At 68.9% G+C, this 230686-nt stretch carries 177 protein-coding genes, 1 tRNA gene, 3 pseudogenes and 2 riboswitches (2 of these 183 cut by a window edge); of the genes and pseudogenes, 81 read left to right on the top strand and 100 right to left on the bottom strand.

Going from position 1 to position 230686, the window contains the following annotated elements; all coding sequences use genetic code 11:
* On the bottom strand, positions 1-873 hold the 5' portion of the coding sequence (locus tag JGU66_03555; protein MBJ6759823.1) for a glycoside hydrolase family 1 protein. 441 nt of this gene lie to the left of the window's left edge; 873 of the gene's 1314 nt are visible here — the first part of the coding sequence; the start codon lies at positions 871-873; its stop codon lies beyond the left edge, outside the window.
* Positions 874-1213: 340 nt separating this feature from the next.
* Here JGU66_03555 and JGU66_03550 point away from each other — a divergent pair, with 340 nt between their 5' ends.
* The 4 genes from JGU66_03550 to pyk all read left to right on the top strand — a co-directional run bounded on the left by JGU66_03550 (position 1214) and on the right by pyk (position 5439).
* Positions 1214-1411 (top strand): hypothetical protein, encoded by a 198-nt coding sequence (locus tag JGU66_03550; GenBank protein MBJ6759822.1) that lies wholly within the window; start codon positions 1214-1216, stop codon positions 1409-1411.
* 88 nt (positions 1412-1499) lie between these two features.
* Positions 1500-2957 (top strand): DUF814 domain-containing protein, encoded by a 1458-nt coding sequence (locus tag JGU66_03545; GenBank protein ID MBJ6759821.1) that lies wholly within the window; start codon positions 1500-1502, stop codon positions 2955-2957.
* Between the two features lie 132 nt (positions 2958-3089).
* Complete coding sequence (locus JGU66_03540) at positions 3090-3911, top strand: hypothetical protein (GenBank protein MBJ6759820.1); 822 nt, start codon at positions 3090-3092, stop codon at positions 3909-3911.
* 100 nt (positions 3912-4011) lie between these two features.
* Positions 4012-5439 carry a pyruvate kinase gene (pyk, locus tag JGU66_03535; GenBank protein MBJ6759819.1) on the top strand — a complete coding sequence of 476 codons (1428 nt, stop codon included), beginning with the start codon at positions 4012-4014 and terminating at the stop codon, positions 5437-5439.
* A gap of 48 nt (positions 5440-5487) precedes the next feature.
* On the opposite strand, the gene JGU66_03530 is transcribed toward pyk, so the two are convergent.
* On the bottom strand, positions 5488-6909 hold the full coding sequence (locus JGU66_03530) for a GAF domain-containing protein (protein ID MBJ6759818.1): 1422 nt from the start codon (positions 6907-6909) through the stop codon (positions 5488-5490).
* A gap of 260 nt (positions 6910-7169) precedes the next feature.
* On the opposite strand from JGU66_03530, the gene JGU66_03525 reads away from it, so the two are divergent.
* Entirely contained in the window at positions 7170-7823 is a 654-nt protein-coding gene (locus tag JGU66_03525) for a ribulose-phosphate 3-epimerase (GenBank protein MBJ6759817.1), read from the top strand.
* 7 nt (positions 7824-7830) lie between these two features.
* Here the strand turns inward: JGU66_03525 and JGU66_03520 are convergent, their stop codons facing one another.
* On the bottom strand, positions 7831-8214 hold the full coding sequence (locus JGU66_03520; protein ID MBJ6759816.1) for a response regulator: 384 nt from the start codon (positions 8212-8214) through the stop codon (positions 7831-7833).
* 269 nt (positions 8215-8483) lie between these two features.
* Here JGU66_03520 and JGU66_03515 point away from each other — a divergent pair.
* Positions 8484-8560, top strand: a tRNA-Pro gene (locus JGU66_03515).
* A 137-nt stretch (positions 8561-8697) separates the two neighbouring features.
* Here JGU66_03515 and JGU66_03510 read toward each other — a convergent pair.
* From JGU66_03510 to JGU66_03495, 4 genes are read right to left on the bottom strand one after another with little or no spacing between them, the layout of a single operon-like run.
* A complete protein-coding gene (locus tag JGU66_03510; protein MBJ6759815.1) occupies positions 8698-9495 on the bottom strand; it encodes an immunity 49 family protein in 798 nt (265 codons plus the stop codon).
* Positions 9496-9506: 11 nt separating this feature from the next.
* The gene (locus JGU66_03505) at positions 9507-10082 is read right to left on the bottom strand and encodes a hypothetical protein (protein MBJ6759814.1); all 576 of its coding nucleotides are present in this window, start codon (positions 10080-10082) and stop codon (positions 9507-9509) included.
* An 18-nt stretch (positions 10083-10100) separates the two neighbouring features.
* Positions 10101-10850, bottom strand: coding sequence for an AHH domain-containing protein (locus JGU66_03500; GenBank protein ID MBJ6759813.1), 750 nt, complete (start codon positions 10848-10850; stop codon positions 10101-10103).
* A gap of 15 nt (positions 10851-10865) precedes the next feature.
* Complete coding sequence (locus JGU66_03495; protein ID MBJ6759812.1) at positions 10866-13379, bottom strand: TIGR02270 family protein; 2514 nt, start codon at positions 13377-13379, stop codon at positions 10866-10868.
* A gap of 189 nt (positions 13380-13568) precedes the next feature.
* Between JGU66_03495 and JGU66_03490 the strand changes: the two genes are divergently transcribed.
* From JGU66_03490 to JGU66_03470, 5 genes are all read left to right on the top strand, one after another.
* Positions 13569-14033: a DUF4150 domain-containing protein gene (locus JGU66_03490; GenBank protein MBJ6759811.1), complete on the top strand. Its 465-nt coding sequence runs from the start codon at positions 13569-13571 to the stop codon at positions 14031-14033.
* 303 nt (positions 14034-14336) lie between these two features.
* Positions 14337-15524 carry an FAD-dependent monooxygenase gene (locus JGU66_03485; protein ID MBJ6759810.1) on the top strand — a complete coding sequence of 396 codons (1188 nt, stop codon included), beginning with the start codon at positions 14337-14339 and terminating at the stop codon, positions 15522-15524.
* On the top strand, positions 15521-16183 hold the full coding sequence (locus tag JGU66_03480; GenBank protein ID MBJ6759809.1) for a TetR family transcriptional regulator: 663 nt from the start codon (positions 15521-15523) through the stop codon (positions 16181-16183). Before JGU66_03485 ends, JGU66_03480 begins: the two co-directional genes overlap by 4 nt.
* A gap of 162 nt (positions 16184-16345) precedes the next feature.
* Complete coding sequence (locus JGU66_03475) at positions 16346-16783, top strand: hypothetical protein (protein MBJ6759808.1); 438 nt, start codon at positions 16346-16348, stop codon at positions 16781-16783.
* A 461-nt stretch (positions 16784-17244) separates the two neighbouring features.
* Complete coding sequence (locus tag JGU66_03470) at positions 17245-18888, top strand: O-antigen ligase family protein (protein ID MBJ6759807.1); 1644 nt, start codon at positions 17245-17247, stop codon at positions 18886-18888.
* Here the strand turns inward: JGU66_03470 and JGU66_03465 are convergent.
* Entirely contained in the window at positions 18842-19732 is an 891-nt protein-coding gene (locus JGU66_03465) for a transglycosylase domain-containing protein (GenBank protein ID MBJ6759806.1), read from the bottom strand. The two genes, JGU66_03470 and JGU66_03465, sit on opposite strands and share 47 nt — an antisense overlap.
* A gap of 609 nt (positions 19733-20341) precedes the next feature.
* On the opposite strand from JGU66_03465, the gene JGU66_03460 reads away from it, so the two are divergent.
* Both JGU66_03460 and JGU66_03455 read left to right on the top strand, forming a co-directional pair.
* Complete coding sequence (locus tag JGU66_03460; protein MBJ6759805.1) at positions 20342-22435, top strand: c-type cytochrome; 2094 nt, start codon at positions 20342-20344, stop codon at positions 22433-22435.
* Between the two features lie 161 nt (positions 22436-22596).
* Positions 22597-24213, top strand: coding sequence for an alkaline phosphatase family protein (locus JGU66_03455; protein ID MBJ6759804.1), 1617 nt, complete (start codon positions 22597-22599; stop codon positions 24211-24213).
* 21 nt (positions 24214-24234) lie between these two features.
* On the opposite strand, the gene JGU66_03450 is transcribed toward JGU66_03455, so the two are convergent.
* Entirely contained in the window at positions 24235-24819 is a 585-nt protein-coding gene (locus JGU66_03450; protein MBJ6759803.1) for a YdeI/OmpD-associated family protein, read from the bottom strand.
* A 240-nt stretch (positions 24820-25059) separates the two neighbouring features.
* Between JGU66_03450 and JGU66_03445 the strand changes: the two genes are divergently transcribed.
* The 6 genes from JGU66_03445 (at position 25060) to JGU66_03420 (ending at position 32450) form a co-directional block, all read left to right on the top strand.
* Positions 25060-26289, top strand: coding sequence for a hypothetical protein (locus JGU66_03445; GenBank protein ID MBJ6759802.1), 1230 nt, complete (start codon positions 25060-25062; stop codon positions 26287-26289).
* A 101-nt stretch (positions 26290-26390) separates the two neighbouring features.
* Positions 26391-27317 carry a hypothetical protein gene (locus JGU66_03440; GenBank protein ID MBJ6759801.1) on the top strand — a complete coding sequence of 309 codons (927 nt, stop codon included), beginning with the start codon at positions 26391-26393 and terminating at the stop codon, positions 27315-27317.
* Positions 27318-27454: 137 nt separating this feature from the next.
* Positions 27455-29425: a patatin-like phospholipase family protein gene (locus JGU66_03435; GenBank protein MBJ6759800.1), complete on the top strand. Its 1971-nt coding sequence runs from the start codon at positions 27455-27457 to the stop codon at positions 29423-29425.
* Between the two features lie 27 nt (positions 29426-29452).
* Complete coding sequence (locus JGU66_03430) at positions 29453-30562, top strand: hypothetical protein (protein ID MBJ6759799.1); 1110 nt, start codon at positions 29453-29455, stop codon at positions 30560-30562.
* Positions 30563-30774: 212 nt separating this feature from the next.
* Positions 30775-31875, top strand: a complete 1101-nt coding sequence (locus JGU66_03425; protein ID MBJ6759798.1) for a hypothetical protein — start codon at positions 30775-30777, stop codon at positions 31873-31875.
* Positions 31876-31931: 56 nt separating this feature from the next.
* Positions 31932-32450 (top strand): SHOCT domain-containing protein, encoded by a 519-nt coding sequence (locus JGU66_03420; GenBank protein ID MBJ6759797.1) that lies wholly within the window; start codon positions 31932-31934, stop codon positions 32448-32450.
* Between the two features lie 45 nt (positions 32451-32495).
* Here JGU66_03420 and JGU66_03415 read toward each other — a convergent pair whose 3' ends face one another.
* Positions 32496-34025: a hypothetical protein gene (locus JGU66_03415; GenBank protein ID MBJ6759796.1), complete on the bottom strand. Its 1530-nt coding sequence runs from the start codon at positions 34023-34025 to the stop codon at positions 32496-32498.
* A gap of 50 nt (positions 34026-34075) precedes the next feature.
* Complete coding sequence (locus tag JGU66_03410; GenBank protein ID MBJ6759795.1) at positions 34076-34756, bottom strand: hypothetical protein; 681 nt, start codon at positions 34754-34756, stop codon at positions 34076-34078.
* Between the two features lie 235 nt (positions 34757-34991).
* Here JGU66_03410 and JGU66_03405 point away from each other — a divergent pair, with 235 nt between their 5' ends.
* Positions 34992-36467 carry a M28 family peptidase gene (locus JGU66_03405; protein MBJ6759794.1) on the top strand — a complete coding sequence of 492 codons (1476 nt, stop codon included), beginning with the start codon at positions 34992-34994 and terminating at the stop codon, positions 36465-36467.
* A 56-nt stretch (positions 36468-36523) separates the two neighbouring features.
* Here JGU66_03405 and JGU66_03400 read toward each other — a convergent pair whose 3' ends face one another.
* The gene (locus JGU66_03400; protein MBJ6759793.1) at positions 36524-36961 is read right to left on the bottom strand and encodes a hypothetical protein; all 438 of its coding nucleotides are present in this window, start codon (positions 36959-36961) and stop codon (positions 36524-36526) included.
* Positions 36962-37184: 223 nt separating this feature from the next.
* Positions 37185-37256, top strand: a riboswitch (S-adenosyl-L-homocysteine riboswitch).
* An 86-nt stretch (positions 37257-37342) separates the two neighbouring features.
* Between JGU66_03400 and JGU66_03395 the strand changes: the two genes are divergently transcribed.
* Positions 37343-38773, top strand: a complete 1431-nt coding sequence (locus JGU66_03395; protein MBJ6759792.1) for an adenosylhomocysteinase — start codon at positions 37343-37345, stop codon at positions 38771-38773.
* Positions 38774-39079: 306 nt separating this feature from the next.
* A complete protein-coding gene (locus tag JGU66_03390) occupies positions 39080-39724 on the top strand; it encodes a hypothetical protein (GenBank protein MBJ6759791.1) in 645 nt (214 codons plus the stop codon).
* Between the two features lie 845 nt (positions 39725-40569).
* Here the strand turns inward: JGU66_03390 and JGU66_03385 are convergent.
* The 4 genes from JGU66_03385 to JGU66_03370 all read right to left on the bottom strand — a co-directional run bounded on the left by JGU66_03385 (position 40570) and on the right by JGU66_03370 (position 50544).
* Positions 40570-44577, bottom strand: a complete 4008-nt coding sequence (locus tag JGU66_03385; GenBank protein MBJ6759790.1) for a PPC domain-containing protein — start codon at positions 44575-44577, stop codon at positions 40570-40572.
* Between the two features lie 85 nt (positions 44578-44662).
* Positions 44663-47653, bottom strand: coding sequence for a PPC domain-containing protein (locus tag JGU66_03380; protein ID MBJ6759789.1), 2991 nt, complete (start codon positions 47651-47653; stop codon positions 44663-44665).
* A gap of 141 nt (positions 47654-47794) precedes the next feature.
* Positions 47795-49864, bottom strand: a complete 2070-nt coding sequence (locus JGU66_03375) for a glycosyltransferase family 39 protein (GenBank protein ID MBJ6759788.1) — start codon at positions 49862-49864, stop codon at positions 47795-47797.
* 56 nt (positions 49865-49920) lie between these two features.
* Positions 49921-50544, bottom strand: a complete 624-nt coding sequence (locus JGU66_03370; GenBank protein ID MBJ6759787.1) for a class I SAM-dependent methyltransferase — start codon at positions 50542-50544, stop codon at positions 49921-49923.
* Between the two features lie 249 nt (positions 50545-50793).
* On the opposite strand from JGU66_03370, the gene JGU66_03365 reads away from it, so the two are divergent.
* Positions 50794-52053 carry an NAD(P)/FAD-dependent oxidoreductase gene (locus tag JGU66_03365; GenBank protein MBJ6759786.1) on the top strand — a complete coding sequence of 420 codons (1260 nt, stop codon included), beginning with the start codon at positions 50794-50796 and terminating at the stop codon, positions 52051-52053.
* 1 nt (position 52054) lies between these two features.
* Here the strand turns inward: JGU66_03365 and JGU66_03360 are convergent, their stop codons facing one another.
* On the bottom strand, positions 52055-52840 hold the full coding sequence (locus JGU66_03360) for a hypothetical protein (protein ID MBJ6759785.1): 786 nt from the start codon (positions 52838-52840) through the stop codon (positions 52055-52057).
* Between the two features lie 289 nt (positions 52841-53129).
* Between JGU66_03360 and JGU66_03355 the strand changes: the two genes are divergently transcribed.
* Together JGU66_03355 and JGU66_03350 are read left to right on the top strand one after the other, a co-directional pair.
* The gene (locus tag JGU66_03355; GenBank protein ID MBJ6759784.1) at positions 53130-54284 is read left to right on the top strand and encodes a hypothetical protein; all 1155 of its coding nucleotides are present in this window, start codon (positions 53130-53132) and stop codon (positions 54282-54284) included.
* Between the two features lie 36 nt (positions 54285-54320).
* A complete protein-coding gene (locus tag JGU66_03350) occupies positions 54321-55349 on the top strand; it encodes a serine/threonine protein kinase (GenBank protein ID MBJ6759783.1) in 1029 nt (342 codons plus the stop codon).
* A gap of 14 nt (positions 55350-55363) precedes the next feature.
* Here the strand turns inward: JGU66_03350 and JGU66_03345 are convergent, their stop codons facing one another.
* Positions 55364-58282: a hypothetical protein gene (locus JGU66_03345; GenBank protein ID MBJ6759782.1), complete on the bottom strand. Its 2919-nt coding sequence runs from the start codon at positions 58280-58282 to the stop codon at positions 55364-55366.
* A gap of 121 nt (positions 58283-58403) precedes the next feature.
* Between JGU66_03345 and JGU66_03340 the strand changes: the two genes are divergently transcribed.
* Positions 58404-60434: a membrane dipeptidase gene (locus JGU66_03340; GenBank protein ID MBJ6759781.1), complete on the top strand. Its 2031-nt coding sequence runs from the start codon at positions 58404-58406 to the stop codon at positions 60432-60434.
* Positions 60435-60485: 51 nt separating this feature from the next.
* On the opposite strand, the gene JGU66_03335 is transcribed toward JGU66_03340, so the two are convergent.
* On the bottom strand, positions 60486-61421 hold the full coding sequence (locus tag JGU66_03335; GenBank protein MBJ6759780.1) for an AraC family transcriptional regulator: 936 nt from the start codon (positions 61419-61421) through the stop codon (positions 60486-60488).
* A 249-nt stretch (positions 61422-61670) separates the two neighbouring features.
* Between JGU66_03335 and JGU66_03330 the strand changes: the two genes are divergently transcribed.
* The gene (locus JGU66_03330) at positions 61671-61976 is read left to right on the top strand and encodes an antibiotic biosynthesis monooxygenase (protein MBJ6759779.1); all 306 of its coding nucleotides are present in this window, start codon (positions 61671-61673) and stop codon (positions 61974-61976) included.
* A complete protein-coding gene (locus JGU66_03325; GenBank protein ID MBJ6759778.1) occupies positions 61973-62449 on the top strand; it encodes a group II truncated hemoglobin in 477 nt (158 codons plus the stop codon). The genes JGU66_03330 and JGU66_03325 overlap by 4 nt, the downstream gene beginning before the upstream one ends.
* A 60-nt stretch (positions 62450-62509) precedes the next feature.
* On the opposite strand, the gene JGU66_03320 is transcribed toward JGU66_03325, so the two are convergent.
* Together JGU66_03320 and JGU66_03315 are read right to left on the bottom strand one after the other, a co-directional pair.
* Entirely contained in the window at positions 62510-63913 is a 1404-nt protein-coding gene (locus JGU66_03320; protein MBJ6759777.1) for a hypothetical protein, read from the bottom strand.
* A gap of 46 nt (positions 63914-63959) precedes the next feature.
* A complete protein-coding gene (locus tag JGU66_03315; protein MBJ6759776.1) occupies positions 63960-69995 on the bottom strand; it encodes a hypothetical protein in 6036 nt (2011 codons plus the stop codon).
* Between the two features lie 497 nt (positions 69996-70492).
* Between JGU66_03315 and JGU66_03310 the strand changes: the two genes are divergently transcribed.
* Complete coding sequence (locus JGU66_03310; GenBank protein ID MBJ6759775.1) at positions 70493-71824, top strand: AHH domain-containing protein; 1332 nt, start codon at positions 70493-70495, stop codon at positions 71822-71824.
* Positions 71825-71827: 3 nt separating this feature from the next.
* On the top strand, positions 71828-72406 hold the full coding sequence (locus JGU66_03305; GenBank protein ID MBJ6759774.1) for a hypothetical protein: 579 nt from the start codon (positions 71828-71830) through the stop codon (positions 72404-72406).
* Between the two features lie 158 nt (positions 72407-72564).
* Here JGU66_03305 and JGU66_03300 read toward each other — a convergent pair whose 3' ends face one another.
* Positions 72565-73752: an alpha/beta fold hydrolase gene (locus JGU66_03300; GenBank protein ID MBJ6759773.1), complete on the bottom strand. Its 1188-nt coding sequence runs from the start codon at positions 73750-73752 to the stop codon at positions 72565-72567.
* Between the two features lie 631 nt (positions 73753-74383).
* Here JGU66_03300 and JGU66_03295 point away from each other — a divergent pair.
* The gene (locus tag JGU66_03295; protein MBJ6759772.1) at positions 74384-75010 is read left to right on the top strand and encodes a DUF2306 domain-containing protein; all 627 of its coding nucleotides are present in this window, start codon (positions 74384-74386) and stop codon (positions 75008-75010) included.
* A gap of 38 nt (positions 75011-75048) precedes the next feature.
* Here JGU66_03295 and JGU66_03290 read toward each other — a convergent pair whose 3' ends face one another.
* Positions 75049-77331: an ABC transporter permease gene (locus JGU66_03290; GenBank protein MBJ6759771.1), complete on the bottom strand. Its 2283-nt coding sequence runs from the start codon at positions 77329-77331 to the stop codon at positions 75049-75051.
* A 111-nt stretch (positions 77332-77442) separates the two neighbouring features.
* Positions 77443-77967 carry an ureidoglycolate lyase gene (locus tag JGU66_03285; GenBank protein ID MBJ6759770.1) on the bottom strand — a complete coding sequence of 175 codons (525 nt, stop codon included), beginning with the start codon at positions 77965-77967 and terminating at the stop codon, positions 77443-77445.
* A 262-nt stretch (positions 77968-78229) separates the two neighbouring features.
* On the opposite strand from JGU66_03285, the gene JGU66_03280 reads away from it, so the two are divergent.
* On the top strand, positions 78230-78694 hold the full coding sequence (locus JGU66_03280; protein ID MBJ6759769.1) for a DUF2569 family protein: 465 nt from the start codon (positions 78230-78232) through the stop codon (positions 78692-78694).
* A gap of 26 nt (positions 78695-78720) precedes the next feature.
* Here JGU66_03280 and JGU66_03275 read toward each other — a convergent pair whose 3' ends face one another.
* Positions 78721-82803: a hypothetical protein gene (locus tag JGU66_03275; protein MBJ6759768.1), complete on the bottom strand. Its 4083-nt coding sequence runs from the start codon at positions 82801-82803 to the stop codon at positions 78721-78723.
* A gap of 184 nt (positions 82804-82987) precedes the next feature.
* Between JGU66_03275 and JGU66_03270 the strand changes: the two genes are divergently transcribed.
* On the top strand, positions 82988-83920 hold the full coding sequence (locus tag JGU66_03270; protein ID MBJ6759767.1) for a LysR family transcriptional regulator: 933 nt from the start codon (positions 82988-82990) through the stop codon (positions 83918-83920).
* Here JGU66_03270 and JGU66_03265 read toward each other — a convergent pair.
* The 6 genes from JGU66_03265 to JGU66_03240 all read right to left on the bottom strand — a co-directional run bounded on the left by JGU66_03265 (position 83886) and on the right by JGU66_03240 (position 91231).
* Complete coding sequence (locus tag JGU66_03265) at positions 83886-84368, bottom strand: flagellar hook-length control protein (GenBank protein MBJ6759766.1); 483 nt, start codon at positions 84366-84368, stop codon at positions 83886-83888. The two genes, JGU66_03270 and JGU66_03265, sit on opposite strands and share 35 nt — an antisense overlap.
* Before the next feature lie 85 nt (positions 84369-84453).
* Positions 84454-86496 carry a hypothetical protein gene (locus tag JGU66_03260; GenBank protein ID MBJ6759765.1) on the bottom strand — a complete coding sequence of 681 codons (2043 nt, stop codon included), beginning with the start codon at positions 86494-86496 and terminating at the stop codon, positions 84454-84456.
* The gene (locus tag JGU66_03255; protein ID MBJ6759764.1) at positions 86483-87607 is read right to left on the bottom strand and encodes a DUF3142 domain-containing protein; all 1125 of its coding nucleotides are present in this window, start codon (positions 87605-87607) and stop codon (positions 86483-86485) included. The genes JGU66_03260 and JGU66_03255 overlap by 14 nt, the downstream gene beginning before the upstream one ends.
* A gap of 307 nt (positions 87608-87914) precedes the next feature.
* Positions 87915-88565, bottom strand: coding sequence for a carbonic anhydrase (locus JGU66_03250; GenBank protein MBJ6759763.1), 651 nt, complete (start codon positions 88563-88565; stop codon positions 87915-87917).
* A gap of 98 nt (positions 88566-88663) precedes the next feature.
* Complete coding sequence (locus tag JGU66_03245) at positions 88664-90712, bottom strand: radical SAM protein (GenBank protein ID MBJ6759762.1); 2049 nt, start codon at positions 90710-90712, stop codon at positions 88664-88666.
* Positions 90713-90808: 96 nt separating this feature from the next.
* Complete coding sequence (locus JGU66_03240) at positions 90809-91231, bottom strand: hypothetical protein (GenBank protein ID MBJ6759761.1); 423 nt, start codon at positions 91229-91231, stop codon at positions 90809-90811.
* Positions 91232-91342: 111 nt separating this feature from the next.
* Here JGU66_03240 and JGU66_03235 point away from each other — a divergent pair, with 111 nt between their 5' ends.
* The 7 genes from JGU66_03235 to JGU66_03205 all read left to right on the top strand — a co-directional run bounded on the left by JGU66_03235 (position 91343) and on the right by JGU66_03205 (position 98936).
* The gene (locus tag JGU66_03235) at positions 91343-92194 is read left to right on the top strand and encodes an alpha/beta hydrolase (GenBank protein MBJ6759760.1); all 852 of its coding nucleotides are present in this window, start codon (positions 91343-91345) and stop codon (positions 92192-92194) included.
* Positions 92195-92435: 241 nt separating this feature from the next.
* Positions 92436-94148 (top strand): hypothetical protein, encoded by a 1713-nt coding sequence (locus JGU66_03230; protein MBJ6759759.1) that lies wholly within the window; start codon positions 92436-92438, stop codon positions 94146-94148.
* A gap of 34 nt (positions 94149-94182) precedes the next feature.
* Positions 94183-94500 carry a hypothetical protein gene (locus JGU66_03225; GenBank protein ID MBJ6759758.1) on the top strand — a complete coding sequence of 106 codons (318 nt, stop codon included), beginning with the start codon at positions 94183-94185 and terminating at the stop codon, positions 94498-94500.
* Positions 94501-94555: 55 nt separating this feature from the next.
* A complete protein-coding gene (locus tag JGU66_03220; protein ID MBJ6759757.1) occupies positions 94556-95926 on the top strand; it encodes a hypothetical protein in 1371 nt (456 codons plus the stop codon).
* Between the two features lie 194 nt (positions 95927-96120).
* Complete coding sequence (gene hppD, locus JGU66_03215; GenBank protein MBJ6759756.1) at positions 96121-97194, top strand: 4-hydroxyphenylpyruvate dioxygenase; 1074 nt, start codon at positions 96121-96123, stop codon at positions 97192-97194.
* Positions 97195-97224: 30 nt separating this feature from the next.
* Positions 97225-98562 (top strand): homogentisate 1,2-dioxygenase, encoded by a 1338-nt coding sequence (locus tag JGU66_03210; GenBank protein MBJ6759755.1) that lies wholly within the window; start codon positions 97225-97227, stop codon positions 98560-98562.
* The gene (locus tag JGU66_03205) at positions 98559-98936 is read left to right on the top strand and encodes a Rieske (2Fe-2S) protein (protein ID MBJ6759754.1); all 378 of its coding nucleotides are present in this window, start codon (positions 98559-98561) and stop codon (positions 98934-98936) included. The genes JGU66_03210 and JGU66_03205 overlap by 4 nt, the downstream gene beginning before the upstream one ends.
* Positions 98937-98945: 9 nt before the next feature.
* On the opposite strand, the gene JGU66_03200 is transcribed toward JGU66_03205, so the two are convergent.
* Positions 98946-100154 (bottom strand): beta-lactamase family protein, encoded by a 1209-nt coding sequence (locus JGU66_03200; protein MBJ6759753.1) that lies wholly within the window; start codon positions 100152-100154, stop codon positions 98946-98948.
* A 151-nt stretch (positions 100155-100305) separates the two neighbouring features.
* Here JGU66_03200 and JGU66_03195 point away from each other — a divergent pair, with 151 nt between their 5' ends.
* Positions 100306-101196 carry a LysR family transcriptional regulator gene (locus JGU66_03195; GenBank protein MBJ6759752.1) on the top strand — a complete coding sequence of 297 codons (891 nt, stop codon included), beginning with the start codon at positions 100306-100308 and terminating at the stop codon, positions 101194-101196.
* Between the two features lie 3 nt (positions 101197-101199).
* Here the strand turns inward: JGU66_03195 and JGU66_03190 are convergent, their stop codons facing one another.
* Complete coding sequence (locus JGU66_03190; protein ID MBJ6759751.1) at positions 101200-101958, bottom strand: dienelactone hydrolase family protein; 759 nt, start codon at positions 101956-101958, stop codon at positions 101200-101202.
* A gap of 142 nt (positions 101959-102100) precedes the next feature.
* Here JGU66_03190 and JGU66_03185 point away from each other — a divergent pair, with 142 nt between their 5' ends.
* The 6 genes from JGU66_03185 to JGU66_03160 all read left to right on the top strand — a co-directional run bounded on the left by JGU66_03185 (position 102101) and on the right by JGU66_03160 (position 112871).
* On the top strand, positions 102101-103996 hold the full coding sequence (locus JGU66_03185) for a methylmalonyl-CoA mutase small subunit (protein MBJ6759750.1): 1896 nt from the start codon (positions 102101-102103) through the stop codon (positions 103994-103996).
* Positions 103996-106182, top strand: coding sequence for a methylmalonyl-CoA mutase (scpA, locus tag JGU66_03180; protein ID MBJ6759749.1), 2187 nt, complete (start codon positions 103996-103998; stop codon positions 106180-106182). Before JGU66_03185 ends, scpA begins: the two co-directional genes overlap by 1 nt.
* Positions 106179-107165, top strand: coding sequence for a methylmalonyl Co-A mutase-associated GTPase MeaB (gene meaB, locus JGU66_03175; GenBank protein MBJ6759748.1), 987 nt, complete (start codon positions 106179-106181; stop codon positions 107163-107165). The genes scpA and meaB overlap by 4 nt, the downstream gene beginning before the upstream one ends.
* Positions 107166-107241: 76 nt before the next feature.
* Positions 107242-110709: a methylmalonyl-CoA mutase family protein gene (locus JGU66_03170; GenBank protein ID MBJ6759747.1), complete on the top strand. Its 3468-nt coding sequence runs from the start codon at positions 107242-107244 to the stop codon at positions 110707-110709.
* 181 nt (positions 110710-110890) lie between these two features.
* On the top strand, positions 110891-111196 hold the full coding sequence (locus JGU66_03165) for a hypothetical protein (protein ID MBJ6759746.1): 306 nt from the start codon (positions 110891-110893) through the stop codon (positions 111194-111196).
* A 208-nt stretch (positions 111197-111404) separates the two neighbouring features.
* Positions 111405-112871 (top strand): glycoside hydrolase family 6 protein, encoded by a 1467-nt coding sequence (locus tag JGU66_03160; protein ID MBJ6759745.1) that lies wholly within the window; start codon positions 111405-111407, stop codon positions 112869-112871.
* A 55-nt stretch (positions 112872-112926) separates the two neighbouring features.
* On the opposite strand, the gene JGU66_03155 is transcribed toward JGU66_03160, so the two are convergent.
* The 4 genes from JGU66_03155 to JGU66_03140 form a co-directional block, all read right to left on the bottom strand.
* Positions 112927-113814 (bottom strand): hypothetical protein, encoded by an 888-nt coding sequence (locus JGU66_03155; GenBank protein ID MBJ6759744.1) that lies wholly within the window; start codon positions 113812-113814, stop codon positions 112927-112929.
* 36 nt (positions 113815-113850) lie between these two features.
* A complete protein-coding gene (locus JGU66_03150) occupies positions 113851-114735 on the bottom strand; it encodes a hypothetical protein (GenBank protein ID MBJ6759743.1) in 885 nt (294 codons plus the stop codon).
* 123 nt (positions 114736-114858) lie between these two features.
* Positions 114859-116646, bottom strand: a complete 1788-nt coding sequence (locus JGU66_03145) for a hypothetical protein (protein ID MBJ6759742.1) — start codon at positions 116644-116646, stop codon at positions 114859-114861.
* A gap of 50 nt (positions 116647-116696) precedes the next feature.
* Positions 116697-117683, bottom strand: a complete 987-nt coding sequence (locus tag JGU66_03140; protein MBJ6759741.1) for an AraC family transcriptional regulator — start codon at positions 117681-117683, stop codon at positions 116697-116699.
* Between the two features lie 147 nt (positions 117684-117830).
* Here JGU66_03140 and JGU66_03135 point away from each other — a divergent pair, with 147 nt between their 5' ends.
* The 5 genes and pseudogenes from JGU66_03135 to JGU66_03115 all read left to right on the top strand — a co-directional run bounded on the left by JGU66_03135 (position 117831) and on the right by JGU66_03115 (position 122307).
* Positions 117831-118250 (top strand): DUF4267 domain-containing protein, encoded by a 420-nt coding sequence (locus tag JGU66_03135; GenBank protein MBJ6759740.1) that lies wholly within the window; start codon positions 117831-117833, stop codon positions 118248-118250.
* 48 nt (positions 118251-118298) lie between these two features.
* A complete protein-coding gene (locus JGU66_03130; protein MBJ6759739.1) occupies positions 118299-118823 on the top strand; it encodes a GNAT family N-acetyltransferase in 525 nt (174 codons plus the stop codon).
* Positions 118824-119683: 860 nt separating this feature from the next.
* Entirely contained in the window at positions 119684-120103 is a 420-nt protein-coding gene (locus JGU66_03125) for a hypothetical protein (GenBank protein MBJ6759738.1), read from the top strand.
* Positions 120104-120386: 283 nt separating this feature from the next.
* Positions 120387-120647: pseudogene (locus JGU66_03120) on the top strand (transposase).
* A 93-nt stretch (positions 120648-120740) separates the two neighbouring features.
* Positions 120741-122307, top strand: a pseudogene (locus tag JGU66_03115) (ISNCY family transposase).
* A gap of 2 nt (positions 122308-122309) precedes the next feature.
* On the opposite strand, the pseudogene JGU66_03110 reads toward JGU66_03115, so the two are convergent.
* Positions 122310-122540: pseudogene (locus tag JGU66_03110) on the bottom strand (transposase).
* A gap of 310 nt (positions 122541-122850) precedes the next feature.
* Here JGU66_03110 and JGU66_03105 point away from each other — a divergent pair.
* Positions 122851-123525 (top strand): hypothetical protein, encoded by a 675-nt coding sequence (locus JGU66_03105; GenBank protein ID MBJ6759737.1) that lies wholly within the window; start codon positions 122851-122853, stop codon positions 123523-123525.
* A gap of 9 nt (positions 123526-123534) precedes the next feature.
* Here JGU66_03105 and JGU66_03100 read toward each other — a convergent pair whose 3' ends face one another.
* A complete protein-coding gene (locus JGU66_03100) occupies positions 123535-124041 on the bottom strand; it encodes a hypothetical protein (protein ID MBJ6759736.1) in 507 nt (168 codons plus the stop codon).
* A gap of 25 nt (positions 124042-124066) precedes the next feature.
* Positions 124067-124795, bottom strand: a complete 729-nt coding sequence (locus JGU66_03095) for an NIPSNAP family protein (protein ID MBJ6759735.1) — start codon at positions 124793-124795, stop codon at positions 124067-124069.
* A gap of 92 nt (positions 124796-124887) precedes the next feature.
* Between JGU66_03095 and JGU66_03090 the strand changes: the two genes are divergently transcribed.
* On the top strand, positions 124888-126462 hold the full coding sequence (locus tag JGU66_03090; protein ID MBJ6759734.1) for a PLP-dependent aminotransferase family protein: 1575 nt from the start codon (positions 124888-124890) through the stop codon (positions 126460-126462).
* A gap of 56 nt (positions 126463-126518) precedes the next feature.
* Here JGU66_03090 and JGU66_03085 read toward each other — a convergent pair whose 3' ends face one another.
* The 9 genes from JGU66_03085 to JGU66_03045 form a co-directional block, all read right to left on the bottom strand.
* The gene (locus tag JGU66_03085; protein MBJ6759733.1) at positions 126519-126941 is read right to left on the bottom strand and encodes an acyl-CoA thioesterase; all 423 of its coding nucleotides are present in this window, start codon (positions 126939-126941) and stop codon (positions 126519-126521) included.
* A complete protein-coding gene (locus JGU66_03080; protein ID MBJ6759732.1) occupies positions 126931-127287 on the bottom strand; it encodes a hypothetical protein in 357 nt (118 codons plus the stop codon). The genes JGU66_03085 and JGU66_03080 overlap by 11 nt, the downstream gene beginning before the upstream one ends.
* Complete coding sequence (locus JGU66_03075) at positions 127284-128486, bottom strand: thiolase family protein (GenBank protein ID MBJ6759731.1); 1203 nt, start codon at positions 128484-128486, stop codon at positions 127284-127286. Before JGU66_03075 ends, JGU66_03080 begins: the two co-directional genes overlap by 4 nt.
* Before the next feature lie 21 nt (positions 128487-128507).
* The gene (locus tag JGU66_03070; protein MBJ6759730.1) at positions 128508-129239 is read right to left on the bottom strand and encodes a CoA-transferase subunit beta; all 732 of its coding nucleotides are present in this window, start codon (positions 129237-129239) and stop codon (positions 128508-128510) included.
* Positions 129240-129270: 31 nt separating this feature from the next.
* A complete protein-coding gene (locus tag JGU66_03065; GenBank protein ID MBJ6759729.1) occupies positions 129271-130179 on the bottom strand; it encodes a CoA transferase subunit A in 909 nt (302 codons plus the stop codon).
* Between the two features lie 18 nt (positions 130180-130197).
* Entirely contained in the window at positions 130198-131571 is a 1374-nt protein-coding gene (locus JGU66_03060; protein MBJ6759728.1) for an acetyl ornithine aminotransferase family protein, read from the bottom strand.
* Positions 131572-131591: 20 nt separating this feature from the next.
* Positions 131592-133151, bottom strand: a complete 1560-nt coding sequence (locus JGU66_03055; GenBank protein ID MBJ6759727.1) for an aldehyde dehydrogenase family protein — start codon at positions 133149-133151, stop codon at positions 131592-131594.
* The gene (locus JGU66_03050; protein MBJ6759726.1) at positions 133148-134512 is read right to left on the bottom strand and encodes an aspartate aminotransferase family protein; all 1365 of its coding nucleotides are present in this window, start codon (positions 134510-134512) and stop codon (positions 133148-133150) included. Before JGU66_03050 ends, JGU66_03055 begins: the two co-directional genes overlap by 4 nt.
* Before the next feature lie 262 nt (positions 134513-134774).
* Positions 134775-134989: riboswitch (cobalamin riboswitch) on the bottom strand.
* Positions 134990-135174: 185 nt separating this feature from the next.
* Positions 135175-135741, bottom strand: a complete 567-nt coding sequence (locus JGU66_03045) for a Crp/Fnr family transcriptional regulator (GenBank protein MBJ6759725.1) — start codon at positions 135739-135741, stop codon at positions 135175-135177.
* Between the two features lie 92 nt (positions 135742-135833).
* Here JGU66_03045 and JGU66_03040 point away from each other — a divergent pair, with 92 nt between their 5' ends.
* The 4 genes from JGU66_03040 to JGU66_03025 all read left to right on the top strand — a co-directional run bounded on the left by JGU66_03040 (position 135834) and on the right by JGU66_03025 (position 139534).
* A complete protein-coding gene (locus JGU66_03040) occupies positions 135834-136628 on the top strand; it encodes a hypothetical protein (protein MBJ6759724.1) in 795 nt (264 codons plus the stop codon).
* 243 nt (positions 136629-136871) lie between these two features.
* A complete protein-coding gene (locus JGU66_03035; protein MBJ6759723.1) occupies positions 136872-137996 on the top strand; it encodes a suppressor of fused domain protein in 1125 nt (374 codons plus the stop codon).
* 365 nt (positions 137997-138361) lie between these two features.
* Entirely contained in the window at positions 138362-138832 is a 471-nt protein-coding gene (locus JGU66_03030; GenBank protein ID MBJ6759722.1) for a MarR family transcriptional regulator, read from the top strand.
* Between the two features lie 24 nt (positions 138833-138856).
* Positions 138857-139534, top strand: coding sequence for a VOC family protein (locus tag JGU66_03025; protein ID MBJ6759721.1), 678 nt, complete (start codon positions 138857-138859; stop codon positions 139532-139534).
* 11 nt (positions 139535-139545) lie between these two features.
* Here the strand turns inward: JGU66_03025 and JGU66_03020 are convergent, their stop codons facing one another.
* Positions 139546-140550: a zinc-binding dehydrogenase gene (locus JGU66_03020; protein ID MBJ6759720.1), complete on the bottom strand. Its 1005-nt coding sequence runs from the start codon at positions 140548-140550 to the stop codon at positions 139546-139548.
* Positions 140551-140739: 189 nt separating this feature from the next.
* On the opposite strand from JGU66_03020, the gene JGU66_03015 reads away from it, so the two are divergent.
* Positions 140740-141612, top strand: coding sequence for a helix-turn-helix transcriptional regulator (locus JGU66_03015; protein ID MBJ6759719.1), 873 nt, complete (start codon positions 140740-140742; stop codon positions 141610-141612).
* Positions 141613-141719: 107 nt separating this feature from the next.
* Here JGU66_03015 and JGU66_03010 read toward each other — a convergent pair whose 3' ends face one another.
* Entirely contained in the window at positions 141720-143273 is a 1554-nt protein-coding gene (locus JGU66_03010) for a hypothetical protein (protein MBJ6759718.1), read from the bottom strand.
* A gap of 280 nt (positions 143274-143553) precedes the next feature.
* A complete protein-coding gene (locus JGU66_03005; GenBank protein ID MBJ6759717.1) occupies positions 143554-145422 on the bottom strand; it encodes a sulfatase-like hydrolase/transferase in 1869 nt (622 codons plus the stop codon).
* Positions 145423-145699: 277 nt separating this feature from the next.
* On the opposite strand from JGU66_03005, the gene JGU66_03000 reads away from it, so the two are divergent.
* The 3 genes from JGU66_03000 (at position 145700) to JGU66_02990 (ending at position 155114) form a co-directional block, all read left to right on the top strand.
* Positions 145700-147514 carry an OmpA family protein gene (locus JGU66_03000; protein ID MBJ6759716.1) on the top strand — a complete coding sequence of 605 codons (1815 nt, stop codon included), beginning with the start codon at positions 145700-145702 and terminating at the stop codon, positions 147512-147514.
* Between the two features lie 12 nt (positions 147515-147526).
* Positions 147527-151330: a DUF4215 domain-containing protein gene (locus tag JGU66_02995; GenBank protein ID MBJ6759715.1), complete on the top strand. Its 3804-nt coding sequence runs from the start codon at positions 147527-147529 to the stop codon at positions 151328-151330.
* Between the two features lie 124 nt (positions 151331-151454).
* Complete coding sequence (locus JGU66_02990) at positions 151455-155114, top strand: protein kinase (protein ID MBJ6759714.1); 3660 nt, start codon at positions 151455-151457, stop codon at positions 155112-155114.
* 7 nt (positions 155115-155121) lie between these two features.
* On the opposite strand, the gene JGU66_02985 is transcribed toward JGU66_02990, so the two are convergent.
* Together JGU66_02985 and JGU66_02980 are read right to left on the bottom strand one after the other, a co-directional pair.
* Positions 155122-155460 (bottom strand): hypothetical protein, encoded by a 339-nt coding sequence (locus tag JGU66_02985; protein ID MBJ6759713.1) that lies wholly within the window; start codon positions 155458-155460, stop codon positions 155122-155124.
* A gap of 181 nt (positions 155461-155641) precedes the next feature.
* The gene (locus JGU66_02980) at positions 155642-157258 is read right to left on the bottom strand and encodes a sigma-54-dependent Fis family transcriptional regulator (protein ID MBJ6759712.1); all 1617 of its coding nucleotides are present in this window, start codon (positions 157256-157258) and stop codon (positions 155642-155644) included.
* A gap of 163 nt (positions 157259-157421) precedes the next feature.
* Here JGU66_02980 and JGU66_02975 point away from each other — a divergent pair, with 163 nt between their 5' ends.
* From JGU66_02975 to JGU66_02965, 3 genes are read left to right on the top strand one after another with little or no spacing between them, the layout of a single operon-like run.
* Positions 157422-157745, top strand: a complete 324-nt coding sequence (locus JGU66_02975) for a hypothetical protein (protein ID MBJ6759711.1) — start codon at positions 157422-157424, stop codon at positions 157743-157745.
* Positions 157742-158734 carry a metallophosphoesterase gene (locus JGU66_02970; GenBank protein ID MBJ6759710.1) on the top strand — a complete coding sequence of 331 codons (993 nt, stop codon included), beginning with the start codon at positions 157742-157744 and terminating at the stop codon, positions 158732-158734. Before JGU66_02975 ends, JGU66_02970 begins: the two co-directional genes overlap by 4 nt.
* A 2-nt stretch (positions 158735-158736) precedes the next feature.
* Entirely contained in the window at positions 158737-160101 is a 1365-nt protein-coding gene (locus JGU66_02965; GenBank protein MBJ6759709.1) for a sodium:alanine symporter family protein, read from the top strand.
* A 60-nt stretch (positions 160102-160161) separates the two neighbouring features.
* On the opposite strand, the gene JGU66_02960 is transcribed toward JGU66_02965, so the two are convergent.
* The 8 genes from JGU66_02960 to JGU66_02925 all read right to left on the bottom strand — a co-directional run bounded on the left by JGU66_02960 (position 160162) and on the right by JGU66_02925 (position 171946).
* Positions 160162-161709 carry a hypothetical protein gene (locus JGU66_02960; GenBank protein ID MBJ6759708.1) on the bottom strand — a complete coding sequence of 516 codons (1548 nt, stop codon included), beginning with the start codon at positions 161707-161709 and terminating at the stop codon, positions 160162-160164.
* A 202-nt stretch (positions 161710-161911) separates the two neighbouring features.
* Positions 161912-163453 carry a hypothetical protein gene (locus JGU66_02955; protein MBJ6759707.1) on the bottom strand — a complete coding sequence of 514 codons (1542 nt, stop codon included), beginning with the start codon at positions 163451-163453 and terminating at the stop codon, positions 161912-161914.
* 213 nt (positions 163454-163666) lie between these two features.
* A complete protein-coding gene (locus JGU66_02950; GenBank protein MBJ6759706.1) occupies positions 163667-165079 on the bottom strand; it encodes an L-serine ammonia-lyase in 1413 nt (470 codons plus the stop codon).
* 191 nt (positions 165080-165270) lie between these two features.
* Positions 165271-167979 carry a heavy metal translocating P-type ATPase gene (locus tag JGU66_02945; GenBank protein MBJ6759705.1) on the bottom strand — a complete coding sequence of 903 codons (2709 nt, stop codon included), beginning with the start codon at positions 167977-167979 and terminating at the stop codon, positions 165271-165273.
* Positions 167980-167994: 15 nt separating this feature from the next.
* Positions 167995-168963, bottom strand: coding sequence for a VWA domain-containing protein (locus JGU66_02940; protein MBJ6759704.1), 969 nt, complete (start codon positions 168961-168963; stop codon positions 167995-167997).
* Positions 168963-169892 carry a VWA domain-containing protein gene (locus JGU66_02935; protein MBJ6759703.1) on the bottom strand — a complete coding sequence of 310 codons (930 nt, stop codon included), beginning with the start codon at positions 169890-169892 and terminating at the stop codon, positions 168963-168965. Before JGU66_02935 ends, JGU66_02940 begins: the two co-directional genes overlap by 1 nt.
* 15 nt (positions 169893-169907) lie before the next feature.
* Entirely contained in the window at positions 169908-171233 is a 1326-nt protein-coding gene (locus tag JGU66_02930; GenBank protein MBJ6759702.1) for a hypothetical protein, read from the bottom strand.
* 338 nt (positions 171234-171571) lie between these two features.
* Complete coding sequence (locus JGU66_02925; GenBank protein ID MBJ6759701.1) at positions 171572-171946, bottom strand: VOC family protein; 375 nt, start codon at positions 171944-171946, stop codon at positions 171572-171574.
* 135 nt (positions 171947-172081) lie between these two features.
* Here JGU66_02925 and JGU66_02920 point away from each other — a divergent pair, with 135 nt between their 5' ends.
* Entirely contained in the window at positions 172082-173281 is a 1200-nt protein-coding gene (locus JGU66_02920) for an AI-2E family transporter (protein MBJ6759700.1), read from the top strand.
* On the opposite strand, the gene JGU66_02915 is transcribed toward JGU66_02920, so the two are convergent.
* Complete coding sequence (locus JGU66_02915; GenBank protein MBJ6759699.1) at positions 173275-174669, bottom strand: hypothetical protein; 1395 nt, start codon at positions 174667-174669, stop codon at positions 173275-173277. The genes JGU66_02920 and JGU66_02915 overlap by 7 nt on opposite strands.
* Before the next feature lie 177 nt (positions 174670-174846).
* The gene (locus JGU66_02910) at positions 174847-175488 is read right to left on the bottom strand and encodes an SRPBCC family protein (protein MBJ6759698.1); all 642 of its coding nucleotides are present in this window, start codon (positions 175486-175488) and stop codon (positions 174847-174849) included.
* 222 nt (positions 175489-175710) lie between these two features.
* Between JGU66_02910 and tal the strand changes: the two genes are divergently transcribed.
* The 5 genes from tal to JGU66_02885 all read left to right on the top strand — a co-directional run bounded on the left by tal (position 175711) and on the right by JGU66_02885 (position 181419).
* On the top strand, positions 175711-176814 hold the full coding sequence (gene tal / locus JGU66_02905; protein MBJ6759697.1) for a transaldolase: 1104 nt from the start codon (positions 175711-175713) through the stop codon (positions 176812-176814).
* Entirely contained in the window at positions 176811-177512 is a 702-nt protein-coding gene (gene rpiA / locus JGU66_02900) for a ribose-5-phosphate isomerase RpiA (GenBank protein ID MBJ6759696.1), read from the top strand. The genes tal and rpiA overlap by 4 nt, the downstream gene beginning before the upstream one ends.
* A gap of 212 nt (positions 177513-177724) precedes the next feature.
* Positions 177725-178969 carry an endonuclease/exonuclease/phosphatase family protein gene (locus JGU66_02895; GenBank protein MBJ6759695.1) on the top strand — a complete coding sequence of 415 codons (1245 nt, stop codon included), beginning with the start codon at positions 177725-177727 and terminating at the stop codon, positions 178967-178969.
* Positions 178970-179177: 208 nt separating this feature from the next.
* Positions 179178-180221 (top strand): hypothetical protein, encoded by a 1044-nt coding sequence (locus JGU66_02890; GenBank protein ID MBJ6759694.1) that lies wholly within the window; start codon positions 179178-179180, stop codon positions 180219-180221.
* A gap of 169 nt (positions 180222-180390) precedes the next feature.
* Positions 180391-181419, top strand: a complete 1029-nt coding sequence (locus JGU66_02885) for a peptidylprolyl isomerase (protein ID MBJ6759693.1) — start codon at positions 180391-180393, stop codon at positions 181417-181419.
* A 57-nt stretch (positions 181420-181476) separates the two neighbouring features.
* Here JGU66_02885 and JGU66_02880 read toward each other — a convergent pair whose 3' ends face one another.
* The 4 genes from JGU66_02880 to JGU66_02865 form a co-directional block, all read right to left on the bottom strand.
* Positions 181477-181776 carry a hypothetical protein gene (locus JGU66_02880; protein ID MBJ6759692.1) on the bottom strand — a complete coding sequence of 100 codons (300 nt, stop codon included), beginning with the start codon at positions 181774-181776 and terminating at the stop codon, positions 181477-181479.
* Between the two features lie 102 nt (positions 181777-181878).
* Positions 181879-184878, bottom strand: a complete 3000-nt coding sequence (locus JGU66_02875) for an amino acid adenylation domain-containing protein (protein MBJ6759691.1) — start codon at positions 184876-184878, stop codon at positions 181879-181881.
* Positions 184879-185319: 441 nt separating this feature from the next.
* Entirely contained in the window at positions 185320-186516 is a 1197-nt protein-coding gene (locus JGU66_02870) for an AlkZ family DNA glycosylase (protein ID MBJ6759690.1), read from the bottom strand.
* Positions 186517-186538: 22 nt separating this feature from the next.
* Positions 186539-187510 (bottom strand): NADPH:quinone oxidoreductase family protein, encoded by a 972-nt coding sequence (locus JGU66_02865; protein MBJ6759689.1) that lies wholly within the window; start codon positions 187508-187510, stop codon positions 186539-186541.
* Positions 187511-187803: 293 nt separating this feature from the next.
* Between JGU66_02865 and JGU66_02860 the strand changes: the two genes are divergently transcribed.
* Positions 187804-190041 (top strand): M4 family metallopeptidase, encoded by a 2238-nt coding sequence (locus JGU66_02860; GenBank protein ID MBJ6759688.1) that lies wholly within the window; start codon positions 187804-187806, stop codon positions 190039-190041.
* Positions 190042-190128: 87 nt separating this feature from the next.
* Here the strand turns inward: JGU66_02860 and JGU66_02855 are convergent, their stop codons facing one another.
* From JGU66_02855 to JGU66_02845, 3 genes are all read right to left on the bottom strand, one after another.
* Positions 190129-191451, bottom strand: a complete 1323-nt coding sequence (locus tag JGU66_02855) for a DUF418 domain-containing protein (protein MBJ6759687.1) — start codon at positions 191449-191451, stop codon at positions 190129-190131.
* A gap of 48 nt (positions 191452-191499) precedes the next feature.
* The gene (locus JGU66_02850) at positions 191500-192333 is read right to left on the bottom strand and encodes a metallophosphoesterase (protein ID MBJ6759686.1); all 834 of its coding nucleotides are present in this window, start codon (positions 192331-192333) and stop codon (positions 191500-191502) included.
* An 87-nt stretch (positions 192334-192420) separates the two neighbouring features.
* Positions 192421-192885 carry a response regulator gene (locus JGU66_02845; GenBank protein ID MBJ6759685.1) on the bottom strand — a complete coding sequence of 155 codons (465 nt, stop codon included), beginning with the start codon at positions 192883-192885 and terminating at the stop codon, positions 192421-192423.
* Between the two features lie 46 nt (positions 192886-192931).
* Here JGU66_02845 and JGU66_02840 point away from each other — a divergent pair, with 46 nt between their 5' ends.
* Positions 192932-193297, top strand: a complete 366-nt coding sequence (locus JGU66_02840; protein ID MBJ6759684.1) for a helix-turn-helix domain-containing protein — start codon at positions 192932-192934, stop codon at positions 193295-193297.
* 9 nt (positions 193298-193306) lie between these two features.
* Here JGU66_02840 and JGU66_02835 read toward each other — a convergent pair whose 3' ends face one another.
* Together JGU66_02835 and JGU66_02830 are read right to left on the bottom strand one after the other, a co-directional pair.
* On the bottom strand, positions 193307-194518 hold the full coding sequence (locus tag JGU66_02835) for a DUF790 family protein (GenBank protein MBJ6759683.1): 1212 nt from the start codon (positions 194516-194518) through the stop codon (positions 193307-193309).
* The gene (locus JGU66_02830) at positions 194512-195915 is read right to left on the bottom strand and encodes a DEAD/DEAH box helicase family protein (protein ID MBJ6759682.1); all 1404 of its coding nucleotides are present in this window, start codon (positions 195913-195915) and stop codon (positions 194512-194514) included. Before JGU66_02830 ends, JGU66_02835 begins: the two co-directional genes overlap by 7 nt.
* Positions 195916-196016: 101 nt before the next feature.
* Between JGU66_02830 and JGU66_02825 the strand changes: the two genes are divergently transcribed.
* Together JGU66_02825 and JGU66_02820 are read left to right on the top strand one after the other, a co-directional pair.
* Positions 196017-196466 (top strand): DMT family transporter, encoded by a 450-nt coding sequence (locus tag JGU66_02825; GenBank protein ID MBJ6759681.1) that lies wholly within the window; start codon positions 196017-196019, stop codon positions 196464-196466.
* Position 196467: 1 nt separating this feature from the next.
* A complete protein-coding gene (locus JGU66_02820; GenBank protein MBJ6759680.1) occupies positions 196468-196872 on the top strand; it encodes a response regulator in 405 nt (134 codons plus the stop codon).
* A 6-nt stretch (positions 196873-196878) separates the two neighbouring features.
* On the opposite strand, the gene JGU66_02815 is transcribed toward JGU66_02820, so the two are convergent.
* Both JGU66_02815 and JGU66_02810 read right to left on the bottom strand, forming a co-directional pair.
* Positions 196879-197493 carry an outer membrane beta-barrel protein gene (locus JGU66_02815; GenBank protein ID MBJ6759679.1) on the bottom strand — a complete coding sequence of 205 codons (615 nt, stop codon included), beginning with the start codon at positions 197491-197493 and terminating at the stop codon, positions 196879-196881.
* The gene (locus JGU66_02810) at positions 197490-198278 is read right to left on the bottom strand and encodes a hypothetical protein (GenBank protein ID MBJ6759678.1); all 789 of its coding nucleotides are present in this window, start codon (positions 198276-198278) and stop codon (positions 197490-197492) included. Before JGU66_02810 ends, JGU66_02815 begins: the two co-directional genes overlap by 4 nt.
* 511 nt (positions 198279-198789) lie before the next feature.
* Between JGU66_02810 and JGU66_02805 the strand changes: the two genes are divergently transcribed.
* Positions 198790-199398 carry a hypothetical protein gene (locus JGU66_02805; protein MBJ6759677.1) on the top strand — a complete coding sequence of 203 codons (609 nt, stop codon included), beginning with the start codon at positions 198790-198792 and terminating at the stop codon, positions 199396-199398.
* Between the two features lie 6 nt (positions 199399-199404).
* On the opposite strand, the gene JGU66_02800 is transcribed toward JGU66_02805, so the two are convergent.
* Genes JGU66_02800 through JGU66_02785 form a run of 4 tightly spaced genes read right to left on the bottom strand, consistent with a single transcriptional unit; the run spans position 199405 to position 202882 of the window.
* A complete protein-coding gene (locus JGU66_02800; GenBank protein ID MBJ6759676.1) occupies positions 199405-200391 on the bottom strand; it encodes a hydrolase in 987 nt (328 codons plus the stop codon).
* A 59-nt stretch (positions 200392-200450) separates the two neighbouring features.
* A complete protein-coding gene (locus JGU66_02795) occupies positions 200451-200756 on the bottom strand; it encodes a YkgJ family cysteine cluster protein (GenBank protein MBJ6759675.1) in 306 nt (101 codons plus the stop codon).
* 7 nt (positions 200757-200763) lie between these two features.
* Positions 200764-201903: a hypothetical protein gene (locus JGU66_02790; protein MBJ6759674.1), complete on the bottom strand. Its 1140-nt coding sequence runs from the start codon at positions 201901-201903 to the stop codon at positions 200764-200766.
* Positions 201904-201922: 19 nt separating this feature from the next.
* Positions 201923-202882 carry an N-acetyltransferase gene (locus JGU66_02785; protein MBJ6759673.1) on the bottom strand — a complete coding sequence of 320 codons (960 nt, stop codon included), beginning with the start codon at positions 202880-202882 and terminating at the stop codon, positions 201923-201925.
* 170 nt (positions 202883-203052) lie between these two features.
* Between JGU66_02785 and JGU66_02780 the strand changes: the two genes are divergently transcribed.
* On the top strand, positions 203053-204108 hold the full coding sequence (locus JGU66_02780; protein ID MBJ6759672.1) for a DUF481 domain-containing protein: 1056 nt from the start codon (positions 203053-203055) through the stop codon (positions 204106-204108).
* A gap of 82 nt (positions 204109-204190) precedes the next feature.
* Here the strand turns inward: JGU66_02780 and JGU66_02775 are convergent, their stop codons facing one another.
* The 13 genes from JGU66_02775 to JGU66_02715 form a co-directional block, all read right to left on the bottom strand.
* A complete protein-coding gene (locus JGU66_02775; GenBank protein ID MBJ6759671.1) occupies positions 204191-204631 on the bottom strand; it encodes a cytochrome C oxidase subunit IV family protein in 441 nt (146 codons plus the stop codon).
* A 9-nt stretch (positions 204632-204640) separates the two neighbouring features.
* Positions 204641-205300, bottom strand: a complete 660-nt coding sequence (locus tag JGU66_02770) for a cytochrome c oxidase subunit 3 family protein (GenBank protein ID MBJ6759670.1) — start codon at positions 205298-205300, stop codon at positions 204641-204643.
* Entirely contained in the window at positions 205290-206963 is a 1674-nt protein-coding gene (locus JGU66_02765) for a cytochrome c oxidase subunit I (protein MBJ6759669.1), read from the bottom strand. Before JGU66_02765 ends, JGU66_02770 begins: the two co-directional genes overlap by 11 nt.
* Entirely contained in the window at positions 206947-207993 is a 1047-nt protein-coding gene (gene coxB / locus JGU66_02760) for a cytochrome c oxidase subunit II (protein MBJ6759668.1), read from the bottom strand. Before coxB ends, JGU66_02765 begins: the two co-directional genes overlap by 17 nt.
* A complete protein-coding gene (locus JGU66_02755; protein ID MBJ6759667.1) occupies positions 207990-208874 on the bottom strand; it encodes an SCO family protein in 885 nt (294 codons plus the stop codon). Before JGU66_02755 ends, coxB begins: the two co-directional genes overlap by 4 nt.
* 33 nt (positions 208875-208907) lie before the next feature.
* Positions 208908-209378 carry a hypothetical protein gene (locus JGU66_02750; protein MBJ6759666.1) on the bottom strand — a complete coding sequence of 157 codons (471 nt, stop codon included), beginning with the start codon at positions 209376-209378 and terminating at the stop codon, positions 208908-208910.
* Positions 209375-210598 carry a hypothetical protein gene (locus JGU66_02745; protein MBJ6759665.1) on the bottom strand — a complete coding sequence of 408 codons (1224 nt, stop codon included), beginning with the start codon at positions 210596-210598 and terminating at the stop codon, positions 209375-209377. The genes JGU66_02750 and JGU66_02745 overlap by 4 nt, the downstream gene beginning before the upstream one ends.
* Positions 210595-211155: a cytochrome c gene (locus JGU66_02740; GenBank protein ID MBJ6759664.1), complete on the bottom strand. Its 561-nt coding sequence runs from the start codon at positions 211153-211155 to the stop codon at positions 210595-210597. The genes JGU66_02745 and JGU66_02740 overlap by 4 nt, the downstream gene beginning before the upstream one ends.
* Positions 211152-211697 (bottom strand): DUF3341 domain-containing protein, encoded by a 546-nt coding sequence (locus tag JGU66_02735; protein MBJ6759663.1) that lies wholly within the window; start codon positions 211695-211697, stop codon positions 211152-211154. Before JGU66_02735 ends, JGU66_02740 begins: the two co-directional genes overlap by 4 nt.
* Positions 211698-211701: 4 nt before the next feature.
* Positions 211702-213108, bottom strand: a complete 1407-nt coding sequence (gene nrfD / locus JGU66_02730; GenBank protein ID MBJ6759662.1) for a polysulfide reductase NrfD — start codon at positions 213106-213108, stop codon at positions 211702-211704.
* 5 nt (positions 213109-213113) lie between these two features.
* Positions 213114-216347, bottom strand: coding sequence for a TAT-variant-translocated molybdopterin oxidoreductase (locus JGU66_02725; GenBank protein ID MBJ6759661.1), 3234 nt, complete (start codon positions 216345-216347; stop codon positions 213114-213116).
* A complete protein-coding gene (locus JGU66_02720) occupies positions 216344-217006 on the bottom strand; it encodes a cytochrome c3 family protein (protein ID MBJ6759660.1) in 663 nt (220 codons plus the stop codon). The genes JGU66_02725 and JGU66_02720 overlap by 4 nt, the downstream gene beginning before the upstream one ends.
* A 471-nt stretch (positions 217007-217477) precedes the next feature.
* Positions 217478-217870 carry an HNH endonuclease gene (locus JGU66_02715; GenBank protein MBJ6759659.1) on the bottom strand — a complete coding sequence of 131 codons (393 nt, stop codon included), beginning with the start codon at positions 217868-217870 and terminating at the stop codon, positions 217478-217480.
* 150 nt (positions 217871-218020) lie between these two features.
* On the opposite strand from JGU66_02715, the gene JGU66_02710 reads away from it, so the two are divergent.
* The 3 genes from JGU66_02710 to JGU66_02700 all read left to right on the top strand — a co-directional run bounded on the left by JGU66_02710 (position 218021) and on the right by JGU66_02700 (position 221059).
* Entirely contained in the window at positions 218021-218944 is a 924-nt protein-coding gene (locus JGU66_02710; GenBank protein ID MBJ6759658.1) for an SH3 domain-containing protein, read from the top strand.
* 61 nt (positions 218945-219005) lie between these two features.
* The gene (locus JGU66_02705) at positions 219006-220499 is read left to right on the top strand and encodes an anthranilate synthase component I family protein (protein MBJ6759657.1); all 1494 of its coding nucleotides are present in this window, start codon (positions 219006-219008) and stop codon (positions 220497-220499) included.
* Positions 220496-221059 (top strand): aminodeoxychorismate/anthranilate synthase component II, encoded by a 564-nt coding sequence (locus JGU66_02700; protein MBJ6759656.1) that lies wholly within the window; start codon positions 220496-220498, stop codon positions 221057-221059. Before JGU66_02705 ends, JGU66_02700 begins: the two co-directional genes overlap by 4 nt.
* 106 nt (positions 221060-221165) lie before the next feature.
* On the opposite strand, the gene JGU66_02695 is transcribed toward JGU66_02700, so the two are convergent.
* The 7 genes from JGU66_02695 to aroF all read right to left on the bottom strand — a co-directional run bounded on the left by JGU66_02695 (position 221166) and on the right by aroF (position 227336).
* Positions 221166-221765 carry a histidine phosphatase family protein gene (locus tag JGU66_02695; GenBank protein ID MBJ6759655.1) on the bottom strand — a complete coding sequence of 200 codons (600 nt, stop codon included), beginning with the start codon at positions 221763-221765 and terminating at the stop codon, positions 221166-221168.
* 82 nt (positions 221766-221847) lie between these two features.
* Positions 221848-222639 (bottom strand): tryptophan synthase subunit alpha, encoded by a 792-nt coding sequence (locus JGU66_02690; GenBank protein MBJ6759654.1) that lies wholly within the window; start codon positions 222637-222639, stop codon positions 221848-221850.
* Complete coding sequence (trpB, locus tag JGU66_02685; protein ID MBJ6759653.1) at positions 222636-223841, bottom strand: tryptophan synthase subunit beta; 1206 nt, start codon at positions 223839-223841, stop codon at positions 222636-222638. The genes JGU66_02690 and trpB overlap by 4 nt, the downstream gene beginning before the upstream one ends.
* Positions 223838-224485 carry a phosphoribosylanthranilate isomerase gene (locus tag JGU66_02680; GenBank protein MBJ6759652.1) on the bottom strand — a complete coding sequence of 216 codons (648 nt, stop codon included), beginning with the start codon at positions 224483-224485 and terminating at the stop codon, positions 223838-223840. The genes trpB and JGU66_02680 overlap by 4 nt, the downstream gene beginning before the upstream one ends.
* A complete protein-coding gene (locus tag JGU66_02675; GenBank protein ID MBJ6759651.1) occupies positions 224482-225243 on the bottom strand; it encodes an indole-3-glycerol-phosphate synthase in 762 nt (253 codons plus the stop codon). The genes JGU66_02680 and JGU66_02675 overlap by 4 nt, the downstream gene beginning before the upstream one ends.
* Before the next feature lie 47 nt (positions 225244-225290).
* Positions 225291-226307 (bottom strand): anthranilate phosphoribosyltransferase, encoded by a 1017-nt coding sequence (trpD, locus tag JGU66_02670; protein ID MBJ6759650.1) that lies wholly within the window; start codon positions 226305-226307, stop codon positions 225291-225293.
* A gap of 3 nt (positions 226308-226310) precedes the next feature.
* A complete protein-coding gene (gene aroF, locus JGU66_02665) occupies positions 226311-227336 on the bottom strand; it encodes a 3-deoxy-7-phosphoheptulonate synthase (protein MBJ6759649.1) in 1026 nt (341 codons plus the stop codon).
* A gap of 178 nt (positions 227337-227514) precedes the next feature.
* On the opposite strand from aroF, the gene JGU66_02660 reads away from it, so the two are divergent.
* Positions 227515-228780 (top strand): FAD-dependent oxidoreductase, encoded by a 1266-nt coding sequence (locus JGU66_02660; protein ID MBJ6759648.1) that lies wholly within the window; start codon positions 227515-227517, stop codon positions 228778-228780.
* 66 nt (positions 228781-228846) lie between these two features.
* Here the strand turns inward: JGU66_02660 and htpG are convergent, their stop codons facing one another.
* Positions 228847-230686, bottom strand: the 3' portion of a protein-coding gene (gene htpG / locus JGU66_02655) for a molecular chaperone HtpG (protein ID MBJ6759647.1). Its footprint extends 95 nt past the window's final position; 1840 of the gene's 1935 nt are visible here — the last part of the coding sequence; the start codon falls outside the window, past its right edge; its stop codon occupies positions 228847-228849.

Genomic DNA, 230686 nt, shown 5'->3' with positions numbered 1-230686 from the left:
GAAGCGCAGGTGCGCGCGCGTGTAGTAGTTGACGCCCACGAACTCCACCGAGTCGCGCGCGCCGGGGATGTCCACCCGCGTGGAGGCCACGCCCGGCATGCTGACGCGCAGCTTCCCGGAGGACAGCGCCTCGTGGAACGCGTGGTTGTAGGCCTGGGCGCTCAGCTGCACCAGGGCGCGGTCCATGGGGTGCCACCAGCGGTCCGGCGCGAAGGCCAGCATGTTCTGCGAGATGCCCAGCTCCACCCGGCCCAGGCGCTCGAGCAGCTCCTCGCGCGCGGCGACGTGTGCGCGCACCAGGTTCTCCATCGCCGCCATGGTGCGCGGGCCGTCCGCGATGCCCGGCGGAATGGCGCCCTGGAGGTAGCCGCCCAAGAGCAGCACCATCGGCTCGTTGAAGGAGATGACGAGCGCGTCGAGTCCCTCCAGGAGCGGCGCCACCCGGCGGACGTAGCGCCGGAAGGCCTCCACGCTCGCGGGCAGGTGCCACGGCGTCAGGCGGGCGAACCAGGTGGGGTGCGTGAAGTGGTGCAGCGTCACGACGGGCCGCAGGCCGTGGGCGCGCATCCGCGAGAGCCGCTCGCGGTAGGCCTCCAGCGCCGCCTCGTCGAAGCGGCCCGGCTCGGGCTCCACGCGCGCCCACTCGAGCGAGATGCGGAACGCCGTGGCGCCCACCGCGCGCGCCAGGGCGTAGTCCTCCTCGAAGCGGTTCCAGTGGTCCACCGCGGGGCCGCATCGCGCGTGCGGCTCCTTCAACTTTCCGGCCCGCTCCCACTCGGCCCAGTCGTTCTCGATGCCGCCCTCCACCTGGTACGCCGACGTGGCGACGCCGAAGGTGAAGTGCTCGGGGAAGGTCTGCGCGTGGACGCTCATGCTGGGCGCGGACCCTACGGCCTCGCCCAACGCGGGGGAAAGCGCGGCGTCATGCAGCGCAGATGCGCGACAGCGGACAGTGCGCCGCGCGCGCGGTGCCCAACGCGTCCGGGGCCGGAAAATCGGCCTCGCGCGCGTTTGGCGCGGGCCTCGCGAGTGCCCACTCCGCGCGTTGGACGCGCCCGAAGCCGAGAAATCGGCCTCGCCCCGCGATGCGATACATCACCATGCGTTGACACACTGGCATGTCGCCCGTACCATTCACTTCAAGCACTCACTTCCATTAATGCGAGTGCAGGGCTCGCCATGCGCGGGCCAATCACCTGAACGGAGGGTTCCGATGGCCGCGAAGAAGTCCGCGAAGAAGAAGACCGCGTCGAAGAAGACCGCGACGAAGAAGACCGCCCGCAAGACCACCGCCGCGAAGACGGCGAAGAAGGGCGCGGCGAAGAAGACGGCGAAGAAGACGGCCCGCAAGGCGCCGGCTCGCAAGCGCGCCTCGTCGGCTTCGTCGGCTCCGGCCCCCACCGAGGGCTGAAGCACGGCGTCATCTTCGGACGCGATTGACGTCCGGTGAACGGCTCGGCGGAATCCGCCGGGCCGTTTTTCTTTTTCCGGAGGGCCCCATGTCGCTGCGTCCCGTCGAGTTCGAGCAGGTTCTGACGGAGGTAGCGGAGCGGCTCGTCGGGTCGGTGGCGCAGAAGGCGTGGTGCCCGCTGCCCCGCCTGCTGTACGTGGAGCTGAGGGTCCCCGGTCGCTCCCACCTCCTGTGTCTGTGCGCGGAAGGGGACCTGGCGCGCGTCTCCGTGGCGGCTGATCGCTTCCCCACCCCGGGAGAGCCCGCTCCCTTCCAGCGCTGGCTGCGCCAGGAGCTGACGGGCTTCAAGCTCGAGGGCGCCCGCTGGATGGAGGCTGAGCGGGTGGCCGTGTTCGACTTCGCTCGCGAGGACGCGCGCCGTCGCCTGGTGCTGGAGGTAGGCGCGCCTGGTGGCATCGTCCTGCTGAGCGAGAGTGGCCGCGTGCTGATGCTCTCCGGCGAGGGCTTCGCGCAGCGCCGCTCGCTCCACCCGGGCGCGACGTGGACTCCGCCCGAGCCCGTCTCCGCTGAGTCGCTCGCGAAGGGACGCGCGCAACCCTCCCGGCTCACGCCGGACCCAGAGGCGGCCCTGCCGCTGCTGGAGTCCTCCGAGCGACTGCTGGGACAGAAGGACAAGGCGAGTCGCGCCGAGACCATTCGCCGCCGACTGGCGCAGCCGTACCGCGCGCGCCTCAAGCGCTCCGGTCGCACGCTGGAGAAGGTCCGCGCGGAGGCGGCGCGTGGCCCCGAGTCCGAAGAGCATCGGAAAGTGGGCGAGCTGCTCGCGCAGAACCTCCACCGCCTCAAGCGCGGCGTCACCGAGGTGACGCTCACGGCCTACACCGAGTCCGGCGTGGAGGAGGTGCGGGTGAAGCTGGACCCGAAGCGCGGCCCCAAGGAGGAGGCGGACTGGCGCTTCCATCAGTACCGGCGCCTGCAGCGCGGCGTGGAGCAGGCGCGACACCGCGAGGCGGAGCTGTCGCGCGAGGTGGCGCACGCGCAGGAGGCGCTCTCTCAGATTGAACAGATGGACGAGGCGGCCCTCCTGGCCCAGGCCGAGGTGCTCCACGTGGCGTCCGGCGAGGACGGCACGGCGGTGGGCCGGCCCTTCAAGGAGTACGTGGGCCACGGCGGCGCGCGCATCTGGGTGGGGCGCGGCTCCGAGGACAATGACGCCCTCACCTTCAAGGTGGCGCGGCCCTGGCACCTGTGGCTGCACGCGCGGGGCGTGCCGGGCAGCCACGTGGTGATTCCGCTGGAGCGCAGCGGCGAGCCCACACAAGAGGTGTTGTTGGATGCCGCGCATCTGGCGCTCCACCACTCCGGCGCGAAGGGCGAGCCGCGCGGCGAGGTGAGCTATGTGCCGGTGAAGTTCGTTCGCAAGACGAAGGGCGGGGCGCCAGGCTCGGTGACGTACTCGCGCGAGAAGACCTTCGTGGTGCGCATGGAGCCGGAGCGACTGGAGCGCTTGTTGAAGTCCCGTCACGGCGAGCCTTCCGCTTCCTGACGTCTGCGGGCCGGTGTTGGCGGGCGCGGTTGACGGGCTGACGGAGGGCAGGCGGGCGAGAGTCGTCGGCCTTGAGTCCCGAGGGGTGGCGGGTACGATGCCCTTCGCGTGACGCCCGAGCACACCCGTCAGATGTCCCTCTTCCCGCGTGGCCTCTCCGCGGCGGCCCGCAGCGCCGCGGCCCCTGCCACGCCCGAGCCTCGGACACCGGCGCCGCTGCCGCCGCGTCACCGCGTGCCCGAGGAAGCGCCCCGCATGCTCACCTCCACACGCGACGAGCTGTGGACGCGCGCCGAGACCCTCGCCTATCGCTTGAGCGCCGACCTGGGCATGCCCGTGCGGCTGGCGGTGACGGACAACCGCTCCACCATGGTGTCCTTCCGCCGCGGCTCGAGCGCGCTCCAGCTCCGGCTCCACCACATGTTCCTGGACGCGCCCGAGCCCGTGGTGCGCGCGGTGGCGGACTACGCGGGCCGCGGCCACCGCAGCGCGGGCGGCGTGCTGGACGACTACATCCGCGGGCAGCAGCCGCGCATCCGCCAGATGCGCCGCGAGTCAGACGCCGAACTCAATCCGCTCGGGCGCTGCTTCGACCTCCAGGCGATGTTCCACTCCGTCAACGCGACCTTCTTCGGCAGCAACATCCAGGCGCGCATCGGCTGGGGCCGCATGCCGCCGCGCCGTCGCCGCAAGTCCATCCGCCTGGGCGTCTACGACCACCAGACGCGCGAGATTCGCATCCACCCCGCGCTGGACCGGCCCGAGGTGCCCGCCTTCTTCGTGGAGTTCATCGTCTTCCACGAGATGCTCCACCAGCTCTTCCCCAGCACGGGACGAGGCGGGCGCCGCGTGCATCACCCGAGAGCCTTCCGGGAGCGCGAGCGGACGTATCCGCACTACACCGCTGCGCTGCGTTGGGAGCGCGAGAACCTGGGTGTGCTGTTGCGCGGTTGAAGGCTCTGCTGCCCGCAGGCTCATTTACCGTTTTACCGAGCGGAGGCCGCTCGTTGCGTGCTTGACCCCGTCGGTGGCTGCACCCATCCTCGCGGGCTCTATGCGACGAGCGAAGATTGTCTGCACCCTCGGTCCCGCCAGCCAGAGCCAAGAGATGTTGGAGGCGCTGCTGGAAAACGGAATGGACGTGGCCCGCCTCAACTTCTCCCACGGCAGCCACGAGCAGCATCAGGAGAACATCGACAAGTTGCGCGCGGCCTCGCTGAAGGTTCGCAAGGCCGTGGGCATCCTGGGCGACCTCCAGGGGCCGAAGATTCGCACGGGCCGCTTCATCACCGGCAGCACCGAGCTGAAGAACGGCGGCGTCTTCCACATCACCACGGATGAGAGCGTGAAGGGCACGGATGAAATCGTGTCCACCACGTACCCGTTCCTCGCCGCGGACGTGAACCCCGGCGACCGCATCCTCCTGGATGACGGTCTGCTCGAGCTGCGCGTGCTGGAGACGGACAAGCAGCAGCTCATCAAGACCGAGGTCATCCACGGCGGCACGCTGAAGAACAACAAGGGCATCAACCTGCCCGGCGTGGCGGTGCGCGCGGCGGCGCTGACCCCGAAGGACCGCGAGGACCTGGTGTTCGGCCTGAAGGCCGGCGTGGACTACATCGCGCTGTCGTTCGTGCGCCAGCCGTCGGACCTGGACACGGCCCGGCAGGCGATGGCGGAGGTGGGCCGCTCGGTGCCCATCATCTCCAAGCTGGAGAAGCCCGAGGCGATTGCCCGCCTCGACGCCATCCTCGACAAGACAGACGGCGTGATGGTCGCGCGTGGCGACCTGGGCGTGGAGATTCCTCCCGAGGAAGTGCCGGCCGTCCAGAAGGACATCATCCGGCGCTCCAACCTGCGCGGCCTGCCCGTCATCGTGGCCACGCAGATGCTCAACTCGATGATCGAGAACCCCCGGCCCACCCGCGCCGAGGCGAGCGACGTGGCCAACGCCGTGTACGACGGCGCGGACGCGGTGATGCTCTCCGGCGAGACGGCCAGCGGGAAGTTCCCCATCGAGTCCGTGCAGATGATGGAGCGCATCATCCTGGCGGCCGAGTCGTCCTCGCGCTCGCAGCACCTGATGCGCGGCCTGGAGATGCCGTTCGGGCAGCAGGTGAACTTCCCGGACGTCATCGCGCGCGTGGCGTGCGAGGCGGCCAAGGCGAGCAACGCGTCGCTCATCGCGGCGTTCACGCTGTCGGGTGTGACGGCGCGCCTGTTGGCGCACTACCGGCCGTCGGTGCCCATCATCGCGTTCAGCCCGAACCAGGAGGTGCGCCGCCGCCTCTCGCTGGTGTGGGGCGTGGTGCCGCGCGTGCTGGAGCCCATCCAGGAGTCGGAGGCCATGGTGCGCCGCGTGGAGGAGGAGCTGCTCGCGCGGGGGCTCGCTCGCCAGGGTGACCGCATCGTCATCGTCTTCGGCGCGCCCGTGGGTCAGCCCGGGAAGATCAACAGCCTGCGCCTGCACACCATCCGCTGAGATGAAGCCCCAGGTCCTCTCCTCATCCTGGAGGAGGGGACCGGGCCATCAGCGCTTGAGCGCCTTGCGCGGAATCTCCGCCTCGACGAAGACGGTGAACAGCTCCGGGTCGAGCTGCCCGGAGCGGGCCTCCTTCTGGAGGATGTCGAGCGCGAGCGTGTGCGGCACGGCCTTCTTGTAGGGCCGGTCGCTGGCGGTGAGCGCGTCGTAGATGTCCGCGATGGACATCATCCGGGACTGAACGGGGATGGTCGTCTCGGGGATGGCGCGCGGGTAGCCGCTGCCGTCGAGCTTCTCGTGGTGCGCGTAGGCGATTTCCGGCACGCGGCGCAGGGCGCGCGTCCAGGGAATCTGCGAGAGGAACCGGTAGGTGTGCTCCACGTGGCTCTCGATTTCGCGGCGCTCCTCGGAGGAGAGGGTACCGCGGGGGATGGAGAGCGACTGGATTTCCTGCGGGCGCAAGAGCGGCTGGGGCTGCTCGTTCGCGTCGGCGTACGTCAGGCGGCCCAGCTCGGCGAGCCGCTCGAAGCCGCCCTGGGCCAGGACGGTGGGGCGGTTGCAGGTGAGGATGAACTCCATCACCTCATCGAGCTGCTTCATCTCGGTGGTGAGCCGCGCATCCTCCTCGGCGTCGATGTCGGGCAGGGCGCGATCTCCGCGCACGCGCACGGCCGCGAGGCGGCGGCGACAGCTCTGCAGCTGCAAGTCCTTGCGCGCGAGCTGGAAGCGCGAGCGGAGCCCCTCCATCTCGTGCGGGTAGAGCTTCTCGGCCTTGACGAGCACGGGCTCGCGCACGCCCACCTTGCCGAAGTCGTGGAGCAGCGACGCGTATCTCAGCTCCTGCAGCTCCACGGCGGAGAAGCGCAGGTGGGCGTAGGCACCGGAAGGATGGTGCTCGAGCGCCTGGGCGAGCGTGACGGTGAGGTCGGCGACGCGGCCCGAGTGGCCGGCGGTGGTGGGGTCGCGCGCTTCGATGGCGACGACGGAGGCGGAGACGAAGCCCTCGAAGAGGCGGTTGATTTCCTCGTGGAGGAGCGCGTTCTCGATGGCGCCGGCGGCCTGGGCGCCCAGGGCGAGCAGCAGCTCTTCGTCCTCGGCGTCGAAGACGCGCCCGCCCAGCTTGTTGAGGGCCTGGATGACGCCCGTCACGTCGCCGTTGGCGTCGCGCATGGGGACGCAGAGGATGGTCTGCGTGCGGTAGCCGCTGGAGACGTCGAACGAGCGGTTGAAGCGCGCGTCCGCGTAGGCATCCGGGATGTTGATGATGGCGCCCGTGTGCGCCACCTGTCCGGCGATGCCGCTGCCCACCGGGAGGCGAATCTCGCTCTTGGAGCCCTGGGCCACCTTGCTCCACAGCTCGTTGCGCTCGCGGTCGAGCACGAAGAGCGAGCAGCGGTCCGCCTCCACCACCTTGGTGGCCTCGTAGAGGATGAGGGGCAGCAGCAGGTCCAGGTCCCGCTCGGCGCTCATCGCCTTGGCGACATCCAGGATGGACGTCAGTTTGGCCAGGCGACGCGAGAGGTTGGGGACGGGGGACTCGGAGGGGGCATGCACCGGGGCTGGCTCCGGGGAGGCGGGTCGGGACCGCAGGGCTTCAAGGTTGTAGCACGGCGGCACGAGCCCTTGCCCACGGTGGCCCACCTGGACGGTGGGGAGGGGATGTCCGCCAGTGTCCTGGTCGGGCGAGCGGACGTACCCGGACGGGGTCGAAGCGGCTATGAAGCGCCGCCATGAAACGCCCTGTTCGCATCGCCCCCTCGCTCCTGTCGTCTGACTTTGGCCGCCTCGCCGAGGAGGTCCGCGCCGTGGAAGCGGCGGGCGCGGACCTGATTCATGTGGACGTCATGGATGGTCGCTTCGTCCCCAACATCACGCTGGGGCCGGTCATCGTCGAGGCCATCAAGCGGGTGGCGACGAAGCCGCTGGACGTGCACCTGATGATTGTGGAGCCGGAGAAGTACGTGGACGCGTTCGTGAAGGCGGGCGCGGACATCCTGACGGTGCACGTGGAGGCGAGCCCGCACCTGCACCGGACGCTGCAGCACATCCGTCACGCGGGAGCGAAGGCGTCGGTGGTGCTCAACCCGGCCACGCCGCTGGTGGCGATTGAAGAGGTGCTGGGCGAGCTGGACATGGTGCTGCTGATGAGCGTGAACCCCGGCTTCGGGGGACAGAGCTTCATCGAGGCCACGGTCGACAAGGTCCGCCGGCTGCGCGCGATGCTGGACGCGCGAGGGTTGGACGTGGACATCGAGGTGGACGGCGGCATCAACGCGCAGACGGCGAAGCGCGTGGTGGACGCGGGCGCGACGGTGTTGGTGGCGGGCAGCTACGTGTTCGGCGCGAAGGACTACGCCGCGGCCATCCGCTCGCTGCGACCGTGAGCGGCGCTCACGAGCGCGCGTGCGCCACGGAGATGGCCAGGCGCGCGATGCGGGTGATGAAGGTGGGGTCGAAGGGCTTCACCTCGTAGTCGTCGGCGCCCAGTTCGAAGCACACGTGACGGGTGAACTGGTCCTCGACGCCGCTGAGGATGATGACCTTGCAGTCGCGGGTGAGCGGATCCTGCTTGAGCTGCGCGAGCAGGTCCCTCCCGTCCTGGTGCTGATTGATGTCCAGGATGATGACGGCGGGCTGGTGCTGCCGGGCCAGCTCGAGCACGCGCTCGGAGGTGGTGTCGGAGACGCAGGTGAGGCCGGACCGCCGGGCCTCTCGTGCAAGCGCGGAGACGATGAGTGGCTCATCGTCCGAGATGAGGATGACCGGGGGCGTCATGGTCCTCTTCGGTTGCAACGATTCCGGGATAGGGGAGGCTCCGGAGTCGGTGTCATGCCTATCCTGGAGTACAGGAATGTCAGGGTGTTTGGAAGAGGGATGAAGGATGCCCTGGGGGGCACCTGAGTCTGCTGGGACCCTGGACGGGGGGACGAGGGGTGGGAAAGAAAAGGTGATCCGAAGGGCGTTGACTCAGCGAGGCGGCTCGGATATTTCCGCGTCGCCTCGTCGGTCCCGAAGCAGCATGCCGACGCGGTGCATCACATTTTCGGGGAGTGGCTCAGCCTGGTAGAGCACTTGGTTCGGGACCAAGGGGTCGCAGGTTCAAATCCTGTCTCCCCGACCATTCAAAGGGCGCGGAATCCGAGGAGAAATCCTCGGGTCCGCGCCCTTCGTCTTTCCGGAGTCTGGCCCCGGAGTGGCGGTCACGCATCGGCGTCTGTCGGGCTCGGTGGCCTTCGGGGCTCGAGAGCATCGGGTGGTTCAGGGCTCCAGTGGGAGGTCAGGAAAGCCCAGGGGCTTGAAGGGCGCATAGGCCGTGTGGCGCGCCACGCTGGGACACAGCGGATACTCTGCTTCGGTCTCGAAACCGACTGACTCGGCGAGCTTCAGGAGGGCCAAGCCCTCGACCATGACGTGGCGGTTGGGCTCATACGTGTAGTCATAGTCGCGCGTGGCCTGGAGTTTCTTCATGGTGCGCTCGTACTCGCCGATGAGCGTGGAGAAGGCCTCCAGAAACGAGTCCTGGTCCTTGGAGTACAGCGCCTTGCAGACGTCTAGCCGGGGATCGCTCTGCCCTTCCAGCACCTGCTCATAGCGGGCCAGAGTCCCCTGGAGGGCTGGCGCGTCGGCAGGGTCCTTCCTGATGAAGGTATGGAGGAAGAAGGCATAGGCGAAGTCGTCTTCGTACTCGTGTCCCTTCCACCATGTGGTGGGCGATAGCGCCGCAATGTGTCTCGCCAGCTTCCATTGGCCTGCGGCAATGGCATCAAAGAACGGCCCGGTAACGCTCGCGCGCCGCTGGAAGTCGTCCAGGACGTTCTCGGCTGCGCTCCGGTCCAGGTAGTACTTCCGGGTCAATGCCGATTGGATGAGCCAGTGGAAGAACCCATCCACTTCCATCTCTGTCAGCAGCAGGCAGATGCCCAGGGCGCGGTAATGCGCAGCCATCTCATGGCAAATCTTTCCGAGCGACCTGGCTGACTTCTGACGCGTCGCCACGTCGATGAGCATCCTGACATGAGGGACGATCTGCTGGGGCAGGTCTTCGAGTCTGGGCATGAGGTCGGGGCTCAGCCATTGAACTCAGAAGGTGAGACGAACTTGATTCCCGTCAGGCCTGCAGCCTTGATCTTCTCGATCAGGTCGTCTCGGTAGACTGCGACAAAGGGATAGTGCCTCATCCGGAAGAGTGCCACCTGCGGGGCGATCCGACTCTCGTCGAGCACGATGCTCCTGATGCTCAGGAACACCTCCGGGTTGATGGGGTTCCGTTCGAACGGCGTCTTCTCGAGGTCGATGCACTCCTGCAGCACTGTCTGATGAATGAGCGAGTATGGCTCGGGTTCCTTCCGGCCCTTCAGATTGATGATGCTCACTGGGAGGAATTCGTTGTTCTGGAGCTTCTCGGCTTCGAAGAATGCCTTGGCTCGAGGCGAGACGACGAGCAGGCTTCCCGTGCTGGCAATGAAGTCCTCCAGCTTGATGTCGTTCGGAAACTTCTCGTTCATCTCGTAGTGGGCGTCTGGGGGAAAGCCCGCAGCCAGGGAAACGCCTTGGTGGAATCGGAACTGCTGCTCGACTCCTTGCAACATCTTGAGGCGGCCCGCGCCTCGTCCGATGCGTACCTGGCCAATCATGTATTTCATGGGGATGGGAACTCCAAGCTAGCCGAAGATGGGATTGCGGTCTCCCGCCATGGTGAACGGCACATACCAGTCATCGCCCGGATCATCGACATGGCGCCGATTCCACTTGTCCTCGTTGCCTCCACGGCCTCTGTTGACCAGGTGGTTGCGCCACTTCGTCTGCAATAGCTTGAGGGCGCCGGCGACGTTGACCGCATCCAGCTTGTGCTCTCCGCGGACCGCGTCCACCTGGTTCCAGACATTGTTGAGCAGGTCGTCCTTCAGTAGCTCGTCATACTCCAGATGTCCCCATTGGCTGGGGTTGTGGATAGGCAGGCCTTCAGGATTGGTGGCGCCTGAGTTGAACAGCTTGAGCCAGCGATCTCGGGTCGCTCGTGCGAATGACTTGTCGTTGTTGAACCAGTCCACCCACACCTTGGTGCGCGGGGCGTGCGTGGTCAGCCACTCGAGGTCGATCTTCCTCTGATAATACTGGTCATAGGAGTGGTAGGAGGGTAGGCCAATCATGTTATCGGGGTTGTTGATGTTCCAGTCCGTGATGTGCATCACGTCCTCGAGATACTGGAGCCCGATGTTCTTGCCTGCCTCGGCGACGGATTCGTCAATCATGTCGTCCGGGACGATGTGGTGGGCCTCGTGTCTGGGCCCGCGATAGCCAGACTTACAAGAGCTCTTGTAGTCCTTGTACGCTGGCTTGCCGTCTTTGACCTTGTCGAACCAGCCGAGGCGTTTCTCCTGGTTCCGGTCGAGGTGCTTCGGCTCTGCCATGGCAGTCCTCCCGCGTCATGAAGGGGCTGCGCTGATGTTCAATGCCCCCTTGAAGCCGTCATCAGCCGCCAACCACACCACACACCGAGGCGAGTGAGCATAGCAACGCGCCAGAGCACGCGCCACCATGCAGACGGCGGCGGGGCCGGTGGCTGCGCCGAGCGCTCCAAACGACTCCGCGACGTGCCAATGCGGAAGCTCGCCCAGGTCGTGTGTTCCCTTCATCCGGACCAGAGCAAACCCCCAGTCCTGGGCCCGCCGCTCGTCGCCATTCAGGTCCCCGACCACCCAGCCAGGTGGCTCGTGCGCAAGCGAAGCCTCTCCTATGGACGCTTGAAGGACTTCCGCGAGTGCGCGCCCAACCCATGGGCTGCCCGCGAGACGATTCGTGTCGTCCCTGGCTTCGCGTGCCCCTCCGAGCCACGCATGAATGGTCGCGCCCCGTTTCTCGGCGGTCCGTCGTTTCTCGACCAGCACGAACGCGGCCCCCTCTCCAGGGAGCATCTTGGCGGGTTGAGTAGGGGACCTCAGGAGTTGGAGGTTGTCGAGCGCCTCCAACGTGAGCGGCTCCACCAGGCTGTCAATGCCTCCCACGATGCAGCGGTTGAGTGTCCCTCGTGCGAGGGCGTCCTCCGCCGCGCGCAAGGCGCGGATGAATCCAAGCTGATCTCCAAAGAACAGGCGGCAATGGTCATGAGGAATCGCCAATCGCGATTGGCGGAGGAGCACCGGGACGAGCATCTGCTCGTATTGGAGCCTCCGTATCTCCGCAGCTCCCGAATCCAGGGGGATGGCCTCTTGGGCGGCTCCTGGCTCTCGCGAGGCCTGCTCAGTGACGCGTTGCTCATGTGCGGACAGGTAGAAGCTGCTCGGAAGGGCAATGAAGAGCCCTGTCTGGGCCCACTCTTTCTCACCACTGCTCGTGGTGAGGTCCTCCAGCGCAGCGGCTCCCAGCCGCGCGAGTCGGCCCATGCCCAAGAAGCCTCGAGTGAGCGTGGAAGCCGTATGCCCCTTCGCGGGCTGCATCTGCTCGCTCTCTGCATCCCATTGCTGGAGGGTGTCCAGCTCCGTGATTCTCAGGATGCCAGCGCGGCTGGCGGCGCAGCTCGAGACCACGTCGCCGCCAATCGAGGAGACCATCCCCAAGGCCGTGACTGCGAGCCCCGCGCTCCGGGAGGACGATGAGGCTGTTCTGTCCTCAAGGCTGCGTCTGGGCGGGGCGCGTGGCGCACTGGCTGGTGCACCCGTTGGCCCCGATGTCATGGTGAAAGGACGATTCAGACTCCCCTCGGGGAGGTGCCGGACCAGTTCGAGCTCTTGGCGCTGGTGGTCCGTGAGGGCCCGGACTGACACGCGGTGCTCGCCATGGGTTCGGATCGCGAGTTCCAGCGCGAGGACGGGGCGCCTCCGCATGCCCCCGTGCCGGAGTTGTTCCAGAAGTTGGCCGGGGGTGAATGGCTTGCCCCTGAAGTGTCGAATGTCTGGATCGAGCTGCGCCCGCGCCTTCTGCCACCATCGGTTGATGGCCTCGACATTCGGGTGCGGTAGCCGTTCGTCGGGGGAGGGGACAAGGTCGGCATCAAGGTCCTCCTCCTCGAGAGGGATGAGTTCTTCAGGCGAGGGAGGTTCATCGATCGCGAACTCCCCCTCCAGAGACAGACCTGTGATGGCTGTGAACGCCTCACCGGCAATCCTGCAGAGCGTGTCTTCGCGCATCCATGTCAGACAGGCTTCGGCCGCTGCTCTCCGGCCGCTAAAGCCGAGTGCCCAGAGCGCATCCTTGCGCAGCTCGGGAACTGCGAGGGTGCCCAGCAGCCGCTGGAACTCATCGGATGAGCCGCCGAGGGCAAGCGCCAGCATGGCAAGGGTGGAGGCGGAGTCCTGACGAGAGACGAGCTCTACGCAGGCGGTCCAGGCCGCGCGGTGGCCAAGCACAAGGCCCGCCTCCAGGGCCGCGTTTCGGACAGGCGTTTCTCTCGACACCAGGCCTTGGGTCAGGAGTGACGGGGCGAGAGATTGGGGAACGCGGGCGGCGGCATGGAACACGGCCTCCTGCAGCACGGGCTCTCCCTGCTCGAAAAGCTGCTCCAGGCTGCAGTCGGGCCGAACGCGGCGAGCCGTCAGCACATCCAGAACGGAGGCGCTGACCTTCGGGGGGGCCTGCTGAAGCAGGGGCATCAGGTGCAATTCGATTCCTCGCCGCTCACACAGTTCAAGGGCGCGGCAGATTGCCGCACGCTGTGGCTCCGTTCCCTCCTGGATGCTCCGGATGAGCAGCTTGACCGCGCTGTCGCTCGCGCCCGTCAGCAAGGCAAGAGCCGTCACGGAGATCCGTTCCTGCTCATCACACACAAGGGCGGGGTGTAGCAGCCGCTCGCCGACGGGGGCACCCCCCAGGATCAGCAGGTCCAGCCTGGCGCGGAGTCGCTCCTCGATCGCGGCGATGTCTGGCAGGGTGAAATCGGGCGACTGCAGCGAACGCTCCCGCTGCGACCAGAGGAATGCGGCCTCATCAAAGCTCTCCTCCATGATGTCCCACCGGATGAGCCGAGGAGGTATTTGGGCAACCTCGTGGCGGACGCCCGCTTCGCGTTCGGAGCTGGGGTGCATATGTGAGGGTTTAGCTACCGCAGTCTTCCGATGTCCAGTCTGGCGGGGCTGGGCCCGCGATGCTCTCCCTGCTATCCTCCTTGGGCTGGTCAATCCCGGAGGGGCACCTTGGGGAACACTGTGGGCGTGAACAAGATGTCTGTGGTGACCAAGGACAGCAATGGAACCACCGTGGCCGTTCCCGATGTGTGCAAGACACCTAGCCCGGGTGGGCCCATCCCGATTCCCTACCCCAATGTTGCCCGCTCCGCGGACACCGCAAAGGGTAGCAAGTCGGTGGAGGTCGAGGGCAATCCGTTGTGCCTGAAGGACTCTAACTTTAGCACCAGCACTGGCGACGAGGCTGGCACTGCTGGCGGTGGAGTGGCCTCTAGCAAGACGAAGGGTAAGGCCGAATTCGTCAACTATTCCTTCGACGTGAAGGTGGAGGGCAAGAACGTCGCCCGGGCGATGGACCTCATGCTCCACAACGACAAGAACACCCCGCCCGCTCCTCTGATTCAGCCTCCTGTCGTGGGCCTGGGAAAGGACAAGACGGAGCCGAAATGCCTCGTATGTGAGGAGCACTTCTAGCGGGGAGCCTCGACACCGGCTCTGCGAACTCCGTGACAGGCGCAAGGTCGAGGCTGGCGACAGCCTCCTTCGCTCCCGTCACTTCCAGGTAACAGAAGGCTTGGCGCGTGAGCCTTGCGTCCTTCCGCCCCAAGCCGAGGTCAATGTGCCGGAATGACGCGATGAGCCGTGAGGCGCCTCGCGTTCTCGACGGACTGCCTGCCCCCACCGGCGCGCTCAGTAGCAAAGGGGGGCTGCGTTCGTGGAAATATTGCCGACGAGGAAAAAGTGCGCGACGCGCATTAATTCGTTAACTCTTGGGGCATGAACAACCGGCGCATTCTCATTTCAGGCGCGAGCATTGCTGGGCCGACGCTCGCCTATTGGCTGGCAAGAAGAGGCTTTCGCCCCACGGTGGTGGAGCGCGCGCCCGCGTTGCGCATGGGGGGAAACGGCGTGGATATCCGCGGGCAGGCGTTGGCGGTGGCGGAGCAAATGGGCATCCTCGACCGCGTCCGGGAACTGGGCACCGATGTCGTTGGAATGTCCTTCGTGGGGGAGCAGAACCAGGTCCTGGCGCGAGTCGACCTGCGCGCCATGCAGCAGGCGGCCGGCAGTGGAGAGGTGGAGATTGTGCGGGGCGCGTTCGCCACGCTCCTCCACGACGTCACGCGGAACGATGTCGAATACATCTGGGATGACTCGATTGAGTCCCTGGTCGAACACACGGGCGGTGTCACCGTTGGCTTCCGGCGCGGCCCCAGTCGTGAGTTCGACCTGGTGATTGGCGCGGATGGCCTGCACTCCAACGTGCGTCGAAAGGCCTTCGGCGACGAAGCACAGTTTGCTCACCACCTGGGCCACTGCTTCGCCACGGCGGCGGCGGATCCGTCGTTGGGTGAGAACCGATGGGTCACCCTGTACAACCTTCCTGGGAAGGTGGCGGGCGTCTATCGCTCTGGGAATCACACCGGGGCGCGCGCGTACTTCATGTGGCGAAGCCCACGCCGCGACTACGACCACCGAGACATGGAGTCCCAGAAACGCTGGCTCCAAGAGGCCTACGCGGGCGTTGGCTGGAGGGTCCCGGAGTTGCTAGCGGGCGCGAGCGCCGACCCGGACTTCTACTTCGATGCGCTCACCCAGACGCGAATGCCTTCCTGGTCACGTGGCCGAGTCGCGCTGGTGGGGGATGCGGCCTATTGCGCCTCACCCGTGACGGGCGCTGGCGCAACCCTCTCCATGGTCGGGGCTTATCGACTCGCGGGGGAGCTGGGCGCGGCGGGAGGCGACCCTGCCCTCGCCTTTCACCGCTACGAGGCCGGCTTTCGGCCCATCATCGAGCGAGCCCAGTCTCAGCTCTTCACAGGGATGCTCGTTCCCAAGAGTCGCTTCAGCCTGTGGTTTCGCAACACGGTAGCGAAGTCGTCGGTCCTCGGTCTGATGGCGGGATGGGAGCGCCGGTTTCAGCCGCGCGTCACACCGTTGCCAGACTACGCTCTGGCTGCATGAGCCCCCGAAGCCCAAGCGATGACTCAACTGGCCACCGAGAGCGCAAGAAGGCCGCGACCCGCGCGGCGCTCTCGCAGGCGGCCCTGGAGTTGGCCTTGGAGCACGGGCTCGACGGCGTCCGGATAGACGACATCGCGAAGCGGGTGGGCGTGTCTCCGCGCACCTTCAACAACTACTTCTCCAGCAAGGAGGCCGCCATCGTCGGAGTGGGCAATGCGCGTGGCGAAACGCTGCTCGCCGCACTCGCTGCCCGGCCGGTGGACGAGGACGTCTGGACAGCCCTCGGGCACGCGGTGCGAACGTTGTTTCCCGAGGACCCGGACCCGGGTTTCACCGCGCGCTCCCACCTGCTCAAGGACGAGCCATCGCTCGCGGCGGAGCAGCTCAAATCGGATGCCGCCCTCGAGCGGGCCCTCGCCGAGGCTATTGCGGAGCGGACGGACACGAACCTCAAGAAGGACCTGTATCCACGTCTGGCGGCAGCCACCTTCTTTGCCGCCGTCCATACCGCCTTGGATGCATGGCTCTCCGCGCCGCGTGGCCCTTCTTTGTCACACCTTCTCTCCAGCGCCCTGGAGCAGATCTCCGAGGGCCTGGCCCCACCGCGAACTGCTCCTCGCTCCACGCGCAAGCGGCCAGTGTTGCTCGACCGGAAATGACACGTCGCAGTGTCTGAGATGTCGGAGTCACCGGTGTCCAGATGGACCGGTAGTTCTGACTTTCTGGTTTGAGCCTATTGAGCGGGCTCCTCGTGACAGGGAGAATCGTGGCTCGGCCTGGACGCAGGTGGCCCACGCCGCTTCCCGAGGAGACGAGACATCATGATGCAGCACGTTCGAGTGTGGGCCGTCTTGGTGTTGGCGGGCATGTCGGTCAGTTGCGGTGTGTCACTTGCCGAAGGTGAGACGTCGTCGAGCCGGCGCCAACGTCTCGTGGGGGCCTACTGTGATGCGCAGACCCTGTGTGACTTGGATGAGGTTTGTGACAGCACCTCCAACACCTGTGTCACCGCGCCGCCTGAGCCCGACCCTTGCGAGACGGTCCAGTGCTGGCCCTGGGAGATGTGCGTCGAGGGGACGTGCGTGGACGACCCGAACAATTGCATGCTCACGGGCTGTGATACGGGCTACACGTGCGAGGGCGGGACGTGCGTGGAGGACTGCCTGGGACAGGGCAACTGCGGCACCTGTGACAACGACTTCAATTGTGAGCCTGGCTACGAGTGCAAGGCTGGCAAGTGTGTGGAAGAAGAGATTTAGAGCCGCTTCATTCAGGAGAATCCAAGACCATGACCAAACATCTGCTGTGCGCTGCCGCTGTGCTGTTTCTCGGAGTGGGGATGGGCTGTGGGTCGCAGTCTCCATCAGCCGCGCGTTTATCCACCACGAAGCAGGCCAATATCTACGCGTACTGTGACGCGAATACCCCGTGTGACGAGGGGGAGTATTGCCGCCGTGGGAATTACTGCTTCCCCGAGCCCAACAATGATGCGTGTGAGGGGGTCACTTGCTCTTGGGGAGAAGTCTGTCTGGACGGGACCTGCGTCGAGAAAGGGCCCGCGAGCTGCGCGGACATGATGGACTGCGGCCCGGGTCAATGGTGCATGGGTGGCATCTGCCAGGGTGGGGAGTAACACCGAGTGACCGTCGCCTCCGCTGACGCGCCGCGAGCAAGTTCAGCCGCGGGGCAAGTTGGCACCGAGTCGGCCGGCGCGAGCTTCGTGCCCGGCCGACTCGAGTTCGTGCTTCTGGGGTTCGCGCTGGTGGGCACCGCGCTGCTGATCGGGGTGGATGGGCTCGAAACCGGGGACCGGTTCTATTTGCCGAAGCGGTTGGTGCTGGGCGCGGTCGCTGCGCTGCTCTCGCTTCGCTGGCTCGTGTCTCCTCAAGAACCTCCTGGAATGGATCGCTCACTGGTGGCTTGGGGTGGCGCGCTGGGCGTGTCGTTCGCCGCCGTTGTGCTGGGGAACTCATCCCTTGTGCCTGGATTCGAGCGGCTTGCATCGGATGCCTCGGCGTGGGTCATTGCGCTGTCGGCTGTGCGCCTCGCGAGGCAGGAGAGAGGGCGCAGTGCACTCGTGTCTTTGCTGACGTGGGCGGCGGTGCTCGTCGCGCTCGTCGCCTTGCTGGAGGCGCTGGGTCTGGCATTGCCTTGGGGAGAGATTCGGCGTCCCGCGTCCACGCTGGGTGGACGCAATCAGGTGGCGGGATTTGTCGCGCTCATCCTCCCGCTGGTGGTTGCTCGTTTCTCGCGTGACGGTGGACGCGTATGGGGCGTCTCGGCGGTCATCCTGGGGACGGTGGTGGTGCTCACGCGGTGCCGGAGCGTGTGGTTGGGGCTCGGCATCGCGGCGCTCATGGTGGGCGTAGGCCTGCTGCGAGCACCAGTGTCCACGGACCTGCGTACGCGTGTTCTGCGCGTGATGCTCGTGTGTGGAGTCTCGGTGGGCCTAGCGGTCTTGATTCCCTGGCCGGGGCTACAGTGGAAGGAGTCTCGTCCGTTCGCGGATTCTGTCTCTCGACTCGTGGAGTATGACCAGGGGTCGGGTCGCTACCGCATCGAGCAGGCCCAGGTGTCCTGGGCCATTGTCGCGTCTTCGCCCTTGCTTGGCGTTGGCCTCACGGGCTGGGGAGATGCCAGTTCGCTGTATGCCCATTCGGCGGGTCTGCATCCGCATCCGTATGGAGATGGCCGGGCGCCTCGGTCGGATCTCCTGCGCGTCTTGGTTGAGACAGGACTGCTGGGATTCGCCGCCCTGATGGGATGGGCGTGGATGCTTGCTCGCAGGGTTCGCGCCGAAGGGGCCGTGGTGCCCGGGCTTGGCGCGGCATTCATTGTTCTCGCCACGCATGCGCTATTTGATCAGCCCCTCCTGCGCGCGGAGCAGCTCGCGGCGATGGGGGTTCTCGTCGGGCTTGTGCTCGCGGGTGCCAGAACGCTCGCGATTCCCATGGCTGGGCGGAGAATTGTTCTCGCGGGCTTGATGCTGTTGGTGATGGGGGGAACGGGCGCGCTGGGCCGCTACTACTGGATTGCGGTCAAGGGGCCGGCGCGCGCACTGGTATCTACGGGGCATGTCGAAGCGCTTGCTCGGGCAGCGCTTCGGATGACGCGGGGACGTGACTGCGAGGCAGCGGCTCCGCTGCTCGACCGAGCCGTCTCAGACGCGCCCCATCTCATCGGTCTCCTGTGCCTGTCAGCGAAGTGTGCAGAGGCGCGCGGCGACCTCGCGTCGGCCCGCGAGTTCGCGCTCCGAGCCGATTCCGTGGAGCCCCATCTCGCATCCAGGCTCCAATCGGCGACGACCCATGACTGCTCTACGGTCCTGCGGTTGTTGGAGTCGGAGAAGGCGCTGAGTCCGTAGTCGACATCATTCCTGGCGCCGAAGACTCGATGTCCAGGCCGCACTCCTGCGCCAGGAACGGCGCGAGGTCATCGCGAGTAACCTGCGCGGGCTCTGGCAGACGCATCGTCGCGAAGCTCACTGGGACGGACGTCTCGGGGCGTGGGGCAAGGAGCGCCCGGCGCGTGAGTTCAGCCTCCTTGAGAGTCTCTCGGGTGATGATGCGCGAGCGATAGAGCTGGCGCAGCACTCTTGCGTGGGAGCGGTTGAAGCGGTCGAGATTGGCTCCCACCAAGGGGGCTCGCGGAGCGGCGATGAGGCTCGCCAGCGTCGCGCTCTCGAATGGAGTCAGTGTCTCGGGGGACTTCCCGAAGTATTCGCGGGCGGCGGCCCTGGCGCCGTAGACACCGTCTCCCCACTCGATGGTGTTCAGATAGAGTTCGAGGATCCGCTTCTTTGAGAGTGTCGCTTCGAGGTCGCGCACGAGAAAGGTCTCGCGCAGCTTCCGCTCCAGGGAACGCTCGGGAGAAAGGAACAGGGTGCGGGCGAGCTGGGCGGTGATGGTGCTGGCGCCGCGCAGTCGACCCGTGAGGACCGCCTGCTGCGCCGCGAGCCGGATTTCTCTCCAGTCAAAGCCCGAGTGTCGGAAGAACTTCATGTCCTCCGCTTTCACGACGGAGCACGCCAGCAAGGGCATGCGTTCGAGCGGCATCCAATCTTCGGGCGCGAGCTGCGCATCCGGCTTGCGATCATGTTCGCGCAGCTGCAGGAGCGCCGTGGTCGTGGGGCGCTCGGTCTGAAGCGAGCTGACATCAGGCGTGCCGTGCCACAGCCAGAGGCCATAGGCGAACGCCCCGAGTCCCATGGCGGCGACAACGAGAAGGGCACGCCGAAACACTCGCTTCACCCTGCTCACTTGCATGTGTACCCGCTCGATGTTCGCTGTCGCGGAGCGTTGGGGCTACCTCTCCGGCGGTTCAGAGCAGCCCTTGTTCGTGTTCAAGCACAGTGGAGATGCGGTCACGAGGAGTTGATCTCGGTCGCGGCGTCTGGAGAGGTGCGCACGGGGTCCCAGCTCTGCTCGGCCTCATGTGGGGCGCCGAGTTCCTGGTGCCGCGCGGCCTGAGGCTCCGTGCCGGTGGCGGCTTCGGTGGCGGTCTCGCTCCCCTGTGCAGGTGGGCCAGTGTGCAGTGTTCGAATGCTGCGGTGGAGCCGGGGGCATGAAGAGCGCGTCACTCTATCTGACAGGTCGTGATTCGCGAACGGTCGATCAGGACGTGTCTCACGACCTCGCGTGTCGATGTGGGCCCGAGGTGCATGGGGCGTCGTCATCACTTGCTTGCGACCATGAGTCCCCGTGCCTGCGTGCCCCCTGGGTTGAAGCGGCCCCTTCGTGAGGAGGATGGGAACTCGTCTACGCTCGGTGGCTCGGGGATGGGGTTCCATCTTCCGTGAGGTGTCGGAGGTGGATTCCATGGGGAGGTCTCTCGCCGTCCTGATCACCGGGGTGTTGTTGCTGGGTGCGGGCGCTTGCCTTCGCTCGTCGAAGCTGGCGGTGACTCCGGATGTCGCTTCCGCGGACGGCTTGGGCCCTTGTTGGAACCCGGATGCGGGCATTTCGCTCACGGGGACGAGCTGCTCCTTGCTCACTCCGCCCCAGCTCTCTTGCTTCCTGCCTGCGGACCTCCAGGGCGGCGTGCAGCAGGCGATTGGCTCCACCGTTCAGCGCTCGGCGGACCTGTTCTCCTGGCAGGAGTTCATTGCGCTCAACTGGCCCGCGAGTCCGGGCGAGCGCGGCGTGCCGGATTGGCGCAAGCCGCTCGGTGCTCCCGGGCCTCGGGTCTGGGAGACCTGGAAGGAGACCGATGAGGTCTATCTCCCCGATGGACGGCGGCCCCCAGGCTGGAATGAGGCGCCTTCGTTCCCCGCGAAGTGCGGCTCGGGCGTGACGAAGCTGCTGGTTCGCGACCAGAAGATTGATGACCTCGTGGACAGCACGCTCCAGGCCGCGGCGTCGAATGGCACGCTGCCCGCGACGCTGACGGACGAGCAGCGACACCTCGTCCGCTACGAGATTCGGATGAACCGCCCCATGTTCGAGCACGTGCTGGCCAATGGCTTGTACGACGGGCGCCAGCAGGCTCGCGCCACCCTGGTCTCCTTCCCGAATGGCGGCATCCTGGTCAAGGCCGCCTGGAAGCCCGTGGGCGACACCGAGGCGCCGTACTTCCACACCGTGATGGCCTGTGTCTGCGACCGCGATGAGAACGCGCTGCCCACGCACTGTGGTCCCAAGCGCATGGGACTCGTAGGGCTCCACATCACGCAGAAGACCCCCAGCGCTCCCGCGTGGATCTGGTCCACCTTCGAGCAGCGCGGCAACGTGCATGCCTACGAAGGACAGCCAGCGTCGTTCTTCGACCCCGCGTGCAAGGACTGTCGCGTGAATGTCCAGACGCAGATGGGTGTGCCCGCCCAGGTCGTCCGCACCGCGCCGATTCCCTCCACGCCACCCGCCTGCGATGCGGGCACCGCGTTCTCCGATGACGTCGTGACGTTGAATGCGGACCTGCGCGCGGCGCTCGTTGCCGCGGGCTCCGTGCTTCAGCACTACGAACTGGTGGGCACCCAGGTCCCCGTGGCTTCCGCCTATGCCGCGCCGCAACCGACGACGGTGTTCGGCGTGTCTCGGCCCGTGCTCGCCAACACCTCGATGGAGACCTTCGTCCAGGAGACATCGACCTGCATCGGCTGTCATGCCTCGGCGCGGACGCTTCGGCAGGACACGTTCGTCTCCTCGGACTTCACCTTCTCGTTGAACAACGCGTGGCCCAAGCCTCGGGACACGCGCGTCCTCCCTGCTCCGACGGAGCCTCGAACTTCATGGGACAAGGCCCACTGGCCCCAGGTCTTGCGCGGTCAGTCCATTGCCTCGCATACCTACGAGCTGCTCCCGGAGTTCACAGGGGGACGACTCCACTGCGGGAGCTGTCACCTCGACGAAGGCCGGAACCCGGATGCGGCGTGGTGGGTGGGGATGCGCCTGGAGTACCCCACGCGCGCTTCGCTCCAGGCGCGCATCAACGCGTGCTTCATGCGCAGCGAGAATGGCAAGGCCCTCTGCGTCCCGGAGCAGGATGGCGGCGTCGGGACGTGCGACACGAACCCGGACATGGAGGCGCTGCTCACGTACATGGCGTGGCTCGATGCGCAGTGGCGCGAGCGACACGGCGCCGCGGTTCCTCCCAATGGCTATCCAGCCATTCCGACCCTCACGGGTGACCCCTCGCGCGGTGCCGGGGTGTTCCAGCAGAAGTGCGCTGTGTGTCATGGGGAGGACGGCCAGGGACGCTACGAGAGCGACACCTACTTCCGTCCCGCCTTGTGGGGCCCGAACTCATTCAACGCGCAGGCCGGCATGGTGCGTCCGGCGAACGCGGCGCCCTTCATCCACGCGAACATGCCGCTGGGCTCGGGCGGAATGCTGACGGTGGAGGAGGCGTGGGATGTCGCGGCCTTCATCGACTCGAAGCCGAGGCCCACCATGGGGGATGGTGGCACGCGCTGACTCAGCGCCTCGTGCTCCCAGGGCGAAGTCCGCGGTGCCCGAGGCGATGTGGGCTGACGGGCGACGCGCGCGGACGGGGAGGCTCGCGTCACGGGATATCCACCGAGCGCCCGTTCATGTCGGTTGCTTCTGCGCACCTGTCCGGAGAGGCTGCCGCCCCCATGTCGCGCCTCCTCGCAGCCCTCCTGCTCCTGTTCGCTCTGCCTGCCGCCGCCAAGGCCCCGAAGCTCACGCTGTTCATCAGCGTGGACTCGATGGGCAGCGACGTCCTCTTGCGCAACCGCCCGCGCCTCACTGGTGGCCTGGGCCGGCTTCTCTCCACGGGCGCGTACTATCCCTATGCCCGGTATGCCTATGCGGAGGCGCGGACCGCCCCGGGGCATGCCACGCTGGCGACCGGCGCGAACCCCTGGCGCCACGGCATCGTGGACAACGAGGTCTACGACCGCGCGACCGGGCAGGTGCTCCAGGCGTACTGGGATCCGAAGCAGTCGCTCCTCAACGCCACGACGGCTCCTGGCTCCGACACCAGCCCCGTCAACTTGATGGCGGAGTCCCTCGCGGACCGCCTGCGCGTCTCCACGCAGGGACGGGGCAAGGTGGTGGCGCTCTCGTTCAAGGCCCGCGCCGCGATTCCCCTGGCCGGGCGGCAGGGACAGGCGTGGTGGTTCGATGAGTCGACCGGGCGGATGGTGACGAGCACCTGGTACGCGAAGGAGGAGCCCGAGTGGATGCGCGCGTTCAATGCTCGCAAGCTGGCAGACGCGGGCTTCACCAAGACGTGGGAGCTGCTGCGTCCGCGCGCCGAGTACGTGGGCGAGGATGCGCGAGAGGTGGAGCCGGAGGCCTACGGGATGGGGCGGTCGTTCCCTCACTCGCTGAAGGGCGGACTCTCGTCGCCGGGGCCCGCGTCGTATCGGGCGTTCTCGGTGTCTCCGCTGTCGCATGAGCTGCTGGTGCAGGCCGCGAAGGCGGCGATGGAGGCCGAGCATCTGGGCCAGGACGAGGTGCCCGACATGCTCGCGGTGAGCTTCAGCGGCACGGATGCCGTGTTCCACGCGTTCGGTCCGTACTCATGGGAGACGCAGGACACGCTGCTGCGCTTGGACCAGGCGATGGGCGAACTCATCGCCGCCGCCGAGCGTGCCGCGGGCGGGCGCGAGAACCTGGTCATCGCGCTGTCGGCGGACCACGGTGGCGCGGAGATTCCCGAGGCCTGGGCTCAGGCGGGTGCGCCCGCGGTGCGCCTCAATCCCAATGATGTGGAGAAGGGGCTCGCGCAGGAGCTGCGCGCGAAGTTCGGCGCCGACGTGACGGTGAAGATGATGGAGCTGGACGCCTACCTGGGCGGCAAGGCGCTGGAGTCGGGACAACTGGACGCGGTGGCGGTGCGGCGCGCGGCGGCGGTCTGGCTCGCGAAGCAGCCCTACGTGGAGCTGGCCGTGGCGAAGGACGACCTGGCCGCCGCGCCCGACATCGAGGGGCTCGTGGCGCCGCTGCGTCGCGGGTTCTCTGCGCAGCGCAGCGGGGACGTGCTCTTCGTGGCGAAGCCCTTCCACGTCGTCAGTGACTACCCGCGCGGGACGAACCACGGGACGCCCTACTCGTATGACACGCAGGTGCCCGTCGTGTTCGTGGGCCGAGGCGTGAAGCCGGGCGTGTACCTGGAGGAGATCAACCCCGTGGATGTCGCGCCCACGCTCTCCGCGCTGCTGGAGATGGGGATGCCGGCGGCGGCGGAAGGCAAGCCGCGCGCGGAGGCGCTGACCGGAGGGTAGGGTGCTTCGAGCGCCCGCTGCTCACTCGCTGGCGAGCGCTTCGAGCGAGTCCATCACCTTGCGGAGCTGGGCCGCGCGGGCCGTGGAGGTTCGCGCGGTCAAGAGCTTCAGGATGAGCGCGTACTGGCGCGTCTTGCCGAGCGCGTCGAAGGCCTTCGTCGCCCGTGGACTCGCGCGCAGGGCCTCGACGAGATCCGATGGGGCGGCGGCGTCACGCTGCGACTCGTATGCGGCGGCCCATCGCCCGTCGGCCTTGGCGGCGTCGACCTCGGCCTGACCCGAGGGGCGCATCCGCCCCGCTCGGGTCAGCTCCGCGACCTTGGCCACGTTGACCTGCGACCAGCGGCTTCGCGGCCGGCGAGGCACGTACTTCTGCAGGTAGTGCGTGGCATCGAGGGACTTGCGCAGGCCGGAGATCCACCCGAAGCACAGGCCGACATCGACCGCCTCGTCGTCGGTCAGGGAGGGGATGCCCGAGCCCTTCTTCGCGAGCTTCAGCCACACCCCGGCTTGTTCGCTGGAATGCCGCTCCAGCCAGACCTCAAACGCCTTGGCGTCACGGAACGCGATGACCGGCGCCTCGGGAGAGGCGGACTTCGTCGGCACGGGGAGCCTCCAACAGGAGGCATCAATGCGCCTCGACCGTCAGGCAGGATGCCGAAGCCCCAGGGCCCCGTCGAGGCCACCGCGGCGATGCGAGGACTCCGGGCCAGAGTGCGGCTTCCAAGAAATTCGATGGTCGCGTGAAACTCTAGATAGAGTCGAGTCACTGGTCGCCGAGTTTGCTCGGTCCCTGTGGGCCGAGTCGAGGCGAATGACTCTCACACTTCGGAGATGGACGACGACATGCGACACCTCGCGCTCTTGCTTGCGGGATTGAGCCTGGCTGGCTGTGCCCACACGGCGGACCCCGTGGCCCCGGCCACCGCTGTTACCGAGGACAGCGAAGCGGTGCGCCAGTCGCTCGTTCAACAGGCGGATGTGTTGTCCCGAGGTCCCCACTCCGCGGAGGCCCTGCCGCTGTATCGACGGGCCTGGGAGCTGGGCGAGCGAGGGACGACGCCGCTGTACGTGGCGGCGTGCGTCGCCGCGACCGCCGGACAGCGGGCCGAGGCGCTGGAGTGGGTCGGCCGTCTCGCGGAGGTGGGTTATGACAACCCCGCGGAGCTGACGCAGGATCCGGACCTGGCGTCGCTGCGCGAGGACCCGGCGTTCCTCCAGAGCACCCAGCGCATGGCGGCCACTCGGGAGCGGAACTCGGAATACATCAAGACCCATGCGCAGGAGTTCAAGGGACTCGACGTCCCGTCAGCGCTCCTGGGCGCCATCGACAATCATCGCCTCGTCCTCATCGGCGAGTCGCATGGCATCGAGGAGTTGCCGGAGTATGTCTTTCAAATCACCCAGGCGGTGGCCGCGAAGCGTGAGGTCGCGCTCGGACTGGAGTTCCCCCGCGACATCCAGGAGTCCGTCCAGGCGTTCCTGAAGACAGGGGACGAGAAGCTCCTGGCCTCCACTGCGTTCTTCCAGGACGCCAACTACCACTCGGGCCGTGGGAGCGCCTCCATGGTGCGGCTGCTCACGAACCTTCGCCGCCTCCCGAACGTGCAAGTGTTTTGCTTCGATGAGCCACGCTCGGGCGAGCGCGTGACCGAGCGCGACACGAAGATGGCGCGGAACATCCTGGACTTCACCACGGCGCACCCGGAGCGGACCGTCCTCGTCTTCACCGGCAACATCCACTCGCGCCTGACGGTGGGCACGCCCTGGGACCCCAAGGCTCGGAACATGGGCGCGGAAATCCTCCGGCTGTCGCAGGGCGCGCTCACGCTCCAGAACACGACCAACCTCCAGTTCATCTACGACGAGGGCACGGCATGGCAGTGCTGGGGCTCCGCTCCCGGCGCGCCGATGGACTGCGGAGGCAAGAAGGTGGGGCCGGTGAACAGCCTGTATCGGACGGCCGTGCCGTTCATGCGCTACTTCCTCGCCGAGCCCAAGATGACCAACGGGCACCTCCACTCCGTCTTCATCCAGCGCGTGTCGGCCTCCATGCCCTGGACACCCGGGCACTGACGCGCGGGCGTGTGTCTCGGTCGGTCCACGGGGCGCGATTTTCTTGAGGGCCCCGTGGTGCATCCGTAGGCTCCCGTGTCTCAGCGCTGGAGCCGTGAAACATGGATGTCCACTACACCTGGATTGGCGAGCCTCCGACGGACAGAACCAAGGACATCGATGCGCCGCGGCGGCTGGCCACGCGGTGCTCGGGCCAGAGCATCAAGATCTACTTCTGGTGTCTCGACGCGCACGTCGCCACGTATCAGCGCGACTTCGCCAGCCACAAGAACGTCACCGTCCGAGGCATCCAGTCCTTCCTGGGGGCCGCGACGGGAACCGCGTACCGCTGGTACTACTGGTACACGGAGTCGGATGACTGGGCTGTCGCGGCAATGACAGACATCCTCACGTGGGGCCTGGCCGCGGCGACGCCTCGGAGCTACCGGGCCTTCGTGAAGGACGCGTGGTCGCTCTTCCTCATGTACACGTGGGGTGGCTACGTGATGGACGCCGGCGTTGGCCCCATCGACGGAGGCACCTTCTCCCTCCCCGAGCCCAAGACGTTCATGGCGCCCTCGCTGAACGCCGTGGACTCGCTGGCCATGTGGCGCATCCAGCTCAGTCAGCTCGCGGGGTGGCAGGGCCAGGGGGACGTCACCCTCAACGTCAGCGCCGCCGGCAGCGTCTGTGAGGCCATGAATTACGCGCTCCCGGACGAGGACTATGCGATGGAGATGTGCTCGCTCATCGAGGTCTGGATGCTGGCGAGCCCGCGCTACTCCAAGGGCGCCTGGGCGGCCCTGAAACAATACTGTGTCTTCTGGAAGGGGATGCAGCAGCACGACTCGCTGGTCGGTGATGGAGCACCCAGCGTCTTCCGCTACCTCATCGCGGGCTCGGTCTACAACGGGCTGTCCCACGGCCACGACAAGAAAGTTCCCAAGAAGTCGCTCTGGTTCTGCGAGTCCGAGGGGCAGGGCAGCTCCTCGGTCGATGTCCCCGTCCTGAAGCTGCGCAAGACGTATCACGGCTCCAGCGCCAAGTAGGCTCACGGCGCGTTGCGCCATGTCTTGCATCTGGGACGCACTGTGTCGTGGACGGTCCGTGTGAAAACGCACGTACACACAACCGACGACATCGTGTGTTCGATAATTCCCCCACGCCCCCTCGTCCGGAGTCGCTCATGAGCGTGAAGCCTCTGTCTTCGTCGTCCTCGTCCCTGCCTCGGACCGCTGCTCCGAAGGCGGCGGAGAAGGCGGAGAAGCCCAACCTGCTCGAGCGCGTCGCGCAGGGCGTGCAGAACGTGGCTCGGGGCGCGAAGCAGCTCGTGGACAGCTTCGAGGCGCACCTGCCCAAGCTGGGCGGCCTCAAGCCCACCAACGGCGCCAAGCCCTGGGATGGCATCACCCTCACCGGCAAGCCCCTCAAGATTCCCACTGACGCGCTGCGTTCGGTGGACCTTGGCGCGCTGCGCAAGGTGCTGGAGAAGCTCATCCCGCAGAAGATTGATGACGTTCAGGGCAAGAAGTTCATCGCCCAGACGCAGGGCTTCCGCGACACGCTGGGCAAGGTCCGGTCGCTGGCGGCCGAGCTGGACATGCTACCCCCGGCGCACCCGCGCCGCGCCGAGGTGAAGGCCGCGCTGGAGAAGGCCGAGGGGGAGCTGACCCGGACCACGGGTTACACGCGCGCCAACGCGCCGAAGCCGGGCTCGCTGTGGGTGGATCCGCAGTTCCTGGCCAAGGAGCTGCCCAACGGGCAGGTCTCCGCGAGCCGCTTCCCCACGGGGACGCCGGTGACGAAGCCGCCCGCGCCCAAGGACCTGCTGTTCGGCGGGGATGTGGCGAAGGCGCAGGCATACAGCGCCTCGGTGGCGAAGAACCGCGCCCAGGCGGGCATGCCGGTGAAGGACGGCGAGCCCATTGGCGTGCACCTCAGCCTGGAGGGCGGTGGCGGCAAAGGCAAACGCTACGCCGCGATGCTCAGCGAGATGCATGACCTGGGCGTCGTCCCCGTGAGTCTTTCGGGCACCTCGGCGGGTTCCATCGCGGCGGCCATGGCCGCGACCGGCGCGGATCCGAAGCAGATCGAGGCGCTGGCGAAGGATCCGCGTCTGTCCAAGCTGTATGACTTGGATTTGGACATGAAGGACGGGGGCCTGCTGAATGGGCAAGCCGCGTATGACCTCTTCGATTCGAAGCTGCGCGAGCTGACGGGCATCAAGGACCGGCCCGTGACGTTCGCGGACCTGAAGGTCCCGCTGCAGTTGGTGGCGGCCAAGGCCTACGACAGCGCGGTGGGCCCCGAGGGTTTCAAGAGCGCGAAGGACCGCATCTTCGTCTTCAGCCAGGAGACGACGCCGGACACGCCCGTGGCGCTCGCCATCCGCGCCTCCATGGCCATCCCCGGCGTCTTCGAGCCGGTGCAGATGGTGGATCCGACCACGGGCCGCAACGTGCACCTCGTGGACGGCGGCACGCTCGACAACCTGCCCATGGGCTACAACAAGAACGACCTGCCGCAGATTGGCGCGTCGCTCTACTCGCGCGGCGGCGCGCATCCCTCGAACGGTCAGGCCACGCCCAAGCCGCTGCCCACGGGCCAGCTCGACACAGATGACGTGCTCTGGAACGGCGTCAACGGCCTGATGCTGTTGAACCAGAACGCCACCGCGGCGCAGGACTGGCGCGACAAGGCGCAGCCCGGGGCGAACCAGTTCATGCTCAGCGTTCCCACCTGGAACCTGGAGAACCCGAAGCAGGGCGACAGCATGCTGAGCTTCGGCTACGACGAGAAGGTCGACCCCATTCTCGACCAGCAGACGCACCAGGTGACGCGCGACTTCCTGCGCAACTTCATGGATGACCTCAAGGTGCCCGGCTCGCGTGGCACCAACCTGGTGACGCAGGTGCCGGCGAACATGAAGTTCGACGTGCCGGTATCCGTGAAGGGCGAGGCGTTCAAGGTCTCCTACTCCGGTGGCGACTTCGTCACGGCGACGGACGCGCGCGGCAAGGCCACGCAGGTCAAGCTGGGGCGCAAGCAGATCGAGTCCATGTACCTGGACAACCAGGCGTTCGGAGACCTCAGCGTCCAGCTCGGCAGCGCGCTCGCGAACCCGCGCAGCGTGCGTCCTTCCTGGCTGCCGTTCTGAGCCATGGGCGGGTAGGCTCGGCCCGCCATGAACATCGAGTCCGCGAATCCCATCCTGCGCGAGCTGCTGGAGTCCCACGGAGTCGCTTGCCAGGAGGAGGGCGAGTGGCTCCGGTTGGGCGCGGGGAGCGTCCGCGCGCAGGCGGCATGGGTTCACGCGGAGGGGACGGATCCGAAGCGCACCGTTCAGTTCGATGTCGCCATCGCGCCGTGGGCGGGCCGGATGTGGGTCGAGTCATTTGGTGGCCTCGGGGGTTCGCCGGAGCTGGCCAGGCGGGATGCCGTGCAGAACTTCGTGCGGGGCTCGCTGCATGTCTTGCTGGGGGCATTCCTGCGCGCGCCGGACTCGCACGTGAGCGTGCGGGAGTGGCGCATTGGGGGAAGCCTTCGCCAGGTCATCCTGGGTGACGTCATGATCCGCTCGGCTCAGCCCCCCGAGCAGGCGGGGCCGCCAGCGTGGTTCAAGGCGCTGTCGGGCGCCCTGGAAACGGTGGCGCTGTCGCCGGGTATCCATGCGCTGCGAGTCTTCTTCGCGCAGATGAACCACGCCCCGATGACCCTGGAGGTCCAGCTCGACAACGCGCCGTGGCCCGAGCTGCGCGCCGCGTTGGAGGCCGCTCCCTGGCCTCGCGCCGAGGCGTTCCTCAGCCACCGCTTGTTCGCCATCATCCAGGGCGGCGTTGACGCGAGCCGGGTCCTGGCCTCGTTCGTCGAGCCGCCCTCGCGGCCGTTGAGTGTCCTGCGGCGAGAGGCATTGGAGCGGGGCGCCAGCCTGCTCGAAGCGGAGAAGCTGGTCGTCTATCTGCCCGAGGCGCTGGCCTGCGTGGCGGTCCGCGACCTCGGGGTGACGTTGCCGTCCTCTTTCATCTTCATGGACGAGGACGCGCCCGAGCAGCGGCACGAGGTCGCGTTGGCGCACGACCCGCTCTGGGCCGAGTCCATGCGCCTCGCGGAGCTGGTGTTCTCCGGGCAATCGCTGACGCAATCGCAGCTCGAAGCTGTCATCGCGCGCAGTGCCATGTTGAACGCACTCAACCGGGCCATGGAGGCAGGCACCGACCCCGCGGGCGCGGTCATCGCGCCCTGGGTCGCGCCCCTCACGCGGGAAGGCATGGCCGCGCTGCGAAGCGAAGGCTGAGCGCGCACGGCGTGTGCTCTGGCTTGGCCCGCCAGCCTGCGCGGCGATTGGTCGTGGGCGGACAGCGGAGCACCCCGGGGGGTCGAGGGGCTCGTCATCGGACGCCGCGCCCCTAGCTTCGTGGCTTCTCGAACGGGGGAGCCGACGAAATGCGTGGTTGGGGGATGCTGGGAGTTGGTGTCGCGATTTGTCTGGGAGGCAACGCGGCGGCGGTGACACGGGAAGGTGCGGAGCGCGCCGCGCCGTCGCTCGGTGCGGAGACCGTGCCGGCCGAGTGCAAGCCGCTCCTGCCTGGGCCGCTGGGTGAACCCACGGGAACGCTCGACGCCACGGACCCGGATGACAGCGTGAATGTCTGGGTCGACGGCGCGGGCAACGTGCTGGCCGAGTACCGCAACGGCTGGGCGAACTCCTACCGGCTCGACCTGCTCCGCCCGAATGGCGTGTTGGTGGCGAGGTTCATGGACCTCCCGCCGCAATCCTTCGTGGTGGAGCAGGCCGAGGGGTTTCATCTGATCGGCGCGCACTCGCCCGCCGACCCTTCTGTGGTGGTCCGCGTGCTGGCCGCCGATGGCACCATGACTGTCCGGCCCGAGACCTTCACGGGCGTCCTGGACGCGGCGCCTTGGCAGGGGCAGGGCACGTTGCTGGCTCGCGGGGTGCGAATCTCCTCGACGCGGTGGCGCGCGGAGGTCTTCACCTTGGATTCGACGGGCGCCGCGGTCTCGGGCCCGCTCTACCTCGCGAGCGGCGCGGGCGCGGGCGCGGCCTCGGTTCACCTTGGCTCCGGCTCCGCCGAAGCGGCGCTCGTCGTCTTCGACCCCTCGGAGATCCAGGACGGCAGACAGTGGTGGGCGCGGTGGTTCAAGCCCGGCGGTGTCGCGGTGGGCGCGGCCTTCCAGGTGGCGGACCACTTGTCCGCTTCCGCGGATCTCCAAGTGGTGCCGCTGCTCCGAGGGGAGCTGGGTCTGCGCGCCGGGAGCGCGTGGCTGGGCCGATTCCGTCCCTTTGACAAGTCATTGCTGCTGGCCGCGCCCTGGCTCGCCTCGCAGCCGCAGTTCGACGTGGGCTGGGTCGGGAGCGGGACCGGCTTCGGGCTCACCTCGCCGGATGGCAACTTCGCGTGCACCCCCTTCATCGAGGTGCGCACGTCCACCGGGGCCACCTGTGGCGAGGTGGTGGTGCCGCCGCCCTCACCCCCGTGTCACGGCGCGCGCTTGCGCCTCACCCGCACGGGGACGCTGGTGGAGTTCGCTCCCCTCGCCACCGAGCCCGGGCTCCAGATTCGTTGGTGGACGGGCCTCTTCCGCTGAGCAAGGACGCGTGGGGCCCGCTACGATGCGCGCTCGGCGTTCCTTCGAGGCCCTCCATGTCCGACATGACCGTGCTCACTCGATGGCTGACCTTCGGCGCGTACCTCGGCTTGGGGCTGGCCGTGTACGGGTTCTTGCGTGCCAAGGGAGGACTGTTGGGCGCGGATGCTCGCCTCCGCGAGGAGGGGACTCCCGCCCAGGCCACCGTCCTGGAGATGAAGGACACCGCCCTGCGCATCAACCGCGCCCATGTCTATTCCATCCTCTTGGAGGTCCGGATGGAGGGGCGAGCGCCCTATCAGGTCAGGACGCGGACGCGCTTGATTGGCATGAGTGGCATGGCGGTCTGGGGCCCGGGCTTGGAGGTCAACGTCAAGGTCGATCCGAAGGACCCGCAGCGCCTCGTCATCCTGGGGCCCACGCAGCCCATCGACCTGGCCCGCGCGCTGGGGGCCGCCGCGCAGCCGCAGGACCCGGTGCGGGCGATGGCGGACCTGCAGCGCCTGTCGGATGCGGGGCTCATCAGCCCCAGCGAGTTCGAGGCGAAGCGGGCGGAGATCCTGGGCCGGCTGTGACCCGGGCGGGAGGCTCGCGCCGCGCCGCCCGGGCTCGCCGACGGGCTACGGGGTGATGGTCAGGGTCAGGTTGTCGAACCACGCATCGCTCTGCCCGTTGGGGCCAAAGCGAATCATCACCTGCTTGCCCACCGCCGCGCCACCCGCGGGCACGGTGTAGCTGACGCCCGCGGTCTGCACCCAGTCCGCGTAGACATACTGCGTGGTGCGCTGGAGCAGGACCCACGTGTTCGAGTCGTTGTCCGTGTTGGCATAGCCAATCTCATACGGGAGCAGGCTGGTGTTGTCGCCGCCGCCCTGCGCGAAGCTGCGGAACTGATACGTCTTGCCGGCCTGGAAGCGGATGTCCAGCCGCTGCGACACGACCTCGGTGGTGCCCGCCGCGTAGAAGCCGAACTTGTCACCCAGCGTCGAGCGGTTGTTCTTCGGGAACTGGGTGTGGCTCGCCCAGCCGCCGTTGGGACCGAAGTACGCGATGGCGCCGTACTGCGCGGTGGCCTGGGTCTCCAGGTCCGGGTTGCGGATGGGGCAGCGGTCCTGCGGCATGATTTCAAAGGGCTGACCGCCGTTCGCCGGGCCAATGTAATACGACGTCTGGGGCGTGGGGTCCGTGTAGCCCACCCAGCCCAGCGTCTTGCTGAAGTAGTAGTGCTCGCCCGCGCCGGGACCCGAGGACACATACACTTCCATGATGTCCGTCAGCGCGCTGTTGAAGGGCGCCGTCGCGTGGTGCGTGGTCACGATGGTGCGGGTGATGTTCGACGCGCCATTGGAGTCCGAGACGCTGTCGCAGACCTGGCAGGTGCCGCCCTCGTAGCGGGCTTTGATTTCGAACGGGCCCGTCGTGTACGTCGAGCCGCTCGACACCGTGCGAGGAATCCAGGCGCCCCGGTTGAGGCCATTGCTCCACAGCTCGAAGCTGGTCTGGTTTCCGGCGGTGCAGAAGTTGGCGGCCTGCCAGCTCGTGTCTCGCACCAGGTAGATGTAGCTGGTGTCGTAGGCGAGTTCCTCGAACTCGTCGGCGCCGGTGCCGTTCCAGTTCTTGGTGATGTAGAAGCGGCCGGGCGCGAAGATGAAGGCCCGGAAGTGCTGGTGTTGGTTGAGATTGGTGACCAGCTCGTTCGTCATGCTCGGGTTGTCATTCATCATGTAGTCGAGCATGTCGTACGTGACGGGCGGGCTCGACGACACGCTGACCGTGGCGACATTGCTGGTCAGCCCCTGGCAGTTGGCGGTGATGGTGTACGTCCCCGTCTGCGTGGCCGTGAGCGTGGTGGGATTGTTCGCCATGTTCGTCACGGCGCCGCTCGGCGTCTGCACGCTCAACGTGGTGGTGCCAGCGTCGGTGAGCTGACCCCAGTCGTTCTTCAGGCTCGCGACGTTGAAGGTCTGCCCTTGCGAGACGGAGAGCGTGCTCACCCAGGAGGTCTGGATGTTTTGTTGCACCCGGGCCTGGATGGAGGTGAACGGGCAGACAGCCTGCGCCTGTCCCGCGAGCACCAGGACAGACAGCGAGGACAAGAGCATCGCGGCCCGGGCGGCTCGCGCCCGGACCCCTTCAAGGAACATCGGCATGTGGGTACCCCCCTCTTCGAGAAACAGCGAGGGAGGTTTAAACACATTGTCTACGGGAGCGTCACGGGGGGCGCGTCCTTCAGCAGCTCCTGTGCGAGCGTGGGGGCCTCATCCCGCAGGGTCTTGAGGTTCTCCTCGAGCCACATGTTGCCATGGCTCAGCGCGCGCCGGGTGTGGACCAACTCGCCCTGCTCGTTGATGTAGTTGACCGAGAACTCCGCGATGCCCGTGGCGCGGAACTGGTCCGTGTCCACGACCGCGAGCGTTGAGCCATCCGCGGCGCGGATCTCCTTCTCCACCTCCGTGCGCAAGACGAGCGCCATGGGGATGATGATGCCCTTGGCGCCGGAGCGCTTCACGTACTCGGCCAGGTCCTTCTGCACGCGCGGCGGAACGATGAAGTTGTCCAGGCCGATGCGCGGCAGCGTCTCGCACCACTCGCTCGAACCGGCCAGGGTCTTGAACTTCGCGGCGGAACCGTCCTGGCCATAGGCGGTCCAGAGCGCGGGCCCGACGTAGTCCTGCACGGTGCGGTTGACCTTGTCATTGCCCTGCGCGGAGTAGGCGCAGATCAACATGGGGGTGAGGGCATAGGGCGAGTCGAGCGCGCTCCAGTGGCCGTCCGTGTAGAACTTGGGATTCGAGTTCGCCGCTCGCGAGCCGAAACATCCAGGGAGGAGCGCGGCGGACGTGAGCAGCGTGACGAGGGGCATCCAGCGAGGAAGGGACATGGGAACTCCCGAATCGAGGTGAGCCATGCAGTGCATGAGCGCGCCCTTGGACCCCCCTGCCCGAACCCGGGTTCCACGAATTATTCGGAGTTCCAGGACACTGGCTGGGTTCACCCGGAGTCCAGGCGTGAAACATGGATGTCGGGGCGGCGCGCGGAAGTGCGGGGTGCACACAACTCGGGGTGGGCTCGCGCGGATAATGTGGGGAGCGCGGTTTCTCCCCCGGACTTCCATCATGGCCACGAAGATTCAAGACAGCTCGCGTCCCCGTCTCAATGTCTCGCGGCCCGCCGCTGAGGAGACGCAGGGCGCGGAGGCGAAGTCCCAGAGCCGCCCCCTGGCGTTCAAGGACGGTTTCGAGTCCGCGGTCCAGCTGCCCCGGCTGCCGGCCCCGCCGCCCCCTCCCACCTCGAAGCCGCCGAAGACGCCGCCCTCGAAGCCGCCGAAGACGCCGCCCTCGAAGCCGCCGAAGACGCCGCCCTCGAAGCCGCCGCAGGTGCCGCCCTCGAAGCCGCCGCAGGTGCCGCCCTCGAAGCCGCCGAACGTGCCGCCCGAGGGAGGCCCCTCGAAGCCGCCCGCCTCGGCGGACTCGGATCCGATGAAGTACATCGAGTACCTGTCCTCGGACGCGCTGAAGGGGCGCGACAGCCCCTCGGCGGGCCTGGACGCGGCCTCCGCGTACGTGCAGGACCACGTGAAGAAGTACGGGCTCGTGGGGCCGAACTCGAACAACCCCGAGAACCCGTTCCAGCAGAAGTTCAACGTCTACTCGTTCCTGGGCACCCCGGCGGCGAAGGGCGAGCTGCACGCGCCGCACAAGGACTTCGGGCACAAGACGTTCGAGGAGGGGTTCTACCTGGACGACCAGATGCCCAAGGACACCCTGGCCACGCTCAACCGCCAGTATGAGAGCGCGATGAAGGCGACCGGGCAGGCCACGGTGGCGCCGCGCTCGGGCAAGCAGCGCAGCGTGGAGGAGCTGCGGCAGGTGGCCACGGCGACGGGGCAGGCGGTGAACACGATGGCCATGCTGCCCGGCACCGGGCCGCACAAGGACGAGGTCATCGTGGTGATGGCCCACCTGGACCACGTGGGCACGGACCGCCGGGGCAACGTCTACAACGGCGCGGATGACAACGCGTCTGGCAGCGCGGTGCTGATGGCCTCGGTGCCGGAGCTGGCCGAGATGCAGAAGAACGGCAAGCTGGACCGCTCGGTGCTGTTCATCTGGACGGGGGCCGAGGAGAAGGGCCTGGTGGGCTCGCAGTACTTCGTGGACCACCCCATCCCGGGGCTGGAGGCGAAGAACATCGCGGGCGTCATCAACACGGACATGGTGGGTCGCTGGGATGATCAGCGCCTGTCCGTGGTGGACACCAACACCAAGGGCCAGCCCAACTACTTCCACGACCTGGTGGACCAGGCGAACCAGAAGCTGGCGGATCCGTTCGACCGCATCAACCGGGACATCAACGTCTACCGGGATCGCCAGGACGGTGCGTCGTTTGGTCGCAAGGGCGAGGACGTCCTCTTCCTCTTCGAGGGCCTGTCCAACCCGAAGGGCGGCGGCGACCTCATCCCCGAGTACCACGAGCCGGAAGACGACATCGGGAAGATCATCGAGGACAACGGCGGACAGAAGCCGCGCCGCATCAAGGACCTGCTGGTCAACGTCATCGGGATGGCGTCGAACCGAGTGGTCGAGCAGTGACCTGGGGGCGCTGCCGCCTCTCTGGGGGAGAGGCGGCACGTGCCCGGTACGGCGGGCTACTCCTTGTTGAGCAGGCCCAGGGACCAGCCCTGGACCTCGGACAGCCGACCGCGCCACCAGATCTGCGGCGGCTGGAGGACCCCGTTGGGGCCCACGATGCGCGCGTCGCGCAGGTGGATGAAGGTGAGGGGCTCATGGGCCGCCTCCGCCTTCTTGGCGTCGTAGACCTGCGTGGCCATCGTCTCGTACTTCGCCTGGAGGGACGCGGCGGCGTCGCCCGCGCCCGCGCGCTTGAGGGCGCTGGAGAAGGTGGACCCGAAGTTCTTGATGAACTCCGCGCCGGACACCAGCTCGCCGGACACCTGCGTGCCGCCGACGGTCAGCGTGATGCCGACGTTGAGCCCGTGGTCGTTGACCATGCTCAACAGCAGCTCCAAGAACCAGTCGTGCGGGGTCGACGTCTTCGAAACCTGGGATGCACCGTGGGTCGTCATGGGTCCTCGTTGGGGACTGGGGGAGACAGCACCGGCTACCGCTCGATGGCACGGCACCATAGCGGTCGACTCGGTCCGTCCACCAGTCAGCCGACGCGTCGCCCTGCTGCCTGGGGCCGCGCGACCCCGGAAGTGGCGGGCGGTTCACAGTCGGACGCTCTCCCTCCCCGGCGGGAGGCATTCTCCCTTTGAAATTCAGGGGGGCTTCCCGTAGTTTCCCCCGGACTTCGAGGAGCGTTGCGAGGCCGGTTGGGCCCCAGGCTCGAAGCGATGGACCCAACGGCGCTCACCTGTACGCGTTGCTCGCGAGGGTGAGTCCGCTGAAGCGGCTCGGCCGGACCTCGTCAGCGCGCGGCGCAACCTGGATCAGGAGCCATTGCCATGACCGCTGTGACCAAGACGCAGAAGCAGGACCACGCCATCGCCGACCTCTCCCTGGCGGCGTGGGGCCGTAAGGAGATTCGCATCGCCGAGAGCGAGATGCCCGCGCTCATGGCCATCCGCGAGGAGTACGCCAAGCAGCAGCCCTTGAAGGGCGCCCGCGTGACCGGCTCGCTGCACATGACCATCCAGACGGCGGTGCTGGTGGAGACGCTCCAGGCGCTGGGCGCCGAGGTGCGCTGGGCCTCGTGCAACATCTTCTCCACGCAGGACCACGCGGCCGCCGCGCTGGTGGAGGCCGGCACGCCGGTGTTCGCTCACAAGGGCGAGACGCTGAAGGAGTACTGGGACTTCACCCACCGCATCTTCGACTTCGGCCCGGCCGGCACCGAGCACGAGGGTCCGAACATGATCCTCGACGACGGCGGTGACGCGACGCTGCTCATGCACCTGGGCAAGCGCGCGGAGAAGGACGCCAGCGTCCTGGCCTCGCCGCAGAGCGAGGAGGAGCGCGAGCTGTACAGCGCCATCAAGGCGAAGCTGGCGCAGGACCCGACGTGGTACTCGCGCAAGAGCGCCAAGATTCTCGGCGTCACCGAGGAGACGACCACGGGCGTGCACCGCCTCCAGGAGATGTCGGCGAAGGGCACGCTGCTGTTCCGCGCCATCAACGTCAACGACAGCGTGACGAAGAGCAAGTTCGACAACCTGTACGGCTGCCGCGAGTCGCTGGTGGACGGCATCAAGCGCGCCACGGACGTGATGATCGCCGGGAAGATCGCCGTGGTGGCGGGCTACGGGGACGTGGGCAAGGGCTCGGCGCAGGCGCTGCGCGCGCTGTCCGCTCAGGTGTGGGTCACGGAGATCGACCCCATCTGCGCGCTCCAGGCGGCCATGGAGGGCTACCGCGTCGTCACCATGGACTACGCGGCGGACAAGGCGGACATCTTCGTCACCGCCACGGGCAACAAGAGCGTCATCACCCACGAGCACATGGCGCGGATGAAGGACCAGGCCATCGTGTGCAACATCGGCCACTTCGACAATGAGATCGAGGTCGCCTCGCTCGAGAAGTACAAGTGGGAGGAGATCAAGCCCCAGGTCGACCACGTCATCTTCCCGGACGGCAAGCGCATCATCCTGCTGGCCAAGGGCCGGTTGGTGAACCTGGGCTGCGGCACCGGTCACCCCAGCTACGTGATGTCCAGCTCGTTCGCCAACCAGACCATCGCGCAGATCGAGCTGTACTCGCACAGCGACAAGTACCAGGTGGGCAAGGTCTACGTGCTGCCCAAGCACCTGGATGAGAAGGTCGCCCGGCTCCAGCTCAAGAAGCTCAACGCGCAGCTCACCGAGCTGACGCCGGAGCAGGCCACGTACATCGGCGTGCAGAAGAGCGGCCCGTACAAGCAGGACACCTACCGCTACTAACCCCAGCGGTGCCCGAGGCCGCTCCCCTCCTGGGGGCTGTCTCTGAAGAATGCAGCCAGGGTGCCCTGGCTGCGACGTACAGGACGGCGAGGGAGCTGCTCGCCGTCTTGTCGTAGCGGGGGGCGCCGGCGCGACAGCGCTCGGTCCAATGACCGTGGGCGCTCCCGGCTGGGTGAAGTCGCGCTCCCCTCGCCTCGAGCGCGGGCCACTCTGAACGTTCGGCCTGTCGCGTTGTTTTCCCGTCCCTCAACCACGGACAGCCCCTGAGCCTGTGGCCAGCTGAAACGAACTGGTACCCTCCGAAAAATGGGCAAACGTGAAAAGCCACTCGGGACGATCGGCTCAATCAACGCCTTGCTCACGCTCGTTCTCCTCGACAGCGAGCAGGTCCCCCACTGGGAACCCCTGGATGAAGAGGCAGAAGGCGACGACATTGGCGGGCACCCGCAGAAGGTCACCGAACTCTATGAGGACGAAGACTTCGTCTCCGCGGAACTCGAGGTCGGCAAAGGCAAGGCCCTCGTCCTCAGCCTCGAGGGCGTGACCGGCGAAGCTGAAATCCGGCGTCTCGAGGATGGAACTCTCGCGTTGCTCGAACCGCCCCGCGACTGGTGGGACGATGAGGACAACTACGGAGGACGGAAGGACGAGGTTGCACAGCTCTTCGCGGACGCTCTCAGCAGCGCCCCGAAAGGCGGAAAAGAGAAGCGTGCAGGAACGATTCTGGTTTCGTCTGGGAAGCTGGTTGTTTTTGATTCGAACGAGAGCCTGGAATCCGCTCCGAAAGCCGCCAAGAAGACCACGAATGAGAAGGTCGTGGGCTTCGGTGAAAACGATGGCGGTGTCGTGCTCGGGCTGGCGCCCGGGCAGTACGTCATCGGGCGGCGCGTGATCGCGCCCAAATGGGCGGACGACCAACGCCTCGTCATCGCGTATCTGCGCCGAGCGTGAGCCAGGGACTGGCCCGGGTCTCCTGTTCGGAACACAAGCCGGTAGGCCGAACGTTCAGTTCGGCCTCCTCCGCATCGAACGAGGTCGCTGGATGGGAGCGGCCTCGGGCGCCGTTGGGCTCAGCGGGCCGCGGCGTGATTCAGCGCGAGGTGCCCTGGCACCACCCGGCGGAGCTGCAGGTGCGCCGGCCATCACACTCGCAATTGCTCGTGCAGCGGTTCGAGCCGCGCGGGTTCCAAGCCTCGTTCCAGTAGTAGTTCGGGCTGGTGCAGCTCACTTGAGGGCGCGCGGTGCCCTGGCACCATCCGCTGGAGCTGCACGTGCGCATGCCGTCGCATTGACAGGAATTTGAGCAGCGATTGGACCCTCCCGGGTTCGTCGCCTCGTCGTGATAGTAATTGTAGAACTTGCAGCCGGCGAGCTCTTGCGCTTGTGCCGAGACATCGGATTCTTCCTGTGCGTAGGACGTTTCCGGCGCGGTGCTCTCCGAGGGGCTTTCGACCCCACAACCGGAAGCGAAGGCCAACGCCCAGGACATGGCGGACAGAACGAGACAGCGCGCCGCGTGACGATGGATATTCAAGCACTCCTCCACAGCGTGAAGACATCTGGCTGAGACGGCCAGCGCTCCCATAACTCGCGGCAAAAGCTGACAGCGCGGTGAAGCTTGGCGTTGCTCGGCCAAGAACGTTCCGTGCGTTGCTCAGTGCGCACCGGGGGAATCGAAGCGCGCGGCAGCGGACGTCCGGGGGACGTGGGTTCGAGGAATGTGTCGGGCGCTCGATGCGGAAACGCAAAAGGGCCCGGCGACGCACAGGCGTCACCGGGCCCGGGTGCTTCAGGGACTACTCGTAGATGCCCACCACGCCCGTCGATGAGGCCACGCCGGAGAGGCGCACGTACCAGGTGCCCGCGGCGGGGTTCTGGAAGGTGCAGGTCTCCGTGCTGGTGCCCGCGTTGTTGGACAGACAGTCGTAGTCCGTCTGCGTGGCGGGGCTTCCCAAGAGGACGCGCAGGTCAATGCCGGTTCCGCCGCAGGACGCCGTGCCCTGGGTGTTGAACGTCAGCTTCGTCGCCCCAGCGGGGACCTCCAGCTTGTACTGGAGCGGCGCGCTCGCGTTGATGCACGACGGGTTGATGACGAGCGCCCGGCTGACCAGAGGCTGGATGCCGTCGGGCGCGCCCACCGCGTCGTAGTCCGCGCTGAGCAGCGCGCCGCTGAAGGTGCCGCTCAGTCGCACGTACCAGAGGCCCGGCGTGGGGTTCTGGAACTCGCAGGCGCGCCGGCTCGTCGTCTTGACGGTGCAGGCCGTGTCGCTCGCGGTCGGCAGGGCTCCGGCGCGCGCGGTCATCACCGCGTTCGCGCTGGCGCCGAACAGGTCCAGGCTGAGGAAGCCCTGACCCGCCGGCACCTCCACCTGGAAGTACTGCGCCTGGTCCGGCGTGCTGGAGAGGTTGGGCACCGGGGCGCCGCGCGCCAGCGGGAAGACATCTCCCTCGTTGGAGTACGTGCCCGTCAGGCTGGCGCCGCTGAAGGCATACGCGCGACCCACCGCGACGAACCAGGTGCCCGCCTCGGGGTTCTGCACCACGCACGTCGCCACGTTGCCCGAGGTGCCCTCCGCGAGGCAGGCCGGATTGGCCACCGTGGGACGCACGCCGCGCTGGATGTAGAGGTCCGCGAAGCCCTCTCCGCCCGACAGGTTGAACTTGAGCAGGGATTGGCCGGCCGGGACCTCCAGCTTGTAGCGCTGCACGGCGTAGCCCTCGCCGTGGAGGCCGTTGACGGCGACTCCTCGGGTCAGCTCCGGGATTCCTTCCCCGGGCGTCTGCGCGGACGTCGCGGTGAGGACCGCGCCCGTGAAGGCCGCGGAGACGGACCGGACCGCCGCGTACCACGTGCCCGCCTGCGGCTGGCTGAAGGCACACGTGTCCTCGGCCTTCCCCACCACTTGCACGGTGCAGTCGGACGTCGTGTTGTCCGGCGGCGTGCCGTAGCGCACGAAGAGGTTGGCCGTGCCCGTCGTGTTGCGCAGGTTGAAGGCGAGGTCGCTCGTGCCTGGGGCCACGTCGAACTGGTAGAGGCGCTGCTCTCCCAGCGCTCCGGAGATGGAGACCTCGGACACGCCCGAGGTGAGCGTGCGCGTGGTGGAGGTGGTGGCCCGCACGCGGCCCTGGAAGCCATCCGCCGCCTTGACCATCACGTACCAGAGGCCCGAGGCCGGAGCCTGCACCGCGCACGAGGCGCCGGGCTGAGCCTGGGTGGAGATGGCCGTGCACTTGTAGCTCGCCGTGGTGGGCGCGCTGCCCTGCTTCACGTACAGCTCCGCGTCCTGCTGCGTGAGCAGGTCCACGGTGAGCAGCGTCTGTCCCGCGGGGACGTTCAGGGTGAGGTAGCGGTAGCGCCCCGCGAAGTCCGTCAGCGCGAGCGGGACGTTGTCCGCCAGCGTCAACGTGGAGCCGGGCAGTCGGTCCGCGCTGGCCCGGAGCGTGACGTCGGTGGTGTTCGCCGTCGAGTTGCTGGCCTGGAGGAACCAGGTGCCTGCCTGGGGATTCGCGATGACACAGCGCCGCTCACCGTCCGGCTGAACCACGTTGCAATCCACGGTCGACGTGGGGGGAGCGCCCCGCAGAATCTGGAGCGTCGCCGCCGAGCCATTGCCGAGGCGGCCCTCCAGGGTCAGCGCGGACAGGCCGCTCGGCACCTCGACGCGGAAGAACTTGCCCCAGCCGTACTGCGAGGAGGGCAGGGGGCCCACCCACTGGTTCATGGGCAGCTCGGGGTACTGCTGGAGGGAGACCCGCAGGCCCGCGCCGGAGTAGTTCTCGCGACCGCGAACGCGCACGTACCAGGTGCCCGCGGCGGGCGCGGTGATTTCACACGCGCTCGTGCAGGTGCTGCCTCCTGTCGCGGGCGGCTTCGCGCCAGCCTGCAGCAGATAGGCGGCGTTGCCATCGCCGGGCAGGGGCTCGAACTTCAGGGTCTGCATGCCCACCGGCACACTGAAGCTGTAGAACCGATCCACCATGTACGTTCCGGACAGGTCCGTCACCCACTGGCCGACGGTGAGCGGCTCCGTGGGCAGCTCCGGCGCGATGGAGGAAGAGGTGGCGCGGACGAAGAAGTCCGCGACCTCCTTGGTGGCTCGCATCCGCACGTACCAGATGCCCGAGACAGGCAGGTCGAACACGCAGCTGGTGCGCCCGTCATACAGCGTGGTCTGGCAGTCATTGTAGTTGGACGTGTCCGCGGGAACGGGGCGCGTGCCCGAGCGGATGGCGATCCACGGCTGGCCCGTGCTGCTCGTCATGTCGAAGCGCAGGCGGCGCTGACCCGAGGGGACGTTGAACGTGTAGTAGCGGTTGTCATCCGGGGACGGGGAGATGCCGCTCAGCGCCTGACCGTTGAGCAGCTCCACCGGCGCGCTCACCTCACCGGAGTACCAGACGCGCACCGTGGCATTCAGCCGGATGCTGGAGGCCGTGGTGGCCAGCACATACCAGGTGCCCGCTTGCGGCTCGTTGACCTCGCAGCTCGAGGTGGACGAGCAGGCATAGGTGCTGCTGTTGGTGGGAACGGGCTGGGCGCCATAGGCAAGGTAGACCGTCGGCGAAACCTGATTGTCGCCGCGGTTCACCGAGACGCGCAGCTTCCCGGCGTTGGGCGGGACGGACATCGTGAAGACGCGCGTGTCGCTGGTGTTCATCAGCGTGAACCCCGAGGACGGCTTGCCGGGTGTCAGCGCTTGCGGCGCGAGCGCGCCATTCGCGTAGTACGCCTGGAGCGCGACGGCGCTGAAGGCGGACTTGGCGTGCAGCTGGATGTACCAGGTCCCCGCCTGCGGGTTGTTGATGACGCACTCGTCGGTGGCGTACGGCTGCTCGGAGAGGCAGTCATACGTCGTCGTGGTGGCGCGCTCGTTGAACCGCACGTAGAGGTTGGAGTTCTCGGTCATGCCGCTCGTCGTGCGGACGCGGAGCACGGTCTGCCCGGGCGGAACCTCGATGGCGTAGTTGAGCAGCTCGTTGACGCTGGCGCTCAGCGGGCTCTCCACCCGGTCATTGCCCAGGAACATCACCGGCGTTCCGTCCGCGCCCTGCATGCTGCTGGTGACGCGCACGTTGGTGTAGTCCGAGGCGCCGCGGAGCATGATGTACCAGGTGCCCTCCTGGGGATTGGTGAAGTTGCAGCTCTCGATGGACGAGTCCCATTGCGCGGAGGTGCACGCGGCCGCGGTGGTCGTCGGAGGCGTGCCGAACGAGACATACAGGTCCGGGTTGCCCGAGCCGCCCATCGTTCGCACATGCAAGGCCGTCTGGCCCGCGGGCACCGACACGGTCCAGTAGCGCTGGCTCCCGGTCGTGCCGCTCACCGTGACGAACTGTCCGCTGCCGAGCACGTTCGCCAGCGGGGCGTACTCGCCGAGCAGCGAGACGGTGGCGAAGGCGGCGTAGCCTCGGACCATCACGTACCACGTGCCCGCCTCGGGGTTGTCGATGGCGCACAGCTCCGTGCTGCCAGCGGCCGTGGACGCGCACCGGTAGGACGTGGTGGTAGGCTCCGCGCCGAACTGCACGAAGATGTCCGCGTCTCCCGTGCCGCCAGACGTCTTGAAGTTGAGGACCTTCTGACCGGGCGGCACCGTGAGCGTGAACAGCTTCTGCTCGTCCTTCGCGCCCGACACGGAGGTGGCCTGCCCCGCCGTCAGCGCGACGGCCGTGAGTGTGGCGCCGCCGATGGCCTTGCCAGGGGTTTCTTGCGCCGGAGCCGGGCGGCTCGCGGCGGGACCGCATGCGCTCAGGCACAGCCCGAGCAGACATCCAAACCAGACGACCCAGGACCGCGAAGACATGACGCCATCCTCGTGCCGGGGCGGAGTCGCGCCGGCGCGTGTGGAGAGGGAAAGAGAACGCAGGGGAGCAGCGGCACGGGCGGGGCTACTCATGGGTCACCCGCAGCTCGACGGGGCTGGAATCCTTGCCGTAGACGTCGAAGTACCAGAGCCCCGCTTGGGGATTGGTGAACGTGCAGGAGTCTTCGGAGCCGGAGATGGTCGAGCTGCAGTCATAGGTGGAGACCGGCGCGTCGCCTCGGCGCACGGAGAGGTTGGTCGCTCCCGTGGTGACCTTCGGGAGGCCCACGGTCGACACTTCGAGGAGCGTGGCCCCGGTGGGCACCGACACGACGTAGTAGTGCGAGCCTGTCCCCGGAGGGACACGATTGCGCGAGTCCATCAGGATGGGCTCGATGCCGGACGCCGCCTGGGTGAGTTGATCCATCCCCGTGAGGGTCGCGCCGCGGTACTTGCCCGTCAGCAGCACGTACCAGGTGCCCGCGGCCGGCGCCGAGACAACGCAGTCCATGGACTGGCTGCTGTAGCCATACGTGCAACGCGTATCCGCCAGCGTGGGAATGGCGGCGCGCTTCACGCGCACCTCCGCGTCCTGCAAGGTGCCGGCGACGTGGACGCGCAGCTGCGTGCGTCCGGCCGGGATGTCCATGGCGAAGAGGCGAGGAATCGTGCCCTCCGCCGTGAGGTTGGGAACGGGGGTGTGCGGCGTGAGCGGCGCGGCGTCCGTGTCCCGGCCATGGCGCCCAGTGAGGTAGACGCCGTTGAAGTCCGAGGCCGCGCGGACGAGCGCGAACCAGGTGCCCGCCTGGGGTTGGTCGATGACACAGCGCTCACCCGTGGTGGCCGGGGCCGCGTGGCACACGGCGTTGGTGGGCGTGGGGCGCGTGCCGGATTGGACATACAGGTCCAGCGAGCCCGTGCCGCCCGAGACATCGAACTCCAGGCGCTGCTGCCCGGCCGGCACCTCCAGCTTGTACAGACGATAGGCGCCCACCTTGCCGGTGAGGTTCACGCGCGCCACGCCATTCTCCAGCGCCTCCACGCCTTCGCCGGGAGTGGCCGAGGTCGTGGCCTGGAGACGCACGTTGGAGAAGTCCGTCTTGCCGCGGGCGAGGATGTACCAGCGGCCGGGTTGAGGATTCGAAATGGCGCAGGACTCCATGGGCGCGTCCGGCACGTCCGACTTGCAGTCGAAGTCCGCCGAGTTGGGGATGCCCTCTCTCTTCACCAGGAGCGCCACGTCGCCCTGGCTCCAGACGTCCCAGCCGTTCATCACCTCGGAGAGCTGCACGAGCAGATCGCTGGTGCCCGCGGGGACATCCACGGTCCACAGGCGCGTCGAGTTCTGGGTCCCTGAATAGGCAGGCTCCACCCAGCCGCTGAACAAGGGATAGGGCTGGGCGGTGGTGGCGCGCACCACGGCCGTCATGGGCACGGGCGCGGTGACCATCGCGTACCACGTCCCCGCGGCGGGGCGCGCGAAGCCACAGCGGCGCGACTCGGTCGGTGACCCGTAGTTGGCGTAGCACGCGGCGTCGAACGTGGTCGGCTCGCGTCCGTATTGGACATACATCGACGCGATGGCGGGCGCGGGGAGGCGGGCATACAGGTCGAAGACAACCTGCTCACTGCCCGGCGGGACCTCGAACCGGAAGTACTGACGCGTGTCGGCGGGCACGGACAGACTCACCGGCGCGGTGTCGACCAGGTCCGTGGTCGCCAGGTCACTGCGCTCCATGGCGGCGAGCAGGGTGGCCTGGGTGTTCGCGGCGACGTTGAGCGTGATGAACCACGCACCGGCCTGGGGCTTCGTGACGGTGCAGCGATTCTGGCTGCACGTGGACAACGGGGAGGCGGACCACGAGCCGTAGCGCAGGGCCATGCTCACCGCCGTGCCGAGGGTGGTGGTGACCGTCAGGCCCTTCGCATCCGCCGGGACGTCGAGCCGGTAGTACAGCGTGCGGGCCTGGGGCACCGCCGTCAGCGTCTGCGTTGCGCCCGATGCCAGGGGCGCGATGGGCGCCAGCGTGGCGCGCACGCGCGTGTCCGCGGCGGTCGCGTTCGCGCGCACGCGCACGTACCAAGGGCCGGGCTCCGGCGTGGAATAGAAACAGCTGCTGGCTGTGCTGCCCGAGCAGTAGCGGGCGTCCGTGGGCGTCGGGCGACCCTTGGTCTTGACATAGACATCCGCCACGTCAGGTGTGCCGGACAGCTCCATCGTCAGCCCCACCTGGTCCGCGGGCACGTCGACGCGGAACATCGCGTCCTGGGTGGGCGTGCTGGCGAAGGGCGTCCACTGCCCATCCGCCAGGACGACCTCCGCCGTCTCCGCGCTGGGCGTGTAGGTGCCCTGGACCTTGTAGTTGGCAAGCGCGCTCTTGGCCTGGACCGCCACGTACCAGGTGCCGGCGCGAGGCTGATTGACGACGCAGCTCGCGGTCCCCGAGCGCAGGTTTCCAGTGCAGTCCGCGGACAGCGGCCAGGGCTTGTTGGCGAAGTTGGCCAGGAGCACCGCGTCGCCCGTGCCGCCCGTGAGTTCGAAGGCGACTCGGCCCTGCCCGGCGGGAACCTCGAGGGTGTAGTAGCGCGTCTCCTCGGCGGGGACCGCGATGCCCGTCACCGGCTGGGCCGAGGTGAGGGCCATCACGCTCGGGTCAGGCGCGGGCGTGGTGACCGCCGTGAGGGTGACGCCAGTGAAGGCGGCGGTGCCTCGCACGGTGATGAACCACATGCCCGCGGCGGGCGCGGTGATGACGCACTGCTCGGTGGCGGTGGTCGTCTTGGAGCGGCACGTGTAGCTGGTCAGCGTGGGCTGGGCCCCGTATTTCACATACAGGTCCACGTTGGTCGCGTTCGCCAGCGTGACGGTCAGCTTGGACTGTCCGGTGGGCACCTCCAGCCCGAAGACGGTCTCTCCGCCCGAAATGCCTGACAACTCCTGGCGAGTCTCTCCCTGCGTGAGCAGGGGCACTTCCGCGCGGGTCGAGGGTTCAGGGACCGGGGCTTCCTCTCCGCGGTCGCACGCGCTCGCGAACATGAGCGCGCCCAGGACTGCGCACATCAGACTTCGACGCATGGTTTCTCCTCGTCGTCGGGACTGGCCGAGATGGCCTGAAAACCCGAATGCGACGCGGAGTGTAGAACGTGGTCTGACATGGCGGGCCAAAGGCAGCCATGGCCAGACTCTCAGCGCATGCGAAAGGGCGGGGCGCGCCGCTCAGGGAGCGGCGGGAGGGACGGCCACGCGCTGGCCAACGCTGCCCAGCTCCAGATAGGTGAGCTGAGAGAGGCGAGGCCCCACCGTGGACAGGATGAACCAGCTCGCGGCAAAGAGGGCGGGCGGCTGGCGCAGCGAGGCGGAGAGGGGCAGCTCGCGCTCCTCAATTCCATCCTCCGAAGAATGGAAAGTGACGCGCAATGTCTGGGCTGGGCCAAGCACGCGGACATAGAAGGCATAGCGGTCCTGGCCGCCGCCCGCGTCGCCCGCCGCATAGCCAAGCACCTCCAGGTTCCCCTCGCGAAGGGACAGCGGGGTCACGCCTTCCGGCAGCGCGGGGGGCGTGGGGCGCGGCTCCTCCAGGTCATAGGCACGCATCGCCGCGTGGGCGGGGACGCCAGGCACGGGCGCGTACGGCTCCGCGAGAGGTGAGACGAGGTAGGGGTGGTAGCCACGCGAGCGCGCGAGCGGGACGTCCGGCGGCACGCGATAGGCCATGCGCCCGCTCCAGAACATGAGGCTCAGCGTCTCGAAGGTGAGCGGTGGATCCATCTCCACCGCCTCGAAGAGGACGCTGCGCGCGGGCGTGGCCTTGGACAGCGCGAGCCCGACCTCGCGCGAGGAACTCACATACAGCTCCTGCGCGTGCGCGTCCTGATAGCGCGCCTTCTCCCTCGGCACGTCGATGAGCAATTGCCACGCGAGGAACGCCGAGGCCGGGATGCCGACGACGGCCGTCAGCCACGGGGACTTGCGCGACAGCAGCCAGATGACCAGGCCGAGCGCCGCCGCGGCGGAGGCCAACATCAGGCCCTCGGCGAGCCCCGGCCACGTGCGGGTCTGTTCCAGCCGAGGTGAGACGGGGATCATCTCTCGGATGCGCGTGAGGACGGGCAGGTGGCGGATGGCCCACGGGGTCGCGAGCCCTCCCGCGAGGAGGGCGGCGACCACCGGCTGACGTCTGGCATCCGAGCCGATGATGACCAGGGCCGCGAGCGCGCCGGGCACCGCGCCCCAGGCGATGGCGGGCACCTTTACCGCGCCCAGGGAGAGCACGAGCCAGGTCGCGCCCACCCACAGCGAGAGTCCCACGACCTCCAGCTCACGCCGCCGGACGGCGCGCACCAGCAGCGCGCAATAGGCCAGCAGGAGCACCACGCCTGGGATGGGCTGGAAGCTCGTGGTGTTGACCTCGTTGATGATGGCGTCGAGAGGACGGCGCCAGGGGCCCACGTCCACCGACGGGTCGTCGAAGAGGTGCGCGCGCGTCACGCGGGATTCGAGCGCGTGAAGCTCGGGCCACTTCCACGCGGAATAGAAGCTCCACGGCGCCGCCACCACCCAGGCCGCGGCGAGCATCGCCACCACTGTGCCGAGCCGAGGTCCCTCGCAGAAGCGGAGCCGGCCGAGCACCCACAGCGAGACCGCCACGCCCAGTGGCGTGAGCGCCAGGCCCGTCTTGCACAGGAAGCCCAGCCCCACCACGACGCCCGCCGCGAGTCCCCAGCGCCAGGACTTCTCCCGCGTGGCGTGGAAGAGGAGCGCCGTCGCCACGGCGTTGCAGCCCGCGAGGGTGCAGTCCGTCACGTCCCCGAAGAAGCGGCCCTGCACGAGCTGCCAGCCGAAGGGGAGCGCGAGGAAGGCCGCCGCGCCCACCAGCGCCCAGGTCCGTCCCGCGGGCCGCCGCGCGATGAGGTACAGCGAGACCGCCGCCGCCAGATGCCCCAGCAGCGACGCGAGCCGCAGCGCCAGCGGCGTCACGCCGATGACCCGCATCATCATCGCCGCGAACCAGAACGGGCCCGTGGGCTTGTGCATCCAGACGTGGGCCGCCCACCAGTGGCGCGGATCGCTCGGGTAGAGCGGGTCCTTGTAGATGTGCGGCGTGAAGAACGTGTCGAGCGTGCCGCGCGCGGCGGCCTGATGCATCGCCTCATCCCAGTTGTAGATGGCGGGATGGGCCAGATGCGGCGCGAGCTGCGCGAGCCCCCAGACGACCAGCGCCGCGAGCAGCACCACGTCGAGCTTCGTTCGAGAAGGGGCGGAGCCGGGGTCGGAGGGAGTGCTCATCGAGAAGGGGCACGGATACCACCATCAATGCCCTCGCTCCGCCAGCCTGGGTGCCCTCAGGCGGGCTTGCGCGCGACGAGCTGGACCACGGCGGCGGTGCCGGTGTGGAGCGTGCCCTCGCGCACCTCGCGCGTCACTTCGCGGAGCACGGGCAGCTCCAGCCCGGCGAAGTCCTCGCGCAGCTCCTCGGCGGTGTACAGCAGCTCCCGCACGGGCGGCCCGCCGGTGCGAAAGGTGAGCTGCTCGGGCGTGTATGCCTCCAGGAGGATGATGCCTCCGGGCTTCAGTCCCCGCGCGAGGGCTTGGTGCGTCGCGCGGCGCAGCGCGGGCGGCAGATGGCAGAAGATGAGGATGCCCGCGTCCCAGGTCATCGGCTCGACGGTGAAGTCCGCCAGGTCGCTCACCACGGTGTGCAGCGTGACGCCGCGCTCGGCGGCCAGCTTCTGGGCCTTGTCGAGCCCCACGCGGGACGCGTCCACCGCGGTGACGTCATGGCCAAGCGAGGCGAGGTGCACCGCGTTGCGGCCCTCGCCCTCGGCCAGGCTCAGCACCCGCGCCCGCGTGGGCAGGCGCGAGGCCATCTGTGCGAGGAAGTCATTGGGCTGCGTGCCATAGACATACGTCTCGCCGCTGAAGCGGGCGTTCCACTGCGTGGCTGCATCCGGGCGTTGCTCGGCCATGGGTCGACCTCGTTCGGTCCGCGCGTGTGTGGACTGGGCGCGGAGGCGCTTGAAGAAGCATGGAGGTTCAAGGGCGCCCGGGGAAGGGTGTCGAGGCCCGCTGGCCTGGAGAGTGACCGGGCGCGCGCGAATGGTGTGAATCCTTTGCCACGCCACCAGGCTCTCACTTCCCACCGAGGTGCATTTCCAGGAACGGCAAGGCGCCGTCATTCCCGAGGTGCGCCCTGTCTCGTCAGGCAAGGAGCCAACGTGTCCACACTCCAGCACTCGCCCGCGAAGTCCTCATCCCTCTCGGTCGCTCCCGGCGCGGAGCATCACCGGGTGCTCATCGTGGGAGGCGGCACCGCGGGCATCACGGTCGCCGCGCGACTGAAGCGCGCCGGAGTGGACGGCGTGGCCATCATCGAGCCTTCGACTCATCACTACTATCAGCCGTTGTGGACGCTCGTGGGTGGAGGGGCCGCGGACATCGCGAGCACCGTTCGGCCTCAGGCGGACTACATCCCCAAGGGGACGCGCTGGATTCAGGACTGGGCCGCCGAGATGGATCCGGCTCGCCATCAGGTGCGCACGCGCGGCGGGCTGTGTCTGTCCTATGACTTCCTCGTGGTGGCGCCGGGCATCCAGCTCGACTGGGACAAGGTCCGCGGCCTGCGCGAGGCGTTGGAGACGCCGTATGTCTCCAGCAACTACGACTTCCGGCTCGCGCCGAAGACCTGGGAGATGGTCCGTGCGTTCAAGGGCGGCACGGCCCTGTTCACCCATCCCGCGGGGCCCGTGAAGTGCGCGGGGGCTCCCCAGAAGATCATGTACCTGGTGGCGGACCACCTGCGGCGCACGGGGCTGGCGGGCCGCTCACGCGTCGTCTTCGGCTCGGCGGGCAAGGCCATCTTCGGCGTGAAGCCCTTCGCGGAGGTGCTGGACGGCGTGGTGAAGCGCTACGGCATCGAGACGCGCTTCTGCCACAACCTCGTGGAGATTCGCCCCGACTCGCGCGAGGCCGTCTTCGCGGCGACCACCGACGCGGGCACCGAGCAGGTGACGATTCCCTACGACATGATGCACGTCACCCCGCCGCAGAGCGCGCCGGACTTCATCAAGCAGAGCCCGCTGTCGCACGCGAGCGGGCCGAACGCGGGCTGGGTGAAGGCGGACAAGCACACGCTCCAGCACCCCGACCACCCGAATGTCTTCGCGCTCGGGGACGCGAGTGATTTGCCCACCTCGCGCACGGGCGCGGCCATTCGCGCCCAGGCTCCGGTGCTGGTGGAGAACCTGTGCGCGGTGATGCGAGGTCAGACGCCCACCGCGCGCTACGACGGCTACGCCTCCTGCCCGCTGGTGACCGCGTATGGAAAGCTGCTGCTCGCCGAGTTCGACTACGACGGCAAGCCCGCGCCCAGCATCCCATTCCTCGACACGCTGAAGGAGCGGCGGGACATGTATTGGCTCAAGAAGTACGGCCTGCCTCGGCTGTACTGGGACGGCATGCTGCGCGGCCGCGCGTGAATCACCCGGCTGGGCGCTCCACGCCGGGCAGGCAGCGCGGCGCGTTCGCGTCGTCGGTCCGAGGGAAGTGGAAGAAGGTGTGGTGCTCGACGCCTTCTTTCTCCCAGGTGAGGTCGAGCCTGAGGGGCTCGCTCCACGTCACCTCGGGGTCGGTGGTTGCCCGGTCCGCGCGCTTGGGGACGAGGAAGGACAGCCGGCGCCCGCGCAGCGTGTCCAGCGGGAGGTAGCAGACGGACAGTCGCCGAGACGTCCCGGGCTCCCAGCTCAATTCGTTCTGCTGGCTCAGGACGAATGCGCTCAGGTCCGGTGCGAAGGAGAGGGACGTGCCCAACTCGTCCAGGAGTCGGGTGCCGGTCCGAGAGAACAGCAGCACGTGGGCGCAGTCGGTTCCGCAGCCCGCGGTGAGCAGGATGTCGCTCCCACTCCAGCGGAAGCCGCCGCCCACGCCGGGGTGGAAGTGCGCGACGCGCTGACGCGAGGTCACGTCGAAGACATCCACCCAGCGTGCGCCCTTCTCCACTTCGCTCGAATACCAGACGAGGAGGCTGTTCCCATCCGTGGAGAGGACGGCATCCCAGACCGCGAGCTGGTAGCGGCAGGAGCGCAGCGTGGGCTGCGCGGACGTGCACAGCTCCACCGTTTCGTCGCGGCAGGTGGTGACCGTCACGGCGCGATGCGTGCGGTGGATCCGCAGCGGACATTCCGCGGCGGCGACGGAGGCGGACAGCACGAGCCAGACACCGAGGCTGCGAGCGAGGACGAGGAGGACGGGCGCGCGGGCCACCATGCGCGCGCGAGCATAGCCCCACCTCTGCTCCCACGCGGGTCGTGCCTACCCGGTGCTTCGCGGCGGGCCTCTCCGTGGGTGCTTTTCCGACCCACGCGGTGGTGTCTGTGAACGCCGGGTCTGGAGGTGCGCTGACTGCGCGTGGTGGCGTGGCGCAAAAAACGGGGCGCAGCGAGAAGCGCACCTCATGCACGCTGCCTCCACCTGTGGGCAAGGAAGCGGGCCGAGAGGCGCGAGGGGCTGATAGACTCGGGGCGCCTCATTCTTCTTCGCGCGCAGGGACCCGTTCATGAGCAGCAGCGACGCCTCCACCCCGAATCCCCAGCCAGACCTCAATCGCGTCGCGGTGGAGATTGCTCCCGAGACTTTCTGGGTGGGTAAGCGAGAGGTGGGGAGCATCTTCTACGCGAACCCGTTCCTGCGCCGCTTCCGGGGCACGGACTCGCGCACGCAGAAGCCCTCGGAGTTCAACCTCCTCATCGACCCGGGCTCGAGCAGCGACTTCTCCACCATCCACACCAAGGTGGTGTCGCTCATTGGCGGGATGGACCGGCTGTCCGCGCTGTTCATCAACCACCAGGATCCAGACGTGGGCTCGTCGGCGGGCATCATCTCCGCGCGCTACTCGCCCCGCGCCAGCATCCTGTGCTCCGAGGACACGTGGCGGCTCATCGTCCACTTCAACCTGCCGCGCAATCGCTTCATCCCCACGGAGAAGTTCTCACAGGGGCTGAGCGTGCCCACGGGCCACAAGCTCATCCCGGTGCCCTCGCCGTTCTGTCACTTCCGTGGCGCGGTGATGCTGTATGACCCGCAGACCCGCGTGCTCTTCACGGGCGACCTCTTCGGCGGCCTGACGGACTCGAAGGCGCAGGGCCTGTGGGCGGATGAGTCGGATTGGACAGGCATCCGCGCCTTCCATCAAATCTACATGCCGGTGAACTCCGCGCTGGTGCGCGCGGTGGCGGCCATCCGCCAGCTGACGCCCGCGGTGGAGATGATCGCCCCGCAGCATGGGCGCGTGATTCGTGGCCGGCTGGTGCAGCAGTTCCTGGAGCGGATGGAGCGGCTCCAGGTGGGCCTGGACATCATCGACGAGGCGCAGGACCGCACGTACCTCCAGGCCTGGAACACCGTGGTGGACCGGGTGCTGGCGCTGGCGCGGGGCTACCTGGGCGACTCGGTGGAGGCCAAGCTCTCCGCGAGCCAGCAGCTCGCGGACACGGCGCAGTTCAAGGGCAAGCGCCTGGAAGTCACGCGCATGGGGAAGTGGACCCTGGAGCACGTGGTGGAGCTGCTCTGCCAGGGCGAGCCCCCGGAGATCGCCGGCCCCATCCTGGTGGAGGCCACGTCCGCGGCGGCGGAGTACAACCTGCCCACGCCGCACCTGGACATCGAGGGTGCGAACGCTGCTCCGGCGCCCATCTCGCTGCTGGAGTCCTGAGCCCACCGCCTCACCCGCGCGAGAGGGGAGCCCCGCGTGTACCCGCCGGATGATGACGATGCCGCGGGCGTGACGTACCTGAGCGTGAAGGCGCTCGGTCCGCGGCGCGCCTCGGGGGCCTCCGACCCCGCCCTGGAAGAGACGCTGCCGCGTGTGACGCCCCCCGTGTCACCGCAGGGCACGCTGCTGCTGGGCGCGGTGACGCCGCCGACGCCCACGCCGAACCGGGGGCTCATCCCCGGGCAGATGGTGGCCAATCGCTACCGCGTGGAGAAGTGGCTGGGCGCGGGCGGCACGTCCACCGTGTACCAGGTGATGGACCTGGCGAAGAACCAGCGCGTGGCGCTCAAGGTGCTGGCGGTGCCTCACGCCGACGAGGACATGGTGCGGCGCTTCCGCCAGGAGGTGCAGCACGCCCAGGCGCTGGAGCACATCAACATCCTCCATGTCTACGACGTGGGCTGGGATGGCGAGCGCCACTACCTCACCGTCGAGCTGCTGGACGGCAAGGACTTGCGTCAGGTGTTGCTGGAGCAGCGGCCCACGCTGGCCAATGCCTTGCGTTGGCTCACCCACGCCACGGTGGCGCTGGAGCACGCGCACGCGCATGGGGTGCTGCATCGGGATGTGAAGCCCGGCAACCTCTTCATCACCCGCACGGGGGTGTTGAAGCTGATGGACTTCGGCCTCGCCAAGAGCGCCCACGTCATGGGCACCACCGCGCAAGGCGCCACGCTGGGGACGCCCGAGTACATGGCGCCCGAGCAGGTGATGGGCTCGCCGCCCGTGTCGCCCGCCACGGACCTGTATGCGCTGGGCGTGGTGGCCTATGAGCTGTTCACCGGGCAGCTCCCTTTCCGCCATTCGCAGCCGGTGCCGTTGATGTTCCTGCACGTGCAGGAGCCGCCCGTTCCGCCTCGGACGCTGCGCCCGGACCTGCCGGAGCCCTTCGAGCGCCTCGTGCTCAAGCTCATGTGCAAGCGCCCCGAGGAGCGCCATCCCAGCGCCACCGCGTTGCGCGCCGCGCTCGCGAAGCTGTGGCCGCTCGTGCTGTCCCGCTCGTGAGCGGGGGGGCCGGCTCAGTGTCGGCGCAGCGCCACGTAGTGATTGCCGCGGAACGCGATGCACAGGACGTTCGAGGGCAGGTTGTCCCATTCCATGTCGATGGACTCACCATTCCGGTACAAGTGCGGCGTCCGCGTGTTCTCGAAGAGGAGGATGGGGCGCAGGTAGGAGGCCACGACAATCTCGGGCAGGCCACCCCAGACGAGCGCACGGGCCATCATCTGGATGTACGCCTCCTGCCCTCGCACGTGCACGCACGAGTAGCCCAGCCCCACTTGCAGATACATCCCATCCGGGACGTGCTGTCGGCGGGCCTTGAGCTGGGCCACGAGCGTGGCGCGGACATCCGCGGCGGAACGAAGGGCTCCCTCGGCGACGGCCAGGGCGGAGAACAGGCAGTCCCCGTCGGGAGGAACGTCGATGACATCGAAGGTCTGGATGGGCCCGTTCCTGGGTTGGTATTGCTGGGTGGGCGCTTGCAGCGACGTCTTTCCCCAGGCGCTGGAGAAGGTCGACCCGGTGGTGGGCGCCAGGAAGTTCTTCGTGGTGGGAACGAAGCCCCGGGCCTTGTACGCGCGCCGGATGGCGTGGCTCTCCTTGGGGTGGCGGTAGTCGCCCTCTTCCTTGACGAGATGGACGTAGAGGTCGTCCCGGAGCTTCTTGTCGCGGCCCATGATGCGGATGGTGCCGTAGGTGTTCAGGTCCGCGCCGGACTGCTCGTTCTTCAGGCCGCTGCCGACCAGGAGGACGAGCTGGACCTTGGGACAGTCAAAGACCTCGCTCAGGTAGCGATGCACGAGCGAGGTGCTCGAACTCGTGTGGTCGAGGATGACGATGTCGTAGCCGCTGAAGTCGATGTCTGGATAGCGCTGCTGGGTGGTGTTGCAGTGGTTGATGTCGAAGAAGAGCATCTCCACATTGCCGCTCGCGCCTGTCTTCGGGAGGACCTTCGTGTTGATGGGCACGGTCCCGAGCGCCGTGGAGGTCTCGTAGTACATCCGGTCCGAGACGACCTTGATGGTGGTGACGTCGAGGCCCCGCTCCGACGCGCACAGCCGCCCGGCGTAGTGCGCCAGATGGATGGCCCGCATGCCCGTCGCCGTGATGAGCTTCTTGGAGAAGACGTGGTTGACGGGCTTCTTCAGGTCGAGCGAGGGCAGGTCTGCTTCATCCTCCGAGTCGCTCCCGTATCCGTCCTGGGCCTTGGCGAGGTGCCGGTGGGCCTCGTGGACGATGAAGTGCTCGTTGAGCGAGTCGAAGACGGCATACAAGCCGCCCACGACGTGCTCCTTGGAGAACGCCTGGAAGCCCTCGCGTGAGCCCCCGAGCGAACCGACGATGAGCTCGGCCATCGTCCAGAAGCCCGCGTCCTCCACGCGGCGTTGGCCGTCGGAGAAGGTCTCTTCGAAAGAGAGGGACTCCTTCATGGGGAGGGGCGTCACGCTGATGCTGTCGCCGTTCAGGGTGAACTGGCCGGGCAGCGGGGCCAGGAAGCCAGAGACGTTGCCCCCGGGCTCCTGGAGCGCCTCGAACACATGGTCCGCGATGACCTCCAGGTGTTGCTGATTGCGATCCGTGAGCTGGGTCAACACCGTCTTGCCGCTCGCGTCGCCCGGACTCCAGAGCCAGTCCCACAGGTTGTCGACCTCGGCATCGAGCTTCTGGGGGAGGCGCTGGTTGGGGCCCAACATCCTCCTGCGCACCGAGTCCTCGCTGCGCTTGTCGAGCGCCTCTTGCACGTCGTCGGTGGTGACGAGCTCCATCGGCTTGACGTCGGAGTCGTCCTTCTCCTTCCCCTTGCCCTGCTTCCCTTTGCCCTGCTTCTTCTTCGCCTGCTGCTGCTTCCTCAGCTCGGCGTTGTGCTTCTTCCGGTGGTCGTTGATTCGCCGGGTGAGGAGCGCCACGAAGTAGTCCGCGGAGAGCTGGCCAAAGCTCTCATCGACGGGCTGCTTTCGGAGGGCGTCCTTGAGCTCGTGCGTGAAGAAGCGATGCACGTACAGGATGCTCTCGACGAGCACATCGAGATAGAGGCGGGGCACGATGCCCACGTTGATGCGATAGGCGCGAGCGCATTCGGCGATGGATGGAGACAGGTGGCCGAAGCTCGAGCGCATCACGATTTCGATGGGCAGCCCGGAGCCGAAGGCGAAGTGGTTGGCGACGCCCACGAAGCAGGCCATGACCAGCCGGGTCCAGTGCTCCTGGTTCGTCCCGAGCTTGCTGCCCTTGGCGGAGATGTCTTCATCCGTGGGCCCTCCCGGTGCCTGGATGAGGAGGCACGGGTACTCGTGGTCCGCGTTGGCGACGATGCCTTCGTCCGACAGCGCGGAGAGTCGCTCCAGGAGGTACTCGCAGGAGGCCACCCGGTGCTGGAGCGCGCGGTCATAGACCTCGCCCACGTGCAGCTTGGGGGGCGGCGGCAGTTTGATGCGCTGGTGCGCGTTCGTCCGGAACGCGCCCTTGTACCGAGGGTCGAAGCCGAAGTTGTTCTTGAACGTGCCCGTCTTCGCGTTGAACCCCCCCGCCTTGGACTTGGGCTTGGTGACGTTCTTGGGAGTATAGGATTGAGAGTTGCGTCCGCTCGCGCTCCGAGGACCGTAGGTGTTGAAGTACTTCGACTCGGTCATCTCGTAGAGCGTGGAGCCCTCCAGCCGCGTGTGGAACTCCGTGCGTGGCAGGAACTCGGTGATGGGCGCTCGCTTCACCAGCGGCGTGTGGACGAACAGCTCGTCTTCGCTGGACTCCCCATCGCTGGACTCGACGTCGCTGTCGCTCGAATCATTGTCGCTGGCAGAGCCGTTGCCGTAGATGTCGTGCCGATGGCTCGGGCCTTCGCACTCGGGGCACCGGACCTTGTGACCTCGGTACTTCGCGACGAAGAGCTGGTCGAACATGGGGCAGCTCATGGTCAGGCAGCGGAACCACCATTTCATGCGGCGCCTCGCGGTGCGTCATCTACAAGTCGAGAGAACGAGAATAGTCCGGGGTGTTTGATTAGCGAGAACAAGTGCTGATACGTGCGGAGGTTCCCCCCAGCTCGGAAAGGTGCCTCGCATGCAGCGTCGTCTCCGAAGTGGTCTGCGTCAGCTGTTCTCCCCGTGGTGGTTGGCTTCCGCGGTCGCGCTGTCCTGTGGTCCCGTCTCGGAGGAGCAGGCCCCGGCGCCCGAGCCCGAGTCGGTCGCGCAGCCGTTGGCCGTGAGTGGCTTCGCGGAGATGCACCACCACATGTTCGCCGAGGAGGCGTTCGGCGGTGGCTGGTTCCACGGCAGCTATACCGGTGCGCTCACGAGCTGTGACGGCGGTGCGCCGGAGAGCGACCACGCGCGGGTACGAATGGACCTGCGCGACCTGCTCAACCTCTGTCCCAACTCCGGCAGCGTGAACCTGAGCGGCGTGCCCATCCTGTCGGACGTGTTTGGAGTGGGCGGCGCGGTGGCCTCGGAGGTCATTGGTCAAATCGAGGGCACCGAGGGCGACACTGGCCTGCACCTGGGCCGCATGAACACGCCCACCGAGTGGCCGCGCTGGGACACCATCGCCCACCAGCAGGCGTGGGAGGGTTGGCTGAAGCAGGCCAAGGCCGGAGGCATGTCCCTGGTGATGGTGTCGCTCGTGAGCAACGAGTTTCTCTGCAAGGCCTTGCCGTACCAGAACCTCAAGCGGCCCTGCGACGAGATGGCGGACGTGGACCTCCAGCTCCAGATGGCCCGCGACTTCGATGCGCGCAATGACTGGGTGGAGATTGCCCTGTCGCCCGCCCACGCGCGGCAGATCATCGCGGCGGGCAAGCTCGCCATGGTGCTGTCCATCGAGTCGAGCAAGCTGTTCGGCACCAAGGACTGGCGCGCGGAGCTCAACCGCGTGTACGGCCTGGGGGTGCGCTCGTTGCAGCCGGTGCACCAGTTGGACAACCGCTTCGGTGGCGCGGCGCCGCACAACGCCATCTTCCAGGTCGCGCAGTTCCTGGAGAACTGCCACATCGACACGGACTGCGGCCTGACGGGCTCGGGCTTCACGCTCGGCTTCGACGTGGATGCGAACTGCCGCAACACCAAGGGCCTGACGACCGACGGCAAGGCGCTGGTCCAGGAGATGATGGCCAAGGGCATGCTCATCGACATGGCCCACATGTCCGAGCGCAGCGTGCAGGATGCCTTCGCGCTGTCCCAGGCGAACACCTACTACCCGCTGTTCGTCTCGCACGGCCACTTCCGCGAGGTGATGAACCCGGACCTGGCCGCCAACGAGAAGACGACGCCCGCGTGGGTGGTGCGCGACATCCGCCAGACGGGCGGCATGTTTGGTCTGCGCACGGCGCATGACGAGACGCGGACCTATACGCGCACGACGGTGGCCAACAACTGCCAGGGTTCCACGCGCTCGCTGGCGCAGGCGTATGAGTTTGGTCGCCAGGGCCTGAAGGTGAACATGGGCTTCGGCGCGGACCTCAACGGCTTCATCCAGCAGACGCGCCCGCGCTTCGGCAACTTCGGCGCGTGCTCGGCGGGCTTCCGCGCGGAGGCGGATGCGCAGATGGATCAGCAGCGCACGTCGGGCCCGGGTCGTCTGGGCACGGACTTCGATGTCAATGGTCTGGCGCACGTGGGCTTCCTGCCGGACGTGGTGCGCGACCTGAAGCAGCTCGGCGTCAACACCACGGGCCTGGAGGGCTCGGCGGAGAACTTCATCCGCATGTGGGAGCGGGCGAACAGCGCGCGCACGGGCATGGCGGACGCGGCGGCGGACATCGACACCAGCGGCGTGGCGGCGTACGTCCCCAAGTCCACTCGCGAGGCGGCGTACCCCACGATGTGTGGCAAGCCCTACGCGCCCGCGTCGAAGGCGGTCGCGGATACCTGCCGCTACGATGCGGAGTGCAAGAGCGGTTCGTGCACGACGTCGGAGGACTGCACGGGTTCGACGGGCTCGTGCATCTGCGTCACTGACGCGCACTGCGGCACCAACCAGTACTGTGGCTGGGGCCTCAACGCGGGCAACTGCGTGAACAAGAAGGCAAAGGGAGCGCTGTGCAGCAGCGCGCGCGAGTGTCTGTCCAACTCGTGCAAGTGGTTGACCTGCGGCTGAGTTGAGTCGGATTCGCCGGGGCGGTGCCGTGTGGCGCCGCCCCGGTGTTCGCTAGCCCGTGGCTCGGGTGTCGCGCGCGGCCCGGCGCACGTCCGAGGGTGTCTGCCCGAAGCGCTTGCGGAACGCGCGGCTGAGGCCGCCCTGGCTCTCGAAGCCCGCTGCGTGCGCCAACTGCGCGATGGACTCCTCGCCATCACGCAGGCGCTGCGCCACCCAGTCGAGCCGCAGGTGGGTGAGGTACGTCATCGGTGGCTGGCCGATGCGCTCCTGGAAGAGCAGGGCGAAGCGCGTGCGGGACATGCCCACGGTGCTGGCGAGTGCTCCCAGTGACCAGGAGCGCGCGGGCTCCGCGTGCAGCAACTGGAGCGCGTGGGCGATGCGAGGCTCACGCAGGCCCGCGAGCCAGCCCGGTGGCGTGTCGTCCTCTGTCCCCTTCAGGAGCGCGCGCAGCACCTGGACGAACAGTGCTTCGGTGATGCGCGCGGCGGCGGTCGCGGCGCCTGGCGCGGTGGACGCGGCCTCGTGTGACAGCGAGGTCAACAGTGCGCGCAGCGCGGGCAGCGTGGCGAGTTGCTCCTGTCGCAGGCATACCCCGGCGGGAAGTCCGCGCAGCATCTGGAGGCCCTGCTCGCCCTCGGCGGCGAACTTCCCGCACACCAGCCGGGTCTGCGCTCCCGTGCTCCCCACCCGGTGGACCCCTGCCTTGGCGGGGTGACGTCGCCGCAGCACGTCCAGGGGCTCCGATGCGGCGGCGCGCGAGGACGTCAGCTGGTGCGCCTGTCCGCCGAACAGGACCACCAGCTCGCCCGCGTCCAGCCGATGGAATTCGTCGCCGGAATGCACCCAGCACTCGCCCTGCTCCACGAAGTGGAACGCGGCGAAGGGCGCTTGAGGGAGCGCCATGCCCCAGGGGGCGTGCAGCTCCCAGGCGGCGTAGATGCTCCCCTTCAGGCGCACCCCGCTCAACACCGCCGAGAGTGGCTCCATCCCATCCGCTCCTTCCGGGACGGCCGGCCCATGAAACGGGACGGACGACCCAGCGCGCAGTCGCCCGGGTTCTTACCTTGGCGCGCGTGGGCCGGCGCTCCATTTCGGAATCGCGCCGTGCCCCGGAGGTGGTCCGTGTCTTGGAAGTCGTGTCGTGCCACGGTGCTCCTCCTCACCCTCTTGGGGGCCGAGGCGCTCGCTGTCCCGCCCGCAACGCCGCGTCCCCTCGCGAGCAAGGAGTCGCATCACATGGTCGTGGAGTACATCCGTTACGACATCCCCGCTGAGCGCGCGGAGGCGTTCCTCGAGGCCTACCGCCTCGCGGGTGAACACCTGCGGGCCTCGCCGCACTGCTTGCGCTACGAGGTCACCCGAGGCACCGAGGAGCCTCGTCACTTCATCGTCCGCATCGAGTGGGATTCGCTGGAGGGGCACCTGCAAGGCTTTCGCACTGGCGCCTCGTTCCCCGCGTTCCTCGCGCTGGTGCGGCCCTTCATCGCCGACATCCAGGAGATGAAGCACTGCCGCGTCGAGGGCGCGTGGAGTCGTCCGTGAGTGAGGCCCCCCCCGCGGTGCCGTCGCTGTATGACTGGGCCGGCGGGGCCGACGCGCTCGCGCGGCTGACCGAGGCCTTCTACACGCGCGTGAGCGCGGATCCGCTGCTCGGGCCCGTCTTCGCGCGGATGTCCGCGGCGCACCCCGCCCACGTCGCCCTCTTCCTGGGCGAGGTGCTCGGTGGCCCGGCGCACTACAGCGCGGCGCATGGCGGACACGCAGCGATGCTGCGGCATCACCTGGAGAAGCACCTGTCGGAAGCGCAGCGGCGCAGATGGGTGGAGCTGCTGCTCGACACCGCCGACGCGGTGGCGCTCCCCGCGGACCCCGAGTTCCGCTCGGCGCTGGTGGCGTACATCGAGTGGGGCTCTCGGCTCGCGGTCATCAACTCACAGCCCGGCGCGAGCGTGACCTTCGACGCGCCCATGCCCGCGTGGGGCTGGGGCGTGCCGGGAGGTCCCTATCGCCCGTGAGGGCGCGGGCGGCTCGGGCTCCGAGTGGCTGTCACGGCTCGGAGCCCGAGGGCCCATGTGTCACTTGCAGGGGCTGGCGATGTCCGTCGCGGAGACCAGGTTGATGGTCAGCGAGTCGGAGCGGGAGATCATCGACGTGTAATAGGAAATCTGGTGGTGGCCGTTGCCTGTGCCCGAGGGGTTCGCGAACGCCGCGTAGTTCATCGCGAGGTTCTCGGTGAACATCACGTTGGGATTGGACGCGATGGTGCTCGCGCTGAAGCGCCACGCGGCGACGGTCTCCACCGTGAACGAGGCGCCCGCGAGCGCGGTGTGGTTCTTCACCCGTCCGCCGTAGCCGCCGTCGAACATGCCGGCCCACCAGCGGCTGAACTGGTTGGGTGGATCATTGATGGGATTCCAGACGTCGCGCTGGTGGTAGTACCAGGTGGCCCGTCCCGCGCTGACCGCGCTCCGGTTGATGAGTCCCCAGCCCTCGATGGAGCGGGGCACGGGGCCATGTGACGCGGACCAGTGGGTGGGGACGCAGCCTCCGTCCTGCACCAGCTTGACGTTGACCGGGAGGGTGATTTGCGCGCCCACGCCGGGGCCGTTCGTCGTGCCTGGGCTGTTGCTGATGAGCGCCACGCTCCGGTTGTTGGTGCACTCCGTCTGCAGCTCGAACTGCCAGAAGCCCTTGGCGTTGTCGGCGCGCACCATGAGCGAGCCGGTGGAGAAGGTGGCTTCCTGGATCCGAATGACGACGTAGTCCGCGCTCGCCTTGCCGTTCTCCCGGTAGACGTAGAACGAGCTGGTGAAACCCGCCTCGGTGGACTGGCTCTTGCCGCTCGTGGCGGACCAGGTGTCGTGCCGGACGGTCATGGGGAAGCTGCGGCTCAGCGTCCGAATGCCATACAAGACGCCGGTGGGCGGGATGAGGCCGGGGCCGCCCACGGAGCGGCGGGCGCGGTGGTGGTGCGCCTCCAGCATGGCGCCCCAGTCGTGCCTCAGCGCGTCCGCGTCATGCACCAGCCGGGGGCCGCGCGCCTCGGGCGTGGGGGGCGTCACGGCCGCCTTGTCCCCGCCGGACTGGTGCTCCACCGAGGGTTCCTCGAGGGAGTGGCTGCCCAGCGCGGTGACCGAGTAGCTGGAGGGCGTGGCGATGTCCGTGTCACGGGTGACCAGCAATGCCGTGGCGCCCTCCTCGAGCCGCAGCGACGCGAGGCCCGTCAACGCTTCGCGCGCCGCCGCATCGGGGCGACCGAGCACCACCGTCTTGCCCGCGTCCAGGGCCGAGCGCAGCAAGGCCGTGTATTGCTCAGGCCGTGTGCTGGCGCAGTCGACCCAGAGCACCTCCGCGTGCTCCAGGCCTTCCTTGCCCTGCTTGACGGTGACGTCACCCACCTCCTTCAGCGCGGAGAAGTCGTGTCCCGCCGGCGCGCCCGTGAACAGGATGCGTGGCCTCGTGTGTGTCGTGGTCTTCATGTGTGACTGCCCTCCACGTCGTTGCATCGCCGCCGGGCGTCGGCGCTCACGTCATCCCGGGAAGCAGGAACTGCTCGGCGTGCAGGGAGCTGAGCGTGTACCCAAGCGAGGTGCCGAAGGTGCCGCCCAGGGTGAGCGCGATGACCTTGCGCATGCCCTCCACGTCGAGCTGGAGCGTGGGGCCCCCCGAGACGTTGTAGGACGCGCGGCGCAGCCCATCCGCCAGTCCGTCCACGTCATCCAATGCGCGGCCCACGCGCGAGAGCCACGCCTTGCCACCTGAGGCCACCACGCTGCCCGCCACGCCCGCGGCGCCGCCGAACACCGCGGCGAACGTGAGGTCCGCGCCCAGTGGCGCGCCCGCGATGGCGTTGCCCATCACCTGACTGGCAATCCCAGACGCCACACCGCCCGCGAGGTCCACGCCGGCGCGCACGCCGATGTTGAGCAGGCTGCGGCTGGCGAGGTTGAGCCCCGTGGCCGCCAGCTCTCCCGCGGCGGAGAAGCCCCCGGCGATGGCGCCCGCCGCCGCGCCGATGCCCACCTGGGTTCCCCAGCCCTTCCAACTGAACTCGTCGCCCGTGGCGTTGGTGCTGATGTTGTAGGCCAGTCCGCCCAGGCCCGCGCCCACCAGTCCGCCCACGGCCATGCCCACCGCGATGGCCGCCACGCCTTGCAGGCCCGGGACGAAGGACAGCGCGATGCCACCCGCGATGAGCGCGATGTCCACCGCGTAGGAGACGACGTGCTCCCAGTTCCGGGAGAACCAGTCGGGCAGCGTGTTGGTGAAGAAGTTCTTGATGCTGCCGAAGAAGCCGAAGCCCGACGGGTCGACGTGTGTGACTGGGTCGTTCAGGACGTAGGCGTAGCGGTTGAACGCCCCGGTCCGGTCCTCCTGCGTGGCGAGCTGGGTGTCCGTGGTGATGAAGCCACCGAGCAAGGGGCTGTAGTAGCGCGAGGCCGCGTAATAGAGGCCGGTGCTGTCCAGCTCCAGCCCGGTGTACTTGCGCCGGAAGTCGTCGCTGCCCGCGCGCAGTCTCGGGGTGCCGAACGGGTCGTAGTCCATGGCGCTGGCGACCTGGCCCCGCTCATCGGTCAGCAGCGTGGTGCTGCGCGTGTTGTTGACGTGGAAGTAGCGCGTGCCCGGAGTGGGGATGCCGGTGCGTCCGCTCGGAGGTGTGCCGCTCTCCACGACGGTGACGGAGGCGATGAGGTGCTCTTCATCCAGGACGTAGCGCGTGTGCTGGCGCGCGCCGGAGGAGAAGACCACCACCTCGTAGCAAGGCGCGAGGTAGTAGGTCGTCTGTCCTGGCTCCACCTTCTTGAGGCGGCGACCGTCATGGTCATAGGTGAAGCTCACCTCGCCGGCCTGGATGAGTCGCCGCTCGCCGTCGTAGCGGAACTGCGTGGTGGTGCCCTGGTGTTGCAGCTCCACCAGACTGCCGTTCGCGTCGTAGCGCGTGGTGACCGCGTCGGTGCTCGACGGGGAGAAGCCGCGGGTGAGCTGATAGCCCGCGCGCTCCAGCGTCAGCCCGTCCTTGCGGATGAGGCTGCAGGCCGCGTCATAGGCATACTCCTTGAGGCCCAGGTCGCCGCCCTGGGCCCGCAGCAGCTGGCCCACGGTGTCATAGGTGAACGCCTCGTCGCGCCGAGACTCCAGGCGGTCTCGGACGGCGCTCACCTGCCAGAAGGGATTCCACTCCAGCGTGCTGGCGGACACGGGCCGCTCGTCATGGCCAAACACGTCCTGGGTGAGCTGATGTCCATCCGCGGTGTAGGTCCACGCGGTGCGCACGCCATTGGCATACCGAGCCACGGACGGGGCGCCGAGCGCGGTGAAGTCCGACTGGAGCAGATGCTCGACGCTGCCCTCGGTGATGCGCTGCAGGCGCTCCATGGAGTCGCGCTGGTAGCGCAGCTCCGTCCTGGCCGCGTCGGGATAGACGAGTCGGGAGAGCCGATGCGCGGGCGTGAACTCCTGGCCCAGCGTGTACTGCGTTCCGTCCAGCGTCAGCCGCGTGGAGAGGGTGTGGCCGTCCGCGTCGTATCCATACGCATACGTGGTGCCGTCCGGGAGCCGCACGCCGGTCCGCTTCCCGAGAGACCAGTCGCTGGTGTGCTCGTCGTAGGTATAGGTCGTCTCCTCGGTGCCCACGCGCTTCGACAGCAAGCGCTGGAGCGGGTCGTACTGGAAGGTCGTCACCTGCCCGGCGCCATCCGTGTGCGTCCACTGGCGTTGGTCGTCTCGGTAGGAATAGGTCTCGCGCGTGAAGGTGGTGCTGCCCGCGCGGGTGGCGATGACGACGTGGCGGTCCAAGCCGTCGTAGGTGAACGTGGTCTCCACCTTGGGGTCCGTCGCGGTGAGCCGGCGCCCCAGGGCGTCATGCGCGTAGCGCGTGGTGTTGCCGTGGCTGTCCTGCAGCTCCACCAGGCACTGCGCGTCGCCGTAGAACCCGTGCGTCAACGTCCGGGTGCGGGTCTCGCTGGAGGTCGCGCCCTCGGTGACGACGACGCGGTAGGCGCGCGGGTACTCGTAGGTCGTCACGTGCGTCGTCGTTCCGACACCCGTGGTCTCGCGGCGCACCACCCGCTCGTACTCGTCATACGTGAGCGCCTGGGCGCGCTGCGGCGAATCGCCCCGGAAGTACGGCAGGGACTGCTCCACCGGTTGGTCGTGCGCGTCCAGGACGGTGTCTTCCTGGATGGCGCGGCCCACCAGGGCCCCGCTCTCCATGCCCTGTCGCGCGATGCGCGTCACGCGACCGAAGCCGTCCACGTAGTCCGTCTGGGCCTTCCAGGTGTCCTTGTTCCACTCCTGTCGGGTCAGCGTGCGGCGGTACCTGCCTTCCGCGTCCTGGCCTCGCTGGTAGCGCAGCGTGGCGACGAGCGCGCCATCGGGGCCCGTGCGCTGGGTCTCGACCGGACGGCCCAATCCGTCGTGCAGGTGCACCTCGCGCGCGCCGGTCGGCAGCGTCTGGGAGGCGAGGACGCCGAGGGCCGCGTCGTACTGGAACTCGAACTCCAGGGCGCGGCCGGAGGGGGGCGCGGGCAGCACGCGCTTGCTGGGGAACGTGCGGTAGGCGCTCTCGTAGTGGTGGGTGACGACCGCCTTCGCGGGGTCCTCCAGGCGCGTGGTGTTGCCCCAGTCGTCATACGCATACGCGTAGACCTGCCACGTGTCCGTGCCGCTCCAGCGGGCATGGGTCCTCACGTCCCAGGTGTCGGACGCGTACGTCGTGCGCTCCCAGTGGAGGGGCTGCGTGCCCTGCGGGTCGGCGCTGAGCTTGCGCTCGGTGAGGAAGCCGAAGCGGTGCAGCTCCACGCTGTTCTGGAAGGACTGCGCTGTGTACAGCGGCGCGGTGGCGGTGCCCGTGGCCGTCTGGGTGATGGCGATGGCGTTGCCGTAGTCGTCATACTGGAACGAGTTCGTGCGCACGCAGTCGGGCGTGTCCGTGGTGGCGAAGGTGTAGAGCTTCTTGCGCGTCTCGGTCGTCTGGAGCTGGTACACGCCCGCGCTCGCGGGGGTGCTGTAGACGTACTCGGAGCGAGCCATCAGCGCCTGGTCCGAGGCGCGCCGCACCGTCTGGGATTCCACGGCGGAGGTGCGAGGGAAGTCCTGGTGGTAGCGCGTCTCGGTGACGACACCCGACGGGCCCGTGTGCGGGTCGGTCTTGGACCACGCCGCGAAGCCCATCCAGCCGCGCCCCTGGAGGCTCAGTCGCGCGCCCGAATACGCGAAGGCATGCGTGGAGCCCTGGGCCGCCGAGTACACCTGCGCATAGGCGGCCACGACGTAGCGCGGGTACTGGACGGTGCGCGAGGCGAAGCTCATGCCCACCGGACTGGCTTGGGCTCCGGGCTGGGCGGCCAGCGCATAGGTGGCCCCGGGGAGCTGGTTGTTGAACAGCGCCTGCATGTCCACCGTGTCCGACGCGGGGGGCTTGCGGCTGTAGATGGATGGGTCGGTGAGCGGCTTGTAGGTCAGCTCGAAGCGTCCCCCCAGACCGTTGGTGATGGAGGCGACCAGGTCGGGATACTCGAGCGTCGCGGCCAGCAGGTGGGTGGCGCCGGAGCCATCGACGTGCAGCACGTCGGCCTTGCCGATGCCCGTGAGTCCGAGCGCGGCGGTGGACTCGCCCGCGGCGACGAAGGCGGGGACCTGGGCCACCTTCGGGTAGGGACGCAGGGCGCCGCCCTCGTTGACGAGCACCGCGAGGCGGCTGGAGGCGGGCGCGCCCGTTGGGCGGTGCTCGCCCACGATGATCAGATCATCCCGCCCGCTGCCCTGGACGTCCGCGGGCATGAGCTGGGGAATGATGGCGCCGAACGCGAGCCCCGTGCTGCCCAGGTCCTGGAGGACGAAGCCCTTGCCGGTGTTGCGCAGCACGCGCAGGTGCAACGTGCTGCCATCCGTGTAGGGATTGAGCAGATCCAGCGCGCCGTTGCCGCTCAGGTGGATGGGCAGGAGGCTGCCTCCCCAGGGGACCCGCGTGCCGGAGGGCAGCAGGGGCTCGGTCTGGACCTGGAACCCCTGGCGCTCGGGCGCGGCCTTGAGCCACGTCAGCTTCAGGAAGCCGCTGTCATTCGTGGCATAGACGAGGTCTGTCTGCCCATTGCCGGCCACGTCGAGCGGCACCAGGTGTCCGCCGAAGGGCAGCGAGGTGGAGACGGGGCCGCTGGAGGACGGCGCGAAGCTGTTCCCTTGCGAGTACAGGACCTCCAGCTTCAGCGTCGCGGCGCTGTTCGTGGCGTAGACGAGGTCCGAGCGGCCATCGCCATCCACATCCAAGGCCAGGAGCCGCCCGCCCCAGATGAGGTCCGCGGGGCCGGCGCCGTTCACCGGTCCCTGGCGCGCGAGCGTCCAGCGGCCGTTGCGCTCGGCGGCCTTGAAGAGGGTCAATCCCAGACGGCCCGCGTTGTTGGCCGCGTAGACGAGGTCCATGTGACCGTCGGCGTCCACGTCCAGCGGGCAGAACGTTCCGCCCCACGGCAGCGTCGCGCCGCCCAGGTCCACGGCGTGCGGGCCCTCCAGTCCCTGGCGCGTGGACAGGTAGAGGTCCAATCGGAGTTGTTGGTCGGAGGCGTAGGCGTGCAGCACGTCCGTGAGGCCGTTGCCGCTTACATCCATGGGGATGCGCAGCCCTCCTTGCATCGTCTTCCCGAGCGAGCGGGGTGCTTGGAACAGCGTGGGCTCCGCGTCTCCTTGCCCTTGCCACGCGAAGGTGGTGCGAGGCAGGGAGGTGTCTCGGGCGTCCGTGGAGACGGCGTGCAGCAGGGGGCGCCGCGTGGCCTTGCTGAGCTGGTAGTCGAATCGGTAGGTGCGCACCAGCGCGCCGTCCACGAACGTCTGCACTTGCGACAGCAGGCGGGTGGTGCGGAAGGGAGAGCCGCCCACGTACTGCGTGGTGGCGTCCTGCCGCTCGGTGTAGCCGAAGCGGACCTGCCGCTTCTTGGTGATGGGGTTGCGGGCGTTGTCCGTGTACTCGATGAGCTTCGGGTAGTGGACGTTGTTCTGCGCGTCCTGCTCATACGTCACCGTCATGAAGTTTCCATGCCGGTCGGTGACGCGATGGAGGGACCACAGGCGGATGGCGGGCTGCGTGCTCGAGGCCGGCACGCGCGAGTCCTCCGACGTGCCGTACTCCCATGTCTGTCCATCCCGAGTATGGACGATGAAGGACTGCGGGCCGCGCTGGACGTCCCAGCCCGACGGATAGTGGGGGACCACCTTGCGCCAGGACTGGATTTCGGTGTGATAGACCGTCTGGGGTTGCCCGTAGGCGCCCGAGACCGCCATCAATCGCTGTCCATCCAGCGAGAAGCGGTCATCCAGGTCATAGGAGACGGCGCCATGCTGGCCGTCCTGTGCGACGGTCCGGCCCACGCGGGTGATGGAGGAGAGCCCGCTCAGGCCAAAGCCCACGCCCATCAATCCATCCGAGCCGCCGCTGTTGTAGGCAATGCCCAGGGCGGGTGCGAGGCCGGCGGTCCCCGGAGGGACCTTCAGTTCGAATGCATAGGAAGCGCCGCCGTCCTTGTCGACCTGGAACTGGTCCGTGAGCCTGCCGGTGCTGTCTGCCATTGCCTGCCCCCGTGCCGGGCGAAGCCCCGCCCGTCGCCGTCGCCCCTGAGAGACGTGGCGTGAGTGGTGGACCCGCCACGCATTCATGCGGGCGAGCGAGTGACGTGGTCTGCAGGAGGCTCGGCGGGACCACCCGGGCAGGTGGACTCACGTGAGGATGTGTGGACCAGGGAAGCCGGTTCTCCCTCCACAGTCAGAATGCGATGAATGCCATTCAATAAGAGCAGCGGGGATTGGAGAAAGTCGAGCAGAGATTGTCAGCTCAGACTCGCGGCCGTGACGAGTGTCGCCTTCCCACCAGCGGGTGCGGACCGTGCGCGGATGCCTGGGATTGTCCGCTAGTGAATGAGGATGGCCGTGGAGACGGTGGCGATCACCACGCACATGATGAGCGGCGTGAAGCGGGGCGATTCTGAAGGGGCAGGGACAATGGGGGTTGTCAGACTCCTTCGCTAAGTCACCCCTCTCCGCGCGTTGGCGGAAGCCCTGGGGGGATAATGAAGGTTTTCGCTCTCGCCGCATTGGTGGCGTTGTCGGCTGGCTGTGCGACTGCACGAGTCGTGCGGTTGGACACCGGGCAGGGTGCGCCGATTGTCTATGCGCCCCCCGAGACGCCGCCTGTCGAGATAGACGAGGCGGCATTCCGCCTCGCGGTGACGCAGTTCGTCCTGGATTTGAGGCTCGACGTTGCGTTCCGGCAGCTTGAGCAAGAGGGAGGGCGCCGCTCGTTGCTGGCGTCGTCGCAAGGGCTGGTGCCCGGGGTGCAGGCCGCCTCGGTGCCCTCGTCCTACGAGCGAATCTGTCGACAACAGGACGACCCGGAGCGCTGCCTGAGCCTGCTGGTGGGTGGGCTCACGATGGGGCCCATGGAGCGCCGCATGCTGGCGCTCTACTTCGCGCTCGACACGGTGTGGGAGGGCGTGGGGGAGGCCGTGAGGGGCATGGCGAACGGCGCGGCGCTGCGGGCCATGATTACGACGATGATTGGCGCGGCCCTGGTGATGCTGGTTGCCCCTGAGCCCGTGACGAAGGTCATGGCGGTGGCGCTGACAGCGTCACTGATTGCCTACCTTGGCACCGGGCCCGTTTGGAGTCTCGTGCAAGGCTTCCTGAGCCTCCTGGACGAGTCCCGTGACGCGGCGAGCTTCGCGGAGCTGGAGCGGGCGGGGCACCGGTTCGGAAAGGTGCTCGGGGACAACGGCGCGCGGGTCCTGGTCATCGTGGCGCTGTCGATGCTCGGAGGGAAGAGCGCGATGGCGGGGCAGGGCGCGAAGATGCCGGGCTTCGCGCTGGCCGCGGCACGGGCTGAAGTCGAAGGCGGATTCGTCCTGTCGGGCGCGCTGTCGGGAGGGGTGCAGGCCATCTCCGTTTCCTCGGCGGGTGCGCTGAATGTGGTGCTCGCCCCGACGGCGGTCGCCGCGGTCGCAATGGGGTCCGGGATTGGCGCAGGCGAGGGTGCCGGAGTTGCTTCGGGTGGAGGGATTCAGGGCGACCCCGACGGGGAGGTGCACCACATCTGCACGGACAAGGACGAGGTTTCAGAGGCAACTGGGGGGCCGTGGACACAGCGATTCGAGGACATCTTCTCGAAAGCAGGCCTGAAGCTCAGTGACCCGGCCAATCAGGTCCGAATCAAGGGACATAAGGGGCCTCATCCTCGCGAGTATCATGAGGAGGTGTTCGCGCGGCTTGTTTCTGTGATGAAGAGTTGTCGAAGCGTCGCCCAGTGCCAGATTGTTCTGCGGAGCGAGCATGCGGACATTGCACGAGACCTCGTAAGAGAGGGGACCTACCTGCGGCGGCTCATCACGAAGGATGCTGGGAACTAGGCCATGGTGCGGCGCTTCTATGACTTGAAACTGGATGTGTATGTGAAAGGCCGATGGCACCTGGGGGAACCCGTTGCGGCCGATGGCACTCCTGTTGATGACCCGTGGAAGTTTGTTGAAGGCCGCCCAGTAACGTTGAACCAGAAGTTGCGTGTTCCGGTAAGTCGGCCAGGAGTTCCAGTCGCCTTCGAGTTTGCGGGTGCGGCGCAGACGCCGATTGTCAATGCGCGAATTGCCTCGGCGCTCACCCAGATGGCGCCTGCGGATATTCAGCTCTTCCCCGTCGACGTTGACGACGTCGCGGGGACCTACCATTTGCTGAATGTCGCTCGGACGATCCGGTGCATCGATGATGAGTTGAGTCGAGAAGTGCGATACTTCGAAGCAAGCGATCCTCTTCACTCGCATAGGGCTGGCGAGTATCGGCATGTGTCTGGATTGCGGATCGACAAATCGAAGGCACCGAGTGATGCACGGGTGTTCCGGCTGTGGGGATACTTCCTTCCGATCATCGTCGATGGTGAGGTCAAGGACGCGCTGGAGGCCGTTGGCGCTTCAGGGGTGCGCTTTGACGAGGTCTGAAAGACTCCTTCCGCCGAGCGTTATTCGATTCGTGCGGGTCCGGCCACTGCTGCGCACCGGCCACTGAGTGGGCTCGGTGCGCAGTTCGACCGTGTTCTTCGTCACCGCGGGCGTCGAAAGTGCTGTGCGTCAGTCTCGCGGGGGTGCGCGGTGGGGTGTCAGCGCGCGGCGGCGGTGCGCTTCACGCTCTGCGCGGCCCTTCGCGGGAAGGTGGACAGCCACCGCTTGAGCATCTGCCGGACCGCGGTCTGGGTGCCTTCGGAGATGAGCGACTCGATGTCGAAGAGGGTCTGGTAGGCCGTCAGGTGCTGGTACGCGACCTCGGCCCAGAATTGGTCCTCGGTCGTGATGGGATTGGAGCCCGAGTAGTCACCCGGCGTCTCGACGTTGGGCAACTGCGTGTAGGGACCCGGGAGGGCGCCGCCGAGTTGGGATGCCTGGACGGCGGCGTTGACGAGGTTCGTGATGTCCGAGGGGACCTGTCCATCCGGCCAGTTCGTCGGATAGAGGGTGGGAATCTCATTGAGCATGTCGACGACCCACGCATGCGGCACGGCGTCGAGGCTGTTCCAGATGTCCTGGTTCCAGGCGTACTGCGGCTGCTTCGGGTCCAGGCTGACGGGCGGGAACACCTGTCCGAAGAACTCGGAGAGGCCCTGGTTGCCAGGCGTGGGGCCCGCCACCGGGAGCACGTAGACGTTCTCCCAGCTTCCGGTGCTGAACACTCCGCCCGAGGGGTTGAACAGCGCGAGCGCGAGCGTGGGCGCCAGCGCGCCACCCAGGCTGTGGCCCCCGAAGATGAGCGTCTTCGAGCCCGTCGCGCTCAGCGACTTGAGGAAGTCCACCAGGGTCTGCTGGGTCGTCACGGTGTCCGTCATGCCCAGGAGGTTGTTGGTCCCCAAGGCGGTGCCCGACGAGAGGACGGGCCACGGATTGATGCCCGAGGGCACGCTGTAGGAGGGCAGCCCCGGGAACGCCGACGTCCAGAGCGTTGTGGTGTTGACGCTGTTGTCCTCGTCATTCTTGTCGTAGTCGGACGACCCGTTGGTCCCCGCGATGGCGACCACGTAGACGGACCGGTCGGGGCTCGCCGCGACGTACATGACGTTGTCGGCGTAGCTCGTGGAGCTCTCCTTGGCCTCGAAGACCACCGGCCCCCATGCGATGGACCAGGTGCCCTCCATGGCCTGCTGGATGTCTGACAGGGCCAGGAACTTCATCAACTTGGCTTTCAGGGTCCGGGCCAGCGTCTGGGTGTCGCCCTGCGTGTCGCCCACGCCATTGGATTCCCAGGTGAGGAGAAAGGCCTTCTGCCAGAGATTGAGGGGAGTGATGGTGGATGCCATAGGAGTCCTCTGTGCCGTGGTAGGACCTACTCCGCGAGGCGGGTAGGTCTGGGCTCCCAGGCGTTCTGCCCGAGTGCCCACGCGTGACAAATGCAGGCACGGTGCCAGCATCGTAAGTGGAGGAAATTCCTCTCAGTCGCCTGTTCGGGACTCGCGCTGCGTCTGGGAATGACATGTCCGGCCTGGATTCTGACGTGTCAGTCTTTTCAGCGAAATCTACCGCGCTCGTGAACGCGAGGGCCTCGGGACGCTGTATGGACAGTGAACTGGGACGGGCTGCCTGGGCGCGTGCTCTCGCGGCGCACATCGGCGGATACGCGTTCCATCCCGGTGCGATTTCGCGCGCCACGGCGCTGGGGGTGTGGAGGTCTCCGCACCACGCCTTCGGGGGGCAGGCTTGTCGCCAGCATCCAGCGGAGGTCCTGCTCGCAATCAAGTGCGCCGCGCATCGTAGGAGTCGGGGCGATGAGCGCGGAGCATCCAAGACCTTCCTTCTTGCCGGGCCGCCATGACCTCCGGCGCCCTCTGACTCGGCCTGGTCGAGGGCTCCTCAACCGGTTCTTGACGGCTGGGGCTCATGGGCCGCACGTGATGGTTGGGACCCTTTCACGCCGAACCACGAGCCGCCGCCATGCTCCGTAAGGTTGGCTGGGTCCTCTTCGCGGTTCTGTGCCTGGCCGTGGGCCTCTATCCCGGCAGCTACTTCCTCGCGGACTCGAACTTCGGACTCCGGGCCTTGAAGGGCAGCGAGCTTCTGGCGAGCCCTGTCTGGAACGCGGCCTTCTACACTCACATCGGCCTGGGCGGACTGGCGCTGGCCATCGGCTGGACGCAGTTCGTCGCGAAGCTGCGACACAGGTTCCCGAGCGCTCACCGGTTCCTCGGAAAGGTCTACGTGGGCGCGGCCCTGTTGAGCGGGCTCGCCGCCGTGTACCTCGGGTTCTTCGCCACGGGGGGAGTCATCGCCGAGGCGGGCTTTGTCAGCTTGGGCGTCGTCTGGCTTTATACCACGCGATCCGCCTACCGACTCATCAAGAGCCGACGCATCGACGAGCATCGGCTCATGATGCGCTACAGCTATGCGGTCTGCTTCGCGGCGGTCACGCTGAGGCTCTGGATGCCCATCTTGAGGCACGCACTGGGCGACTTCGCCTCGGCCTATCGAGTCGTCGCCTGGCTTTGCTGGCTGCCCAATCTTGGCGTGGCATTCGCCATCGCTCGCAGAGAAGCGCGGGCGAACTCGCTCGCGCCTTCGTGACTCGACCGCTCGAGTCCCAGTGGTGCCCCTCCCTTGCGCTACTCCGCCTTGAGGCCCTCCACCGGCTCCACGCTGCTGGCCTTGAGCGCCGGGTAGATGGAGGCGAGATAGGTGACGAGCACGGCGATGACCACGGCCAGCACGGTCTGCACCGGCTCGATGCGCACCGGGAGCGTCGACATGTAATAGACGGCCGCATCCATCTTGATGCCGACCTTCTCGATGAACAGACACCAGGAAAGGCCAGACATCAATCCGAGCAGGCCGCCCGCGACGCCGATCTGCAGGCCCTCCGCGAGGAATATCTTCACGATGCCGCCGTCCGGGACGCCCAGGGCCTTGAGGACGGCGATCTCCTTGCGCTTCTCCAGCACCATCATGATGACGGTGGCGACGATGAGGCCCGCGGCCACGATGATGATGATGGTGAGGATGATGCCCATCACCAGCTTCTGCAGGCGCAGCGCGGAGAAGAAGTTCTTGTTCATCGCGCCCCAATCCCGAGCCCGGTAGGGATAGCCGCCCAGCGTCTTCACCACCTGGTCGGCGGTGCGCCGCGCGTCGTCGATGTCCGCCACCTTCAGCTCGATGCCCGTGGCGCCCTCGACCGCGAAGAAGTCCTGGGCCTCGGTCAGGAGGATGTAGACGAACTTGGAGTCATACTCATACATGCCCGAGTAGAAGATGGCCGCCACGCGGAACGCGCGGCTCTTGGGGCTCGGGCCCGTGGGGCCCATCCCGCTGCCCAGCGGCGAGATGACCGTCACCGAGTCGCCCTCCGCCACACGCAGCGACGCCGCCAGCTCCCGGCCAATGATGATGCCTGGCTGCGCCGGGGTGCTGTTCCCCTCGGCGGGGGCTTCGTCTGCCGGTCCTCGGTGGACAATCTTCTCCGGCGTGTTGAGGAGGTCGACGGAGCCGCGCCCCTGGATGTTGCGCGGCAGGTCCGTCACGTCACCGACCGTCGTCGGGTCGATGCCCTTGATGATGACGCCGTCGACGTTGTGCTCGGAGGCAATCATCACCTGGTTGATGAGGAAGGGCGTCTGTCCCACGACGCCCGGCACCTTGCGGACGGTGTCCATGAGCTGGGGATACTCGGTCAGGCCGCCTGAGTATTTGGACAGCACGGCGTGCGCGTTGGTGCCCAATATCTTCTGTCGCAGCTCCGTCTCGAAGCCGCTCATCACGGACAAGACGATGATGAGCGCCATGACGCCCACGCCCACGCCCCCCACCGACAGGGCGGTCATCATCATGGTGGGAGACTGCGCTTGATTCTTGAGGCGGTTGAGGTCGGAAGCGGCGGCCAGCGGATCCATCAGGCCCAGCTCGCGGATGCGGGTGCGCTCCACCGCGGCTTCGGTCGAACGGAGGATGAAGTAGATGAGCAGCGGCGGAATGATGCCGAGCATCAGCACCGCCAGCGTGCCCAGCAGCAGCGAGGGGCGGAACACCGCCACGTGTCGGCGCGCGACGAACAGCTCGAAGCCCATCCTCAGGTCGATGCGCCCACTGCCGGTGGCGATGAAGCCCGTGCTGATGCCCAGCACCAGCGCCAGGACCAGGAACGTGAAGACCAGTCCGTATCCCAGCTCCGGGCGACTGAGCGCCTCCGCGACCTGCGTCAGCTCGCGCAGGTGACTGCCCAGCGTGAGCTGGAGCTCCGAGCTGTATCCCAGCATCGAGAGGACGATGGGGATGGGCAGGCCCAGATACAGCGCGCCGAGGGTGGCCTCGGGCCATGACAGGCGTTGCGCCCGCGAGGCGCCGAGGAAGCCCGCGAGGAAGGTCACCATCCCGCTGACGAGCAGTGCGATGACGAAGGCTCCGGTGGGCGTCAAAGACAGGACCCCGCCGGACAGCCCCTTCTGCAAGAGAATGAGGACGACCTCCGCCAGCAGGAAGCCGCCGCCGTACGCCGCCAGGGTTCGCCAATAGAAGTCCCGGTAGCGCGCCAGTCGCGGATACAGCGTGGCGCCCGCGGCCGGACTCGGGCCGCCTGGAGACTCCGGCAGACGGCGGATGCCGGCCGCGATGATTCCCCAACCGGCGAGCCAGACCGCAGTCCCCGCCAGCAGCACCCCCGAGGTGGAAGCGGGGGTGACCTCCTGCTGGGACGTCAGCAGGGCCGCGCTCAGGACCTGGACGAGGCTGCCCCAGCCCACGAGGGAGAGCCCCAGCGCGGGACTGGCCTCTCCCCACGACTGGGCAGATGCGAGCGCCACCCCGAGCAGGACGAAGCCCACGAGGGCAACGACGGCCCCCAGCCAGAGATAGGTCCAGCGATAGCCGGTCTGTCGTTCAGTGGAGGCGCGCACGCGGTCTTTCGTCTCCTCCGCTCAGGGGGCGCGGCGGGAGACCCGCAGCATGTCTCTTGGCGTCGGTGGGCTCCAGTCCGCCGTGCATCCCGGTGTATCGGCTCGGCCGTGTCAGTCCAGGTGGACGAGGCGCGGGACCGCGAGTGGATGAACGACGCAGTCCTCGGGGCCGCCGTCCTCCCAGGCGAGCATGGCGAACTCGGCGGGCGTGTCGAGCGCCACGATGGGGTGATGCCAGACGCCGCGGTGGTAGTTCACGCCTTGGCCCGGTCCCGCCACGAAGGCCATGAGTTGCTCCGGGTCGGGCCCACCCGAGGCCATCGTCGGCGAGACGCACACGAGGTATCGCGTGCAGCGCATGGGGAGGAAGGTCTGGCTCGACCGTGGGTGATGCTCCAGCAGTCCGACCGTGAAGGGCAGGGGTTGCGGTAGCGCGCGGAAGACCGCGAGGTTGGGCTTCGCTCCGCCGCGCGTGCTTTCGAGTCTCGCGGTCCAGTCGTAGCGCACCGCGGTTCCTTGGTTCGCCATCGCGCCCTCGGAGAGCCCCGCCGACACGACGTCACCAAACGGCGCGAAGCCCTCGGGCGTGAGGGCACGCGCCAGGAGTCCTCGGTGCGAAGGGACACGGTTCGTCATCCGCGGAGCTTATCGACTTGGACTGGCCGTGAGGCAATGTCAGCGCCGCCGGTGTCGGGCTTGGAGCGTCTGTTTTCCGATAGGAAGCGGCATGCCCGAAACGAGTGAGGCGGTGGCGTCTCCACCCCCCGCGCAGCTTCCCGAATTCTGCCCCCTCCATCCCGAGCGCGCCTGCATCGGGACGTGCGCGCGGTGCGGTGTCTTTCTTTGTGTGGCGTGCCGTCATCCGGTCGAGTCCAGCCTGTGCCACGCGTGTGTCCAGATGACTCGGCCCCAAGTGCGCCCAGGACTCAGCGGCTGGATGTGGCTCGCGCTGCTGCTGTTGACCGGGCAGGTCGTCTACTTCTTCGCCGAAGTCGTGTCGACCTGCCGGGAGGCCCAGGGCGCGGAATGGGCAGACATCTGGGCCAGCAAGGAGTGGCTCTTCATTGCTGGATATAACCTCGCCAGCCGTGGCGCTCTGGCCGTCTATGCCGTCATCTTGACGGTGGCCTTTCTCAGACGTCGTCGTTGGGTGCCTCGGCACATGACGTATTTCTTTGCTTGCGCCTTCATCCTCCGGAACGTCCTCGTGCCGGTCATTGGCGTCATGATGAATTCCAGCGGCTATGCCCAGATGGGAACAGCCCGCCTGATGTTCAGCTCTGTCTTCTCCGTGGCGGTGGTGTCCCTCTGGATTCGCTACTTCTCGAAGAACGACGACGTGAAGAAGACCTTCGTCACGTGACGCGGCCGGGGCTCCGCGAGAGCCCCTCACCACGTGGAGCTGGAGAAGCCGGAGCCACCCCCCGACGACGAGGAACCGTCGTCGCTGCCACCTCCGCTGCTGCCGCCGCTGTCGCTGCTCCACGAGGAGCTGGAGAAGCCCGAGTCGTCGCTGCTGCTCGATGAGGACGACGAGTCGCTGCTGCTACTGCTGCTGCTCCAGGAGAAGTGGGTGGTGTGCGCGGAGGCGTGTTGGCGACGGTGTCGCTCCTCGCGCTGGCGACGGGCTTCCTCCTCGTGTCGATGGCGTCGCTCCTCCGCGCGGCGTGCGGCCTCCGCGCGACGGTGTCGCTCCACCACGCGCTCGGCCTCGGCAAGGGCCTCCAGGGCCCGCGTTTCGGCCTGTCGGGCGTAGGCGGTGGCGACCGCGTAGTCTCCCGCGTTCAGCGCCGTGCGGGCGCTCGTGAGGAGCTGGGTGCCCGCGTCTCCCCTCAGGACGACCCCGTAGTCCCCCGGCCAGCGGCTGGCCTTGCGGACCTCTTGCGTGGCCTGGTTCACGACCTCCATGGCTTGCTTCGCCGCCTGCAGCTCGCGCGTCAGCACGGCCGCCGTTTTCGCGGCCGCGTTCGCGATGCGATCTCCCTCGGTGTCCAGGGCCGCCCAGTCGCCGTGGGCTTCGAGCAAGGTGGCGTCCGCACGTGCGAGCGCGGTCGTCAGGGCTTCCAGGGTGGCTCGGGCACCCGTCGTCTCCGCGCTGTCCGCGATGCCATCCTTGGTGGCCTTGCGCGCGAGCCCCTCGGCGTTCTCGACCGCCTTGCGCGTCAGTTTCAGGCTCACCTCGGCGGTGGCGTGCTCCTCATGATTGGCCTTGGCTCGCTGATGGAGTTGCAGCAGGGCCTGGCCCACGGCGGTGAGCTGCTCGGCGGCGGCGAAGGGCTCGGCGGGCTGCGCGTGGACCGCGTCTCGCGTCCGCGTGAGGTCCTGCTGGGCGCGGGTGATGTTGGCGATCGTGGACGAGGAGGTGCGGCGGTCGGTGGTGAGGGCCAGACACTGCTGGGCCATCTGCTCCGTGACAGCGAGCTGCTCCGTGTTGCGCGCCTCCAGGGCCTCGAGCTGCTGGAGCTTCTCGGCCAGCTCCGTCAGGCGGTGCTGCACGAGCGCGCAGCAGCCCTCGACCTGACCGAGGAGCGCATCGGCTTCGAGCAGGTGTCCCTGCGCGTGGGCCAAGGGCGCCGCTTCGAGCGCCTCTTGCGCTTGCCCCCAGCAGGCCGTGGCCTCCTGGAGGTTGTCGTGCACGGTGCCGTTCGCGTGCGGATGGGTGGGATCGCCCGCGCGCAGTTTCAGGGCGGCGGGCTGATAGCGCGGGAGGGCGCTCCCCAGCCGAACCTCATGCTCGGCGCGCTGGGCCTTCATGTCCCCGAGCAGGGCTTGGGCCGCGCGGAGGCGGGACGGGTAGCGCGCCGCGGCCTCGCGAGCCTTCACGACCATCGCATCCGCGTCGGTCACGCGGGCTTGGGCCGTGGCGAGTTGCTCGCGCACGGGGCCGAGTTCGCCGCTCCCCAATCCCACGAGGGCTTTGGCGAGCGCGGCCACGCCCGCGGAGAGTGGGGCGGAGGGGTTCTCATCTTTCTCGCGCAGCATCGCCGAGGCCGGCAGCCCCAGCGCGTGGCCCAGCTCCGTTCGCGCCGTGTCGGCGTCTTTCGCCGAGCGACTCAACTCCGCCTTCACACGGACGGCCTCGCCCGCGAGCGTCTCGGCCTGGGCGCTCCGGTCGCGCAGCCGCTCCATCGCCACGGTCAGCGCTTGGATGTCCGCGCCTGCTTCGCGCTTCACCAGGGCCGAGGCGATGTCCTCGGCCTGTCGGGCGAGCGCGGCGAGGCCGGTATCGAGCCACGCGCGAGACAAGGCCAGGCCCACGAGCGCGGTGGCCGCCTGTTCGGTGGCGGGGAGCAGCTCGCGCTGTCCTCGTTCGAGCGCGGCGTGGAGGGCCTCCGCGTCGTCGCGCAGTCGGCGAGCCGCGGTGAGCGGTCCTTCCAGCGCGGCGAGCGGATCCTTCGCGAGCAGGGGGCGCGCTTGCGCCAGGAGCGTCTCCAGGGCGGGAGTGACGCGCGATTGAAGCGAGGGCGCGTGGAGCACGGACCCCTTCGCGGCCAGGGCGCTCAGCTCCGCGAGGACGCGCTCCATCGCGGACACGCTCTCCTGGGTGCGCTCGGTCGACTTCTCCAGGGCCTCCAGTGCGGCCGCCGCGCTCCCCGCTCGCCCATTGAATGCCTCGACGAGCGCCGCGAAGGAGAGCGAGAAGGGCTGATAGCTGGAGAGGCTGCCGATGAGCTTCTGCGCCTGCGTGCGCCCCCCGCGCAGCACCAGCTCGACGCCGTCGTCTGGCTCGAAGGCGATGGGTTGATCCCGCAGCAGGCTCACGGCGCGCATGTAGCGCCCGGTCGTGAGGTGGGCCGCGAGGGCGCTCCAGGCTCCTCGCGCCTCCAGCTGTTCTTCCGCGGCCGAGAGCACGCGGGTGGCGGCCACGGACAACAGGAACAGCTCGTCCACGTCGGAGGAGAGCTTCAAGGCGCGTGTCTGCGTGATGCCCTCATAGCGCGCGCGGATGTCCTCCTGACTGGCGCCGGCGACCAGGTGCGTGCGCTCCAGCATGCCGAACAGCGCCTGGGTCTTCTCATCCAGGGCGGTGCGCCACTGGGACAGCAGCGCGAGTGCCTCCTTGGCGTGGCGGTTGCGGCGGCGACGCGCGCGGATGAGCAGCACCATCGCGGTGACCGTGGCGATGAGCATGCCCAGCACCCGCAGCGCTCGCGCGCCCTCCGCGTTCTGGATGGCCACTCGCGCGGACTCCAGCGCCGCGTCGGCCCGAGTGAGCTCCTGGAGGAAGCGGGCCCGGTCCTGCTGCTCGAAGGCCGCGTGGGCCTGTTGCTGCGCCTCGCGCGTGGTGGCGAGCGGTGCCTGGGCCACCGAGGCGAGCGTGTGTCGGGAGAGCGTCTCCACCAGCTCCGGCAGCTCCTGGAGTCGCTGCTGACTCGCGACGAGGGTGTCGAGCCGGGTGCGCGCTTCGCGAATCCGGGCGGCGGCGCTCTCGAGGCGCTTGGCGTAGTCGGGCGCCATCGCCGTCACCGCGACGCGCGCGGCCTCGACCTCCACGCGTGCGGTCTCCAGCTCCGGGAGGAGCATGGGCTTGAGGGGATGGGCCAGCAGCGTGTTCAGCTCCGCCTCGCGTTGGTGCTGCTGGGTGAGGGCCTCCATGCACTCCGCCAGCTCCTGGCTCGACCGGGTGAGGGCCACGCGCAGCTCGGCCTGGAGGGTCTTCGCGACCTCGGGGCGCGCGCGGGCCTCGGGTTCGAGATGGCCGAGGGCCTCGGCGAGCCGGGTTCGCATGCCCTCGAGGTCCGGATTCGCCTGACGAACGCCCTCGGGCGGGTGCCCCTCGAACAAGGTGCGGTGCCGGGCCGTGAGCGTGTCCAGCTCCGAACCCAGCTCCTGGAGCGAGCCGCGCACGGCGTTCAGCTCCGCCTGCCGCGCCTCGCGCTCCTTCTGGAGCTGTTGCGCCAAGCGTCCCTGGATGGTGGTGATGGTGTCTCGCACCGCGTCGAGGACCCGGCCTCCGCTGCGCATGGCGGCGATGGCCGAGGCATCCAGCTCGCCTTGCCAGTGCGACTCGCCGAGCCCGCGCTTGTCCATCGCGTCCGAGCCGAAATACGACAGGTTCCGCTCGCGCAGGGAGAGCAGGAAGATGGCGCCGTCCTGCTCGTCCGTGTCCGGATGTCGCAAGGCGCCGAAGTTCGTGCGATTCGAGAGCCCTTTTCCGAGCGCCTGCTTCGCGGCCTCGACGCCCTCGTAGCGAGTGCCCGCGGCGTCCGTGAAGCGCTCCTGCTCCGCGTCGTTGGCGAGCACCACCGTCCAGTGGGGGGCCTTCTGGGTCAGCCAGACCTCCAGCTCGCGGAGCTGCTCGTCGGAGGCGCCCACGTCGCCCTTCACGTAGAGGTGCTGAGAGTCCTTCCAGGCTTCCATCACCCGTGTGACGCCTCGCACGCGCAGCGGGCGCTGGGCCGCGGTGGCGGAGGTTCCCAGCAGGAGGAGGGCGACGACGACCAGCGTGGCGGCGGAGCGGGGATGGATCATCAGGGGAGGGCGGGAACGGGATGTGCGGGGAGAAGAGGTGCCCCGGCCCGGTGCCGTGGCGCCTCCTTCCCGATGAAACGTGGAGCGGCGTGATTCTTGTCCGCTCTGTTGCGGGATGGGAAGTCGCCGCGCCGCTCCAGGGCCCGCGTGGATGCGATTAGACTCGCGGCCACGAGGAGCGAGCATGGACCTGGAAGAGCTGCGCGCCTTTCTCGATGTGGCGGAGACGGGCTCGTTTCTGGCTGCCGCGGATGCCCTGGGCGTGTCGCGGACGACGTTGCGTCGGCGGGTGGAGGCGCTGGAGGCGCGCGCAGGCGTGCCCCTGCTCAAGAGCACCAGCCAGGGCATCGTCCTGACCGATGCGGGCGGCGTGCTGGCGCGGCGCGGGCGCGTGATGATGCAGGAGACGAGCGCCCTCCTGGCCTCCATCCGCGAGGTGGGGCAGGCCCCGTCAGGCGTGCTGCGAGTGGTGCTGCCCGTGGGGCTCCCGCCGCATCTGCTGAGCCCCTTGCTGGGCCTGCTGCGCGCGGCCTATCCGCTGCTGCGCGTGCATGCCCGCTTCAGCGCGGATCCGCTGAGCGAGCCGCTCGAGGACGTGGACCTCGCGGCGCACTTTGGCGAGGACGTGCCCAAGGGACCGTGGCTGTCCTTCGTGGTGATGCGAGTGCGCGAGGGGCTCGTCGCCAGCCCGGAGTACCTCCAGCGTCGAGGGACCCCGGACTCGGTGGAGGCGCTGCGAGAGCACGAGCTGTTCGCCTGGGAGGCGCCGCACGCGGATGCGCGTCAGTGGCCGCGCGTGGGCGGTGCGCTGTTCACGGTCGAGCCGGCGCTCATCACGCCGGACATCCACTTCATCCGCACCTGCTGCCTGGCGGGGCAGGGCATCGGGCTGGTGCCCAGCGTGGACCTCCCCGACCCCGGCGTTCCGCCAGACTCCCTGGTGGCGGTGTTGCCCGAGGAGGTCGGCCGCGTTCACGCGGTGCGCATCAGCGTGCCCGAGGCCCTGGCCGAGATTCCGAAGATCCGACTGGTGCTCACCCACGTGCGCGACTTCCTCGCCGCCACGGAGGGACTGGGCGCGGCTACGGGTTCCAGCAGTTCGCGTTCTGGCCGTTGATGTACGTCCAGAACCGGAGATCTCCGCGCACGTTGCCGTAGGCGTACCAGTTCCATCCGCCCCCGCCGTCGTGGAACTCGGCCATGCGCCATCCGGTACCAAACGCGCTCGCGCAGAACTGGTTGGCGACGGCGAGGCTCGTCAGCGAGGTGCCCGACACGGGCAGGGTGGTGGCGAGATTCGCGCCGGTCCAGCCGTTGTAGAAGTCCGGCGTGATGCCGGGCGGCACGGGCGCGCCATCCTGCTTGAGACAGAGCACGGGCAGGACGGCGGTGCACGCGGTCTCACCCTGATAGGCATTGCAGTTCGAGCACCCCACGAGATCCACGCCAGCGGTATGGTCGATCTTCGTCCAGGTCATGCCCTTGCCTCCCGTGGCGAGGGCGGTGGGAACCGCCAGCAAGGAGACAACCAACACCACGAGCCGCACATCACATCGTCTGTTCATGGCGCTCGGATAGGGAGATGTGCCGTGGGGCGCAAGGGGGGAGCACCCTGCGCGCCCACTCGGAGGACCGCGAATGTCCTCTAGTTCACGGCGCCTGACGTCGGCGGCGCAGCCACAGCGCGGCGCCCATCGCGAGCGGCAGCATGCCGCCCCCCAGGGCCGCGGCCAGCGTGCGGCGCCGCACGTTCTTCCACGGCAGGGAGAGCTTGGACTGGGTCTCCCGGACCTTGTTGAAGTCCGGCTCCAGGCACGCTTGTCCGAACTGCCAGGTCCCCGGGATGGCCGCGCCCTTCTGGAGATAGGTGCGCCACAGCCGTTGGCCTCGGGCGGAGTCGGTGGAGGCCGTGAAGCGCGCCGCGTGGCACAGCAGCATCGCGTAGGCCTGGCTGCGCGGTGGCATGAGCGCCGCGGCCTCCTCGGCGAGGTCCGCCGCCGTCGAGCGGTAGTGGAAGCGCAGGGGCGAAGGCGGCGCATGGGCCTTGCGCCGAGCGCTCTCCGCGTCCGAGAGCAGCGGCGTTCCTTTCAGCACGGGGGAGAGCACCTCGCGCATGGAGTCATCCGGGGTGCTGAACTCCTCGTTCGTGTCCAGGGAGTAGTCACCCGCGGTCCAGGCCCAGTCGGGAGACGCCTCGGTCCCCAGCAGCTCCATGCCCAGGCGCCGCGCGAGCCGCGATGCCGTGTACAGCGCTTGCGCCTTGTCGACGGCGTTGGACGTGCTCCGCGCCCGCGCGAGGAGGTCCGTGTACTCACGCGCCGGCTGCTCCCATTCGGTGCCTCGGAAGTACTCCATCGCCTCCTGGTCCGCGTGCGTGCGCAGCAGGCGCCGCGCGAGCACGCTCCGCAGCATCTCCGCCGTGCTCTTCTCCTTCGCACCGTAGGGCGCGAAGGGCGCGCAGTTCAGCCCGGCCTGCTCGGCGACCGTGCGGACCTGGGTGGACGCGGCGTGGGTCGCCACCAGCTTCTTCAGCTCCTCCACGGTGAGGACGCGCTCGGCCACCTCCGCCGCGTCCGGCCAGTAGCAGGTCTCCACCAGCGTCTCCGCCGAGCGCGCGAAGTCACCGCGCGCGAGTGCGAGCACCGCGCGCTCTCCCTCCAGCCGCAGGTGCGGGCGGAAGTCGGCGATGGGGCCCTCGCCCGTCCAGTCCTCCGACGCGGGGATGCCCGCCGAGGCCTCCGCGAGCAGTCGCTCCGCCTCCGCCGCGTCGCCTCGCCGCAGCGCGAGCTTGGCGCGCACCCAGGTCGAGAGCGGCGTGTGCTCCAGTCCGGCGAAGCGCTCGGCCTGCTCGAAGCGGCCCGCTCGCCATGCGGCCGCCGCGAGCTGGTCCGCGCCCGCCAGCCCAGGCACCTCCGCCAGCGCGTCGAGGGTCTTCGCCACGCGCTCGATGCGATGGTCGTCCGAGCCGTCCCACTCGCGGGCGCGAGTCCACACATAGGCCGTCATCAGTCGCTGCGCCACCGGGTCCTTCAGCGCCTTCTTCAGCCGGGCCTGATCCCTTGTGAGCGCTCGCGCGACCAGGAGCAGCGACGTCTGCGCGTGTTGACTGCCATGCGCCGCCTGCTCCGCGTAGAGGCGGATCGCGCCCGCGTCATCACCCGCTTCCAGGAGGAAGCGCGCTTCCTCGCCGAAGCTGGCCAGCGCGAGGCCGAGCGGATCCTCGAACCCCTGGCGCGCCAGCTCGCGCACCTCGCGGAAGTTCGGCACGGCCTCCTGTTGGAAGCCCGCGCCGGACGTGCGGCCCAGCATGTAGCGCGCGAAGGTGGAGAAGCGGCGACGCTGCTCGGCCGGCAGTGCGAGGACGGCCTGGAAGGTTTCGCGCGCCTTCAGGATGTATCCCTGCTGATAGGCCTCCGCGCCGGCCTGGTAGAGCTGCGTCTCCTGGGCCCCGCCGCCCACCCGCGCCCCCTTGGGCTCCTCCCAGTCCTCGATGACGGGGAAGGGCTTCTCGGGGCGAGGCACCAGCCGTGACGCTTCGAGGGCGAAGGAGCCCTCGGGAAGCTCGGCCAGCGTCCTCGCGCGGTCGTTGAGCAGGAAGGGCGGGAAGTCGGGCCCGCACGCGCGCGCGGCGCGCCAAGGCGCGAGCAGCGTCACGGCGACGAGAGAGGACAGCCACACACTACGGAGCGACAAGGGACACCTCGGTTCCTCGCACGAAGCCCACGATGCGACGCTCACCGACGCGCAGGCGAGGAGGCGTGCGCGCCACGAGCGAGGTCCCTTGCGAGGCGTATCCCGCCACGCCTTCGAGGACCTCGATGTTTCCAGAAAGAGAGAGCCGGGACGGCGCGTCCGCGTCCACGAGACCGGTGTTCTCCAGGACGATGTCGCGCGTCCCATGGCCCGCGTCCACCAGCTGAGGAGAGAGCCGCGCGTCCAGCGAGCCGCCGGTCAGGACCGCCGCCAGCGTGGCCGGACTCCACGCATCCAGGTCGCCCCGCGAGCCGAGCCGGAACCACACGATGCCTTCCACGCCCTCCACCGGATCCTCGCGCAGCGAGGCCAGGAAGCGGCCGACGTCCCGAGGCTCCACGCCCAGCCGGGTGCCATCGCGCAGCCTCGCGCGGTACGTCGGCAATGCCAGACGGAAGGGATGGTGGGTGGCCTTGGCCCAGGACTCCGCGAAGGCTCGCGCCTGCTCCGGCGTGAAGAGCGTGGGCGCGCGCACGGCGTGCACCTGGAGGACGACCTCATCCGGCAGAGAGACCAGTCGCGCCACGCGCGGCGAGGAGGCCCAGGTGGGCAGCGCGGTGATGGACAGCCGCAGTCCGTCCAGTGAGGCGCGCTCGCGTTCGAGCCAGTCGGCATAGGCCCCGAGCGAGGCCGTGGCGCAGTCGTGGTCCACCTCGACGCCACGCACCCGAACGCCGCGCGCCCGCCATTCCCGAGCCCGCGCCGCGACCTCTTGCAGCGAGAGCCCCTCCAGGGGCGCCGTGCCATCCACGCGCATCACCGCCACCACCTCGCGACCTCCGCGCGCCAGCGCCTCCACGTCCACGGGCACGTCCACGCGCACGCGCTCCGGCCCGGAGAACTCGCGGGCCAGCACCCGCAGCACGCCCACCTGCGCGGGCGCCTCACGCACAGCCTCGCTCAGCTCGGGCGACCACTCGCGCTGCCACACGTAGGCGTCATGCACGAGGGGCCGAGGCCGCTCCCGAGAACACGCCAGCCCGAGCGCGAGGCACACGGCTCCCACGAGCCTTGCGTGGCCTGACTTCCAGAACTGTGGGGTGAAGGGCATGACGGACCGGCGGACGGCGCGCATGGTGCCATGTCTGGCCGACGCGTGCGCTGCTCTCGTCGTGGTGGCTGCTCGCATGCCCAGGGACGGGGCGTGCTCACCGGACTCCGCATTCCCCAGCGGGTCCGGGGCCGCCCGGCGACGTGCGAGGTCCCTCGGAGCAAGGGCCCCAAGGCGTCCCCAGGCATGGGGGGCGGCACAGGCGGATGGCTCGAAGCGCCTGGCCGTACCTCCTGCTTCGCCGCGCCCGCGTCTCGCGACGTCGGGTGGGCGGTGCTCGGCGGCGGCGTGATGCCGCCGAGTGGCGTCAGAAGATGGTGTCCTTGTCGGTGAGGTTGTAGACCTCTTGCACGCCGCGCAGGAGCTGGGGGAAGTCGAGCTGCAGGTCCTTCAGGTGCCCGGTGCGCATGTCGAAGACCCAGCCGTGCACCGTGGGGAACCCGCCGTTCACGTAGGAGCGCTGCACCGCGGCGGTCTTGATGATGCTGATGCACTGCTCGGTGACGTTCAGCTCGACGAGCCGCGCGTAGCGCGCTTCCTGATCCGCCAGCGCGTCCAGCTCCGCCTTGTGCAGACGGTAGACGTCGCGCACGTTGCGGAGCCAGGGGTTGAGGATGCCCAGGTCGCGCGGCTGCATGGCGGCGCGCACTCCCTGGCAGCCGTAGTGGCCGCACACGATGATGTGCTTCACCGACAGGTAGCGGACGGCGTAGTTGATGACCGCCATCACGTTCAGGTCGACGTTGTTGACCAGGTTCGCCACGTTGCGGTGGACGAACACCTCGCCGGGCTCCACGCCCATGATTTCGTTGGCGGGGACACGGCTGTCGGAGCAGCCGATGTAGAGGTAGTCCGGATTGTGCTCCGCGGACAGGCGCTCGAAGTACTGGGGGTCACCCTTCGTCTTCTCGGCGGCCCAGCGGCGGTTGTTCTCGAACAGCTGCTCGTAGGATGGCATGGCGGCCCTGGCATGCCCGCCTTCGCTCCAAGGTGTCAACCCAGAAGATGGGAACGAGAAGGTGGGTGTTCGGGCCGAGGCATCCGACACGCCACCGCTCAGCGGTGCTTCGCCAGCAGCTCCCGCCGGATGCGCCGCAGGCTCTCCGCGAGGGGATTCGCCGCGCCCAGCCGTACCCAGGGCTTCTCACCCAGCAGGGGCCCCAGCTCGATGAGCGCGGGCAGCACGCGCAGGGGCTCCAGGGTGTTGACCGCGAGGGTCACGTGCTTGGCGTGGACCGAGGTGACCGTGAGTTGATCCTCGGGCTTCATGTAGGGCCGCAACCGCGACGTGAACTCAGCGGCTTCGAGCTTCGTGTTCGAGAAGAACGCCGCGATCTCGATGTGAAGGCTCGTGAGGAGTCGCGCGGTGCCGCCGTGTTTCAGGGCGAGCTGTCCCAGCCGCGGTCCGATATGCGGCGCCTCGATGAGGATGTGCTGCCCGGCCACGCGGAAGTCGCCGCCCAGGTTCCGCCCGAAGCGCGTCGCCGAGTCATCGCTGGGGAACTTGAGCCACAGGCGCTCGGGGCCCTCGGGCTGACGCTGGATGGCGAGCCGCAGGGGCAGCAGCGTCTCATCGGGCGCTTCCACCAGCTCCGCCGCCAGGCGCGCGTCATGTCGCTCGGCCAGGGACTTCAACCACTCGACACGTGGGAGCAGGGCCTCGCTGTGGTCCGTGGCGATCGAGAAGGGGACCACGCCGAAGAGGACCGACGCCGACGCATCCGTGGCGAAGCTCCCCACGTCCTCGCTGGCCAGTTCGACCTCCAGCGCCTCGAGCGCGCGCTCGGAGCCGGCGGTGAAGCCGACCGCCAAGGAGGTCTGCGAATGACCGTGGACAGAGGAGTGGACCTCCCGTCCCCCGCGCTTCCAGACGAGCCTCCGCAGCGAGGGGAAGTCATCGCTCAGCGTCATGTCGGTGTAGAACATGACGGTCTTCCCGACGGAGAAGAGGGCCTCGGGGGGCGTCTCGTCTGCGGTGACGTGGATGCCCTCGGCCTCCAGCAATCGCAGCCACGGTTCGGGGTAGCCCCGACGCTTCGGGTCGAAGGGAAGCGCGAGGGCATCGACCAGGTCCGAGGCCTGCTGCGCGGTCTCGAAGCGGCCCACCAGGAGGCAGTCGCCGCTGTTGTTCCCCGAGAAGCCCCGCCACACGCGCACGCCCGGAGTCAGCGATGCCGCGGCCGGGACGCCCGCGCGCGCACAGCCGCGCAACGGGGCCGCCGAGGCGAGTGTGTCCGGGCGCTGGGCCCACGCCGCGAGCACGTCCTCCGCCGAGGCGATGGGGATGCCTCGCGACTGGAAGGAGCAGGCCTTGAGCTCCCGCTGCGAGGTGAGGGTGACGAAGTCGAGGCCCGCGCCACAGTCCCCGTCGAACAGTCGAGGCACCTCGACGAGCGCGTCACCGAAGCAGACAGAGAGCCGGGTCCGGAGCGGACTCTCGGCGACCACTTGCGTGAGTCGCGCCTCGTCGCGCGCGTTCAGGTGGAGCCGCGCCTCGGGGCCCACGTAGCGCAAGAGGGCCACGTCGCGGCACCCCAGGTCGCGCAGCCGGTGCAGCATCGCGGGCAGCGCCTCCAGTCGCTCGGGCGTGGCGAGGACATTCACCCCGAACGTCACCCCCCCGCGCGCGAGGTGCGGGACCGTCTCTTCCCACGCGTTGTCGTCGTAGAGCGACACGCGCACCTCGCCCAGGTGCGGGGCCAGTCGCGCCAGCCGCTCGTCGCTCAGCAGCGTGCCGTTCGTGGTGAGGTGGATGGCCAGCGGCGTCTCGGTGGCGAGGCGCTCCACGAGGGTGTCGAAGCCTCGGAACGCCAGCGGCTCTCCGCCGCCGAACGCGACCTCCAGCGTGCCGGCCCGGGCGAGTCCGGCGAGGACCTCGAAGGCCGAGTCCGGGGTCCAGTCACTTCGCGCCGCGCGGTCCCGGGAGCAGAAGCCGCAGGTCAGGTTGCACGCGTTGGTGATGCCGAAGAGGACCAGCCGTGGGGCCCGGCGCCGCAGGTGCCGAGTGCCCGGGCTGTCGATGCGCACGTGCGTGCCCGTGCTTGGGTGGAACCACAGCAAGGCGCCATCCAGGGCATGGGGACGCCAGTCGGGGAGCGGTGTCACGAAGAGCCTCCAGCGAGTGCAGCGGTCCCCTACAGCCCGAGCCCCACGAACCTGACAGCTCGCGCGTGGGGAAGCGCTCGTTTCAGAGGACTCGGGTCAGGAGGAACGCTTGGCGCGGGCGCCGAGAGGGGCCGTGTCCTCCAGCGACTCCGTCGGCCTGGTGGGGAAGGCTCCGAGCGCGTGACCGCAGAGGAAGGTCGAGACGTAGGAGGCGATCCGCAGCAGCTCGGGCGAGAGCGGAATCGGCAGCTCCGAGGCATGCGCCGCCGCCCAGGCGAGCGTCGTCGCCACGTTCGATTCGTGACTCGCCACCGCGATGCCGAGGTTCACGAGGACGAAGACGATGTTCATCGCCACGTTGAGCGGCGAGTACAGCAGCCAGGCGCGCTCTTGGAGAAACTCGGTCATCTTGGGCAGCGCGAACCTCTTGTGGAGGACGCCCAGGATGACTCCGCACACGAGGGGCCCCATCAACTGGAAGACTTGGGCGACCGCGTGGACCAGCTCGACCTTGTTCATCCCGCGATGATGTCGCTCAGCCGCGGCGCGAAACAAGCACGGAGCGTGTCGAGGTCCATGGGGCTACACTCCGGGTCGTTCTCGCGAACGTCACCCGAGGAGCCTGTTGTGATGCCGTTGTCGCGCTGGTGTTTGTCCTTGTTGCTCATGATGGGAGCGCTGGCCCACGCGGAGCCCGCCGCCGAGCCTCCTGCCGAGCAGGCGCCTCCGCATGTGTCGCTGACGCTTGCTTCCACCGTGCTCAAGGAGCAGCGGCACATCCTCGTCTACCTGCCGCCGGGCTACGACGCGCCGGGCGCCACCACCCGCTATCCCGTGCTGTACATGCCGGACGGTGGAGCGCAGGAGGACTTCCCGCACGTCGCCGCCACCGTGGACGCGGGCATTCGCGCCGGTGAGCTGCGGCCGTTCATCGTGGTGGGCATCGAGAACACCGAGCGTCGCCGTGACATGACGGGCCCGACGCGCGTGGCCGAGGACCGGAAGATCGCGCCGCGCGTGGGTGGCTCGGCCGCGTTCCGCCGCTTCATCCGCGACGAGCTGATGCCCCAGGTGCGCCAGCGCTACCGCGTGTCCGAGGAGCGGGCCATCATCGGTGAGTCGCTCGCCGGCCTGTTCATCGTCGAGACCTTCTTCCTCGAACCCTCGCTGTTCGACAGCTACATCGCCCTGAGTCCGAGCCTGTGGTGGAACCGCGACGAACTGGTCCGCAAGGCGGCGGAGCGCCTCGCGCGCCAGCCGGGGCCGCGCGGCGCGCTCTACCTGTCCTCCGCGGATGAGGACAACATCGCGCCCCAGACCGCGCGGCTGGCGGAGGCGTTGAAGGCCCATCCCTCGAAGGGGCTGCGGTGGCGCTACGAGCCTCGGCCGGACCTCACCCACGGCACCATCTACCGCGCGGTCGCGCCGGGGGCCCTGCGCCAATGGCTCGCCCCGACGCCCCGGGCCGGCGCTCCGGATTAGGCGACGAGCCCACGCTGAACGTCTTCACGAACTCCGGCGTCAAGGCGGAGGGGCACGCCATCGCGTGAGCAACCCCGGGTGAAGTGAAGTGGTGAACGGACGACACCCGCGTCCGCGCGGGGCAACTCGCGGTGTTTCCCCCGCGACAATGCCCCTGCTAGCAGGAATGATGTCGCGGCCTCGGACCGGCGCTCTCCCCGCGCCGGCCCGAGCCGGGTCGCCTCATGAGCAGGAGCGCGTGATGAGAGTCGAGGGCGGTGGCAATTCGAAGCCGGTGAAGAACACCTCGTCGCACCCGACGCTCGCCAAGGGACAGGGCGCCGCCGAGCAGGCGACGAAGTCGGAGGAGGCAGCCCGCGCCGCGCTCGATGCGGTGAAGACGGCCAGCACCCCCGAGGAGGCGAGCACCGCGGCCAAGGCGGCCCAGGACGCCGCGAAGCAGGCCCACGCCGCGCTCGACCAGGCCAAGGCCGCGCTCACCGAGGCGACGAAGTCTCCGACGGAGAGCAAGGACGCCGCGCACCTCGAGGCGCTCCAAACCCACGTCAAGACCGCGCAGCTCGCCGCCACCAAGGCCACGTCCCACGCGGAGGCCGCGGGAAAGGCGGCGCAGGCCAAGACGCAGGGCTCCAGCTTCAGCGACAAGGCGAGTCCCCACCCGCTGGTCGAGCCGGCCAGGCCCGAGCAGCATGTCGCCAAGAGCATGCCGTTGGGCCGGCCCCGCGCGGCCTCGGGGGCGGGCGCGACCTTCGCGACCAAGGGCAACGAAATCACGCTGACCGTCGAGGGCAAGGTCACCACGGAGAAGGTGACGCCCGACAACGCGAAGGAGCTGCTGGGGAAGCTCAAGAAGGCGGACCCCACGGGGACCGCGCCCGGGACCTATGCGGCCCGTCAGGCCATCCTGGAGCACTCAGGGGGCAAGGTGGAGTCCCACGAGGCCTTCACGCTGAAGGAGCTGCCCGCGAAGGACTTGTTCCCCTTCATGATTGACCGCTCGAACTGGGTTCCCGAGCGCCTCAAACTCCAGGACAAGATTGTCGGGGATGCGGTGGGCCACGCCGAGGCGCTGTCCAAGCGCATCGCGGACCACGGCGAGAAGGGCGTCGTCTATGCCTTGCGCGGCAACACCGCCTCCGGCAAGAGCACGACCGTCAAGAAGGACCCCGCGTTGAGCCAGAAGGTGCTCGACACGGATGGGGAGACGCGGGGCGCGATGAACCCGGACCCCCTCAAGGCACAGCTCGTCGCCGCGCACGCAGGGAAGATCAGCACCCAGCAGTCGCACTGGGAAGGCTCGGCGATGTCCCAGCGCGTGGAGCGGGCGATGCTGGACAAGCCGGACAGCTCGCTCGTGATGGACAAGCGCTTCGCGGGCGCCAATGACATCCCGCGGCTGCTCAAGGACATCGGGACCCGGAAGCTCAAGCTCATCGACCTGGAGGTGCCGCTGGAGACCTCGTGCGTCCGCGTGCTCACCCGCAAGCCGGGCACCGCGGATCCGTTGGTCCCCTTCGCGCCCGTCAGCGGCGGCTTCGATGGCGTGCGCCAGAATCGGCGGGACCTGCTCATGGGGCGGGACGAGGGCCCCGAGGAAGGCCGCTTCCAGGGCGTCATCGAGAACAAGCAGATCACCGACTACAAGCTCTACGTGACGGATGAGAAGGGGCAGCAGACCCTGGTCGCGGAGAAGCGTGACGGCAAGTGGATGGGGCCGGATACGGCGGAGAAGCAGGCGCTGTTCGACAAGGCGGTCGGGGCGGATCCGCGCGAGGACATCGCGCAGGTGAAGGCGACGGTCATCGACACCACGTTCATCGAGAAGCAGGTGGATGGAATCAAGGCGCAGGGCTTCCCGGGCGCGGACGCCGTGGCGGAGAAGACGCGGGTGGCGCTCGAGGCCTACCAAGGCAAGACGCTCGAACAGGCCTTGGACGCGCACTCGAAACAATGAGCGACGGTGACGGGCTCAACGACTGGGAACAGCCATGACGACTCAAGGAAAGTTCGTACCGAAGACCGCCGAGGAGACCCTCAAGGAGCTGCGGCAGGCCCGCGACAAGCGCCGTGAGGAGGAGCGCGCCGCGATCCGTCAGGCGCGCGCCACATCGGGGCGCGAGCCGTTCGACATCGAGAAGTTCAAGGGGCTCTATGACGTGAGCCTCGACGTGGGCAGCCGCGCGCTGGGCCCCGGCGACGTCGAGGATTACGAGCGCAAATACTATCTCGCCGCGCCCGCCGAGGTGAAGACGCTCCAGCAGTTCGCGGAGCACCTCATGTGGCTCTTCAAGAATGATGCGGGTTGAAGGGTGTCATTGGGCGGTCTGGCGCGGTTGACTATGCTCGCGCCAGGAGCGTCCCATGACCCCTGTCGTGCCGCAGCCCGTCGGTATCGAGCCCCACGCTGTCCACGCAGGAGGGGAGTCCTCCCCCCTGGAGCCACCGAAGCCCGCGCCTGCGTGGAGCCTCGCGCGCCGCATCGCCTTCCGCTTCGCGTGCGCCTACCTCTGCCTCTATGGCTTCTCCTTCTTGATGGAGTCGCTGCCGAGCGGAGCGCTCGTCTCCGGCTTCCTCAATGAGCAGGTCTGGCATGTGGCCGTGCCCTGGGTGGGAAAGCACGTGCTGCACCTGGGCGCGGACATCACCACCTTCCAGAATGGCAGCGGCGACACCACGTACAACTACGTGCAGCTCCTGCTGTACCTCGCGCTGGCGGGCGTCGTCACCGCGGCGTGGTCCGTCTGGGATTGGCGCCGCCCCCAGTATGTGAAAGCCCATGACGTGCTGCGCACGCTGGTGCGCTACGTGCTCGCCGCCGCGATGCTCAGCTACGGCATGGCGAAGGTCATCAAGCTGCAGTTCCCCGCGCCGAACCCCGGGCGCTTGATGGAGCCGCTGGGGGAGCTCTCGCCCATGGGCCTCTTGTGGACCTTCATGGGGTACTCCACCGGCTACAACCTCTTCACCGGCAGCGCCGAGGTGCTGGGCGGGCTGCTGCTGTTCACGCGTCGCACCACCACGCTGGGGGCGCTGGTCGTCGTGGGCGTGATGTCCAACGTGGTGGCGCTCAACTTCTTCTACGACGTGCCGGTCAAGCTCTACTCCTCGCACCTGCTGCTGCTCGCCGTGTTCCTGCTGCTGCCCGACCTGCGCCGGCTGGCGGACGTGCTGGTGCTGAACCGCGCGACGCATCCCGTGGGCCTGGACCTGCCCTTCACGCTCTCGTGGCGAGAGACGTGGGGCCTTCGGGGACTGAAGCTCCTCGTGGTCGGGTGGATGGTGTGGAACAACGTGGGGGAGTCGCTCGAGTTCCGCACGAAGTTTGGCGAGGCGGCCCCCAAGCCCCCGCTGTACGGCCTCTACGAGGTGGAGTCCGTGCCGCATGAGGGACAGGCCCCCGCCTTGTTGCCGCGAGAGAGTCCGCTGCCCTGGCGCTACGTCGCCGTCATCCTGCGCAATCGCGTGTGGGTCCGGACGGTGGGCGACACGATGAGCCGCTTCACCGCGGAGATCGACCCCCAGGCACAGTCGCTCGTCCTGCGCGAGGGCTCGGGTCCCGCCGCGACCTCACTGAGCTTCCACTACACGGCCCTCGATGCGGAGCACCTCCTGCTGGAGGGCACGCTCCGGGACACCCCCGTCTCCTTCCGGCTGCGCAAGCTGGACGAGACGCGCCTGCCCCTCGTGAGTCGAGGGTTCAACTGGATCCAGGAGACGCCGTTCAATCGCTGACGCTGGCAGGGAGCGCCCCTCGCGTGGGTGCGCGCAGGTGGGCTGAGACCGCCCGTGTGGGCGCCCAGTCAGTGCAATCCCCTGACAATCTCTCGGCCATCTTTGTACTTTCGCTGGAGAGTGCCCGTTCCTACGTTCGAGGCAGACGGAGCCCTGCGTTCGGGCGCTCCCAGGACACAGACGGAGGCGGTGCCATGGCGATTACCCCTGAGAACCCGTTGGGGCTGGACGGTTTCGAGTTCGTGGAGTTCACGGGCCCCGCGCCCGAGGTCATGGTGCAGCTCCTGGAGCGGCTGGGCTTCACGGCCAACGCCAAGCACCCGACCAAGGACCTCATCCGCTACAAGCAGGGCGACATCAACCTGCTGATCAACCGCGAGCCCACCGGGCAGGCCGCCGAGTTCCGCACGGCGCACGGCGCCTCGGCGAGCGGCATGGCGTTCCGGGTGGAGAACGCCCGCGCGGCCTACGAGCTGGCGCTGGAGCGTGGCGCGAAGGCGGCGGACCCCGCGCGCGGCGCGCTGGGGCAGGGCTCCTATGTGCTGGAGGGCATCGGCGGCAGCCTGCTGTATCTCGTGGACCGCTACGGCCCGAAGGGCTCGCTCTATGACGCGTGGCAGCCCATCCCGGGCGCCGTCGAGGCCGAGGCCCGCAACAACGTGGGGCTCGAGACGCTGGACCACCTGACGCACAACGTGCGCCGGGGCCAGATGCGCACCTGGTCGACGTTCTACAACCGCATCTTCGGCTTCACCGAGCAGAAGTACTTCGACATCAAGGGGCAGGCGACGGGGCTGTTCAGCCAGGCGATGATCGCCCCGGACCGCGCCATCCGCATCCCGCTCAACGAGAGCCAGGATGACAAGTCGCAGATCGAGGAGTTCATCCGCCAGTACAACGGCGAGGGCATCCAGCACCTGGCGCTGACGACCCCGGACATCTACGGCACCGTCGAGCGGCTGCGCGCGCGGGGCGTGGCGCTCCAGGACACCCTGGACGCGTACTACGACCTGGTGGACAAGCGCGTCCCCAACCACGGCGAGGACCTGCCCCGGATGCGGAAGAACCGCATCCTCATCGACGGCAGCGAGAAGGAAGGCCTGCTCCTGCAGATCTTCACCGAGAACCTCTTCGGGCCCATCTTCTTCGAGATCATCCAGCGCAAGGGCAACGAGGGCTTCGGCAACGGCAACTTCCAGGCCCTGTTCGAGTCCATCGAGTTGGATCAGATTCGTCGCGGGGTCATCAAGGTCGACCCGGCGCGGTAAATCCCTCGGCGCGCTTCGGAGGAGACTCAGGTGACCACGGACACGGAAACACGGGCGGTAACCGGCTCGGGCCTCAAGCCCGCGTCGGGCGGCTATCTCTCGGGGTTCGGCAACGAGTTCGCGACGGAGGCGGTGGCCGGAGCGCTTCCTCAGGGGCAGAACTCGCCGCAGCGGACGCCCTACGGGCTGTACGCCGAGCAGCTCTCGGGCACGGCCTTCACGGCGCCGCGCCGGGAGAACAAGCGTTCGTGGCTCTACCGCATCCGCCCGAGCGCGAACCATCCGCCGTTCCAGCCGCATCCGCAGGGGCTCCTGCGGGGCGGCCCGTTCGACGAGGTTGCGCCGTCGCCCAACCGGCTGCGCTGGAGTCCGCAGCCGATGCCGGCGGAGCCTCGGGACTTCGTGGAGGGGCTCGTCACCTACGCCGGCAACGGTGACCCGGGCACGGGCGCGGGCATCGCCATCCACCTGTACCTCGCCAACCGGTCGATGACCGACAAGGTCTTCTTCAACGCCGACGGCGAGCTGCTCCTCGTTCCGCAGGCGGGCCGGCTCCGGCTCGTCACGGAGATGGGCGTGTTGGAGCTGGCGCCCGGTGACGTGGGCGTGGTGCCGCGCGGCGTGCGCTTCCGCGCCGAGCTGCCGGACGGTCCGGTGGCGGGCTACATCTGCGAGAACCTGGGCGCGCCCTTCCGCCTGCCGGACCTGGGGCCCATCGGCTCGAACGGACTGGCCAACCCGCGCGACTTCCTCACGCCCGTCGCGGCCTACGAGGACATCGACCGGCCCACGCGCGTGGTGCAGAAGTTCCAGGGCCGCTTGTGGGTCTCCGAGTTCGACCACTCCCCGCTGGACGTGGTGGCGTGGCACGGCAATCTTGCCCCGTACAAGTACGACCTGAGCCGGTTCAACACCATTGGGACGGTGAGCTTCGATCACCCGGATCCGTCCATCTTCACGGTGCTGACCTCGCCCAGCGAGGTGCCGGGCACGGCCAACTGCGACTTCGTCATCTTCCCGCCGCGCTGGATGGTGGCGGAGAAGACCTTCCGGCCCCCGTGGTTCCACCGCAACGTGATGAGCGAGTTCATGGGGCTGGTGCACGGCGCCTATGACGCCAAGGCTGGGGGCTTCTCTCCGGGCGGCGCGTCGCTGCACAACTGCATGAGCGGCCACGGGCCGGACCAGTCGAGCTACGAGCAGGCCGTGCGGGTGGACCTCCAGCCGCACAAGATCAAGGACACGCTCGCCTTCATGTTCGAGTCGCGGTGGGTCATCCGGCCCACGCGCTTCGCCATGGAGACCGCCGCGCTCCAGTCCGACTACGACCACTGCTGGTCGGGCTTCCAGAAGGCCAGGCTGCCCTGAGTTCCGAGTCGACGCAGGGCCGCTCGCGGGTCTTCTCCACGCCGGCCAACGTGGCGCTGTGCACGCTGGACTCGCTGAGAGAGCCCGGCGCGCGCAACCTCGTGCTCCAGATAGGGGAGGCCTTCTTCCACGGCTTCCTCGTGCGCCGCGGGGACTCGGTGTGGGGCTACGTGGACCGCTGCCCTCACGCCGGATTGCCGCTCGCGCAGAAGCTGGATGACTACCTCACGCCGGATGGGCGCCTCATCGCGTGCTCGTGGCACGGCGCCCTGTTCCAACCCGAGGACGGGCTGTGCGTGGGCGGGCCCTGCTCGGGCGCGCGGCTCACGCCGTGGCCCGTCCAGGTGGTGGGCGGGGTGGTGCGCACCGCCTGAGCGGGGACCTCACGGCTTCGCGTCGTAGATGGCGTCGCGGATGTCGTTGGGGAACTGTCCCGCCATGCCCTCGATGGCCGTGTTGGTGAGCGCGACGACGGTCAGGTGGTTCTTCGGATCGATGAACCACGTGTGTCCGTACGCGCCAATCCACTGCACGGTGCCCACGGGCTGCGGGCTGTGCGCCTTGGCTGGATCCACCAGCACACCCACTCCCAGACCGAAGCCCCAGCCGGGCCCCAGGGACTCGGTCTCCGGCGCCGTCTGCGGCACCGTCATGCGTCGCGTGGTGGACTCCGTCAGCACCTTCCCTCCGCCCTGGCGCAGCACCTCCAGGAACTTCAAGAAGTCGGTGGCGGTGCCCACCATGCCGGCGCCGCCCGAGGCGAAGGAGTTCGGGTCGAACACGCGGCCCGGTGCGTAGCGCACGCCGCTGGGACCAAAGGCAATCACGTGCTCCTCGCCCATGCGCACGGGCTCGGGTGTCGCGTTGGCGTAGGCCGCCGCGAGCCGGGCCACGTCGCGCACCTGGAAGCTCGTGTCCTTCAGGCCCAGGGGCCGGATGACGAGGCGCTCCACCACCTGCGGCAGCGGGGCGCCGGCCGCGCGGGCGATGACCTCACCGAGCACGTCCGTGGCGACGGAGTACCCCCAGCGCGTGCCCGGCGTGTACGACAGCGGCACGGAGGCGATGCGCCGCAGGTTCTCCTCCATGGAGAGGCCCGGGGCGTCCAGTCCGTCAGAGACCTGCGCGCGGTGGTACGGGCTGTCCGCGGGCTCCATGAAGCCGTAGGTGAGGCCCGCGGTGTGCGTCACCAGGTGGCGCACCGTGATGGTGGGCGTGGTGCCATCCGCCAGCTTGGGACGGAAGGTGGGGATCCACTTCGTGACGGGGTCATCCAGGTCGAGCTGGTGGCGCTCGACCATGGCCAGCGCGGCGGTGGAGACGAGCGCCTTCGTCAGCGAAGAGAGGCGGAACAGCGAGTCCTCGCGCATGGGGCGGTGGGCCTCGCGGTCCGCGTCTCCCGCGGCGCGGTGGTAGACGAGCTGGCCGTTCTTCGCGACCAGCACCACGGTGCCGACGATGCGGTGCTCGGCGAGCGCGCGATCGATGGCCCGGTCCAGGCGCGACGTGAGCGGCGTGGTCGGAGCGGTGGGAGCGGTGGGGGCGAGTCCGAGGGTGGCGGCGAGGGTGAGGCTGGCGACGGCGGAGGGCATGGCGAGGCTCCTGGCGAGAGGCGCGGGGAGTGCGCTTCCGGAATGCAGGGAGATGTACGGATTCGCGCCGCGCGCTTCCGCCCATGATTCCGTAGGGGCCTCATACGAAACCGTATATGACCGAGCGGACCGCGGACGTGGCTGGGGCGACATGGATTGGGACGACCTGAGAATCGTGCTCGCCGTGGTGCGGCAGGGCTCGCTGAGCGCTGCGGCGCGGACCCTGGGCTCCACGCAGCCCACCGTGGGCCGAAGGCTGGATGCCTTCGAGCAGGCCCTGGGCGTGAAGCTGTTCGAGCGGGGCGCGAGCGGACTCACGCCAACGCCGCTGTGCGCCGCGCTCGTGGAGAGCCTGGAGCGCATGGAGGAGGGCGCGCTGGCCATCGAGCGGCGCGTGGCCGCGCGCGACACGGGCCTGGAGGGCACCATCACGGTGACGAGCATCGACTGGCTCGGGGACTACGTGGTGGCACCGCTCCTGGCTCGGTTCGGTGCGCAGCACCCGCTGGTGAGCCTGGACCTCGTCAATGACAAGCGCCGCTACAACCTCGCGCGCCGCGAGGCGGACATCGCCATTCGCTTCGGCACGTTCGACGAGGAGTCCCTCATCGAGCGGAAGGTCGCCGACGTCTCGTATGGGCTGTACGCCTCGCAGGCGTACCTCAAGGCACATGGCGCGCCGGACTTCGCGGAGGGCGGCGCGGGCCACGCCATCGTCCTGCTGAACGACCTGCCCGGGAAGCTGTCCCTGTCAGGGTGGCTGCGCGCGATCGCCCCCGAGGCCCGGCGCAACGTGCGCACCAACAGCATCCGCTCCCAGCTCGCGGTCGTCGAGGCGGGCGAGGCGCTCGCGGTGCTGCCGCGCATGTTGGCGGACGCACGCCCGATGTTTCGCCGGGTGGCGACCCCGCAGCCCGGCCCGGTGCTGCCAGTGCGGCTGGGCGTCCACGCGGATCTGCGCGAGACGCCACGCATCCGCGCGTTCATCGACTTCGCCGTGCGCGAGCTGGAGCGTCGCGCGGGTGAACTCAATCCCTCCTGAGCATCACGCGCGGGGGCGCAGCGTGCGCTCGAAGAGGTCGAGCAGGGCCTTCCAGTGGCGCTCGCTGGCGGCCTCGTCATACGTGGGGTTTCCCGGCACGGCGAAGCCATGCCGCGCGCCCGCGTAGGTCTCCACGGTGTGCACCACGCCCGCCGCCGTCAGCGCTTCGTCCAGGCGCTGCTTCATGTCGTCCGGACAGGAGCGGTCATTGTCCGCGCAGGCCACATACACCTGGGCCTTCATCCGAGGCGCGAGCAGGTGAGGGCTCGCGGCGGTGTCCGTGGCCAGATATCCACCGTGGAACGAGGCGGCCGCGACGACTCGCTCCGGCGCGAGCCCCGCGGTCCGCAGCGCCAGGTGGCCGCCCATGCAGTAGCCCGTCACGCCCACGCCCGATGCGCGCACGTCCGGCCGGGTCGGCAGGTAGTCGAGCATCGCGCGCAGGTCGGTCTGGAAGTTCTCCTGCGCCATCGCTGGGTCGGCGTACTGGGTGCGCCACTGCTTCTCACCCTCCGGTGTCCGCATGAGTTCGCGGATGGACTGCGGCGTGTAGGGCAGCGTGGCGCGGTGGTACAGGTCCGGCAGCAGGACGAGGTAGCCGTGGCGCGTGAGCCGCTCGGCCATGTCGAACAGCGCGGGGCGCGGGCCCGGGGCGTCCATCAGGAAGAGGACCGCCGGCCAGGGGCCCGAGCCCTCGGGCGTGAAGACCTCGGTCTGACAAGGGCCATCCGAGGTGGAGAGGGCAACGGTCTCGCGTGGCATGGCGTGGCTCCTGGAGGGGCCCCCATCATGCATGTCTCAGACGGCGAGGCCCACCACACCATTGCTCCGCCGCCTCATTGCGCCTATGGGAGGGGGACGGCGCGGTCCCCTGGACGGCGCCTTCTCTTTGCGAGGACGCAGCATGTCGCAAGTGCCTCTCCACATCGCCTCGGTCTTCCTGGCCCCCTCGCTGGAGGACTGGCGCCGGCTGGTGGACAAGGACCTGAAGGGCAAACCCTTCACGTCGCTTCAGTCCACGCTCGAAGGCGGACTGACCCAGCAGCCGCTCTACTCGCGTCAGGACGCGGCCGATGCGCCGCCCCCCGAGCCGCCGGGCGTCGCTCCCTACCTGCGCGGCACCCAGGCGCTCGGCCTCACCGAGGGCGGCTGGAGCGTCTGCCAGGAGTACACGGGCCCCGACGTGACGAGCGCCGCCGAGGCGCTTCGCGTGGACCTGGAGCGCGGCGCCACCGGCGTGTGGCTCTGCCTGGGTGAACCCCACGGCATCGCTGTTCCGGACGCGGAGGCCATGGCGCGGCTGCTCGCTCCGGTGCCTCTGGAGCGCACCCCTGTCTGCCTGGAGTCGGAGGCGGATGGGCTGTCCGCCGCGGGCTTCCTGTTGAGCGTCGCGGAGCGCAAGGGGGTCACGCGCGCGTCGCTGCGTGGCTGTCTGGGCGTGGATCCGCTGGGGGCGCTGGCGCGCACGGGCGCGCTGACCGGTGGCCTGGATGCGGTGCTCGCCCAGGCGGCCCCGCTGGTGACGTCGCTGCGCGAGAGCGCGCCGGGGCTGCGCGTGCTGCTCGTCTCGTCGCGCGCCGTGGCGGATGCGGGCGCGTCGCCGGTGCACGAGCTGGCGTGGGCCCTCGCCACGGGCGTGGAGTACCTGCGGTCGCTGGAGCGCGCGGGCGTGTCGCCGGAGATCGCGGCGCGCTCGGTGCAGTTCGCGCTGTCGGTGGGCGGCCAGTTCTTCCCGGAGATCGCCAAGCTGCGCGCGGCGCGGCTCTTGTGGTCCAAGGTCGTCGCCGCGTCGGGCGGCTCGCAAGAGGCCCAGGCCATGGTGCTGCATGCGCGCACCGCGAGCGGGACGAAGACGCAGCGCGATCCGTGGGTGAACATCCTGCGCGCCACCGCGGAGTCCTTCGCGGCGGTGGTGGCGGGCGCGGACAGCGTGAGCACGTCTCCCTTCGACGAGACGCTCGGCACGCCGGACGAGGGCGCGCGGCGACTGGCGCGCAACACCCAGCTCATCCTGCGCGACGAGTCCAGCCTCAACCGCGTCGCGGATCCGGCGGGCGGCAGCTACTACCTGGAGCAGCTCACCGGCGAGTTCGCCCGCGCGGCCTGGACGGAGCTGCGGCGCATCGAGTCGCTGGGCGGCATGTCCCGCGCGCTCCAGGAGGGCGACATCGCCCGCGTGCTCGCCGAGACGCGCGTCGCGCGCGACAAGGCGCTGCGCACGCGCAAGCTGCCCCTCGTGGGCGTCAGCGAGTTCCCCCACCTGGGCGAGCCCACCGTGCGCCGCGAGCCGCGTCCTGCTTCGGGCGTGAGCGCCGCGAAGGCGGGGAGCGCCCTGCCGCTGCAGCCGGTGCGCATGTCCGAGGCGTTCGAGACGCTGCGCGACGCGAGCGACCGATACCAGACGGCCCACGGGGCCCGGCCGCGCGCGTTCATGGCGAGCCTGGGCACGGTGGCGGAGCACACCACGCGCTCGATGTGGACGGCCAACGCGCTGGCGGTGGGCGGCATCGAGACGCGCGACCAGCACGGCTTCGCGGATGTCGCGGCGGCGGTGGAGCAGTTCGCCGGTTCGGGCGCTGCGCTCGCGGTCATCTCCGGTCCGGACGCGCTCTATCCCGAGTGGGTGCCCGCGCTGAGCGCCGCGCTGAAGGCGAAGGGCGCGCGCGTGGTGGCGGTGGCCGGACGTCCCGGCGAGCACGAGGCCGCGTTCCGCGCGGCGGGTGTGGACCTCTTCATCTTCGCGGGAGCGGACCTGGTCGCGCTCCTGTCCTCGCTGCACCAGCAGCTCGGGGTGTCGTGATGCGCGCTTCCGTTCCTGACTTCTCCCGCGTCGACTTCGACGCCCCCGAGACGCGGGCCACTCCGTCCACGCTCGAGGCGCAGCGCCACCAGGCCGCGGACGCCACGCGCGCCGCCGAGCGCTGGGTGACGCCCGAGGGCATCCCCGTCAAGCCCGCGTACACGCGCGAGGACCTGGAGGGCGTGGAGCACCTGGGCTCGCTGCCCGGCCTGCCGCCCTTCGTGCGCGGCCCCTACGCGACCATGTACGTGCAGCAGCCGTGGACGGTGCGGCAGTACGCCGGCTTCTCCACGGCCGAGGCCTCCAACGCCTTCTACCGTCGCAACCTCGCGGCGGGGCAGAAGGGCCTGTCCATCGCGTTCGACCTGGCCACGCACCGTGGCTACGACAGCGACCACCCGCGCGTGGCGGGCGACGTGGGAATGGCCGGCGTGGCCATCGACTCCATCAAGGACATGCGCATCCTGTTCGATCGCATCCCGCTCGATCAGATGAGCGTGTCGATGACGATGAACGGCGCGGTGCTCCCGGTGCTCGCGCTCTACGTCGTGGCGGCGGAGGAGCAGGGCGTCAAGCCGGAGCAGCTCAGCGGGACCATCCAGAACGACATCCTCAAGGAGTTCATGGTCCGCAACACGTACATCTACCCGCCCGCCCCCTCGATGCGAATCATCGGCGACATCTTCCGCTTCACGGCGGAGAAGATGCCTCGCTTCAACAGCATCAGCATCAGCGGCTACCACATGCAGGAGGCCGGGGCGACGCAGGACCTGGAGCTGGGCTACACGCTCGCGGACGGCGTGGAGTACGTGCGCGCCGGGCTCGCCGCGGGCCTGGGCGTGGACGCGTTCGCGCCGCGCCTGTCTTTCTTCTGGGCCATCGGGATGAACTTCTTCATGGAGGTGGCCAAGATGCGCGCGGCGCGCATGCTCTGGGCCCGGCTCCTGAAGGACTTCTCGCCCAAGAGCGACAAGAGCCTCGCGCTGCGCACGCATTGCCAGACGTCCGGGTGGAGCCTCACCGCGCAGGACGTCTACAACAACGTGGTGCGCACGTGCGTGGAGGCCATGGCCGCGACGCAGGGCCACACGCAGAGCCTGCACACCAACTCGCTGGACGAGGCGATCGCGCTGCCCACGGACTTCAGCGCCCGCATCGCGCGCAACACGCAGCTCTATCTCCAACTGGAGAGCGGCACGACGCGCGTCATCGACCCGTGGGGCGGCAGCTACTACGTGGAGCGGCTCACCCACGAGCTGGCGCACAAGGCGTGGGGACACATCCAGGAGGTCGAGGCGCTGGGTGGCATGACCAAGGCCATCGAGGCGGGGCTGCCCAAGCTGCGCATCGAGGAGGCCGCGGCGCGCACGCAGGCCCGCATCGACTCCGGCCGTCAGGCCATCATCGGCGTGAACAAGTATCCGCCCGAGCGCCCGGACTCGATTGAGATCCTCAAGGTGGACAACTCGGCGGTGCGCGAGGCGCAGATTGCCCGGCTGCGCGAGCTGCGCCACGAGCGCAACGCGGACGAGGTGCGCCGCCGGCTGGATGCGCTCACCGAGGCGGGCCGACGCAACGAGGGCAACCTGCTCGCGCTGGCCATCGACGCGGCGCGCGCGAAGGCCACCGTGGGCGAAATCAGCGACGCGCTCGAGAAGGTCTTCGGGCGCTACGAGGCGACCGTGCGCAGCGTGTCCGGGGTGTACTCCAGCGAGGCGGGTGGGGCGCAGGGCATCGCCGATGCGCGAGCGCGGGCGGACGCGTTCCTCGCGACCTTCGGCCGTCGTCCCCGCATCCTCATCGCGAAGATGGGACAGGACGGACACGACCGCGGGCAGAAGGTCATCGCCACCGCGTTCGCGGACCTGGGCTTCGACGTGGACATCGGGCCGCTGTTCCAGACGCCCGAGGAGTCCGCGCGTCAGGCCGTGGAGAATGACGTGCACGTGGTGGGCGCCAGCTCGCTCGCCGCGGGTCACCTCACGCTGGTGCCGCAGCTCAAGCAGGCGCTGAAGGCGCTGGGCCGCGAGGACATCATGGTCGTGGTGGGCGGCGTCATCCCCGAGCAGGACTATGACGCCCTGCGCGCCGCGGGCGCCGCGGCCATCTTCGGGCCCGGCACCGTCATCGCGAAGGCGGCCATCGAGCTGCTCGACAAGCTGACGGCGGCGCTGGGGGAGGCGTGAAGCCACTGTCGGCGGACGAGTACGTGGCGGGCGTGCGCGCGCAAGATCGCGCGGTGCTCGCGCGCGCCATCACGCTGGTGGAGAGCGAGCACCCTCGCCACGCGGCGCTCGCGCAGGAGGTGCTCACGCGGCTGTTGCCCCACACGGGCGGCAGTCGGCGCGTGGGCATCAGCGGCGTGCCGGGCGTGGGCAAGAGCACCTTCATCGACGCGCTGGGCATGCACCTGGTGGGGGAGGGCAAGCGCGTGGCGGTGCTCGCCATCGACCCGTCCAGCACGGTGTCCGGTGGCAGCATCCTGGGAGACAAGACGCGCATGGCGCGGCTGTCCCGCGAGCTGAGCGCCTTCATCCGTCCCAGCCCCTCCAGCGGCACGCTGGGCGGCGTGGCGCGCAAGACGCGCGAGACGCTGCTGTTGTGCGAGGCCGCCGGCTTCGACGTGGTGCTGGTGGAGACGGTGGGCGTGGGCCAGTCGGAGACGGTGGTCGCCGACATGGTCGACTTCTACCTGGTGCTCATGCTCGCGGGCGCGGGGGACGAGCTCCAGGGCATCAAGCGCGGCATCCTCGAGGTGGCGGACATGCTCGCCATCAACAAGGCGGATGGCGACAACCAGCCTCGCGCCGAGCGCGCTCGCGCCGAGTACCGCGCGGCCCTGCACTTGATGCGTCCCGGCGCCGAGCCCGAGGTCACCACGTGCAGCGCGATGGAGGGCACGGGCATCGCGAAGCTGTGGGCCTCGGTGGAGACGCAGGTGGGGCGCCGCGAGGCCTCGGGCGAGCTGGGCCGCCGCCGCCGCTCCCAGCAGGTGGGCTGGATGTGGGCCATGGTGCAGGACGGCCTGCGGGCGGCCCTGCGCGCCCATCCCCAGGTGTCCTCGCTGGTGCCCGTGCTGGAGGCGGACGTGCGCGAGGGTCGTGCGACGCCCACGTCGGCCGCACTGCGTGTACTGGACGCTTTCTTGCCGAGCACGCGAGCGGGATGACGGCCCGCGTTGCGCATCCCGCACGCGCGTCCCAATCCCTTGCCTCGGCATTCGCGCCACTCCTAGTGTACGCGCCGTGCGAAACGCCCTGCCAACCACTGCTCCCTCGCCCTACAAGCCCCGCTTCCACGTCCGCATCGTGACCGCGGCATCGTTGTTCGATGGACACGACGCCGCCATCAACGTGATGCGCCGCCTCATGCAGGCGTCTGGCGCGGAGATCATCCACCTGGGGCACAACCGCTCGGTGGCGGAGATTGTCGACTGCGCCATCCAGGAGGACGCCCAGGGCATCGCGCTCACGTCCTACCAGGGCGGCCACGTCGAGTTCTTCAAGTACATGATCGACCTGCTGCGCGAGCGCGGGGCGAACATCAAGGTCTTCGGCGGTGGCGGCGGCACCATCCTCCCGACGGAGATTGACGAGCTGCACCGCTACGGCGTCACCCGCATCTACTCGCCGGACGACGGCCGGGCCATGGGCCTCCAGGGGATGATTGACGACCTGGTGTCCCAGTGTGACTTCGAGAAGCGCACGCCCGACTTCGCGCCCGCGCTCGCCGCGCCGAAGAAGCGCGAGCCCGCGCGCCTCGCGTCGCTCATCACCGTGGCGGAGAACTTCGCGTCGGCCGGAGAGTCGCTGCGCACCGCGCTCGCCCAGAGCTTGGCCTCGGCCCCGCGCGTGCCCGTGCTCGGCATCACCGGCACGGGTGGCGCCGGCAAGTCGAGCCTGGTGGACGAGCTGGTCCGCCGGTTCCTCACGGACTTCCCGGACAAGACGCTCGCGGTGCTGTCGGTGGACCCCTCGAAGCGCAAGTCCGGCGGCGCGCTCCTGGGTGACCGCATCCGCATGAACGCCATCGACAACCCGCGCGTGTACATGCGCTCGATGGCCACGCGGCAGAGCAACCTCGCCTTGTCCAAGCACGTGGGCGAGTCCATCGACATCTGCAAGGCCGCCGGCTTCGACCTCATCGTGGTCGAGACCTCCGGCATCGGTCAGTCGGACACGGAAATCACCGAGCACTCGGACGCGTCGCTCTACGTGATGACCGCCGAGTACGGCGCCGCGACGCAGCTCGAGAAGATCGACATGCTCGACTTCGCGGACGTCATCGCCATCAACAAGTTCGACAAGCGCGGCTCGCTGGACGCGCTGCGCGACGTGCGCAAGCAGTGGAAGCGCAACCACAACGCCTTCACGCTCGCGGATGACGCGGTGCCCGTGTACGGCACCATCGCCTCGCAGTTCAACGACCCGGGGATGAACCGGCTCTATCGCGCCGTCATCGACGCGGTGGTGAAGAAGACCGGCGCGCCGCTCCAGTCCCACGCCGAGACCACGCCGGGGATGAGCGAGAAGAAGTGGATCATCCCGCCCGAGCGCACCCGCTATCTGGCGGAGATCGTCGAGAACAGCGAGAAGTACGAGCAGTTCGTCCGCGACCAGGCCGCCATCGCGCGCCGCATGTACCAGCTCCACGGCACCATCGAGGCGCTGCGCACCAACGTGGGCAAGAAGCGCCTGGAGATCGTCGAGCCCCGCGACGCCTCGGGCGTGGTGCACGTCACGGAGCGCGTGGAGGGCGAGCCCGCGTACCTGGGCGAGCTGGTGGCGCTGTACCAGGACCTGGAGTCCCGCCTCGCCGCGGACTGCCGGCGCCTGCTCGTCGAGTGGCCCGCCACCAAGCGGCGCTACGCGGCGTCCAAGTACCAGTTCCAGGTGCGCGACAAGGTCATCGAGCTGGACCTCATCACCGAGTCGCTCTCGCACCTGCGCATCCCGAAGATCGCGCTCCCGCGCTACGAGGACTGGGGTGACATCCTCACGTGGCTGCTGCGGGAGAACGCGCCGGGCGCCTTCCCGTTCACCGCGGGCGTCTTCCCGCTCAAGCGCGAGGGCGAGGATCCGGCCCGCATGTTCGCCGGCGAGGGCGGCCCGGAGCGCACCAACAAGCGCTTCCACTACGTGTCCCGAGGCCTGCCCGCCAAGCGCCTGTCCACGGCCTTCGACTCGGTGACGTTGTACGGCGAGGACCCGGACCACCGCCCGGACATCTACGGCAAGGTGGGCAACTCGGGCGTGTCCATCGCGAACGTGGACGACGCGAAGAAGCTCTACTCGGGCTTCGACCTGGCGGACCCGTCCACCTCGGTGTCCATGACCATCAACGGGCCCGCGCCGATGCTGCTGGGCTTCTTCCTCAACGCCGCGGTGGATCAGCAGTGCGAGAAGTGGATCCGCGCCAACGGGAAGGTGGACGAGGTCGAGAAGACCATCGACGCGCTCTATCAGAAGCGCGGCCTGCCTCGGCCCCGCTACCAGGGCGACCTGCCCGCGGGCAATGACGGGCTCGGGCTGCTCCTGTTGGGCGTGTCCGGTGACGAGGTGCTCCCGCGCGATGTCTACGAGCGCATCCGCGCGTCCACGCTGCAGAACGTGCGTGGCACGGTGCAGGCGGACATCCTCAAGGAGGACCAGGCGCAGAACACCTGCATCTTCTCGACGGAGTTCGCCCTGCGGCTGATGGGCGACATCCAGCAGTACTTCATCGACCAGAAGGTGCGGAACTTCTACTCGGTGTCCATCTCCGGGTACCACATCGCGGAGGCCGGGGCGAACCCCATCTCCCAGCTCGCCTTCACGCTGGCCAACGGCTTCACCTTCGTCGAGTACTACCTGTCGCGCGGGATGGACATCGACGACTTCGCGCCCAACCTGTCGTTCTTCTTCTCCAACGGGATGGACCCTGAGTACGCGGTGCTCGGGCGCGTGGCGCGGCGCATCTGGGCCAAGGCCATCCGGGACAAGTACGGCGGCAACGACCGGTCGCAGAAGCTGAAGTATCACATCCAGACTTCCGGGCGGAGCCTGCACGCGCAGGAGATCGCCTTCAATGACATCCGCACCACGTTGCAGGCCCTGCTGGCCCTCAACGACAACTGCAATTCCTTGCACACCAACGCCTACGACGAGGCCATCACCACGCCCACCGAGGAGAGTGTGCGGCGCGCGTTGGCCATCCAGTTGGTCATCAACAAGGAGTTCGGTTTGTCCAAGAACGAGAACCCCAACCAGGGCTCGTTCATCATCGAGGAGCTGACGGACCTGGTGGAGCAGGCGGTGATGACGGAGTTCCGCGCCATCTCCGAGCGCGGCGGCGTGCTGGGTGCCATGGAGCGCATGTACCAGCGCTCGAAGATCCAGGAGGAGTCGCTCTACTACGAGACGCTCAAGCACGACGGGTCGCTGCCCATCGTCGGCGTGAACACCTTCCTGGACCCCAAGGGCTCGCCCACCGTCACCCCGCCCGAGGTCATCCGCGCCACGAAGGAGGAGAAGGACTACGCGATTACGGCGCGTGACGCCTTCTGGAAGCGCAACGCGGAGGTGGCCCCGGCCGCGCTGGAGGCCGTGCGCCGCGCCGCGCTGGACCACGGCAACGTGTTCGCCGCGCTGATGGATGCCTGCAAGGTGTGCACGCTCGGCCAGCTCTCCCGCGCGCTCTACGACGTGGGCGGGCAGTACCGCCGCAACATGTGAGCCGGCGAGCCACCGGGGCGTTCGCGCGCCCCGGTCCGGCTTGCTCGGAATGAGTTGATACATCTGGAATCAGCGTTCAGCGGACTGGGCCCGTATATTGAGTCCAGTCCGCAATACGCGTAAAGCATGCTTGCTTGGCGGTCGTGGCGTTCCCGTCCCTCACCGTAGGAGCAAGCCGATGATGAAGTGGCCCGTGCTGGCAGTGTCGCTGGTGCTTCCGATGTTCGCGGTCGCCTCCGCGCCGGAGCCCACGCAGGACGACGGTGCGCAGGTCCGCACCGAGTCCCCCGAGTCGGCGGAGGCCCAAGTCTCACGCATTCCGCCGCTGCTCCCCATGTGTTGGGACCTGGACCTCACGGCGTGTTCGAGCGTGGGCGCGACGACGGGCTGCCAGGACGGCATCTACACCGACTACGTCTGCACCTGTCGCCAGTCGACGATTCCCTCGACGCCCTCGCGCTACTGGGATTGTCCCGAGGTTCGCTGAGTCTCGCGTGGAAGCGGGCTCGGCGGCAGTGAGCCGCTGAGCCCGTGGTGTTTCGTCGTGGTCCGCCAGCAGGGGGCCGCGACGTTCGTTTATGCGGGCACGGGCGCAAGAGGTGGCGCCCCCGTGTCTCGCGCGGCGCGGCTTTCCCGCGCCGTGGCCGCTCGTGCGCCGCCGTGTTCCCCCCTGTCTCCCCAGGAGTCCCGCCTCCATGTCGACCCGTCTCTCCCCCTCGTGGTCCTTCCTTCGTCGTGTCTCGCTGACGTTCGCCTCGGCGCTCGTCCTCGGTTGTGGTCCCTCGGTCGAGCCGTCCTCGGACGCGCCCCTGGGCGTCGCGCCCCAGCCCGTCGTCACGGAGCTGGTGGTCAATGGCACCTTCACCAACGGCTCGGTATCTCCGTGGTGGAGCGGCGCCAACACCGCCTCGGCGGTGGAGAACGGGCAGCTGCGCGTCAATGTCACGGGCGGCACCGCGAACGCGTGGGACGCGCCCATCGGGCAGGACAACATCGCGCTGGTGAGTGGCCAGTCGTACACGCTGGCCTTCACCGCGACGGCCACGGCGAGCGTGTCGGTGCGCGCGACGGTGCAGCTCGGCGTGTCGCCGTACACCGCGCCGTTGGATCAACAGGTGGCGGTGGATGGCACCTCGCGGCGCTTCACGTACACGTTCACCTCGTCGCTCACCACGACGGGGGGACAGGTCACCTTCCAACTCGGCGGGCGCGGCGCGTTCACGCTGCGCTTGGATGACATCACCCTCACCACGGGGTCGCCGGGCACGGGCGGAACGGGGCCGCTGGGCATGACGAGCGGCTTCTACACGGACCCCAACTCCAACTCGGCGTCCTGGGTGAGCCAGAACGGCGGGGACTCGCGCGCGGCCAGCATCCAGTCCTCCATCGCGAGCAAGGCGGGCGCGAAGTGGTTCGGCAACTGGAGCGGTGACATCGCGTCGGCGGTGTCGAGCTACGTCGGCGCGGCGGACACGGCGGACAAGCTGCCCATCCTCGTGGCGTACAATGTCCCGGGCCGCGACTGTGGTGGCCAGTCTTCGGGAGGCGCGGGGAGCGCGGCGGCCTATCAGACGTGGATCGCCGCCTTCGCGTCTGCCATCGGCAATCGCCCCGCCGTGGTCATCATCGAGCCGGACGCGGTGGCCCAGCTGGACTGCCTCCCCAGCGACGCGGAGCGGACGGTGCGGCTCAACCTGCTGCGCTACGCCACCGAGCAGTTCCGCGACCACGCGCCCAACACGTGGGCCTACCTGGATGGAGGCAACGCGCAGTGGATCGCCGCGGACACCATGGCGCAGCGGCTGGAGTCGGCGGGCGCGCACAACATCCGAGGCTTCGCGGTGAACGTCTCCAACTTCTACACCACCGCCCAGTCGACGACGTACGGGGCGGCGGTCAACGCGTCGCTCAACACGCGCTACGGCTACACGCTGCCCTTCGTGGTGGACACCAGCCGCAACGGCAATGGCTCGGATGGAAACTGGTGCAATCCGGCGGGGCGCAAGCTGGGCGCGGTGTCCCAGACGCAGGCGAGCGGCGCGGAGATGCTGCTGTGGGTCAAGGTGCCGGGCGACTCGGATGGCCAGTGTGGCATCGCGCCCGGTGTCCCGGCGGGGACGTTCAGTCCGGACCTGGCCGTGCGCCTCATCAACGGCACGTAACTCCCAACGCAACGCGGGGCCTCGATGATGTGAGGCCCCGCGCCGTGACTTCGCGTTACGGCACCGCGCTCACGTCCACGTCGACGACGCGGGGCTCCTCGGTGCTCGTCGCGCTGGTGACGGGGGCCATCGAGGCGGACACCTGGAGCGTCAGCGCCCACTCGCCCGTGCTGAGCTGGGAGGGCACGTACTTCCACGTGAGGCGCACGGGGCCCGTCGTCTCTCCCTCGGCCTGGAGGGCCTCGCGGGCGCGCTGCTCAATCTCCGCCACGGTCAGCCGCGTGTGCAGCAGGTGGCCCTGGCGGGCCAGCGGCGGCCAGCTGATGAGCGCGCGCTGGAAGCTCCCATCCACGCCGTGGGTCACCACCGCGCGATGGCCTTCCACGCGGATGCCGTTGATGGCGCGCAGCACGAAGGTCTTGTGCCGGTGCAGCTCGGACGTGGCCACGTTGGTGTCGTCCTCGCTCTGGACGTAGGACTTCACCTGTCGGATGGGGCCCATCTCCGACGCGGGGATGCCCCAGCGCTGCAAGCGGGCGATCGCGATGCGCTGCAACACCGCGGGGTCCTGCGTCGTCGCGGGCCCGGCGCCGAGCCGGTTCTGCACCAGCACCACGCCCTCGGACGCATCGCTCTCCAGCGTCCACGTGCGGGAGTCCTGGGTGCGGCGCGTCCCGAGCTGCTCGGTGAGCGTGAAGGGCTCGGTCGAGCCCACCAGTCCGCCCTGGAGCGTGGCGTCGTCGAACGCGGTGCGCGGGAGCAGGTCGGTGGGGAGGCTGCCGGAGGGCGGCGTGGCGATGAGCGTGGAGTCGAAGGTGAAGCCGAGGGTGGCGCGAGCGGACTGACTCGCGAGGAGGGCCGGGTCGGTGAGGGTCCCGCTGTCGCAGCCCAGCACGGCGGCGAGCGGAAGGGCGGTCATGAGGCGAAGGATGGAGGTCTTCATGGTCGGTCGTTCCTGAAAGGCGAGGGAAGGGAGGACTCAGTCCTCGGGGAGCTTCTGGCCGCTGGACGGATCGCACGCGCCCACGAAGAAGATGCTGGAGGCGACCTTGGCGCCGGTGTTCTGGCGGTCCTTCCATCCCCCGGACTCGAACATCGACACGCGCTTCGCCTTCGTGTCGCCGAACACGATGGAGACGGGGCAGTCGTCGTTGTTGCGCCCCGCGTCCCAGTCGTACGCCTCGTCGATCCAGTTCTCCCCCACGCCGGACGTCTTCGAGTGGGCCGCATAGCGGCGCACGTAGCGCTTCACGTGGTTGCCGCACGACGAGTCCCCGTGGAACGCGTTCCACATGGTGAAGCCGCTGGTGCTCGTCACGAGCGCCTTGCGATAGCCGCCCTGCTTCCAGACCTGGTAGTCGCCGGACTGGCACGCCTTCACCACGGCGATGTTCAGCTTCCCGTTGCCCAGGCTCATGTGCGTGTCCGTGACGGCCGCGCAGGAGTCCGCGTTGGTGCCCATCACCAGCCAGCTGCGCAGGTACGTCTCGTTGTGGCCGCCGTGCGTGTGGACGAAGAGGACGTCCGCGTCATCCACGCCCGCGTTGAGCTGGGTGTCCTTCGCGTCCGCCGCCGCGCCCTTGGACGGGTCCGTCCACAGGTCCGTGCGCGCGCTCGTGTTGTTGAGCGTGCGAACGTCCGACCACTGACCGGCGTTCTTCAGGGAGTTGAAGTAGTCCGCGAACTCGGCCGCCGTCTTGGTGTGCACGGAGTGGGAGTCCGCGCTGCACAGGCCGTTGCTCGCGCTGCCGAAGTTGGCGATGCCGTAGACGTGCGTCTCGTTCGCCAGCGCCGCGGCGGGCAGGAGCACCGCTCCCGCGAGCGCCGCGCGCGTCCACCGCTTGGAATGCTTACGAAGTGTCATGGTCCGGGTCCCCCGTTTGGGTCAGCGTGGCGGCCGGAGTGGCGCGCGGTGTCTGCCGCGCGCGCTCCGGCCTCGCCCCCATCAACGAAGCCCGGGCCTTTTTCCCCTCACCTCACCCGCGCGTCAGTCCGCCTTCAGCGCGTTGAGCGTCACCGCGGGCCCACCCAGGGTGGGCGGCGTCCAGGTGTGCACCTTGCGGTTCTTCCAGTGGACGAACTTCAGCGACGGGTCCTCCAGCGGCACGTCGAAGGTGAAGGAGATGCGCGTGGGGCCCTCCGCGTCCGCCTCCACGATGCGGGCCTTCATGCCCTTCATGTCGAACTCGTCGCCCTGCGCCACCGGGTAGTTCTTGCCGCGGTAGATGCGCTCCTCGAGCATGTTGAGGTAGTGCTGCCCCTTGGGCAGCGACAGCTCGATGGAGTTGGGGCCGGTGCGCGTCACCTCCTGGTCCTCCGCCTTGTAGGAGAGCACCCACCAGTTCTTCGGCAGCGGCATGCCCGTGGACCACCACTGCACGGAGGCGTAGATGCCAATCGTGCCGCCCGGCGAGTTGAGCACCACCAGGCGCTGGTTCGGCAGCTCCTTGAGGTCGAGCGCCTCCTCGTAGCGCTTGTGCACGCGCACGAACACCTCGCTCATGTTGGTGTAGGCCTTGGCCGTCTGGGTCCAGACGTACGGCGAGGCCAGGACGTCCGCGAGGAACAGGACGCCAGCGCCCACCAGCACCAGCGCCGGACGGAGCTTGCGCGCGCGGCCCCGCCACGCGGCCCGCAGCGCCACCGCGAGGCCCACGGCCATGCCCAGGCTGGGCACGAGCAGCGTGCGCGAGCCCGCCAGCGGCGAGCTGGCCAGCCACGTGGAGAGGAACGAGCCGGTCAGCATCCACTTCACCAGCCGCCGCTCCTCCTGCTCCACCAGGGGCCACACGCCCCACAGCACGAGCGAGAACAGCGTCAGGCCGCCCAGGCCGATGAGCCGGAACATGGGGACGAAGGTCGAGTCGAGGATGTAGTCCACCGGCGCGCTGAGCGTCAGGCCGGCGATGGCGGCGGGCACGCGGTCGAACATCGCGGTGAACCACTGCGCCGGCGCACCGAACGGATCCAGGTGCGTGTCCTGGTGGGCCGCGCCATAGCCCAGCGCGCGGTACATCACGAAGTAGCCGGCAAACAGCACGCCGAACGGGATGAGCGACTTGAGGCGCTGCGCCCGATTGCCCGGCCCGATGAAGGCCTCATAGGTCAGCATGTACGGAATCATGATGAGCGTCGTCTCGGCGCTCGCGAGTCCCAGCGCGAAGGCGATGAGCGAGCCCACCAGCGCGCCCTTGCGCTGACGCTCGCGCCACTCGATGTGGAACCAGATGCCCAGGGTTCCAAACAGCATGGACATCAAGAGGACGCGGTAGGACAGCCACCCCACCACCGCCGCGTGCGAGCCGTTGACCGCGAAGAGGAACAGCGCGAACGCGGCCAGGGACGTGGGCAGCACGCGCTTGAACAGCAGCGCCACCAGCATCACCAGGCCCACGTACCAGAGCAGCGAGTGCACGTGGTACGCGACGACGACGCGGTTGTAGAGCAGGTGGTCCAGGCCGTACATCGCGCTGCCCAGCGGCCGGAAGAAGGCCAGCTTCACATGGGGCTCCACCCACCACGGGAAGATGCCGGCGTGAGACATCGCCGCGGTGTGCTCCGGGATTCCCGTCGCGGTGCGGTACACGTCGAAGTGCGTGTTGGCCAGCGGCGCGGGTTGAACCAGGTTGTCCCAGACGCCCAGCCAGACATAGTCGTCGAACATGAGGCCGCTGTTCAGGGTCAGCAGACTCAGCAGGCCCGCGGCCGCGACTGAAATCCAGAAATAGCGTCGAAACGACCAACCCTTGGAGGTCGGCGAGGAGGTGGTATCCATGTTTCAAGTATCTATCAGCGTGGTGGCCCCACGAGATAGGTCCCGCCAGGTCATCCGCTGGGACGGGAAGTGAAGGGCTTCGGGGATGAGGAAGGAACCCCGTCCCGAGGCTGGCTGCGGCGGTACTCGCCGGGCGGCACGCCGATGATGCGGCGGAAGGCGCGATTGAAGGCGAACTCGGAGGTGTAGCCGACGTGGCCCGCGATGGCGGCGAGGCCATCCTGGGTGTCCCGCAGCCGGCGCGCGGCCTCCTGCATGCGCAGCTGCGTGAGGTACTCGAGCGGCGCCATGCCGACCTCGCTGGCGAAGCGGCGCGCGAGCGTGGCCCGCGAGGTGCCGGAGCGGTGGGCGAGCGTGTCGACAGTCCAGGCCGTCCCGGGCTCCGCGTGCATCCAGCCCAGGGCGCTCGCGAGCGTCCGGTCTCCGAGCGCCCCGAGCCAGCCCGCGCCGCCGGGAGGTTGCGCATCCGCCCAGGCGCGCAGCATCTGAATCAAGAGGACGTCGAGCAGCCGCGAGGCGACGAGGGAGGAGCCTCGCTCCGCGCGCTCGTACTCCCGTTCCAGCAGGGCGATGGTGGGGAGCAGCTCTCGCGCTTCAGGGGAGGCGCCCCGGAGGTGGACCCGCTCCGGGAGCAGCTTCATGACGGGATGCGCGCCGGGGTCTTCGAACGCGAAGAAGCCGCAGATGAGGCGGGACTCCACGCCGGAGCCCCCCAGCAGGTACGACGCGGCGCCCTCCTCGCCACGGGTGGCCAGCCATTCGTCCAGATTGATCTTGGGGCTGCGGAGGGAATCGGCCACGGCGTGGCCCTCGCCTCGGGGGAGCAGCACGAGGTCGCCGGGGCCGAGCGGGACGTGCTCGGTGCCTTGGGTCAAGTGGCAGGTGCCGGCGATGACCAGGTGGAGGGTCGCGGTGGAGGTGGTGGGGAGGCGCAGTCCCCACGGCGCGCGAGCCACGGTGCGGCAGTAAAGCTGCCCGCGCAGGCGGGTGCGCTCCAGGATGTGCCCGAGCAAGTCCGAGGGATGTGAGAGGTCCATGCCCGTGAAGGTAGCAGGCGCATGCGGGGAACGCTCAGGCCATGAGCGTTTCAGGCAAAAGGTTGAGCGGCGGGCGAATGGTGCGTGGGGGCCGGATTCGGCACATTACGCCCATCAACGACGCACTCACTCCCTCGGAGAAACACAATGACTGCAACGGATACGAAGTTGTCCTGGAAGCTCAGCTCCCCCACGGCGGTGTTCACCTTGATTCTGGGAGGCTTCATGCTGTTCCTCAGCATCAACGGGGTGTTGAACCCAGTGGAAGCGGCCAAGGGGTTTGGCCTGTCGCTCACGGGGACCGAGGCCATCCCGTGGATGCATGTGAAGGCGGGGCGTGACCTGGGCATCGCGTTGGGGATCTTCGGGTTGGTGGCGGTCCGGCAGCGGGTGGCGGCGGGCGCCTTCGTCCTGGCCTCGATCGTGATGCCCACGGTGGATGCACTGACGGTGGTGCAGGCGGGGACCTCGGTGCCCTACGCGCTCATGGTTCACGGGAGCGCGGTCGTCTACGGCGTGGTGCTGGCCGCCGCGCTGCTGCGTCCGCGTGCGGTGCGCAGCGCTTGAGTCGAGCGCGCCTTGAAGCGCGATGGGCCCTTGGGGAATGGTGGGGCCATGGCCCCGCCGCTCCGAATCGACTGTGGTCCCTGTGTCCTGCGTCCCTGGAGGCGCGGGGACGAGGCGTCGCTGATTCAGCACGCCAACAATCGCGAGGTGTGGAGCCACCTTCGCGACCGCTTCCCGCATCCCTACACGGAGGCGGATGCCGCCTGGTGGATAGGGCATGCCTCGGGTGAGTCCGAGCCGTTGAATCTCGCCATCGAGGTGGATGGGGCGGCGGTGGGCTCCATCGGGCTGATTCCCGGCACGGACATCGAGCGGTACTCGGCGGAGGTGGGGTATTGGCTGGGGCAGGCGCTGTGGGGGCGGGGAATCGTCACGGCGGCGCTCAACGCGTTCTGCGCCTCGAGCTTCGAGCGCTTCGAGTTCATCCGGCTGTTCGCACTGCCCTTCGCGGACAACACGGCGTCCTGCCGGGTGCTGGAGAACGCAGGCTTCCAGCGTGAAGGACTGTTGCGCCGAAGCGCCGTGAAGGACGGCCGGGTTCGAGATCAGTACCTCTATGCACGCTTGCGTTGAGGTGCTGAGGGGGCCCTGTCTGATGGTGGGAAATGTGTTTGTGATTGGTGCCTGCTCGGGTGTCGTGTTGGTTTTGTGACTGTAGGAGGCCCTGCGAAGTTTCTTCGTGGTGGTGGATCGCAATAGCCTCGTGAGGGCGATTCGTTATCAATTGCCCGCGGGTCTTGTTTCTTTGCCAAGTCGAGATGGGGCGAGAATGATGCGCTACGGGGTGGCGGTGCTCATTCTGATGGCCGGCTGCGCGAGCGAGACCTGGTACATGCGGGAAGGTGCAGGAACTTGGTACGGAAAGACCCAGGATTCGATCGTTTGGGTGCGTGGACCTTGGTCGGCAATTCGCCCCTCCACGGATGTAGATGACGTGATTGACCAACTGTGTCCCGCAATCATGCAGTTGCCCGGTGCGGGCGATGGCGACTATGGGCAGGAGTACTGCGGTGTCATCTACTCGCTAGGCGATGGGGTCTACTATGCGAGCTATGGTTCGCCGCTGGGAAAAATTGGCCTCGTGGGCGCGGCACGCCGAAAGCAATGTATTCCGCCGTCGCGGGTCGTTGATGAGCGAGGGCGAACTGTTGGGTTGGCTGACTACCATGGCCACCCATGGGGTCCATCCCCGATGTCTGTCTTTGATTTCAGAGCGGGACCCAGGTCTGGTTTGTTCGGATCCAGTTCGACAAGAAATGCACGACCATGAAGTATGTCCCCTACCGACACGAACAGCGACCGGGTGAGGTCTACGTGCGGAGGGGCCGGACGTGGCAGTTGATCGGTTTGCTCCAGACTCAGCAGGACAAGGAGCTTGGCATTGTCACTTCGGTGGACGACGATTCCGAGTCCGGCGAGGATAGGGGCCGTCCATGAATCGAGTTCTCCTCTGGGTGGCGTGTTCCTCGCTGATGGGCTGCTCGCTTTTCCGGCAGCCGTTTCGACCGGAGCATGCCCCTGTCGAAGAGGCTTCGAGGTTCGAGTTTCCTTTGGGGTTTCCGCCGGGGGACCACGTCCTCATTCCGGGAACGCTTGCTGCCGCCGTTCAGCTGGCCATGGATGACTTCCTGCCTCGTGGAAGCACGCCGCATCGAGGAGCGACCGCCGATGAGGTTTGTCTCTACCAGCGGGACTCCTACGACACCTTGGCGAAGTTGATGTCGGACGAGGTTGTCCTTGTTTCCTTCACCCCCAAGAAGGGGGCGTGCATCCAGGACGGGATTGCTCTGGACCTGGGCGCGACCTACGCAGTGGACATCCGGAAGTGGCGCATCCTCGCGGTCCAGCGATAGCCCGCGATGACGCGCGGTGCAGTCGCTGTCTTTGAGGAGAGAGCCCTGTCTGGACTGGTTGCTGCCTAGTGCTCGGCCCGGGTGAAGTCCTCCGGACTTGAGTGTTGGCCCAGATAGGAGGCCGATATGAGGGCGCCAGGACTGAAGATGAGGCAAGCGGACAAGGCGGCGCTGGACGTGCTGATGCGCCGAGGCCGCCAGTCCGTGAGGGTGACATGCCCTGGGATTTTCGGACCAGCTGAAGCTTGAGAGGATGCCGCTCCGGGTACGACGGAGGCAGGCGGTGAAGAAGAGTCGGTTCAGCGAGGAGCAGATGGTCGCGATTCTGCGCGAGGCGGAGCGGACGTCAGTCCCGGAGACCGCGAAGAAGCACGGGGTGAGCGAGCCGACGGTGTACGCGTGGCGCAAGCGCTTCGGGGGAATGGACGCCAACGACACGAAGCGGCTGAAGCAACTGGAAGCGGAGAATGCCCGGTTGAAGAAGCTGCTGGCCGAGCGGGACTTGGACATCGAGGTGCTGAAGGAAATCCAAGCAAAAAAACTACGCCGGCAAATATGGCCCGCGTCCTGGATGTTTCCCCTCTGAGAGGGGGACACCATGGCACGGACGACGGCTCGCCCAGTCGCTACCCGCGAAGTGAGGCTCGACAGCGAGCGCAGGCGCTGCGAGGCATGTGGCACGAGGACCCGAGCAGCCTGGCGCTCTCGTCGTTGCGTGACGACGCTCACCGGGTGCGTGGGGCTGTCCGTGCAAGTGCGGGTATGCCACCGGGAGGGCTGCCTGCTGGAGGGCGTGTCGCTGAGAGCCGAAGGCGAGGGCCGTTGGGTACTGCCTGAGCACGAGTTCGGCCTGGACGTGCTGGCCTTCATTGGAGAGCAACGTTACCGGGAGCACCGCAGCGTGCCCGAAATCCACGCCCGGTTGCGCCGAGAGGGCATCGCCATTTCCGAGCGCACCTGCACCAACCTGCTCGACCGGTACGACGAACTCGTCAGCCTCAAGCTGCTCGACGCTGGACGACCGCAACTGGCACTCAAACGTCAGGGGCGAGCAGTGCTTGCCATTGATGGACTCGCTCCGGATGTGGGCCACGAGGTGCTGTGGGTGGTGCGCGAATGCCTATCGGGGCAGGTGCTGCTGGCCCGCCCCCTGCTGTCTGGGAGCGAGCAGGAACTCGTGCCACTCCTCGAAGAAGTGAAGCGCGCGTTGGGGCCACTTCCCATCGCCGGCGTGGTGTCCGATGGGCAGAGGAGCATCCGCAACGCCTTGGCCCATGCGCTGCCTGGGGTGCCGCACCAACTCTGTCATTTCCACTACCTTCGTGAGGCGGCTCGGCCCCTCTACGAGGTCGACCGGCATGCAAAGAAGGAGTTGAAGAAGCGGGTACGCGAGGTGAGGAGAGTCGAGCGTGCAGTGGAAGGCCGCCAGGATGTTGGCGCCCGCGCCACGCGCGCCTACGCAGCGGCCGTCAGGAGCGCGCTCACCGACGACCACCGCCCGCCTCTCAATCCCTCCGGCCTCCTGCTGCGCAGGCGCCTGGGCGCGATTGAGAAGAGCTTGGAGCGGGTGTCCAAAGGGGGCCTGCCCACCGGAGTTGAGCCGCCTGCGAGCGGTGCTACGCAAGGCATTGAGAGCCACGGCCAGCATGTGGCCCCGCCTGGAGCAGGCATACCAATGGGTGGAGCGCACGGCGGCCATTCTCCATAACGAGCCCGGCCTGGACGCAACAGGTGTGCGCCGCAGACTCTCCTCGCTGTTGGCCACTCTGGTGCGCTGGACTCGCCGCCGTCACCGGGGAGTCCTTCGTCACGCCCTCGCTCACTTCCTCCTCGAGACGCGCCGCTATTGGAAGGGCCTCTTCCATTGCTACGACGTGCCCGAGTTGCCTCGCACCGACAATGACTTGGAGCATCTCTTCGGCACCTGTCGTTACCATGAGCGGCGCGCCTCGGGCCGCGTGCGCGGGAGCGCGGGCCTCGTCGTGCGCGGCGCGGTGCGGTTGCCGGCCATCGCCTCGGCCCACCTCCTGCCCGCGCTTGACGGCCCCCACCTGGCATCGGGAGACATCAATGACTGGCGCCAACTGCGCGCCCAGCTTGAGCAGTGACGCGTCCCTCGCATCATGGGCCGTCGTTTCCGCGCCAACCCGGAGGCCTACCTCCGAGGCATCGAAGTGGAGCTCAGGCCATATTTACCGGCGTAGTTTTTTAGGATGTCGCGCTCCTCGCGCAGCACCCGTATCTCGCGACGCAGCCGCGCGAGTTCAGCGCGCTCATCCGAGGCGGCACTGCTCGCCCTGACAGCTGGCCTGCTTTCGCCGTTGCTGCTGGGGGCGCCGCTGCTGCTCCCCTCCAACTGCTTCCTCCAGTTGCGGATGCTCTGCTCGGTGCATCCGAACTCTCTCGCGAGACTCTTGCCGGACCGGCCGGCCTTCATCAGTTCGACGACCCTCTCACGGAACTCCGGTGGGTACGGGGGCGTGACTTCGGCATCGTGGGACCCTTTTCGCACAGCGGGTGGGACTCCACGAAACCGGGGTAACTTCACACGATGTCTGGTTGGGGCCGGCTGGAAGATCGGCCTGCATGTAGGGAGTGGTTGCAATGCGCGGCTTGGGGGCTTTCCCGCTATGCTGCGCGCCATGGTCTCCGGGTTCAGCGCTGTCCCACGTCTGGTGCTGTCGGCGGTCCTGCTGGCTGTGCCCTCGGCGGAGGCGCTCCCTGTCGATGTGCCTTCCCCCAAAGGGATGCCGACCTCTGCCCTCAATGACAACAGCGCGATTGGCGAACTGTTGCAGCCGGTGGCCCAGGCCCTTGTTGAGGGATTGGTCTACGCGCTCCGGGACGGTGGGACGCATCACGAGCGACTGGACACGGAGCCGCCAGGTGAGGGCCTGGGCTTGCGCCACGCCCGTCCCCTCACGATCAGGACCGGAGCCCAGGCGTTGTTGCTGCGCGACGGCAGCGCCGTGGACTTCTTCCTGGGCATGGACATGGAGCGATGGGGCGTGGCAGCGCGATGGATGCGGTCGTCGCCCAGGAGTCGTCAGTCGGGCTCGGCCTTGATGCTCGCGGAGCTTCGGATTGCGTGGGCACTCCATGCGTCCGAGTTTGCTCGGCTTCGACTGGAGGCCGGCGCGGGTGCCTTGATGGCTCCCGACACGGAGCGAATCGGTCCCATGGCGGGGCTGTCATTCGAAGGCTGCATGTGGGGGCCACTCGACCTGGAGCTTCGTGCCCTGGTGACCCCGCTCCCATACCGACAGGTGGATGGGTCAGCGGGGCTGGCGGCGCACGTGGGAGCCCTCGTGGTGCGCGGCGGTGTGCGCGGCATCTACCTGGACCACGCAGGCGTCGAGGCAGCTCACGCGCGTGATGGCGGGCTCCTCGGGCTCTACTTGGGGATGGGCGTCGACTTCTGAAGACGTCACTCAGGCGCCCGCAGGGAGCGCTGCGTCCTTCGTCACGCGGGTGAACTCCATCACCCAGTTGGTCTCCCAGACCTCTCCATCAAGCGAGAACGCCTGCTCCCAGCGCGCGCGGTCGGTGCCCAGGCGCGTCCAGCGGAAGACCACTTGGATGGGTCTGCCTCCGTCCGTATCCTCGCCGTAGAAGTGGCCGACATCGCCCGTGAAGCCGCCCAGCACAGGTGGCAGCAACACGCCGCTCCGGCTGTCGATCCAGTAGATGGACCAGCGCCGCTCCTTCAGGTCGAACGTGCGCAGCGCCATGCCCGAGAAGCCGGGCTCGAAGTCCGTCTCCTCGACGTTCGTCAGGCCGCCCATGTGAGGCTGGCAGCGCATCCGTGACGTGAACACATCCCAGTCATTGCTGCCGACGAACCGCTGCTTCAGCTTGCGGTTCACGCAGGTCCATTCGCCCATGACGAAGTCGAAGTCGCGCACGGTGCCCGTGGGCAGAGGAGGAAGGGGCTTCATGGTGCAAATCCTTTCAGGTGCTCGCTCAGCGCAGTTCCGAACGGGAGGTCGGGGCGAGGGTCAGATGTTCCAGTGGCGCGCTCAGCCACGGCTGAAGAGACTCGCGCCAGACCGTGGACTCCGCTCGGCGTCGCACGTGCTCGCGGTGCTGTTCGCTGTCGGGGAACACCGTGAGCCACGCGAAGACATGCTCACCCGTTCGCACGGGCAGGGCTGGGAAGGTGTTCTCCTGATAATCGGTCTGGTACCGCGCCGTGGGTAAGGCACCGAGGCTCCCGAGCACCGGGCGCACGTGTCGCTCGAAGTGGGAGAGGAGCGCGTCATCCGCGGGGGCTTTCAGGTAGCAGAGCGTGACGTCCACGCGTGACGCGGGACGGGCCGCTGTTCCGTGTAGCGGACGAGGCTCGCTGGGATGCGGGAGGCCCGTGTGTGGGCTGACCGGACGAAGGAGCAGGACGTTGTCGGAGTCCACCATCGTCGCGTTCGCCGCGTTCCGGTGCGCCTTCCACACCGGTCCTCCGTAGAACGAGCGCAGCGCGTTTCCCCGTGACGCCATGTCGCGGAAGCCACGCATCCACACGAATCGGTCCGGCTGTCCTTCGTCTCGGAACTGCCCGATGAGATGCATCCCCTCGGCTTCCTGCGTCTCGATGAAGTGCTGTTCGAAGAGGGAGATGAGCACGTCGCGCTGGCCAGGATGGAGGGTGTACTGGCGCAGTTCGAGCACAGAGCAGCAGGAGCCGGGGGACGACATGGTGACTTCCAGGGGAGTGGGTCCGGGCGCCATCCTTGCCCGAGGACTGGTAGGGTCACAAAGACCACTTTCGTGCGAATCGGCCATACCAGTTGAAGACCTCCATGGGTGTCGCTTCCTCGTTGCTGCTGCGGCTCGACACGCGGTCGGCCGTCCCGCTCCATGAGCAGATTTTCGAGGGCATTCGAGCGCGCATCCTGTCCGGCGCGCTGGCGCCCGGCCTGAGGCTGCCGTCCTCCCGTCAGCTCGCGGTCGAGTTGGATGTGGCTCGGAGCACCGTCCTCCAGGCGGTGGATGCCCTCACGTCCGAGGGCTATCTGGTGGCTCGCGCTGGCTCCTGCACGCGCGTCGCTCCCGAGTTGCCCATTGTCCCGGAGGTTCGAGGCCGGACCACTGTGTCGCCCTTGGCTGCCGATGTCGCGCAAGTCGCCAAGTCGGTGCGCTCCAAAACACGAGCGTCGCTGCTCTCCGATGAGCGCGGTGGGCGAGTCATTCTCGAGCCGAGGTCCGGTGCCCGTGCGCGAGGGGGCGTGTCTTCGCCGGTGGGGGCACCCCGCTTGGGCTCCGCGCCGCGTGCATTCCGTCCCGGAGTGCCCGCGCTCGACTTGTTTCCGACCGCGCTGTGGGGACGTACGGTGTCTCGCGTCCATTCCCGGGCGAGCACGGCGTTGCTCGATGGTGGAGACCCTGCTGGCCACGCGTCGCTTCGCGAGGCCATCGCCACGCATGTGTCCTCCTCACGTGGCGTCCACTGTGCTCCGGAGCAGGTCTTCATCACGGGAGGGACCCAGCAAGCCATCGATGAGATCCTCCGGCTCGCGGTACGGCCCGGGGAGTCCGTATGGGTCGAGGACCCTGGCTATTCGGGGGCGCGACGCGCGGTGCTCTCCGCGGGTGCGAAGCCAGTGCCGGTGCCCGTGGACTCGGAAGGACTCGATGTGGCCTTGGGCATCGCCCGTGCTCCTCGGGCGCGAGCCGCGGTGGTGGTGCCCTCGCATCAGTATCCGCTGGGCTCCACGCTGAGCCTCGCGCGCCGCATGGCGCTGCTCCAGTGGGCGAAGCGTTCGCGCGCGGTCATCATCGAGGATGACTACGACAGCGAGTTTCGACACCGAGGGCGCCCGCTCACCGCGCTTCAAGGGCTCGATGACTGGGGCTGCGTGGTCTACGTGGGCACGTTCAGCAAGTCGATGTTCCCTGGGCTGCGCTTGGGCTTCTTCATCGCGCCGCCGGCTTGGGTGGAGGTCGTCGCCTCGGCTCGGTCCACCGCGTCTGCGCCTGCTTCGTCCCTGGAGCAGGCCGCGCTCGCGGCCTTCCTCTCGGGAGGACACTTCGCGCGCCACCTGCGCCGGATGCGCGTGGCCTACCGAGAACGCGGTGAGGCCCTGCTCGATGCGTTGCGCGCGGACTGTGCGGGGGCATTGACGCCTCGGCCCTGTGACACCGGCATGCAGGTGTGCGCGTCGCTCGCGGCGCCGTGGTCCGACGTGCGCGTGCGAGACGAGGCGGCTCGCCTGGGCGTGGAGGTGGCCGCGCTGTCGGATTACTTCCTGGGCCGGCGCCGGGAGTCGGGCCTCGTGTTTGGCTTTGGGTGCGTGCGCCCGGAGGCGCTTCGCGCAGGGACGCAACTCCTCGCGCGGGCGCTGGACGCGGCCCGTCCGCGGTGAGCCGGACACCCCGTGCTCGAAGCTCCGGGCCTTCGCGAGTCACCAGGTGCTGGGAGTCACGGCTGTGGCTGGGGCAGCGGCGGCACAGGCGTGGGCTTCCCATGCGCATCGAGGGCGACGAGCACGAAGCGCCCGCGCGTGCCGAGTTGCCTGTCCCCGGTGAGCAGGTCCTCCGCGAACAGGTCCACTTCCACCGTCATGGACGTGCGCCCCGTGGCGACAATCCGGGTCACCAGCTCCACGAGCTGCCCCTGTCGCACGGGGACATGGAAGTCCACGCGCTCGCTGTTCGCGGTGACCACGGTCCGTCGCGCGTAACGAGATGCGCCGATGAACGCGGCCTTGTCCATCAATGCCAGGGCTTGTCCTCCGAAGAGGGTGCCGTAGTGATTCGTCTGCTCGGGGAAGACCATCTCGATGAGACGGGCCTCGGTGACGAGCCCTGCTTCGATGCGCTGGGGAGGGGCCTCAGGGGTCATGGCGATGCTCGGGCGATGAATGAGAGGGATTGGGTGGGACGCTGCCTCGGCGAACGAGGGTGAGCGAGTCGGGGCGTGTTCCCACCAGCAGTCGCTCCGCATCCCAGCTCCACACGTCGTCGGTCCTGTCAGGCGGTGGGCCGCCGAAGGTGGGCAGCTCCGTCCAGGGGAGGTCGGTGAGCAGGGCGCCATGGCGTCCGAGCACCGCCGCGAGTACGTCCAGAGAGGGAATGCCGCCCGTCTCGGCGCGCTGCCCGCGGAGCGAGGCGCGGTAGCTCCACTCGCGCGTGGGCGCATCCTCATCGAGGAAGATGCGCAGGACTCCATTCCGGGACTGCTCTTTCATGCGGCACGCTCCACGCTCATCGCGAGCCCCTGCCCCACGCCAACGCACAACGTCGCCAGTCCCCGGCGCACGTCCCGGTTTCGCATCGCGTGCACCAGGGTGGTGAGGAGGCGTGCGCCGCTGGAGCCCAGCGGGTGTCCCAGCGCGATCCCTCCGCCATGCACGTTGACGCGCTCCGGTGACACCTCCAGGTCGCGGATGCACGCCAGCGCCTGCGCGGCGAAGGCCTCGTTCAACTCCAGCAAGTCGACCGAGTCGATGCTCCACCCAGCGCGAGCCAAGGCCTTGCGTGTCGCGGGCACCGGGCCCACGCCCATGTAGCGCGGATCCACGCCCACGCTCGCGCTGCTCACATAGCGCGCCAGCGGCGTGGCCCCGGTCTCGCGCAGCCCGCGCTCACTCATCAACAGGAGCGCGGAGGCGCCGTCGTTGAGCGTCGAGGAGTTTCCTGCCGTGACACTGCCGCCCTGACGAAAGGCGGGCTTCAGCGCGGCCAGTCGTTCCAGCGAGGTGTCCGCGCGAGGACCCTCATCGGCCTCCAGCTTCGTGGCGACTCCCTTGGGTTGGAGCACCTCGACCGAGACAAGCTCGCGAGTGAAGGCGCCTGCCTCACGCGCAGCCACCGCCTTGCGGTGTGAGGCGAGCGCGAAGCCATCCTGGGCCTCGCGCGAGATGCCCCACTTCTCGGCGACGTTCTCGGCGGTCTCGCCCATCTGCTCCAAGGGGAAGAGGGCCGCGAGGCGTGGGTTGGGATAGCGCCAGCCCAGGGCCGTGTCCCAGGCCTCCCACTTGCCAGAGGGGAAGCCGTCCTCGGGCTTGGGCATGGACCAGGGGGCGCGCGTCATCGACTCGACGCCCCCCGCGAGCACGATGTCTGCCTCACCCACTTGGAGCATGCGGCAGCCTTGGATGACGGCTTCCATTCCGCTGGCGCAGAGCCGGTTGACGGTGACGCCGGGAACGGAGGCGGGCAGTCCCGCGAGCAGCAATGCCATGCGCGCGACGTTGCGGTTGTCCTCGCCCGCCTGATTGGCGCAGCCGAGGAAGACCTCGTCCACCCGCGTGCCGTCCAAGGTGTTGCGCTCCAGGAGCGCACGCAAGACATGTGCGGCCAGGTCATCCGGTCGCACGCCTCGGAGGGCGCCCCGGAACCTGCCAATGGGAGTGCGGATCGCGTCGACGATGAAGGCCTCGGCCATGAATGCTCCGTGTGGGGTTCGTTAGAGATAGAGGCGCTTCGGATCGAGCTTCTCGCGCAGCAGCGTGAGCACGGAGGCATCCGGGTCCGCGGACTGGCGCACGGTCTCGGCCACGCGCAGAGGCCAGCCACAGGACTGCCGCACCTGCTCGGGCGTGACGCCTGGATAGACCTCGGTGAGCACCGCCTCGCCCGTGGCGTCGAAGTCGAGCACGCCCAGGTCCGTGATGATGCGGGTGGGGCCGCCGCCGGGCATGCCCAGCTCCTGGCGGCTCCGGCCGTTCACCCGGTGCCCCGGGCTGGTGATGAAGTCGCAGGCCTCCACGAAGGTGCGCCGGCTCATGCGCATGACGATGAGCAACCGCCGGGTGTGCACCGCAATCTCACACGCGCCGCCGCTGCCGGGCAGGCGCACCTTGGGATTGGCGTAGTCGCCGATGACCGTGGTGTTGATGTTGCCCCAGCGGTCCACCTGCGCGCCGCCCAGGAAGCCCACCTCGATGAGGCCGCGCTGGAGCATGCACTGGAAGATGTCTGCTTGCCCCACCACGGCGAGCGAGTTCGTCACCAGGGACGGGTCGCCAATGGACACGGGCAGGCGCTCCGGCATCGCGCCCACCGCGCCCGACTCGTAGATCATGAAGAGTCCTGGCGCGTGAAGCTCTCGCGCCAGGTTGCACGCCAGGTTGGGCAGGCCGATGCCCACGAAGACGACGTCCCCGTCTCGAAGCTCCTGCGACGCGCGATAGGCCATCCGCTCGGAGGCGGTGGGACCTGCTCCTGTCTCAATAGCCATAGTCCACCCCCTCGCAGACGCGCGCCTTGGCGCGGAGCGTGTCGAGCAGCCCGCTCTCCAGCCTCGCCAGGTAGCCCTGCCGGTCCTTCACGCCGTAGACGAACTCCTCCAGCCACGCGCGATAGGTCTCGGGCTGGCGGGAGATGTCCTCCCACTTCACGTAGAAGTCGTTGTCCCGGTCGTGGAAGCCCTGCACGAAGCTGGGATGACAACCCCAGGGCTCGTGCACCACGTGCGAGACGATGATTCCAGGCACCAAGGTGCGGTTGGGGTCTCGGCGAATCAGCGCGGTGGAGACGATCTCCTCGGCCACGACGATGACCTTGCGCGCGGCGAAGGCCGCTTCCTTCTGCGAGCCGAGCAGGCCCCAGACCTGGGCGTTGCCCTCCCGGTCCGCACGCTGGCAGTGGATGATGGCCACGTCGGGATGGAGGGCCGGCACGGTGGCCAGCTCGCGCCCCGTGTAAGGACATTGCACCGTCTTGATGGCTGGGTTCACGCGGGCGATGTCGCCGCCCTGGTAGTTGCTGAGCGGCCAGAACGGGAGCCCCGCGCTGCCGGCCATCAGCCGGGACAGCAGCCCGAAGTGCGAGTACTCCTCCAGCTCCAGCCGCTCGGGAGATGACGCCTCGCTGCGGCGGCGCAGCGCGTGCAGGCTGCCCACGCCGGGGTTGCCCGCCCAGCTGAAGACGAGCTTGCGCACCGCGCCGGCCTCGATGAGCTGATCGTAGACAAGGTCCGGCGTGAGGCGGATGGCCGTCAGGTCTCGGAACCCCTGGCGGATGATTTCATGTCCGGCCGCGAAGCAGATGAGATGGGTGAAGCCATCAATCACCAGCGAGCTGCCGTTGCGCACGCTCGCGGCGATGGCTTCCTTCATGGAACAGAGCTTGTTCATCGATGCGCCTCGCGGGCTTCAGAGCTTCACGCTCTCGTCAGAGGGCTGGGAAAGGGGCACGGGGAGGGGAAGCTCCCGCAGGCACTCCTCGAGGATGCGCAGCATGACTCCGACTTCGTGTGGGCCCACCACCAGCGGCGGGGCGAAGCGGATGGTCGACTTGCCGCAGGACAGCAGCAGCAGCCCCTTGCGGAAGGCGAGCTGCTCCAGCGCGGCCACGTAGGCGCCGGCGGGGTCTCGCGTCCCGGGGATGACGAACTCCGCGCCCACCATCAGGCCCACGCCGCGCACGTCTCCGATGACGGGATGCTTCGCCTGGAGTTCGCGCAGTCCGTGCATGAGCAGCTCGCCGGTGGTGCGCACCGAGTCGAGGAGCCCCTCGACCACGTCCAGGGTGGCGAGCGCCGCCGCGCAGCACACGGGGTTGCCGCCGTAGGTGCTGCCGTGAGAGCCGCGAGGCCACGTCATCACCGACTCGCGCGCGATGATGGCGCCCAGCGGCATGCCCGAGGCGATGCCCTTCGCGGACACGAGGATGTCTGGCATCACGCCGAAGTGCTCGGCCGCGAACATGTGGCCCGTGCGCCCGATGCCCGACTGCACCTCGTCGAAGACGAGCAGGATGCCGTGCGCATCGCAGATGCGGCGCAGGTGCTGGAGGAAGCTCGCGGGCGGGACGACGTAGCCGCCTTCGCCCAGGATGGGCTCCACGAAGATGGCCGCGACCTCGCGTGGGTCCACGTGGTTGACGAACCACTCCCGCTCCAGCGCCAGCGCCGGGTTGCAGGCGTCACCGCACGCATCGGGCGCGCAGCCGTTGGGGCAGTGATAGGGATTGGCGTACGGGAGGTGGATGACGCCGGGGAGCAGCGGCCCGAAGAAGGCACGCTGGGCCACCTTCGATGAGTTGAGCGAGATGGCGCCGTAGGTGCGGCCATGGAAGCCGCCCTTGAAGGCCACGACGTACTGCCGCCGGGTGTGGTGACGCGCGAGCTTGAGCGCTCCTTCCACGGCCTCGGTGCCGGAGTTGGTGAGGAAGACGCGCTTGGGTCCCATCTCGGGCAGGTAGCTGGCGAGACGCGCGCAGACGCGAGAGAACGCGTCGTAATAGAAGTCGGTGCCGCAGATGTGCAGGAAGCGGTCGGCGGCGGCGTGGATGGCTTTGACCACGGTGGGGTGGGAGTGCCCGGTGGACGCCACCGCGATGCCTGCCATGAAGTCGAGGAAGCGGTTGCCATCGACGTCGTAGACCCAGGGGCCCTCGCCTCGCTCGACGACCAAGGGATATTCCTTGATGTACGAGGGCGAGCTGTGGCGCTGGTCCATGGCGATGATGGCCTGCGCGTTGGGGCCTGGGGGCGCCACCTTCACTTCGGGAAAGAGCTTGCTCATGTGGCCTTCCTCGCGGGGCATCAGCCCATCCGCGTCTGCGCCTGCTCGCGCATGAACTGGGAGACGTAATAGGGACCGCAGCCGCCCTTGCCGGACGCGCCGCTGGACTTCCAACCGCAGAACGACTGCACCCCGGGCCAGGCGCCTGTCGTCGCGCCCGTGCCTCGGTTGGCGTAGAGGACACCGGCCTCGGCCTCGGACATGAAGCGCTCCACGTCCTCGGGGGCGCGGCTGAAGATTCCGGCGGTCAGGCCATAGTCGCAGTGGTTGGCCAACCGCAGCGCTTCATCCAAGGTGCGGAAGCGGGTGACTCCGACGAAGGGGAGGAACAGCTCCTCGCGCATCAAGCGATGGTCGTGCGCCAGCGCGACCACGGTGGGCTCCACGAAGTGGCCCCGCGCGAGGTCGCCCTCCAGTCGCGGACGCCCGCCTCCCGCGATGATGGCGCCGTCCCGACGCGCATCGTCCACCGCGCGCTCGAAGCGCTGGACCGCCGCGGCGTTGATGACAGGGCCGGTGAACACCGACGCGAGCGACGGGTCCCCCACCTTCGCCTCGCGCGCCTTGCGCGCCAGCCCGTCGGTGAAGTCGTTCAGCAGGGACTCGTGAACGTAGATGCGAGACAGCGCGCTGCACTTCTGTCCGGACAGGCCAAAGGCGGAGCGGAAGCAGCCCTCGATGGCGAGTTCGAGGTCCGCGTCGCGGCAGACGATGGCGGGGTTCTTCCCACCCAACTCCAACAGGCAGGGGCGCACGCGGCCCGTGGACAGGTGCCGGTGGATGTCCATGCCCACCGCTTTGCTCCCGGTGAACGAGACGCCGTCCACGCCCGGATGGCGCACCAGCGCCGCGCCGAGCGACTCCCCTTCGCCGTGCACCACCTGGAACACGCCGGGAGGAAGGCCCGCATCCGCGAGCGCGTGGTACAGGCCCTCGGCGCACCACGGCGTCTCCTCGCTCGGCTTGAGGATGACGGCGTTGCCACCCAGCAGTGCGCCCGCGCTCATCCCCGCCGCGAGCGCCAGCGGGAAGTTGAAGGGCGCGACCACGGCGAACACCCCATAGGGGCGCAGCACGCTCAAGGTGTGCTCGCGCGGAGCGAGGCTCGCCATGGGACGGCGGAAGCCCTCGGCCTCCTCGAGCTGTCGGGAGTAGTAGCGCAGCAGGTCCGCGGACTCCTCCACGTCCCCCAGCGACTCCAGCCGGCTCTTGCCGACCTCCAGCGTCATCCGCGCGGACAGCTCCAGTCGTCGCTCGGAGATGAGGTCCGCGGCCTTCCGGAGGATGCGCACGCGCTCCTCCCAACTCGTGGCGCCCCACGTGCGCTGGGCCTCGCGCGCGGCGCGCACCACGCGGTCGAGCTCCGAGACCGGCGTGCGATGGAAGGAGGCGAGCAGTTCGTCCGGGCGCGCGGGGTTGCGACTCTCCAGCAGGTCTCCGCTCTGATACGGCGCGCCGGCGATCCACGACGGAAGCCGCGCGCCCAGCGTGCCTCGGACCGAGTCGAGCGCCGCGTCGAACTGGGCGTGCAGCGCGGACAGGTCCGCATCCAGCACCGAGTAGGTGATGCGAAAGCTCATGACGCCTCCTGGAAGAAGTGGTGGATGCCGCGAGAGAGCGTGTCGACCAGCTCGTCGACCTCCGCCTCGGTGATGACGAGCGGCGGGCCGAGCATGAGCAGGTCGCCGTTCGTCCCATCGGCGTGCCCGGTGTTGGACCAGAGGACGAGGCCCTGCTCGAAGAGCGCCGCGAGCAGGCGCTCCACGACCTTGCGTGCGCGCGGGAAGGGGCGGCGGCTGGCGGTGTCCTCCACCAGTTCGATGCCCGCCATCAGCCCCACGCCCTGCACCGAGCCCACGTGGGGCAGGCTCAGCAGGGACTCGCGCAGCCGTCGCTGGAAGTGCGCGCCCACCTGCGCGGCATGGGCGACCAGGTCGTGGCGCGCGTAGTAGTCGAGCACGGCGAGTCCGGCCGCCGTCATCGCGGGCGCCTGGAGATAGGTCTGCGCGTGCATGAAGCCGCCGGAGCCTCGGCGCATCTCTTCCAGGTGCTCCTGTCTCGTGAGCACCGCGCTCAGCGGCGCGTAGCCACCCCCGAGTCCCTTGCCCAGCACCAGCAGGTCGGGCGTGAACTGGAACTGCTCACTGGCGAAGAAGTGCCCGGTGCGTCCGCAGCCGCACATGACCTCGTCGGCGATGGTGAGGATGCCGTGCTTGCGGCACAGCGCGCTCACCTGCTCGAAGTAGCCCGGAGGTGGAGGAGAGGCGCCCGCGGACGAGCCGATGACGGGCTCGGCGATGAAGGCGGCGATGGTGTCGGGCCCTTCGCGGCGCAGCGTTTCCTCCAGCAGCTTCACGTAGTGAGCCGCGCCGTCGCGCGCGTAGTTCTCCAGCCCGGAGCGGTAGGGGTAGGGCGCGGGCGTGGTGACGACCTCGGCCAACATCGGCCCGAAGAACGTCTTGTAGTGAGGGCGCCCCGAGAGCGAGAGCGCGTAGAGCGTGTTGCCGTGGTAGCCGGGCACGCGGGCAATCACCTTGGTGCGCTGCGGCTGACCGCGCTCCACCCAGAGCTGCCGGGCGAACTTCACCGCCGCCTCCACGGCCTCCGAGCCCGAGCACAAGAACGCGGCGCGGTTCAGTCCCGAGGGGGCGAGCGCGCACAGTCGCGAGGCGAGCTGCTCGGTCACGTCGGTGGTGAAGTGCGTGCCATTGACGTAGGCAACGCGGAGCAGTTGCTCGTGGATGCGCTCGACCACCTCGCGGTTGCCGTGGCCCACGCTGGCCACGAGCGCTCCGGCGGAGGCATCGAGGTAGCGCTTGCCGCGCGCATCGAAGAGATGCACGCCCTGGCCATGCGTCACCACGGGGAACTCGCGCGTCAGATTGCGCAGGAGCACATTCCCCTGGGGGTAGCGCACGCTGGTTGCTTCTTCGTCCCGCATCCGTCGGTCCTCCACGCAGCGCGGGCGACCGAGGTCGCCCGACAGGGCTCCCGCGTGGAAGAAGGGCTGTCACGATGCACGCGAGCGCGCACCAGGCTCGGGGAAGAGCCCACGGACCGACCTTCGCCCCCACGGGCGACTGGAGACACGAGGGGTGAAGGTTCGGAAAAGCCGAGACGCGACGAGGCTCGACGGAGCGCCCGCGCTGCTCGGACCTTCCGGCCGTCCCACGCGGCTCCAGGTCGAAACCGGCCATGGATTTCTCCCACGGTCGGATGCGGGCAGGTCTTCGGGCTCGTGAGCGCTTCGGCTTTGAGGGCCGGCTTCCTACTGCCCGTCACTTCCCAGCCCCCAGAGGGAGCCAGTGTCATGGACGGGGTTCGTTCTCACTGACCGCTGCGGGGCAGCCCCGGAATTACACCGGGTTCCCTTTTAAGCCTGGACCGAGATCCAGGCACCAGCACGGCGCGGTTTGTACAGGTGGCTTCTTCGCGGTGTCAAGCGGCGAGCCCGCGAGGTGGGCGCGTGAGGGCATTCGGCGCTCGATGCCTGACAACGCCACACGCGAAGCCGGAGGGCCGAAACATTGTCACGGCACGTGACAGGGCGCTGTCGAGATGGAAGTGATTGAGCGATGCGAACCAGGGGGCTTGGGCGCGCGCTCATTCTGTTTCGGAGCGTCGTTTCAACCGACCGATGATGCGGCTCAAGGAGACCGGGGTGATGCCCAGATAGGCGGCAATCTGGTGTTGAGGCACTCGGCCCACCAACTCGCCCTGGTCGCGGCGGAACGCGAGGTAGCGGTCCGTGGCGTTCAATCGCAGCAGTTGATACTCCCGCTCCTCGCGTTCGAGCAGCAGCGACTCCGCCACCTTGCGGCCCAATTCCTGCCAACAGGCATGGCGGCCATAGAGCACTGTGATGTCGGAATGGCTCATCACCAGCAGGGCCGTCTCTTCCAACGCCTGCACGTTGAGGATGGAAGGTGCGCGGCTCAAGAGGGAGGCGTAGGCACCCGCGAGCTGACCTTCGGCCGCGAAGCCTCGAACGACCTCGCTGTCATTCCGGTCGAGGTAGTACTTGCGGATGAGTCCACGGAGGACCCAGCCGAACTCCATCGCGACGTCGCCCGCGCGAGTCAGATACTCGCCTCGGTCGAGGCGCCGAGGGCGAAAGAGGGTTCGCGCGAAGCGCCACTCGTCGTCCGGCACGGGGGCGAGCTTTCGCATGTAACTCAGGAACGCGTCGGAAGGGTGCGGCGTGAGCATCGTTATCCCAGGATAACGCCAGGCAGTCCGAGTTGGGCGTAGAGAGCGTGCACATGCACACCTCGTCCCTCCATCGCCATCCGCTGCTCGAGCCTGGTTTCCGCATGGTCGCTTACCGGGGCGGCGGCGGAGAGCGCCCCGAGAACACGATGCCCGCGTTCGAGCACGCGGCCCGCGTCTCGGAGCGCATCGTGCTGGAGGTCGACATCCAGCGCAGCCGCGACGGTGTCCTGGTTGCGATGCATGACGAGACGGTGGACCGCACCACGGACGGCAAAGGGCGGGTGGACGGGCTGACGGTGGAGCAGCTCCAGGCGCTCGACGCGGGCTTCTCATTTCAGGATGCAGAGGGCGCGCATGCCCACCGAGGCGCGGGTGTGCGGGTGCCCACGCTGGATGAGCTGCTCGCGGCGCATCCTCGGGCGCTCTTCGCGCTCGACGTTCACACTCAACATCCGGAGGTGTCGGGGGAGTTGGTGAGGCTGATTGAGCAACACCAGGCGCAAGGACGGGTCGTGGTCGTGAGCGAGCACACCGCGGTCGTCGAAGCCACGCGGAAGCTTCGTCCGGATTGGCTCTACTCGGCGACGGCGCGGCAGGCGCGCACGCGGTTGGTCCTGGAGCGTCTGCGGCTGGACTGGCTTGCGCCCGGAGGTCCTTGCATCCTCATGGTGCCGGAGCGCCATGCGGGGCTCCAAGTGCTCACCCGCCGGCTGATTGACGTCGCACATCAGCGGGGCGAGCGCGTTTGGCCGTGGCTCGTCGAGACGCCCGCCGACGCCCAGCGCTTCATCGACCTGGGCGTCGACGGTTTCTTCACGCCGTTCCCCAGCCGGTTTCATCGGTGACCGGGACTTGCCGCGCCTGCCACATGCCATTTCTGGTTCCCACCCAGGTACGGAGGGGTGCTTGCCGTTCAGCCCCTCCTCTCATGCGTGGAGGGCGCGCTGTCCTGGACGGCGCGCTGGCGGAGAACGAGCAGTCGGGCAAATGGGAACCGCCCGAACTCGTTTTCATGGTAATCATGCATGATGAAACGTGCGTCGTGGTTGATTTGCGTATGCCTCTTCTTTGGGGAGTCGGCCTCAGCCATGTTCGTCTCTGAGGATTCCAAGCGGCTGAATTACAAAGTCGTAGTCGTGTCGGAGGATCGGGGGCTGCCGCTCTCCATCGTCCACAGACTCCACGAGGCGCTTCCGGCGGAGTCCAAGGGCCGGCTGACAGGCATTGGGTTTGGAGCCACTCGGTCGGTCTCTTTCGACTTCACGCCACCGGAGGTCGAGCCGATCGATGGCTATCAAGTGCGAATGCATGTCTATGCCATTGAGTCGGGCAGTGTTGTGCCTGAGAGCGAATGGGCCGTGGCGGAGGCGCGAGCACTCGCAGGCGTCGACGGGCTCCTGTTTGCGATACGTTGCGACACCAATAATCAGTGCGACGGAGCGAAACTGGAGGGACGAATCCGAGCGTCCCTGGAGAAGGCTGGATACGATTGGTCAAAGGTTCCGGTGGCGTACGAGGTTCACCCCAAAGATGCCGGTTCCAAGCCCTCGCTCGATGCAATCAGGGCGAAGTTGGGCGGTACGCACAATCGCCCCGTCGTTCTCGCCGGTGATGGAGCCATGGCGATGACGCGCGAGGTGCTTTCGGCCTACCGAGTGGGGAACCTGAATGCTCCGGCCTCAGAGGAGGCCATCGCTGCGTCCGAGCGAAAGAAAGTGCGAACATTCGCATTGGGCGAGCTGTACAAGAACGCCGGCCCGGGAACTGCGCACTCCTTCCCCGCGAAGGTCGTGGGCGAGCCGGACATCTTCGTGTTCTGCTTTTTTACCACTGACCAACGACCGTATGTCACCTACGCGACCTTCGCGCGCCGTCTGGGTGCGTACGAACTGGTTGCCCATGCGCCGGATGTTGATGAACAGGTGATGAGCGCCCTCGCCAGCATCAACTCCGGCGACTTCAAGCCCTATGCATTGGTTGAGTCGACAAATCCACGCCGCTCCTTCCTGCTCGTTCCTCCGTGGGGCTGGCCTCGCGATGTCGCGAAGGCAGAGGTGGGCTTCCTTCAGGCCGTCCCTGTGACCAATAAGGAGCGCTCTTTCGGGAAAAAGGCCGGCGGGCGCGCGTTGGCTGAGAGGCTGAACCTCGCAGTGCATGGTCCCGCGTTCGGATGGAAGAGGGCGGAGAAGGATTCCGTCGTTTCCGACGACTGACCCCTCGATACGATGACTGTACGGCGATGGAGGTCATCGTTCTCGTGGGCCACAGCGGTATTTCCTGAGAGATGCTGCTCCATAAGAAGAGTTGCCCCGTCGCGCGAGGGCTGCCGCTGGCCGAACTGCTGACAGCCGCCAACGCTTAAGACAGGCACGAACTCTTCCCGCTGCTCGACTTGGCGTTGGTGGTGAACCTTCCCTGGGATGGCGATGCTTTCGAGTCGACGATGTGCGCAGGTCCGACAGCCATATTGGGTTCCTTGTCCTCAGTTGCTGCGTCCGGCTCCTGTGAGGGCGCGCCCTCATCGCTATTGGGGAACAGTCGTTTTGACAGGCACCTGTCGTCATGGCAGAAATTGGGCATGAGTCAGTTGACGCCCGAGGGCGAGGCCATCGCGCGGTTGAATGTGGAGGTCTTCCGGCTGAATGGACTGTTGCTGGAGGCGGGAGATCGGCTGAGCGCTCCGGTGGGGCTCAGCAGCGCGCGGTGGCAGGTGCTCGGGGTGGTGGACCATGGCCCCGAGCCCGTGGCCACCATTGCGCGAATCATGGGGCTGCGGCGCCAGAGCGTGCAGCAGACGGCGGACGCCCTGGAGAAGGATGGGTTCATCCAATACGAGGAGAACCCCTTTCATCGGCGGGCGAAGCGAGTCGCGCTCCTTCCGAAGGGGCGCGAGGCCCTCCGGCGCGTCGAGTTGGAGCTGGCGAAGTGGGCCAATCGACTGGGGGCCACGTCGCGCGTGAAGGCACTGCATGGCGCGCTGGAGACCCTGCGGCAACTCCGAGAGAGCCTGGAACAGGACCGCGCGCAGTGGGACGACGGGAGTCCGTGAGCGGACGGAGCGAGGGCTGAGTCCATGAACGCTGTCACCATCCCCATGTTGCCGTGTGTTTCACTGACCGAGAGCCTGGGGTTCTACCGCGCCCTCGGGTTCTCCGTGACGTATCAGCAGGTCTCGCCCAATCCCTATGCGGTGGTGCAGCGCGAGGATGTGCAACTGCACCTCTTTGGCCAGAAGGGACTCAACCCGGCCGAGTCGTATGCCTCCTGCCTGATTGTGTTGGATGAAATTGACGATCTGCACGAGGTCTTCCTGGAGGCGCTGCGGCGCTTCCAAGGGAAGGTCCCCGTCACGGGTATCCCGCGCATCGCTCGCAAGCGAAAGGGACAGAGCCGCTTCCACGTGGTGGACCCAGGCGGCAACTGGCTTCGCTTCGTGAAGCGCAACCATCCGCGCGAGGTGCCGGAGGCGGAGTCTGCTCGGAGGAAGAGTCAGTCGAAGCTGATGACGGCGCTCCAGACGGCGAGCAAGCTGCGTGACTTCAAGGGGGATGACGCCGCGGCGGCCAAGGTGCTCGACGCGGCGCTGGCCCGCGCCGAGCAGAGTGTTCCGCTGGAGCGGGCCCGAGTCCTCCTCGCGCGCGCGGAGCTGGCGTCGGTGTTGGGCGAGCCCGCGCGCGAGGCCGCGGTGCGTGCGGAGCTGTCGGCCCTGCCACTCTCGGCTGGGGATCGCGAGCAGCTCGCGGACGCGTGAGCGCTTGCCGTTCAGGCTCCTTCGCGCGCGGCGCGGTTCATCCGGAAGAAGCGCTTGCCGGCCTCGGGGCGCAGGGCGGTTTCCTTCACCGCGACCTGGAAGTCCTCCAGGTCGTGGGCCTGCGCCATGGGGATGCGGAAGGTCTCTGGGGCCGTGAGCTTCGCGAGTCGCTGGAGCAGCTCCTGGTCCTCGGGCTTCGGCGGGTCGAAGAAGTACCGGTACACGTGGGCGCGCAGGTGGAGGTCCTTCATCAAGAGGTCGAAGTTGTGGAGGGCGAATCGCTCCGGGCTGTAGCCGCCGTACACAATCGCAGTCGCGCCCGGGGCACTCTCGTGGATGAGGGCTCCGAGCAAAGGGCCTCCCACCGCGTCGATGATGCCGCGGAGTCCCTGGCCCTGCGTGATGGCCCGGAGCCGCGGCCCGAGGGCAGAGAGGTCCTCGGGAAGCTCCAGGACCGAGGAGGCACCGTACTGCTCCAGGTCCAGGTGGGGCTGGCGCTTTCGCACCAGGGAGAGGACCTTCACGTCTCGCATGCGCGCGAACTGCGCCACCATGGTCGCCACGGTGGAGTGGCCCGCGGTGAGTGCGAGCCATTGTCCCGCGCGCGCTTGGGCCAGTTCGAGCAGGTCCCACGCGGTGATGACGTTGAAGAACTGCGCTGCCTTCTCCAGGGGATAATCGGAGGGGAGCGGCATGAGCCGTTCGGCGGGGAGCACCGCGTACTCCGCCCAGGTGTCGACGTGGCTGAACGTGACGAGGGTCCCCGGCTTCCACGAGACGCCGTCGCCCACCTGGGTGATGATCCCCGCGCCATGGTTGCCGGCGATCTGCCCTGGGAACTGGGGCTTCTTCGGCTCCGGATAGAGCCCCTGGATGAAGAGGAAGTCCCCCGGGTTGATGGATGCCGAGCGCATCTCGACGAGCACTTCGCCCGCGCGGGGCTTCGGTACGGGAACGTCTCTGAGTCGCAGCACTTCCGTGGGCGGGCCCAGTTGATCGAATGCAATCGCCTTCATGGTGTGCCTCCCTCCCGGCGGTTCGCCGGATGGGCGCACCTTCCTCTTGGGGGCGGGGGCGCATCGCGCACGTTCCGCCTGTCGGGGAGCACGAACTGTCGTTCCCGGGCTCGAAGGTGGGCGTGCTCGAAAGCCGGGCGAGGACGCGGACCTCTCGCTACACCTGCTGCTTCTGGCTTGGAGTGTGCGATGGACCCGCGGAATGCGACGGACACCTCGGTAGGCGAGACCGAGGGGGGTGGCCTGCGGCGCTACGGACTGACCAAGGCCGGGGTGGGGTTGCACGTCGAGTCCCGAATCGAACCCCGCGGCCCGGTGACGATGGCCCCGTTGAGCGAGCATCTCCTGCTCGTGCAGATAGGGCGGCCGTCGCGCATGACGTGTCTTCGCCGGCACAGGTGCGGCCCGGGTGATGCGTCCTTGTTGCCAGTGGGGTTCTCCGGCTCTTGGGTCGATGAGACGCCCCGACAGGTGCTGAGCGTGCGGCTGGCCCCCGCGCTGCTTCGAATCGCCGCGGACGACCTGGGGCTCCCCCCGGAGTCAGCGGGCCTGAGTCTCCAGCATCACTTTCGCGATGAGCGGGTGGAGCACATCGTTCATGCGCTCGAAGCGGACCGCGCCGCCGACCGTCCCAATGGGCGGCTGTATACCGAGAGCCTGGGGCTGGCGCTGGCGGCGCATCTGCTGCGCCACCACGCGGCCCCCGTGGAGCCACGCAGTCAGCTCTCGCGGGCCCAGCTGCGGCGCATCGAGGACTACATCGAGGCGCATCTGGACCAGAACCTCTCGCTGGTTCGACTGGCTCGTCTCGTCGACGTGAGCACGTCGCACTTCAGGACGCTCTTCAAGCGGACGATCGGGCTGCCAGTGCACCAGTATGTCATCCAGCGGCGCGTGGAGCGGGCGAAGCGGCTGCTCCTGGAAGGCACGCTGCCCGCCAGCCAGGTCGCGCTCGAAGCGGGCTTCTCACATCAGAGTCACATGGCGCGCGCCATGCGGCGACACGTGGGCGTGACGCCCACGGTCTTCGCGAGGAGCGCACCGGGGCGCAGCGCCCGTTGAGACCACCTGCGCACCGGACGGCTCGAGCAAGGCGCGCGGCATGACCTTCGCCGGCGCCTCGATTCCCTCAGTCCTCCGTGCATCGAGCTGAAGTCACGCGCATCGGCTCACGGCGAGCAGAGGTTCGCGATGTTGTACTTCTGCGCCAGGTAGGAGCGAGCGCCGCTGTTCCAGAAGTTTCGGAGCGTCTGCTCCGCATGTGGCATCAGATGGCTGGTACTGCACGGGTCGAACTCGATGAGGGATTTGGACAAGTCGGCCGGGCTGTCGAAGTCGTAGGCGGTCGAGGTGCTCGTCATGTGGCACCCTCGGCAGTGCGGCCTGATGACGCCCTCGTACATCGCTCGGTCCGCATTGTTCGTCTTCCAAGCGGGAGGAATGTAGGTGCCCACCGAGACCGCCGTGGGGTCCGAAGGCGACTTCCCGCCATAGAGTCCCGTGAGGAAGTTGCTGGTTTCTGGGGACAAGGGGGTGAGCGCGACGAGGGCGTTCAGCTTGCGGAAGTTCTCCCGCTGCGCCTCGAAGTCACTCTGGCTCTGAAAGGTGAAGGAGTAGGGGTCGAAGGGGAGGAACCGGGCCGCGGTGTTGACGACGATGACGCCTGTTCCCAGCGCGTTGGCACTGGAGTTGAGGCCGTGACACGCCAGGCAATTGTTGGGCACCGATTTGTGCTGCCCCGTGGAGTCGAGTTGGGCGGTATTGGTGCGCGTCCCGTTCGCGTCGTACACCACAAACTTGATGGCATCCGCCAGGGTGTTCGGCGGCGTGTAGACCATCGCCACCGTTGCGAATGGGCCGGATCCGCTATGGGCCAGGGCGAGGGCGGTCGCAGGTGTCGCCGGAAAGGCGCCTTGTCCCGCGACATTGCCGTAATTGCTCACGTAGCAGGCCACGCCCGTTCCCAAGAGCGCGGCGAATGACTTGCAGTGCATCTCGCGCCCGAACCCGAGGTCGGCGGCATTGTAATAGATGGCCGTCACTTCGTTGGTGGGGAACCCGTACGCGGTCTTGAAGCCCTGCAGCGTCAACGGGAGGAGCCCGGTGGTGTAATAGACTGTGGTCGCGGCGTCGCCGGAGTCACCTTTCCTGCCCAGGTAGTCGTAGGCGTTGCTTCCCGCGTGGAGATCGGCTGGATTGAGCGCGGTGGATACGACAGCGATTGCAGGGGCTTGAGAGGCACACGCGGCGATGTAGTTCTGCCAGGAGTCCTGTGTGTGTTCGTAGTAGCACGATGAGTTGGTGGCATCATCGATGAAGGGCAGCGGCCCGGGTGCGCCCGATTGGAACTTCTGGACGACTCGAAGCTTCACCATCTTGCCCGCGGGCCAGCGCTGGACTTCGTTGGTGGTAGGGACCGGCGTGACGTACTTGGACAGCAGGTAGACCGGGTCGGGTGAGTTCGCATTCCAGGAGCCGGGCGTCGTGTTCGAGTACGCCGTGGTCAGGAGGTCCCAGTTCGCGTCGAGCGTCGGGTCGAGGTCGGGCTTCTTGAGGACCTGGATCTCCACTGGGACGTTGGGGGCACTGATGAACATGCCGACCAGAATCTGGATGCCGACCGTTGAAGTGCCGCCACGCGTCTCGCCCGACCTTGGGTTGGTGACGAACCCGGGCGGAACGGTTGCCGTTGTCAGTGCCGCGAGGAGTGCGAGTGTGACCATGGATTCCCTCCCTGAGAGTGATTAAGAAAGCTGGCCGGTCGGGTCCTGGCGGTCGCGGGGCCTGTGCTGCCTTGATTCTTGAGGTGAGATTGACGACGCGGCCGTCGTCCAAGGCGCGCTGCGCGGATGGTGCGGAAGGACCCAGGCGCCCGGCAGGCCGAGGAGCTGTCGGGTCTCCTCGATGCGCTCTCTTATACTCTGAGTGTCAGGGTACGGATATTGGACCTTGTGCTTACGCCGCGCCGAAGTTCGCGTGACGGTCCGCTCGCCGGGCGTTTGGTTACGCGCGCAGCTTGGTCCGCAGTTGGTAGGTGAGCTGTTCGCGCAGTCCCGTCAGGGCCTTGAGGGCGCGGTCGGCGCTCAGGCCCCAGTGCGCGGGAATCCGGGTGGGCTCCAGCACGGGTTCTCCGCCGCGCCAGCTCACCAGGTTCACTGCCTCGATTCCGTCTTGCGGCAGGTAATACAACTCATACTCCGCTTCGGCGTTGCCCTTGGGGTCCCAGTAGCGCACCAGCTTCCAGTCCGCCGAGCGGACGCACTGCACATGGCAGGGCTGCGTCACCACGCCCGGACGGATGGGCGCCTTCGCTTCGCTCGCCGCTCGGCGCACTGACTCCAGGAAGCTGCCGAACCTCATGCGGATGCCCTGCGCGGGCGTGGGCAGGGGCTCCGTCACCATGTCATCCGTGACGAAGAGGACCGCCTCGCGCGACTGCCCGTTCGGCTCCGTCACGCCAGGCGCCTCTCCGCGCAGATAGGGCGAAAGGTCCGCGCCCACCAAGGGCTGCACCGTCTGGTGTGGAATCTGTCGTGCCAGCCGGTCCCTCGCGCCCGCGTCGAAGCCCGCCAATCCCAACAGCGTGGGCACCACGTCGATGTGGCTCGTCACCGCGTCCCGGTACTCAATGGCAATCCCCGGATTGACGCGCCGGGAGGACACCACGAAGGGCACGTGGATGACCTCCTCATAGGCGCTGTGCCACTTCTGGATCATCCCCCGGTGCGCCCCGCCGTGCTCGCCATGGTCCGCGCAGAAGACCACCAGCGTGTTGTCCGCCAATCCGCTGTCCTTCAGGCAGCGCATGACCCGGGCGATCTGCCGGTCCACGAGCTGCTGGAGGAACGTATAGAAGCGCAGGTACTCCAGGAACCATCCGCGCGGGTTTCCGCTGAGCTGGAAAGGCAGAGGGGAGCGCGCCTCGCCCGCGCCGTTGCCTCGCGTGGCCAGCGCCAGCCCCACCTTGTAGGACGCGTCCAACTGCGCCCGGGGCTTGGTGTCCAGCGACTCCTCCAGGGTGGGCGGCAGCGTGGCGCAGTCGAGCGGAAGTCCCTCGGGGTTGAGCGCCACTGGCAGGGTGCCCTGGGGCGGTGGCTGCGTGCGCGCCCCGAGCGGCGGGATGCGCCGGGGCTGCCCTGGCTCCAATCCCCCGGGGAGCGCCTGGTTCCACTGCTGCGGATAGCCCGAGATGTCCCCCGGGTTCATCAAAGACAGCACCGCCAGCCACGGCTTGCCGGCCTCGTCTCGCGCGCGCTGGGGATTGCCGCCGAAGCCCAGCCCCGCGGCCTTGCGGCGCAGGAAGGTGACCGCCAGGTCGGTGAAGCCGATGTCCCGATAGACCCCCAGGTCGCCGTGGCTGTTCCCCTGCGGCTCCGGCTGGGACAGCTCCCAGTCCCCGAAGCCCCAGTCCTGGAGCGAGCCGTGCCGGGGATGCGAGACGTGCCACGTGCCGAAGTAGTGCGTGGAATAGCCCGCCGCCCGGAACCAGTCCCCCAGCGTGGGAACCCCATGCGGATCCAACCAGGGGAAGGCCGGGTCCGAGGCCTCCTTGAAGATGCCCTCGGATTGGGTCACGCCCGTCATCGCGCCGTACTGCCCCGTCAGCAGCGCGGTCCGGCTGGGCGTGCAGGCCGAGCTGGCGATGGTGTGGCGTTGGAAGCAGACCGCGTGCTCGCGCAGCGCCATGAAGCCGGGGAAGTGCCTCACATAGGCATTGCCCTCGCTCAGCGGCGCGAAGCCCATCACTTCCTTGATGCCTCGGGCCATGCCGACGTGTGCCTTGCTGGCCTCGTCATAGGCGAAGCGAGGGAACTGGAGCTGGCCCACCAGGAGCAGCAAGACATTGGGAGGGCTGGACGGCGTGGGACTCATCGTGTCGGGCCACGAAGCACGTTCCATTCCATGGAAATGAGGGCGATCCGCGGGGGCGGAACCCCGGCTGACGCGTCAACGGCCCCAATTAGGGCTTCGCGTTCCTGCCTTTGACGTGTCAGAAGGCGCCGCGTCCGGGTCCGATGTGGTGGGTCCGACCGGGCCTCGCTCGGAGCATGCGTCCCGCGTCCCGGTGGCGCGGTGCGTGCAAATCCGGACACCTGTTCATTGGGAGGAACCCTTGTTCGCGCAAAAGCATCGTTGGTGGCTTGGCGGAATGTCCGTGCTGTGGGCATTCACCGCGCAGGCCCAGAGTCAAAGCATCCCCGGTATCGAGCTGGAGCGGTTGCAGCTCAACCCCGGCGCACGAGACAGCCTGGTGCTGTCCACGGGCGACCTGCTCCAGAAGGGGCAGTACCGTCTCGCCCTCACCGCGCATTACGAGCGCAAGCCCTTGGTGTTGCTGGAGCGTGACGAGCAGCACGGCGTCATCGTCTCGGATCGCGTCACCGCGCACCTGAGCGGCGCCTATGCCGTCACGGATTGGTTGGAGTTGGGCGCGCAGGTGCCCCTCATGTCCCAGTGGGGACCGGACACCACGGCCCTGGGCGTCTCCTCGCCCGAGACCATGGCGCTGGGCACCCCGTGGCTCCAGGCGCGCGTGGGCGTCCTCTCCGAGGACCGCGACGGCCCCATGGACCTCGGCGTGCACCTGGGCGTCGGCCTGCCGCTGGGCAGCGAGAGCGCCCTCACCAAGGACCAGGGGTTTGTCTTCACCCCGCGCCTGGGGCTCGGCAAGTCGCTGGGCAACACGTGGCGGGTGGGCGCGGACCTGGGCGCGCTGGTGCGCACCAAGAAGTATGCGCTGACGCCCCAGACGCAGCCGCTGCGCGATGAGCTGGGCGTGGAGATGAACGGCGGCGTCAACGTCTCGGCGGGGCTGTTTGGCCTTCGCGAGGAGTTGGTGGTGCGCGGCACCCTGCCGGTGGCCAATGCTCCCAAGTCGCTCGAGGCCCTCTTGGGCCTGCGCGCCCCGGTGGGCGGCGGCTCGGAAGTGTATGTGATGGGCGGCCCTGGCTTTGGCCAGACGCCCGGCACCCCCAAGTTCCGCGTGCTCGCGGGCGTGTCGTTTGGCGCGGACGCGGCCCGGGTGGCGGAATGTGTGGAGGGTCGTCCCTACACCGTGGCGGAGTGTCCCGACCTGGACGCGGATGGCGACGGCGTGAAGAACGTCGCGGACCGCTGCCCGTCCGAGAAGGGCCTCGCCCAGCTCAACGGCTGCGCGGACACGGATGATGACCACGACGGCATCATGAACCTGGCGGACCGCTGCCCGGCCCAGGCCGAGAACGTCAACGGCTTCGAGGACATGGACGGCTGCCCGGATGATCCGGACTCGGATGGCGACGGCATCGCGGACTCGAAGGACGCGTGCCCGAAGCAGGCCGAGGACATGGACTCGTTCGAGGACACCGACGGGTGCCCGGACCTGGACAACGACAAGGACGGCATCGCGGACGCGAAGGACGCGTGCATGAACGAGGCGGGCCCGAAGGAGAACCGCGGCTGCCCCGACCAGGATCGCGACGGCGACGGTCTGGTGGACCGCCTGGACAACTGCCCGGACGAGAAGGGCACGGAGAAGAACAAGGGCTGCAAGGAGAAGCAGCTGGCGCAGATCGACGAGGGGCAGATCCGCATCCTCGAGTCCATCTACTTCGAGCAGAACAAGGACGTCATCAGCGCGCGCAGCAACAAGCTGCTCGACACCGTGGCCTCCATCCTCGCGTCGCACCCCAACATCCAGAAGCTCCGCATCGAGGGGCACACGGACAACAAGGGTGACGCCACCTACAACATGGACCTGTCCCAGCGCCGCGCCGAGGCGGTGGTGAAGTACCTGGTGAACAAGGCCGTGAGCCGCGAGCGCCTGGAGTCCAAGGGCCTGGGCCCCACGCAGCCCATCGCGGACAACAAGACGCTGGAAGGCCGCGCGAAGAACCGCCGCGTGGAATTCAAGATTCTGGGCGAGGCGGAGGGCGTGCAGGTCCAGCAGGGCGCCCCCACCTCCGACACCCTCGAGAAGAACTGAGGCATGCATTCCATGAACACACGTGTGACTCTCAAATCCGCGGCGCTCGTCCTCGCGCTGCTTTCCTCCCTCACGGGCTGCGAGTCGGAGGCGCCGCGCACGACGACGGCGACCTCCACGCTGACCCATCAGTCCTTCTCGGTGGTGGGCGACGGTCGGCTCAACCCGGGCGAGCAGTGTGACGACGGCAACACCGTGAGCGGCGACGGCTGTTCCGCCGCGGGCGTCATCGAGGCGGGCTACCTCTGCCACGTGCCGGGGCGCGCCTGTTCGCTGGCGAGCCTGTGCGGCAACAACGTCATCAACGTGGGCGAGGCCTGCGACGACGGCAACACGGTGGACAACGGCAACGGGTGCTCGGCGACGTGCGACCTGTCGCTGTGCGGCAACGGCGTCTTCGACAACAAGCAGTACCCGTCCTACGCGCAGGAGATCTGCGACGACGGCAACCGCTTCGAGGGCGACGGCTGCAGCCGCCAGTGCGAAGTGGAGCCGGGCTTCGCGTGCGCGGGCAGCCCCAGCCGCTGTGTCCGCGCGGGCGTGGCGGTGTTCAACACCGGCGTGGATGAGCACAACCGGCGCCTGGAGTCCGGCAAGGACTCGCACTGGCTCTACGTGGGCTCTGGCTTGCCCTCGGACCCGGGCGTGCGCAACGCCAATGACTGGCCCCAGGAGCTTCAGACGGCGCGCTACATGGCGGCGCCGCTGGGCGCGCCGGTCTGCGTGTACCAGGACTTCATGGTCCCCTCGACGACCAACGTGTCGCAGTTCCGTCTGCGGCTGGCCACCTTCAATGACAACCAGTTCGACAGCGCGAAGGTCAACGGCACCAACGTGACGCCCACGGTCATCAGCCAGCCCGCGGGCCAGCCCTGGCAGAAGAACATCATCCGCGAGTTCGGTGCCAGCTCGTCCTGGCGCCTGGGGCTCAACCGCATCGAGCTGTGCAACGAGAACGAGGAGAATGCGCCCAACGCCTTCCGCTACCTGTTCGTGGATGCGTACGACGACAAGTGCGGCGACGGCGTCATCTCGCTGCGCGAGGAGTGCGACGACCACAACACGGTCAACGGCGATGGCTGCAGCAATTCCTGTGGCATCGAGCCGGGCTATGGCTGCACCGGTCAGCCGAGCACCTGCGCCGCCACCTGCGGCAACGGCGCGCTCAACCCGGGCGAGCAGTGCGACGACGGCAACGCCACGGCCGGCGACGGCTGCAACGCGAGCTGCCGCGTGGAGGGTGGCTACTCCTGCCCCACCGAGGGCAAGGCCTGCGTGAAGACGTGCGGCAACGGGGCCATCGACCCGGGCGAGCTGTGCGATGACGGCAACCTGTTCGACTCGGACGGCTGCTCCGCGGCGTGCCGCATCGAGCGCGGCTACGAGTGCTCGGATGTCCCCTCCAAGTGCGCCACCCTGTGCGGCAACGGCCACCTGGACTCGGGCGAGCTGTGCGACGACGGCAACAGCAACCTGGGCGATGGCTGCTCCAACGCGTGCACCCTGGAGCTGGGCTACGCGTGCCCCGTGGTGGGCCAGCCCTGCGTGAAGACGTGCGGCAACGGCCAGGTGGACCCGGGTGAGCAGTGCGACGACGGCAACCTCGCGCCGCAGGACGGCTGTGGCACCGAGTGCCGCGCGGAGCCGGGCTACGCGTGCAGCCGGCCGGCGGCGGGGCCGTCCGTGTGCGTGGCCACCTGCGGCAACGGCACGGTGGACGCGAACGAGACGTGCGATGACAACAACACGAAGGCGGGCGATGGCTGCTCGCCGGGCTGTCTGGTGGAGACGGGCTACTCGTGCAACGGCGCGCCCAGCGCCTGCGCCACCCTCTGCGGTGATGGCATCACCGCGGGCAGCGAGAAGTGCGACGACGGCAACACGACGGTGGGCGACGGCTGCTCGGCCACGTGCGCCGTGGAGCCGGGCTGGAGCTGCCCGGCCCCGGGCAACACGTGCTTCAACTCCTGCGGCAACGGCAAGCTGGACGCGGGTGAGATGTGCGATGACGGCAACGCGGCGGCCGGCGATGGCTGCTCGGCCACGTGCGCCGTGGAGTCGGGCTACTCGTGCAGCGGCGCGCCCAGCACGTGCCGTACGTCCTGCGGCGACGGCGTGGTGGCCGGCTCCGAGGTGTGCGACGACGGCAACCTGTCCAGCGGTGACACCTGCTCGCCCCGGTGCTTGTGGGAAGTGGGCCAGGCCTGCGCGGCGTCCGGCGTCTGCGACAGCGGGCTGTGCAGCCCCTCCACCCACGTGTGCGTCGCGGCGAACGTCTGCGGCAACGGCGTGCTGGATGACGGCGAGCTGTGCGACGACGGCAACACGAAGGCGGGCGATGGCTGCTCGGCGAGCTGCGCCGTCGAGGCGGGCTACACCTGCAACCAGAACCCGTCCGTGTGCGCCGTGACGTGCGGTGATGGCGTCAAGGCGGCCTCCGAGGCGTGCGACGACGGCAACACGGTGAACGGCGACGGCTGCTCGGCCACCTGCGCCGTGGAGACCGGCTTCGCGTGCCAGAACACCCAGGTGCAGGCGTACATCACGCGCCGCGGGGTGGCGGAGTGCAACCAGGTGACGAGCATCACGTCGCCGTCGCTGGCCGCGGCGCTGGCGCAGCCCGCGCTCACCGTGCCGGGCCGCTACCGCATGCGCTACGTCTCGGGCGCGGTCAGCTACTCGGGCAACGCGTCCTGGTACCCCGGCATCCTGGGCGTCAACGCCTCGGGCACGGCGTTCCCGCTGGGCTACGGCGGCACCGTCACGGCCAAGGCCACGCGCGAGGAGGGCATGGCCTCGGGCTTCGGGCTGTCGCGTGACTTCGACGCGCTGACCGGTGACGTGCGCGTGGGCCTCATCGACACGGACTGCGGCATCGCCAACAACTCGAACACCGCGGTCACCTGGAGCGCGAACTCGCTCTCCATCTGCCAGCTCATCCCGGCGCTCACCCAGACGCAGCCCCACGGCACCACGGGCGTGGACCTGGGCGGCACCGCCACCCCGGGCGCCACCGTGACGGTGTACCTGGATGGCGGCACCACGCCCGCGTGCACCGCCACGGCGGATGCCACGGGCCACTGGAGCTGCACGGCCACCGGAGTCACCTCCGGCACGCACTCCGCGGTGGTGACGTCCACCGTGGTCAGCGCCACCGAGAAGGCGCCGGCGAAGACGTTCGTGCTGGACCTGCAGCCGCCCACCGCGCCGGTCATCACCGGTCCGGCTCCGGGCTCGCTGTTGGCCACGGGCACGCCCGTCATCCAGGGCACCGCGACCCCGGGCAACACGGTGACGGTGCGCGAGGGCTCCACCGTGGTGTGCACCGCCACGGCGGATGACACCGGAAAGTGGAGCTGCAAGCCGACCACGCCGCTGGCGGATGGCGCGCACACGGTGACGGCCACGGCGTCCAACCCGCAGGGCTCCACGAGCCCCGCCTCGAACAACGACTCGTTCCGCATCGACACGCAGGCTCCCGACACGGTCATCCGGCGGGGCCCCGAGGAGCGCACCGAGGAGGAGCAGTCGGGCTTCGAGTACGGCGCCTCCGAGGACGGCGTGCGCTACGAGTGCAGCCTCGACAACGGCGCTTACGGCGAGTGCCAGGAGTCGTACGACGTGAAGCCCGGCACGCACACCCTCAAGGTGCGCGCCGTGGATGCCGCGGGCAACGTGGACGCAACCCCCGCCGTCCACACGTGGACCGTGGCCTTCACCCGCGCCTTCGCGGGTGGTGGCTGCAGCGTCGCGCCTGATGCCTCCTGGCTGGGCCTGCTGGGCCTGCTGGGCCTGCGTCGTCGCAAGCGCGCCTGAGTCAGGGCGCGTGAGGAAGGCTCCGGGAGACAGACGACGGTGGACACCCGGCCCGGTGTCCACTCTCGGTTTCCCGGAGCCTGGTAGTTCCCAGAGCGCTCTCGTGTCTCCTGAGTGCCTGGGTATGCTGTGCCCCGTGCGAATGGCGGGGCGCGACGCGGGAACCGACGAGGAGGAGCTGCTCCTCGCGCTGGACGAGGGGCTGCTCTCCCAGGAGGAGGCGGCGGCCCTTCGGCAGGAGGCCCTGCGTCTGGCGCGCGGTCCCTTGGAGCTGCTTCGCGAGCGCGGCCGGCTCTCCGAGGACACGTTGCAGGTGCTGCGGCGCGAGCTGGGCCGCCCCGAGCTGTCACCGATGGCCGAGGTCGCTGGACTCCCGCACGAGGCCGCCACGCTGACCCCCGTCACGCCAGGGGCCTCCCCGCCGCCTTCGTCCGGTCCGCCCGCCTTCCCGGTGCCGGAGTGGGAGCGCTACCAGCCGGTGCGCTTCCTGGGGCAGGGCGGCATGGGGTGGGTGTTCCTGGCGTATGACCCGATGCTGCGCCGCAACGTGGCCCTCAAGTTCGTGCGCGGCGAGGACCCGGAGCTGGCGCGCCGCTTCCTCTCCGAGGCCCGCGCGCAGGCCCGCGTCCGTCACGCCCGCGTGTGCGAGGTGTACGAGGTGGGCGAGGTCCAGGGCCGTGGCTACATCGCCATGCGGTACGTGGATGGCCAGCCTTTGGGCGTGTTCGCCGAGTCGCTCACGCTGGAGCAGAAGGTGCTCGTGCTGCGGCAGGCGGCCGAGGGCGTGCACGCCGCGCATCGCGCCGGACTCATCCACCGCGACATCAAGCCCGGCAACATCCTGGTGGAGCGCGGCGAGGACGGTGACTTCGCGCCCTTCGTGATGGACTTCGGTCTGGCGCACGACTGGCGCGAGGAGGGCAGCAGCGCCAGCGCGGTGCTGGGCACGCCGCACTACATGGCCCCCGAGCAGGCGCGGGGCGAGGTGTCCCGGCTGGACCGCCGCGTGGATGTCTATGCGCTGGGCGCCACGCTCTACACGCTGCTCACGGGACGACCGCCCTTCACGGGCGCCACCGGGCAGGAGATCATCGCGCGGCTTCAGGCGGAGGAGGTGATGGCGCCGCGCTCGCTCGACGCGGACATCCCCCAGGACCTGGAGGCCATCGTCCTCAAGTGCCTGGAGAAGGAGCGGCCGTCCCGCTACGACTCGGCGCACGCGCTCGCGCAGGACCTGGACCGCTTCCTCGAGGGCGAGCCGGTGCAGGCGCGCCAGGGGCTGGGCTACCGGCTGCGCAAGAAGGCCCGGCGCCATCGGGTCGCGCTCGCGACGGGCGCGGCGGCGCTGGCCCTGGTGTCTGGCGCGGTGGGGCAGACGCTCCATGCCCGGCGCGAGGTGGCCGAGCGCGAGCGGCTGTCGCGGCGCTTCACCGAGCGGGTGGAGCGCATCGAGGCGGCGGCGCGCTACTCGGCGCTGGCCCGGTTGCACGACACGCGCGAGGACCGCGCGGCGCTGCGCCAGAGCATGGACGCGCTGGAGGCGGAGGTGCGCGAGGCGGGCGCGCAGGCGCGAGGGCCCGGTCAGTACGCCCTGGGGCGAGCGCTGCTCGTGCTCGACGACCTGGAGGGCGCGCGCGAGCGGCTGGAGTCCGCGTGGGCGCAGGGGTACCGGGAGCCTCGCGTGGCGTGGGCGCTCGCGCTGGTGCTGGGCAATCTCTATCGGGATCAGCTGCTGCTGGACGTGGAGCGCCGCGGGCCCGAGCAGCGCGAGGCGCGGCGCCGTGAGCTGGAGCAGCGCTATCGCGATCCGGCGCTCGCGTATCTGCGTCAGGCCGATGGGCCGGACGTTCCCGCGCCGCCGTTGTACGTGAAGGCGCTGTTCGCGTTCTACGAGGGCCGCTACGAAGAGGCGCTCGGACACCTGGAGGACATGGGCCGCGCGCAGCCCTGGTTCTACGAGTCTCCGCTCCTGCGCGGCGACATCCTCCTGGCGCGCGCCACGCAGCGTTGGCACCAGGGGGACCGTCCCGGCTCGCAGGCGGACCTGGACGAGGGGCGGAAGGCCTATCTCTCCGCCGCCGCGACCGCGGAGAGCCAGCCGGGCGCGCACTACGTGCTGGGCCGGTTGGAGCTGGCCGCGCTCGTCATGGAGCTGTACGGCGAGGGCAACGTGCTGCCGCACTACGAGCGGGGCTTGGATGCCTTGAGCCGCGCGCTCGTGGCCGCGCCGGATGACTACCGCGTGCACGTGCTGGAGGCGCGCTTCCACCGCCGGCTCGCCGAGCAGCGCTCCAATCGCGGAGGCGAGGACGTGGAGGCGCTCCTCGGCAAGTCCATCGCCGCGGCGCGCGCCGCGCAGGTGCTCGCGCCCAAGCGCGCGCGTGTGCCGTTGGAGCAGGCGTTGTCGTATCGGCTGTGGGCGCGCTACCGGCAACGCCAGGGGCAGGATCCGCGCGAGCAGCTCCGGCTGGCCACCGAGACCTTCGAGCAGATCCCCGCCGAGGAGCGCGACTATGCCTTTCACGTCAACCTGGGCCTGACGTGGCAGGTGTGGGCGGACTACGAAGGCGAGCATGGCGGCGAGCCGCTCGTCCATCAGGGCAAGGCCATCGATGCGTGCCTTCAGGCCATCCTCGTGCGGGAGAACCAATCGGACGCGTGGATCTGCCTGGGCGGGGCGTATCGCGCGCGGGCGTCCAATCCTCGCGCGCCGGACGCCGCGGGAGACCTGGCGCTGGCGCGGGATGCGCTCACCCGCGCGCTCACGTTGAACCCCGCCAACGTGCCGGCCTGCTTCCAGGCGGCGGACGTCTCCGAGCAGCTCGCGCATCGGCACCGCGACCGGGGCGAGCCCTTCACGGCCGACCTGGAGAAGGCGCTGTCGCTCTATGAGCAGGGCCTGGCCATCAATCCCAAGCTGCCGCAGCTGCACAATGGGCGGGGCTCGGTGCTGGTGTGGCACGCGGAGCAGCGCTGGGAGGATGGCGGAGACCCCGAGCCGCTCCTGGCCGAGGCCATGAGGGCCTTCACCGCGGCGCGCGACGTCGCGCCCCAGCAGGGCTTTGCCTACAACAACCAGGGCGAGGTGTGGTCGGCCCGCGCGGCCTTCCTGCTCGCGCGCCGCGACGACCCGGGCCCCGCCGTGCGCGCCGCCGAAGAGGTGTACACGCGGGCCCTCACGTTCCTGCCCGAGGACGCGGACGTGTGGACGAGCCTCGCGCGGGTGCGGGTGTACCGGGCCGCGTGGGTGCTGGAGCAGGGGGGAGATCCGGAAGCGGAGCTTGCTCCCGCGGAGGAGGCGCTGCGCCGGGCCCTGGGCTTCAACCCGCGCTTGGGCGGCGCGTGGCGCGCGCAGGGCGAGGCGCTCGCCGTGCGGGCGCGCGGCAAGGCGGCGCGAGGGCAGGCGGTGGAGGAGGACTTCGCGCGGGCCGCGAGCGCGTTTCATCAGGCGCTGGAGTTGGATCCGCGGCGCGCGGACTTGCGGCTGGCCTCCGCGGACCTGCACCGCGTCTGGGCGGACTGGAAGGCGCGCCAGGGCCGCGACTCCACGGCGGAGCTGCAGCAGGGATTGACGTGGGTGGAGGAGATTCTCGCCGCGCGGCCGAAGTGGGCCCGAGCCGCGGCGCTGCATGCCAGCCTCATGGGCGCGCGCGCGACGCGGCCCGCGTCCCCCGCGCAACAACAGGCGTGGAGGACTCAGGCTCGTGAGGAACTGGCGCGAGCGTTGGTGGACAACCCCAACCTCGCGCCGGTCTGGAAGGGCCGGCTCGCGGCGCTTCCGTAAGCGCCGACTACTTCGGCGGATCCGTCGAGACCTCCAGGCCGCCCTTCTTCACTTCGTGCTCCCCGCCGTGCTTGCTGTGCCGCTTCGGCATGTCGGGGATGGTCACGGTGAACGGATAGGCCCCCGACATGGCGGTGAGCGCCACGAAGGTGTTGGCCTGCTGGAGCGTCTGCCCATTCAGCGTGAAGGGATTGGGCGCGGTCAGGCAGGTCCCGTTGTCAAAGAACACGGTGACGGGCCCGATGATGCTGTCGAGCTGGAAGGTCACGGTGTCGCCCTGATTGACCAACTGGCTCGGAGAGTACCGGATGTCATCCGGTCGTATCTCGATGGTGACGTGCGTCATTGCGGTGAGGCTCCATTCCTCACGTGGGGATGTCCGGATGCTGCGGTCCACGTGAGATTGCAGGCACCGTACCAGCAGCGGCCGACGTCGCCGTCACTCGAAGATGCACCGAGCGCTCGCGCGTGAAGGTGGGGGCGGACGCGTCAGCGGCGTGTCACACGCGAGGCTGACGCGTCCAATTTCAGGGCTCGCCCAATCCCAGCTCACGCACGCGGCGCTGGAGGGCGCGGCGGGAGACCTCCAGCCGTTGCACCATCTTGTCCAGGTCCCCCTGGCACTCGTGGAAGCAGCGGGTGATCTCCTCCGGGCTCACGTCGCGAGCGGTGCGCAACAGCGAACTCTTGTCGATGAGGACGTAGACCGAGGAGCGGGGAATGCCCAGCCAATCCGCGGCGGCCTTGAGGTCCCACGAGCACGAGCGCAGGGCCTCCAGGAGCTCCTGCTCGCCCACGTCCGAGGGCTTGCGACGGGCGGGCTTCTCCTCGATGGGGCCGGGCGTGTCGGGAGCGGCGTCGGTCAGGGCTCGGCCGGGCACGGGGCTCGCTGCGCCATCCAGCTCCTGCTCCAGGCGCGCATCGACGCGGAAGCCCGGCAGGCCGCGACTGCCAATGACGAGCTGGCGGGCCACGTTGCGAAGCTGGCGGATGTTGCCGGGCCACGCGAAGCGCGCCAGTCGCAGGGCCAGCGCCGCGGGCAGCCAGGGCTCGGCTCTCGCGGCGGTGGAGGACAGGCGCGCGACCTCGCCCGTGGTCTCCAGCTCCTGTCGGGCGAAGTGAAGGAACAACGGCCCGATGTCCTCGCGGCGCTCGCGCAACGGCGGCACGCGAATCTCGAAGCCCGCCAGCCGGTGCAGCAGCGGGGCGCGGAAGAGGCCCTCCTCGCTGCGCGCCTCCAGGTTCGCGTCCGTGGCGGTGACGAGCCGCACGTCGATGGGCACCGGCGCGTGGCCGCCCACCGGATACACCTCGCTCGTCTCCAGCACGCGCAAGAGCGCCACCTGCACCTCGGGCGGGGCCTCGCCCACCTCGTCGAGGAAGAGGGTGCCTCCCTGCGCCGCGCGGAAGTAGCCGTCGCGCTCTCGCGTGGAGCCGGTGTACGCGCCGCGCTGCGCGCCGAACAGCTCGGCGGCGACCAGCTCCTTGGACAGCGCGCCCAGGTTGACGCTGATGAAGGGGCCCGCGCGGCGTGGGCCCTGCTCATGAATGGCGCGTGCGACCAGCTCCTTGCCGGTGCCCGTCTCACCGCGAATGAGCACGGGCACGTGGAGATCCGCCACGCGGCGAATGTCCTCGCGCACCTGCTGGATGGCCTCGCCCTGGCCCACCATGCCCAGGTCCCCGGCGACGGGCGCGCGGCCCGTGGAGGTCAGGTGCAGCAGCAGCACGATGCGCTCGGCGAGCACCAGGGGGATTCCCGCTCGGAGTTCCTCGAGCGAGAACTCGCGACCGCCGACGACGGCCTCTCCGGCCACCTGCACCTGCGTGCCGTCCTCGGGCACGAGCATCCGCAGGCCGCCGCGAGGACCGGGCTCGAACTGCACGGGCTTGCGGCTGAGGAACGGGTCTCCCAGCGGCAGGGCCATCAAGCCATCCGGGCGAGAGAAGTCCGGCGCGTTGCGAGACAGGCTGACGGGGCGGCCCACCTCGGCGAACGCCTGGAACAGGAGCCGCTCTCCGATGCGCTGCGGATGGGGATGGGAGACGAGCGTCAACGCCGGCACGATGCGCTGCGCCGGAGGATTCTGCCCCTGGCTGGGCACGGCGGTCGTCGACAGGTCGACGGCAATCTTCTGCTGCATGGGTGTTTGGGAGGGTGGCAAATGCTCCCGCGACTCTACACCGTCCCGTCAGGGGTGTCCCCGCTCCCGCCATTTTGGCGCGGCTGGCGGGGAGTCCCGTAGAATCGCGAGTGTCCAAGCGGAGACGGATGCGGGCCGGGGTGGGCGCGGAGACAATGGCACCATGATTCGACGAATGAAGCGGAGTGCGCTCCTGGTGGGGTGCGCGGTGTGGGCGGTGGGGCTGAGCGCGTGGGCACAAGGCCCGCGCCCGGATGCGGGGACGTCGCAGGTCACCAAGAAAGAGGCCACCGTGACCGATGCCTCGGGTGGGCACTGCACGGGCAAGGCGACGTTCTGCGGCGTCTATTCGCAGACCTTCTGCAACACGCAGCCGGGGTGCATCTACTACTTCAGCAGCAAGATGTGCTCGGGCATCCCGCCCAAGTGCGAGACGGCGACGAACGAGAAGTACTGCAAGCTCATCAAGGGATGCGCGTGGAAATGAGCGCGATCTCGCGAGGGAGCTGGGCCGTGCTGTGGCTCGTGCCCGCGCTGGCCGTGGCGGCGCCCCCGGCGGAGGAGCCGTACTCCTTCCAGGGTGTGGAGCGCGTCGTCGCGGTGGGCGATGTCCACGGCGACGTGGAGTCGCTGCGCGAGGTGCTGAAGCTGGCGGGTGTCATCGACGAGGCGGGGCACTGGGTGGGCGGCAAGACGCACCTGGTGCAGACGGGAGACATCCCGGACCGGAGCGAGCACACCCGGGATGCCTATGAGCTGCTCATGCGCCTGGAGGTCGAGGCTCGGCGCGCGGGCGGGCGCGTGCACGCGCTCCTGGGCAACCACGAGGTGATGAACATGCGCGGGGACCTGCGCTACGTGACGCCGGGAGAGCGCGCCACGTTCGCGGATCAATCCTCCGCTCCGGAAGAGCCGTTGGATCCGCCCGGCACGGCGGGGCACCGCGCGGCATACGCGCCGGACGGTCGCTACGGCAAGTGGCTGCGCTCGCACGCCGCCGTGGTGCGCATCAACGACACGCTCTTCATGCACGGAGGGCTCGCGCCTGGCGTCCCCGAGAAGACGCTCGCGGGGCTCAATCGCTGGGTGCTCCAGGACGTGACGCCCGGCGCTCCTCCCGGTGGCGGCGTGGCGCGCGAGGGGCCGCTGTGGTTCCGAGGCTACGCGCAGGACGAGGAGTCCAAGTGGGACGCGGGCCTCACGCAGGTGCTGGCCACCTTCGGGGCGCGGCGCATGGTGCTGGGCCACACCACGACGGAGGACGGGCGCATCCACGTGCGCTTCGGGGGGCGCGTGTTCATCATCGACACGGGATTGAGCACGGGCTACGGGCACCACCTGGCCGCGCTGGAGCTGAAGGGTGACCGCGTCACCGCGCTCTATCCGGAGGGGCGCGTGCCGTTGTTGCCCGTGCCGCCGGCGGTCCCCGCGGCGAAGCAGCCGGCCCCGGCGCCCGCGAAGAAAGCGGTGCCCTGACCATGGCGCTCCTGCCCGAGCCAGTGCGAGTCGCCATCGACGTGGCGAGCAACGCGGTGTGGGGACCCTGGACGCTCGCGCTGCTGTTGGGCACGGGCGTCTTCCTCACCGTTCGGCTGCGCTTCGTGCAGGTGGTGCGCTTTCGAGAGGCCCTGCGCGCGATGCGTCCCGCGGAGGCGCGCGGCGCGGGCGCGCTGAGTCCCTTCCAGGCGTTCATGACGGCGCTGGGGGCCTCTATCGGCACGGGCAACATCGCGGGCGTGGCCACGGCCATCGTCAGCGGTGGGCCGGGCGCGCTGTTCTGGATCTGGGTCTACGGGTTCTTCGCCACGGCCATCAAGTTCACCGAGGCCGTGCTGGGCATCCGCTACCGCGTGACGGAGGGCGGTCGGATGTCCGCGGGGCCCATGCACTATTTGAAGGACGGGCTCGGCGCGCCTCGGCTCGCCTGGGTGTACGCGCTGGTGGCCGGCGTGGCCGCGCTCACCACGACGCCGTTCACCCAGCCCAACTCCATGGCCGTGGTGCTGCAAAGCCAGTTCGCCATCCCTCCGTGGGTTTCGGGCGCGGTCATCGCGGTGCTCACGTGGCTGGTGGTGATTGGCGGCGTGAAGAGCATCGGCCGCGCGGCGGCGAAGTTGGCTCCGCTGAAGGTGGGGCTGTATCTGGTGGGCGGGCTCGTCGTCATCCTCGCGCATGCGGCGCGGCTCCCCGACGTGCTCGCGCTCGTCGTGCAGGAGGCCTTCTCGATGCGCGCGGCCGGTGGCGGCGCGGCGGGGGTGGGGATGATGGTCGCGCTGCGCTACGGCATCGCGCGAGGCATCTACGCCAACGAGGCCGGGTATGGCACCGCCGCGGTGGCGTATGGCTCGGCCCGGACGGAGGAGCCGGTGCGGCAGGGGCTCCAGGCGGTGATGGAGGTGTTCATCGTCTCGTGCGTCACGTCCACGCTCAGCGCGCTCGTCATCCTGGTGAGCGGCGCGTGGACGTCAGGGCTGACGAGCACGGCCGCGGTGGCGCGAGGCTTCGAGACGGTCATCCCCACCGTAGGCGGCTGGGTCGTGGCCTTCTGCGCGTTCCTCTTCGGCTACACCACGCTCATCGGGTGGGCGTACTACGGCGAGCAGTTCCTGTCGTACGCGTTGGGCCCACGCGTCACGAAGCCCTATCGCTGGCTCTACTGCGGGCTCATCGTGATGGGCGCCATGGGCAAGGTGGAGACCATCTGGGCCTGGGGTGACCTGATGAATGGCTTGCAGGTGTTCCCGAACCTGGTGGGACTGGTGGGCTTGAGCGGTGTGGCGGCTTCGATGCTGCGCCGGCCCGATGTCTCCGCCGAGCCCGTGCGCGCCGCGCCTCCCGTGTAGAGAAGCGCGGCGCATGCCGCGTTCGTCATTTGGAGAAGCGCGGCGCATGCCGCGTCGCGGTTACGGGCAGTCCGCCGAGCAGGCCGCGTGCGTCTCCCACGGCTGGCAGGTGGCGTCGCCGCACGAGCTGTTGAGGAACGTCTCCAGCACGGCCTTGCGGTGGGGCAGGAACGTGGTGGTGAGCGCCGGCGAGATGCGGAAGCGCGTGCCGAACGGGCCCGGCTCCAGCTGCTCCGTCACGTGAACGAAGCCCGCGGACGGAGGCCAGATGAGGCCACCGCCCAGGTTCGCGCCATTGCTGAGCTGGTGACAGCCCGCGCATGAGAGCGCCTCGGCGCGCGCGACGATGTTCTGCGGCGTCAGCGTGCTGCCCACCGCCGTGAGCTGCGTCTGGATGTTGGTGTGGAAGGGGCTGGGGCCAGGGCCGAACGCGGCGAGGTAGTCATTCTCCGGGCCCTGCGCGTTGCTCTGGCCGCTGTTGAAGACATTCGCGACGTTGAGGTTGAACAGGTTGATGTCATTGACGGCGAGGGTGGGGACCTCGGCGGGGAAGGCCGGGCCCTGGAAGGCCGGCGCCTGCGGATGGGTCGAGGCGGGGGCGAACAGGGTGCCGCCCGGGTTGGTCTTCACCGTCACGGGAATGAAGCGCAGCGCGCAGGGCGTGATGGTGCTGCAGATCTGCAGGCGCAGCTTGAACTCGCGCAGCGTCCAGGGGCCCTGCATGAACTGGTTGGAGCGCACCTGTCCCGTGGCCACGCTGCCCGTGCGGTTGCCGTAGTTGTCGATGTGGACCACCGGCATGAAGCCGGGGAGCCCATTGAAATAGAAGTCATTCAGCAGGTTGGCGCGGTCGGTGGGGTTGGGCAGCGACGTGAGCTTGGCCCACATGTCCGTCACGGGGCGGCAGCCATTGAGCCCCAGCGCGGGATTGGGGTTGGGCAGCACCGCCTCGAAGATGATGAGGTTGCGATTGCCGGGGTTCGTCATGCCCGAGCGCTTGACGAAGACGATGCGGTACTCGCCACAGTCCGAGCCGCTCGCGGGCGCCAGGTCAAAGCGGTTGACCAGCGCGGCGGGCACGTACTCGTCGACGTTGGTGCCCGGGCTGATGAACGGGTTGGTGGTGGCCTGCACGCCCTCCTGACGGGGACAGAGATAGGGGAACGTGTTCAGCGACGGCTGGCCCGCGAAGATGGAGTCATTGCAGTGCGGACCGCCCAGGCCCAGGCCCGGCGCCGGGTTGGCCGTGTCCCACCACTCCTGGAACAGGCGCAGCGACGTAAGTCCCGCGACGCCGGACTGCGCGACGAGCTGGTTCATCACGCGCTGGAAGGTGAAGGGCGCGAGGATGGTGGTGTCCGTGACGGTGAGCGAGCTGCGCGGATCCACCGAGATGGCCATGGCGGAAGGACCGCGAGGTGGCAGCGTCATCGCGCCAATGCCACGGCGCTCCGGGTGGGGCGCGGCCTCGGCGCTCTCGGTCGGGGTGGGGTCGGACGGCGGCGCGGCTTCGCGCGTGGGCTCGGGCTCGCAGCCCCCCGAGAGGGCGAGGGCGGCCCCCAGCGCGAGCGCGCGCCAGGGCGAGAGGGTCTTCGGAAATGCGGACATGGGTGTGGGACCTCGTGGGCACGGACGCGCCGCGCCCCGTGCCTGAGGTGAGCGTGTCTCTCTGAGCCAGAGAGACGCCGGAACCGGCACTCCGTCCTGGCCCGCAGATGCTAGTGCGGACCCTGACGTGAGTGTGTGGTTGTTCACATTCCGTGAAGGCATCCATCCCGGGTCGGGTTCGCCCCGGCTGTCCGCGCCGCGTCTACGGGCAGTCCTTGATGCAGGCCGCGTGCGTCTCCCACGGCTGGCAGACCGCGTCGCCGCATGAGCTGTTGAGGAACGTCTCCAGCACGGCCTTGCGGTGGGGCAGGAACGTGCCGGTGAGCGCGGTGGAAATCTGGAAGCGCGGTCCGAACGGGCCCGTCTCCTGCTGTTCCGACACGTGCGTGAATCCCGCGGAGAAGGGCCAGGTGAGGCCGCCGCCCAAGTTCGCGCCGTTGCTGAGCTGGTGGCAGCCCGCACAGGAGAGCGCCTGGGCGCGCGAGATCATGTCCACCGGGCTCAGCGTGCTGCCGGTCGCCGTGAGCTGCGCCTGGATGTTGGTGCGGAAGGGGCTGGTGCTGAAGCCAAAGGCTTGGATGTAGTCGTTGTCGCTACCCTGCGCATTGCTCTCGCCGCTGTTGAACGTATCCGCGACGGAGTAGTTGAACAGGTTGAGGTCGTTGAAGGCGAGGAAGGGAACCTGCGAGGGAAAGGCCGTGCTCTGGAAGGCGGGAGCCTTCGGGTGCCCCGAGAAGAGCGAGAAGAGCGTGGCGCCCGGGTTGGTCTTCACCGTCACCGGGATGAAGCGCATGGCGCAGGGCGTGACGCCGGAGCAGAACTGCTGGCGGACCTTGAACTCGCGCAGCGTCCAGGGCGGCGCCATGAACTGGTTGGTGCGCACCTGGCCCGTGGCCACGGGGCCCGAGCGGTTGCCGTAGTTGTCGATGTGCACCACCGGCATGAAGCCCGTGAGCCCCTCGAAGTAGAAGTTGGACAGCACCTTCGAGCGCTCGGTCGCGTCGGGAATGGTGCTGAGCCTGGCCCACAGGTCCGCCACGGGGCGGCAGCCATTGAGCCCCTGCGCGGGATTGGGATTGGGCAACACCGCCTCGAAGATGAGGAGGTTGCGATTGCTGGGGTCCGTCATGCCCGTGCGCTTGACGAAGACGATGCGGTACTCGCCGCAGTCCGAGCCATTCGCGGGCGCCAGGTCAAAGCGATTCACCACCGCGGCGGGCACGTACGCGGGTGCCTTGGCGTTGGGGTCGAACGGATTGAGGGTGGACTGGGTGCCCTCGATGCGCGCGCACAGGTACGGGAACTGGTTCAGCGCCGTCTGCCCGTCGAAGCCGGCGTCATCGCAGTGCGGACCGCCCAGCCCCAGGCCCGGCGCGAAGTTGTTCGTGTCCCACCACTCCTGGAACAAGCGCAGCGGCGTGAGGCCCGGGACGCCGGACTGCGCGACCAGCTGGCTCATCACCCGCTGGAAGCTGAAGTTCACCAGGATGGCCGTGTCCGTGACGATGAGCGAGCTGCGCGAGTCCACCGAGAGGGACATCGCGGAGGGCCCTCGGGGCGGCAGCACCATGGCGCCAATGCCGCGACGCTCCGGGTGGCGCACGGGCTCGGCGGTCTCGAGTGAGAGGGATTCCGAGCGCGGCGCGGCCTCGGGGGGAGCGGTCTCACAGCCGCCCGAGACAGCGAGGGCGGCCCCCAGCGCGAGCGCGCGCCAGGTCGAGAGGTGCTTCAAGGATGCGGTCATGGACGAGGGACCTCGTGGGCGCGGACGCGCCGCGCCCCGTGCCTGAGGTGGATGTGTCTCTTTGCCGCAGAGACGCCGGAACCGGCACTCCGTCCTGGCCCGTCAATGGTAGTGCCCAGCCTGACAGGAGTGTGTGGTTGTTCACACTCCGTGGATGTCGTTGTCTTTTGACGGGGACCGGATCCGCGTCTCACCCACGCGGTGCCCAGGTGCTCAGCACTCGGGGAGACCCACGCTGAGGTTGGCCACCTCGAGCACGTTGACGGCGAGGCCGCCGCGCGCGGTCTCCTTGTACTTGTCCTTCATGTCCCGGCCGGTGTCGCGCATCGTCTTGATGACCTTGTCCAGGCTCACGAAGTGGCGGCCGTCTCCGGAGAGGGCCATGCGCGTGGCGTTGATGGCCTTCACGGAGGCCATGGCGTTGCGCTCGATGCAGGGCACCTGGACGAGCCCGCCGATGGGGTCGCACGTGAGGCCCAGGTTGTGCTCCATGGCGATCTCCGCCGCGTTCTCCACCTGGAGCGGCGTGCCGCCCATCACCTCGGTGAGCGCGCCCGCGGCCATGGAGCACGCGCTGCCCACTTCGCCCTGGCAGCCCACCTCGGCGCCGCTGATGGAGGCGTTCTCCTTGTACAGCACGCCGATGGCGCCCGCGGTGAGGAGGAAGCGCACGACGCCGTCGTCGTTGGCCCCGGGGACGAAGCGCCAGTAGTAGTGCAGCACCGAGGGGATGATGCCCGCCGCGCCGTTGGTGGGCGCGGTGACGACGCGCCCTCCCGCCGCGTTCTCCTCGTTGACGGCGAGCGCGTACAGGTTCACCCAGTCCAGCACCGTGAGGGGATTGGTGAGCCCGGCCTCGGGGCGGCTCAAGAGCCGCTGATACAGGGCGGCGGCGCGGCGCTCCACCTTGAGGCCACCCGGGAGGATTCCCGACGTGGTGCAGCCTCGGCGCACGCAGGATTGCATCACCTCCCAGATGCGCAGGAGTCCCGCGCGAATCTCCTCCTCGCTCCGCCACACCCGCTCGTTGCGCAGCATCAGCGTGCTGATGGACGCGCGCTCGCGCTCGCAGTGCTCCAGGAGCGTGGCGGCGGACTTGAACGGGAATGGCAGGGGCGTCTCGTCCGCGCGCAGCGGGGACTGGCCCTCCGCCGCGGCCTCGTCCACCACGAACCCTCCGCCGACGGAGTAGTAGGCGCGCGTGTCCACCTCGGTGCCGTCCCCGGCGCAGGCCGTGAAGCGCATGCCGTTGGGGTGATAGGGCAGCACCCTGCGGCGGTGCATCACCAGGTGCTCACCGTCGCGGAAGGGCACCTCGTGCTGGCGCAAGAGGCGGATGCGGCCCTCGGCGCGCCAGCGCGTGACGAGCTCCGGAATCGCCTCCACGTCCACGCCCTCGGGCGTGTCGCCCAGCAGGCCCAGCAGCACCGCCTTGTCGCTGCCGTGTCCCTTGCCCGTGGCGCCCAGCGAACCGAACAGCTCGACCTTCAGCCGCTCCACCCGCGTCAGCTTGCCCGCGTCCTGCAGCCGCGTGACGAACTGCCGCGCCGCGCGCATGGGCCCCACGGTGTGAGAGCTGGACGGTCCAATACCAATCTTGAAGAGGTCGAAGACGCTGACGGCCATGGGCGCGCACCATGCCACGTCCCTGGCGCTTCGCTCGCACGCTCGGCCGCCGTGATGCGGACATGTGACGGATTCCGGCCGAAGCAGGCGCACCGCGTACCGCGTGCATGACTTCGTCTCGTCGCAGCGTCCGAGCCCTTGGCATCCCAAGCAATGCCGCGAGGAGTCATGGACCCGACGCGGCGCGCTGGCTAGCCCGTAATCGGCGCGGCGTGCGGCGCGGCGACGGGCTCGGGCGTGCCTGTGCTCGGACGCAGCGCGAGCAGTCGCAGGCCGTTGAACACGACGAGGAGCGTGCTGCCCTCGTGGAGCACCACGGCCTGGCTGATGCGCGTGAGGCCGAGCACCGTGGCGAGCACGAGCACGCCGCTCACGCCGAGCGCGATGACGAGGTTCTGGCGCATCACCGCGGTGGCCCGGCGCGACAGCTCCAGCGCGAAGGGCAGGCGCGAGAGGTCATCGCTCATCAGCACCACGTCAGCGGTCTCCAGGGCCGCGTCCGAGCCTGCTCCTCCCATGGCCACGCCCACGGCCGCCGCGGCGAGCGCGGGCGCGTCGTTGACGCCATCGCCCACCATGGCCACGGGACCTTCCTGGCCCAGCTCCTTCACGGCGGTGACCTTGTCCGCGGGCATGAGGGGCGCGCGCGCCTCGTCGATGCCCACCTGCGCGGCGATGGAGCTGGCCACGCGGGCGTTGTCTCCGGACAGCATCACCGTGCGAGCGACGCCGTGCTGCTTGAGCGCGAGCACGGCCTGCCGCGCGCCGGGACGCACCGTGTCCGCCACGCCGAGCACGCCGAGGAACCGGCCCGCGCGACGCACGACCATGGTCGTCTGGCCCTGCTCCTCCAGGCGGTTCACCTCACGCGAGAGCGCCTCGGGGACCGCGTCCGCCCCGAAGAGCGCGAGGCTGCCCACCTCCACCGCGTCCTCGCCCACCTTCGCGCGGATGCCCTGGCCGTGGATGGCCTCCAAGTCGCGGCCCGCGGGAGGCGAGAGCTTCGCGGCCTGGGCCGCGTCCACCACGGCGCGCGCCAGCGGGTGCGCGGAGAGCGACTCCACCGCGGCGGCCGTGCTCAAGAGCTCCTCGGCCGTCACGTCCGGCGTCGGGGACGTGGTGAGCAGTCGAGGCCGGCCCACGGTGAGCGTGCCCGTCTTGTCGAACGCGATGGCGCGCACGCCCGCGAGCAGCTCCAGGTGGATGCCGCCCTTCACCAGCACTCCGCCTCGCGCCGCCGCGGCGACCGCGGAGAGCACGGCGGACGGCGTGGAGATGGCGAGCGCGCACGGAGACGCGGCGACGAGCAGTCCCACCGCGCGCAGGATGGCCTCCTTCAGCGGCGTGCCGAGCAACACCAGCACCACGGGGAACACCACCGCGGCGCCCATCACCAGGGGCGCGAAGGTGCGCTCCAATCGCTGGGCGAAGCGCTGCCGCCGTCCCTTCTGAGCCTCGGCCTGCGCCACCATGTCCACCACGCGCGCGAGCACGGACTCGGAGGAGACGCGCGTCACCTCCACCTCCAGCGCCGCCTCGCAGTTGATGGTCCCGGAGAACACCTCGTCTCCCGGCTTGCGGGCCACGGGGATGGACTCTCCGGTGATGGCCGCCTGGTCCAGCGAGCTCTTGCCCTCGCGGATGATGCCGTCGAGCGGGACGCGGTCTCCGGGGCGCACCACCACGCGCTCGCCGCGCTGCACCTCCGCCACCGGCACTTCGACCACGTCGTTGCCGCGCCGCACGCGGGCGACCTCGGGACGCAGCTCGCCCAGCGCTTCGATGGAGCGCCGCGCGCGATCCATGGCCCGGTGCTCCAGCGCGTGCCCCGCGCTGAAGAGGAACAGCAGGAACGCGCCCTCGAACCACGCTCCCAGCACCGCCGCGCCGAGCGCCGCCACCACCATCATCGTCTCGATGTCGACGCGGCGCTGCAGGATGGACTGCACCGAGCCGCGGATGGCGAAGAAGCCGCCGCTCGCCATGGAGAGCGCCCACACGAGGATGGACGCCAGGGGCGGCGCGGGCGTGAAGCGCTCCAGCACCCAACCCGCGACAAGCAACACGCCCGAGGCCACCACCAGCGGCAGCTCCAGCTTGGGCGCGAGGCCGCCGCCGTGCGCGTGGTGCGAACAGGCATGCCCCGCCGCGGGGACCTCCAGCCCATACCCGAGCGACTTCGCGCGAGCCTCCACGTCCTTCAGCGCGAGGACCTGGCTGTCGTACTCCAGGACCAGGCGCTCGCTCGCATAGGCGACGTTCGCGGTGAGGACGCCCGGGAGCTTGCCCACCGCGTGCTCGATGACGGTCGCCGCGTCGGCCGAGCCCATGCCGCGCACGAACCACGTGTGCTGCTTGTAGCGCTCGGCCACCTTCGTGCCCGTGCTCTGCGCGAGCGCGAGCAGCTGCGTGGCGTTCACGAGCGTGGGGTCATAGTGGATGCAGATCTCCGCGTGGCCCGCATCCCGGCGCAGGTGCGCGTCGATGATGCCCCGGTGGGCCTCCAGCGCGGCCTCCAGCTTCTCGAAGCGGCCCTGGTCATCCGTCTCGCCCGGGAGCGTGCCTTCCAGGTCGAGCTGGAGCGCGATGCCGCCGCCCTCCGCGTCGCGGTGCCCAGGCGGGTGGATCCGCCGGGCCGAGTGCCCATGGTCATGGTCGTGGTCATGCCCATGGTCGCAGGAAGCGCCATGCGCGTGGCCTTCGTGGCCATGCACATGTTTGGGGTCGTGCCCGTGGGAGCAGGAAGCGCCGTGCGCGTGGCCCTCGTGGTCGTGCCCGTCGTGCTCGTGCTGGCAGTCCGGGCCGTGCGTGTGCGCGACCTTGAGGGAGGGCGTGGCGCTCTTGACCCCCTGGATCTGGAGTTGCCCGAAGCGGGAGGGACTCTTCTTCTGCTCCGACATGGTGCTCCCTGCGACTTAGTGGCGGTGGCCGCGATGCGGACGGGCGGGGGCGGGGGCCTGAGCGGGTTCGGGCTCGGCCTTGTCCTCGTCGTGGTCGTCGTCGTCGTGGTCCTCGGGGATGGGCTGGGTGAAGCGCTGGCCCGCGACCTCGAGGGTGAAGGCCTTGCACTCGGCGGGCACGTCGAACTCGAGCACGGCGGGCAGGCGTCCCTCATACGTCTTCAGGATGTTGCCCTGCTCGTCGAACACGGTGCCGCCCGCCGCGACGGTCATGGTCTCATCCACGAGCACGGCCACCAGCTCCGCCATCTCCTCCATGCGGTCGGCGATGCGGTGGCACCACAGGTGGCCCACGCCCGGGTACGTGGTGTGCGAGACCTCCTCCATCTGCTCCTCGTCCACGTTGCTGCCCACGCCCACGAAGACGAAGTTGATGCGAGGCAGCCGACCCGAGGCGATCTCCTTGGCCACCTGGGTGGCGTAGGCCATGACGTCCTGGGCGTCGTTGATCTGCGAGTCGGTGATGATGACGGCCAACCCGCGCTTGGCGCCCACGGAGACCTGCTGCTTGATGTGCGCCACGAAGTCGCGCAGCACGGGCAGCATCACCGTGGCCTTGCCGTAGGCGCGCGGGCCAGGGAAGCGATAGCCCTTGGCCTCGGGGCCGGTGAGGTCACCGACCATTTCGATCTGCGTGCCGTCGCCCGTGGCCCAGTACGCCACGCGCACCTTGCCGTCCCGGTCCTTGTTGGCCAGGTACTCGAGCATCCACTGCATCTGCGGCTCGACCTGGTTCTTCACCGGCGCGAGCTTGGCGAGGATGCCGCGCGGGCCGTACTCGTTCTCCATGCTCGCGGAGCCGTCCATGTAGAGGGCCACGTCCAGGCCTTCCACGGTGGGGTCGTGCAGCAGCGTGGCCACGACCTTGGCGCCCATGCGGTGCACGTCCGAGAACGGACGCTTGATGACTTCATGCCCGGCCATCAGTGGTGGTCCTCGTCGTGGTGGTCTTCATCCGGCAGCGGCTGGGTGTAGCGCTGGCCGTTCACCTCCAGGGTGAAGCTCTCCGCGCCCTCGGGGACGTCGAACTCCAGCACTGCGGGGAGGCGGCCCTCGTAGGTCTTCAGCACCTTGCCCTTGTCGTCGTAGATGGTGCCGCCGGCCGCGACCGTCATGGTCTCGTCGACCAGCACGGCGACCAGCTCCGCCACCTGGGTGATTTCCTTGGCGATGCGGTGGCACCACAGGTGGCCCACGCCGGGGAACTCCTGGTGGGCGATCTGCTCGAGCTGCTCCTCGTCGATTCCGTCGCCCACGCCCACGAGCACGAAGTTGAGGCGAGGCAGGCGGCCCGCGGCGATATCCCGCGCGACCTCGGCGGAGAAGCGCTCCACCTCCTCCGCGTCATGCAGGCGCCCATCGGTGACGATGATGGCGCAGCCGCGCTTGGCGCCCTGGTTCGCCTGCTCCTTCATGTAGCGGACGTAGTCCTTCAGCGCGGGCACCAGGTACGTGTAGCCCCCGAGCTTTTTCGCGCCGGGGAACTTGTACTGCTTCACGTCCGTGCCCTTCAGCTCGCCGATGACCTCGATATCCCTGCCGCTGTTGCCGGTGGCCCAATACGCCACGCGCAAGAGGCCGTTGCGGTCCTTGGTGGCCAGGTACTCGAGCATCCACTGCACCTGAGGCTCGACCTGGTTGGCGGCCTCCTTGAGCGGCGCGCCGCGCAGCCACTCCAGGAAGGAGCGGGAGGGCTGGGTATAGGTGTACTCGTCCTTCATGCTGCCGGACGCGTCCATGTAGATGGCCATGTCCAGCCCCTCGACAGTGGGGTCATGGAGCAGGACGGCGCGCACGCGCCCCTCTTCCAGGTGGAGGTCCGAAAACGGCTCGACGGGTTTCTCGTGTCCCATGGTGTTCCTCTGCGGTCAGTCGTCGAAGTCCTTCATCCAATCCGGCTTCCCCGCGGGCGCGGGCGCGGCGCGCGGGGCCTCGGCGCGGGGGCGCGGGCGAGCGGGCGCCGGAGGCCCGGAGGCGAAGTCGGTCATCCAATCCGGTGAGCCCGCCTTGCGCTCGGGAGTGCTCGCCTTGCGCTCGGGAGCACGAGCTGGAGCTTGCAGCCGCGTGACGGTCGACTTCGCACCGCGCTGGGTGGCGTGCGCGTCGAGGAAGTCTTGCATCCAATCGCTGGGGCGAGGCGGCGGCTGCGGCGCGCGCGGTGGAATCACGCGCGCGGCTGCGGGCGGAGCGGAGGGCACGGAGCGAGGAACGGGGACCCCGCTGCCCGGGCGGCTGCGTGCGCGGAGAATGCGCTCGGTCTCGCTCGGCCAGCCGGGGAGCGCCTCGAGCGCGTTCTGGGCCAGCTCCAGGAACTCCGTGGGTGGGGCTTCGCGCGGCACCTTCACCTTGTCGCCGTGGAGCCACTCCGCGAGCTTGCCCGCGAGCCCGGGGCGCGAACTCTTCTGTTGAGCCACGTCGCCGGTGACTTCGTAGCCGCGAAGCTCCAGCTCCGCGATGGCGAGGGCGCGGCTCGGCACGGGCAGCTCGCGCGAGGCGAAGGCGGTCATCCCGCCATGTTCGCGGGCATCGGCTTGGAGCTGTGCGAGCACATCGTGGAGGAGCGAGGCCACCTGCGGGCCATTCGCGGCGTGGCTCGACTGAAGCTCGGCGGGGACGGCGGGGTAGGCGAGCACGAGGCCGTGACCTTCGGAGAGGGCCGCGGGGCGATCGCCCGGCAAGAGGGCGTGGTAGCCGCGTGGGACGTCCTTGCTCTCGGCGTCGCGGGCGTACTGGAAGGCATCGGGGGCGCAGCGGGTGAAGGCCGCGAGCACATCGCCGCGCGTGACGGTGAGCTGTCCCGGCACGCGCACGGTGGACTCCCCGGGCCAGGGGCCGGTGAGGGTGCCGTAGAGATAGACGGGGTCGTTGAGGCCCTCGGCGTTGGCGGGGTGCTCGACGAGTTCGATGGAGAAGAAGAACAGCGCGTGGGCGTCGAGGCGCCGAGGGGGCCGAGCTGAGGCGACCTCGTGGTGCGCGAGCTGGGCCTGGATGGAGGAGGCGAGGGTGTCGCGCTCGCGAGCGGGGACGACGAGCACGTTGCCGACGATGTCGGTGCCCACGATGAACTCCTGGTCGCCCAGGTAGGGCGCGTCCAGGGTGAAGGCATCCACCGCGTGCGTCATGGCGGAGGCGTCCATCCGCGCCGGTTCGGCGGGGCTGGCGGCGTGGGGGATGAAGTAGCGGGGCGGGCTCAAGGCGGAATCCCAAGGCTCGCGCATGCCCATCGGGCGATCAAGGGCGAGGGCTGGTTCCCCAGCCCGCTGAGCGAGCGCGGATTCCATGACGCTCTGCCTCTCTAGGAGCGCCAGCCCCGCGGCGAAAGCCCATCCCGGGTGAGGCCCCCCGAGGGGAGTCAGGGCAGCCGAGACCGGAGCAGGAGCCAGCCGGTCGGCTCCGGGTGGCCCGGTACTTTGCCCGCGACCGCGAGCCGCAATGGGAGCCATCGACGGCGTCTCCAATGGACTGCCGAATCGAGCCATGCCGCCGCCGAGCTGGGGTCGTTCGCGTGGAAGCGGGCTCGATGAGCGACTGGCTACGCGGGCTCGATGAAGTTCAGGCGATAGCCGTCCGGGTCCGTGATGATGACTTCTCGCGTGTACCAGGGCTGGACGGTGGGGCCGTCGGCATGCGCGCCTTGGTCACGTGCGCGTTCGAGCAACGCGTCCACTCCGCCATCACCAGTGCGGAAGCCGAGCAGCACGCCCATTCCCCTTCGCCCGTCCATCGTCACGCCCGGCGGCGGCGTGATGAGGTACAGGTCCGCGTGCTCACCCCACCGCATGCGGATGAACGGTGGCTCCGCGCTGATCCGCTCGAAGCCGAGCGCCTCGTAGAACCGCGCCGAGCGCTCCGCGTCCGACACCAGCACCTTCACGAACGACGACATCGTCTGACTGGCCTTGTCCATGCGCCCGCGTGCCTAGCATGACCCGCCACGAAGCACCCCATGCTTGCTCGGATGGCAAGAGGCGAACGAGGCGGCCAAGGAGGGCGCGTCCGTCCGCTCGGCGCGATGACGACAGCGCTCCCTACCTTGTGGCGCATGAAGGCCTCGCGTCGGCAGATTCCCGTCTACGTGCCGCCTCGGACGGTGTGGGCGGTCGGGGCGCAGGTGGTCCTGCTGGTGATGGTCGGGACCGCACTGCGCCACCTGGGGCCCGTCCTCACCGTGCTGTCGCTGGCGCTCCTCCTCGCCCTCGCCATGGATCCGCTCGTCCGGCTCCTCTCCCGTTGGGGCGTGCGCCGTGGCCCTGGCGTGGCGCTCGTCGCGCTGCTCCTCCTGGCGCTCACGGGGCTGCTCGTCTTCACGCTCGTCCCCATGCTCGTCAACCAGCTCCAGAACCTGGTGCGCGCGCTGCCGAGCTTCGTGGCCGAGCTGTCCCGCATCGAGTGGATCCACCGACTGGATGAACGCTACGGCGTCCTCACCCGCCCGCAGGAGGCCTTCGACGTCGCGCCAGGAGAGCTGGCCAAGCCCCTGGTGGATGTCCTCTCCTCGACGCTGGCGCTCGTGGGCGCCGGCATCACCATGCTGGCGCTGGCCGTGTTCGGCCTGCTCTTCGGCGAGGACCTCTACGCGACGATGCTCGGCTGGGTGCGCCCGCGACGACGCGTTCAAGTGCGCCGCGTGGTGGGCCGCATGCGCGAGGCGGTGGGCAACTACCTCGCGGGCACGCTGCTCGTCTCCACCTTCGGCGGCACGATGACGGCGCTGGTGTCCCTGGTGCTCGGCGTGCCGTACTTCCTTCCGCTCGGACTCATGACGGCGGTGCTCGGCGTCATCCCGTACATCGGCAGCGTCATCAGCGCCATCCTCGTCAGCCTCACCACGCTCGCCACGGTCGGACTGCGCCGCGCCTTCATCGCGCTGGCGCTGTTCATGTTGTACCAGCAGCTCGAGTCCCACTTGCTCGGCCCGCTCGTGCAACGCCGCGCCGTCAAGATGAACCCGTTGCTCATCTCCGTGGTGGTGTTGGTGGGCGCCGGGATGGCCGGGCTCTTGGGCGCGGTCATCGCCGTGCCGGTGGCCGCCGCCACGCAAGTCGTCCTCCAGGAAGTCCACCGCGCGCGCCGTCGGAAGTGGAAGCAGGAGTGGCGACGCGTGCATCCGCGCGCACTCCCGCTGACGCGAGGCGCGGTGGACGAGGGCCTGCTGTTCGCTGGCCCCATGTCCTCCCCGCGCGGTGGTCAGCGAAAGTCGTCGCGGCCCAGTCCGGAAGGCGAGGGGACTTCGCCTCATTGACGAAACAGGGGCTCGTCGAGCCCGAAGGTGGCGCCGAGGATGAGCGTGGCCTGGAAGTAGCGCACGCCCTGGGCCTCGCTGGTGGGCGGCAGGCCGGACTGGGCCAACAGCTCGGTGAGGCGGCGTGTCGTCCGGCGTCCCCACGCGAGGTCCGTGCCGAGCGTCACCCGCGAGTGGCTCACCCGGAAGTAGAACCCCATGGCCCAGTGGTACAGGTCCCACGTGGACAGCAGGGAGCTGGTGTTCGGCAAGTCCACCGCGCCGCTGAAGTCGGTGTGGAAGCTCACGTAGGCCCGCAGCGATTCCGCCAACCGCTGCTCCACGCCCACCGCCGCGTTCACCACGGGATCGAGCCCATAGAAGATGTCGGCGCTGGGCAGTTCCTCTCCGTCGGGCAGGTCGATGGGGCGGGTGTCCACCAGCCGGAAGGGCACCACCTTCGCGAACGCCTCCACCGCCGCGTGCACCGTGGTGCTGCCGAACGTGCGATTGCCGCCCAGCCCCACCGCCAGCGGTGAGCGGAACGTGGCGCGCGTGTTCTGCTGGAAGTCGGACACGCGAGTCAGGGGCGCCAGCGCGAGCCCCTCGTGCGCGAGGGCCCGCTCGAACGTTGCCTCACCTTTGCCCCACAGGCTCAGGCTGGGCAGCGTCACCGTCAGGCCCACGGCCCACTTCGGCTCCTGATAGCTGATGCCCAGCTTGGCGAGGAACCGCGCGTGCTGCATGCGGTAGTCGCGATTCAACGTGGCGAGGAGCAACTGGCCTGCGTTCCCAGAGCCCTGCGAGATGGTGAGCAGCGACGCGTGCTCATCGCGCACCGCGAGGAATGGGGTGATGCCAATGCCCAGGAATCTTCCCAGGGGATACGCGAGGCTGACGCCGGTCCAGTACTCGCGCACGCCCTGCTCCAGCCGCACGTCGGTGGAGAGGGATTGCAGTCCTCCGATGCCCAGGAGGTCCATTCCCGAGAACGTGTCCTGCCGCTGCAGCCGCGTGTCGAAGCCCTCGCGCGTGATGAAGGCGTAGCCCATGCGCGCTCGGCCCAACCAGTCGAAGCGCAACGTGCCGGCCAGCAGCGCGGGCGGCACGTTGAGTCGCGAGGTGCTGAGGTCCTTACCGGGCCCGAGCCCATTGGACACGGTGATGCGCGAGTACTCGACGACGGAGCCGGACAGCTCGAACTCGGACGTGGTGAGGAGCGCGAGCGCGCCCGGGTTGTAATAGACGGCGCTGATGTCCGCGGGAGCGCCCATCAGCGAACCGCCGAGCAGCCACGCGCGGTTGCCGAACTGGCGCGTCCAGTAGTGCGCGTCCTGCGCCGCCGCGCCGCGCGCCAAGGTGAGCGCGAGCAAGAAGGCCCAGCCGCGTCCGAGGGGAATCCTTCGCACCGCGCGCTCCAAGGAGACGCCCACGTGGGGCGGAGCGCGGACGATGCGAGGCGCGACACCCGAGGTCCATGACCCTCGGGTCGCGACGAGGTCCACCGGCTGAACAGCGCGCGGAACGTTCGCGCCGAGCCGAACCGGGCGCGCTCACGAAGTCGTGGCGCGCCCAGGGGGATGGGACTACGGCGTGGGAGCGGCGACGGCCGGCGTGCCCGTGGCGGGCGCCTGCGCGGCGGCGGCCTTCTCGGCGGCGGCCTTCTCGGCGGCGGCCTTCTCCTCGGCACGCTTGAGGGACTCGGCCTTGGCGAGGGTGTTCAGGCTCGCGAGGCCCTTCTCGAAGTCGCCGCCGATCTGCTTGTCCATGTCGAAGAAGAGCGAGAAGGCCTTGCTGATGAAGTTGTTCTCCCCCTCCATGGACCACGTGACGGACACGCCCTCGGGCACGGGCTTGAACGTGAAGCGGCTGGTGTTGGTGGCCACGAAGGGCTTGAGGAACTCCAGCTTGATGCGGATGGACGTGTCCGCGACGCTCTCCTCGATGGTCATCCGGCCCTCGCCCACCTGCTGATTGCCGGTCCAGGCGTAGGCGGCGCCCACGCCGGTCTCCGCGCCAGAGAAGGTGCGCTTCAGGTTTGGATCCAACTTGTCCCAGGGCGACCACTGACCCCACTGGTGAAAGTCATTGACCAGCGCGAACGCGATGTCCGGCGTGCCCGGGAGCGTGGCCGTGCGGCTGACGGAGAAGTTGGCGGGGCGCGTGGCGACGACGCCCACGAAAACGAGGATCACGGCGGCGAGACCCAGAAGAATCTTCTTGAGCATGGTCGGTCCTTGAGCGAGCGCCCCAGATGGGGCGCGAGCGCGTCATAGACGTTGCGGGCCCCGCATCTCAAGACTCCACCCAACCCATGGCGTCCTCTCGCGGCCCTGTCATCCGTGACACCCCATGACGTGGGGGGCGATGGGTCCTGTCCCTCGCGTCCGGCGTGCGCACCTTGAGCGACAAGAGGTCGCTCCGCGCGGCCGTGGACAAGGAGGGGGCGCATGCTCGCCACCCAGATTCTTCGTGAGATGGGCCAGAGCCTCTGGCTGGACAACATCACCCGCGGGTTGCTCGACGAGGGGACGCTCGCACGCTACGCCGAGGCGTATGGCATCAGCGGACTGACCTCGAATCCGAGCATCTTCGACCTGGCCATCCGGCAGGGGAATGCCTACGACGCCGCCATCCTGGAGCAGCGCGACCAAGGGCGCACGGGTGAGGCGGCCTTCTTCCCGCTGGCGCTGGAGGACCTCACGCGCGCGGCCGAGTTGTTCCGGCCCATCCACGAGGCGACGGGCGGGCGGGATGGCTGGGTATCGCTCGAGGTCTCGCCGCTCCTGGCCTACGACTCGGCGCGGACGGTGGAGCAGGCCGTGCGGCTGCATGCGCTGGCGGGCCTGCCCAACCTCTTCATCAAGATTCCGGGCACGCCGCAGGGCATGCGCGCCATCGAGGACGCGACCTTCGCGGGCGTGCCCATCAACGTGACGCTCCTCTTCTCCGCCAAGCAGTACCTGGCCGCCGCGGACGCGTACCGGCTGGGCATCGAGCGGAGGATCGCGGCGGGGCGCTCGCCGGATGTGCCCTCGGTGGCGTCGCTGTTCATCAGTCGGTGGGATCGCGCGGTGGAGAAGAAGGTGACGCCCGCGCTGCGCAATCGGCTGGGCATCGCCATGGCGGGGCGCGTCTACCGCGCCTACACGGCGCTGCGCGAGAGCGAGTCGATGCGTCGACTGGTGAACAAAGGCGGGCGCATGCAGCAGCTCTTGTGGGCCAGCACGGGCACCAAGGACCCGGCGGCGCGAGACACGCTGTACGTGGAGGCGCTCGCCGCGCCCTTCACCATCAACACGCTGCCGGAGCCCACGCTGAAGGCCTTCGCCGAGCACGGCCGGGTGGGGCAGCCGATGCCGAGGGATGGCGGAGACGCGGAGGCGGTGCTGGCCGCGTTCGCCGCGGATGGGGTGGACGTGGACGCGCTGGCGGACCAACTCCAGCGCGAGGGAGCGGAGGCGTTCGTGGCATCCTGGGACCGGCTGATGGAGTGCATCGCGCAGAAGATGGACGCGCTGCCTTCCCACTTGGACACCGGAGCGCCCGCATGACCTTCGACGTGAGCGCCACGTCCCGTTTCAAGCGCGAGGCCGCCGAGCGGGCCGTGGAGCTCATCCAGCCGGGGATGGTGGTGGGGCTGGGCACGGGCAGCACCGCCGCGTTCGCGGTGCGCCGGCTGGCGGTGCTGCGCGCCGAGGGACGCCTGCTCGACGTGATGGGCGTGCCGACGTCCGTCGAGACGGAGCGACTGGCTCGCGAGCTGGGCGTGCCGCTCACCACGCTGGAGGCGAGGCCCGAGGTGGACCTCACCCTCGACGGAGCGGACGAGGTGGCCCCGGACCTGTCGCTCATCAAGGGCGCGGGCGGAGCCATGCTGCGCGAGAAGGTGGTCGCGCAGGCCAGTCGCCGCGAGGTCATCGTGGTGGATGCGGCCAAGCTCTCGCCGCGTCTCGGCACGCACGCCCGGGTGCCCGTGGAGGTGCTGCCCATGGCGCTGCGCGTGGAGGCGCGCTTCCTCGAATCCCTGGGCGCGAAGGTCGTGCCGCGCGTGAGCGTGGACGGCGTGCCCTTCCTCACCGACCAGGGGAACGCCGTGCTGGACTGCGCCTTCGGGCCCATCGAGCAGCCCGCGCAGCTCGCCGCGCGGTTGGAGTCGCGCGCGGGAATCCTGGCGCATGGCTTGTTCCTGGGGCTGGCCACGGACGTGGTGGTGGCGGGCCCTGACGGCGTGGTGCTGCGCTCCCGCTGAGCCGCACGGTCGAATCGTGGGGAGGGATGGCCGGGCGGCGAGCGAGGAGACGCCCGGACGTGAGGACGTGTGGCCCTCGCCGCTGGCGTGACCGCGGCCTCGCCCCGACCTTGAGGGAAGAACCCCGGAGGCCCGGTGGAACTCCTCGCTCCCTCGCATGCCCGCAGTGCCAGACTCTCGCTTTCCGACGCGTGCCGCGCGAGGGGCTCCGCATGAAGGTCCCTGAGCTGTTGGAGCACCTGCCCGCGGTGGGACCTCGGCTCGCGCGCGGAGCCGAGGAATCGCCTCGGCGCGAGGCGACGGTCTCCTTCACCGCCTTCACCGCGCTGCCTCGGCCCTCCGGAGAGCGCCGGCTGGGAGACGGGCGCACGCTGGTGGTGCAGCACCCCTCGGTGATGGCTCCGCGCGGGCCCGGCCTCACGGTCATGAGCTACAACATCCTGCTCGGCGGGCTGTACCGCGATCCGCTGCTCGCGTACTTCGCGCAGCTGGAGAAGGACGGGCGGATGCCCGATGTCATCGGGTTGCAGGAAGCCAGCGTGCCCATGGCCGCGCTCCTCGCGTCCCGGTTCGGCTTCCACCTCGCCTATCAGGGGAACGACGGCGGCAGCGATGCGCGGCTGGTGAATGGCAAGGCCCTGCTCAGTCGGCACCCGCTGCGAGACGCGGCGCACTTCACGTATGTCATCGCGGACGCGGAGCGAGAGGCGGCCATCGCGCGACAGGGCGAGCCCGGTGAGCTGGTGGAAGACCGCGGCGTGCTGTGGGCTCGCATCGACGTGGAGGGGCGCTCGGTGTCTCTCTACAACCTGCACCACGCCTTGGGAGACTCGGGCATCAACGCGCACAACCTCCGGCAGCTCAACGCGCTGCTGCGGCACCGCGAGGACGCGGACGCGGTGGTGCTGGGGGACTTCAACGCGAACACCGCCATCAAGCGCGGTGGCTCGTGGTTGTGGGCCCACTGGGGGGCCTACGACGACACGGACACGGTGGAGGAGTACCGCGCCCGGTACGGCACGCCGAGGGCCACGGTGGGTGACTGGGGCGTGGGCAACATCGCGGATCCACGACTCCGCCACGCGCTCCACGACCTGGAGCACGCGCTGCCGGAGAGCATCGCGCACGCGGCGCAGGTGCACGTGCGGCTCGCGGATGGTTCGGTGATGACGCCACACGCGGCGCGCGAGGCGCTGCGCTCGGGTGACATCCCTCGCGGTGGCCAGGAGTGGCTGAGACTCCAGGACGTGGCGGACTCCGCCACGCTGTCGTCACTGCCGGACGAAGCGGGCCTGGTTCCCGCCACGGGCAAGCGGTTCGACAACTTCTACGCGAGCCCCGGCCTGGAGCCCGTGATGTTCGAGGTGGATCGCTCCACCGAGTCCTCGGATCACCAGCCCGTGCTGGCCCACTACCGACTCCGCGAGGCCGCGGGCGCGCCGTCCGGGCAGCACTGACACGCATCCTTCACCATCGCGAGAACAGCCCGGGCGGAGTCTTGCGCCCGGACCGCACTCGATTTGTTGAGCCCTCAACAAGTGGCTCCAGGAGTGTGGGGATGACGCGTTCAGCCAATGTGCCTTGAGAATCCCTAAGCAACTCTCAGAATTCGGGGACGAGAATCCAGGCAAGTTCCATCCATTCTGCCAATTCGCGAGGCCCCCCATGGGTTTCCCCGACATCAAGAAGACCTTCAACACCGTCCGCACCAACGTTCAGAAGACCGTCGAGAAGACGCTGTCGGAGAACAAGGAACTCATCAAGGGCGGCGTCGCCGTCGCCAGCCAGAGCGTGAAGGGCTTCACCTTCAGCAAGGACGCGTTCCAGCAGATCAAGAACCTCAAGCAGGGCGCTGAGGGGCTGCTGGGGAAGACGAACCTGGACTTCGTCCGGAACCCGACGTTCGCCGAGGGCACGTTCAAGGGCGTCACCAAGTTCGGCGCGAAGCTGAACGCGGCCATGCGCTACGCGGGCATCCCCGGCGCGGCGATGGCGGGCGCCACGGCGTTCAAGGACATCCGTCAGGCCATCCGCACGGGCAGCAAGGACGACATCCTCGCGGCCACCCGCTCGACCATGGACGCGGCCAAGGCGGGCATCACGGCCACGACGGGCGGCATCGTCGGCGGCAAGGTGATGGGCGGCATCCTGGGCGGCAACATCATGAAGGGGAAGCTCGACGCCGGGAAGAAGGCGCTCGACACCTTCAAGAAGGCCCTGCCGCACGCCAGCGAGGATGTGCTCAAGGCCGTGAAGGGCGCGGCGACCAAGGGCATCTTCGAGTCCGGCACGGCGAAGACCGTGGGCCGCGCCATCAGCACCGCCGCGGGCGACGCCGCGAAGGCGGGCAGCTCCCTGGCCAAGGGCATCCTGGGCAGCGGCACGCGCTCGGCCGCCAAGGCCGCGCTCTCCGCGGTGGGCAAGGAGGCCGGTGAGGTCGCGGTCAAGGCTGGCGCGAAGGCCGCCGCTGGCACCGCCGCCAAGGCGCTGGGCCGGTTCGCTCCGGGCGTCAACGTGGCCATCGCGGCCGTCGACGTGGCCAACGCGGGCGCGACGCTGATGGACAAGAACGCGGGTGTGGGCAAGAAGGTGACGTCGGTCATCACCGCGGTGGGCTCCATCGCCGCGGCCACCAACATCCCGGTGGTCAGCCAGGTCGGCGCCGCGGTCTCCACGGTGTCCAGCATCGTGGGCGCCTTCTTCAAGTAAGCCGCACCCCTTCGTCGTTTGTCAGAGCGGCTCGGCTGGACTAAGCCTTTGGTCCATGCCGAGCCGTCGCTTTGTTCCCCATTGGCGCGGGCGCTGGCACGCCTATCTCCCGGGAGCATTCGTGAGCAGCAAGCAATCATCAGGTCGGGGTGTCGAGCGCCTTCTCAAGATGAGCCCGGTGGTGAGTTCCGCCTCCGCCGAAGCCCTCAAGCTCCCCAGTGTGAAAGCCCCGTCCCTGGATGGGCTCGCCGTGCGGGTTCCCGCTCCGGACGACCTGACCGAGGAAGACCTCCTGCGCAGCTTCCACGAGAAGCGCCGGGCCGTGGCCACCACGCGCGAGCGTCAGGCGGGCGAGTCGCTGGAGCTGGGCGACGACGTGCAGCTCAACATCGTGGGCTACTGTGACGGGACGCTCATCCCGTTCTCCGCGCGCTTCGGAATGCGCACGGAGCTGGCGCCCATCGAGGCGCTGCCCGGGTTCTGCGAGGGCGTCGCGGAAGGGGGCAAGGTGGGCGAGTCGATGCAGATCGCCCTCGTGCTGCCGGACGACTATCCCGTGGAGTCACTCCAGGGGAAGCCCGCGCGCTTCCTCGTGGACATCCTCGGCGCGCACCAGGTGACGATGCTGCCGGAGACCTCGTCCGAGTTCCTCACCAAGCTCGACATGGGCAGCAGCCTGGATGAGGTGATGAACCAGCTCCGCGAGGAGATGGAGGACGAGCTCGCGGCGCAGCTCTGGGTGCAGGCCCAGGACATGGTGCTGGACGAGGTGGCTCGGCGCGCTCCGGTGGAGCTGTCCCCGGCGCTGGTGGACGAGGAGCTGCGTCGCCGCTGGGTCCAGGCCGAGGGCCAGGCCATGGTCGCGTACCAGTTCGACGTCGAGGAGCAGCAAGAGGCGCTCCGCGGCTGGCTCACCGACCCCACCACGCGCGCGGACGCCGAGCGCGGACTGCACATTGGCATCGCGCTGAAGGCCGTCACCGAGGCCGAGAAGCTGCAGCTCACTCCGGAGAAGCTGGAGCAGTTGATCCGCGACTCCACGGAGCCCTTCGGCCTCACCGCGGCGGACGTGCACGCCGCCCTGCGTGAGACCCCGGAGACGACCAAGCGCCTGACCGAGATGGGCTGGTACCTGCTCGCGGTCGAGCACGTCATGAACAAGGCGAAGGTGGTCTTCGAGGGCGCGGAGCAGGGCTGACGCCGCTCCCGCCTCCGGGGCGCTCCTCCCGCGTCGGAGAGGAGCGCCGGCTGTTCTTCAGGTCTCGCTGAACCACAGGCCCAGGCCGCCCAGCACGCCCAGGCCCGCGAACAGCGCGGCGAGCCCCCACGTCTGGCGGCGCGACCACTTGAGCGCCGCGCCGTACCGGTAGCCACACACCAGGACGAGGCCCGCGAATCCCAGACAGATGGACACGGGCCCCAGGGCGACGAGCGCCTTGCGCAGGGGCCCGCTCACGTCCAACACCGCGAGCAGCAGGAGCGGCCCGAACCCGACGACGAGCAGGCCCACCACGAGGAGAAAGCCCTTGAGGCCCTCGGGGTTGGACAGCTCCAGGAAGTCCAGGGCCTGTTGCCACCACGTGCGCGGTGGCGCCTGCGGCTCACGACGTCGGGGCGAGGTGGACGGCATACGGGGGCCTTCTAATACGACGCGGTCTCAGGCTGCACGGACCGCGTGGCGGTGGCGCTGGAGCAGGTGCGTGCGGTAGCGGCGCAGCAGGGCCTCGTCGATATCCGGGCACTGGATGCCGCTGCCCGCGAGCGCCGCGCGCGTGTTCGTCGTGTCGGCGATGGGGGAGCGGTAGTGCAGCTCCAGCAGGGTTCGCGTGCCGTGGTAGACCTTCTCTCGCATGAACCCCACCAGGGGGAACAGCGCGTTGTCCGGCCCCAGGCGCGTGAGTTCTCGCAGCCACGCGTGTGGCTGCACGCGGAACAGCGGGTGCCCCTTGCCGCCGAGCATCTCGAAGATTTCGTTGTGCGAGGGCTCCTGGCTCCGCTCGGCCACCAGGTTGTAATTGCCACCCGGTGGCTGATTCACCACGAGGTGCGCCATGGCGGTCGCCACGTAGTCCACTGGCACGGGCAGCCAGTACTTCTGGGGGAAGTCCGGGTAGATGCCCATCTGGATGTTGCCCACCAGCAGCCGGCACAGGAGGTCATCCGCGTTGCCGATGCCCGTGCGGCTGTGGCCCTCGATGAAGCCGGGACGGTAGAGGCTCACCGGCATCCCCGCCGCGCGCGCGGCCGTGACGAGCCGCTCCGCCACCCACTTGGCGCGGGTGTAGCCGTTCTCGTAGCGCATCAGGTCCAGGGACTCGTCGAGGTCGAAGTCCTCGGGCACCACCTGCCGGTCTCGCAGGGTGCCCAGCGCGCCGTACACGCTGAGCGAGGACACGTGGTGCAGCGCCTTGAGCCGGCCGTAGGCGGTGAAGGCGAGCACGTTCTGCGTGCCCGCGACGTTGGGCCTCCCCGCGTCGGCGTACGGCAGGATGTAGCTGATGTTCGCCGCCGCGTGCACCACCGCGTCGCAGGCGCGCGCCAGCGTGTCATGCAGCAGCGGCTCCATGCCCAGGGACTCGCGGGTGATGTCGCCCGGCACCGTGCGGATGCGGTCCTCGCACCAGGGCAGGGTGACGGCGTAGCGGGCCGCCGTGGCGCGCACGCGGGCCTGGGCCTCCGCCGTGTCTCGGGCGCGCACCAGGCAGTAGACGCGCTCCACGCGCGAGGCCAGCGCCGCGAGCAGGTGGATGCCCAGGAAGCCCGTGGCCCCGGTGAGCAGCACCGCGCGCGGCGGGCGCGCATCCTGGGGAGGCCGCGCATGGAGCTGGAGCGTCGGCACGGAGGCCGCGTCCGCCAGCAGCGTGTCTCGCACGGAGTCGGGCTCGGGGAGCGCGCCGCCGTCCGTGGCGCAGAAGGGCAGCAGCGCGGCCGGCGTGGGGTGGGAGTAGAGCTGCCGCGAGGGCAGCGAGACGCCGAACTCCTCCTCCACGCGCGCCAGCACGCGCGCCACGCCCAGCGAGTCTCCGCCGGCATGGAAGAAGTGAGTGGACTCGGTGATGGTGCCCGGCGCCGCGCGCAGCGTCTGCTCGAACACGCGGCACAGTCGGTCCAGCGGTGTGCTGGCGGTGCTGTGGGGGCGGGCCGCGTCGGCGCGCTTCCAGTCCCGAGGCGGCGGCAGCGCCTGCCGGTCCACCTTGCCCAGGTTGGGCATCAGCGGCAGGCGCGGCAGCGGCTGGAAGTGGTGCGGCACCATGTAGTCCGGCAGCACCGCGGCCACCTGCGCCCGCAGCGCGTCTCGCGACACGGCGACACCCTCATGGGCGGCGTAGTAGGCGACCAGCTCCCCGGAGACCTGCCCTTGGGCGTCCGTCTCCTCGAACACCTTCACGGCCGCCTGCGCGACGCCAGGGAAGGCGTACAGCGCCTGCTCGATGGCCTCCAACTCGATGCGGAACCCGCGCAGCTTCACCTGGTGGTCCATCCGCCCCAGGAAGACGAGCTCGCCGTCGTCCCGGTGCACCACCTCGTCTCCCGTCCGGTACCAGACGTCCCCCGCCGCATCGCGCGGGAAGGACTCGCGCGTCTTCTCCGGCTGGTTGCGGTAGCCCGCGGCCACGCCCTCGCCTCCAATCCACAGCTCCCCTGTCTGGCCCGGGGCGACCTCCTGGCCCTCGGCATCCATGACGCGCAGGCGCACGCCCGGCAGCGCGGTCCCGATGGGCACCGGCGCCTCGTCTCCGCGCACGCGGTACATCGTCGCGCACACCGTGGCCTCGGTGGGGCCATACGCGTTGAAGACGCGGCGCCCCGAGACATGCCAGCGATCCGCCAGGGGCGGAGGGCAGCGCTCGCCCGCCATGATGACGTCGGTGAGGTCCGGCAGCGCGTCCACGAACGGCCCGAGCTGCCCCAGCACCGAGGGCGGCAAGCACACGTGCGTCACCCGATGGTGATGCAGCGCATGCGCCAGCCGGCGACCAGGCAACAGCTCCTCGCGGCTGCCCTGCACCACGGTGCCACCCCAGAAGAGGGTGGGGAACAGCTCCCAGACCGAGGCGTCGAAGTTGATGCTCGCGAACTGGAGATGACGTGTCGCGGAGCCCAGCTCCATGATGGGGCGCGCGGCCTGGATGAGGTTGTGGACGCCTCGGAACGTGCAGACCACGCCCTTGGGCTCGCCGGTGCTGCCCGAGGTGTAGATGAGATAGGCGGGCCGCTCGGGCGGCACCTCCAGGTCCGCGGAGGGCGCGCGGGCGGGCGCCTGGGAGAACTCCTCCTCCGCATCCACCGCGAACGAGGGCAGCGCCCCGCCCAACCAGCTCTCCAGCAGGCCCAGGGTGATGCGGTGCTCGCGCTGCGTGACAATGCCTCGCAGGCCCGCGTCGCGCACGATGCGCAGCAACCGCTCATCCGGGAGGAAGGGGTCGAGCGGCACGTAGGCCGCCCCCGCCATCCAGATGCCGAGCAAGGCAGGCACCACGTCTGGCCCTGGCACGGTCATCAACCCCACCCGGTCTCCCGCCACGACGCCGAAGTCCGTACGCAGCCGCTCGGCGATGAGCGTCGCGCGCCGCAACAACTCCGGCTGGCTCAGCACCGTGTGTCCAAAAACAACTTGGGAAGTCTCGGGAAGCCGCAGGACGAGCGGTGAGGACATGATGGGATTTCCTATTCCAGGCGCTGGGGAGAGGCCGGGCCAATGACTGTCCAGTAGATGGCAGGCATGAATCAATCGGCGGACCGTCAGCCCATGCGACGCATGAGAGGCGTTGGAGAGACCCCTCTCCCAGAATTGGGTGTCTCACTCCACCCCTGGGCGTTTCATCACCCGCTGGTTAATCCATGTTTTTCTTGTTTTCGTTTCAGTGTGAGTATGTATTTGAAGCAACAAGTCCCTCCGACGCCGCGGCGCTGCGGTCGTTCTGTGTTTTTCCGATAGGGATGTGGGGGAGCGCGCGCACGTGTTTCATCGCGGATGTGTCCGGAAGGTCGTGCGAGGGCTCGTGTGTCGCGTGCCGCGGCGCACCAGGAACCGCCCGCATGTCTCCCTGAAGGGCTCCGGGAAGGGCGCTCGGAGCAGCGGGCGCCCGGGACGCGGTCAGCTCGCGCGTCTGGGGGCGTTCCGCGAGCGCGGACGTCGCACGCGCTCGGCGCCGCAGGCCCGCGCGTGTCGTGCGAGGGCCTCGTCGAGCGCGGCGTCATCGAACGCCGCGTTCGGCTCGCGCCACAGCTTCTCCACGTGGAGCGTGTCTTCTCGCACGCGCGCTTCGATGCGGCCCACCAGCTCACCGCGATACAGCAGCGGGCACACGTACCAGCCCCACTGGCGGCGCTCCGCGGGCTTGTAGACCTCCCACACGTAGTCGAACCCGAACGCGAGTCGCACCAGCGTGCGGTCCCACAGCAGCGGATCCAACGGACCCAGGATCCGCATGCGCTCATCCAGCGCGGGGACCTCGCGCTGGCGGAAGCCACGCGGCGCCAGGAAGCGCCGAGGTGAGCCCGGAAGCACGACCTCTTCCAGCACGCCCTCGCGCACCAACGCATCCGGCAGGGGCGAGGTGCGCACGTCGGAGAGCACGGACCAGTGCGGCCCGGCCACGCGGCACAGCAGGCCCGCGGCTTCCACGCGCTCGCACACGGCCCAGCGCTCGAAGCTCTCGGCGGGCTTTGTCTCGGCCACCCGCGGCAGCGCGCGGTCCGGTACGTCGTAGACCTTGCCGGAAGCGCCTCGGCCACACACCACGACCTGGCAGCGCGCCCAGAGCACCTCGAGCGCCATGGTGGTGGCGCGGCCCGTTCCCTTCCAGCCATTCCAATCCAGCGGATCCACTCGGCCGTGGTCGGTCAGCTCCTCGGCGCTCGCGGGGCCGCGGGCGCGCACCTCTTCCAGCACCGCCTTGAGCACGGCCTCGGGCACGCGCCGGGCCCGCTCGGCCTGTCGCCACGGGGCCAGGGCCGTCCGCTCGCGGTAGTATGGGAAGGCGCTGCCGGGCAGCAGACAGCGCTCCTTGGCGAAGTGCTCGAAGGCGTGTCCGGGCAGCAGGTGTCGGTACACGTCACCCCGGGCGATGCCATCCACGCGCGCGAGCGCCACCAGGTCCGCGTTGGTGCCGATGACATCGAGCGGATCCAACTGGATGCACCGCAGCCCCTGGAGCAGCGCCCGCACCCCCCGCGCCCCAGCGGGGTACGCGGGCCGGGCCAGCCCCAGGTGCCCCACCAGGTAGCGCCGGGCCTCCTCGGGGGGGAGAGAAGCGGGCGGGGGGAGGGCGGGGGAGACGGCGCGAGGCATGAGACAGAAGTCTGTCTCACCCTCAACGGATGCGCAGCACCAGCTTTCCGGTGGCGCGCCGCGCCTCCAGGTCCCGCAGGGCCTGGGCTCCTTCTTCCAGCGGGTACACCTGTCCCACCACGGGCTCCAGGATGCCGCGCGCGGCCAGGGTCTCCAGCTCGCCCGCGATGCGCGCCGTCAAGCCCGGGTCCTGGAGGAGGAACGCGCCCCAGGCCACGCCCACCACGTCGATGTTGCGCAGGAGCAGCCGGTTGGTCGTCACCTCGGGGATGCGTCCGCTGGCGAAGCCCACCACCAGCAGGCGGCCCTCGGGCGCCAGGCACTTGAGGCTCTTGTCGAAGATGTCCCCGCCCACCGGGTCCACCACCACGTCCGCGCCCCGGCCATCCGTCAGCTCGCGCACCCGGGAAGTCCAGTCCCCGGTGGACAGGAGCGACTCGTGCGCGCCCGCGCGCTGGGCCACCTCCGCCTTGCGCTCGTCGCTCACCACCGCCAGCACCTTGGCCCCGGCGCCTCGCGCCACCTGCACCGCGGCCGTGCCCACGCCGCCCGCGGCGCCATGCACCACCACCACCTCGCCCGCCTTCAAGCGTCCGCGCCGGTGCAGCGCGAAGTGCGCCGTGTGGTAGTTCATCACCACGCCCGCCGCCGCCTCGAAGCTCCAGCGCTCGGGGATGCGGAACGTCATCTCGGGGGCCACCGCCACCACCTCGGCGAAGCCGCCCAGCGTGAAGGTGAACGCCATCACCCGGTCCCCCGGGCGCACCGAGGCCCCGGCGGGCGCGCTGCGCACCACGCCCGCCACCTCCACCCCGGGCACGAACGGCAGCGGCGGCTGCATCTGGTACAGGCCCCGCGTCAGGAGCAGATCCGGGAAGCTCGCGCCCGCGGCCACCACGTCGATGAGCACCCCGTCCCCTGCCTCGGGCTCCGGAATGTTCACCATCGCCAGCCCGTCCGGCCCCTCCAGCCGCTGCAGTTGTAGTGCGCGCATGTGTCTCCTCCAGCACTCGTGCCTAGCCCACCCCCGCCGCCGCCGGAAGCCATGCCGGACCCCCGAGACCCTCGTCCGGCCACGCTGCTTCACTTCTGACACTCCAGAGAGTCCTCTTTGAAGTTCCAGACTGGAGAGGTCGTTAAAGTGTGAAATAGCTAGTTAAGTCAGATAGTTGGATTGCCTTATCGAGTCATGATAATTAGGCAAACAGCATAAATCTCGCATAGACTTGAAATCTGGGGCTCCCTTGTGACACTATTCTTCCTAATCTTTCCACTTAGGAGGATTAAATGGTCGAGAAGCGAGTTCGCAGCGCGCTCGGTTTCATCGCGCTGTCCATGATGGCGGGTGCTTGCACCGACAGCACCCCTGCAGCGAACCAGGAAGCCAAGGAGCAGAAGGCTTCCGCCGCTCTCCTCGCCGGAGGCCAGACTGTGGTGGCCGCCGACAAGGACGCGGTTCCCAGCTTCATCACGGGTGACCTGGGCACGGCGCCGGCGACTGCCGAGGCCATCAAGTCCCTCCAGGCCTCCCAGCTGACCGCGACGATCGCGAACGTCGCGCCCGTGTTCCACCTGGACACGAACGACCTGTACCTGAAGAAGGCCTATGTCGGCTTCGACGGGGACACGCACTTCCGCTACGGCGTCCGCAAGAACGGCACCGAGGTGAAGGGCGCCGAGGTGCGTCTGCACGCGCGCAACGGCAAGGTCTTCGCGGCCAACACCAACGCGCGTGGCGACTTGGCCGCGCCGGAGAAGGCCACCATCGCGGCCGAGGCCGCGGTGTCGGCGGCCACGCTGGACCGCAGCTCTCCTCGTGACGCCAAGGCGGACGACGCGAAGCTCGTCTACTGGCGTGACGGCGACCGGCTGCTCCTCGTCTACGAGGTTCGCGTCAAGGGCGAGCTCGAGGACAAGACCCCGGTCGACGACTCCGTGCTCGTCAACGCCCTCAACGGCGACGTCATCGAGCGCATCCCGCACATCCACTCGGCGCTCGTTCGCCGCGTGTATGACCTGAAGCACGGCACCAGCCTGCCCGGCACGCTGGCGCGCTCCGAGGGTCAGCCCGAGGTGGCGGACCCCGTGGTCAACAACAACTACGGCCACCTGGGCACCGTCTACAACTGCTACAACAGCCTGTTCGGCCGCGACTCGTACGACAACGCGGGCGCCGCGCTCATCAGCTCGGTGCACTACAGCACCAACTACGTCAACGCCTACTGGAATGACGTGCAGATGGTGTACGGCGACGGCGACGGCGTGAACGCGTCGAACCTGGCCAACTCGCTGGACGTGACGGCGCACGAGCTGACCCACGCTGTCACCAGCTCCGAGTCGGACCTCGTGTACGACAACGAGTCGGGCGGCCTCAACGAGTCCATGTCCGACATCTTCGGCGCGGTCTGCGAGTGGTACAGCAAGGGCAAGGTGGTTGACGCGAACACCTGGATCGTCGGCGACGACGTCTGGACTCCGTCCATCCCGGGTGACGGCCTGCGCTACATGAACAACCCCACGCAGGACGGGGACTCGCTCGACTGGTACGCCGACTACGACGACAGCGTCGACGTGCACTACAGCTCGGGTCTCTCCAACCTGGCGTTCTACCTGACGTCGCAGGGTGGTACGCACCCGCGCAACAAGTCCACGCAGGCTGTCGTGGGCCAGGGCTTCGAGAAGGCCGCGCGCATCTTCTACAAGATGAACGTGGACCTGCTGCTGCCCAACTCCACCTTCGCCAACGCGAAGACGGCCGCGGAGCAGGCGGCCACGCAGCTCGGCTATGACGCCACCGAGGCCGGCAACGCCTGGAAGGCCGTGGGCGTGGGTCTGCCCGTGACGATTCCGGAGCACGTCGTCCTGCAGAAGAACGTGCCGGTGCCGGACCTCTCCGGTGCGCGCGGCGCGAAGCAGTACTTCTCCGTCACGCTGCCCGAGGGCGCCACGGACCTGACCTTCACGCTGTCCGGTGGCACGGGTGACGCGGACCTCTACGTTCGCGCCGGGACGCCTCCGACCACGACCTCGTATGACTGCCGTCCGTACAAGAGCGGCAACAACGAGACCTGCGCCTTCGCGGCTCCGGCCCAGGGTGAGTGGTACGTGATGCTGGTGGGCTTCAGCGCCTACTCCGGCGCCACGCTGACCGTGACCTGGAAGGGTGGCTACATCAACATCGGCAACGAGACGCGCATCGAGAACCTGGAAGGTCTGCCGGGCTCGTCGCAGGTGTTCGTCATCGAGATGCCCGAGTTCAAGACGGGCTCCGGCACCAACACCCTGTCCGTGGTCCTGGGCGAGGGCGAGGGCAACGCCGACCTGTACGTGCAGCGCGGCTCGGCCCCGAACCAGAGCTCGTACGACGGCCGCAGCGTCAGCGAGAGCGCCACCGAGCGCGTCATGCTGAAGGACGCGCCCGCCGGTCGCTACTACATCCAGGTCTTCGGCGCGAAGAGCCTGAAGGACACCACCGTCAACGGCTACATCAAGACGGTCCTGGGTGCCTCGTACAAGGTGAAGTAGTCCGCTGGACCGGCGCGGCGTGAGCCGCGCCGAGGAGCCCCGGGTGTCCGCTTCCTCGCGGCGCCCGGGGCTTCGTACGTCCGGGGTTCAGGTCGCCACGCTCACTTCGGGGGGCGCCGTCACGCGCATGGGCTGCGGGCGGCCATACGTGAGCGAGCGCCACAGCCACTCGGCCGGGCCAAAGCGGAAGCGCTGGAGCCACGCGTGGCTGAAGGGCACCTGGAGCGCGAAGCCGCCCAGCGCGAGCGCCACGCACAAGGATGGCGGCGTCTTCCCGACGAGCCCCAGGCCCCAGCCGTCATAGATGGCGAGCCCCATCACCGTCTGGAGCAGGTAGTTGGTGAGCGCCATGCGGCCCACGGGCGCCAGCACCCCGAGCACCTTGCGCCAGGTCTCGCGCTGGAACAGCAACGCGAAGCTGGCCACGTAGGCCGACGCGAGCCCCAGGAAGCCCAGCTCCATCAGGAAGGGGACCAGGGCCGTCCAGTGCGCCACGTCCGGGTCGATGATGCCCAGCGAGCGCAGGCGCATCATCACCACGCTGGCGCCGTTGCACACCACGCCCACCCCCAATCCCCAGCGCAAGAGCCGCAGGTGCAGGCCGCGGTGCGCCGCCACGTCCTGCATCACCCGCAGGCGCCCCGCCAGGAGGCCGAACAGGAAGTTCGCCAGCACCACGCCCATCCACACGAGCCGCACCGGGCCCAGGAAGTTGCTCGCCGCGAAGCGCGCGTTCGCGGCCTGCGTGGCTCGGAAGGAGTCGCTGGCCAGCTCCGCCAGGAAGCCCGCGCGATGCGCGAGGTCCTTCGCCTGCGCGGCCCGAGACGCCTCCAGCGCCGCCTGGGCGCCCACGGACAGGATGGGGATGAAGCGCTGCGCGAGCGGCACCACCAGCGTCATCAGCACCATCAACACCAGGGCCCAGGTGAGCACCGTCTTGTTCGAGCGCCTGCGGAACAGCAGCAGCGCGAAGCCCACCACCGCGTAGGTGGAGAGCACGTCGCCCATCCACAGGCCGAACAGGTGCACCAGCCCCATGGCGAGGAGCACCGTCAGCCGCCGCGCGTAGAGCGGCACCAGCGAGGCGCCGCGCGCCTCGGCCCGGGCGAGCTGGATGGAGAACCCGAGCCCGAAGAGGAAGGAGAAAATCGTGACGAACTTCTGGTTCACGAAGAACTGGTAGAGCGAGGCCACCACGGTCTCCCCGAGCGGCGCCGACAGCGCCAGCGCCTGCTCGCGGGACAGGAGCGCGCGGCCGCTGAACCAGCCGAAGCAGTTGGAGACGAAGACGCCGCACAACGCGAAGCCGCGCAGGGCGTCCAGCAGCGTGAGCCGCTCGGATGTGTCTACTGGGCCGGCCTCGGTTTTCGCGCGAGGTGGGTCAGCGGGGAGAGAAGGGGAATCGGGCATGGGGGCAGAAGATGCCCACCCATGTCGGTCGTCAACCTCCCGGGTCCACTACCGGGCGGGGGATGCGGGGCCGGGGAGGACCTCGCGCAGACACCGGTCCACCTGGCCTCGGTGGCGCCACTGCATCGGGTAGCCGAGTGACACCTCCTCGAAGCGCACGCCGTCGCGCCACAAGGTCGCGGGCATGTGCAGGTGCCCGCTGACGACGGCCTCGGCGCGGTAGCGGGTGTGCCAGTCCTCGGTGAGGCGGGTGCCGCACCAGATGGAGAAGCGGGGGATGCGAGGCAGCCGCACGTGCTCGTAGCGCAGCGGGTAGTGGTTGATGAGGATGGTGGTGGCGTCCGCAGGCAGCTGCTCCAGCCGGGCGCGCGTCTGCTCCACGCGCGCCGCGCACCAGGCCTGCCGACTGGGGTAGGGGTCCGGATGCAAGAGCACCTCATCGGTGCACATCAGGTCCTCCTCCCAGGCCCACTCGAGCGCCTTGTCCGCGGCGACGTGCTCGGGGCGGAACGTGTAGTCGTAGCCCAGGAACATGGGGACGAGGACGCGGTGGGTCCCCTCACCGGGCCAGCGCGGGTAGGGGTCTTCCGGGGTGAGCGCGCCGTGCTGGTGGCACAGGTCCACCAGCCGGAGGTAGCGCGCCTCGCCGCGCAGCGCGGGCTTCTCCGTGGGCATGCTCCACAGCTCATGGTTGCCGGGCACCCACACGAGTCGCGCGAAGCGCGGGGTGAGGGTGCGCAGCATGTAGTCCATGTCCGCGAGCGTCTCGCCCACGTCACCCGCGACGATGAGCCAATCCTCCGGGTGCGGGGACAGCGCTTCCAGGGCCGCGCGGTTGTCGGCGTGACGCAAGTGCAGGTCGCTGATGGCGTAGAGCTTCATGGCGCAAGCACGCACCTTAACGCGGGCCTCGCTCACCGGCATGGCGCTGTGGCGCACCTGTCGCGTCCCTGGGTCAGGGATGACGTGTCACGTCGAGCCGCTCGGCCCATCGGCGGCCAGGGCATCCAGCAGCGCGAGCACCTGCCGGGGCGGGGCGGCGCGATCCATCCAGGCGATGCCCCGCGACTCCCGCAGGCGCGCGGGCGGCTGCGCGGTGTGCAGCGCGCAGGCGGTGCGTGGGTCCCTCGCGCGCACGCACTCCAGCAGCGCCAGCCCGTCACCATCCGGCAGGCCGTAGCCGCTCACCACCACCCGAGGCGCCCGCTCCTTCACGAGGGCGCACGCCTGCCGCGCGCAGTCCGCGAAGAGCTGGGGTCCGGGAAGCTCGCGCACCAGTCGGCGCAGCGCCGCGAGCGCGCGTGGATCCGCTTCGACGAAGAGAAACCGAGGGCGATTGAGGTCGTGCGAGGCCATGCGCGAGGGTGGGTTCGGACGGCGTAACGCAAGGGGTTGGACCGCTTCAAGACTACCCCGGAAGTTCTTGGATGCCAACCTCTCAAGTCATATCGACATGGGCGAACCCGGTAGGTTAACGACCATGGAAAAGACCCTCGCAACCCGACTTGGAGGAGCAGCGCGTAGCGCTCGGAGCCGCCTGAACCTGACCCAGGCGGATGTCGCGGAGCGCATCGGAATCGCGAGTGAAGTCTACGGGCGACTGGAGCGTGGCCACATGCTCCCGAGCATCCAGACCTTCCGCCGGCTGTGCGTGGTGCTGTCCATCTCCGCCGACGAGGCGCTGGGCCTCAAGCCGTCGCAGGACGTGAAGTGGGCCGCCGAGCCTCCGTCCGACATCGGGGAGTCCGCCGAGCTGCGCCGCCTGCTGCGCCGCGCGAAGCAGCTGGACCGCGGCTCCATCCGCATCCTCAGCGTGCTTGCCTCGCAGTTCAAACCGAAGGGCTGAGCGCGCCCGTCACTTCCCGCGAGCCGGCTCCAGCAGGGCGAGCCGCTCGCGCAGCTTCCTCGCCGAGGGGAAGCCGTTGAAGAGCAGCACTTGAGGGTGGGCCTCGAGCGTCTCCTTCCGCCCCTCGTCGCGCGCCAACGCGCGATCCACGCCGAGCAGGAGCCCCGCGTCCGGACGCGAGCGCAGCTCCTCCAGCCGTCGGTCGAGCGGCGCCGCGTGCCACGCATGGAACAGCTCCAGCGCCACCTCGCGTCCGCTCGTGCGGTGTCGGAGCGTGAGGTCCGGCACGCACAAGCCCGCGGCGCCCATGTGGCGCGGCAGCGGCGTGAGGTCCAGCTCCCAGTCCGCGTCCTCGAAGGCCGAGGCCAGCGAGGCCACCTCGGGCGGCACGTGGCCCAGCGCGGCGGGCAGGGGCGAGTGCAGCGGATCCTTGTCGCTCAGCGCGAGCGTGGCGCGCCGACGTGCGTCGTCCACCACGGCGGTCAGCTCCCAGTGCGCCAGCACGGGCACCACGGACAGGAAGCTCGCGAGCTGCAGGCCGTACTTCTTCTGGAGCGCGAGCATGGCGCCCGGGCCTTCGACCTCCAGGGTCCAGTCGTCGCCCACGCGCCGCACCTCCGCCACCAGCCGGCAGAACTTCAGCCAGCGCAGCAGCTTGCGCACCCGCAGCAGCTCCGGAGCGAACGCGCGCAAGGTGAGGCGGCGCGCGCCCATCAGCGGGCCCTGTGCGAGCGCGAGGTTGTAGCGGTCCACCAGCTCCTGCGCGGACAGGCGCTCGCCGTCCCAGCCCAGGAGCGCGCGGCTGCCAGGGAGGTCCACGTAGAGCGTCTCGCGCACGGCGCCGAGCGGCGTGCCCAGCGCGGACTCCAGCCGGGCGTCATACGTCTCCAGCGTCGCGTCGGGCGGCAGCGCGCGCAGCACCTGCACGGCGGTGTGCAGGTGGCTCCAGCGCGTCTCGGCCACGCCGGCTTCGGCTTCATCGAAGAGGACGCGGTCGAGCAGCAGCTTCACCAGGCCCCGCGCCACCTTGGGGCGCGAGAAGGCGCCGGCCTTCAGCGCCAGGGCCTCCTCGACCTCGTCGCGAGGGTGGCCCTTCGCGGCCTCGAGGTCCGCGAGCAGCTCCGCGGCCAAGGCGAGCAGCGCCGCGTCGTCGCGCTTCACGAACGTGGGGCGCAGCACGCCCTCTTTCGTGCGGAAGTTCAGGAGTTCGCGCGTCAGCACTCGCCACCCTCCTGGTAGGCGCTGTGCTGGCGCCGCCGCTCGCTGATGCCGCTCTCCGCGGTCTGCGCGGTGCACACCTCGTACAAGAGGGCGCGCTTCCCGGGCTGCTTGCGCAGGATGCGCCCCAGGCGCTGCACGTGCTCGCGCACGCTGCCGCTGCCGCTGAGCACCACGCCCACGCGCGCCTCGGGCACGTCCACGCCCTCGTTGAGCACGCGCGAGGTGAGCAGCACGGGCAGCTCGCCCTTGGCGAAGGCGGCCAGGAGCGCCTTGCGCTCGGGGATGGGCGTCTGGTGCGTGAGCGCGGGCAGCAGCAGTCGGTGCGCGAGCGTGTAGACGGTCTCGTTGTCGTCGGTGAAGACGAGCACGCGGTCCTCGCGGTGCTCCACCAGGATGCGCCACAGCGCGTGCAGCTTGCCGCTGGAGGTGAGCGCGATGCGGCGCTGCTCGCGGTAGCCCTGGTAGGCCGCGCGGCCTTCGTCGCTGCGCTGGCTCTGCGCGAGGAAGCGGGCCCAGCCATCCGGTGAGGCCAAGGGCACGCTCAGCTTCCGCACGAACGCCAGGTAGCGCGCGCGGGCCTCGTCGTGGCGCGTCTTCTCCTCCGGCGTCAGCTCCACCTCGATGCGTCGCACCTCGTAGGGCGCCAGGTACTGGCCCTGCAGCTCTTGGATGCCGGTGTGGTGCACGAGGGGCCCGAGCAGCTCCTCGCAGACGCGCTCGCCGCCGTCGGCTCGGGCCAGCGTGGCGGTGAGGCCCAAGCGGAACGGCGCCAGCGCGCCCTCGGCGATGAAGCGGTAGCGAGGCGCGGGCAGGTGATGGCACTCGTCGCAGACGAGCAGGCCGTAGCGGTTGCCGGTGAACTCCATCTGGAGCGCCGCCGAGTCGTACGTCGTGACGGTCAACGGCTGCCGGTCCGTGACGCCGCCTCCCACCATGCCCACCGGCACCGCGAAGTGCCGCGCCAGCACACCCTGCCATTGCGCCATCAGGTCCAGGGTGGGCACGACCACCAGGGTAGGCCGCTTCGCCCAGGCGATGGCCAGCACCGCGAGCAGTGTCTTGCCCGCGCCCGTGGGCAGCTCCACCAGGCCTCGGCCGCCCGCCTTCGTCCAGGCCTCGAGGGCCGCGCGCTGGTGGGGGAAGGGGGTAATCGGCGTGGTCAGGGCCAGGTCGAGCGGCTCGAAGCGCCGCGCCTTGTCTTCGTAGGGGAGGCCTCGCTCGCGCAGGCGCAGCACCACCTCGCGGTAGTGCCAGGCGGGGGCGCGGTGGACGCCCGTGCGCGGGTCGCTCTGGAAGAGGGCGCGCAGGCGCGAGTCCTCCGGCAGCGTCGGAGCCACCAGGGTGCCACAGTCGAAGTGGAGTTCGGTGGGCGGGGGCCCGGCGGAGGCGGGAGTCATGGGGACAGGGGGGAAGTATCTGGTTGTCTTCCGGGCCGCCACCGTTCCCCGGGACGCGGGCCGTCTTGCGGCGGCGGGGCCGTTCGCGATAGCAGCCGGGCATGCGTTGGATACCGCTTGTCCCCCTGCTCTGCGGCCTCGCCGTGGTGACGCAGGGCGGTCTCAATCGTCGGTTCGCGGGCCAGTGGGGCCTGTGGAGCGCGGCCCTGCTCAACATGACGGTCGCGCTCGTGGCCACGTTCTCGGTGTACGCGGTGCTGCGTTGGGCCCCGGGCGTGTTGCCGGGGGGCGGCTCGGTGCTCACGCGCTTCGGGAGCCTCACCCCGTGGCACGTGTTGCCGGGGCTGTGCGGCGTCGTCATCGTCGCGGGCATGCCGCTGGCCATCAGCCGCCTGGGCGCGGTGCAGTCCGTGCTGCTGCTCATCGCCGCGCAGCTCGTCGCCGGGCTCTGCTGGGACGCGCTCGTGGAGAACCGTCCCGCTACCGCCGCGCGCATCGTCGGCTCGGTGGTGGCTTTCGTGGGGGCCGCCATCGCGGTCTGGAAGGGCTGACGTGAACCTGCTCATCGTCAGCGGCCACACGGCCTCGCGCGAGTTGTTGAGCCGCATCCTCGCGGACACCCACCTGACCGTCCGTGCGACGGGCGACGTGGATGACGCCCTCACGGCCATCTCGGCGCAGCGCCCCGCGCTCGTCGTGGTGGACGTGCGTCGGCCGGATGAGGACCCCGCGCTGTTCCTCGGACTGCTGCGCAAGCGACACCCGACGTTGCCTGTCATCGCGCTGATCCCCGGGCGCCTGCGCGTCTTCGACGGCCGTGAGGAGCGAGTCATCGACGCACCCGGCGACTCCGCCGAGGCTTTGCACCTGATGCTCGTTTCCCTCAAGCGCGCGGTCAGCGACGTCTGCGCGCAGGCGCTCCTCGGTGCGCTGAAGCCGCCCGTGGGGAAGGCCTGAGCGCCTTCACAGACGAATGCGGTAGCCCAGGCTGGCCGCGAGGAATCCACCGACGTTCACATCGCCGGTGGTGAGGAAGTGCAGCGGGGCGAGGTGGTACTGAGTCTCCACGAAGAGGCCACCGGGGCCCACCGTCACCTCCGCGCCACCGAGCAACTGCAGGCCCCAGCGTCCGCCACTCTCCGAGGCCGTCTCTCCGAGGACCTCCACCGTGGCGCGGTGCAGGTACAGCCCCGGGCCCGCGCCCACGTAGGGCGTGATGGGACCCCACGCTTCATCGAAGCGGAAGACGGCGGACACGAGGAGCCCCACCTCGCGCTCGGCCAGCGTGTAGCGGTGGTCGCTCGAAGCGGAGAGGCGTGGATCGTCCAGCGTGCCGGTGTGCTCGGGCCGGTGGTAGTTGACCTCCGCCACCAGGGCGAGCCGGCGCTGGAGCACGGGCAGGAGGTAGCCGACTTCCAGGCCCATGAAGAGATCGCCCGACAGCCGCGTGGTGGACTTGAAGAGGCCCACCTTGGGCGCGAGGAAGGCGAAGCTGGACGCGCTCTCCTCGGGAGTGCGCTTCGGAGTCCGGGGAGAGGCCGCGAGCGCGGCGACGAGCAGCCAGCCCAACGCGCTCATGGCGCAGCCTCGGACTCGGGCGCCGACGCGCGGCTGTTGAGCGGCCCGATGTGCGCATAGGCGACGTCGACAGCCCGGGCCAGGGTAACGGCGCAGCCCTCCGCGCGAGTGAGGACGAGGTCGTGGACGCCTTCCGATGTTTCCGGAGGGACCTGCGCGTCCAGTCGCGTGGTGGAGGGCGTTCCCGAGACCGCGACGGGCACGTCGGGCGCTCCCGCGCGGCGAAGGACCACGGTGGGTGGGGCGCCGGGCTGGAAGTCCGTGCCCTCGATGACGAGCGGTCCGCCCGTGGCGCGCGTGAAGCCTTGAGGCGCTGTGACGCGCGTCACCGTGGGCGGGGGCACCACGCGCAGCGCTTCGTCCAGCGATGCGGCGCCGCCCAGCGGGTTCACCACGTCCACGGCGTAGAGGCCCGGGGGCAGCTCCTGCGCGGGTGATGTGTCTCGGGTGGGAAGGTCCACGCGCAGGAGCTCAGGGCTGTCGATGTGGATCCACGCGCTGTCCAGCGTGAGGACGGCGGGCCCGCGCAGGGTGACCTCGGGCAGCTCCACCGCGGGCGAGTCGGTGAGCGCGTCGCGAGGCACGGGCATGAAGCGCGTTCCCACCAGCTCGATGGGCCAGCCATGTGGGCCGCCCTGGGCATTGCAGACACGTGCGGGTGTCTCGGCTCGTTGCAGGGGATTGATGACGCCCCGCAGCGTGGGTTGAGGGCCTTCCATTGACCGCGAGCAAGCGGACAGGAGCAGCACGGCAACGGTCGCGAGCAGGCGCACGGGTTTCTCCATCCTCCCCTCAACGGACGCGCCAGACGTTAAGACGGTCACCTGGAGGGGCAGGACTTTTTTCCGGACGCTCAAGAAATGGGGCACAGGACGCGCCGCCAGACAGTGCAACCCCCTGGAAAGTGGAGCGCTTCTCAGCCGAAGAGAACGGCATGGCGGCTGCTAGGACCCAAGTCATGCGGTGCCGCTCTCGGGAGCGAGAGCGAGCAGCGCAGCCGCAAGCAGCGAGGGCAGGCAGGTCGGGTGGCGACGAGGGCGGGCAGGTCAGCTGCGTGCGGCGAAGTTGGGCGGGGCAGGCGCGGTGAGGTCGGGTGGGGCAGGGCGGTGCAGCGAGGTTGGGCGGGGCAGTAGGGGCTCGCTGTGCGGGGGATGGGCGGGAGCGACGCGGTAGCGCGGGCGGGGAGCGGCGCCGGGCTCTGATGGCGGTGGGGTTGGGGAGTCCGGTGCGTCCTCGGGGATGGGGGAGGGGGGAGCGTCACGCCTTGCGTGACGCCATGGACGGGGGGATGGGCTCATGGGGCCGGTGTCCGTGCTCGCCACGGTGGTGATGGTCCTCGCGGGACAAGGACTGCAGTCGCAAAATCGAGAGCCCGGGCGCTCTCCGCAGGACCCGGAGCGGTTGTCTCCATTCGGATTGATGTTGGACGCGGGCATGCCAGGAGGCGCTGGCTTCTCGGTGGCGTTCCGTCCCTCGCCGCATCTCCAGCTTCATCTGGGGGCCGCGCACAACGGCCTGCGAGGCGCGGCCCGCGCGGGCCTCACGCTGCTGCCGCTGCGAGGCAACCTGTCGCCCTCGCTGACCCTGGAGGCAGGGCACGCACAGCCAGCCGATGCGCAAGCCTTGTCGCGACGGTTGGAGGACCGGACCCAGCCGCCCTCCTCGTCCATGGAAGGCGTGGGCTACACGTACGCCAGCGCGCTCGTGGGCTTCGAGCTGCACGCCTCGCGCCGGCTCACCTTCTTCGTGCGAGGAGGCGTCAGCTGCGTGCAGCTCCAATCCCGAGGCCTCGCGGGGCTGGATGAGCCGTTCCGCCACGCGGTGTCTCCAGCGGAGGAGAAACCCTGGGGGCTCATCGAGCTGCGCCCCTCGGCGAAGCTGGGCTTCGCGCTCTTCTTCTTCTGAGCGCGGCTACGCCGAGGCGGCGAGTCCGAGCTGGGACTCGAAGAAGGCGAACGCCTGGGCCTCCGCCCAGAAGCGGGGGCGCCACGGGCTGCCGCCGACGAAACCCACGTGCCCGCCCGTCCGCGTCAGCGCCACGCTCAGGTGCGGATTGTCCCGGGCCTGGAGCGGAATCACGGGGGACTCGAGCATGGGGTCATCCTCGGCGCTGAGCAGCAGCGTGGGCCGTCGGATGGCGTGCAGCCGAGGGCCCGATGACGCCTCGGCGTAGTAGTGGGCCGCGTCGCGGAAGCCGTGCAGCACCGAGGTGACGGCATCATCGAAGCCGCGGATGGTGCGCGCGGCCTCCATGGCTCGACCATCGAAGGCGCCGGGGAAGCGCCGCAGCTTGTCGCGCGCCTTGACCTTCAGCGTGTTGAGGAACCGCTGGCGATAAATCAGATGGAAGGGCCCGCCGCCATCGAGCTTGCGGCAGCACGCGTCCAGGTCGTACGGCGCGCTGATGGCCGTGGCCGCGTCCACCGGCGAGTCATCCCCCAGCTCCTCCAACAGCCGGCACAGCACGTTGGCGCCCAGCGAGAAGGCCACCGCGAGCAGCGGCCCCGTGGCACGCGTGCGGGCGTCCTGGATGATGGTCAGCGCATCCCCAATCTCGCCGGAGTGATACGAGCGCGCCAGCCGGTTGGGCTCGCCGCTGCACGAGCGGAAGTTGAGGGCGGTGGCGCCCCAGCCGCGCTTCGCGGCGCCTCGCAGCACCTCGGTGACGTAGCCCGCTCGGGACGAGCCCTCCAGCCCGTGCAGCACCACCACGTGGGGCGCGCCGCGAGCCCCGTCGAAGGTGTCCAGGTCCACGAAGTCGCCGTCGGGCAGCTCGCGCCGCTCACGCCGCAGAGGTGGCACGTGGGTGGGGCGCACGAGCGACGCGTAGATGGTCTGCGCGTGCGTGTTGCTCAATCCGGACGCGGGGACGAAGGGCTCGGTCGGCTCGAAGCTCACCTCGCGTCAGATAGCGCCCGCGCCAGCGGGGCACAAGCCAGCAGGGCGCTCGCGTTCACTCAGGCGTCGCCTGGGCGAAGCTTCCGAGCCGCGCGCATGGAGGCGCAGCCGCCCTGTTTCACGGCGTCTGCCTCCTCCGAGAGCCCGAAGAGGTCCAGGTACTTGCGCACGCGCTCTTCCAACGTGGGGGCCTCGATGCGCTGGCACACCTCGTCCGCCTCGTAGTCGCGGCACACCTGGGGGCGCCGCTCATAGACGGAGCAGAGGTTGTCCTCGGTGAGGTGCGGGCAGCGCAGGCCCAGCGGCTTGTCCAACGCGGCGATGTCTGGCGCCACGCAGCAGGCGCCACAGCGGGTGCATTCCATGTAGCCCTCAGCGAGGCACCGCGCTGAGCGCCTTGCCCATGTTCGTCACCGTGACGCGAGCTCCGGGGGCCTTGCGCCACTGGAGGTACTCCGCCTCGCTCTTCGGCGTGAGCTCGTACTCCTTCTTGCCTTGCGCGTAGCGCAGCGTGACGCTGTAGGTGCCCTCGCGGCGCAGCCGCTCCAGCGGGCCTTGCGTCACCTCGGGCCAGCGCGGCTCCTCCGTCGAGCCCGACGTCTCGGAGCGATCCACCTGCGTCCACTCATGCGTGTCATAGGTGCACGCGATATCCATGACAGGCTCGGTGCGGTAGCGCGTCTCGTCGTGGCAGTCCTGGTAGCTCTCGCTGCAGTACTTCGTCACGTCGTGGCAGACCTCTTCGGAGAAGCCGTTGCCCTTGCTCCGGCGGGTGCACTTCTCCTCCGTGCCGCATGCCACCCGGCGCGTCTTGGACGAGCACACGCGCTCGGTGCCGTCGGCGACCCGGCGGGTCGTGCGCTGCTTGCGAGTGCAGGCGCGGATGTCCGCGACGCCCGGCACCTCGCCCGTGCCATTGACGGGCATCACCGCGGCCGTGAGGCGCAGGTTGCCCTGCCAGTCCTCTCGGGTGGTGGGCGTGAAGCGCTCGCGGATGATGACCTGCTGCCACGTGCTCCGCGCCACCTCGGCGTCTTCTTCGTGCGTCGCGCGGGCCCACTGCGAGAAGAGGCACGAGCCGAAGCAGCAGGAGAAGAGGGCACCCACGACGAGGAACATCGTCTTGCGGCTGAAGCGCCGAGGTGCCGGGGCCTCCTCGGACGGCTTCTCGTCCTCGTCGGGGTCGGCCTGGGCCTCCTTGGCATCCGAGTCGCGCTCGGCGCCGCAGTGCGAGCACTGCTTGCCGTCACCGCGGTTGGAGGCCTCGCAGAAGGAGCAGAACCAGTCGGCTCCCGCGCCCGCCAGGTCCAGGGCCTTCTCGTCCGTGACACCCTCGCGCAGGAACTTCCCGGAGGCGTGGTCCACGTCGCCGAAGTCGAACTCGGACTCCTTGCCCGTCAGCTCGCGAGGGTTCTTGCAAGAGGGGCAGCGCTTGTGACGCGCGAGAATCTTCTTCGCATCGCAGGACGTGCAGTTCCAGGTGCCCTCGATGATGCGGGTCCGCTTGGCCATGCGCGCATCCTACCCGTCGTCACACCCAGAGGGCGCGCGAGAAGGGAACGGTCTCCACGGCGGGAAGGCGGGCGTGCAGGGGCCGCAGCATGGGCAGGGAGCCATCGCGGGCCGAGCGGGTGAGCCCCACCCGTCCGGCCACGGCGGCGAGCACCTCGGCGGTGCCCGGCTCCTCCCACACCACCACGCGAGGCAGTCGGGCCGCATGCGCCACGCGGCGGGCCTCGGTGAGGAGCGCCTCGGCGTCGGCGGGCGAGCGCGCGTCCAGCATCAGCAGCACCAGCTCGCCGTAGCGGGCCATCATGCACCACAGCGCCGTGGAGTCGCCCACCACCGCGCCGCACGCCTCCGGGCGGGGCCGCTCGAGCAGCGCCGCGTAGATGCGCTCCCGCTCCAGATGCCAGTCGAGCTGCCCAGCGCTGGGCCAGAGGAAGAAGGGCGCGTCCGGGGCGCGCAGCCGCGCCAGCGCCGAGGGCACGTCGTGCTCACCCAGCCGCTCCGCGCGTCCAGCCGAGGCGCCCTCCGACGGCGCCGTCCAATCCCAAGCGGCTGACTCCACGTAGCCGGAGCGGCGGTAGAGCGGGGCGCCCACGTCGGAGAAGAGGACCGCGGCGTGCGCGCGCGGAGCCAGTCGCCCCAGCTCGTGGGCCACCGCGTCCATCATCCGCGTGGCGTGTCCATGGCCGCGCAGGTGGGGCTCCGTATAGACGCTCGCGATGGAGAAGCTCTCACCCGCCTCGCGCGAGCCGTCCGAGGCGCGCAGTTGGCTGTGATTGGAGAAGGACTCACACGAGCTGAGCACGGCGCCGTCGTCCGCCACCCACAGCCAGGTCTTCATGCCCGCGCGGCACCAGGGGTGGGAGCGCAGCCGCAGCTCGCGTCCCTGGAACTGCGCGACGGTGAGAGGTGAGCCCCAGGCGGCGTGGGTGACAGCGTCGCGCTGTGTCTTCTGCGCTTCGGTGGCGAGGACCAGGTGCATGGGGCCCAGGGTACCCGTGGACATGCCGGGGCGCAGCAGGTCGCGCGGTCCGCCAAAAGGAGGGGACCGATGCTGGCTGCGTTGCGCTAAGAAAGACTCCTCGGGCGAGGGGGCTTGCGCTCGCCAGTCCTCCCACCACTTCCTCCACTCACTGCCTTCACGGAGTCACCATGCTTTCCGCCGCACTGTTGCTCGCCACATCGCTACAGGCCCAGACCCCCGCTCCCGCGCCGAAGGAGCCCGCGCGTGATGACAAGGCCGCGCGCGCCGTCGTGGCCCAGTCCTCGGCCCCCGCGGCCTCGAGCGCGGATGCCTCGGCCGCCGAGCGCGCCGCGGTCGCCGCCGAGCGCGCCGCCGCCGCCGCCGAGAAGTCCGCCGAGGCCAGCGCCCGTCTCGCCGAGGCGATGGAGCGCCTCGCCGAGGCCGCCGCCAAGAACCAGGGCACCGCCACCACGCCGCCGCCTCCGGTGGAGACCGCGAAGGCCAACGAGGTGACGTCGCCCAAGTCGGGGCAGTGGGATGTCTCCATCGGCCTGGGCCTCATCTCGCTGACGGGCAACGCGTCCACGCTGACGTTCAGCGGACTGGCCAGCGCGCAGCGCAAGACGGAGCACTGGATCTACTCGGTCAAGGGCTACGGCGCCTACGGCCGCAGCCGTCCGCCCGAGGTGCAGGGGGGAGAGGTGATGGAGTCCCAGGTGGTGGCGCTCAACGCCGGCCTGGAGCTGCGCGGTGACCGGCGCTTCACCCAGCTCCTCAGCGGCTACCTGCTGGCCGGCGCGGACACGGACCACGTGAAGAGCGTGGAGTCGCGTCCCTTCGGCGAAGGCGGAGGAAGCATCCTCTGGTGGGATGGGAAGACGGCGGACGGGCGTGACTCCACGCTGCGCACCGATATCGCCTTCCGCTACGCGCGCGAGACGCGCTTCCAGTACTACCCCACGCGGATGGACCTGCCGGACGTGGACCTGGGCGGCCCGCGCTTCGGAGCCCTGCTGCGCTACGGCCTGTCGCAGGACATCATCTTCCAGGAGGACGTGGAGGTCCTGCTGAGTGTCATCGGCGACTCGCGCGTGCTGCTCAGCAGCCAGACGCAGCTCAGCGCCAAGCTCACCCAGTCCCTCTCGTTGGGCGTGGGCTTCCTCGTGAAGAGCGACAGCGAGCCGCCCGCGGGCAAGGTGTCCACGGACACGGCCCTGTCGTTCAACCTCTCCGTGGCCCTGTAGTCCCTCCGCGGTCGCCGCAAAATGAAGCGCGGCGCCGGGGAGACCCAGGCGCCGCGCGGGAACTGCGAGGAGAAGGCGAGTCCTACTCGTGCTTCTCGTGGTCCTGCTTCTCGTGGGTGTTCCCCCCGAAGCGGCCCTCGGCCTTGTTGGCGCCGATGTCCACGGCCTGCAGGTCGCTGTACTGGGAGCCCGGCGGGTTGGCCAGCCGGAAGCGGGTGCCGAAGTCCATCAGCACGAAGCTGATGAGCAGCACCACGAAGAAGATGGACACGCCAAACACCAGGCGGTTGGCGCCTCGGTGCTCGGACAGGTGCATGAAGTACAGCGCCACCAGCGTGCCCTTCACGCTGGCGATGACGAGCGCCAGCAAGAGGCCGAAGCTGGGCAGGTGCATGCGGCCCGTGAGGACCGTGACCACCGTCAACACGGACAGGATGAGCCAGATGGCGACGTAACGGCCGGCGCCATGGTGCCCCTGCATGTTGTGCTCTTCCTGACGCGATTCGTTGGCAACGGAAGCCATGGTCGACCCTTAAACGAGGTACAGCATCGGGAAGAGGAAGATCCACACCAGGTCGACGAGGTGCCAGTACATGGAGCCCAGCTCGACCGCGGTGTAGTTGTTCGGACCGAAGTCACCCTTGCGGTAGGCGCGGACCATGATGATGGCCAGCACCGTCATGCCGATGATGACGTGGAAGGCGTGCAGGGCGGTGGACGCGAAGTACACCGTGAAGAACATCGGCGCGCCCGGCACCTGGATGCCGTCGTAGAAGTAGTACCGGCCCGGCAGCGTCCCGATGTGGAACTTGTGCTTGTACTCGAAGTACTTGATGACGAGGAACGCGCCCGCCATCAGCAGCGTGAGGAAGAACATGTGCCCCACCATCTTGTTCTTCCCCTCCTTCGCGTAGTGCACCGCCATGGCGGCGGTGAACGAGGAGGTGATGAGCACGATGGTGTTGATGCTGCCCATCAGCAGGTCCAGGCTCCGGCTGCTCGCCGCCCACGCTTCCGGGAACAGGAAGCGGTAGGCCGCGTAGCAGGCGAAGAGACCGGCGAAGAGCAGGATTTCCGTGGCAAGGAACAGCCACATGCCCAGACGCGCCGCGTGCTTCTGCACATCCAGCGACGCGAAGTGCGCCGCCAGCTTGGCGCCGCCCTGGGCGGAGGCGGAGTGACTAGACTGCATCGGAGACCTCGGCCTTCTTCGGATCCACGTAGAAGTGGGGCTCTTCCGGGTACGTCGGCTGCGGGCCCACGAAGTTGTGGGTCGGCGGCGGAGACGCCGTCAGCCACTCATAGCCCTTGCTGCCCCACGGGTTGTCCACGCGCTTCCCATAAATCAGGGCCCACACCAGGTACAGGGCGATGATGACGAAGCCGAACGCCAGCAGGGACGCGCCCGCCGTGGAGGCCACGTTCAGGGCCTGGAACCGCTCCGGGTACTCATAGTACCGGCGCGGCATGCCCGCGTTGCCCAGGAGGAATTGGGGGATGAAGGTCGCGTTGAAGCCCAGGATGATGAGCGCCGCGGACACCAGGCCCCAGCCCTCGTGGTAGGTCTTCCCGAACATCTTGGGGAACCAGTAGTGGAGCGCCGCCAGGAAGGCCATGATGGTCGCGCCGACCATGATGAAGTGGAAGTGCGCCACGACGAAGTAGGTGTCGTGCCACGGCACGTCCAGCGACACCGTCGCCACCGCGATGCCCGTCATGCCACCGAACACGGTGAAGAACAGGAAGCCGCAGAAGTAGGCGAACGGCGTGGTGAACTCCACCGCGCCCTTGTAGACGGTGCCCACCCAGTTGAAGACCTTGATGGCGGTGAACACACCCACCAGCATGCTGAGCGCGCCGAAGATGCCCGCGTCGAAGGTCGACTGACCGGACACGAACATGTGGTGGCCCCAGGCGAAGAAGCCCACGAACGCGATGCCCACGCTGGAGTACGCCACCGCGCGGTAGCCGAAGATGTTCTTGCGGCTGAAGGTGCTGACCACCTCGCTCATCACGCCGAACGCCGGCAGCACCATGATGTACACGGCCGGGTGGCTGTAGAACCAGAACAGGTGCTGGAAGAGGACCGGGTCACCGCCGCGGGCCACGTCGAACATGCCCAGGTTGAACAGGTTCTCCGCCGACACGAGCAGGAGCAGCAGGCCAATCACCGGCGTGGCGAGCACCTGGATGCAGCTCGTGGCGTAGAGCGCCCACACGAACAGCGGCATCTTGAACCACGTGATGCCCGGCGCGCGCATGGTGTGCGCCGTCACGATGAAGTTCATACCGGTGAGGATGGAGCTGAACCCGATGATGAACGCGCCGAAGAGCACCGGCGCCACCGTCGTCGTCGTGTGCGCGCTGTACGGCGTGTAGAACGTCCAGCCGGTGTCCAGGCCGCCGTTGAGCATGCCCCAGAGCGCGAAGCCCGCGCCCGCCAGGTACACGTACAGGGACAGCAGGTTCAGCCGGGGGAAGGCCACGTCCTTGGCGCCCAGCATCAGCGGCAGCATGAAGTTGCCGAAGATGGCCGGGATGGCGGGGATCATGAACAAGAAGATCATGACCACGCCATGCAGCGTGAACGTCCGGTTGTACGTCATCGCGTCCATGATGGTCGGACCTGGAGTCAACAGCTCCAGACGAATCATCATCGCGAAGATGCCGCCCACGAGGAAGAAGAGCAGCACCCAGAACATGTACATGATGCCGATGCGCTTGTGGTCCACGGTGAGCAGCCACGACTTCACCGTGGTGCCGTCGACCAGATAGCTCGGGTGGTCCCCGTGCTCGTGGTGCGCCTCGTGGCCGGGAGCAGCCCCCGGCGCGGCGATGCTACTGGATGGGGTCATAAGCGGGTCCCTCGGAGGCGCCCTCGCGAACGTTCGCGGTGCGCAGCGACTTGATGTACTCGACGATGGCGGCCGACTCGGGGCCCTGCAGCTTGCCCTGATAGGTCGGCATCACATTCTGGTAGCCGGCGACGATGTGCGCGCCCGGGTCCATCATGGACTGGGTGATGTAGGCCTCGTCCACGCGGATGTTCTGGCCGTCCTGGAGGTGCTCCAGCCGGTCATACATGCCAAGGAACGTGGGGCCGATGTGCTGCGAGCCGTCCACGGAGTGGCACTTGAGGCAGCCCTGCGTGCCGGCCAGCTTCTGGCCCTGCTCCGCCATGCGCGCGGTGCCCGGCACCAGCGAGTTGTCCGCGAGCGCGTCCTGACGGTCCTGGAGCCGCCCGCGGCGCTGCTCCTTGATCCAGTTGTCGTACTCCTCGGGGGCCATGACCACGACCTCCGCGAGCATCTTCGAGTGCGACAGGCCGCAGTACTCGGTGCACAGCACCTGGTACGTGCCCGGCTTCGTCGCCTCGAACCAGGCCTGCGTGTAGCGGCCCGGCAGCGCATCCATCTTGATGCGGAAGGACGGCACGAAGAAGGAGTGGATGACGTCGCGCGACGTGATGAGCAGGCGCACCGGGCGGTTGGCCGGCACGTGCAGCACGTTCACGCCGTTGGGGCCCTCCGGATAGGAGAACTTCCACATCCACTGCTTGCCCATGACGTAGACATCCATCGAGTCCTTGGGCGGCGTGGTGAACCACGTGAAGTCCCGGAACCCGATGGCGAACCACGCCAGGAAGAACACCAGCGGAACCGAGACGAAGAGGAACTCCGTCTTCAGGTTCGGGACGACGTACTCCGTCGCCTGGTTCTCTACCCGCCGGCGGTAGCGGAAGAACATGAACAGCGCCGCCAGGCCGACGCCCGCGGACGCAACCATCGTCGTGCCGACGACGAAGTAGTGCAGGAAGTCGATCCGGTCCGCGAACGTGGACGCGCGCTCCGGGAGGAACAACAGTTTGTTGGCCAGGTCGCTCATGTAGTCGCGCCTTTCTTCAGCTCGCGCCTCCAGAAATAGATCAGCATCGTGGCCAGGGCTCCGAACACGGCGAGGGAGCCCAGGCGGATGAACCCGAAGATGTAGAAACCGTACCGCCGCGTGGCGGTGTCATACTTGAAGCAGGACAGGACGATGCGATCGAAGCTCGTTCCCACCCTTCCGCCGGCCGCCTCCAGCAACGCGAACTTCACGTCCTTGGCCGGAAACGTCGTGCCGTAGAGGTAGCGCGAGATGCTCCCCTCCGGCGTGAGCACCATCACCACCGCGGGGTGGGCGTACTGCTTCGTGCTCGCGTCATACACATACTTGAAGCCCACTGCATCGGCGACCTTGCGGATGTTCTCCTCGGTGCCGGTGAGGAACCGCCAGGGGGCCGTCTCCGGCTTGCCCATGCCCTGCAGGTACTTCCGCCGGCGCTCGCTGCTCAGCTCCGGGGTGTCCTGCGGGTCGATGCTCAGCGTCACCGCCTCGTAGTCCTTGCCCAGCTCCAGGCCCAGCTCGCGCATGACGCTGACCTGCCCGTTGATGACCAGGTTACAGAGCATGGGGCAGGAGTAGTACACCAGCGTGAGGACCGTGGGGCGCGTCTTCGGCATCACGTCGCCCAGCCGCACCTCCTGGCCCTGCTCGTCCGTGAACCGCGTCTCCATGGGGACGGGCTCCCCCAGGTGCTCCTCCACGTCCACGCCCCGCACCGGAAGGGGTGCGTCCGAGTCCGCCTCCACGATGGCGCGCGGCGTCTTGCCGCCGCCCGGCAGCGCGGACGCGGGCGTGGCATGGGCCAGCACCAGCGCCGCCGCCGCGAGGAACCCCAGGGCACGCAGGGTGCGCGGGGTGGTGTGCACGTAGAGGGACCGCATCGGAGGACGGCTCGGGTGAGAGGGGGAAGGGGACTACTTCTTGGGGGCCGGGGCCGGCGCCGGGGGCGTCTGCGCGCCCGGAGCGGGAGTAGGGGTGGGCGCGGGCTCGGGGGCGCGCTTCTGGTCCGCGATGACGCGGTCGTACACCTGCTCGATGCCCGGGTGGACCGCCACGCCCGGCTGGTCACCCCAGCCGTTGCGCAGCGCCTGGTGCTGGCCGCTCAGCTTGTCCGTCGCGTGCCAGTCCTGGTCGAACAGGCGCTGGTTGACGATGCCCACCTCGTACTGGCCCACCGCCGCGGGACGCGGGGGAGGACCGTCGGGCTGCGCCTCGTTCATGGTGGCGACCTGGATGCGCCAGGCCCACACGCCGCCCATGATGAAGATGACGATGGCGCCCACGCCGATGCCGACAACCTTCGGCATGTCGATGTGGTCTTCCTCAGCCGCCACGCCATGCGCGCCCACGATGATGCGCGACTCCTCCTTGACTGGCTTGCTCATGGCTGCACGTACCTCATCGACTCGGTGATGTAGGGGTCCTTCACCGGGAGCGTGAACTTGTTGCGGGCCAGCATCAGCGCGAAGCCCACCGCGATTCCGCCCACGCCCACGAACGCGACCGGCAGCGTCCAGTGGAACGACGGACCCGCCTTGCCCGTCATGGACGGCCACACGAGCCAGTACAGGTCCAGCCAGTGCATCAGCAGCAGGTAGACGGCGACGACCATCAGCTTGCGCGGCTGCAGCTTCAGGTTGCGCGACAGCAGGGTGAAGAAGGGCAGCACGAAGTGCAGGAGCACCAGCGCGATGGACAGCGGGCGCCACGCACCGAAGATGCGGATGCCGTACCAGGGCGCCTCTTCCGGCAGGTTGGCGATCCAGACCAGCAGGAACTGGGAGAACCCGATGTAGGCCCAGAACGCCGTGAAGGCGAACATCAGCTTGCCCAGGTTGTGGTAGTGCGCCGGGGTCACCACGCTGCCGTACAGGTCCTTGCCCTGCGCCAGGACGGTGACCACCGTCAGCAGGCAGAAGGCCGCGAGAAAGCTGCCCGCGAAGTAATAGGCGCCGTAGATGGTCGACTGCCAGAGCGGCGTGAGGCTCATCAGCCAGTCGAAAGCAGCAAACGTAATGGTGAGGGCAAGGAAGGGCAGCGCGCCCGGAGCGAACTTGCGCTGCTTGACGGTGAGCTCCAGCTCGCCCGTCTCATCCTGCTTCATGCTCCACGAGCGCAGCCGCCAGGACACCAGCGTCCACACCGCGAAGTAGATGGCCTGGCGGACCCAGAAGAAGGTCGGGAACAGGTACCCGTGCTGCTTGTGGCCCAGGTGGACCTTCTCGATGCCCTCGATGTGGGCGGCCAGCGGGGACTCCGGCCACCACGAGTAGAGCTGCTTGAGGCCCAGCGCCACGCCCACGAAGAGGACGATGAACACGGGCACCGTGGCGCCCATGGTCTCCATGGTGCGGCGCAGCACGATGGGCCACTTGGCCTTCGCGGTGTGGAAGATGGCCAGCATGATGGTGCTGGCCACGCTGATGCCCACCCAGTAGGCGAAGGCGATGAGGTAGCTGTGCGCGGCGGCGCTCGCGTCACCGACGAAGAAGCCCGCCAGCGCGGCGATGAGGCACACGGCCCCCACGCCAAAGGCCAGGCCCATCTTGGAACTGCCGGCGAACCGCCCCATGGGCTCAGTGGCAGTGGAAGTCGCGGAACTCATCGGTTCTCCTGAGGGACGGGCTGCTGGCCCTGGGGGCTGCGGGCGGCCTGGAGCGCTCGCACGTAGGCGACCACGGCCCAGCGCTCCCGCGTGTCCAGCTCGCCCGAGAAGGACGGCATCACGCCGTAGCCCTCGTTGATGGCGGTGTAGAAGTGGCCCGCGGGCTTGTTCGCCAGCTCCAGCAGGGACGGAGGCAGGCGCATGCCCATGTTCTCCGCGACGATGCTGTTGCCGTCGCCGAGCACGCCGTGGCACTGCGCGCAGACGATGTTGTACTTCTTCTGACCCAGGGCGATGAGCGGCTTGTCCACCGACATGGGGATGGTCGCCACCGGCTGGCCATTGGCGCGGCCGGTGCTGATGCCGGGGTTGCCCACCGGGCGCTCACGCGGGATGGAACCCGCGGGAGGCACGCGCATGGAGCGGCCGTCCGGCCAGAACTCGGACGCCTCGTAGTTCTCGTACTTCGCCTGGACCTCCATGCGCTGGAGGAACTCGGAGCTGACCTCGCAGCCCGTGAGCGCGGCGAGTCCCGCGGCGGGGATGAGCCACCTCATTCCTTCTCTCCCGTGACGATGGTCACCTGGGTGGCGCCCAGGGCCTTGAGCTGGTTCATGGTCTCGGCGCTGTCCGTCCCGGCCGCGAACGGCACGCCCAGCCAGTAGCCGTGGGTGGAGGCGGTGCGGAACGCCTCCGACTCGAAGGCCACGTGGTAGGGCTGCGGCAGGCGGCTGAGGCCGAGCAGACCGAAGAAGATGCCGAACGCGGCGAAGAGCACGCTCAGCTCGAACGTGATGGGAATCCACGCCGGAAGGCTGAGCAGCGGACGACCGCCGATGTTGAGCGGATAGTCGATGGTGTTCATCCACGTCTGCATGGCCAGGGCGGTGCACATGCCCGTGAGACCACCGCCCAACGCGATGAAGGGGACGCGCGACGGGGGCAGACCCAGCGCCTCCGAGCCGCCATGGAGCGGGTACGGAGAGTAGGTATCCATGCCCTGGTAGCCCTTCTCGCGCATCTGGTTGGTGGCATCCACCAGGATGTCTGGCGTGGCGAACTCGGCCAGCACCCAGGAATCGAGGACCTTGGCTTCCATGACGCTAGTGGGCTCCGTGGGAGTGGGCGTTGTGCTCGGCGTGCTTCAGCTCCAGCTGCAGCTCCTTCACTTCGCTCACCGCGACGGCGGGGACGAACTTGAGGAACAGCAGGAACAGGGTGCCGAACAGGCCCAGCGTGCCGATGTAGATGCTCCAGTCCACCCAGGTGGGCTTGTAGATGTCCCACGAGGAGGGCAGGAAGTCCTGGCTGAGCGATGTCACGATGATGATGAAGCGCTCACACCACATGCCGATGTTCACCAGGATGGAGGCCACCCACATGATGGGGATGCTGGTGCGGCACTTCTTGAACCAGAAGATGTTCGGCGTGACGACGTTGCACGTGATCATCAGCCAGTACACGCCGGCGTAGGGGCCCGTGGCGCGGTTCACGTAGAACGTCCAGAACTCGTACTCGTTCTGGGAGTACCAGGCGACGAAGTGCTCCATCATGTACCCGTAGGACACGAGCAGGCCGGTCGCGAGGATGACCTTGTTCATGTTCTCCAGGTGGCGGTCCGTGATGACGTCCCGCAGACCCAGGTACTTGCGCGCCGGGACGATGAGCGTGATGACCATCGCGAAGCCGCTGAACACGGCGCCAGCCACGAAGTAGGGCGGGAAGATGGTCGCGTGCCAGCCCGGAATCTGGGACGTGGCGAAGTCGAAGGAAACGATGGTGTGCACGGACACCACGAGCGGCGTGGAGAGGCCCGCGAGCAGCAGGTACGCCGTCTTGTAGTTGTGCCAGTGCCGGCCGGAGCCGCGCCACCCGAGGCTGAACGCGCCGTAGATGATGCGCTGCAGCTTGCCCTTGGACGAGTCACGCAGGGCGGCCAGGTCCGGGATGAGGCCCACGTACCAGAACAGCGCGGACACCGTGAGGTACGTGGAGATGGCGAACACGTCCCACACGAGCGGCGAGCGGAACTGCGGCCACGCGCCCAGGGTGCTGGGGTACGGGAACAGCCAGAAGGCGAACCAGGGACGGCCCGTGTGCAAGAGCGGGAACAGACCCGCGCACATGACCGCGAAGAGCGTCATCGCCTCGGCGAAGCGGTTGATGCTCGTGCGCCACTTCTGCTGGAAGAGCAGGAGGATGGCGGAGATGAGCGTTCCGGCGTGGCCGATACCGACCCACCAGACGAAGTTGATGATGTCGAACGCCCAGCCCACCGGCTGGTTGTTGCCCCACACGCCAATGCCGCGCGCCAGGGTGTAGGTGACGCCCAGGACGAGCAGTCCCAGGGCGGCGGAGGTCATGCCGAAGAGCATGAACCAGCCCTTGCCGGGCTTGCGCCAGACATGGTCCAGCAGCGTCTCATTCAGCGACTTGTCGTCGTGGTGCGGTGCGACGAGGCGCCGGGGCTCGAGGGGATCGAGCGCGGCGGCGTGAGCAGTCTCGGCCATGGCGGTCAGTGGCCTCCTTCGGGCGCCTGGGAGTGCTCAGTGGCGACCGCGAGAGCGGGGTTGGGGTTACGCACGCGGATGAGGTGCGAGGTACGGGGGCGGGTGCCCAGTTCGTGGAGCAGCGCGTAGGCGCGCGGATCCTCGGTCAGCTGGGTGACTCGCTGCGACTTGTCGTTGAGGGAGCCGAAGACGATGGCCTGCGTGGGGCAGGTCTGCTGGCAAGCCGTCTGCAGTTCCTTCTCCTGGATGAGGCGCTTCTCGACGCGCGCCGTGATGCGGGCCCGCTCGATGCGCTGCACGCAGTACGTGCACTTCTCCATGACGCCGCGGTTGCGCACCGTGACATCCGGGTTCATCAGCATCTTCTCGGTCGGCGCCTTGCCCTGCGTGTAGTGCAGGTAGTTGAAGCGGCGGACCTTGTAGGGGCAGTTGTTGGAGCAGTACCGCGTGCCGACGCAGCGGTTGTACACCATGTCGTTCAGGCCCTCGTCCGAGTGCGTGGTGGCGTTCACCGGGCACACGTACTCGCAGGGGGCCTTCTCGCAGTGCACGCACGCGACCGGCTGCATGACCATGGCCGGGTCGTTCTCGCTGCCCTGGAAGTACCGGTCGATTCGCAGCCAGTGCATCTCGCGGCCGCGGCCCACCTGGTCCTTGCCGACCACGGGGATGTTGTTCTCGGCCTGGCAGGCGATGACGCACGCGTTGCACCCCGTGCAGCGCGACAGGTCAATGGCCATGCCCCACTTGTAGCCGCCCGAGTAGTCGAAGTCCTTGCCGGGCAGGATGTTCTGCAGCTCGGGCTCGATGGGGCCCTTGACGCGCTCGAGGATGTGCTCCGTCTCCTCCGAGGGGTGCGTGAGCTGCGACACCGGCATGTCCAGCGCCAGCGGGCGGCCTTCCATGCGCCAGTGGTACTGGGTGCGCGCGAACGTGTAGCTGCCGCGCGTCTTGGTGAGCTGGGCGCCGCCGTCGAACCACGGGGCCTTCACCGAGCGCAGCGCGTTGGCGTTGAACCCGATGCCCTTGGCCACGACCTCGTGCAGGCCGTTGCGGCCATAGCCGAGCGCCACGACGATGGTGTCGTCCGCGTTGCCGGGGAGGATGGTCACCGGGACGGTCAGCTTGCGGCCCTGGTACGAGAGCTCCGCCATGTCGCCGGACTCGAAGCCCAGCCGATTCGCGGTGGCGGGGCTCAGGATGGCGGCGTTGTCCCAGACAATCTTGGTGATGGGGTCCGGCAGCTCCTGGAGCCACGCGTTGTTGCCGAAGCGGCCGTCGAAGACCTTGTAGTCCGCGACGAAGTTCAGCTCCAGGTCGCCCTTGCCCGACGCGGGGGGCGTGTACGCCGCGATGAGCGCGTGGGCCGCGTCCAGGTTGGCGGTGGCGGAGACCTTGTTGGCCGCCGTGCCCGCGACGACACCCTCGGACACCCACGTCTCCCAGCGCGACTCGAAGTCGCTCTGGAAGGTGGCCGCGGCAGCGGTCAGGCCGCTCTGGCCCGCCCAGAAGTCGCGCAGCATCTGGTACGCGGGGCGGTAGGGCTCATCCAGGAAGAGGGCGAAGAACTCCGCCTCCGGCACGCCGTTGAAGAGCGGCTGGATGAGCGGCTGCGCGATGGCCACCGTGCCGTCCAGCGCGCGGCCGTCGCTCCAGGTCTCCAGCTGGTGCGCCAGCGGGATGAACCAGTCCTTGGCGCCGCGCACGTGGTCGGACGTCTCGTCCTCGTAGTGCGCGGCGTAGAGCACGCCGAGCTTCTCGCGGTTCGGGTTGGTGGCGGGGTTGAGCACCTCGGCCAGGCCCGAGTCGGAGGGCAGCGTGTACAGCGGGTTGGAGGCGGTGACGACCAGCGTGTCCACGCGGCCGGCCTTGATGTCCTCCACCAGGGCGTTGATCTCGCCGAAGCCGGAGGCCTCGGGCGTGGTGGCCTGGGTGTAGTGGACCGTGGCGTCCGTGTTGCGCAGGGCCACGTTGATGGCGTGGGCCAGGGCGTGCACGGCGGCCGGCTGACGCTCGCCGGCAATCACCAGCGACTTGCCCGGCTTGGACTTGAGGTCCGCGGCGACGGCCTCCACCCAGTGGGCGAGGTCCGCGTTCAGCTCACCGGCCTTGGTGGCAGCGGCGGCGGCCAGCCCGGAGACCTGACCGCCAATGGCCTGGGCCACGGCGGCGGCGACACCGAGGATGTCCCGCGACTTCACGCGCACGCGGTGGTCCGCCATGCCGCCCGTGATGGAGAAGCGGGGCTCGGCCACGTACAGGCGGTTGAGCTCGCCGTTCTTCGGGTCGCGGCGGTCCGCGAACTGGCGGGCCATGGCGAGGTTGGTGGGGCGGCTCTCCAGGAAGTCCGCGTCCAGGGCGAGGATGACGTCCGCGCCGCTCAGGTCGTAGCGCGTGGCCACGGCCTGGCCGAACAGCGCGCGGGTGGCCTCGTTGTTGGCGTCCTGGGAGATGGGCGCGAAGCTGTGGAAGCGCGCGTTGGGCAGCTTCTTGAGGATGCGCGTGCGCACATCCGCGAGCAGCGGCGAGTTGATGGGCTCGGTGAGGAAGCGCACGCGGGCGCCGCCATCCGTGGCCTTGCTGGCCAGCGAGGCCAGTTCCTCGGCCAGCACGCGCAGGGCGCGGGGGGCCTTGCCCTGGCGCAGCACGCGGGCGCGCTGCGGGTCATACAGGGAGAGCAGGAAGGCCTGCTCGAACGTGCCGGCGGCGCCCTGGTTGATGGGGTGCTGGGGGTTGCCCTCGACCTTGATGGGGCGACCCTCGCGGGCGGTGATGAGCAGGCCGGAGGTGTGGCCCGCGAACGTCATGCCGGACGCGTAGTGGAGCGCGTTGCCCGGGACGACCTCGGGCGGCGTCTTGGTGTACGGCACCAGGCGCTCGTCAGAGGGGCGGGTGCTGCACGCGCTCGCGCCGGCCAGGGCCAGCGACGCGCCGAGCAGCTGCATGAACTCGCGGCGCACGAAGCCGGTGGGGGGAAGGTCCGCGCCCACGGGGAACTCCGGGCGGGTCTCCTCCAGGAACTCCGGCGTGGCCAGCTTCTCCTCGAGGCCGAGCCAGTACGTCTTGCCGTAGGCTCCCTCGGCGGGGACGCTGCGCTTCGCGGCGTGCTCGAGCACCTGCTCCACGGCATCGCCGTGGGTGTGGGCGGAGGGGGAAGCGCCCGTGCGGTCCGAGACGACCGGGAGCGCGAACGTCGAGGGGGTGTCCTGCGAAGGAGCACCGTCGGGCTTGGTGTTCATCGGTGGCATGTGGAGCAGCTCGTGCGCGAGTGAACGTCGTACTCTTCCGCCAGCTTGTTGCCGAGCTCAGCGGCCTCGGCCTTATCCGCCGGAGGGGTCCAGGTCATGCTGGTGATGAACTCCGCGGGCCGGAGGTTCGGCTTCGGGTCGCGGTGGCAATCCAGGCACCAGCTCATCGTCAACGGCGCGAACTGCTGGACGGCGGCCATCTGATCGATGCGGCCGTGGCAGGTGGCGCAACCCACGCCCTTGTTCACGTGGATGGAGTGGTTGAAGTAGACGAAGTCCGGCAGGTTGTGGACGCGGACCCAGGGAATGGCCGAGTCGGTGAAGAACGCCTTGCGGACCTCGGTGAGGTACGGGCTCTTGTTCCACACCTGCGCGTGACACGACATGCACACGGTGGTGGAGGGGATACCCGCGGACGGGGCCTTCTCCACCGTCCAGTGGCAGTACCGGCAGTCAATCTGCTCGTCGCCGGCATGGTGCCGGTGATCGAACTCGATGGGCTGTTCCACCGGATGCTGCTGGAAGGTGACGGCCGGTGAGCGCACGTAAGCCATGAGACCGCCAATGGCGATGGCGGGCACGGCGAGGAGCGTCGCAGCCGACAGGCGCGACACCGTATTCGTCCAGCGTGGGAAGAGAGGGCCGCTCATACCAGGACCAGGGGCAAGAGGACTTCAGGGAGTGACATGACAGCGGAGGAGGAAGCGTGAAGGCCGCCTGATGCGGAGAGCAGAGCGGCGATCCCGGCCCGGGTGGGGCGGGCGGGCGGCGGCTCCTGGCACTCGGAAGGCAAGGCAGTCACGTCCAACGAAACCTCTAGGTGAGCCGCGGGCGGGCCACTCCTCCACCTCCCCACCCAACGCGGCGCGGGACCATCAACCATCGATACGACAGTGTCAACCAATTCTGCAGTTGCGGACGGGGGATACCACTTCCTGACGCATGGACCGAATGTCGCGACACGCGCGCGATGAATCCGGCTTCTGGCGAGCGGAAGGGGCATTTGCAGTGAGGCGGGCTCCGAGACGGATCAACTCGACGGAACTCCATCCCCACGGGACGGGCCTCTCGTCGGAACGCGCACGTCTCACGCGATGTCTTGCTACAGGCCCGTACAGGAATCACGGCGTCTCCTCCTCGTCGGGTGCGGGTTCGTCGTCCTCCGCATCCGGGCCGCGCCACCGTTCCTGGCGGCGCGCCAGCAACCGCTCCACCAGTTCGCGCGCCCGCGCGTCGCGGGGGTAGTGGCGGTCATGGCGCACGCCCTTGCCCTGGTTGCAGCGCGCGCACGCCAGCGCCAGGTTCTCCGGCGCGTTCGTGCCGCCCGCGGTGCGCGGGATGATGTGTTCGAGGGTGGCGCGGCTGATGGGCTCGCCATCCAGCCCCACCACGAGGTGCGCGTTGCAGTGGAGGCACTTGCCCTGCCAGACCTCCAGGCCGCGGTGCGGGACGCGCTCGAACGTGGTGTCGGTGGCGATGACGTCGAGGATGCGGCGGCGGCGCAGCCGGCTCACGGACGCCCCCAGCCATAGCGAGGGATGTGGGCGTGCCCACCAGGGCCCGCCCTGCCTGTTCGCCGCGCGTCGGACGCGCCGGGCCCCCCCTTGGATGGCGTAGGGGGACGGGGGATAAACAGGATTCCCTTCACCTCGCTCATCCTGACCATGCTCACCCTCCTGCTGTCCTTGGCCCTGGGCCAGGCGCACCCGTCGCTCGAGTACTCCGCCCCGGTCGAGCCCTCGGAGCGCACCCTGGAAGCGTATGCATTCACCCGCTTCGCGCCGTCCGAGCAGCCTCTCTATGTGGGCGTGGACGAGGCCAACCTCCGGCGCGAGCCGACCCCGGACGCCGCGGCGGTGACCACGTTGACGCTGGGCTCCTCGGTCCGGGTGCTGAAGGCCCAGGAGGGGCAGGTGAAGGTCGGCGACTATGTCAACACCTGGTACCAGGTGGAAGTCGTGTCCCCCCAGGCTGGGGCGGACGGCGCGCGACAGACGGGGTGGCTCTTCGGGAACACGCTGACGCCCTATCGGTTCGAGGCGGACCTGGACGGCGATGGGGAGAAGGAAGTGGCCACGGTGGTGATGAGCAATGAGTTCAAGATGCGCGTGCGCATCTTGGAGCCGGGCTTGAAGCCTCCGCGCCGTGTCACCAACGTGGACATGGACGTCCCCTCCACGGGGGAGGTGGCCTCGGTGGGCGGGCCGGTGGTCGCGCGGCTCGTCCCGGGCAAGAAGGCGGGCGTGGAGCTGCTCCAGCTGGATTCCCATCCGGACAGCTGCGGCGCGTACCTCACCAACTACGTGAGCTACGTGGTGCCGGGGCGCAAGAAGGGCGTCCTGGGCAAGGGGCAGGTGGCCCTGTCGCTGGTGGGCATCGACGATGCGCCCGAGCACTCCAACTACAAGGCGACCTTCCAGCCCGCGACGCGGCGGGTGCTCGTGGACTGGGTGCGGAGCGAGGACTCGGAGGACGGCAAGTCGGTGAAGGAGTTGGAGAAGAATCGCGACGTGTATCAGTACGGCGAAGGGGTCTACTCGCTGGTGCGGCCCGGCGCGGACGGGGCCGTTTCCCAAGACAAGCCTTAGCGCCCGCGGTGACGGGCACCCGGTACCCCTCCGGGTCGAGCGAGGGGTTCGAGCGATCATCATGGATGCACAGGAGCGAAGGGCGGCATATCGCCGGCGCGCGGAGAAGGGCGAGGCGGTCCCGGTGTCGGTGGACCTGCCTGCGGACCTCGACACGCCGCTGTCGGCGTACCTGAAGCTGGGCGGAGGCTCGCGCGGCTTCATCCTCGAGTCGTGCCACGGCGGCGAGCGCTTCGGGCGCTACAGCCACGTGGGCGTCAACCCGGTGGGCCGCGTGCGGCTCGACCGCGACGGCGCGACGTTGTGGCGAGGCGCGCACGAGGAGCGGCGCGAGGGCAAGCCCCTGGAGATCCTGCGCAGTGTGTGGCGCGAGCTGGCCGTGACGCCCCTGCCGGGCGAGGCGCCCTTCCTGGGCGGGCTCGTGGGCTACATGGGCTACAACACCATCTCGTGGTTGGAGCCGAGCGTGCCGGACAGGCACGCGCCGGACATCGGCTTTCCCGACGCGGAATGGCTGGTGTGCGAGGACTTCGTCACCCACGACACGCGCACGCAGCGCCTGCGGGCCACGGCCATTGCCCGTCCCGCGCTCCACGCCAGCGTGGCGCAGGCGCTCCAAGACGCGGAGGCTCGCGCGCAGGCCATGGCGGATGCGCTGCGCAAGCCGCTGCCTCCCGAGGCCTACGCTCCCGCGCCGCCGCTGTCCGGGGGGGCACCTCCCGAGGTGACGTGGGATCGCGCGGGCTACGAGGAGGCGGTGCGCCGCGCGCAGGAGTACATCCTGGCGGGCGACTGCTTCCAGGTGGTGCTGGCGCGCCGCTTCGAGGCACGCGGGCACATGCCGCCGCTGGCGCTCTACCGGGCGCTGCGGCGGGTCAATCCCTCTCCGTATCTCTTCCTGGTGGATCTGGGCGAGGCGCGCGCGTTGGTGGGCGCGTCTCCGGAGCTGCTCGTGCAGGTGCGCGATGGGGACGTGGTGGTGCGCCCCATCGCTGGCACGCGCCGACGTGGCGCGAGCGAGGCCGAGGATCAGGCGCTGGAGAAGGAGCTGCTCGCGGACGAGAAGGAGCGGGCCGAGCACATCATGCTCGTGGACCTGGGCCGCAACGACGTGGGCCGCGTGGCCGCGCCGGGCTCCGTGCGGCTCGAGGACCTGATGGTCATCGAGCGCTACAGCCACGTCATGCACATCGTCTCGCAGGTGCGCGGGCGGTTGGATCCGAAGTACGACGCGCTCGACGCGCTGGCCAGCACGTTCCCCGCGGGCACGGTGTCCGGCGCGCCGAAGATTCGCGCCATGCAGATCATCGACGCGCTGGAGCCCCTGCGTCGCGGGCCCTACTCGGGCGCGGTGGGCTACCTGTCCTTCTGCGGGACGCTGGACGTGGCCATCGCGCTGCGGACCTTCTTCCTGGATGGGGACCGCACGATGTGGACCGCGGGTGCCGGCGTGGTGGCGGACTCGGTGCCTTCCAAGGAGTCGGACGAGACGGAGGCCAAGGCGGGCGCCATGGCCGCGGCCTTGCGGCTGGCGCGCGCGGGAGGCACCCCGTGATTCTCGTCATCGACAACTACGACTCGTTCACCTTCAACCTCGTGCAGCTGCTCTTCACGTTGGGCGCCGAGGTGAAGGTGGTGCGCAACGATGACCTGGATGTGGCGGGCGTCGCGGCGACGGGCGCCTCGCACCTGGTCATCTCTCCCGGGCCGTGCACGCCGCACGAGGCGGGCGTCAGCGTGGCGGCCATCACCCACGCGCGCATCCCGGTGCTGGGTGTGTGTCTGGGGCACCAGTCCATCGGCGCGGCCTTCGGTGGGCGGGTGGTGCGCGCGCCGGTGCCCGTGCACGGCAAGGCGGCGCACATCCAACATGGCGGCACGGGGGTGTTCTCCGGAATGAGTCCTGGCTTCCAGGCCGCGCGCTACCACTCGCTCATCGTCGAGAAGGAGTCGCTGCCCGCGGAGCTGGAGGCCACGGCGTGGAGCCAGGACGGACTCATCATGGCGCTGCGGCATCGCGCGCGGCCCATGGTGGGCCTGCAATTCCATCCCGAGAGCGTGCTCACGCCCGAGGGGCCTCGGCTGGTGCGCAACTTCCTGGAGGGGACGCTCTAAGCCAGACGTCACGATGCCTGGGTGATGGATCCGCGGCCGAGTCTTGGGCCGCGGATTCCACCTGCCACTCGAGCTACGTGAGCGATCGCTGGGGCGGCGCCCGTGCTCACTCGCGCAGGTGCGTGGTGTCGTTCCAACAGGCCAGCGCGGGCTGGGTTCCTTCCCCGTCCGCGCTGAGTGAGCTGATGGAGCCGGTGCTCAGCAGGAACAGGCGCCCCGCGTCGGGCGGGAGCGCCAGCCACCGGGCGGCGAGCACGCGCAGGAAGTGGCCGTGGGAAAAAATGAGGACGTTGTCGTCGAGGGCCTGCGCATCGGCGATGACGTGATCCGCTCGCTCTCCCACGCGCTGCGCGTTCTCTCCGTTGGGCGCGCCATCCAGCCAGAGCGTCCAGCCAGGGCGCTCGGCGCGGATCTCCGCGCCCTTGCGGCCTTCGTAGGCCCCGTAGTCCCACTCCAGCAAGTCTTCGCGCGCGCGGGCGACGTCACCGTAGCCCGCGCGTGCGCACGTCTCCGCGGCGCGGCTGAGTGGACTGGTCCACACGGCGGCGAAGCGCCAGCGGTGGAGCGGGGCGCCGAGCAACTCGCCCATCTTCCGCCCCTCGTCCAAGAGCGGCATGTCCGTGCGGCCCGTGTGCTGTCCGCTGCGACTCCATGCCGTCTCGCCGTGCCGCACGAGCACGACGACGGGGGGGGATGTCCTGGCCATGGCGGCGGATTGTGCCAGGAGCGCCCCCTCCGCGTGCGCCCTGTCGCGTGCTCCGCTCTGCGCTGGACAGATAGGGGCGCGCTTAGCGCTTCAGTCCACGTTTGATGTCCGCGCACAGCCGCTTCGCTGCCGCGGGGCCATCCGCGTGGGCCGCGCGCACCAACGCGCTGCCCACCACGACGCCATCCGCGTGCGAGGCCAGCGTCCGGGCCTGCTCCTCATTGGAGATGCCGAAGCCCGCCACCACGGGGACCGGAGACACTCGCCGCACCAGCTCCAGGCGGTCCGAGAGGTCCGGCGGCAGCTCCGCTCGCATGCCGGTCACGCCTGCCACGGACACGCAGTACACGAAGCCGCGTGCATCTCGCGCGATGGACTGCGCGCGCGTGGCGGAGGTCGTCGGCGCGCAGAGCGGGATGAGGTCCAGTCCCTCGGCGTCGAAGGTCGCCCGCAGGGACTCGCTCTCCTCGGGCGGCAGGTCCGGGAGGATGGTGCCTGCCACGCCGCGCTCACGCGCCAGCTTCGCGTAGCGCGCCTCGCCCATCGCCAGCACCACGTTGACGTACGTCATGATGACGAGCGGCGTTTCCGGGTACCGCTGGCGCAGCGGGGGCACCACCTCGTCGAGCACGCGGCGCAGCGTGGCGCCGGCGCGCAGGGCTCGCTCCGAGGCGGCCTGGATGATGGGGCCGTCCGCGATGGGATCGCTGAACGCCACGCCCACTTCCACGATGTCCGCGCCGCCCTCTATCAGCGCGGCGAACACCTCCACCGAGCGCTCGAGGTTCGGGTCGCCCGCCATGGCGTACCCCACGAGCACGCCCTCTCCTCGGGACTTCGCCCGAGCGAATGCCTTCGCGATTTCCCCGCTCACGCCTTCACCCCCACCGCCGCAGGCACGCCGCGCGCCGAGATGGTCGCCACGTCCTTGTCGCCGCGTCCCGAGCAGTTGATGACCAGGTGCTTGCCGCGACCCATGTCTCGCGCGAGCGCTCGCGCCGCCGCGAACGCGTGCGACGTCTCCAGCGCGGGCAGGATGCCCTCGGTGCGCGCGACCTCGTAGAAGGCCGCGAGCGCCTCGTCATCCGTGGCGGTGCGCACCTCCATGCGCCCGGTGGTGGCCAGATGCGCCAGCTCCGGCCCCACGCCCGGATAGTCCAGACCGGCGGAGATGCTGTGCGCCTCTTGAATCTGGCCGTTCTCGTCCTGCAGCACGAGCGAGCGCGAGCCGTGCAGCACGCCCTCGGTGCCGAGGGTGAGCGACGCACCGTGCTGGCCGGACTGGAGGCCATGGCCCGCCGCCTCCACGCCCACCAGTCGCACGCTCGCGTCCTCGATGAACGGGTGCAGCGCGCCGATGGCGTTCGAGCCGCCGCCCACGCACGCGATGATGGCGTCGGGCAGGCGACCGATGGCCGCCTGCGTCTGCGCGCGAATCTCCCGTCCGATGATGGATTGGAAGTCGCGCACGATGGTGGGGTAGGGGTGCGGACCCGCCGCGCTGCCGATGACGTAGTAGGTGTCACGCACCTGCGACACCCAGACGCGCATGGCCTCGTTCATCGCGTCCTTCAAGGTGCGCGAGCCCGACTCGACGGGCCGCACCACGGCGCCGAGCGCGCGCATGCGGAAGACGTTGAGCGCCTGGCGCTCCACGTCCAGCGCGCCCATGAACACCTCGCAGCTCAGGCCGAACAGTGCGCACGCGGTGGCCGTGGCCACGCCGTGCTGGCCCGCGCCCGTCTCCGCGATGACGCGCTTCTTGCCCATGCGGCGCGCCAGCAGCACCTGGCCCACGGTGTTGTTGATCTTGTGCGCGCCCGTGTGCGCGAGGTCCTCGCGCTTGAGCCACACGGTGGCGCCGCCCCACGACTCCGTGAGCCGGTGCGCGGGGGTGAGCACGGTGGGCCGTCCCACGAACTCGCGCAGCACGCGCGCCACTTCTTCGCCGAACGCCGGGTCCGCGCGCGCGGCCGCGTAGGCCTCCTCCAGCTCCAGGAGCGCGGGCACCAACGTCTCCGGGACATAGCGTCCGCCGTAACGCCCGAAGCGTCCGGCGACAGTCTCCGACTTCATGGAATGGCTCCAAACAGATTGAGGGACTTGGCGGTCCGCACGAAGGCGCGCACCGCGTCCAGATCCTTGATGCCAGGGGCGGACTCCACGCCGCTGGCCACGTCCACGCCGTAAGGCCGCGTGGCCCGCACGGCCTCGGCCACGTTGGAGGGCTTCAGTCCGCCCGCGACCAGCACCGGCAGCCCTTCGCCCGTGAGTCGCGCCACCAGCGACCAGTCGAAGGTGACGCCACCGCCGCCATAGCCCGGTGCGGCGCCGTCCAGCAGTAGACCGGCCACCTCGCCCGCGCCCACGTACGTGCGCGCCCGAGCCACGTCGTCGGGACCGCGCACCTGGAGCGCCTTGATGACAGGCACGCCGAAGCCACCGCAGGCCTCGGGTGGCTCGTCGCCGTGGAGCTGCACCGCCGTGAGGCCGCACTCGCGCACGCGCAGGCGGATGTCCTCCGGAGAGGCATTCACGAACACGCCCACCACCGCGCCGAGCGGAGGGCGCGTGGCCGCGAGCGCCGCGGCCGTGGCCACGTCCACGCAGCGCGGTGAGCGAGGATAGAAGTTGAGCCCCAGTGCGTCCGCGCCCGCGGCCCACGTCGCGCGCGCGTCCTCGAGCCGGGTGACACCACAGACCTTCACCTTCACGCTCACGCCGAGCCACCTTCCAGGCCGAGCAGACGGCGCAGCGCGCGACCCGGATCCACATCGCGAAGCAGGGACTCGCCCACGAGCACCGCGTCGGCGCCCGCGTCGCGTGCGGCGCGCAGGTCCGTTACCGAGCGCAGACCGCTCTCGGCCACCAGCGCTCCGGCTCGGGCTCGCAGCCCGGGCATGACTCGAAGCGCCGTGCCCGTGTCTGTTTTGAGCGTGGCGAGGTTGCGGTTGTTGATGCCGACCAGCACCGCGCCCGCGGCGAGCGCCCGCTCCGCATGTTCCGCGGTGTGGGCTTCCACCAGCGCGGCCACGCGCACCTCGCGCGCCGTAGTCAGCATCTCTCGAAGCTCCGTGTCGGAGAGCGCATCCGCGATGAGCAACACCGCATCCGCGCCCCAGAGCGCGCTCTCTTCCACTTCGCGCGCGGCCACCAGGAAGTCCTTGCGGAGCACGGGCAGCGCCACGGCCGCCCGCACCGCCACGAGGTCTTCCAGGCTGCCGCCGAAGTCTGGCCCGTCGGTCAGCACGCTGATGGCGCTGGCTCCCGCGGCCTCGTAGGCACGCGCGACCGCCACCACGTCGGGGTGCGGGAACGCACCGCCCGAAGGACTCTTGCGCTTCACCTCCGCGATGACGCTCACCGGGTGCTCGGGTGCGCGCCGTTTCCGGAGTGCCTCGGCGAAGTCGCGCGAAGGAAGCCGCGGGCGCGGAGCCAAGGGCGCACGCTGGGCCAGCTCACGACGCTTGCGCGCCATGATCAGCTCCAACGTGCCCTCGGCGGAACTGCCAGTCAGAGGCGCGCTCACCGCACACCGCCCTGGACGAGCGCCGCGAGCTTGCGCGCGGCAGCGCCCGAGTCGATGGCGTGTTCGGCCTTGCGCACGCCCTCGGTGAGGTCGTTCGCGTGGCCCACCACCACGAGCGCGCCGGCGGCGTTGAGGAGCACCGCCGTTCGCAGCCCGTTGCGCTCGCCGGCGAGCAGCGCCTTCAGCCGATGCGCGTTCTCTTCCGCGTCGCCGCCCGCGATGGCCTCGCGGGGCACCGTGTCCAGGCCCGCGTCCGTGGGAGACACGGTGAAGATGCGCACGGTGCCGTCCTCGCGCAGCTCCGCGACCTCGGTGGGGCCGCAGGGGCTGATTTCATCCAGGCCGTCGTGGCCGTGCACCACCCACGCACGACGGCTGCCCAGCCGCCCCAGCACGCGCGCGGTCTGCTCCACGCGCTTGCCGTCGAACGTGCCGAGCAACTGGTACCGCGCGCCCGCCGGGTTCGTCAGGGGCCCCAGCAGATTGAAGACGCTGTGGAACCCCAGGTCCCTCCGCGCCTGCGCCACGTGCCGGAGGGCACTGTGATGCGAGGGCGCGAAGAGGAAGCCCACGCCGTGCTCGTCGATGTCCCGCGCCACGTGCGCGTGCGGACGCTCCATGGACACGCCGAGCGCGGCCAGCACGTCCGCGCTTCCGCAGCGGCTGGAGACCGCTCGATTGCCGTGCTTCGCCACGGTGACGCCCGCCCCGGCGGCCACGAAGGCCACCGCGGTGGAGATGTTGAAGGTGTGCGCCCCATCACCCCCGGTACCGCAGGTGTCGAGCACCACCTCCGCCGTCGGCGAGATGCGCGCCGCGCAGGCCCGCATGGCCTCCGCCGCGCCGAGGATTTCGTCCTCGGTCTCGCCCTTCATGCGCAGCGCGGCCGCGAGCGCGCCCACTTGGGCAGGCGACGCCTCTCCCGCGAGCATCTGGCCCATGACAGAGGCCATCTCCTCGCGAGTCAGGTCGCGCCGGCTCACCACCTTGCCCAGCGCTTCTTTGAGGGTCATGGCCTATCCCAGTCGTACCAGCTCGCGTCCCATCGCTTGCGCGATGGCCCGCACCTCGCCCATGGACTTCTCGAACTCGTTGAAGTCCAGCGACTGGAAGCCATCCGACTTCGCGCGCGGCGGATCCGGATGCACCTCGACGATGATGCCGTCGGCCCCCACCGCGATCGCCGCCCGCATCATCGCCGGCACCGCCTTGCGCACGCCGATGCCGTGCGAGGGGTCCACGAAGACCGGCAGGTGCGAGAGCGCCTTCAGCATGGGCACCGCGTTCAGGTCGAGCGTGTTGCGCGTCATCGTCTCGAACGTGCGGATGCCGCGCTCGCAGAGGATGACCTGGGTGTTGCCTCGGGCGACGATGTACTCGGCCGCCATCAGCAACTCCTTGATGGTGGCGCTGATGCCTCGCTTGAGCAGCACGGGCTTGCGCGTCTCGCCCACGGCCTCCAGCAGGCTGAAGTTCTGCATGTTGCGCGCGCCCACCTGGAGGATGTCGGTGTGCTCGGCCACCGCGTCCAGCGTGGCGGTGTCCTTCACCTCGGTGGTGACGAGCAGGCCCGTCTCCTTGCGCGCCTCGGCCAGCAGCTGGAGTCCGTCGCCCTTGAGGCCCTGGAACTCATAAGGGCTCGTGCGGGGCTTGAACGCGCCGCCGCGCAGCATGGTGGCGCCGGCCTTCTTCACCGCATGCGCGGTGGAGAGGATCTGCTCGCGCGACTCGACGGAACACGGGCCGGCGATGACGTGGATGGCCGCGCCACCGATGGTGAGGTTGCCCACCTTCACGTGGCTGTCGTCCGGCTTCACCTCACGGCTGACGAGCTTGAACGGCTGCGAGATGGAGACCGCGTCCGCGACTCCTGGCAGCACTCGGAAAGGCTCGGGCTCCACCGCGCCGGGGTTGCCCGTGATGCCAATGGCCGTGCGGCTGCCTCCGGGGATCGCGTGCGGTTGCCAACCGCGACGGCGGATTTCATCGTTCACACGCTCGATGTCCTGGGCCGTCGCGTCGGGTCGCATCACGATCAACATGGGAGTACCTGTTCTCTCTCTCCGGATTGGCGTGCCGGTCGAAGGACCGGCACGGGGGCTCTACAGTAACGGCTGCACGGGTACGGTTCTGCACCAAGTTCTCGGTGCCCGGCAACCGGCCCACCACTCTCCCTTGCACTTGCGGCTCATGACAAGTGAGGGTCTCGACACTGCGCGGATGTGGGAGGGCAACCACGTGACGAATCCCGAGGTCATCGTCGTGGGCGCGGGGCTCGCGGGCCTGGCCTGTGCCCGGGCGCTCAGGCAATCGAGGGTTCGAGTTCAGCTCCTGGAAGCAGGGGACGCACCAGGCGGTCGCGTGCGCACGGACGCGCATGAAGGTTTCCTGCTCGACCGGGGCTTCCAGGTCTACCTCACGGCCTACCCGGAAGGGCGGCGGGTGCTGGACCTGGAGGCGCTCTCGTTGCGTGCCTTCCATCCCGGGGCCCGAGTCTGGCGCGGCGGCAAGCTGCGCACGCTGGTGGATCCCGCGCGTCATCCGCTCCAGGCCCTGGGGCACCTGTTCGAGCCCGTGGGAGACCTGGGCGACAAGCTGCGCGTCTTGGAACTGCGGCAGCAAGCTCACTCGGGCGAGCTGGAAGACCTGTGGCATCGGCCGCAGCGGACCTCGCTGCGCTACCTGACCGACATGGGCTTCTCCGACGAGATGCTGGAGTCGTTCCTGCGGCCCTTCTTCGCGGGCGTCTTCCTGGAGCGCTCACTGGAGACCTCCAGCCGCATGCTGGAGTTCGTCTTTCGGATGTTCGCGAGTGGACACGCGGCGGTGCCGGCGCGCGGGATGGGCGCCATCGCGGAGCAGCTGGCGGCGCCGCTGCCCACGGGCACGTTGCGCATGCACGTGAAGGTGGCGGAGGTGTGGGGCCACCGCGTGCGCCTGGAGGATGGCGAGGAGCTTCGCGCCGACGCGGTGGTGGTGGCGACGGATCCGCGCACCGCCAGCGGCCTCTTGCTGGGCATGCCCGAGCCCGCCATGCACCCGGTGACGAGCCTGTATTTCGCCGCGCCGGAGCCGCCGGTGGAGGGCCCTTGGTTGGTGCTCGACGGCGAAGGTCACGGTCCGGTGAACCACGTCGCGGTGATGAGCGAAGTGTCACCGGACTCCGCGCCCCCGGGCCAATCCCTCATCTGCGCCACGGTGCTGGGGACCGCCGCGGACGATGGAACGCTGGAGGCGCGCGCACGGGCGCAGCTCACGGAGTGGTTTGGTTCGACGGTGACGGCGTGGCGCCTGCTGCGCACGGATGGGATTGCCCACGCATTGCCGGCTCAGCCTCCGTCCGCGCTGAGTGAGCCCCATCGCGCGGTGCGCCTCTCCCCGGGCCTGTATGTCTGCGGAGACCATCGGGACAACGCGTCCATCGATGGGGCGCTCACCTCCGGGCGTCGCGCGGCCGAGGCCGTCTTGCAAGACCTGGGGCGATAACCCACCCGCGCGCCTGGGCGCGTCCCCGGCCACGATGCCAGGGACGCGCCGAGTCACGACGGCGTGTCAGCTCGGACGAGGCTGGGCCGGCGCGGTGTGCGAGGCCACCTGCGTGAGCAGCGCCGTCATCCGCTTGGCGAAGCGGTTGGGGTCGCTGAGCGGGCTGCCCTCGGTGAGCAGCGCCTGGTCATGGAGCAGCTCGATCCACTCGCCGACCTGCGCGGCGGTGGGGTCGTTCGTGTAGACGGAGCGCAGGTGCTCGATGACGGGGTGCTTGGGATTGACCTCGAGGATGCGCTTCATGTGCGGCATGCCCTTGCCGCGCTCACGCAGGAGCTTCTCCAGGTAGGCCGGCGAGCCGCCCTCGGGCAGCACCAGGCACACGGGAGACTCGGTCAACCGGTCCGACACGCGCACCTCGCGCACCGTGTCGCTCAGCACGTCCTTCATCTTGTCCGTCAGGGCCTTGAAGCCCTCGGACTGCTGCTCCTTCTCGCGCTTCTGCTCGTCGGTGCTCTGGAGCTTGAGGTCGGCGTTGAGCGCGGACACCAGCGGCTTCTCCTGGAAGTCGCGCAGGCCCTGCGCGGCCCACTCGTCCACCGGATCCGTCATGAACAGCACCTCGTAGCCGCGCTGCTTGAGCGCCTCCAGGTGCGGGCTGTCCGCCACGGCCTTCCGAGACTCGCCGTAGACGTAATAGATGGCCTCCTGGCCCTCCTTCATCCGCGACACGTAGTCGGTGAGGGACGTCAGGCCCTCCTCGCGCGAGCTCTCGTAGCGCAAGAGGCCGCCCAGCTTCTCGCGGTGCTCGCTCTCCGTCGCCAGGCCTTCCTTCAGCACGGTGCCGAAGGACTGCCAGAACGTGCGGTACTCCTCGGGCTTGTCCTTGGCGAGCTTCTCCAGCATCTCCAGCGACTTCTTGATGACGTGCTTGCGGATGGCGCGCACCACGGCCGAGTCCTGCAGCATCTCGCGCGACACGTTCAGCGGCAGGTCGTCCGAGTCGATGACGCCGCGCACGAAGCGCAGCCACTGCGGCACCAGCTCCTCGCAGCGGTCCATGATGAACACGCGCTTGACGAACAGGCGCACGCCGCGCTGCTGCTGCGCGTTCAGGTCATAGGGCGGGTGCTTGGGCACGAACATCAGCCCGGTGAACTGCTGCTGCCCGTCCGTCTTGAAGTGCGTCCACGCGAGCGGCGCGTCGAAGTCGTGCGTCAGGTGCTTGTAGAACTCGGTGTACTGCTCGTCGGTGATGTCCGACTTGGAGCGCTGCCACAGGGCGCTCGCCTTGTTCACCACCTCCAGCGAGACCTCGGTCTTCTTGTCGTCCCCCGTGCCGGTGCTCTTGGCGACCTGGAGCTTGATGGGGTGACCCACGTAGTCCGAGTACTGGGTGATGAGCGTGCGCAGCCGCCACTCCTCGAGGAACTCCTTCTGGTCCTCCTTGAGGTGCAGGGTGATGGCGGTGCCGCGCGACGCTCGCTCCGCCGGCTCCACGGTGAAGGTGCCATGGGCCTCGGAGACCCAGCGCCACGCCGTCGGGTCGGGGCCGGCCGCGCGGCTCACCACCTCCACGCGGTCCGCCACCAGATAGGCGCTGTAGAAGCCCACGCCGAACTGGCCGATGAGCTGCATGTCCTTCTGGCCCTTCTGGGCCATGGTCTGGATGAACTCGCGCGAGCCGGAGTGGGCGATGGTGCCCAGGTTCTTCACCAGCTCGTCATGCGTCATCCCGATGCCGGTGTCCTCGATGGTGAGGGTTCCCTGGGCCGCGTTGGGGATGATGCGCAGCTCCAGCTCCGGCTCGTTGGCCAGCAGCTCGGTCTCGGTGATGGTGCGGAAGCGCAGCTTGTCGAGCGCATCGGACGCGTTCGACACCAGCTCCCGGAGGAAGATCTCCTTG

It is taken from the genome of Myxococcaceae bacterium JPH2 (assembly GCA_016458225.1).
GTDB lineage: Bacteria > Myxococcota > Myxococcia > Myxococcales > Myxococcaceae > Citreicoccus.
The sequence above is the reverse complement of the archived record's forward strand: the minus strand, read 5'-3'. Positions and strand labels throughout refer to the sequence as shown.

What these genes read in the sequence shown, in the direction of transcription:
- JGU66_03550 (MBJ6759822.1), top strand. Translation starts at nt 1,214, where the DNA reads ATGGCCGCGAAGAAGTCCGCGAAGAAGAAGACCGCGTCGAAGAAGACC.
- JGU66_03545 (MBJ6759821.1), top strand. Translation starts at nt 1,500, where the DNA reads ATGTCGCTGCGTCCCGTCGAGTTCGAGCAGGTTCTGACGGAGGTAGCG.
- JGU66_03540 (MBJ6759820.1), top strand. Translation starts at nt 3,090, where the DNA reads ATGTCCCTCTTCCCGCGTGGCCTCTCCGCGGCGGCCCGCAGCGCCGCG.
- pyk (MBJ6759819.1), top strand. Translation starts at nt 4,012, where the DNA reads ATGCGACGAGCGAAGATTGTCTGCACCCTCGGTCCCGCCAGCCAGAGC.
- JGU66_03530 (MBJ6759818.1), bottom strand. Translation starts at nt 6,909, where the DNA reads ATGAGCGCCGAGCGGGACCTGGACCTGCTGCTGCCCCTCATCCTCTAC.
- JGU66_03525 (MBJ6759817.1), top strand. Translation starts at nt 7,170, where the DNA reads ATGAAACGCCCTGTTCGCATCGCCCCCTCGCTCCTGTCGTCTGACTTT.
- JGU66_03520 (MBJ6759816.1), bottom strand. Translation starts at nt 8,214, where the DNA reads ATGACGCCCCCGGTCATCCTCATCTCGGACGATGAGCCACTCATCGTC.
- JGU66_03510 (MBJ6759815.1), bottom strand. Translation starts at nt 9,495, where the DNA reads ATGCCCAGACTCGAAGACCTGCCCCAGCAGATCGTCCCTCATGTCAGG.
- JGU66_03505 (MBJ6759814.1), bottom strand. Translation starts at nt 10,082, where the DNA reads ATGAAATACATGATTGGCCAGGTACGCATCGGACGAGGCGCGGGCCGC.
- JGU66_03500 (MBJ6759813.1), bottom strand. Translation starts at nt 10,850, where the DNA reads ATGGCAGAGCCGAAGCACCTCGACCGGAACCAGGAGAAACGCCTCGGC.
- JGU66_03495 (MBJ6759812.1), bottom strand. Translation starts at nt 13,379, where the DNA reads ATGGAGGAGAGCTTTGATGAGGCCGCATTCCTCTGGTCGCAGCGGGAG.
- JGU66_03485 (MBJ6759810.1), top strand. Translation starts at nt 14,337, where the DNA reads ATGAACAACCGGCGCATTCTCATTTCAGGCGCGAGCATTGCTGGGCCG.
- JGU66_03480 (MBJ6759809.1), top strand. Translation starts at nt 15,521, where the DNA reads ATGAGCCCCCGAAGCCCAAGCGATGACTCAACTGGCCACCGAGAGCGC.
- JGU66_03475 (MBJ6759808.1), top strand. Translation starts at nt 16,346, where the DNA reads ATGATGCAGCACGTTCGAGTGTGGGCCGTCTTGGTGTTGGCGGGCATG.
- JGU66_03465 (MBJ6759806.1), bottom strand. Translation starts at nt 19,732, where the DNA reads ATGGGACTCGGGGCGTTCGCCTATGGCCTCTGGCTGTGGCACGGCACG.
- JGU66_03460 (MBJ6759805.1), top strand. Translation starts at nt 20,342, where the DNA reads ATGGGGAGGTCTCTCGCCGTCCTGATCACCGGGGTGTTGTTGCTGGGT.
- JGU66_03455 (MBJ6759804.1), top strand. Translation starts at nt 22,597, where the DNA reads ATGTCGCGCCTCCTCGCAGCCCTCCTGCTCCTGTTCGCTCTGCCTGCC.
- JGU66_03445 (MBJ6759802.1), top strand. Translation starts at nt 25,060, where the DNA reads ATGCGACACCTCGCGCTCTTGCTTGCGGGATTGAGCCTGGCTGGCTGT.
- JGU66_03440 (MBJ6759801.1), top strand. Translation starts at nt 26,391, where the DNA reads ATGGATGTCCACTACACCTGGATTGGCGAGCCTCCGACGGACAGAACC.
- JGU66_03435 (MBJ6759800.1), top strand. Translation starts at nt 27,455, where the DNA reads ATGAGCGTGAAGCCTCTGTCTTCGTCGTCCTCGTCCCTGCCTCGGACC.
- JGU66_03430 (MBJ6759799.1), top strand. Translation starts at nt 29,453, where the DNA reads ATGAACATCGAGTCCGCGAATCCCATCCTGCGCGAGCTGCTGGAGTCC.
- JGU66_03420 (MBJ6759797.1), top strand. Translation starts at nt 31,932, where the DNA reads ATGTCCGACATGACCGTGCTCACTCGATGGCTGACCTTCGGCGCGTAC.
- JGU66_03415 (MBJ6759796.1), bottom strand. Translation starts at nt 34,025, where the DNA reads ATGCCGATGTTCCTTGAAGGGGTCCGGGCGCGAGCCGCCCGGGCCGCG.
- JGU66_03410 (MBJ6759795.1), bottom strand. Translation starts at nt 34,756, where the DNA reads ATGTCCCTTCCTCGCTGGATGCCCCTCGTCACGCTGCTCACGTCCGCC.
- JGU66_03405 (MBJ6759794.1), top strand. Translation starts at nt 34,992, where the DNA reads ATGGCCACGAAGATTCAAGACAGCTCGCGTCCCCGTCTCAATGTCTCG.
- JGU66_03400 (MBJ6759793.1), bottom strand. Translation starts at nt 36,961, where the DNA reads ATGACGACCCACGGTGCATCCCAGGTTTCGAAGACGTCGACCCCGCAC.
- JGU66_03395 (MBJ6759792.1), top strand. Translation starts at nt 37,343, where the DNA reads ATGACCGCTGTGACCAAGACGCAGAAGCAGGACCACGCCATCGCCGAC.
- JGU66_03390 (MBJ6759791.1), top strand. Translation starts at nt 39,080, where the DNA reads ATGGGCAAACGTGAAAAGCCACTCGGGACGATCGGCTCAATCAACGCC.
- JGU66_03385 (MBJ6759790.1), bottom strand. Translation starts at nt 44,577, where the DNA reads ATGTCTTCGCGGTCCTGGGTCGTCTGGTTTGGATGTCTGCTCGGGCTG.
- JGU66_03380 (MBJ6759789.1), bottom strand. Translation starts at nt 47,653, where the DNA reads ATGCGTCGAAGTCTGATGTGCGCAGTCCTGGGCGCGCTCATGTTCGCG.
- JGU66_03375 (MBJ6759788.1), bottom strand. Translation starts at nt 49,864, where the DNA reads ATGAGCACTCCCTCCGACCCCGGCTCCGCCCCTTCTCGAACGAAGCTC.
- JGU66_03370 (MBJ6759787.1), bottom strand. Translation starts at nt 50,544, where the DNA reads ATGGCCGAGCAACGCCCGGATGCAGCCACGCAGTGGAACGCCCGCTTC.
- JGU66_03360 (MBJ6759785.1), bottom strand. Translation starts at nt 52,840, where the DNA reads ATGGTGGCCCGCGCGCCCGTCCTCCTCGTCCTCGCTCGCAGCCTCGGT.
- JGU66_03355 (MBJ6759784.1), top strand. Translation starts at nt 53,130, where the DNA reads ATGAGCAGCAGCGACGCCTCCACCCCGAATCCCCAGCCAGACCTCAAT.
- JGU66_03345 (MBJ6759782.1), bottom strand. Translation starts at nt 58,282, where the DNA reads ATGAAATGGTGGTTCCGCTGCCTGACCATGAGCTGCCCCATGTTCGAC.
- JGU66_03340 (MBJ6759781.1), top strand. Translation starts at nt 58,404, where the DNA reads ATGCAGCGTCGTCTCCGAAGTGGTCTGCGTCAGCTGTTCTCCCCGTGG.
- JGU66_03335 (MBJ6759780.1), bottom strand. Translation starts at nt 61,421, where the DNA reads ATGGAGCCACTCTCGGCGGTGTTGAGCGGGGTGCGCCTGAAGGGGAGC.
- JGU66_03330 (MBJ6759779.1), top strand. Translation starts at nt 61,671, where the DNA reads ATGGTCGTGGAGTACATCCGTTACGACATCCCCGCTGAGCGCGCGGAG.
- JGU66_03320 (MBJ6759777.1), bottom strand. Translation starts at nt 63,913, where the DNA reads ATGAAGACCACGACACACACGAGGCCACGCATCCTGTTCACGGGCGCG.
- JGU66_03315 (MBJ6759776.1), bottom strand. Translation starts at nt 69,995, where the DNA reads ATGGCAGACAGCACCGGCAGGCTCACGGACCAGTTCCAGGTCGACAAG.
- JGU66_03310 (MBJ6759775.1), top strand. Translation starts at nt 70,493, where the DNA reads ATGAAGGTTTTCGCTCTCGCCGCATTGGTGGCGTTGTCGGCTGGCTGT.
- JGU66_03305 (MBJ6759774.1), top strand. Translation starts at nt 71,828, where the DNA reads ATGGTGCGGCGCTTCTATGACTTGAAACTGGATGTGTATGTGAAAGGC.
- JGU66_03300 (MBJ6759773.1), bottom strand. Translation starts at nt 73,752, where the DNA reads ATGGCATCCACCATCACTCCCCTCAATCTCTGGCAGAAGGCCTTTCTC.
- JGU66_03295 (MBJ6759772.1), top strand. Translation starts at nt 74,384, where the DNA reads ATGCTCCGTAAGGTTGGCTGGGTCCTCTTCGCGGTTCTGTGCCTGGCC.
- JGU66_03285 (MBJ6759770.1), bottom strand. Translation starts at nt 77,967, where the DNA reads ATGACGAACCGTGTCCCTTCGCACCGAGGACTCCTGGCGCGTGCCCTC.
- JGU66_03280 (MBJ6759769.1), top strand. Translation starts at nt 78,230, where the DNA reads ATGACTCGGCCCCAAGTGCGCCCAGGACTCAGCGGCTGGATGTGGCTC.
- JGU66_03275 (MBJ6759768.1), bottom strand. Translation starts at nt 82,803, where the DNA reads ATGATCCATCCCCGCTCCGCCGCCACGCTGGTCGTCGTCGCCCTCCTC.
- JGU66_03270 (MBJ6759767.1), top strand. Translation starts at nt 82,988, where the DNA reads ATGGACCTGGAAGAGCTGCGCGCCTTTCTCGATGTGGCGGAGACGGGC.
- JGU66_03265 (MBJ6759766.1), bottom strand. Translation starts at nt 84,368, where the DNA reads ATGAACAGACGATGTGATGTGCGGCTCGTGGTGTTGGTTGTCTCCTTG.
- JGU66_03255 (MBJ6759764.1), bottom strand. Translation starts at nt 87,607, where the DNA reads ATGCCCTTCACCCCACAGTTCTGGAAGTCAGGCCACGCAAGGCTCGTG.
- JGU66_03250 (MBJ6759763.1), bottom strand. Translation starts at nt 88,565, where the DNA reads ATGCCATCCTACGAGCAGCTGTTCGAGAACAACCGCCGCTGGGCCGCC.
- JGU66_03240 (MBJ6759761.1), bottom strand. Translation starts at nt 91,231, where the DNA reads ATGAACAAGGTCGAGCTGGTCCACGCGGTCGCCCAAGTCTTCCAGTTG.
- JGU66_03235 (MBJ6759760.1), top strand. Translation starts at nt 91,343, where the DNA reads ATGCCGTTGTCGCGCTGGTGTTTGTCCTTGTTGCTCATGATGGGAGCG.
- JGU66_03230 (MBJ6759759.1), top strand. Translation starts at nt 92,436, where the DNA reads ATGAGAGTCGAGGGCGGTGGCAATTCGAAGCCGGTGAAGAACACCTCG.
- JGU66_03225 (MBJ6759758.1), top strand. Translation starts at nt 94,183, where the DNA reads ATGACGACTCAAGGAAAGTTCGTACCGAAGACCGCCGAGGAGACCCTC.
- JGU66_03220 (MBJ6759757.1), top strand. Translation starts at nt 94,556, where the DNA reads ATGACCCCTGTCGTGCCGCAGCCCGTCGGTATCGAGCCCCACGCTGTC.
- hppD (MBJ6759756.1), top strand. Translation starts at nt 96,121, where the DNA reads ATGGCGATTACCCCTGAGAACCCGTTGGGGCTGGACGGTTTCGAGTTC.
- JGU66_03200 (MBJ6759753.1), bottom strand. Translation starts at nt 100,154, where the DNA reads ATGCCCTCCGCCGTCGCCAGCCTCACCCTCGCCGCCACCCTCGGACTC.
- JGU66_03195 (MBJ6759752.1), top strand. Translation starts at nt 100,306, where the DNA reads ATGGATTGGGACGACCTGAGAATCGTGCTCGCCGTGGTGCGGCAGGGC.
- JGU66_03190 (MBJ6759751.1), bottom strand. Translation starts at nt 101,958, where the DNA reads ATGCCACGCGAGACCGTTGCCCTCTCCACCTCGGATGGCCCTTGTCAG.
- JGU66_03185 (MBJ6759750.1), top strand. Translation starts at nt 102,101, where the DNA reads ATGTCGCAAGTGCCTCTCCACATCGCCTCGGTCTTCCTGGCCCCCTCG.
- scpA (MBJ6759749.1), top strand. Translation starts at nt 103,996, where the DNA reads ATGCGCGCTTCCGTTCCTGACTTCTCCCGCGTCGACTTCGACGCCCCC.
- JGU66_03165 (MBJ6759746.1), top strand. Translation starts at nt 110,891, where the DNA reads ATGAAGTGGCCCGTGCTGGCAGTGTCGCTGGTGCTTCCGATGTTCGCG.
- JGU66_03160 (MBJ6759745.1), top strand. Translation starts at nt 111,405, where the DNA reads ATGTCGACCCGTCTCTCCCCCTCGTGGTCCTTCCTTCGTCGTGTCTCG.
- JGU66_03155 (MBJ6759744.1), bottom strand. Translation starts at nt 113,814, where the DNA reads ATGAAGACCTCCATCCTTCGCCTCATGACCGCCCTTCCGCTCGCCGCC.
- JGU66_03150 (MBJ6759743.1), bottom strand. Translation starts at nt 114,735, where the DNA reads ATGACACTTCGTAAGCATTCCAAGCGGTGGACGCGCGCGGCGCTCGCG.
- JGU66_03145 (MBJ6759742.1), bottom strand. Translation starts at nt 116,646, where the DNA reads ATGGATACCACCTCCTCGCCGACCTCCAAGGGTTGGTCGTTTCGACGC.
- JGU66_03140 (MBJ6759741.1), bottom strand. Translation starts at nt 117,683, where the DNA reads ATGGACCTCTCACATCCCTCGGACTTGCTCGGGCACATCCTGGAGCGC.
- JGU66_03135 (MBJ6759740.1), top strand. Translation starts at nt 117,831, where the DNA reads ATGACTGCAACGGATACGAAGTTGTCCTGGAAGCTCAGCTCCCCCACG.
- JGU66_03130 (MBJ6759739.1), top strand. Translation starts at nt 118,299, where the DNA reads ATGGCCCCGCCGCTCCGAATCGACTGTGGTCCCTGTGTCCTGCGTCCC.
- JGU66_03125 (MBJ6759738.1), top strand. Translation starts at nt 119,684, where the DNA reads ATGAATCGAGTTCTCCTCTGGGTGGCGTGTTCCTCGCTGATGGGCTGC.
- JGU66_03105 (MBJ6759737.1), top strand. Translation starts at nt 122,851, where the DNA reads ATGCCGACCTCTGCCCTCAATGACAACAGCGCGATTGGCGAACTGTTG.
- JGU66_03100 (MBJ6759736.1), bottom strand. Translation starts at nt 124,041, where the DNA reads ATGAAGCCCCTTCCTCCTCTGCCCACGGGCACCGTGCGCGACTTCGAC.
- JGU66_03095 (MBJ6759735.1), bottom strand. Translation starts at nt 124,795, where the DNA reads ATGTCGTCCCCCGGCTCCTGCTGCTCTGTGCTCGAACTGCGCCAGTAC.
- JGU66_03085 (MBJ6759733.1), bottom strand. Translation starts at nt 126,941, where the DNA reads ATGACCCCTGAGGCCCCTCCCCAGCGCATCGAAGCAGGGCTCGTCACC.
- JGU66_03080 (MBJ6759732.1), bottom strand. Translation starts at nt 127,287, where the DNA reads ATGAAAGAGCAGTCCCGGAATGGAGTCCTGCGCATCTTCCTCGATGAG.
- JGU66_03075 (MBJ6759731.1), bottom strand. Translation starts at nt 128,486, where the DNA reads ATGGCCGAGGCCTTCATCGTCGACGCGATCCGCACTCCCATTGGCAGG.
- JGU66_03070 (MBJ6759730.1), bottom strand. Translation starts at nt 129,239, where the DNA reads ATGGCCTATCGCGCGTCGCAGGAGCTTCGAGACGGGGACGTCGTCTTC.
- JGU66_03065 (MBJ6759729.1), bottom strand. Translation starts at nt 130,179, where the DNA reads ATGAACAAGCTCTGTTCCATGAAGGAAGCCATCGCCGCGAGCGTGCGC.
- JGU66_03060 (MBJ6759728.1), bottom strand. Translation starts at nt 131,571, where the DNA reads ATGAGCAAGCTCTTTCCCGAAGTGAAGGTGGCGCCCCCAGGCCCCAAC.
- JGU66_03055 (MBJ6759727.1), bottom strand. Translation starts at nt 133,151, where the DNA reads ATGAGCTTTCGCATCACCTACTCGGTGCTGGATGCGGACCTGTCCGCG.
- JGU66_03050 (MBJ6759726.1), bottom strand. Translation starts at nt 134,512, where the DNA reads ATGCGGGACGAAGAAGCAACCAGCGTGCGCTACCCCCAGGGGAATGTG.
- JGU66_03045 (MBJ6759725.1), bottom strand. Translation starts at nt 135,741, where the DNA reads ATGCGAAAGCTCGCCCCCGTGCCGGACGACGAGTGGCGCTTCGCGCGA.
- JGU66_03040 (MBJ6759724.1), top strand. Translation starts at nt 135,834, where the DNA reads ATGCACACCTCGTCCCTCCATCGCCATCCGCTGCTCGAGCCTGGTTTC.
- JGU66_03035 (MBJ6759723.1), top strand. Translation starts at nt 136,872, where the DNA reads ATGTTCGTCTCTGAGGATTCCAAGCGGCTGAATTACAAAGTCGTAGTC.
- JGU66_03030 (MBJ6759722.1), top strand. Translation starts at nt 138,362, where the DNA reads ATGAGTCAGTTGACGCCCGAGGGCGAGGCCATCGCGCGGTTGAATGTG.
- JGU66_03025 (MBJ6759721.1), top strand. Translation starts at nt 138,857, where the DNA reads ATGAACGCTGTCACCATCCCCATGTTGCCGTGTGTTTCACTGACCGAG.
- JGU66_03020 (MBJ6759720.1), bottom strand. Translation starts at nt 140,550, where the DNA reads ATGAAGGCGATTGCATTCGATCAACTGGGCCCGCCCACGGAAGTGCTG.
- JGU66_03015 (MBJ6759719.1), top strand. Translation starts at nt 140,740, where the DNA reads ATGGACCCGCGGAATGCGACGGACACCTCGGTAGGCGAGACCGAGGGG.
- JGU66_03010 (MBJ6759718.1), bottom strand. Translation starts at nt 143,273, where the DNA reads ATGGTCACACTCGCACTCCTCGCGGCACTGACAACGGCAACCGTTCCG.
- JGU66_03005 (MBJ6759717.1), bottom strand. Translation starts at nt 145,422, where the DNA reads ATGAGTCCCACGCCGTCCAGCCCTCCCAATGTCTTGCTGCTCCTGGTG.
- JGU66_03000 (MBJ6759716.1), top strand. Translation starts at nt 145,700, where the DNA reads ATGTCCGTGCTGTGGGCATTCACCGCGCAGGCCCAGAGTCAAAGCATC.
- JGU66_02995 (MBJ6759715.1), top strand. Translation starts at nt 147,527, where the DNA reads ATGAACACACGTGTGACTCTCAAATCCGCGGCGCTCGTCCTCGCGCTG.
- JGU66_02990 (MBJ6759714.1), top strand. Translation starts at nt 151,455, where the DNA reads ATGCTGTGCCCCGTGCGAATGGCGGGGCGCGACGCGGGAACCGACGAG.
- JGU66_02985 (MBJ6759713.1), bottom strand. Translation starts at nt 155,460, where the DNA reads ATGACGCACGTCACCATCGAGATACGACCGGATGACATCCGGTACTCT.
- JGU66_02980 (MBJ6759712.1), bottom strand. Translation starts at nt 157,258, where the DNA reads ATGCAGCAGAAGATTGCCGTCGACCTGTCGACGACCGCCGTGCCCAGC.
- JGU66_02975 (MBJ6759711.1), top strand. Translation starts at nt 157,422, where the DNA reads ATGATTCGACGAATGAAGCGGAGTGCGCTCCTGGTGGGGTGCGCGGTG.
- JGU66_02970 (MBJ6759710.1), top strand. Translation starts at nt 157,742, where the DNA reads ATGAGCGCGATCTCGCGAGGGAGCTGGGCCGTGCTGTGGCTCGTGCCC.
- JGU66_02965 (MBJ6759709.1), top strand. Translation starts at nt 158,737, where the DNA reads ATGGCGCTCCTGCCCGAGCCAGTGCGAGTCGCCATCGACGTGGCGAGC.
- JGU66_02960 (MBJ6759708.1), bottom strand. Translation starts at nt 161,709, where the DNA reads ATGTCCGCATTTCCGAAGACCCTCTCGCCCTGGCGCGCGCTCGCGCTG.
- JGU66_02955 (MBJ6759707.1), bottom strand. Translation starts at nt 163,453, where the DNA reads ATGACCGCATCCTTGAAGCACCTCTCGACCTGGCGCGCGCTCGCGCTG.
- JGU66_02950 (MBJ6759706.1), bottom strand. Translation starts at nt 165,079, where the DNA reads ATGGCCGTCAGCGTCTTCGACCTCTTCAAGATTGGTATTGGACCGTCC.
- JGU66_02945 (MBJ6759705.1), bottom strand. Translation starts at nt 167,979, where the DNA reads ATGTCGGAGCAGAAGAAGAGTCCCTCCCGCTTCGGGCAACTCCAGATC.
- JGU66_02940 (MBJ6759704.1), bottom strand. Translation starts at nt 168,963, where the DNA reads ATGGCCGGGCATGAAGTCATCAAGCGTCCGTTCTCGGACGTGCACCGC.
- JGU66_02935 (MBJ6759703.1), bottom strand. Translation starts at nt 169,892, where the DNA reads ATGGGACACGAGAAACCCGTCGAGCCGTTTTCGGACCTCCACCTGGAA.
- JGU66_02925 (MBJ6759701.1), bottom strand. Translation starts at nt 171,946, where the DNA reads ATGGACAAGGCCAGTCAGACGATGTCGTCGTTCGTGAAGGTGCTGGTG.
- JGU66_02920 (MBJ6759700.1), top strand. Translation starts at nt 172,082, where the DNA reads ATGAAGGCCTCGCGTCGGCAGATTCCCGTCTACGTGCCGCCTCGGACG.
- JGU66_02910 (MBJ6759698.1), bottom strand. Translation starts at nt 175,488, where the DNA reads ATGCTCAAGAAGATTCTTCTGGGTCTCGCCGCCGTGATCCTCGTTTTC.
- tal (MBJ6759697.1), top strand. Translation starts at nt 175,711, where the DNA reads ATGCTCGCCACCCAGATTCTTCGTGAGATGGGCCAGAGCCTCTGGCTG.
- rpiA (MBJ6759696.1), top strand. Translation starts at nt 176,811, where the DNA reads ATGACCTTCGACGTGAGCGCCACGTCCCGTTTCAAGCGCGAGGCCGCC.
- JGU66_02895 (MBJ6759695.1), top strand. Translation starts at nt 177,725, where the DNA reads ATGAAGGTCCCTGAGCTGTTGGAGCACCTGCCCGCGGTGGGACCTCGG.
- JGU66_02890 (MBJ6759694.1), top strand. Translation starts at nt 179,178, where the DNA reads ATGGGTTTCCCCGACATCAAGAAGACCTTCAACACCGTCCGCACCAAC.
- JGU66_02885 (MBJ6759693.1), top strand. Translation starts at nt 180,391, where the DNA reads ATGAGCCCGGTGGTGAGTTCCGCCTCCGCCGAAGCCCTCAAGCTCCCC.
- JGU66_02875 (MBJ6759691.1), bottom strand. Translation starts at nt 184,878, where the DNA reads ATGTCCTCACCGCTCGTCCTGCGGCTTCCCGAGACTTCCCAAGTTGTT.
- JGU66_02870 (MBJ6759690.1), bottom strand. Translation starts at nt 186,516, where the DNA reads ATGCCTCGCGCCGTCTCCCCCGCCCTCCCCCCGCCCGCTTCTCTCCCC.
- JGU66_02865 (MBJ6759689.1), bottom strand. Translation starts at nt 187,510, where the DNA reads ATGCGCGCACTACAACTGCAGCGGCTGGAGGGGCCGGACGGGCTGGCG.
- JGU66_02860 (MBJ6759688.1), top strand. Translation starts at nt 187,804, where the DNA reads ATGGTCGAGAAGCGAGTTCGCAGCGCGCTCGGTTTCATCGCGCTGTCC.
- JGU66_02855 (MBJ6759687.1), bottom strand. Translation starts at nt 191,451, where the DNA reads ATGCCCGATTCCCCTTCTCTCCCCGCTGACCCACCTCGCGCGAAAACC.
- JGU66_02850 (MBJ6759686.1), bottom strand. Translation starts at nt 192,333, where the DNA reads ATGAAGCTCTACGCCATCAGCGACCTGCACTTGCGTCACGCCGACAAC.
- JGU66_02840 (MBJ6759684.1), top strand. Translation starts at nt 192,932, where the DNA reads ATGGAAAAGACCCTCGCAACCCGACTTGGAGGAGCAGCGCGTAGCGCT.
- JGU66_02830 (MBJ6759682.1), bottom strand. Translation starts at nt 195,915, where the DNA reads ATGACTCCCGCCTCCGCCGGGCCCCCGCCCACCGAACTCCACTTCGAC.
- JGU66_02825 (MBJ6759681.1), top strand. Translation starts at nt 196,017, where the DNA reads ATGCGTTGGATACCGCTTGTCCCCCTGCTCTGCGGCCTCGCCGTGGTG.
- JGU66_02815 (MBJ6759679.1), bottom strand. Translation starts at nt 197,493, where the DNA reads ATGAGCGCGTTGGGCTGGCTGCTCGTCGCCGCGCTCGCGGCCTCTCCC.
- JGU66_02810 (MBJ6759678.1), bottom strand. Translation starts at nt 198,278, where the DNA reads ATGGAGAAACCCGTGCGCCTGCTCGCGACCGTTGCCGTGCTGCTCCTG.
- JGU66_02805 (MBJ6759677.1), top strand. Translation starts at nt 198,790, where the DNA reads ATGGGGCCGGTGTCCGTGCTCGCCACGGTGGTGATGGTCCTCGCGGGA.
- JGU66_02795 (MBJ6759675.1), bottom strand. Translation starts at nt 200,756, where the DNA reads ATGGAATGCACCCGCTGTGGCGCCTGCTGCGTGGCGCCAGACATCGCC.
- JGU66_02790 (MBJ6759674.1), bottom strand. Translation starts at nt 201,903, where the DNA reads ATGGCCAAGCGGACCCGCATCATCGAGGGCACCTGGAACTGCACGTCC.
- JGU66_02785 (MBJ6759673.1), bottom strand. Translation starts at nt 202,882, where the DNA reads ATGCACCTGGTCCTCGCCACCGAAGCGCAGAAGACACAGCGCGACGCT.
- JGU66_02780 (MBJ6759672.1), top strand. Translation starts at nt 203,053, where the DNA reads ATGCTTTCCGCCGCACTGTTGCTCGCCACATCGCTACAGGCCCAGACC.
- JGU66_02775 (MBJ6759671.1), bottom strand. Translation starts at nt 204,631, where the DNA reads ATGGCTTCCGTTGCCAACGAATCGCGTCAGGAAGAGCACAACATGCAG.
- JGU66_02770 (MBJ6759670.1), bottom strand. Translation starts at nt 205,300, where the DNA reads ATGCAGTCTAGTCACTCCGCCTCCGCCCAGGGCGGCGCCAAGCTGGCG.
- JGU66_02765 (MBJ6759669.1), bottom strand. Translation starts at nt 206,963, where the DNA reads ATGACCCCATCCAGTAGCATCGCCGCGCCGGGGGCTGCTCCCGGCCAC.
- coxB (MBJ6759668.1), bottom strand. Translation starts at nt 207,993, where the DNA reads ATGAGCGACCTGGCCAACAAACTGTTGTTCCTCCCGGAGCGCGCGTCC.
- JGU66_02755 (MBJ6759667.1), bottom strand. Translation starts at nt 208,874, where the DNA reads ATGCGGTCCCTCTACGTGCACACCACCCCGCGCACCCTGCGTGCCCTG.
- JGU66_02750 (MBJ6759666.1), bottom strand. Translation starts at nt 209,378, where the DNA reads ATGAGCAAGCCAGTCAAGGAGGAGTCGCGCATCATCGTGGGCGCGCAT.
- JGU66_02745 (MBJ6759665.1), bottom strand. Translation starts at nt 210,598, where the DNA reads ATGAGTTCCGCGACTTCCACTGCCACTGAGCCCATGGGGCGGTTCGCC.
- JGU66_02740 (MBJ6759664.1), bottom strand. Translation starts at nt 211,155, where the DNA reads ATGAGGTGGCTCATCCCCGCCGCGGGACTCGCCGCGCTCACGGGCTGC.
- JGU66_02735 (MBJ6759663.1), bottom strand. Translation starts at nt 211,697, where the DNA reads ATGGAAGCCAAGGTCCTCGATTCCTGGGTGCTGGCCGAGTTCGCCACG.
- nrfD (MBJ6759662.1), bottom strand. Translation starts at nt 213,108, where the DNA reads ATGGCCGAGACTGCTCACGCCGCCGCGCTCGATCCCCTCGAGCCCCGG.
- JGU66_02725 (MBJ6759661.1), bottom strand. Translation starts at nt 216,347, where the DNA reads ATGAACACCAAGCCCGACGGTGCTCCTTCGCAGGACACCCCCTCGACG.
- JGU66_02720 (MBJ6759660.1), bottom strand. Translation starts at nt 217,006, where the DNA reads ATGAGCGGCCCTCTCTTCCCACGCTGGACGAATACGGTGTCGCGCCTG.
- JGU66_02710 (MBJ6759658.1), top strand. Translation starts at nt 218,021, where the DNA reads ATGCTCACCCTCCTGCTGTCCTTGGCCCTGGGCCAGGCGCACCCGTCG.
- JGU66_02705 (MBJ6759657.1), top strand. Translation starts at nt 219,006, where the DNA reads ATGGATGCACAGGAGCGAAGGGCGGCATATCGCCGGCGCGCGGAGAAG.
- JGU66_02695 (MBJ6759655.1), bottom strand. Translation starts at nt 221,765, where the DNA reads ATGGCCAGGACATCCCCCCCCGTCGTCGTGCTCGTGCGGCACGGCGAG.
- trpB (MBJ6759653.1), bottom strand. Translation starts at nt 223,841, where the DNA reads ATGAAGTCGGAGACTGTCGCCGGACGCTTCGGGCGTTACGGCGGACGC.
- JGU66_02675 (MBJ6759651.1), bottom strand. Translation starts at nt 225,243, where the DNA reads ATGGCGCGCAAGCGTCGTGAGCTGGCCCAGCGTGCGCCCTTGGCTCCG.
- trpD (MBJ6759650.1), bottom strand. Translation starts at nt 226,307, where the DNA reads ATGACCCTCAAAGAAGCGCTGGGCAAGGTGGTGAGCCGGCGCGACCTG.
- aroF (MBJ6759649.1), bottom strand. Translation starts at nt 227,336, where the DNA reads ATGTTGATCGTGATGCGACCCGACGCGACGGCCCAGGACATCGAGCGT.
- JGU66_02660 (MBJ6759648.1), top strand. Translation starts at nt 227,515, where the DNA reads ATGTGGGAGGGCAACCACGTGACGAATCCCGAGGTCATCGTCGTGGGC.